The 225,578-nt window shown below is 46.6% G+C and carries 246 protein-coding genes, 1 pseudogene and 4 riboswitches (1 of these 251 running past the window's edge); of the genes and pseudogenes, 188 read left to right on the top strand and 59 right to left on the bottom strand.

Features of this window, described 5'->3' with window-relative positions; genetic code table 11:
• Positions 1-92 precede the first annotated feature (92 nt).
• Positions 93-569: a GyrI-like domain-containing protein gene (locus ACXAJH_RS04610; RefSeq protein WP_474968887.1), complete on the top strand. Its 477-nt coding sequence runs from the start codon at positions 93-95 to the stop codon at positions 567-569.
• A 35-nt stretch (positions 570-604) separates the two neighbouring features.
• Here the strand turns inward: ACXAJH_RS04610 and ACXAJH_RS04605 are convergent, their stop codons facing one another.
• Positions 605-967 (bottom strand): winged helix-turn-helix transcriptional regulator, encoded by a 363-nt coding sequence (locus tag ACXAJH_RS04605; RefSeq protein ID WP_474968886.1) that lies wholly within the window; start codon positions 965-967, stop codon positions 605-607.
• A 424-nt stretch (positions 968-1,391) separates the two neighbouring features.
• Between ACXAJH_RS04605 and ACXAJH_RS04600 the strand changes: the two genes are divergently transcribed.
• On the top strand, positions 1,392-2,588 hold the full coding sequence (locus ACXAJH_RS04600) for an MFS transporter (protein WP_474968885.1): 1,197 nt from the start codon (positions 1,392-1,394) through the stop codon (positions 2,586-2,588).
• A 79-nt stretch (positions 2,589-2,667) separates the two neighbouring features.
• The gene (locus ACXAJH_RS04595; protein WP_474968884.1) at positions 2,668-3,501 is read left to right on the top strand and encodes an aldo/keto reductase; all 834 of its coding nucleotides are present in this window, start codon (positions 2,668-2,670) and stop codon (positions 3,499-3,501) included.
• A 44-nt stretch (positions 3,502-3,545) separates the two neighbouring features.
• On the opposite strand, the gene ACXAJH_RS04590 is transcribed toward ACXAJH_RS04595, so the two are convergent.
• The 3 genes from ACXAJH_RS04590 to ACXAJH_RS04580 all read right to left on the bottom strand — a co-directional run bounded on the left by ACXAJH_RS04590 (position 3,546) and on the right by ACXAJH_RS04580 (position 5,908).
• Positions 3,546-3,731, bottom strand: coding sequence for a hypothetical protein (locus tag ACXAJH_RS04590; RefSeq protein WP_474968883.1), 186 nt, complete (start codon positions 3,729-3,731; stop codon positions 3,546-3,548).
• A gap of 141 nt (positions 3,732-3,872) precedes the next feature.
• Positions 3,873-4,805 carry a pseudouridine-5'-phosphate glycosidase gene (locus ACXAJH_RS04585; RefSeq protein WP_474968882.1) on the bottom strand — a complete coding sequence of 311 codons (933 nt, stop codon included), beginning with the start codon at positions 4,803-4,805 and terminating at the stop codon, positions 3,873-3,875.
• A complete protein-coding gene (locus tag ACXAJH_RS04580) occupies positions 4,802-5,908 on the bottom strand; it encodes a carbohydrate kinase (RefSeq protein ID WP_474993195.1) in 1,107 nt (368 codons plus the stop codon). Before ACXAJH_RS04580 ends, ACXAJH_RS04585 begins: the two co-directional genes overlap by 4 nt.
• Positions 5,909-6,072: 164 nt before the next feature.
• Between ACXAJH_RS04580 and gloA2 the strand changes: the two genes are divergently transcribed.
• Positions 6,073-6,477: an SMU1112c/YaeR family gloxylase I-like metalloprotein gene (gene gloA2, locus ACXAJH_RS04575; protein ID WP_474968880.1), complete on the top strand. Its 405-nt coding sequence runs from the start codon at positions 6,073-6,075 to the stop codon at positions 6,475-6,477.
• Positions 6,478-6,481: 4 nt separating this feature from the next.
• Positions 6,482-7,102: a LysE family translocator gene (locus ACXAJH_RS04570; protein WP_474970412.1), complete on the top strand. Its 621-nt coding sequence runs from the start codon at positions 6,482-6,484 to the stop codon at positions 7,100-7,102.
• A gap of 422 nt (positions 7,103-7,524) precedes the next feature.
• On the opposite strand, the gene ACXAJH_RS04565 is transcribed toward ACXAJH_RS04570, so the two are convergent.
• Complete coding sequence (locus tag ACXAJH_RS04565) at positions 7,525-8,433, bottom strand: alpha/beta hydrolase (RefSeq protein WP_474968879.1); 909 nt, start codon at positions 8,431-8,433, stop codon at positions 7,525-7,527.
• Between the two features lie 168 nt (positions 8,434-8,601).
• Between ACXAJH_RS04565 and ACXAJH_RS04560 the strand changes: the two genes are divergently transcribed.
• The gene (locus ACXAJH_RS04560) at positions 8,602-9,066 is read left to right on the top strand and encodes a glycosyl-4,4'-diaponeurosporenoate acyltransferase CrtO family protein (RefSeq protein WP_160836011.1); all 465 of its coding nucleotides are present in this window, start codon (positions 8,602-8,604) and stop codon (positions 9,064-9,066) included.
• 39 nt (positions 9,067-9,105) lie between these two features.
• Here ACXAJH_RS04560 and ACXAJH_RS04555 read toward each other — a convergent pair whose 3' ends face one another.
• Complete coding sequence (locus ACXAJH_RS04555; RefSeq protein WP_035531392.1) at positions 9,106-9,195, bottom strand: YjcZ family sporulation protein; 90 nt, start codon at positions 9,193-9,195, stop codon at positions 9,106-9,108.
• 217 nt (positions 9,196-9,412) lie between these two features.
• Here ACXAJH_RS04555 and ACXAJH_RS04550 point away from each other — a divergent pair, with 217 nt between their 5' ends.
• Positions 9,413-9,982, top strand: coding sequence for an RNA polymerase sigma factor (locus tag ACXAJH_RS04550; protein ID WP_474968878.1), 570 nt, complete (start codon positions 9,413-9,415; stop codon positions 9,980-9,982).
• Positions 9,972-10,739 carry an anti-sigma factor gene (locus ACXAJH_RS04545; RefSeq protein WP_160836492.1) on the top strand — a complete coding sequence of 256 codons (768 nt, stop codon included), beginning with the start codon at positions 9,972-9,974 and terminating at the stop codon, positions 10,737-10,739. The genes ACXAJH_RS04550 and ACXAJH_RS04545 overlap by 11 nt, the downstream gene beginning before the upstream one ends.
• A gap of 47 nt (positions 10,740-10,786) precedes the next feature.
• On the opposite strand, the gene ACXAJH_RS04540 is transcribed toward ACXAJH_RS04545, so the two are convergent.
• Positions 10,787-12,091 (bottom strand): glycoside hydrolase family 113, encoded by a 1,305-nt coding sequence (locus ACXAJH_RS04540; protein WP_474968877.1) that lies wholly within the window; start codon positions 12,089-12,091, stop codon positions 10,787-10,789.
• 147 nt (positions 12,092-12,238) lie between these two features.
• Between ACXAJH_RS04540 and ACXAJH_RS04535 the strand changes: the two genes are divergently transcribed.
• Together ACXAJH_RS04535 and ACXAJH_RS04530 are read left to right on the top strand one after the other, a co-directional pair.
• Positions 12,239-13,612 carry a copper amine oxidase gene (locus ACXAJH_RS04535; RefSeq protein ID WP_474968876.1) on the top strand — a complete coding sequence of 458 codons (1,374 nt, stop codon included), beginning with the start codon at positions 12,239-12,241 and terminating at the stop codon, positions 13,610-13,612.
• 229 nt (positions 13,613-13,841) lie between these two features.
• On the top strand, positions 13,842-14,774 hold the full coding sequence (locus ACXAJH_RS04530; protein WP_474993194.1) for an oxidoreductase: 933 nt from the start codon (positions 13,842-13,844) through the stop codon (positions 14,772-14,774).
• Positions 14,775-14,810: 36 nt separating this feature from the next.
• On the opposite strand, the gene ACXAJH_RS04525 is transcribed toward ACXAJH_RS04530, so the two are convergent.
• Together ACXAJH_RS04525 and ACXAJH_RS04520 are read right to left on the bottom strand one after the other, a co-directional pair.
• Entirely contained in the window at positions 14,811-15,380 is a 570-nt protein-coding gene (locus ACXAJH_RS04525; RefSeq protein WP_474968874.1) for a DJ-1/PfpI family protein, read from the bottom strand.
• 124 nt (positions 15,381-15,504) lie between these two features.
• Positions 15,505-17,133: an SLC13 family permease gene (locus ACXAJH_RS04520; protein WP_474992242.1), complete on the bottom strand. Its 1,629-nt coding sequence runs from the start codon at positions 17,131-17,133 to the stop codon at positions 15,505-15,507.
• 193 nt (positions 17,134-17,326) lie between these two features.
• Between ACXAJH_RS04520 and ACXAJH_RS04515 the strand changes: the two genes are divergently transcribed.
• The 4 genes from ACXAJH_RS04515 to ACXAJH_RS04500 all read left to right on the top strand — a co-directional run bounded on the left by ACXAJH_RS04515 (position 17,327) and on the right by ACXAJH_RS04500 (position 21,223).
• Positions 17,327-18,421: a tartrate dehydrogenase gene (locus tag ACXAJH_RS04515; RefSeq protein WP_474968872.1), complete on the top strand. Its 1,095-nt coding sequence runs from the start codon at positions 17,327-17,329 to the stop codon at positions 18,419-18,421.
• A 140-nt stretch (positions 18,422-18,561) separates the two neighbouring features.
• Positions 18,562-19,251: a GntR family transcriptional regulator gene (locus ACXAJH_RS04510; RefSeq protein ID WP_237417222.1), complete on the top strand. Its 690-nt coding sequence runs from the start codon at positions 18,562-18,564 to the stop codon at positions 19,249-19,251.
• 36 nt (positions 19,252-19,287) lie between these two features.
• Positions 19,288-20,454, top strand: coding sequence for a glycerate kinase family protein (locus tag ACXAJH_RS04505; RefSeq protein WP_474993192.1), 1,167 nt, complete (start codon positions 19,288-19,290; stop codon positions 20,452-20,454).
• Positions 20,455-20,566: 112 nt separating this feature from the next.
• Complete coding sequence (locus tag ACXAJH_RS04500) at positions 20,567-21,223, top strand: DUF429 domain-containing protein (RefSeq protein ID WP_474968870.1); 657 nt, start codon at positions 20,567-20,569, stop codon at positions 21,221-21,223.
• A 128-nt stretch (positions 21,224-21,351) separates the two neighbouring features.
• On the opposite strand, the gene ACXAJH_RS04495 is transcribed toward ACXAJH_RS04500, so the two are convergent.
• Positions 21,352-22,632: a GntP family permease gene (locus ACXAJH_RS04495; protein ID WP_474968869.1), complete on the bottom strand. Its 1,281-nt coding sequence runs from the start codon at positions 22,630-22,632 to the stop codon at positions 21,352-21,354.
• 263 nt (positions 22,633-22,895) lie between these two features.
• Between ACXAJH_RS04495 and ACXAJH_RS04490 the strand changes: the two genes are divergently transcribed.
• Positions 22,896-23,672, top strand: a complete 777-nt coding sequence (locus tag ACXAJH_RS04490; RefSeq protein ID WP_474968868.1) for a 3-hydroxybutyrate dehydrogenase — start codon at positions 22,896-22,898, stop codon at positions 23,670-23,672.
• A gap of 102 nt (positions 23,673-23,774) precedes the next feature.
• Here the strand turns inward: ACXAJH_RS04490 and ACXAJH_RS04485 are convergent, their stop codons facing one another.
• A complete protein-coding gene (locus ACXAJH_RS04485; protein WP_474993190.1) occupies positions 23,775-24,707 on the bottom strand; it encodes a DMT family transporter in 933 nt (310 codons plus the stop codon).
• 439 nt (positions 24,708-25,146) lie between these two features.
• Between ACXAJH_RS04485 and ACXAJH_RS04480 the strand changes: the two genes are divergently transcribed.
• Entirely contained in the window at positions 25,147-26,778 is a 1,632-nt protein-coding gene (locus tag ACXAJH_RS04480) for an amidohydrolase (RefSeq protein WP_474993188.1), read from the top strand.
• A gap of 60 nt (positions 26,779-26,838) precedes the next feature.
• Here ACXAJH_RS04480 and ACXAJH_RS04475 read toward each other — a convergent pair whose 3' ends face one another.
• Positions 26,839-27,888: a homocysteine S-methyltransferase family protein gene (locus ACXAJH_RS04475; RefSeq protein ID WP_474971289.1), complete on the bottom strand. Its 1,050-nt coding sequence runs from the start codon at positions 27,886-27,888 to the stop codon at positions 26,839-26,841.
• Positions 27,889-28,060: 172 nt separating this feature from the next.
• Positions 28,061-28,165, bottom strand: a riboswitch (SAM riboswitch).
• Between the two features lie 350 nt (positions 28,166-28,515).
• Here ACXAJH_RS04475 and ACXAJH_RS04470 point away from each other — a divergent pair.
• Complete coding sequence (locus tag ACXAJH_RS04470) at positions 28,516-29,139, top strand: DJ-1/PfpI family protein (RefSeq protein ID WP_474993187.1); 624 nt, start codon at positions 28,516-28,518, stop codon at positions 29,137-29,139.
• A 49-nt stretch (positions 29,140-29,188) separates the two neighbouring features.
• A complete protein-coding gene (locus tag ACXAJH_RS04465) occupies positions 29,189-29,686 on the top strand; it encodes a hypothetical protein (RefSeq protein WP_474993185.1) in 498 nt (165 codons plus the stop codon).
• A gap of 88 nt (positions 29,687-29,774) precedes the next feature.
• On the opposite strand, the gene ACXAJH_RS04460 is transcribed toward ACXAJH_RS04465, so the two are convergent.
• Positions 29,775-30,101 carry a hypothetical protein gene (locus ACXAJH_RS04460; protein WP_474992229.1) on the bottom strand — a complete coding sequence of 109 codons (327 nt, stop codon included), beginning with the start codon at positions 30,099-30,101 and terminating at the stop codon, positions 29,775-29,777.
• A 179-nt stretch (positions 30,102-30,280) separates the two neighbouring features.
• On the opposite strand from ACXAJH_RS04460, the gene ACXAJH_RS04455 reads away from it, so the two are divergent.
• The 20 genes and pseudogenes from ACXAJH_RS04455 to ACXAJH_RS04360 all read left to right on the top strand — a co-directional run bounded on the left by ACXAJH_RS04455 (position 30,281) and on the right by ACXAJH_RS04360 (position 48,064).
• The gene (locus ACXAJH_RS04455) at positions 30,281-30,643 is read left to right on the top strand and encodes a hypothetical protein (RefSeq protein WP_474993184.1); all 363 of its coding nucleotides are present in this window, start codon (positions 30,281-30,283) and stop codon (positions 30,641-30,643) included.
• The gene (locus ACXAJH_RS04450; RefSeq protein ID WP_474968861.1) at positions 30,643-32,064 is read left to right on the top strand and encodes a sodium/glutamate symporter; all 1,422 of its coding nucleotides are present in this window, start codon (positions 30,643-30,645) and stop codon (positions 32,062-32,064) included. Before ACXAJH_RS04455 ends, ACXAJH_RS04450 begins: the two co-directional genes overlap by 1 nt.
• A gap of 145 nt (positions 32,065-32,209) precedes the next feature.
• On the top strand, positions 32,210-33,112 hold the full coding sequence (locus tag ACXAJH_RS04445; RefSeq protein ID WP_474993183.1) for a DUF4367 domain-containing protein: 903 nt from the start codon (positions 32,210-32,212) through the stop codon (positions 33,110-33,112).
• A 97-nt stretch (positions 33,113-33,209) separates the two neighbouring features.
• Positions 33,210-33,428: a PF20097 family protein gene (locus ACXAJH_RS04440; RefSeq protein ID WP_474992222.1), complete on the top strand. Its 219-nt coding sequence runs from the start codon at positions 33,210-33,212 to the stop codon at positions 33,426-33,428.
• A 221-nt stretch (positions 33,429-33,649) separates the two neighbouring features.
• A complete protein-coding gene (locus ACXAJH_RS04435; protein WP_474993181.1) occupies positions 33,650-34,597 on the top strand; it encodes a hydroxyacid dehydrogenase in 948 nt (315 codons plus the stop codon).
• Between the two features lie 220 nt (positions 34,598-34,817).
• The gene (locus tag ACXAJH_RS04430; RefSeq protein ID WP_474968856.1) at positions 34,818-35,582 is read left to right on the top strand and encodes a TerC family protein; all 765 of its coding nucleotides are present in this window, start codon (positions 34,818-34,820) and stop codon (positions 35,580-35,582) included.
• Positions 35,583-35,747: 165 nt separating this feature from the next.
• Complete coding sequence (locus ACXAJH_RS04425; protein ID WP_474993469.1) at positions 35,748-36,962, top strand: NupC/NupG family nucleoside CNT transporter; 1,215 nt, start codon at positions 35,748-35,750, stop codon at positions 36,960-36,962.
• A gap of 122 nt (positions 36,963-37,084) precedes the next feature.
• Positions 37,085-37,357: a hypothetical protein gene (locus tag ACXAJH_RS04420; RefSeq protein WP_474993180.1), complete on the top strand. Its 273-nt coding sequence runs from the start codon at positions 37,085-37,087 to the stop codon at positions 37,355-37,357.
• A 205-nt stretch (positions 37,358-37,562) separates the two neighbouring features.
• Positions 37,563-38,327, top strand: coding sequence for a putative hydro-lyase (locus tag ACXAJH_RS04415; protein ID WP_474992215.1), 765 nt, complete (start codon positions 37,563-37,565; stop codon positions 38,325-38,327).
• A gap of 23 nt (positions 38,328-38,350) precedes the next feature.
• Complete coding sequence (locus tag ACXAJH_RS04410; RefSeq protein WP_474992213.1) at positions 38,351-39,286, top strand: nucleoside hydrolase; 936 nt, start codon at positions 38,351-38,353, stop codon at positions 39,284-39,286.
• A gap of 116 nt (positions 39,287-39,402) precedes the next feature.
• On the top strand, positions 39,403-40,431 hold the full coding sequence (locus ACXAJH_RS04405; protein ID WP_474993178.1) for a phosphotriesterase family protein: 1,029 nt from the start codon (positions 39,403-39,405) through the stop codon (positions 40,429-40,431).
• A gap of 489 nt (positions 40,432-40,920) precedes the next feature.
• On the top strand, positions 40,921-42,129 hold the full coding sequence (locus ACXAJH_RS04400) for a Bcr/CflA family efflux MFS transporter (protein ID WP_474993176.1): 1,209 nt from the start codon (positions 40,921-40,923) through the stop codon (positions 42,127-42,129).
• A gap of 200 nt (positions 42,130-42,329) precedes the next feature.
• Complete coding sequence (locus tag ACXAJH_RS04395) at positions 42,330-42,614, top strand: putative quinol monooxygenase (protein WP_474968850.1); 285 nt, start codon at positions 42,330-42,332, stop codon at positions 42,612-42,614.
• Between the two features lie 235 nt (positions 42,615-42,849).
• Positions 42,850-43,953 carry a hypothetical protein gene (locus ACXAJH_RS04390; RefSeq protein ID WP_474993175.1) on the top strand — a complete coding sequence of 368 codons (1,104 nt, stop codon included), beginning with the start codon at positions 42,850-42,852 and terminating at the stop codon, positions 43,951-43,953.
• A 748-nt stretch (positions 43,954-44,701) separates the two neighbouring features.
• Positions 44,702-44,878: pseudogene (locus tag ACXAJH_RS04385) on the top strand (helix-turn-helix transcriptional regulator); the annotation flags it as partial.
• An 81-nt stretch (positions 44,879-44,959) separates the two neighbouring features.
• Positions 44,960-45,442, top strand: a complete 483-nt coding sequence (locus ACXAJH_RS04380) for a GyrI-like domain-containing protein (RefSeq protein WP_474970409.1) — start codon at positions 44,960-44,962, stop codon at positions 45,440-45,442.
• Positions 45,443-45,567: 125 nt separating this feature from the next.
• The gene (locus ACXAJH_RS04375) at positions 45,568-46,104 is read left to right on the top strand and encodes a GNAT family N-acetyltransferase (RefSeq protein WP_027954602.1); all 537 of its coding nucleotides are present in this window, start codon (positions 45,568-45,570) and stop codon (positions 46,102-46,104) included.
• A gap of 30 nt (positions 46,105-46,134) precedes the next feature.
• Complete coding sequence (locus ACXAJH_RS04370) at positions 46,135-46,485, top strand: VOC family protein (RefSeq protein ID WP_474968848.1); 351 nt, start codon at positions 46,135-46,137, stop codon at positions 46,483-46,485.
• Between the two features lie 34 nt (positions 46,486-46,519).
• Positions 46,520-47,602 (top strand): NAD(P)H-dependent flavin oxidoreductase, encoded by a 1,083-nt coding sequence (locus ACXAJH_RS04365; protein ID WP_474993174.1) that lies wholly within the window; start codon positions 46,520-46,522, stop codon positions 47,600-47,602.
• 57 nt (positions 47,603-47,659) lie between these two features.
• Positions 47,660-48,064: an NUDIX hydrolase gene (locus tag ACXAJH_RS04360; RefSeq protein ID WP_474968846.1), complete on the top strand. Its 405-nt coding sequence runs from the start codon at positions 47,660-47,662 to the stop codon at positions 48,062-48,064.
• Between the two features lie 125 nt (positions 48,065-48,189).
• On the opposite strand, the gene ACXAJH_RS04355 is transcribed toward ACXAJH_RS04360, so the two are convergent.
• Both ACXAJH_RS04355 and abc-f read right to left on the bottom strand, forming a co-directional pair.
• Positions 48,190-48,831, bottom strand: a complete 642-nt coding sequence (locus ACXAJH_RS04355) for a YczE/YyaS/YitT family protein (RefSeq protein WP_474968845.1) — start codon at positions 48,829-48,831, stop codon at positions 48,190-48,192.
• Between the two features lie 344 nt (positions 48,832-49,175).
• The gene (gene abc-f, locus ACXAJH_RS04350) at positions 49,176-50,732 is read right to left on the bottom strand and encodes a ribosomal protection-like ABC-F family protein (protein WP_474971306.1); all 1,557 of its coding nucleotides are present in this window, start codon (positions 50,730-50,732) and stop codon (positions 49,176-49,178) included.
• Between the two features lie 148 nt (positions 50,733-50,880).
• Between abc-f and ACXAJH_RS04345 the strand changes: the two genes are divergently transcribed.
• The 5 genes from ACXAJH_RS04345 (at position 50,881) to ACXAJH_RS04325 (ending at position 55,129) form a co-directional block, all read left to right on the top strand.
• A complete protein-coding gene (locus ACXAJH_RS04345; protein WP_474993468.1) occupies positions 50,881-51,783 on the top strand; it encodes an NAD(P)/FAD-dependent oxidoreductase in 903 nt (300 codons plus the stop codon).
• A gap of 88 nt (positions 51,784-51,871) precedes the next feature.
• Positions 51,872-53,395 (top strand): potassium/proton antiporter, encoded by a 1,524-nt coding sequence (locus tag ACXAJH_RS04340; RefSeq protein WP_027954595.1) that lies wholly within the window; start codon positions 51,872-51,874, stop codon positions 53,393-53,395.
• Positions 53,396-53,501: 106 nt separating this feature from the next.
• Entirely contained in the window at positions 53,502-53,927 is a 426-nt protein-coding gene (locus ACXAJH_RS04335; RefSeq protein WP_027954594.1) for a DMT family transporter, read from the top strand.
• Positions 53,928-53,945: 18 nt separating this feature from the next.
• Positions 53,946-54,641 (top strand): Crp/Fnr family transcriptional regulator, encoded by a 696-nt coding sequence (locus tag ACXAJH_RS04330; RefSeq protein ID WP_474993172.1) that lies wholly within the window; start codon positions 53,946-53,948, stop codon positions 54,639-54,641.
• 11 nt (positions 54,642-54,652) lie between these two features.
• On the top strand, positions 54,653-55,129 hold the full coding sequence (locus ACXAJH_RS04325) for a DMT family transporter (RefSeq protein WP_474992205.1): 477 nt from the start codon (positions 54,653-54,655) through the stop codon (positions 55,127-55,129).
• A 13-nt stretch (positions 55,130-55,142) separates the two neighbouring features.
• Here ACXAJH_RS04325 and ACXAJH_RS04320 read toward each other — a convergent pair whose 3' ends face one another.
• Positions 55,143-56,996, bottom strand: a complete 1,854-nt coding sequence (locus tag ACXAJH_RS04320) for a terpene cyclase/mutase family protein (protein ID WP_474993171.1) — start codon at positions 56,994-56,996, stop codon at positions 55,143-55,145.
• On the bottom strand, positions 56,993-57,961 hold the full coding sequence (locus tag ACXAJH_RS04315; protein WP_474993169.1) for a nucleoside hydrolase: 969 nt from the start codon (positions 57,959-57,961) through the stop codon (positions 56,993-56,995). The genes ACXAJH_RS04320 and ACXAJH_RS04315 overlap by 4 nt, the downstream gene beginning before the upstream one ends.
• 110 nt (positions 57,962-58,071) lie before the next feature.
• Here ACXAJH_RS04315 and ACXAJH_RS04310 point away from each other — a divergent pair, with 110 nt between their 5' ends.
• Entirely contained in the window at positions 58,072-58,806 is a 735-nt protein-coding gene (locus tag ACXAJH_RS04310) for an AAA family ATPase (RefSeq protein ID WP_474993467.1), read from the top strand.
• 187 nt (positions 58,807-58,993) lie between these two features.
• Here ACXAJH_RS04310 and ACXAJH_RS04305 read toward each other — a convergent pair whose 3' ends face one another.
• Positions 58,994-59,500, bottom strand: coding sequence for a peroxiredoxin family protein (locus ACXAJH_RS04305; RefSeq protein ID WP_474968840.1), 507 nt, complete (start codon positions 59,498-59,500; stop codon positions 58,994-58,996).
• A gap of 117 nt (positions 59,501-59,617) precedes the next feature.
• The gene (locus tag ACXAJH_RS04300; RefSeq protein WP_084163045.1) at positions 59,618-59,767 is read right to left on the bottom strand and encodes a YjcZ family sporulation protein; all 150 of its coding nucleotides are present in this window, start codon (positions 59,765-59,767) and stop codon (positions 59,618-59,620) included.
• Between the two features lie 246 nt (positions 59,768-60,013).
• Here ACXAJH_RS04300 and ACXAJH_RS04295 point away from each other — a divergent pair, with 246 nt between their 5' ends.
• From ACXAJH_RS04295 to ACXAJH_RS04250, 10 genes are all read left to right on the top strand, one after another.
• Positions 60,014-60,769: a DUF2268 domain-containing putative Zn-dependent protease gene (locus tag ACXAJH_RS04295; RefSeq protein WP_474993167.1), complete on the top strand. Its 756-nt coding sequence runs from the start codon at positions 60,014-60,016 to the stop codon at positions 60,767-60,769.
• A gap of 125 nt (positions 60,770-60,894) precedes the next feature.
• Positions 60,895-61,140 carry a stage VI sporulation protein F gene (locus ACXAJH_RS04290; RefSeq protein WP_027954587.1) on the top strand — a complete coding sequence of 82 codons (246 nt, stop codon included), beginning with the start codon at positions 60,895-60,897 and terminating at the stop codon, positions 61,138-61,140.
• A gap of 226 nt (positions 61,141-61,366) precedes the next feature.
• A complete protein-coding gene (locus tag ACXAJH_RS04285; protein ID WP_474993166.1) occupies positions 61,367-61,807 on the top strand; it encodes a GNAT family N-acetyltransferase in 441 nt (146 codons plus the stop codon).
• A gap of 144 nt (positions 61,808-61,951) precedes the next feature.
• A complete protein-coding gene (locus ACXAJH_RS04280) occupies positions 61,952-62,323 on the top strand; it encodes an ArsR/SmtB family transcription factor (protein WP_474968837.1) in 372 nt (123 codons plus the stop codon).
• Between the two features lie 24 nt (positions 62,324-62,347).
• On the top strand, positions 62,348-64,885 hold the full coding sequence (locus tag ACXAJH_RS04275) for a heavy metal translocating P-type ATPase (RefSeq protein WP_474993164.1): 2,538 nt from the start codon (positions 62,348-62,350) through the stop codon (positions 64,883-64,885).
• Between the two features lie 196 nt (positions 64,886-65,081).
• Positions 65,082-66,668, top strand: a complete 1,587-nt coding sequence (locus tag ACXAJH_RS04270) for a M4 family metallopeptidase (RefSeq protein ID WP_474968835.1) — start codon at positions 65,082-65,084, stop codon at positions 66,666-66,668.
• Positions 66,669-66,880: 212 nt separating this feature from the next.
• The gene (locus ACXAJH_RS04265; RefSeq protein ID WP_474992198.1) at positions 66,881-67,726 is read left to right on the top strand and encodes an ABC transporter ATP-binding protein; all 846 of its coding nucleotides are present in this window, start codon (positions 66,881-66,883) and stop codon (positions 67,724-67,726) included.
• Positions 67,677-68,627 carry an iron-hydroxamate ABC transporter substrate-binding protein gene (locus ACXAJH_RS04260; protein ID WP_474971317.1) on the top strand — a complete coding sequence of 317 codons (951 nt, stop codon included), beginning with the start codon at positions 67,677-67,679 and terminating at the stop codon, positions 68,625-68,627. The genes ACXAJH_RS04265 and ACXAJH_RS04260 overlap by 50 nt, the downstream gene beginning before the upstream one ends.
• A gap of 25 nt (positions 68,628-68,652) precedes the next feature.
• The gene (locus ACXAJH_RS04255; protein WP_474968832.1) at positions 68,653-69,654 is read left to right on the top strand and encodes a FecCD family ABC transporter permease; all 1,002 of its coding nucleotides are present in this window, start codon (positions 68,653-68,655) and stop codon (positions 69,652-69,654) included.
• On the top strand, positions 69,651-70,661 hold the full coding sequence (locus ACXAJH_RS04250; RefSeq protein WP_474971319.1) for a FecCD family ABC transporter permease: 1,011 nt from the start codon (positions 69,651-69,653) through the stop codon (positions 70,659-70,661). The genes ACXAJH_RS04255 and ACXAJH_RS04250 overlap by 4 nt, the downstream gene beginning before the upstream one ends.
• A gap of 296 nt (positions 70,662-70,957) precedes the next feature.
• Here ACXAJH_RS04250 and ACXAJH_RS04245 read toward each other — a convergent pair whose 3' ends face one another.
• From ACXAJH_RS04245 to ACXAJH_RS04225, 5 genes are all read right to left on the bottom strand, one after another.
• A complete protein-coding gene (locus tag ACXAJH_RS04245) occupies positions 70,958-71,899 on the bottom strand; it encodes a metal ABC transporter solute-binding protein, Zn/Mn family (RefSeq protein ID WP_474993162.1) in 942 nt (313 codons plus the stop codon).
• 130 nt (positions 71,900-72,029) lie between these two features.
• Positions 72,030-72,887: a metal ABC transporter permease gene (locus tag ACXAJH_RS04240; protein WP_474993161.1), complete on the bottom strand. Its 858-nt coding sequence runs from the start codon at positions 72,885-72,887 to the stop codon at positions 72,030-72,032.
• Positions 72,888-72,889: 2 nt separating this feature from the next.
• Complete coding sequence (locus ACXAJH_RS04235; RefSeq protein ID WP_474993160.1) at positions 72,890-73,630, bottom strand: metal ABC transporter ATP-binding protein; 741 nt, start codon at positions 73,628-73,630, stop codon at positions 72,890-72,892.
• Between the two features lie 288 nt (positions 73,631-73,918).
• Entirely contained in the window at positions 73,919-74,167 is a 249-nt protein-coding gene (locus ACXAJH_RS04230; RefSeq protein ID WP_474993159.1) for a hypothetical protein, read from the bottom strand.
• Positions 74,168-74,186: 19 nt separating this feature from the next.
• Entirely contained in the window at positions 74,187-74,606 is a 420-nt protein-coding gene (locus ACXAJH_RS04225) for a hypothetical protein (protein ID WP_474993158.1), read from the bottom strand.
• A 410-nt stretch (positions 74,607-75,016) separates the two neighbouring features.
• On the opposite strand from ACXAJH_RS04225, the gene ACXAJH_RS04220 reads away from it, so the two are divergent.
• From ACXAJH_RS04220 to ACXAJH_RS04205, 4 genes are all read left to right on the top strand, one after another.
• Positions 75,017-75,361, top strand: coding sequence for a MerR family transcriptional regulator (locus ACXAJH_RS04220; RefSeq protein WP_474993157.1), 345 nt, complete (start codon positions 75,017-75,019; stop codon positions 75,359-75,361).
• The gene (locus tag ACXAJH_RS04215; RefSeq protein ID WP_474968824.1) at positions 75,358-75,822 is read left to right on the top strand and encodes an SRPBCC family protein; all 465 of its coding nucleotides are present in this window, start codon (positions 75,358-75,360) and stop codon (positions 75,820-75,822) included. The genes ACXAJH_RS04220 and ACXAJH_RS04215 overlap by 4 nt, the downstream gene beginning before the upstream one ends.
• Positions 75,823-75,972: 150 nt before the next feature.
• On the top strand, positions 75,973-76,173 hold the full coding sequence (locus tag ACXAJH_RS04210; protein ID WP_474993156.1) for a hypothetical protein: 201 nt from the start codon (positions 75,973-75,975) through the stop codon (positions 76,171-76,173).
• The gene (locus tag ACXAJH_RS04205) at positions 76,154-76,441 is read left to right on the top strand and encodes an effector binding domain-containing protein (RefSeq protein ID WP_474993155.1); all 288 of its coding nucleotides are present in this window, start codon (positions 76,154-76,156) and stop codon (positions 76,439-76,441) included. The genes ACXAJH_RS04210 and ACXAJH_RS04205 overlap by 20 nt, the downstream gene beginning before the upstream one ends.
• A 287-nt stretch (positions 76,442-76,728) precedes the next feature.
• Here ACXAJH_RS04205 and guaC read toward each other — a convergent pair whose 3' ends face one another.
• Positions 76,729-77,712 (bottom strand): GMP reductase, encoded by a 984-nt coding sequence (guaC, locus tag ACXAJH_RS04200; protein WP_474993154.1) that lies wholly within the window; start codon positions 77,710-77,712, stop codon positions 76,729-76,731.
• A gap of 239 nt (positions 77,713-77,951) precedes the next feature.
• On the opposite strand from guaC, the gene ACXAJH_RS04195 reads away from it, so the two are divergent.
• A complete protein-coding gene (locus ACXAJH_RS04195; protein ID WP_474993152.1) occupies positions 77,952-79,397 on the top strand; it encodes an MDR family MFS transporter in 1,446 nt (481 codons plus the stop codon).
• A gap of 33 nt (positions 79,398-79,430) precedes the next feature.
• Here the strand turns inward: ACXAJH_RS04195 and ACXAJH_RS04190 are convergent, their stop codons facing one another.
• Entirely contained in the window at positions 79,431-80,072 is a 642-nt protein-coding gene (locus ACXAJH_RS04190) for a FusB/FusC family EF-G-binding protein (RefSeq protein WP_474993151.1), read from the bottom strand.
• 179 nt (positions 80,073-80,251) lie between these two features.
• Between ACXAJH_RS04190 and ACXAJH_RS04185 the strand changes: the two genes are divergently transcribed.
• From ACXAJH_RS04185 to ACXAJH_RS04110, 16 genes are all read left to right on the top strand, one after another.
• Positions 80,252-80,926 (top strand): DUF421 domain-containing protein, encoded by a 675-nt coding sequence (locus ACXAJH_RS04185; protein WP_474968818.1) that lies wholly within the window; start codon positions 80,252-80,254, stop codon positions 80,924-80,926.
• 198 nt (positions 80,927-81,124) lie between these two features.
• Entirely contained in the window at positions 81,125-82,036 is a 912-nt protein-coding gene (locus ACXAJH_RS04180; RefSeq protein ID WP_474993150.1) for a DUF6612 family protein, read from the top strand.
• 66 nt (positions 82,037-82,102) lie between these two features.
• Positions 82,103-82,750 carry a class D sortase gene (locus ACXAJH_RS04175; protein WP_474993149.1) on the top strand — a complete coding sequence of 216 codons (648 nt, stop codon included), beginning with the start codon at positions 82,103-82,105 and terminating at the stop codon, positions 82,748-82,750.
• Positions 82,751-82,855: 105 nt separating this feature from the next.
• Positions 82,856-83,046: riboswitch (cobalamin riboswitch) on the top strand.
• Between the two features lie 127 nt (positions 83,047-83,173).
• On the top strand, positions 83,174-84,169 hold the full coding sequence (locus ACXAJH_RS04170) for an ABC transporter substrate-binding protein (RefSeq protein ID WP_474993148.1): 996 nt from the start codon (positions 83,174-83,176) through the stop codon (positions 84,167-84,169).
• On the top strand, positions 84,132-85,196 hold the full coding sequence (locus ACXAJH_RS04165) for a FecCD family ABC transporter permease (RefSeq protein ID WP_474993147.1): 1,065 nt from the start codon (positions 84,132-84,134) through the stop codon (positions 85,194-85,196). Before ACXAJH_RS04170 ends, ACXAJH_RS04165 begins: the two co-directional genes overlap by 38 nt.
• On the top strand, positions 85,193-86,662 hold the full coding sequence (locus ACXAJH_RS04160) for an adenosylcobinamide amidohydrolase (protein ID WP_474993145.1): 1,470 nt from the start codon (positions 85,193-85,195) through the stop codon (positions 86,660-86,662). The genes ACXAJH_RS04165 and ACXAJH_RS04160 overlap by 4 nt, the downstream gene beginning before the upstream one ends.
• Positions 86,662-87,630 (top strand): adenosylcobinamide-phosphate synthase CbiB, encoded by a 969-nt coding sequence (gene cbiB, locus ACXAJH_RS04155; protein WP_474970406.1) that lies wholly within the window; start codon positions 86,662-86,664, stop codon positions 87,628-87,630. Before ACXAJH_RS04160 ends, cbiB begins: the two co-directional genes overlap by 1 nt.
• Entirely contained in the window at positions 87,596-88,681 is a 1,086-nt protein-coding gene (gene cobD / locus ACXAJH_RS04150; protein WP_474993144.1) for a threonine-phosphate decarboxylase CobD, read from the top strand. Before cbiB ends, cobD begins: the two co-directional genes overlap by 35 nt.
• On the top strand, positions 88,669-89,205 hold the full coding sequence (locus ACXAJH_RS04145) for a bifunctional adenosylcobinamide kinase/adenosylcobinamide-phosphate guanylyltransferase (RefSeq protein ID WP_474968811.1): 537 nt from the start codon (positions 88,669-88,671) through the stop codon (positions 89,203-89,205). The genes cobD and ACXAJH_RS04145 overlap by 13 nt, the downstream gene beginning before the upstream one ends.
• Positions 89,202-90,668 (top strand): cobyric acid synthase, encoded by a 1,467-nt coding sequence (locus tag ACXAJH_RS04140; protein WP_474993143.1) that lies wholly within the window; start codon positions 89,202-89,204, stop codon positions 90,666-90,668. The genes ACXAJH_RS04145 and ACXAJH_RS04140 overlap by 4 nt, the downstream gene beginning before the upstream one ends.
• Positions 90,665-91,459: an adenosylcobinamide-GDP ribazoletransferase gene (locus ACXAJH_RS04135; protein ID WP_474968809.1), complete on the top strand. Its 795-nt coding sequence runs from the start codon at positions 90,665-90,667 to the stop codon at positions 91,457-91,459. The genes ACXAJH_RS04140 and ACXAJH_RS04135 overlap by 4 nt, the downstream gene beginning before the upstream one ends.
• Positions 91,417-92,049 carry a histidine phosphatase family protein gene (locus tag ACXAJH_RS04130; protein ID WP_474968808.1) on the top strand — a complete coding sequence of 211 codons (633 nt, stop codon included), beginning with the start codon at positions 91,417-91,419 and terminating at the stop codon, positions 92,047-92,049. The genes ACXAJH_RS04135 and ACXAJH_RS04130 overlap by 43 nt, the downstream gene beginning before the upstream one ends.
• On the top strand, positions 91,986-92,378 hold the full coding sequence (locus ACXAJH_RS04125; protein ID WP_474968807.1) for a bifunctional adenosylcobinamide kinase/adenosylcobinamide-phosphate guanylyltransferase: 393 nt from the start codon (positions 91,986-91,988) through the stop codon (positions 92,376-92,378). The genes ACXAJH_RS04130 and ACXAJH_RS04125 overlap by 64 nt, the downstream gene beginning before the upstream one ends.
• Before the next feature lie 15 nt (positions 92,379-92,393).
• Positions 92,394-92,984 carry a cob(I)yrinic acid a,c-diamide adenosyltransferase gene (locus tag ACXAJH_RS04120; protein WP_474968806.1) on the top strand — a complete coding sequence of 197 codons (591 nt, stop codon included), beginning with the start codon at positions 92,394-92,396 and terminating at the stop codon, positions 92,982-92,984.
• Positions 92,981-93,466, top strand: coding sequence for an ECF transporter S component (locus ACXAJH_RS04115; protein ID WP_474993141.1), 486 nt, complete (start codon positions 92,981-92,983; stop codon positions 93,464-93,466). Before ACXAJH_RS04120 ends, ACXAJH_RS04115 begins: the two co-directional genes overlap by 4 nt.
• Positions 93,456-94,172 (top strand): ATPase, encoded by a 717-nt coding sequence (locus tag ACXAJH_RS04110; protein ID WP_474993139.1) that lies wholly within the window; start codon positions 93,456-93,458, stop codon positions 94,170-94,172. The genes ACXAJH_RS04115 and ACXAJH_RS04110 overlap by 11 nt, the downstream gene beginning before the upstream one ends.
• A gap of 40 nt (positions 94,173-94,212) precedes the next feature.
• Here ACXAJH_RS04110 and ACXAJH_RS04105 read toward each other — a convergent pair whose 3' ends face one another.
• Both ACXAJH_RS04105 and ACXAJH_RS04100 read right to left on the bottom strand, forming a co-directional pair.
• On the bottom strand, positions 94,213-94,482 hold the full coding sequence (locus ACXAJH_RS04105; protein ID WP_474970405.1) for a DUF3243 family protein: 270 nt from the start codon (positions 94,480-94,482) through the stop codon (positions 94,213-94,215).
• 69 nt (positions 94,483-94,551) lie between these two features.
• Positions 94,552-94,737 carry a YjzC family protein gene (locus ACXAJH_RS04100; protein ID WP_474968803.1) on the bottom strand — a complete coding sequence of 62 codons (186 nt, stop codon included), beginning with the start codon at positions 94,735-94,737 and terminating at the stop codon, positions 94,552-94,554.
• A 168-nt stretch (positions 94,738-94,905) separates the two neighbouring features.
• Between ACXAJH_RS04100 and ACXAJH_RS04095 the strand changes: the two genes are divergently transcribed.
• Together ACXAJH_RS04095 and uvsE are read left to right on the top strand one after the other, a co-directional pair.
• On the top strand, positions 94,906-95,202 hold the full coding sequence (locus tag ACXAJH_RS04095) for a hypothetical protein (RefSeq protein ID WP_474971334.1): 297 nt from the start codon (positions 94,906-94,908) through the stop codon (positions 95,200-95,202).
• A gap of 49 nt (positions 95,203-95,251) precedes the next feature.
• Complete coding sequence (uvsE, locus tag ACXAJH_RS04090; RefSeq protein WP_474993137.1) at positions 95,252-96,220, top strand: UV DNA damage repair endonuclease UvsE; 969 nt, start codon at positions 95,252-95,254, stop codon at positions 96,218-96,220.
• Positions 96,221-96,270: 50 nt separating this feature from the next.
• Here uvsE and ACXAJH_RS04085 read toward each other — a convergent pair whose 3' ends face one another.
• Both ACXAJH_RS04085 and ACXAJH_RS04080 read right to left on the bottom strand, forming a co-directional pair.
• Positions 96,271-97,458, bottom strand: a complete 1,188-nt coding sequence (locus tag ACXAJH_RS04085) for an acyl-CoA dehydrogenase family protein (RefSeq protein WP_474968800.1) — start codon at positions 97,456-97,458, stop codon at positions 96,271-96,273.
• Positions 97,459-97,469: 11 nt separating this feature from the next.
• Complete coding sequence (locus tag ACXAJH_RS04080) at positions 97,470-98,657, bottom strand: CaiB/BaiF CoA transferase family protein (protein WP_474968799.1); 1,188 nt, start codon at positions 98,655-98,657, stop codon at positions 97,470-97,472.
• A gap of 239 nt (positions 98,658-98,896) precedes the next feature.
• Between ACXAJH_RS04080 and ACXAJH_RS04075 the strand changes: the two genes are divergently transcribed.
• The 8 genes from ACXAJH_RS04075 to ACXAJH_RS04040 all read left to right on the top strand — a co-directional run bounded on the left by ACXAJH_RS04075 (position 98,897) and on the right by ACXAJH_RS04040 (position 108,272).
• A complete protein-coding gene (locus ACXAJH_RS04075; RefSeq protein WP_474968798.1) occupies positions 98,897-100,066 on the top strand; it encodes an aminotransferase class I/II-fold pyridoxal phosphate-dependent enzyme in 1,170 nt (389 codons plus the stop codon).
• A gap of 19 nt (positions 100,067-100,085) precedes the next feature.
• Positions 100,086-101,711: a thiamine pyrophosphate-dependent enzyme gene (locus tag ACXAJH_RS04070; RefSeq protein ID WP_474993466.1), complete on the top strand. Its 1,626-nt coding sequence runs from the start codon at positions 100,086-100,088 to the stop codon at positions 101,709-101,711.
• 17 nt (positions 101,712-101,728) lie between these two features.
• Positions 101,729-103,234 (top strand): aldehyde dehydrogenase family protein, encoded by a 1,506-nt coding sequence (locus ACXAJH_RS04065; protein WP_474993135.1) that lies wholly within the window; start codon positions 101,729-101,731, stop codon positions 103,232-103,234.
• Positions 103,235-103,254: 20 nt separating this feature from the next.
• Positions 103,255-104,409: a saccharopine dehydrogenase family protein gene (locus ACXAJH_RS04060; RefSeq protein ID WP_474968796.1), complete on the top strand. Its 1,155-nt coding sequence runs from the start codon at positions 103,255-103,257 to the stop codon at positions 104,407-104,409.
• 666 nt (positions 104,410-105,075) lie between these two features.
• The gene (locus tag ACXAJH_RS04055) at positions 105,076-105,369 is read left to right on the top strand and encodes a hypothetical protein (RefSeq protein ID WP_474993134.1); all 294 of its coding nucleotides are present in this window, start codon (positions 105,076-105,078) and stop codon (positions 105,367-105,369) included.
• Between the two features lie 85 nt (positions 105,370-105,454).
• A complete protein-coding gene (locus ACXAJH_RS04050) occupies positions 105,455-106,345 on the top strand; it encodes a TIGR01777 family oxidoreductase (RefSeq protein ID WP_474993133.1) in 891 nt (296 codons plus the stop codon).
• A gap of 102 nt (positions 106,346-106,447) precedes the next feature.
• Positions 106,448-107,293: a putative beta-lysine N-acetyltransferase gene (gene ablB, locus ACXAJH_RS04045; RefSeq protein ID WP_474968793.1), complete on the top strand. Its 846-nt coding sequence runs from the start codon at positions 106,448-106,450 to the stop codon at positions 107,291-107,293.
• 169 nt (positions 107,294-107,462) lie between these two features.
• Entirely contained in the window at positions 107,463-108,272 is an 810-nt protein-coding gene (locus tag ACXAJH_RS04040; protein WP_474993464.1) for a DUF4037 domain-containing protein, read from the top strand.
• On the opposite strand, the gene ACXAJH_RS04035 is transcribed toward ACXAJH_RS04040, so the two are convergent.
• Positions 108,269-108,643 (bottom strand): fluoride efflux transporter FluC, encoded by a 375-nt coding sequence (locus ACXAJH_RS04035; RefSeq protein ID WP_474968792.1) that lies wholly within the window; start codon positions 108,641-108,643, stop codon positions 108,269-108,271. The genes ACXAJH_RS04040 and ACXAJH_RS04035 overlap by 4 nt on opposite strands.
• On the bottom strand, positions 108,640-109,011 hold the full coding sequence (locus ACXAJH_RS04030; RefSeq protein WP_474992147.1) for a fluoride efflux transporter FluC: 372 nt from the start codon (positions 109,009-109,011) through the stop codon (positions 108,640-108,642). Before ACXAJH_RS04030 ends, ACXAJH_RS04035 begins: the two co-directional genes overlap by 4 nt.
• Before the next feature lie 129 nt (positions 109,012-109,140).
• On the opposite strand from ACXAJH_RS04030, the gene ACXAJH_RS04025 reads away from it, so the two are divergent.
• The 6 genes from ACXAJH_RS04025 to ACXAJH_RS04000 all read left to right on the top strand — a co-directional run bounded on the left by ACXAJH_RS04025 (position 109,141) and on the right by ACXAJH_RS04000 (position 114,458).
• The gene (locus ACXAJH_RS04025; protein ID WP_474968790.1) at positions 109,141-110,280 is read left to right on the top strand and encodes an FtsW/RodA/SpoVE family cell cycle protein; all 1,140 of its coding nucleotides are present in this window, start codon (positions 109,141-109,143) and stop codon (positions 110,278-110,280) included.
• Positions 110,281-110,556: 276 nt separating this feature from the next.
• Positions 110,557-111,753 carry a dicarboxylate/amino acid:cation symporter gene (locus ACXAJH_RS04020; RefSeq protein ID WP_474968789.1) on the top strand — a complete coding sequence of 399 codons (1,197 nt, stop codon included), beginning with the start codon at positions 110,557-110,559 and terminating at the stop codon, positions 111,751-111,753.
• A 497-nt stretch (positions 111,754-112,250) separates the two neighbouring features.
• On the top strand, positions 112,251-112,511 hold the full coding sequence (locus ACXAJH_RS04015) for a YesK family protein (RefSeq protein ID WP_474968788.1): 261 nt from the start codon (positions 112,251-112,253) through the stop codon (positions 112,509-112,511).
• Between the two features lie 192 nt (positions 112,512-112,703).
• The gene (locus ACXAJH_RS04010) at positions 112,704-112,901 is read left to right on the top strand and encodes a hypothetical protein (protein ID WP_474968787.1); all 198 of its coding nucleotides are present in this window, start codon (positions 112,704-112,706) and stop codon (positions 112,899-112,901) included.
• A gap of 47 nt (positions 112,902-112,948) precedes the next feature.
• Positions 112,949-113,224, top strand: coding sequence for a hypothetical protein (locus tag ACXAJH_RS04005; RefSeq protein ID WP_474971337.1), 276 nt, complete (start codon positions 112,949-112,951; stop codon positions 113,222-113,224).
• Positions 113,205-114,458 (top strand): aminopeptidase, encoded by a 1,254-nt coding sequence (locus tag ACXAJH_RS04000; protein ID WP_474968785.1) that lies wholly within the window; start codon positions 113,205-113,207, stop codon positions 114,456-114,458. Before ACXAJH_RS04005 ends, ACXAJH_RS04000 begins: the two co-directional genes overlap by 20 nt.
• 57 nt (positions 114,459-114,515) lie before the next feature.
• On the opposite strand, the gene ACXAJH_RS03995 is transcribed toward ACXAJH_RS04000, so the two are convergent.
• Complete coding sequence (locus ACXAJH_RS03995) at positions 114,516-114,911, bottom strand: sporulation protein (protein ID WP_474968784.1); 396 nt, start codon at positions 114,909-114,911, stop codon at positions 114,516-114,518.
• Positions 114,912-115,391: 480 nt separating this feature from the next.
• Between ACXAJH_RS03995 and ACXAJH_RS03990 the strand changes: the two genes are divergently transcribed.
• Complete coding sequence (locus ACXAJH_RS03990) at positions 115,392-115,937, top strand: GNAT family N-acetyltransferase (RefSeq protein WP_474968783.1); 546 nt, start codon at positions 115,392-115,394, stop codon at positions 115,935-115,937.
• Between the two features lie 18 nt (positions 115,938-115,955).
• On the top strand, positions 115,956-116,384 hold the full coding sequence (locus ACXAJH_RS03985) for a hypothetical protein (protein ID WP_474993130.1): 429 nt from the start codon (positions 115,956-115,958) through the stop codon (positions 116,382-116,384).
• Positions 116,385-116,497: 113 nt separating this feature from the next.
• On the opposite strand, the gene ACXAJH_RS03980 is transcribed toward ACXAJH_RS03985, so the two are convergent.
• Genes ACXAJH_RS03980 through ACXAJH_RS03965 form a run of 4 tightly spaced genes read right to left on the bottom strand, consistent with a single transcriptional unit; the run spans position 116,498 to position 120,066 of the window.
• Complete coding sequence (locus tag ACXAJH_RS03980; protein ID WP_474968781.1) at positions 116,498-117,277, bottom strand: energy-coupling factor transporter transmembrane component T family protein; 780 nt, start codon at positions 117,275-117,277, stop codon at positions 116,498-116,500.
• The gene (locus ACXAJH_RS03975) at positions 117,258-118,889 is read right to left on the bottom strand and encodes an ABC transporter ATP-binding protein (RefSeq protein WP_474968780.1); all 1,632 of its coding nucleotides are present in this window, start codon (positions 118,887-118,889) and stop codon (positions 117,258-117,260) included. The genes ACXAJH_RS03980 and ACXAJH_RS03975 overlap by 20 nt, the downstream gene beginning before the upstream one ends.
• Positions 118,889-119,467 (bottom strand): ECF transporter S component, encoded by a 579-nt coding sequence (locus tag ACXAJH_RS03970; RefSeq protein ID WP_474992131.1) that lies wholly within the window; start codon positions 119,465-119,467, stop codon positions 118,889-118,891. The genes ACXAJH_RS03975 and ACXAJH_RS03970 overlap by 1 nt, the downstream gene beginning before the upstream one ends.
• Positions 119,464-120,066, bottom strand: a complete 603-nt coding sequence (locus ACXAJH_RS03965; RefSeq protein ID WP_474993129.1) for a YkoF family thiamine/hydroxymethylpyrimidine-binding protein — start codon at positions 120,064-120,066, stop codon at positions 119,464-119,466. The genes ACXAJH_RS03970 and ACXAJH_RS03965 overlap by 4 nt, the downstream gene beginning before the upstream one ends.
• A gap of 362 nt (positions 120,067-120,428) precedes the next feature.
• Positions 120,429-120,529: riboswitch (TPP riboswitch) on the bottom strand.
• A 218-nt stretch (positions 120,530-120,747) separates the two neighbouring features.
• On the opposite strand from ACXAJH_RS03965, the gene ACXAJH_RS03960 reads away from it, so the two are divergent.
• The gene (locus ACXAJH_RS03960; protein WP_474993127.1) at positions 120,748-121,677 is read left to right on the top strand and encodes a hypothetical protein; all 930 of its coding nucleotides are present in this window, start codon (positions 120,748-120,750) and stop codon (positions 121,675-121,677) included.
• Positions 121,678-122,001: 324 nt separating this feature from the next.
• Here the strand turns inward: ACXAJH_RS03960 and ACXAJH_RS03955 are convergent, their stop codons facing one another.
• Together ACXAJH_RS03955 and ACXAJH_RS03950 are read right to left on the bottom strand one after the other, a co-directional pair.
• Positions 122,002-122,232, bottom strand: a complete 231-nt coding sequence (locus tag ACXAJH_RS03955; protein ID WP_027954522.1) for a hypothetical protein — start codon at positions 122,230-122,232, stop codon at positions 122,002-122,004.
• 198 nt (positions 122,233-122,430) lie between these two features.
• The gene (locus ACXAJH_RS03950; RefSeq protein WP_474968776.1) at positions 122,431-122,979 is read right to left on the bottom strand and encodes a DUF420 domain-containing protein; all 549 of its coding nucleotides are present in this window, start codon (positions 122,977-122,979) and stop codon (positions 122,431-122,433) included.
• 169 nt (positions 122,980-123,148) lie between these two features.
• Between ACXAJH_RS03950 and ACXAJH_RS03945 the strand changes: the two genes are divergently transcribed.
• Complete coding sequence (locus ACXAJH_RS03945) at positions 123,149-123,574, top strand: RDD family protein (protein ID WP_474968775.1); 426 nt, start codon at positions 123,149-123,151, stop codon at positions 123,572-123,574.
• Positions 123,575-123,625: 51 nt separating this feature from the next.
• Here ACXAJH_RS03945 and ACXAJH_RS03940 read toward each other — a convergent pair whose 3' ends face one another.
• Positions 123,626-125,284 carry an N-acetylmuramoyl-L-alanine amidase gene (locus ACXAJH_RS03940; protein WP_474993126.1) on the bottom strand — a complete coding sequence of 553 codons (1,659 nt, stop codon included), beginning with the start codon at positions 125,282-125,284 and terminating at the stop codon, positions 123,626-123,628.
• A 155-nt stretch (positions 125,285-125,439) separates the two neighbouring features.
• Here ACXAJH_RS03940 and ACXAJH_RS03935 point away from each other — a divergent pair, with 155 nt between their 5' ends.
• The 5 genes from ACXAJH_RS03935 (at position 125,440) to ACXAJH_RS03915 (ending at position 129,771) form a co-directional block, all read left to right on the top strand.
• On the top strand, positions 125,440-126,654 hold the full coding sequence (locus ACXAJH_RS03935) for an EAL domain-containing protein (RefSeq protein WP_474968773.1): 1,215 nt from the start codon (positions 125,440-125,442) through the stop codon (positions 126,652-126,654).
• A 147-nt stretch (positions 126,655-126,801) separates the two neighbouring features.
• Positions 126,802-127,200, top strand: coding sequence for an ectoine synthase (locus ACXAJH_RS03930; protein WP_474968772.1), 399 nt, complete (start codon positions 126,802-126,804; stop codon positions 127,198-127,200).
• 69 nt (positions 127,201-127,269) lie between these two features.
• Positions 127,270-127,731, top strand: coding sequence for a hypothetical protein (locus ACXAJH_RS03925; RefSeq protein ID WP_474993125.1), 462 nt, complete (start codon positions 127,270-127,272; stop codon positions 127,729-127,731).
• A 128-nt stretch (positions 127,732-127,859) separates the two neighbouring features.
• On the top strand, positions 127,860-128,441 hold the full coding sequence (locus ACXAJH_RS03920) for a GNAT family N-acetyltransferase (RefSeq protein ID WP_474993124.1): 582 nt from the start codon (positions 127,860-127,862) through the stop codon (positions 128,439-128,441).
• Positions 128,434-129,771, top strand: coding sequence for an NAD(FAD)-utilizing dehydrogenase (locus ACXAJH_RS03915; protein WP_474968769.1), 1,338 nt, complete (start codon positions 128,434-128,436; stop codon positions 129,769-129,771). The genes ACXAJH_RS03920 and ACXAJH_RS03915 overlap by 8 nt, the downstream gene beginning before the upstream one ends.
• Before the next feature lie 226 nt (positions 129,772-129,997).
• On the opposite strand, the gene ACXAJH_RS03910 is transcribed toward ACXAJH_RS03915, so the two are convergent.
• The gene (locus ACXAJH_RS03910) at positions 129,998-131,059 is read right to left on the bottom strand and encodes an iron-containing alcohol dehydrogenase family protein (RefSeq protein WP_474993122.1); all 1,062 of its coding nucleotides are present in this window, start codon (positions 131,057-131,059) and stop codon (positions 129,998-130,000) included.
• Positions 131,060-131,156: 97 nt separating this feature from the next.
• A complete protein-coding gene (locus tag ACXAJH_RS03905; RefSeq protein WP_474968767.1) occupies positions 131,157-131,504 on the bottom strand; it encodes a carboxymuconolactone decarboxylase family protein in 348 nt (115 codons plus the stop codon).
• Positions 131,505-131,680: 176 nt separating this feature from the next.
• A riboswitch (SAM riboswitch) is annotated at positions 131,681-131,782 on the top strand.
• 74 nt (positions 131,783-131,856) lie between these two features.
• Here ACXAJH_RS03905 and ACXAJH_RS03900 point away from each other — a divergent pair.
• The 6 genes from ACXAJH_RS03900 to ACXAJH_RS03875 all read left to right on the top strand — a co-directional run bounded on the left by ACXAJH_RS03900 (position 131,857) and on the right by ACXAJH_RS03875 (position 136,273).
• A complete protein-coding gene (locus tag ACXAJH_RS03900) occupies positions 131,857-132,900 on the top strand; it encodes a methionine ABC transporter ATP-binding protein (RefSeq protein WP_474968766.1) in 1,044 nt (347 codons plus the stop codon).
• Positions 132,857-133,522 (top strand): methionine ABC transporter permease, encoded by a 666-nt coding sequence (locus ACXAJH_RS03895; RefSeq protein ID WP_474993462.1) that lies wholly within the window; start codon positions 132,857-132,859, stop codon positions 133,520-133,522. Before ACXAJH_RS03900 ends, ACXAJH_RS03895 begins: the two co-directional genes overlap by 44 nt.
• Before the next feature lie 34 nt (positions 133,523-133,556).
• Positions 133,557-134,384 (top strand): MetQ/NlpA family ABC transporter substrate-binding protein, encoded by an 828-nt coding sequence (locus tag ACXAJH_RS03890; protein WP_474968765.1) that lies wholly within the window; start codon positions 133,557-133,559, stop codon positions 134,382-134,384.
• 38 nt (positions 134,385-134,422) lie between these two features.
• Positions 134,423-134,545, top strand: coding sequence for a hypothetical protein (locus tag ACXAJH_RS03885; RefSeq protein WP_474968764.1), 123 nt, complete (start codon positions 134,423-134,425; stop codon positions 134,543-134,545).
• Between the two features lie 79 nt (positions 134,546-134,624).
• Positions 134,625-135,536: an ABC transporter ATP-binding protein gene (locus ACXAJH_RS03880; protein ID WP_474968763.1), complete on the top strand. Its 912-nt coding sequence runs from the start codon at positions 134,625-134,627 to the stop codon at positions 135,534-135,536.
• On the top strand, positions 135,533-136,273 hold the full coding sequence (locus ACXAJH_RS03875; RefSeq protein ID WP_474968762.1) for an ABC transporter permease: 741 nt from the start codon (positions 135,533-135,535) through the stop codon (positions 136,271-136,273). The genes ACXAJH_RS03880 and ACXAJH_RS03875 overlap by 4 nt, the downstream gene beginning before the upstream one ends.
• A 166-nt stretch (positions 136,274-136,439) precedes the next feature.
• Here ACXAJH_RS03875 and ACXAJH_RS03870 read toward each other — a convergent pair whose 3' ends face one another.
• The 6 genes from ACXAJH_RS03870 to sppA all read right to left on the bottom strand — a co-directional run bounded on the left by ACXAJH_RS03870 (position 136,440) and on the right by sppA (position 142,663).
• Positions 136,440-137,162 (bottom strand): 3-ketoacyl-ACP reductase, encoded by a 723-nt coding sequence (locus tag ACXAJH_RS03870; RefSeq protein ID WP_474970402.1) that lies wholly within the window; start codon positions 137,160-137,162, stop codon positions 136,440-136,442.
• A gap of 66 nt (positions 137,163-137,228) precedes the next feature.
• Positions 137,229-138,374, bottom strand: coding sequence for a Ger(x)C family spore germination protein (locus ACXAJH_RS03865; protein WP_474968761.1), 1,146 nt, complete (start codon positions 138,372-138,374; stop codon positions 137,229-137,231).
• Positions 138,364-139,458 (bottom strand): GerAB/ArcD/ProY family transporter, encoded by a 1,095-nt coding sequence (locus tag ACXAJH_RS03860; RefSeq protein WP_474968760.1) that lies wholly within the window; start codon positions 139,456-139,458, stop codon positions 138,364-138,366. Before ACXAJH_RS03860 ends, ACXAJH_RS03865 begins: the two co-directional genes overlap by 11 nt.
• Entirely contained in the window at positions 139,451-140,821 is a 1,371-nt protein-coding gene (locus tag ACXAJH_RS03855) for a spore germination protein (protein WP_474968759.1), read from the bottom strand. The genes ACXAJH_RS03860 and ACXAJH_RS03855 overlap by 8 nt, the downstream gene beginning before the upstream one ends.
• 291 nt (positions 140,822-141,112) lie before the next feature.
• Positions 141,113-141,649 (bottom strand): RDD family protein, encoded by a 537-nt coding sequence (locus ACXAJH_RS03850; RefSeq protein ID WP_474968758.1) that lies wholly within the window; start codon positions 141,647-141,649, stop codon positions 141,113-141,115.
• Between the two features lie 12 nt (positions 141,650-141,661).
• On the bottom strand, positions 141,662-142,663 hold the full coding sequence (gene sppA, locus ACXAJH_RS03845) for a signal peptide peptidase SppA (RefSeq protein WP_474968757.1): 1,002 nt from the start codon (positions 142,661-142,663) through the stop codon (positions 141,662-141,664).
• A gap of 226 nt (positions 142,664-142,889) precedes the next feature.
• Between sppA and ACXAJH_RS03840 the strand changes: the two genes are divergently transcribed.
• Positions 142,890-144,362 carry a UDP-N-acetylmuramoyl-L-alanyl-D-glutamate--2,6-diaminopimelate ligase gene (locus tag ACXAJH_RS03840; RefSeq protein WP_474968756.1) on the top strand — a complete coding sequence of 491 codons (1,473 nt, stop codon included), beginning with the start codon at positions 142,890-142,892 and terminating at the stop codon, positions 144,360-144,362.
• Between the two features lie 41 nt (positions 144,363-144,403).
• Here the strand turns inward: ACXAJH_RS03840 and ACXAJH_RS03835 are convergent, their stop codons facing one another.
• Entirely contained in the window at positions 144,404-144,625 is a 222-nt protein-coding gene (locus tag ACXAJH_RS03835; RefSeq protein WP_474968755.1) for a hypothetical protein, read from the bottom strand.
• 174 nt (positions 144,626-144,799) lie between these two features.
• Here ACXAJH_RS03835 and ACXAJH_RS03830 point away from each other — a divergent pair, with 174 nt between their 5' ends.
• Positions 144,800-145,912, top strand: a complete 1,113-nt coding sequence (locus ACXAJH_RS03830; RefSeq protein ID WP_474970401.1) for an NAD(P)/FAD-dependent oxidoreductase — start codon at positions 144,800-144,802, stop codon at positions 145,910-145,912.
• Positions 145,913-146,031: 119 nt separating this feature from the next.
• On the opposite strand, the gene ACXAJH_RS03825 is transcribed toward ACXAJH_RS03830, so the two are convergent.
• From ACXAJH_RS03825 to ACXAJH_RS03815, 3 genes are all read right to left on the bottom strand, one after another.
• Positions 146,032-147,486, bottom strand: a complete 1,455-nt coding sequence (locus ACXAJH_RS03825) for an MDR family MFS transporter (RefSeq protein ID WP_474968754.1) — start codon at positions 147,484-147,486, stop codon at positions 146,032-146,034.
• Positions 147,487-147,641: 155 nt separating this feature from the next.
• Positions 147,642-148,943 carry a UDP-glucose dehydrogenase family protein gene (locus ACXAJH_RS03820; protein ID WP_474968753.1) on the bottom strand — a complete coding sequence of 434 codons (1,302 nt, stop codon included), beginning with the start codon at positions 148,941-148,943 and terminating at the stop codon, positions 147,642-147,644.
• 15 nt (positions 148,944-148,958) lie between these two features.
• Entirely contained in the window at positions 148,959-150,101 is a 1,143-nt protein-coding gene (locus tag ACXAJH_RS03815) for a glycosyltransferase family 4 protein (protein WP_474968752.1), read from the bottom strand.
• 576 nt (positions 150,102-150,677) lie between these two features.
• Here ACXAJH_RS03815 and ACXAJH_RS03810 point away from each other — a divergent pair.
• Both ACXAJH_RS03810 and ACXAJH_RS03805 read left to right on the top strand, forming a co-directional pair.
• Complete coding sequence (locus ACXAJH_RS03810; protein WP_474993461.1) at positions 150,678-151,199, top strand: DinB family protein; 522 nt, start codon at positions 150,678-150,680, stop codon at positions 151,197-151,199.
• 15 nt (positions 151,200-151,214) lie between these two features.
• Positions 151,215-152,261, top strand: coding sequence for a dipeptidase (locus ACXAJH_RS03805; protein ID WP_474992090.1), 1,047 nt, complete (start codon positions 151,215-151,217; stop codon positions 152,259-152,261).
• A gap of 34 nt (positions 152,262-152,295) precedes the next feature.
• On the opposite strand, the gene ACXAJH_RS03800 is transcribed toward ACXAJH_RS03805, so the two are convergent.
• The gene (locus ACXAJH_RS03800) at positions 152,296-153,216 is read right to left on the bottom strand and encodes an aldo/keto reductase (RefSeq protein WP_474993459.1); all 921 of its coding nucleotides are present in this window, start codon (positions 153,214-153,216) and stop codon (positions 152,296-152,298) included.
• 95 nt (positions 153,217-153,311) lie between these two features.
• Here ACXAJH_RS03800 and ACXAJH_RS03795 point away from each other — a divergent pair, with 95 nt between their 5' ends.
• The 22 genes from ACXAJH_RS03795 (at position 153,312) to ACXAJH_RS03690 (ending at position 171,323) form a co-directional block, all read left to right on the top strand.
• A complete protein-coding gene (locus tag ACXAJH_RS03795) occupies positions 153,312-153,854 on the top strand; it encodes an NUDIX hydrolase (RefSeq protein ID WP_474968749.1) in 543 nt (180 codons plus the stop codon).
• Positions 153,851-155,011 carry an endonuclease Q family protein gene (locus ACXAJH_RS03790; RefSeq protein ID WP_474968748.1) on the top strand — a complete coding sequence of 387 codons (1,161 nt, stop codon included), beginning with the start codon at positions 153,851-153,853 and terminating at the stop codon, positions 155,009-155,011. The genes ACXAJH_RS03795 and ACXAJH_RS03790 overlap by 4 nt, the downstream gene beginning before the upstream one ends.
• A 73-nt stretch (positions 155,012-155,084) precedes the next feature.
• Complete coding sequence (gene spoIIM, locus ACXAJH_RS03785) at positions 155,085-155,723, top strand: stage II sporulation protein M (RefSeq protein ID WP_474968747.1); 639 nt, start codon at positions 155,085-155,087, stop codon at positions 155,721-155,723.
• Between the two features lie 117 nt (positions 155,724-155,840).
• Positions 155,841-156,317 carry a ferric iron uptake transcriptional regulator gene (gene fur / locus ACXAJH_RS03780; RefSeq protein WP_027954489.1) on the top strand — a complete coding sequence of 159 codons (477 nt, stop codon included), beginning with the start codon at positions 155,841-155,843 and terminating at the stop codon, positions 156,315-156,317.
• A gap of 220 nt (positions 156,318-156,537) precedes the next feature.
• Entirely contained in the window at positions 156,538-156,756 is a 219-nt protein-coding gene (locus ACXAJH_RS03775) for a DUF4227 family protein (protein ID WP_084163029.1), read from the top strand.
• Positions 156,757-156,763: 7 nt separating this feature from the next.
• Positions 156,764-157,651 (top strand): site-specific tyrosine recombinase XerD, encoded by an 888-nt coding sequence (gene xerD, locus ACXAJH_RS03770; protein ID WP_474968746.1) that lies wholly within the window; start codon positions 156,764-156,766, stop codon positions 157,649-157,651.
• A gap of 96 nt (positions 157,652-157,747) precedes the next feature.
• The gene (gene deoB, locus ACXAJH_RS03765; protein ID WP_474968745.1) at positions 157,748-158,926 is read left to right on the top strand and encodes a phosphopentomutase; all 1,179 of its coding nucleotides are present in this window, start codon (positions 157,748-157,750) and stop codon (positions 158,924-158,926) included.
• 14 nt (positions 158,927-158,940) lie between these two features.
• Positions 158,941-159,762 (top strand): purine-nucleoside phosphorylase, encoded by an 822-nt coding sequence (locus ACXAJH_RS03760; protein ID WP_474968744.1) that lies wholly within the window; start codon positions 158,941-158,943, stop codon positions 159,760-159,762.
• An 81-nt stretch (positions 159,763-159,843) separates the two neighbouring features.
• Positions 159,844-161,145, top strand: coding sequence for a pyrimidine-nucleoside phosphorylase (locus ACXAJH_RS03755; protein ID WP_474993120.1), 1,302 nt, complete (start codon positions 159,844-159,846; stop codon positions 161,143-161,145).
• Positions 161,146-161,282: 137 nt separating this feature from the next.
• Complete coding sequence (locus ACXAJH_RS03750; RefSeq protein ID WP_474968742.1) at positions 161,283-162,455, top strand: D-alanyl-D-alanine carboxypeptidase family protein; 1,173 nt, start codon at positions 161,283-161,285, stop codon at positions 162,453-162,455.
• Between the two features lie 92 nt (positions 162,456-162,547).
• On the top strand, positions 162,548-162,913 hold the full coding sequence (gene spoIIAA / locus ACXAJH_RS03745) for an anti-sigma F factor antagonist (RefSeq protein WP_474968741.1): 366 nt from the start codon (positions 162,548-162,550) through the stop codon (positions 162,911-162,913).
• A complete protein-coding gene (spoIIAB, locus tag ACXAJH_RS03740) occupies positions 162,898-163,338 on the top strand; it encodes an anti-sigma F factor (RefSeq protein WP_474971359.1) in 441 nt (146 codons plus the stop codon). Before spoIIAA ends, spoIIAB begins: the two co-directional genes overlap by 16 nt.
• A 10-nt stretch (positions 163,339-163,348) precedes the next feature.
• On the top strand, positions 163,349-164,095 hold the full coding sequence (gene sigF / locus ACXAJH_RS03735) for an RNA polymerase sporulation sigma factor SigF (protein WP_474993119.1): 747 nt from the start codon (positions 163,349-163,351) through the stop codon (positions 164,093-164,095).
• 126 nt (positions 164,096-164,221) lie between these two features.
• Positions 164,222-164,839 (top strand): stage V sporulation protein AA, encoded by a 618-nt coding sequence (locus tag ACXAJH_RS03730; protein ID WP_474971360.1) that lies wholly within the window; start codon positions 164,222-164,224, stop codon positions 164,837-164,839.
• A complete protein-coding gene (locus ACXAJH_RS03725; RefSeq protein ID WP_027954479.1) occupies positions 164,826-165,236 on the top strand; it encodes a stage V sporulation protein AB in 411 nt (136 codons plus the stop codon). The genes ACXAJH_RS03730 and ACXAJH_RS03725 overlap by 14 nt, the downstream gene beginning before the upstream one ends.
• A 22-nt stretch (positions 165,237-165,258) precedes the next feature.
• Complete coding sequence (gene spoVAC, locus ACXAJH_RS03720; protein ID WP_474968737.1) at positions 165,259-165,717, top strand: stage V sporulation protein AC; 459 nt, start codon at positions 165,259-165,261, stop codon at positions 165,715-165,717.
• A 12-nt stretch (positions 165,718-165,729) separates the two neighbouring features.
• Complete coding sequence (gene spoVAD / locus ACXAJH_RS03715; RefSeq protein WP_474968736.1) at positions 165,730-166,746, top strand: stage V sporulation protein AD; 1,017 nt, start codon at positions 165,730-165,732, stop codon at positions 166,744-166,746.
• Positions 166,743-167,093 (top strand): stage V sporulation protein AE, encoded by a 351-nt coding sequence (spoVAE, locus tag ACXAJH_RS03710; RefSeq protein ID WP_474968735.1) that lies wholly within the window; start codon positions 166,743-166,745, stop codon positions 167,091-167,093. Before spoVAD ends, spoVAE begins: the two co-directional genes overlap by 4 nt.
• 23 nt (positions 167,094-167,116) lie before the next feature.
• Positions 167,117-168,583 (top strand): spore germination protein, encoded by a 1,467-nt coding sequence (locus ACXAJH_RS03705; RefSeq protein WP_474968734.1) that lies wholly within the window; start codon positions 167,117-167,119, stop codon positions 168,581-168,583.
• A gap of 123 nt (positions 168,584-168,706) precedes the next feature.
• Positions 168,707-170,020 carry a diaminopimelate decarboxylase gene (gene lysA, locus ACXAJH_RS03700; RefSeq protein WP_474993117.1) on the top strand — a complete coding sequence of 438 codons (1,314 nt, stop codon included), beginning with the start codon at positions 168,707-168,709 and terminating at the stop codon, positions 170,018-170,020.
• Complete coding sequence (locus ACXAJH_RS03695) at positions 170,017-170,451, top strand: peptidylprolyl isomerase (RefSeq protein ID WP_474993116.1); 435 nt, start codon at positions 170,017-170,019, stop codon at positions 170,449-170,451. The genes lysA and ACXAJH_RS03695 overlap by 4 nt, the downstream gene beginning before the upstream one ends.
• Before the next feature lie 506 nt (positions 170,452-170,957).
• Entirely contained in the window at positions 170,958-171,323 is a 366-nt protein-coding gene (locus ACXAJH_RS03690) for a GNAT family N-acetyltransferase (protein ID WP_474968731.1), read from the top strand.
• Positions 171,324-171,368: 45 nt separating this feature from the next.
• On the opposite strand, the gene ACXAJH_RS03685 is transcribed toward ACXAJH_RS03690, so the two are convergent.
• Entirely contained in the window at positions 171,369-171,833 is a 465-nt protein-coding gene (locus ACXAJH_RS03685) for a DUF309 domain-containing protein (RefSeq protein ID WP_474971362.1), read from the bottom strand.
• Between the two features lie 187 nt (positions 171,834-172,020).
• Between ACXAJH_RS03685 and ACXAJH_RS03680 the strand changes: the two genes are divergently transcribed.
• From ACXAJH_RS03680 to ACXAJH_RS03615, 14 genes are all read left to right on the top strand, one after another.
• Positions 172,021-172,776, top strand: a complete 756-nt coding sequence (locus ACXAJH_RS03680) for a segregation/condensation protein A (RefSeq protein WP_474968729.1) — start codon at positions 172,021-172,023, stop codon at positions 172,774-172,776.
• Complete coding sequence (gene scpB, locus ACXAJH_RS03675) at positions 172,767-173,360, top strand: SMC-Scp complex subunit ScpB (RefSeq protein ID WP_474971363.1); 594 nt, start codon at positions 172,767-172,769, stop codon at positions 173,358-173,360. Before ACXAJH_RS03680 ends, scpB begins: the two co-directional genes overlap by 10 nt.
• Positions 173,361-173,499: 139 nt before the next feature.
• Entirely contained in the window at positions 173,500-174,570 is a 1,071-nt protein-coding gene (locus tag ACXAJH_RS03670) for a D-alanyl-D-alanine carboxypeptidase family protein (protein ID WP_474970399.1), read from the top strand.
• Positions 174,558-175,148 carry a nucleoside recognition domain-containing protein gene (locus ACXAJH_RS03665; protein ID WP_027954467.1) on the top strand — a complete coding sequence of 197 codons (591 nt, stop codon included), beginning with the start codon at positions 174,558-174,560 and terminating at the stop codon, positions 175,146-175,148. Before ACXAJH_RS03670 ends, ACXAJH_RS03665 begins: the two co-directional genes overlap by 13 nt.
• Positions 175,145-175,660: a spore maturation protein gene (locus tag ACXAJH_RS03660; RefSeq protein ID WP_474968726.1), complete on the top strand. Its 516-nt coding sequence runs from the start codon at positions 175,145-175,147 to the stop codon at positions 175,658-175,660. Before ACXAJH_RS03665 ends, ACXAJH_RS03660 begins: the two co-directional genes overlap by 4 nt.
• Positions 175,661-175,786: 126 nt before the next feature.
• The gene (locus ACXAJH_RS03655) at positions 175,787-176,524 is read left to right on the top strand and encodes a pseudouridine synthase (RefSeq protein ID WP_474968725.1); all 738 of its coding nucleotides are present in this window, start codon (positions 175,787-175,789) and stop codon (positions 176,522-176,524) included.
• Positions 176,525-176,577: 53 nt separating this feature from the next.
• Positions 176,578-177,129 (top strand): thiol-disulfide oxidoreductase ResA, encoded by a 552-nt coding sequence (gene resA, locus ACXAJH_RS03650; protein WP_474968724.1) that lies wholly within the window; start codon positions 176,578-176,580, stop codon positions 177,127-177,129.
• A gap of 29 nt (positions 177,130-177,158) precedes the next feature.
• Positions 177,159-178,793 carry a cytochrome c biogenesis protein ResB gene (gene resB / locus ACXAJH_RS03645; protein ID WP_474993114.1) on the top strand — a complete coding sequence of 545 codons (1,635 nt, stop codon included), beginning with the start codon at positions 177,159-177,161 and terminating at the stop codon, positions 178,791-178,793.
• A 16-nt stretch (positions 178,794-178,809) separates the two neighbouring features.
• Complete coding sequence (gene ccsB / locus ACXAJH_RS03640; RefSeq protein WP_474968721.1) at positions 178,810-179,997, top strand: c-type cytochrome biogenesis protein CcsB; 1,188 nt, start codon at positions 178,810-178,812, stop codon at positions 179,995-179,997.
• Between the two features lie 79 nt (positions 179,998-180,076).
• Positions 180,077-180,793, top strand: coding sequence for a response regulator transcription factor (locus ACXAJH_RS03635; protein WP_474968720.1), 717 nt, complete (start codon positions 180,077-180,079; stop codon positions 180,791-180,793).
• On the top strand, positions 180,793-182,559 hold the full coding sequence (locus ACXAJH_RS03630) for an ATP-binding protein (RefSeq protein ID WP_474968719.1): 1,767 nt from the start codon (positions 180,793-180,795) through the stop codon (positions 182,557-182,559). Before ACXAJH_RS03635 ends, ACXAJH_RS03630 begins: the two co-directional genes overlap by 1 nt.
• A gap of 148 nt (positions 182,560-182,707) precedes the next feature.
• Positions 182,708-183,250 (top strand): RNA polymerase sigma factor SigX, encoded by a 543-nt coding sequence (gene sigX, locus ACXAJH_RS03625; RefSeq protein WP_474993112.1) that lies wholly within the window; start codon positions 182,708-182,710, stop codon positions 183,248-183,250.
• Positions 183,237-184,337, top strand: a complete 1,101-nt coding sequence (locus ACXAJH_RS03620; RefSeq protein ID WP_474968717.1) for a hypothetical protein — start codon at positions 183,237-183,239, stop codon at positions 184,335-184,337. Before sigX ends, ACXAJH_RS03620 begins: the two co-directional genes overlap by 14 nt.
• Positions 184,338-184,431: 94 nt before the next feature.
• Positions 184,432-184,884 (top strand): helix-turn-helix transcriptional regulator, encoded by a 453-nt coding sequence (locus ACXAJH_RS03615; RefSeq protein WP_474971365.1) that lies wholly within the window; start codon positions 184,432-184,434, stop codon positions 184,882-184,884.
• A gap of 33 nt (positions 184,885-184,917) precedes the next feature.
• Here the strand turns inward: ACXAJH_RS03615 and ACXAJH_RS03610 are convergent, their stop codons facing one another.
• Positions 184,918-185,166, bottom strand: a complete 249-nt coding sequence (locus ACXAJH_RS03610) for a ferredoxin (RefSeq protein WP_027954456.1) — start codon at positions 185,164-185,166, stop codon at positions 184,918-184,920.
• Positions 185,167-185,341: 175 nt separating this feature from the next.
• On the opposite strand from ACXAJH_RS03610, the gene ACXAJH_RS03605 reads away from it, so the two are divergent.
• From ACXAJH_RS03605 to ACXAJH_RS03590, 4 genes are read left to right on the top strand one after another with little or no spacing between them, the layout of a single operon-like run.
• Positions 185,342-186,394 (top strand): YpbB family protein, encoded by a 1,053-nt coding sequence (locus tag ACXAJH_RS03605; RefSeq protein ID WP_474971366.1) that lies wholly within the window; start codon positions 185,342-185,344, stop codon positions 186,392-186,394.
• Positions 186,391-187,905, top strand: a complete 1,515-nt coding sequence (locus ACXAJH_RS03600) for a RecQ family ATP-dependent DNA helicase (protein ID WP_474993110.1) — start codon at positions 186,391-186,393, stop codon at positions 187,903-187,905. The genes ACXAJH_RS03605 and ACXAJH_RS03600 overlap by 4 nt, the downstream gene beginning before the upstream one ends.
• Complete coding sequence (locus ACXAJH_RS03595; RefSeq protein ID WP_474971367.1) at positions 187,898-188,500, top strand: lysostaphin resistance A-like protein; 603 nt, start codon at positions 187,898-187,900, stop codon at positions 188,498-188,500. Before ACXAJH_RS03600 ends, ACXAJH_RS03595 begins: the two co-directional genes overlap by 8 nt.
• The gene (locus ACXAJH_RS03590; RefSeq protein WP_474968712.1) at positions 188,484-188,768 is read left to right on the top strand and encodes a hypothetical protein; all 285 of its coding nucleotides are present in this window, start codon (positions 188,484-188,486) and stop codon (positions 188,766-188,768) included. Before ACXAJH_RS03595 ends, ACXAJH_RS03590 begins: the two co-directional genes overlap by 17 nt.
• A gap of 4 nt (positions 188,769-188,772) precedes the next feature.
• On the opposite strand, the gene ACXAJH_RS03585 is transcribed toward ACXAJH_RS03590, so the two are convergent.
• Genes ACXAJH_RS03585 through ACXAJH_RS03575 form a run of 3 tightly spaced genes read right to left on the bottom strand, consistent with a single transcriptional unit; the run spans position 188,773 to position 189,856 of the window.
• Entirely contained in the window at positions 188,773-189,342 is a 570-nt protein-coding gene (locus ACXAJH_RS03585; protein ID WP_027954451.1) for a manganese catalase family protein, read from the bottom strand.
• Positions 189,343-189,368: 26 nt separating this feature from the next.
• Entirely contained in the window at positions 189,369-189,638 is a 270-nt protein-coding gene (locus ACXAJH_RS03580) for a spore coat protein CotJB (protein WP_474968711.1), read from the bottom strand.
• Positions 189,635-189,856, bottom strand: coding sequence for a spore coat associated protein CotJA (locus ACXAJH_RS03575; protein ID WP_027954449.1), 222 nt, complete (start codon positions 189,854-189,856; stop codon positions 189,635-189,637). The genes ACXAJH_RS03580 and ACXAJH_RS03575 overlap by 4 nt, the downstream gene beginning before the upstream one ends.
• A gap of 125 nt (positions 189,857-189,981) precedes the next feature.
• On the opposite strand from ACXAJH_RS03575, the gene ACXAJH_RS03570 reads away from it, so the two are divergent.
• From ACXAJH_RS03570 to ACXAJH_RS03540, 7 genes are all read left to right on the top strand, one after another.
• Positions 189,982-190,620 carry a CBS domain-containing protein gene (locus ACXAJH_RS03570; RefSeq protein WP_474971369.1) on the top strand — a complete coding sequence of 213 codons (639 nt, stop codon included), beginning with the start codon at positions 189,982-189,984 and terminating at the stop codon, positions 190,618-190,620.
• Between the two features lie 96 nt (positions 190,621-190,716).
• Positions 190,717-191,502 (top strand): metallophosphoesterase, encoded by a 786-nt coding sequence (locus ACXAJH_RS03565; RefSeq protein WP_474970398.1) that lies wholly within the window; start codon positions 190,717-190,719, stop codon positions 191,500-191,502.
• A 74-nt stretch (positions 191,503-191,576) separates the two neighbouring features.
• On the top strand, positions 191,577-192,476 hold the full coding sequence (locus ACXAJH_RS03560; RefSeq protein WP_474993108.1) for a MerR family transcriptional regulator: 900 nt from the start codon (positions 191,577-191,579) through the stop codon (positions 192,474-192,476).
• A 122-nt stretch (positions 192,477-192,598) separates the two neighbouring features.
• Positions 192,599-193,183, top strand: a complete 585-nt coding sequence (locus ACXAJH_RS03555; protein WP_474968708.1) for a genetic competence negative regulator — start codon at positions 192,599-192,601, stop codon at positions 193,181-193,183.
• A gap of 124 nt (positions 193,184-193,307) precedes the next feature.
• Entirely contained in the window at positions 193,308-194,252 is a 945-nt protein-coding gene (locus ACXAJH_RS03550) for a D-alanine--D-alanine ligase (RefSeq protein WP_474968707.1), read from the top strand.
• Between the two features lie 128 nt (positions 194,253-194,380).
• Positions 194,381-195,661: a Glu/Leu/Phe/Val family dehydrogenase gene (locus ACXAJH_RS03545; RefSeq protein WP_027954443.1), complete on the top strand. Its 1,281-nt coding sequence runs from the start codon at positions 194,381-194,383 to the stop codon at positions 195,659-195,661.
• Between the two features lie 146 nt (positions 195,662-195,807).
• Positions 195,808-196,746, top strand: a complete 939-nt coding sequence (locus tag ACXAJH_RS03540) for a YpdA family putative bacillithiol disulfide reductase (RefSeq protein WP_474993457.1) — start codon at positions 195,808-195,810, stop codon at positions 196,744-196,746.
• 34 nt (positions 196,747-196,780) lie between these two features.
• On the opposite strand, the gene ACXAJH_RS03535 is transcribed toward ACXAJH_RS03540, so the two are convergent.
• The gene (locus tag ACXAJH_RS03535) at positions 196,781-197,749 is read right to left on the bottom strand and encodes an asparaginase (protein WP_474968706.1); all 969 of its coding nucleotides are present in this window, start codon (positions 197,747-197,749) and stop codon (positions 196,781-196,783) included.
• A gap of 96 nt (positions 197,750-197,845) precedes the next feature.
• Between ACXAJH_RS03535 and prsW the strand changes: the two genes are divergently transcribed.
• From prsW to ACXAJH_RS03380, 31 genes are all read left to right on the top strand, one after another.
• Entirely contained in the window at positions 197,846-198,520 is a 675-nt protein-coding gene (gene prsW / locus ACXAJH_RS03530) for a glutamic-type intramembrane protease PrsW (protein WP_474971371.1), read from the top strand.
• A gap of 169 nt (positions 198,521-198,689) precedes the next feature.
• Entirely contained in the window at positions 198,690-199,550 is an 861-nt protein-coding gene (sleB, locus tag ACXAJH_RS03525) for a spore cortex-lytic enzyme (protein ID WP_474993107.1), read from the top strand.
• An 11-nt stretch (positions 199,551-199,561) separates the two neighbouring features.
• Positions 199,562-200,902: a germination protein YpeB gene (gene ypeB / locus ACXAJH_RS03520; protein ID WP_474968703.1), complete on the top strand. Its 1,341-nt coding sequence runs from the start codon at positions 199,562-199,564 to the stop codon at positions 200,900-200,902.
• Between the two features lie 126 nt (positions 200,903-201,028).
• Entirely contained in the window at positions 201,029-201,694 is a 666-nt protein-coding gene (locus ACXAJH_RS03515) for a flagellar brake protein (protein ID WP_474968702.1), read from the top strand.
• Positions 201,695-201,813: 119 nt separating this feature from the next.
• Complete coding sequence (gene cmk / locus ACXAJH_RS03510) at positions 201,814-202,497, top strand: (d)CMP kinase (RefSeq protein ID WP_474968701.1); 684 nt, start codon at positions 201,814-201,816, stop codon at positions 202,495-202,497.
• A gap of 2 nt (positions 202,498-202,499) precedes the next feature.
• Positions 202,500-203,081, top strand: coding sequence for a lysophospholipid acyltransferase family protein (locus ACXAJH_RS03505; RefSeq protein WP_474968700.1), 582 nt, complete (start codon positions 202,500-202,502; stop codon positions 203,079-203,081).
• A 103-nt stretch (positions 203,082-203,184) separates the two neighbouring features.
• The gene (rpsA, locus tag ACXAJH_RS03500; RefSeq protein ID WP_027954434.1) at positions 203,185-204,327 is read left to right on the top strand and encodes a 30S ribosomal protein S1; all 1,143 of its coding nucleotides are present in this window, start codon (positions 203,185-203,187) and stop codon (positions 204,325-204,327) included.
• 19 nt (positions 204,328-204,346) lie between these two features.
• On the top strand, positions 204,347-205,381 hold the full coding sequence (fni, locus tag ACXAJH_RS03495; protein WP_474993106.1) for a type 2 isopentenyl-diphosphate Delta-isomerase: 1,035 nt from the start codon (positions 204,347-204,349) through the stop codon (positions 205,379-205,381).
• 289 nt (positions 205,382-205,670) lie between these two features.
• On the top strand, positions 205,671-206,255 hold the full coding sequence (locus ACXAJH_RS03490; RefSeq protein ID WP_474993105.1) for a YphA family membrane protein: 585 nt from the start codon (positions 205,671-205,673) through the stop codon (positions 206,253-206,255).
• Positions 206,252-207,124 carry a YIEGIA family protein gene (locus ACXAJH_RS03485; protein WP_474993104.1) on the top strand — a complete coding sequence of 291 codons (873 nt, stop codon included), beginning with the start codon at positions 206,252-206,254 and terminating at the stop codon, positions 207,122-207,124. Before ACXAJH_RS03490 ends, ACXAJH_RS03485 begins: the two co-directional genes overlap by 4 nt.
• A 6-nt stretch (positions 207,125-207,130) precedes the next feature.
• Positions 207,131-207,316, top strand: a complete 186-nt coding sequence (locus tag ACXAJH_RS03480; RefSeq protein ID WP_027954430.1) for a capping complex subunit for YIEGIA — start codon at positions 207,131-207,133, stop codon at positions 207,314-207,316.
• A gap of 183 nt (positions 207,317-207,499) precedes the next feature.
• Entirely contained in the window at positions 207,500-208,810 is a 1,311-nt protein-coding gene (der, locus tag ACXAJH_RS03475) for a ribosome biogenesis GTPase Der (protein WP_474968696.1), read from the top strand.
• Between the two features lie 23 nt (positions 208,811-208,833).
• Positions 208,834-209,874 (top strand): NAD(P)H-dependent glycerol-3-phosphate dehydrogenase, encoded by a 1,041-nt coding sequence (locus tag ACXAJH_RS03470; protein ID WP_474968695.1) that lies wholly within the window; start codon positions 208,834-208,836, stop codon positions 209,872-209,874.
• Positions 209,875-209,935: 61 nt separating this feature from the next.
• Positions 209,936-210,193 (top strand): stage VI sporulation protein F, encoded by a 258-nt coding sequence (locus ACXAJH_RS03465; protein WP_027954427.1) that lies wholly within the window; start codon positions 209,936-209,938, stop codon positions 210,191-210,193.
• A 199-nt stretch (positions 210,194-210,392) separates the two neighbouring features.
• Complete coding sequence (locus ACXAJH_RS03460) at positions 210,393-210,590, top strand: DUF2768 domain-containing protein (protein WP_027954426.1); 198 nt, start codon at positions 210,393-210,395, stop codon at positions 210,588-210,590.
• Positions 210,591-210,606: 16 nt separating this feature from the next.
• On the top strand, positions 210,607-211,335 hold the full coding sequence (locus ACXAJH_RS03455; protein ID WP_474968694.1) for a hypothetical protein: 729 nt from the start codon (positions 210,607-210,609) through the stop codon (positions 211,333-211,335).
• A gap of 180 nt (positions 211,336-211,515) precedes the next feature.
• Positions 211,516-212,994: a stage IV sporulation protein A gene (gene spoIVA / locus ACXAJH_RS03450; RefSeq protein WP_474968693.1), complete on the top strand. Its 1,479-nt coding sequence runs from the start codon at positions 211,516-211,518 to the stop codon at positions 212,992-212,994.
• Positions 212,995-213,546: 552 nt separating this feature from the next.
• Positions 213,547-213,819 carry an HU family DNA-binding protein gene (locus tag ACXAJH_RS03445; RefSeq protein WP_008638574.1) on the top strand — a complete coding sequence of 91 codons (273 nt, stop codon included), beginning with the start codon at positions 213,547-213,549 and terminating at the stop codon, positions 213,817-213,819.
• A gap of 184 nt (positions 213,820-214,003) precedes the next feature.
• Positions 214,004-214,228, top strand: a complete 225-nt coding sequence (gene mtrB, locus ACXAJH_RS03440; RefSeq protein ID WP_027954422.1) for a trp RNA-binding attenuation protein MtrB — start codon at positions 214,004-214,006, stop codon at positions 214,226-214,228.
• A 93-nt stretch (positions 214,229-214,321) separates the two neighbouring features.
• Complete coding sequence (locus tag ACXAJH_RS03435) at positions 214,322-215,119, top strand: heptaprenyl diphosphate synthase component 1 (protein WP_474992401.1); 798 nt, start codon at positions 214,322-214,324, stop codon at positions 215,117-215,119.
• A gap of 3 nt (positions 215,120-215,122) precedes the next feature.
• Positions 215,123-215,830, top strand: coding sequence for a demethylmenaquinone methyltransferase (locus tag ACXAJH_RS03430; RefSeq protein WP_474968692.1), 708 nt, complete (start codon positions 215,123-215,125; stop codon positions 215,828-215,830).
• 16 nt (positions 215,831-215,846) lie between these two features.
• Positions 215,847-216,818, top strand: a complete 972-nt coding sequence (gene hepT / locus ACXAJH_RS03425; RefSeq protein ID WP_474993102.1) for a heptaprenyl diphosphate synthase component II — start codon at positions 215,847-215,849, stop codon at positions 216,816-216,818.
• 90 nt (positions 216,819-216,908) lie between these two features.
• Positions 216,909-217,358: a nucleoside-diphosphate kinase gene (gene ndk / locus ACXAJH_RS03420; protein ID WP_474971379.1), complete on the top strand. Its 450-nt coding sequence runs from the start codon at positions 216,909-216,911 to the stop codon at positions 217,356-217,358.
• A gap of 109 nt (positions 217,359-217,467) precedes the next feature.
• Entirely contained in the window at positions 217,468-218,280 is an 813-nt protein-coding gene (locus tag ACXAJH_RS03415; RefSeq protein WP_474993101.1) for a CheR family methyltransferase, read from the top strand.
• 119 nt (positions 218,281-218,399) lie between these two features.
• A complete protein-coding gene (aroC, locus tag ACXAJH_RS03410; RefSeq protein ID WP_474971381.1) occupies positions 218,400-219,569 on the top strand; it encodes a chorismate synthase in 1,170 nt (389 codons plus the stop codon).
• On the top strand, positions 219,569-220,648 hold the full coding sequence (gene aroB, locus ACXAJH_RS03405; RefSeq protein WP_474968688.1) for a 3-dehydroquinate synthase: 1,080 nt from the start codon (positions 219,569-219,571) through the stop codon (positions 220,646-220,648). Before aroC ends, aroB begins: the two co-directional genes overlap by 1 nt.
• Positions 220,648-221,010, top strand: a complete 363-nt coding sequence (gene aroH / locus ACXAJH_RS03400; protein WP_474972310.1) for a chorismate mutase — start codon at positions 220,648-220,650, stop codon at positions 221,008-221,010. Before aroB ends, aroH begins: the two co-directional genes overlap by 1 nt.
• 13 nt (positions 221,011-221,023) lie before the next feature.
• Positions 221,024-222,121 carry a histidinol-phosphate transaminase gene (gene hisC, locus ACXAJH_RS03395; protein WP_474992027.1) on the top strand — a complete coding sequence of 366 codons (1,098 nt, stop codon included), beginning with the start codon at positions 221,024-221,026 and terminating at the stop codon, positions 222,119-222,121.
• On the top strand, positions 222,118-223,218 hold the full coding sequence (locus tag ACXAJH_RS03390) for a prephenate dehydrogenase (RefSeq protein ID WP_474968686.1): 1,101 nt from the start codon (positions 222,118-222,120) through the stop codon (positions 223,216-223,218). Before hisC ends, ACXAJH_RS03390 begins: the two co-directional genes overlap by 4 nt.
• A 17-nt stretch (positions 223,219-223,235) precedes the next feature.
• A complete protein-coding gene (aroA, locus tag ACXAJH_RS03385; protein WP_474993099.1) occupies positions 223,236-224,525 on the top strand; it encodes a 3-phosphoshikimate 1-carboxyvinyltransferase in 1,290 nt (429 codons plus the stop codon).
• Positions 224,526-225,169: 644 nt separating this feature from the next.
• On the top strand, positions 225,170-225,578 hold the start of the coding sequence (locus ACXAJH_RS03380) for a tetratricopeptide repeat protein (RefSeq protein WP_474968684.1). The gene runs 845 nt beyond the window's last position; the window shows 409 of its 1,254 coding nt (coding positions 1-409); it begins with the start codon at positions 225,170-225,172; its stop codon lies beyond the right edge, outside the window.

Raw genomic sequence — 225,578 nt, 5'->3', positions numbered from 1 at the left:
TGATTCTTCTTCTTACCCTTAAAGTCTACATTTAAATCCTGTTTTTGTTAAATTTGTTACAAGATGTAGAAATATGTAGAGGAGGCAGCCGTATGGATCCGCAAATCGTTCAGCTTGGAAATATGCATCTTATAGGAGAAAGCAGGAGCATGACCTTGACTGAAGATAAGACTGTAGAGTTGTGGAAAAGCTTCAAACCTAAGGTGAAAATGATTCAAGAGCGGAAGGACGAGTGCTTTTATAACCTATCCATTTATCCGGAAGGATTTGACCTGAACACGTTCACCTATGATACCCGCTTCACCCGGTGGGTGGCAGTTCACGCCCAATCTAATGAAGAACTTCCGGAAGGTATGGAGAGCTTTACTATACATGGAGGGCTGTACGCTGTTTTTATTCATAAAGGACCGGCGCACACCTTTGCAGGCACCCTTGGTACTATTTTTAATGAGTGGCTTCCGAACTCTCCGTATGAAGTGGATGTGCGCCCCCACTTCGAGAGGTTGGGGCCGGATTACAGGGTGGATGATCTAAATGCTGAAGAGGAAGTGTGGGTTCCGATTAAATAAAAAAGGTCAATGCCGGCTGCGGCATTGACCTTTTTTTATACTTTTTCTAATTCATGGTCATCGGTAAGAACTTCGGATTTATCCGGGTAGCAGTTCTCGATGTGCTGTTCCCCCCATGCACAGAGCATATCCAGAGCGGGCTTTAAGGACCAGCCGTAGTCCGTTAGTTTGTAAACAACTTTCGGTGGAACCTGGTTGAAAACCACCCGGTCCAGCACCCCGTCCTGCTCGAGCTCCCTTAGCTGCTGGGTAAGCATTTTCTGGGTAATCCCCGGCATGAGACGCTTCAATTCACTCGTTCGTAATTCGCTCTTTATTAAATGACATAAAATAACGACTTTCCACTTCCCACCGATGACTTCAAGAGCTGCCTCAACGGGGATGTTGTATTTTTTCATCATGGTCCACTCCTTCATGGTTCACGTTCCTTATGAATGGAAGACACGTCTTTGATTCTTTTCAACGCTTTAAAAATTTATCATATCTTTATGAAATGTTCCATCGTTATAACTTCCTTTGTCGGTGTCCATAAAAAAGTGGAACGATATGGTCTCGGCTGAACCCTCTGGCGGCACAAATGTTACTAAAAAGTACCTACGTGACTTTAAAGTACGTACTTTCTAAAAAGTTTCATTCGTAGCATAATCATTTTTGTCCCCGGGGGATTGGCCCGCGTTAAAGAGGCCCGGGCCCGTTTAGCTACCCGATGGATATGCCATTTATGTTCCCCGGGCGTGCATGACATTCAATAGAGAAATCCGGAAATGGTCAAAGGCGCCTTTGCTTTTCCGGACTCACAAAAAGAAAGAGGAGGACTTCTTCATGAGTTCATACGCAGAAACGATTGATCAACCTAAATCAAAAGGAGGCACTCCTGCGCTGATTGCTTTAGCCATTAGTGCCTTCGGAATTGGAACGACGGAATTTGTGCCTGTAGGTTTATTATCATCCATCGCCGGTGATTTATCGATATCCATTACGCTGGCGGGGCTTTTGATTTCCGGCTATGCCCTCGGGGTAGCTGTCGGTGCGCCTGTATTAACGGCTCTTACGAGTAAAATGAGCCGTAAATCGCTTTTATTGTCGTTGATGGTGTTGTTTATTATCGGGAACTCGGTAGCTGGCCTGTCGACAAGTTTCGGCCTGCTTCTCGTCGCGCGCTTCATTACCGCTTTCTCTCATGGCATCTTTTTTTCCATCGGTTCCACGATAGCCGCAGATCTTGTACCTGAACATAAACGGGCCAGTGCCATCGCCTTTATGTTTACAGGATTGACGGTTGCTACGGTCACGGGCGTTCCGCTGGGGACGTTCATTGGACAGGCTTTCGGCTGGAGAGCCACCTTCTGGGGAGTTGCTCTGCTTGGTGTGGTCGGTATGATCGCCAGTTCCATTTTAGTTCCAAGTAACTTGAAAGAAGCGGCGCCTGCTAAATTCAGTGAACAATTGAAAATCCTGAAAAATGGAAAACTCATGCTGGCTTTCCTGATTACAGCCCTTGGATATGGAGGGACCTTTGTCGCCTTCACTTATCTGACTCCTTTACTTGAAGATGTAACAGGATTCAGTTCCAAGTGGGTCAGCATCATCCTGCTGGTGTATGGGGTGGCTGTAGCAATCGGTAACGTTGTAGGTGGGAAAGCTTCTAACAAAAACCCGCTCCGGGCGTTATTCTGGATGTTTGTGTTTCAAGCCGTCATCCTGTTTGGGTTGACGTTTGCTGCTCCTTTCAAGGTTGCGGGGCTTATCGCTATCTTCCTAATGGGGCTGTTTGCCTTTATGAACGTTCCCGGTCTTCAAGTGCTCGTCGTTAACCTGGCTGAAAAATACGTCCCATCCGCAGTCAATGTCGCATCTGCTTTGAACATTGCCGCCTTTAATGTCGGAATTGCCATCGGTTCTTTTGTCGGCGGAATCATCGTAGACGGTATCGGTCTTATTCATACCCCTTGGATTGGTGCCATCATGGTTGTCGGGGCTGTATTGTTAACAGGTTTATTGAGAAAAGTAGAACAGTAACAATGTTTGGGTTCTCTTTCTTTCGGTAATGAGTTTCGAGCAGATGAAAACAACAAACAATGAAGAGGAGGAAAATATCATGAAAACCAATATGAAAACATTGAATAACGGTTTGGAAATGCCGGAAATCGGCTATGGAGTCTTCCGCGTCGACGAAGGGGAAGCTCTTGAGGAAGCTGTTGTTACAGCCATTAAGGAAGGCTACCGAAGCATCGATACTGCTGCCATTTATGGGAATGAACGCAGTGTAGGAAATGGAATTAAGAAAGCCGTAGACGAGGGGATTGTAAAACGCGGGGATCTTTTCGTGACTTCCAAAGTGTGGAATGACGGCCTCGATTATGAAGGGACCATCAATGCCTACGAAGAAAGTTTAGAGAAACTGGGTCTGGACTATCTGGACCTTTACTTGATTCACTGGCCGGGGAATAAGAAATATGAACAGCCGTGGAAAGCTATGGAATCCCTTTATAAAGAAGGGCGCGTAAAATCGATTGGCGTTAGTAACTTCCAAGTCCACCATTTGGATGATCTGTTGTCCTATGCTGAGGTCAAGCCTGTTATCAACCAGGTGGAGTTTCATCCTAAACTGACCCAGCAGGAGGTTCGTGAATACGGGGAAAAACACGACATTCAAGTCGAGGCATGGTCTCCATTAATGAATGCGGATCTATTGGATCACCCGGTTATCCAGCAGCTGGCGCAGCGTCATGATCAATCACCGGCTCAGATTATTCTGCGCTGGGATATCCAGCATGATGTCGTAACCATACCGAAATCCATGACGCCTTCCCGAATAAAAGATAATATCAACATCTACAATTTTGAATTAACGGATGAAGAGATGAAAGAACTGGACGCACTCAATGAGAATGCCCGCAGCGGCCCGCATCCGGATGAATTCGATTTTTAATGAAACAGTGAAAGGACAGGGGAATCCCTGTCCTTTTGCTGTTTTTACAATTGTTTATTGTACTTTGGATCTGATGATTTCCTTCCCGCTCCATCGATATAGTAGGTTTCCTTTAACCGGTGGGCGTCCTCAGACTGAGTTTCCCGCTTCATGCGTTTCCTTCTTTTTCGATCGAAATAGATCGACACAGCAATAACGACAGCCAGAATACCGAGCAGCAGCCACAGCATAATCATCCTCCTCGGGTTTTATGACTTATATTCTCCTATTCCCGGTTTTTAGATGGCCTAGTGCTGTCTGACAGGAAACAGGGCATCCGGCCCATTATTTGTAAAAAAACGCAGGGGAATGTCATCATTTTGATATAGGAGCTATATCGATTGGACGGAATGTCTTTGCTTTTGGTAGGCAGCCGCTATTTCTGCTCCTAAGGCCGCATTGGATTTGATTAACGCGATGTTCGCCTGTACACTTTTTCCTTGTGTCGCCTTGTGGATATAATCAAGCAGGAAGGGGGTAACGTCCTTCTGCGTAATATTTCGCTTACCGGCTTCATGTAAAGCTTCCTCGATCATTTGGTTCATATAGGATTCTTCCAGTGCGCTGTGTTCAGGAATAGGATTGGCAATGACCAGGCCACCGTCAAGGCCGAGCGACCATTTGGTGTCGATGACAGCTGCGATTTCATCCGGATGATTGACTTGATAGTTGGAGGAAAAGGCGCTCGATCTTGTGAAAAAGGCAGGAAGCAGATTTGTTTGATAGCTGAGTACAGGAACTCCTTTTGTCTCCAGGTATTCCAGTGTCAGGCCGAGATCGAGAATGGATTTCGCGCCGGCACATATGACAGCGACGTTTGTTTGAGCCAGTTCCTCAAGGTCCGCTGAAATATCCATCGTGGACTCGGCGCCGCGGTGGACACCGCCGATGCCGCCTGTTACAAACACCGAGATACCAGCAAGACCGGCGCAGAACATCGTCCCTGCCACGGTCGTTGCACCTGTTTTTCCTAAAGCAGCAAGGTACGCAATATCTTTGCGGGACGCTTTGATCACTTCTTTTTCAGAGGCAAGTCTCTTTAATTCTTCTTTTGTGAGTCCCACTTTGATTTTTCCATCCATAATGGCGGTTGTGGCCGGTACAGCGCCATGCTCCCGTATGATGGAAGCCACGTCCTCCGCCGTTTGTAAATTATGAGGAAACGGCATGCCGTGTGAGATGATGGTCGATTCAAGAGCGACTACGGGGAGGTTTTCTGCCAGAGCGTAAGCCACTTCTTCGGAGATGTCTACATAAGGGTTCATACAAATTCCTCCACATCCTGGGTCAGCAGGGACGGGGTCAAATCCTGCCGGACCGTGTAGGGGGACTGAATGCATTTTACTGCATTCATCATCCCCGTTTTTATAATTTCCTGAAGTTCCATGCCTTCCATCCATCCGTATAAAACACCGGCACAGAAAGCATCTCCCGCACCAGTCACATCGCTGACATCCCCTGTTGAAAAAGAAGGGAAGTGATGGATACCTCCTTCCTTCTCCCCAACGACGACGCCGTCCTTTCCGGAGGTAATGGTCACTTTGTCGATGCCCATCTCCAGCCATAAACCTGCGGCGAGGTACCATTTTTCTTTGGAGTCAATAGACATATCGAATTGAGCTTCGGTTTCTTCAATATTGGTCATCAGCCACGTAAGTCCGTGCAGATCTTTGGGCAGGCGCGTCATCTTAGGGGCAGAGACGGTAACGAACGCAAGGGGGACCGAGAAACTGCGGCTCATCCTAAGCAGGAGTTCCAACGTCTCTTTTGGACAGTTGAGGTCAGCAACCATACATTCCGACTGCCTCATCTTTATTTCACTTTTCATAACAAGGGGAGGAACAATCGCCTCGAAAACCTCCATATCCGCGAGCGCAGTAAGCAATTCCCCCTGAGGATTCATCAATGCTGTGTATGTACCTGTGGTGGCGTGAGGGAGATGAAGAGTACCTTCCAGATTCATAAAGGGACGGGAGGCTTTTTCGATCATGTCCCAGTCAGCGTCCATGCCGGCTGCTGTAATAAGCGAAGGGTGAAAGCCCAGCCTTCCAAGGTTTTCGGCGATGTTTCTCGCTACACCTCCAGCACTGGAACGGGAATAGACAGGGTTGGATGTGTACATTTGAAGCGGTTCATGGGTGTGGAGTTTCCGGTCGACATTGGCGCCTCCGATGCAGAGGATCTGTCTGGATTTGTTCAACACATAGGCACGACCGAGAAGGACATTTTTCTGAACGAGACCGGAAATAATATTGGCTACTGTGGAACGGGAGAGTTGAAGAGCTTCTGAGAGGGTCTGCTGGGATATATAAGGGTTTTTGACAATCTGCTGGTACACCTGACGCTCACGTGTGGTCAACTTTTCCATTAATCATAATTCCCCCTTCATAAACAAATGTTTGAATAGTCAAACATTTGTTTGCTCTATTATAAGAACGCTTTCATGGAAAAGTCAATAAAAATCGAAGAGAATGGTGACAGGAAATCGTTTGTCCCGTTATAGTAGAAGAGATTACTCAGAGGAGGAATGGGATGCTTGTAAAACAAATTCATCATGCTGCAATAATTTGTTCAGATTATGAAATTTCGAAACATTTCTATGTACATATTCTCGGTTTACCGGTAATAGCTGAAAACTATCGGGAGGAAAAGGCATCTTATAAACTCGATCTTCAAGCAGGTGAAAATCAAATCGAATTGTTTTCTTTTCCATCCCCACCAGAACGGCCGGATGATCCGGAAGCAAGAGGTCTCAGACATCTCGCTTTTGCCGTAGAGGACGTGGAACGCTCCAAACAAGAGCTGGAGGAAAAAGGGGTGGTTGTAGAAGAGTTGAGGATTGATCCGTATACCGGAAGAAGATTTACTTTTTTCAAGGACCCTGATCAGCTGCCCCTGGAACTGTATGAAACAGGCGAAGAAGGAGCGGAGAGGTAACGCTTTGGAAACCTCTGTTGTTTTATCATTTATCGGGATTTCCCTTTTGTTGACACTGAGTCCGGGACCGGACATCCTTTTTGTGCTGGCTCAAAGTATTGTCCAGCAGGCCAAGGCGGGGATTGTTACGGCCCTTGGGCTGTGCACTGGGCTGGTGATCCACGTGTCAGCAGCTGCCCTTGGAGTATCAGCGGTCATCTATCAATCAGCGGCGGCGTTTGAAATCGTGAAATATGCAGGGGCCGCTTACCTGCTTTTTCTCGCTTTTCAATCCTTCCGGGGTGGAGCACCAGCGAATGGAGCAGCGCAGGGGAATTCGGAAAAATACCAAAAGCTTTACAGGAAAGGGATCCTTATGAACCTTCTCAATCCGAAGGTATCGTTATTCTTCCTTGCCCTTCTTCCACCTTTCGCCGATCCGTCCCGCGGGAGTGTTTCTCTACAGATGCTTTTACTCGGATTGATTTTTATCACCCAGGCTTTTCTTGTATTCTTCCTGGTCTCCGTGTTAGCAGAAAAAATTCAACAGCACGTGCTTCACCGGATTTCGACAGGAAAGCTCCAAAAAGCCCAGGGCCTCATCTTCAGTTTCATCGCCATGCAGATTATGATCAGTGGAAAATAATCCCTCTTTATGGAGGGGGTTTTTTGGCTGTAAAAAAAGCCTGTGCTAACCAGTTAGAGTTGTCCATTTGTCGTGTGAAGGGTCACTTTCCGCTTATTGGTGAATGAATGCCGCGGGCACGCCCTCCGCTGACTTGGTCAGGAAGGCCGCCTGCCCAAGTGGAGCGTTCGGTTCTGTTCCCGCAGACGTCACCACCGAACGCTCCTCGTGCCGGGTTAGAATAAATAGGAGAGTAAACAGGTTCGCAGATTCAAAAGAACGCTATGGGCTGCGCTGATGACGGCTGCCTGCCGGAATATAGCAAAGACTGTCCTCCATCCAGCAAGGGGCTTTCGCTCCTGGCGGTAAGAAAAAAAGCTTGTAAAGAAACAGGGGTTTCTCTACAAGGTGAAATCCCCCTCATTAAGGAGGGGGATTTCTATTTATGAGGATATCTGCTTGATTGGTGCGCCTGATTCAGCAGCGGCCTTCCTGATGTGAGCGGCGATCGTATCCCATGCCTCTGTGGCTGCTTCTGTGGGACCAAGATGCGTGAACAGGTGGTAACAGTCTTCAAATAGGCGGTGATGGACAGGGACACCTGCTTTTTTCAGCTTTTTCGCGTATCTCTCCGCTTCAGGCTTGAAGGCATCATATTCCGCTGTGATCATGACAGTTTCGGCTGCACCGCTGACATTCTCTGCGTAAACAGGCGATGCGTAGGGATGGACGTCCTGTCCTTGTTCAGGGACATAGCAGAGGTTCAGAAAATGGGCGAACTGAGGGTATTTGGAACGCCATTTATCTGGTTCTGGTTTTTCAGAAAACGGGGTAGCAAAATCAAGCATGGCACACGATAAAACCTGGAGGAGGGGCTGAGGCTCCTCTTGATCCTTCAAGTATAAACACAAAGCAGCAGCGATGTTGGCACCTGAGCTCTGCCCTCCGACCATCCACTTGTCAGGGTCGATGTTCAGACCTTCGGGATTGCTTTTCACCCAGGCCAATACTTCATAGAGCTGGATGATTGGAGCAGGGAAGGGATGTTCCGGCGCTTTGCCGTATTCTACATTGATGACCACACAACCTGTCCTGTTAGCCAGGTACCGGCAGTACGGGTCATCCATTTCTTTGTTATACATAATGAAGGCCCCGCCGTGGAGGTTTATATAAACCGGTGGTTTATTATAGGTAGAGTGAAGCGGTTCGTAATAGGTGACCGCTACTGGAGCAATCGAAGTGTCGACTAAAACATCGACCCGCTTCTTTACTTTCTGTTTTTGAATGGTAGACGTGCGTGCTGCTTTATTAGGAAGCATACGCAGGAGACGAGCAATCCACTGGATAAACATAAAAGACCTCTCTTTTTTTAGGGTAGTGTTCCCTTAGATATCCTACATTAATCAAACCGGCTGAGGTGAATACACCTTTGGAAAAAGGGGAAAACGAAGCCCGAGAAGCACCAGCTGATAAGGATTTGATTATTATGTATATGGAAAAGGAGAAAAGAAGGTGAATCGATGGTCTTCAATGCAGTTATATGGCTGTTCATCCATTTAGCTGTCAGCGGCATCACAGCTATGGCACCTGCTTCCTTTATCCGGTTCCTGCATCCATTATTAAGGACGAAGAGCTGGGAAGGTCGTGGGCGTATTTACCGGTCTTTCGGAATTCATAGATGGAAAACAATGCTTCCAGAAGCGAGGAAATGGGTGAACAAAGGTAGAGGAAAGACAGCGGCATCGATTAGAAACGTGTATGCATATAGTGAGCTGGAAGAGCAGCTTACCAGATCGGAACTCTCACACTGGATGCAGATTTTCCCTGCGCCCTTGTTTTTTCTATTTAATCCAGCATGGGCAGGGTGGATCATGATTATGTATGCATTGTTGTTTAATCTGCCCTTCATCATGATTCAGCGCTACAACCGGGCAAGAGTCAGCCGTCTTTCGGACAGGTTGCTCCATGCATTTCCGCAAAAGTAGAAAAGAGTCAGAGTGGAGCACTCTGACCGGCGTTTCATTTTAGTATTTAACATAAGCAGCTCCAACAATAATAAGGAGAATAAACAAAACAACAATCAGCGCAAAGCCTGCTCCGTATCCGTAGCTCATGATCTCACCCCCTGTTCATAATTAGTTTATGCGGGGGTTTTTGTTTGGGAAAGGCATCCATCATGCATTACGGTGAATTCCACGTTTTGCGGGGTGGATGATTTTTTTGCTTCAGACACATCCAAAACTTGTTTTTATCCGTATTCTATATAAAACGTGAAGGATTTGATAAAAACAGATATACTAGTATCATTATGGATTTAAAGGAGATTTCTGAATGGCCCAACCGACAGACTTGGATTTGTATGAACGAATCAGGCAGAAAGATAAAGAGGCCCTTGAAGTTCTTTACGACCGATATGAAAAATTGCTGTACTCCTTTGCCTTTCGCATGATGAAGGATTCGCAGGCAGCAGAGGAAGTCATGCAGGATGTATTTATGAAGTTGTGGAGAGGAAAAGGGGCCGGTCAGTATGTCAGCGGGCGGGGAAAGTTCTCCAGCTGGCTTTTGACGATTACCAGGAATGCTTCCATTGATTTAATAAGAAAGAAAAAAGTTCAGGAAGTAGAATGGGATCAGCGTGATTCTGTTCAAGAAGACCTGCCGGGCGTTGAGCAGGAAATTGAAGATAAAGAGGAGCGGGATCAGCTTCGAAGAGCTGTTCATACGCTCCCGGACGAACAACAGAGAATGATTTGTCTCTTTTATTTTCAAGGGATGTCTCAAAGAGAGATTGCGGAAAAATGTGATATTCCCCTCGGTACCGTCAAAGGACGTGTCCGGCTGGCGCTGAAGAAATTGAGAGAGCACCTTGAGAAAGAAGGGGGGATCGTTTATGAACGATAAACCATGTGACCACATCCTGGATTATATAAATGATCAATTATCAGATATCGAGCGAAAACAGTTTGAAAAACACTTATCCGAATGCCCCCGGTGCCAGGAAGAACTGAAGGAATTGGAAGACTTGATGGGGGATCTGCCGTCATATATGGAGCAGACGGAACCACCTTCAGGTATGAAGCAGAGGGTATTGGACGAAGTCTTCTCAAATGAGGAGGAAGACAACACACCTGTCCGTACGAAGAGACCTGTGAAGTGGAAAGCCTGGTCAGGTGTACTGGCTGCAGGACTGCTTCTTTCCATTGGTATGAACGTGTATACTGGACTGGAAGTATCCGATCTGGCCTCAGAAAATGAACAGTTGGAATCGAGCCTTACGGAAATCCAAACAGCTCTTTCCGAACTGGAGGACAGCGAATCCGGTACAGCTTCACCGCTTCAGCAGACAGAACTGGCTTCTGCTGAAGGGACCAATGCTGCTGGAACAGCTACGTTATTAAACCGGGAAACCAAACAGGAGCTTCTCGTACAAACGCAGAACCTGGAAAACCTGGAACCAGGCGAAGTGTATCAAGTATGGCTGATTGAAGGAGAGACACCGGAACCGGCTGGTGCTTTTACAACGAATGATACCGGCAGTGGTGGAGTAGCGTTTACGATAAATGAAGAAAAATCGTGGGATGCTGTTGCCATTACGAAGGAACCACAGACGGGCAACCAAACGCCGCAGGGAGATATTATTCTTCAAGCCGGACTTTAATAGAAGAGAGCTTTCCGTGGATAAGCGGAAAGCTCTTTTTGTTTTCGTTATGTTTCGCTGTCGACCAGTCTTCTGATTTCATTGAGGATCTGCTGTTGATCTTCAATCCGATTCACAAGTTCCCCTTCTCTTACAAGCCACTGCCCCCGCTCAAGCTCAAGCTCCTGAATCTGTTCCTGAAGAAGGGTGATCTCTCCTTGAAGGGTTTCCAATTCCTGACGCAGCTCTTCTAACTCCTTTTCCGAGCATGTGTCATCATAATACCAGTCATGAATGACCAGAGCAGTTTCAGGCTCAACTCTGTACGAATATTCCGGGTCGTTATTTCCGATGACCCATACGGAAAATCCGAGAAAATAGGAAAGATCCTCCAGCGTTTCCTTGTAGGCAGTCCAGCCATTCGCTTGAACAGCTGGAGATTTAACAGGAGAAACAGCCTCGTTCCAAGGAAACTTCAGTCCATATTCAAGAGCTGGAATGTTAAATCCGCCAAAATAAATCTCTTTTCCGGTGACTTCATGGAATCGCTGGATTTCCTGCAGGACGTTCTGCTTCCTGTTGTAAACCTCTGTGGATGTCATGGAAGCTTTGATTTGTTCGACAGTTGGAACTGCCTGATTGTTCAGTTCAAACCAGGCATCAATAGATATGAAATCGACAAGCTTCCAATAAGAGCGGTTGATTTTTGCTGTAAAATCCTGCTGTGTCTGAGGACTCCAGGATGCAGTATACCACCAGTTCGTACGCAATACGACGATACCTTCAAACTGCCGCCTCGTTTCTGTGATCATCGCCTCCCAGTCGGATTCCATGGATTCAAAGTTGACGAGGTTGGAGGCAATATTCAATCCCCAGACTTGATAGGGGATGGCGATGGTGGTAATTAAAGGATTGAGCACCGTCGTCTGCCACAACATAAACCATCGTTTTTTATCTGCGGGGTTCCATTCGGTTTCCCCGTACTGTCCTCCTTGGATGAATGGGAACGGCTCCAGCATCACTTGAATCCCTTTACTGGTCAAAACCTCAATCAATTCGACCGCTTTTTGTTTTTGAGCTTCATTGATTGTCATGGTTAATGATGTACGGCTGGGAATGTCCACCCGGATCGGTACATTCACAGTGTTTAAGTTCAGGCGGAGGATATCATTCAAAATCAGCTCCGGATTAAAATTATCCAGCACCCACAAGTTTCCCGATTTAATTTTCCCAGGCTGCACAGGGTTGTTTATATTATCCATAGTTATCGTAACCTCCAGGTTATGATCTTGTCTTAGGAATAGTGTATGCGCGTGCCCCTGCTCCGGCAGGGTGACAGGCCAGATGAAATGAAATAAGTAGATAGAAAACATACCAGGTCCCCTGACATAGAGCGCTTGATAGACGTTATTCCTGGTGGGGGTGACTAGTTTCCAAAAAAAATCATAGAAATAGTGATCCACATATCATCTCCTCTCGTTAGCTGTATGAAACCAATTCAAAGAGGAGTGGATGAATCAATGACACACAGAGTAAATTGGAAGAAGACTTTTGCAGCGCTTCCGCTATCAGCAGCTCTATTAATACCTACAGCGAGCCCGGCCTTTGCCGACCATCATGGCGACCATGAACAAATGGACAAAGTAACGGTAACTACCCCGGCCGCCGATCTTCGTGCGACTCTGGATCATTATCTTTCTGAACATGCCTACCTGGCTGTCGTAACGATGCAGAAAGGATTGGAAGGCGGTGAAGACTTTGAACAGGCAGCCGCTGCCCTGCAGGCGAATACGAAGGACCTATCCGGTGCTGTCGGATCTGTCTACGGGGAAGAAGCTGGCAGCCAGTTTGAAGACCTATGGTCCGAACACATTGGTTATTTCGTTGACTACGTAAAAGCAACAGCGGAAGATGATGAAGAGGGACGTCAGGCCGCCCTTGATAATCTTGACGACTACCGACAGGATTTCTCATCCTTTATGGAATCAGCAACAGGAGAGAGATTAGAAGCCTCTGCCTTGGCTGAAGGGCTTCAAATGCACGTAGATCAACTAGTTGGAGCTTTTGACAGCTACGAGGAAGGCGATTTTGACGAAGCTTACGAAAATCTCCGTATGAGCATCGAGCATATGTACGGTGTTGGTAAAGGATTATCAACAGCCATTACAGACCAGTTCCCGGAGAAGTTTGAAAATACAACGCCGGCCACACCAGCCGCTGATCTCCGTGCTGACTTGAACCATCTTCTCTCTGAACACGCAGCTCTTGCCGTTTTCGCTATGCAGAAAGGTGGCGACGGAGCGGAGGACTTTGAAGAAGCTGCCGAAGCTCTAAGTCATAACACAGAAGATTTATCAGCAGCTATTTCCTCTGTCTACGGGGAAGAAGCGGGTGCACAGTTTGAAGACATGTGGTCCGAGCACATCGGCTACTTTGTTGATTATGTAAAAGCAACAGGAAATGATGATGAGCAGGCGAAAGAAGAAGCATTGAAAGCTCTTGATGGGTACAGACAGGAATTCTCCAAATTCCTTGATACAGCAACAGAAGGTAAATTGATGGCTGAAAATACAGCAGAAGGTCTGCAGATGCACGTGCAGCAGTTGACTGGAGCTTTTGATAACTATGTGAATGGTGACTACGAAATGGCCTATGAGCAGGTACGTGAAGCATACGGCCACATGTACGGCGTAGGAAAAGGATTATCCGGAGCCATTGTGGAGCAGAATCCTGACATGTTTGCCAGCGACATGCCATCTGAAATGCCGAAAACCGGCTTGGGCGGTACGAGTGATGATGGCGGGCTGAATGCCTGGATGATCGCTTTCGCTTCCATGGGTATGGCTGTTCTTGCTGCCTTCATCGGTTTCCGCCGTAAGCAGGATCAAGCGTAAAAAGAACAGATTCCAATGCGGGGTGTTCTCATCCCGACATTGTTTTCCATAAAGGTATTAAAAAAGAGTGGTGTCTTATCTGGACACCACTCTTTTTTATGGATGTCTTTAGAATTTTTTGACAACCGAGTCGTTTTCTTTTCTTCTATATGAACTTTGTCTTATGATTTAAACCAGGTACCTTTCTCAGGAGCCAATGAATGATGGACACTCAGGAGGAGATGAAAGCATGAATGTAACAGAATGGTCCGTTCCATCGATACCATCCATGGAAGGGAAAATCGTAGTTGTGACAGGTGGGAATGGAGGCATTGGTCTGGAAGCAGTCAAAGTCCTCGGTGAAAAAGGGGCCACAGTGATTATGGCTTCACGTTCTAAGAAACGTGGAGAACAAGCCGCCGATCTGCTAAAGAGACAACAGTCAGATATTCGAGTAGACGTAATGGAGCTGGATTTAGCAGATTTGGATTCTGTCGCTTCCTTTGCAGAACAATTCAAAGAGAAATATGACCGCCTTGATATCTTGATGAATAACGCCGGAGTGATGACAACGCCTTATGGTAAAACGAAGGATGGCTTCGAGCTTCAGTTCGGAACCAATCACCTGGGTCATTTTGCTTTAACGGCCCGCTTATTTGAACGGTTAGCCGCTACAGAAGGCTCCCGGGTTGTGACAATCAGCAGCAATGCCCACAAATCGGGCTCTGTGAACTTTGATAACCTTATGTTTGAACAGGGGAAAGGATACACCCCTATGAAATCATACAGCCGCTCAAAGTTTGCTAATTTACTATTTGCCTTTGAACTGCAGCGCAGGATCGATCAGGCCGGACTATCCATCAAATCACTTGGTGCCCACCCCGGGGGAGCACAGACGGATCTCGCCCGTCATATTGAAGACCGTTTCTTATACAAAGCTCTGAGTGGTGTGTTGAAACGTGTCACCCAGAGTGCCTATGAAGGAGCACTTCCGGGGATACGCGCAGCCACTGATCCGGACCTTGAAGGCGGCCGTTATGTTGGACCTTCAGGATTTATGGAGATGAAAGGAGCTCCTGTCGTCGTGAAGCCGAAAACTGAAACCCTTGATGTAGTGGATGCGGAAGAACTTTGGACAGAATCCGAGCGTCTTACCGGAGTTTCTTTCACGGTCACAAGCTGATAAAAAGGACACCTTCTCAAGGTGTCCTTTTTATAGTTACGTATGGACGGTTGTTTCTTTTACCTGCTTCACGAACTCTTTCATAATGTTCGGGAGATCCGGCCAGGCATGTCCGGATACGAGATTCCCATCAACATAATTCATTTCATTCATATATTCGGCACCAATACTCTCCACCTCCGGCTGGCAGGCCGAATATGCGGTCATTTTCCTTCCGCGGGCCACATCAGGGACAGTCGTCAGGACAAGGCTGCCATGGCACATGACGGCAACCGGCTTATCGTTTTCAAAAAAGTGGCGGACCATACCCGGAATTTCTTCATTCATGCGGATGTGTTCCGGAGCACGTCCACCAGGGATGATCAAGGCATCATAATTTTCCGGTGTCACATCAGCAAATGCAATTCCGGCTTCAATTAAGTATCCGGGCTTTTCCGTATACGTTTCCCAATCCTCGAAATCATGGATGACGGTATTCAGTTTCTTTTGATGAGGGGCGGCAATGTCAACTTCGAAACCTTCTTCCAGGCAGCGGAAATAAGGGTAGTACACTTCCAGGGCTTCAACAGCATCTCCAGTAATGATCAACACTTTCTTTGCAGTCATTCCATACCCTCCTTGTCATGAATAAATACAGTACGTCCATTCCCTTAATCCATGATTTGTAATCCGCTTTCCAAAAGAATAAAACAGAGGCCTTGCACAAAGCAGAGCCCCCTGAGTCAGGTTGTTAGTTCAGTAAACCTCCAAAAATAACAGGGACGTAGAAATAGACGATGACAATAGAGAAGAGGATGCAGCTGATGTTCAGCCAGATTCCTGTTGAAGCCATCCGGCTCATTTTGATGTAACCGGTTGCAAAAACAATCGCATTCGGTGGTGCCGCTACAGGGAACATAAAGGCAAACGTCGCACCCATACAAGCAGCCACCATAAGAATAATAGGATCTGTTCCTAAGGCAGCCGCGCCTGCAGCAACAATAGGGTAGACCATTGTAGAAGTAGCTGTGTTTGATGTGAACTCGGTTAACATCGTGATGACGGCGATGATTAAACCAATCATAAGGAAGAATGGGATGCTGCTGTAATTGACGAGCTGGCTGCCGATCCATTTATCCAGACCGGAACTGACGATACCCGCAGCAAGAGCGAGACCTCCTCCGAAAAGCCAGAGGATTCCCCAGGGCAGTTTCAGGACTGTATCCCAATCGAGAATGCTTCCTTCTTTATTTTTGGCAGGAATTAAGAATAGCAGGACTGCTCCAAGCAGTGCGATAATCGTGTCATCAATACCGGGAATAAAGCGTTCAAGGACAAGACTCCGCGTAATCCAAGCCAGCGCTGTCAGGGAAAATACAGTCAGTACAATCTTCTCTTCGTAACTCATTTTTCCAAGTTCTTTTAATTCCTTCTTTATAATTTTTCTTCCGCCTGGAATGTTCTTGATTTTCATTGGATAGGCGACTTTAACAAGATAGAGCCAGACGAGAGGTACAAGAAGAACAACCATGGGAAGACCGAACATCATCCATCGGGCAAAGGAAATGTCAATGCCGTATAAATTATTCACCGTTGCAGCCAAAATCGTGTTGGCCGGAGCACCGATCAGTGTGCCGAATCCACCGATGGTTGCTGCATACGCGGTTCCGAGCATAATGGCGGTACCAAAAGGGAAGTTTCCGGGAGTTACATCTGTGTTGTTTTTCAAGGATTCGGCTACGTGTTTCGTAACAGCCAGGCTGATTGGAACCATCATCATTGTACTGGCTGTATTGGAAATCCACATCGATAAAAAACCGGTCGCTGTCATGAAACCAAGTATAATCATATTCGGACTGCTTCCTATAAAGGCAATGATAGCTAAAGCGATTCGTTTATGAAGGTTCCATTTTTCCATCGTTAAAGCAATCATAAAACTCCCAGCGAATAAAAAGATCAGAGGATCGCCATAAGAGGAGGAAACTTCACCGGTCTCCATCACTCCTGTTAACGGAAAAAGCAGCAGCGGAAGCAGGGACGTGACCGGAATCGGCAGCGCTTCGGTTACCCACCATGTAGCAATCCAGCTGATCAGACCAAGCATCTGGACCGCTTCTGCGCTCATTCCTTCCGGCTGAACCAGTGAGGTAATCAACACATATAAAAGGGGTCCCACAAACAATCCGATTTTCTGAGGGGTGGAATAATTCCCCGGTCGTGGAGGTTTGTCATCGACGAGTTCCTTTGATGGATCAATCTCTTCCTGTACAGCTGCATTCGAAGAAGATTTTGCAAATACAAAAGAAGTTACATGCTTTATATCCTTTCGAAGGCTGCGATCCCATTTCCATAATTGCTCCCAGACAGAATGTAAGTACATCCGTTTATCCCTTCCTTTCACCTTTTTGATAACGCTTTCATGTCTGAATGATACTTTACGTATACATTATTGTCAAACTATTTTCAAAAATTGGGATATTTATCTTTTACATCAAATTTAATTTGACATTAACGTATACATTAATTAATATTTAGAATAGTTAAACAAAAAATCTTTCAGGAGGAATGTATCGATGGAAAACAAACAACATTTTAAACTAGCTGTAATTCCGGGTGATGGTATTGGAGAGGAAGTCATTCAAGAAGGGCTTCGTGTCGTCGATCATCTATCAAAGACTTCTAATAAGTTCACTTTTGAAAGCGATTACTTTCCTTGGGGATGTGAATATTACCTTGAACATGGAAAGATGATGGATGAGGATGGACTGGAAAGAATCAAAGATCATGATGCTATTTACTTCGGAGCTGTTGGATATCCGACCGTTCCCGATCATATAAGCCTCTGGGGACTCCGTCTGGCCATTTGTCAAGGTTTTGATCAGTGGGCCAATATTCGTCCGGTTGAGTTCCTGCCAGGTGTAGAAGGGAAATTGAATCATCCGGATAAGGAAAAGTTGAACTGGGTGTTAGTCCGGGAAAACACAGAAGGTGAATACTCCGGTATCGGCGGTCGTAATTTTGCCGGGCGCGGACCTGGAAAAGAAGTGGCCGTCCAATCTTCTGTATTTACAGAGGAAGGCTGTGAACGAGTGATTCGCCACGCCTTTGATCTGGCCATGAAGAGAGACCGGAAAAAAGTGACCAGTGTCACAAAAAGTAATGCCCAGCAGTACGGCATGGTATTGTGGGATGAAGTTTTCAAGCGCGTAAGCAGGGACTATCCTGAAGTCGAAACCGATCAATGGCTCGTGGATGCGATGGCTGCACGCTTCGTACTTCATCCGGAAGAGCTTGAAGTAGTGGTGGCTTCCAACCTTCATGCGGATATTTTATCCGATCTCGGCAGTGCTCTTGCTGGAAGTCTTGGAATCGCCCCGAGTGCAAATATTCATCTGGACGGCCGTTTCCCAAGTATGTTTGAATCTGTCCACGGCTCTGCCCCTGATATTGCAGGACAGGGAATCGCCAACCCGATCGGAACCATCGGCAGTGCTGCCCTCATGCTGGAACACCTTGGACTGAAGCAGGAAGCAGACTTAATTAATGAGGCCATCCGTGCTACAACGAAAGATGGTATCTTAACAGCAGACATTGGGGGAACCAGCTCGACAAGAGAAGTCACAGACGCGATTATCTCACACATTTCATCCAAATACGCAAATGTCTAAATTCCATACAGGGTAAAAAGGGAGTGCGCTCTCTTTTTACTCTCTTCTTGTTATAATGGAAGGAAGACAAAAGTCAGAGTGGTGAATTTATGAGAGAACAATCATCAGTGAGTACAGAACCGCATACAAGAGTAGAGGAAATGAAGGAACGGTTGGCGCCGATCATCCATCATGTGTCCGAACGAAAACTGCCGGCCAGAGCGTATCAGATTTTACGACTGGCAATCAGAAACCTGAAGCTTCTGCCGGGCCCGACCATCCTGGAACGGGAGATTGCAGAAGTTTTAGATATGAGCCGCACTCCTGTAAGGGAAGCATTAATCCGTCTGCAGACCGAAGGAGTCGTCCACCTGATCCCTAGAAAAGGGTTTGAAGTTGAACCGATATCTGCTAAAGATTTGAAAGAAATCTATGAAGTGGTGGAAATGTTGGAAGGATTAGCCGCCGGCCTTGCTGTATCAGTCATGGACGGTGATGATCTGGACCATCTGGAAGAACTTATTTCCCAGCAGGAACAGGCGTTGTCACACAATGATCTTGATGAATGGGCAAGGCTGGATAACTTGTTTCACTTTACAATTATAGAACATGCAGGGAATCAACGACTGGCTAATGTGATTGATGTTCATGCCGATCAATTGTACCGCGCCCGCCTGCTTACGATAAATAAACGTCCGCTCCCGCTGCAGTCGATTGTAGAGCACAGGGCCATAGCTGCGTGTATGAAGGCGGGTAACGCAGAAGCGGCTCAGGCCTCGATGCAGTCGCACCGGAAAAGAGCAAGGAATGAAATCCTTGAGGTGCTTGAAGAAGATCAAGACTCTATGTAAACGAAGTACGGGAGGACATTTGGAGAGGATACGTCTATGAAATGTATAGTAGCCCCTGACTCTTATAAAGGCAGTTTATCTGCTGTTGAAGTTGCCCGGAGTATGGAAGAAGGCATTAAACAGGTGTTTCCTTCCTGTGAGGTCCGTTCATTTCCGCTTGCAGATGGAGGAGAGGGTACGGTTGAGTCCCTTGTGAAGAGCACGGGTGGAAAGCTTCAAACTAACGAAGTGACCGGCCCCCTTGGTGGAAAAGTCCAAGCGGCTTGGGGCATTCTGGGAGACGGGGAGACGGCTGTCATAGAAATGGCCGCAGCTTCCGGTATTACACTCCTTGCCGAAGAAGATTTGAATCCCTATGAAACAACGACATACGGCACGGGTGAACTGATTAAAAAAGCGCTGGATTATGGAGTAAAGAAAGTAATCCTCGGCATAGGCGGCAGTGCCACTAATGACGGCGGCGCGGGTATGGCTGCCGCACTTGGAGCAGAGCTGCTGGATAGGGAAGGGCGCCTGCTGCCTAATGGAGGGAAAGCACTTTTGGATCTCCATGAAATCAGGACGGATCAATTGGACAAAAGGATTTTTTCTACTCCGTTCATAACCGCCTGTGATGTTGAAAATCCACTGTGTGGACCTGAAGGGGCTTCGGCTGTTTTCGGCCCTCAAAAGGGAGCCACGCCGGAGATGGTAGAAGTACTGGACCAGGCGTTACATCATTATGGAATGCAGATTCACAAATATCTCAATAAGGATATCAGGCATGAAAAAGGGGCTGGGGCAGCCGGAGGCCTGGGAGCTGGTTTGATGGCGTTCTTAAACGCTGAATTAAAGCCGGGCATTGAAATCGTTCTGGATAGTATTGATTTCAACGCTGAACTGGAAGGTGCGGATTTCGTACTTACCGGGGAAGGGAAAACAGATCGCCAGACGTTATTCGGCAAGGCTCCTATGGGCGTAGGAATGAGAGCAAAACAGTTTAACGTTCCTGTCTTTTGTATAGCTGGGAGTTTGAGCGATGGTTATGCGCTTCTTGAAGAAAAAGGCATTCAAGCCTTTTTCAGTATTGCCCACGCGCCCTCCACTCTCGATTATTTAAGTGAACATGCTGGTCCTCTTGTAGAGGAAACCGCAAAAAACATCATGAATGTTTACAAAACGGTCTATAAAGATAATACCGCTTCTGCAATATCAAGCGTCTGATCCCCTTGAAGATCTCTTCCTGAGCCAAAAGGAAGAGATCTTTTGTATGCGCTTCCTGTTTTTGCGAAGGGTTTGGAAGGTATAACAGAACTAAGGAAAAGGAGGATTTACTGTGTATTACGCAGGCATTGACTTATCAGGTCCGAGCAATCATGCCGATACGGTCGTGATGATTTTTGAGGACAGGAAAGATGCACTGATTTTCAAAGAAAAAGTCACTCCGGCCAGTGACGGGGACATTATAGATACACTGAGCAGGCTGGCATCAGAGGGGAAGGTTGTGGTCGGAATCGATGCGCCACTGTCTTATCAGGATGGTGGGGGCGATCGCATGAGAGACCGTTCTTTACGGCAGTTCCTTATGGGAGAAGGAGGACGATCCTCCTCCATTATGACTCCGACTATGACACGAATGGTGTACCTGACTCTGAGGGGGATTCGGTTATCAAGAGAGCTTTCCCATTTGGATACGCCGTATGATATTCAAGTCGTTGAAGTCCATCCCGGTGCAGCTGTTCTGACACGGGTGGATGACGCAGACCATTTTCTTTCGTACAAAAAAGACCGCTCTATCCGAAAAGAAGTGCTGGATTGGTTGAGGGATCACATGAATATGCTCGATATTCCGGAAGAATCACTCGAACATGTCCATACGCTGGATGCCTGCGGATCTGCTCTTGCCGCATGGGGATGGAATGACTCAAAATTGGTATCTCCCTGGAGCTATCAAGCCGAACCGCCACTGCACCCTTATGACTTCTGCTGTTAAAATCCGCCCGCTTGGAAAAAACGGTATGGATAAAAATAAGCAGGATCCGCCGAAACAATATACGACGGATCCTGCTTATTTTTCAGGAATTCTTTCACAGGCAAAGGATATAGTCTCCTCGGTCTGTTTTATACAATTCCAATATAGGACATCAAAATTCCTACTACTGTTGCCACAAACGGAATGAGCAGAGCAACGATGAAGATATCTTTATAGGAATCTTTGTGGGTTAAGCCTGTAATCGCAAATACAGTCAATAGGGCACCGTTATGCGGAAGAATCGAAGCTCCGGATGCAATGGCTGTAATCCGGTGAAGGATTTCCGGGTTCATTCCCATCTCCATCGCCTGCTGGTAATAGTCAGATCCGAGAGCATTCAAGGTAATGTTCATTCCCCCTGATGCGGATCCGGTGATCATCGCCAGCACCTGAGTAGCTAACGCATCTGAAATGACAAGGCCGCCTTTGATGTTCAATAACGCTTCTTTAATCGCTGGAAAAGCAGGGGAAGCCTGAACGACTGCTCCAAATCCAACGGCTGCACCTGTATTCACAACGGCAGTTACAGCGCCTTTGGCTCCATCATTCAATGCTGTGATGAACTCGTGGAATGCTTTCCAATTCAAGATAATCGTTAGAATAATTCCGATGAATAAAGCAATCAGCATTTCTACGTTGAAGATGTTAATCAAAAGGACTACACAGAGAAGCGGCAGGAAGGATAAAAAGACGCTGGGATCGTTCCCGGAACTCTCGGTTCCAACCTTATTCTGCGGCTCTGTAAAGCCTTCTCCGGCTTTCGTCAGTTTATTCGCCCGGTAGGAAAGATAAAAGTATCCGCCGACAGCCATAATCAATCCGGTGACAATACCGATGATCGGCGCGGCCATCATCGTTGTATCAAAGTATTCGGTAGGAATATAGTTCTGGACCTGAGCTGTACCGGGTAGAGCAGTCATTGTAAAGGTGAACGCACCAAGCACAATCGTTCCTGGAATGACTTTCCGACTGATATCGGCTTCTCTGAACAAGTTAATAGCCAGAGGATACATAACAAAGACGACAACAAATAGACTCACACCGCCGTAAGTTAGGATGGCAGCACCTAAAAGGACCCCTAAAATCGCCCGCTCTTTTCCGACAATTCTGGATAAAAAGCTGGCTACTTTCCGGGCACTCCCTGTTACTTCCATAAGTTTTCCGAAGACCGCCCCAAACAGGAAGATGGGGAAGAAGTCTCTCGCAAATGAAGCAAACCCACTCATGAAGTCAGATGTGAATGCATCCAGAATATTCATGCCTGATAGAATCGCTACGATGGAAGCAGCAATTGGGGCAATCCATAGTATGGACCAGCCTAAGTACGCCATGATCATCAAAGAGACAAGTCCTATGATAATAGCAAACATGGTATTACCTCCTTTTGGTAATTATTATAAGTAGAATTGCGTTTGACAAAACTCGACAATATTTTGCAACAAGAAATATCTTACTCTCACGCATTACAGTAATCAATAGAAATAGAAAGATAGAGAATTCATGCATTTTTCGGGGAAAAACGAATATTCCGCATAATTCGTAATGCATGAAATGGAAATTGTTTTTGGGTACAATCGAATTTGAGTTAAAAGTAGCAGCTCATCAAGAACATACATGAGAGAGGTTGATAGACATGGTTGAAAACAAAGTTGTATTTATTACAGGAGCAGCTCAGGGAATCGGGTACCAAATCGGAAAAGTCTTTGCAGAAAACGGTGCAAAAGTCGTCTTGTCTGATATTAATGAAGACGGTGTACAAGAAGCCGCAAAGTCGCTGACCGAGCAGAACTTAACGGCTATGGGGGTAAAAGCGGATGTTACGAGCGAAGACGAAATCAATGCCGCTATTAACCAGACGGTTGAAACCTATGGCCGCATTGACGTACTTATCAATAACGCAGGGCTTCAGCACGTATCTCCTCTTGAAGAATTCCCAACAGAAAAATTCAAGTTGATGCAGGACATCATGCTGACAGCACCATTCATCGCAACGAAAGCGGTCTTCCCGATTATGAAGGAGCAGGGGCAGGGACGTATCCTGAACATGGCTTCCATTAACGGTGTCATCGGATTCTCTGGTAAAGCCGCATATAACAGTGCCAAGCACGGAGTCATCGGCTTGACGAAAGTAAGTGCCCTTGAAGGTGCAGAACATGGCATCACAGTCAACGCTGTAGCCCCTGGGTATGTAGATACACCACTTGTACGTGGTCAATTGAAGGATCTTGCCAAATCCCGTGGCGTGGAACTGGAAAAGGTGTTGGAGGAAGTTATTTATCCACTAGTTCCTCAAAAACGCCTGCTTCAAGTAGAAGAAATTGCAGACTACTCTATGTTCCTTGCCAGTGACAAGGCGAAAAGTGTAACAGGCCAAACCGTTCTTATTGATGGTGGATATACAGCTCAGTAAGTAAACGGAAATGATTGATAACATATAAAAAGAACCGTTCATTGAATAAAATGAACGGTTCCTTTTTATGTAGAAATAGACGGCTGTGAAATGAAGGATCCATCAACCCCGAAGCTGGTTGACGGCTGATCTTTCCGTTTCCCGGTGGGTGGCGCTGCTGTTTTTCTTTGATTCCTGTACGACGATGACAGCCGTAATGACGAGGCCGACCCCTGCGTACTGCCAAAAGGTCAACTGCTCCCGAAAGACGAGAAAACCCATGAGTGTGGCGACCACTGGTTCAATGGTAGCGATAATGGAGGCCTTGCTCGATTCTATGAAACTCAAACCTTTCGTGTATAGAATAAACGGAAGCATCGTAGATAAGAGCCCCAGCCCCAGTACATAGAGCCATGTGGATACGGTTGAAAATAAAGAAGCCTCATTCCAAAGGCCGCTGAATGGCACGATAGCGATTGATGCGAATACAAACGTATAAAAGGTAACCGTCAGTGAATCATAGTGCACAAGGGCAAACTTCCCGAAAATACTGTATAACGCATAAAAGAATCCTGATCCAAGTCCAAGAATCAGTCCATACATGGAAATGGATTGTTCTGAATGTGGAACAAAGCCGACGACAAGGGCACAGCCAAGAAAGGTAATCAAAAGAGCAGAGACTTTCCGCAACGTCAATGATTCTTTGAAAATCAGTCTTGAAAGCATTGTGACAAACGCCGGAGCTGTGTAGAGAAGGATGGATGCTACAGAAATAGACGTTTCCTCAATCGCACTGAACAAGCACCAGTTAAAGAGGACGATACTGATGATCCCCGTCCCGATAAAGTATCGGCTGTCGCCTGCTTTTATTTTAAAGAAGCGGCGGTCTTTTGATAATAGGTAAATCCCCAGAAGCAGGCTGGCTGATAAAACCCTCAGCGACACGACTTGTGCAGGAGTGAACCCGATGTTGTACAAATACGTGACGAAAAAACCGATCATTCCCCATAAAGCGGCGCCTGTACCGATTGAAAAAAGAGCAGACTTTTGACTCATTGTGACTTCCTCCATACGATTTGATATATGGAATGCTATCAGAATATGGAAGGATTGGATAGATTCTGTTCCTTCTTTTCTAAAAAAACGGCGTCTGTATGGATGATGATGCAAAGATTGCCGAGACCTGCACAGAACGGCTGACCCGAAAGCGGATCAGCCGTTTTCCTGTATAAAGGACCCGGGTGTTTAAAAAGAAGAACGGAGCAGAGTAGACGAATTATGAACATACAGGGGAGGTTTGGAAGAGGAAATGTGTGCATGATGGATGAATAGGGTGACCTAAAAGAATAGGAGCAAGGAACCCGGTGTAAAGTCTCTTTTTGGTCATTTTTTCCTCATGTTATACTATCCTCTTCATTACTTAAGGGGAAAATGGACATCAAACCATTAGAACCTTTCCCCCATGACCTAGACGATTACAAGAGGAGACATGACCATGCAGACGATTTACTACGGAGGAAATATTCTTACTATGGAAGAGGAAAATACGTTTGTCGAATCGATTTTAATCGAGGATGGATGGATTAAACGTAAGGGCGCACTTCAGGAAATCGAGAAGGAAGCACATCCATCAGAGGTGGAAAAAGTGGACTTGAAAGGGAAAACGTTAATGCCTTCGTTTATTGACCCCCACGGGCATATCTCTTTTGTAGGTCCGGTTTCCCGGATGGCAGATCTGAGCGGCTGCGAAAACTATGAAGATGTCAAGCGCACGCTTCGTCAATACATAGAGCAGCAGGAAGACGAACAAGACGGAGTGATTATTGGGTTTGGCTATGATCACACGATATTGGATGAGGGACACCACCCTGCCAAGGATATCCTGAACGAGATCACAGATCGACCTCTCTTTGTTTTTCACGCTTCCGCTCACATGGGTTGTGCTAACGACGCTCTTCTGCAAATGGCAGGCGTTGATTCCGAAACGGAGGAAGTCGAAGGTGGAACCATTGGCCGGATGGCAGAAAGTATGGAACCAAACGGATATTTTGAGGAAACAAGTCTTTCATTAATTCAACCGTATCTGCAACAAGGGATGGAAATGGATGCTTTGAAGATGGTGGAAGAAGGACAGAGCGTTTATATACAGAATGGGATAACAACTGTGCAGGATGGAGCCGCCTCTCAGCAGTTCGTCGAGTTGTGTAAAGCCTTAGCTGAAGAGGACCGACTGCTTATTGATGTCGTATCCTACCCTCTTATGGACACCAATCCGAATGAGATCTTTGCATCCAACCCTCTTTATGCGAAGCAATACCATAAACGCTTGAAGCTTGGTGGATACAAAATGTTCTTAGATGGCTCTCCGCAGGGGAAAACAGCCTGGCTTACGGAACCTTATGAAGGAGAGGAAACGTATAGAGGCAGTGCCTGGTACAGCGATGAGCAGGTGAAGCAGTTTACAAAACAGGCAGTTCAAGACGATGTTCAATTGTTAACTCACTGCAATGGAGATGCAGCAGCCGATCAGCTGCTGAGAAGCTATAAAGCTTCTGTAGAAGAAACGGAAGATCCGGAGAAAGATGTGCTCAGACCGGTCATGATTCACTGCCAGACCGTCCGTGATGATCAGCTGGATGAAATGAAGAAGATTGGAATGATCCCCTCTATGTTTGTTGATCATACATATTACTGGGGAGATGTCCACTTGAAAAACCTCGGTGAAGAGCGGGGAAACCGGATCAGTCCGGCTAAATCAGCCATAAAGAAAGGTCTTCCTGTCAATTTCCATCAGGACGCTCCTGTTATCAAGCCGAACATGCTTCAAACGATCTGGAGTGCTGTGAATAGAAAAACGAGAACAGGAGTAACGATTGGAGCAGAACAGCGTACGACCGTGTATGAAGCTCTTCAAGCCGTTACGATTCATGCCGCCTATCAATATGGAGAAGAAGAGACAAAAGGAAGCCTTCATGCAGGGAAGCTAGCTGATTTGGTCATCCTTGATCAGAGCCCCTTCCAAGTAGACCCCATGCAGATCAAAGAAATACAGATTGAAGAAACAATTAAGGAAGGACGCACCTTATACAAAAGGGAAGAAAACCAGGGGAATCCAAATGCATTGTGAGCCTTGCCGTTTTCGTTTTAATAAAGCCGCCTGTCCAAGTAGGACAGGCGTTTTTTTTGCTTAGGCTTTTGTTTTATACGATGTTATATGATCCTGCAGCGTGTCATCACTGCCGAATAGGAAGTGTTTCTTCATATCTGGTGAATACGTGGAGTTTACAGCTGTGCGTCCGACAGTTTCGACTACTTCACGAAGCATAGCCGGAGACGCTCCACAGCAGAGTCCCAGGTAGTTCACACCGATACCGTGAGCTTCCTTAGCCCATTCCGCCAGTTCATAGCGGTTCGTATAGAGCGGGTCGAGAGATGTTGGGAACGTTGTTTCCGTTGGGAGCGTGCAGGCACAGCCACCGTCCGGCAGGTTGAAGAAAGTAGGATGCTCCTCCGTTGTCCGGTAAGGGATTGGAAGGGCCCCAACATAACCGTCCACGGTTTTACGGATTTTCTCAACGTACGGCTGCATCGTTGCCGGACCGCGGAAACAGTTCATTCCTACAACGAGCGCCCCTTTTTCTTCTAATAAGCGGCAGGCCTCTTCGACTTCATAGCCATCCCGCAAGACGTTCTCCCCCATCAGACCGAATGTGATGACAGCAGGGAGGTCCTGCTTTTGAATTTCTTCAAGAGCAATCAGAGCTTCTTCATAGTAGTAGAAGGTTTCACCATTCACGAAATCTACACCTTCCTCTTTACACCAGCCGATCATCTCTGCAAACATGCTCCTTGTTTTCTCAACAGCTTCAGGATCATCCGGATTGAACAGGTTGGTATTGGAAACGTTCCCAGCCACAAGAGCTTCTTCCTCTGGATGCTCTTGAGCCACCTCTTTAGCCAGACGAATTGCCTGACGGTTGAGCGGTTCCAGTAATTCTTCTTTTCCAATAATTCTCATTTTTTCGCGGTGACCGTTATACGTGAATGCTAACACAACGTCGGAGCCCGCAAGCATATAGTCTCGATAAGTCTGTTTGAGTGCCTCCGGGTTATCCAGCGCTACTTCCGGTACGAAGGATCCAGCTTGTAAATAGCCGCGGCGCTCCAATTCAAACAAGTAACCTTCTCCACAAATGACGGGTCCATCCTGTAACCTCTGCTCTAATGATCGTTTCATTTCACAACAACCTTTCCATTTGGTATTGAATAAATATATTAGAAAGCTCATCCTTCTAAAGGAATATGCTGACTCACAGATTCTGATGGAGCTCTTTTTAACAGAAGAAGTGGTGTATATTTCCATTAAAAAAAGACCTCCTTTGATAAGGGGCCTTCCATTTATCTAAGACTCCTTATCTTCAAGGCAGTATAACTGCCTTCTGGATTTAGCACCGTGCCAATGGCTGGTTGCTGAGGTATCAAAGGGCCAGTCCCTACACCTCTCTGGATAAGTTCGTATGTAATTTTTAAAGCAGCTGATCCGTTTGATCAACGTGTATCCTTTCGCTTGCGTTATACATTACAGGAAAATATAGTGAGAATCAATAGAATTTTCGGAAAAAATACACCGGTATTTAAAAGCGGAAGTTAAGAAGGCAGCGCCGTTTCGACGATAATGGGAAAATGAACGTAGACTTATAGGTGGAGGGGTTCTCTTCATTATGAAACTTTATACAAGGCATTTCGTAGTCCCTTATAGAAGGTTTTGTATGGGGGAGCAGGCGATGTGTTCTGTCTTAACAGGAATGGTTTTTCTGTCTTAGGGGTTGTGGTGGGAAGTGCGTAAAAAATGGAGGTTGGTAGAATGAACGTTTATGTCTATGCTTTAGATACCTTGGCAGACTGGGAACTTGGCTATGTAACCGCTGAGTTGAACTCGGGGCAGTACTTTAAAAGAAGACGGGAAGATGTTTCACTTCAGGTGGCAGGGGCAGGAAAAGAAACAATTACGACAAAAGGAGGGATGAGGATTACACCTGATATAACCACGGATGAGATCCTCCTTTCTCCTTCGACCGTTTTGCTGCTGCCTGGAGCAGATACGTGGAACCGATGTATCCATCAACCCATCATACATAAAGCAGCGAAGCTTCTGGACTGTGGGGCGACGGTTGCTGCCATTTGTGGGGCCACACCGATGCTTGCTGAAGCCGGTTTGTTAAACAATCGTTTCCATACCAGCAACAGTCTTGAATATCTTAAAATGGTCAGTCCGAACTATGATGGGGAGGCTTATTATAAGGACGTAAAGGCCGTAGCGGATCAGAACCTTATAACAGCCAGCTCTGCAGGAGCCCTTTTATTTGCGAATCTTATACTTAAGCACTTGGACGTTTTTTCGGAAAGAACCCTGGAAGCGTGGTATACGTACTTCAACACAGGTGATCCCCGGTACTTTTACATATTGATGGAAACCTTAGAGAAATAGATTCAATAGAAGATGAAAGTGTTGTCTCAAGGTGGGAGAGGAGGAGAGCATGTACAAAGCAATCCATTTTCTATTCATCATTCTTATCTTTATTGTGTATCATGTCGTATCATTCGGAGATACTCCCGCTCCTTTTGGGGTAGGCGTCAAAGAGTTGGGAGATCAGACAACGAGGGTCGAAGAATATAATTGGAGAGGAAGCACCGTTCATCAAACTGTTATAAGCTGGAAGTCGCTGGAGGACAAGCCGGAAGAACTGACGTATCTCTGGGTGAATGAAAAACAATTAAGACAAATGTATGCGGCCTTCCTTTCTTATATCCTGCTATTGTTCTATTTCCCTCTATCTAAACTTATAAGATTGAAATCCAGCATCAAAGAGAGGGATACGAGTCTGAATCCTTTTTGGAAGGGAGTTTTATTTATACTGGGTACAGGCGTCTACACAGCCGTATTGATCACCGGCATTGTGCAATACCAAGAGCTGTTGGATGAAACCACTCGCTTACTAGCTGAACTGGAGCCACTAATGCATCAGGATGAGTGAAGACATTTCAGATTACATCACGAAAAAAAGGGAGCACGATAAAAGTGGCTCCCTTTTCTTTGTTCAATGAGAGGGTCGATCTATACGTTTACTCTGTCACCCTGGTGACCTTGCTGATCTGCATAGGTTCCTCCTGCAGCGGAAGGCCTTTTTCGACACTTCCTACATCACATAGTGGAATGAAACTGGTTGTCCCAGGTACAAGTAGATCATCGATTTCAAGAACATAGTCTTCCAGTCCTCGATACCTGCCGACAAAAATGCCTGCTCCTTCTTCTACGAAGAAAGTGATGCCAATCGTATCTCCGCAGCGGAAACGGCTGGAGATGACATTAGCTAGTCCAGTAACACAGCAGCTGCAGGTGATTACATCCACATCGGGATGACAATCCTTTTTACACGGTTTATGATTCATACCATATACCTCCTCAATATCAAGATAGTTCATTCTATGACAGGATATGAACTATGGTATAGATGAATATCACAGTCGCTGAAAAGATAGAGAAGCAGATGGGTTTTCTATTATTTTTACTAAGGCAGCCGGAATAATACAGACCGAATTATACATGTAGGTAAAGCATTCCCCATTCGATGATGAAACGTAAACCTCGTTCTTTGCTGAAGTTACCCATGGTCGAAGTTCATTTCGTTTTCAATTCGGCTTTTGTTGATGAATCGTATAAGGCCACAACCCCCTCAGAATCCACACCTCCAAAAAATCATCGATTTCGTTCAGGAACAGTGCCTGTCATCAGGTTCAGGAAAGAGGATGATTTCCATAGAGGGGATCGGTTGGGATCTAGGATAGGAGGTATAAGAAAGAAAGACTTTTCAAAGGAAATGATTGAAAAGTCTTTCTTTTTTCATAAGCGTTTAAAACTCTTTTTTCAGCGGGAATCGGGGGAAAAGGTTATTCATGAATTGAAGTTTAAAAACAGCGGGGTGATGGGATAATGAGTCCGGAACAAATAGGTTTTGCGCTATTATACATTGGTGTATTTCTTATCATCGGGAAGATTATCAGAGTAAAAGTGAAAATATTTCAGGATCTTTTTCTGCCGGCATCGATTATCGGCGGCTTTATAGCTTTATTATTAGGTCCGCAGGTGCTTGGGAAAATTGCAGCCCAATTTGTGTCAGAAGGGCATTTCTTAACGAACGGCATTATGACAGATACGATTATCCAGGTTTGGTCAGCCCTTCCAGGGTTAATGATTAACGTAGTTTTTGCTTCTCTCTTCTTGGGAGCGGCTATGCCTAAATTGAAAGACGTCTGGACCTACGGCGGCCCTCAGCTTGCCTTTGGCTGGGCCGTCGGGTGGGGACAGTATGTCATCGGCTTGTTAGTCGTACTGCTGATTTTAACACCCTTTTTCGATATTCCAGCGATGGCCGGTGCTCTTATTGAAGTGGCTTTTGAAGGAGGACACGGTACAGCGGCGGGAATGGCAAGTACATTTGAAGAGCTAGGTTTTTCAGAAGCCTTCGATTTAGCGATCGGCCTGGCCACTGTGGGTGTTTTATCAGGGGTCATCTTTGGTATTATCTTGATTAACTGGGCGGTCCGGAACAACAAGACCGAGGTCATCAAGGATGTTGATGGATTTTCTGAACTGCGGAAGAGTGGCATTATGGAATATCAGAATCGTGAACCTGCCGGGAAAATGACTCTCCGTCCTGAATCCATCGAGCCGTTATCCTTTCACCTCTCCATCATTATGATCGCCATTCTGATTGGCTGGGGTATTTTACAGGGACTGATCGGACTTGAAAGCATCACGATTGCCAATTGGACAGGATCAAGCTTCATGACATATATTCCATTGTTTCCGGTTGCTATGTTCGGCGGCATTATCATTCAGATTTTCTTTAACAAAAATGATAAATACAACTTGATTGATCGGAGAATGGTGAACCGCATCCAGGGGCTGGCTCTGGACTTGTTAATTATCTCAGCCATCGCAACGGTTTCCCTGGAAGTGATCGGGGACTATCTTGTGCCTTTCTTAATTTTGGCTGTGGCCGGGATTTCATGGAACCTCTTCAGCTTTATTTTCCTTGCTCCCAAGATCATTCCAAATTACTGGTTTGAACGAGGGATCGGAGATTTTGGTCAATCCATGGGGGTGACGGCCACGGGCCTTCTATTGATGCGCATCGTCGATCCGGACAACGAGTCCCCGGCATTTGAAGCTTTCGGATATAAGCAGCTCGTTTATGAACCATTTTTAGGAGGTGGCCTCGTCACCGCACTTTCTGTCCCATTCATTGCCGGGGTCGGTCCGTGGGCCGGACTTATTCTCGCTTTATGCATGACGGCCCTGGGTATATTGGTCGGCATTTTCCATTTTGGGAAACAAAAAAATCAAGAGTAGACAAGGAAGCTGCTTAAACGCAGCTTCTTTTTTTCGTCAACAACGTTTGATATGTTCTAAAATAAGGAATCATTTACTAAATTTTGAAACTGGATACCCCTGGTGTTCGTAGAGTCAGGAAAGAAGAAGAGGTGGAGGTTGTTTCATGATCAAAAAGGTTTCCATTGTCTTTGCTGTTCTTTTTTTTACTGCAGGATGCACATCTTCCCAGTCTTCTTTAGACCATGAAGAAAATACCACAACGAAAGATGATGTATCGAAAGTGCTCACGCAGCTGTTCACAGGACCGGGAGAAGAGGTTAAAGAGTTGTATGAAGAAGGCAGTTATGAAAAGGTTCATGCCTATTATACGGAGCAGTTCGCACCCTATTTAACGGAGGATTATATGGATCAGGCGATGAAGACGAATCTGCTTACAAGGTATCACCAACAAGCGTACAGCAGTGAAGTGAAGATGGAAGTGGAAAATAAAGACATCCAGCAAAGCGACGTAGCAACAGATTATATTTTTGATTACCAGGTGAATGTAGATAATGGTGAAACGGCTGATGTTCGTGGGAGAGTAAACACAAATGAAGATGGGGAAATCACTCGGATCTATTTTACGGAGGGCCAGGCATTGAGGCATGCTTTTGATACCGTGGAAAAAACATCGGACGGATTATATGAGTATGACCATTCAAGTCTGGAGACCCGTTCTTCAGATGAATCGTTTCAGCCCCAATTCCCTCAAGTGATGCCTTATGAGGTGCATGGTGTCGAAATAAAAGCTGGAACGAAGGAAGATAAAGATACTCTTTTAGTGTTTATTTTTCATGGTGAGTCGGGAGAATCCATGACATTGACCACGATGAAAGAGGGAGACCTTCCATTGGAGGGCATGGAAACGGAAGAGATTGCTGTTGATGATGGTACAGGAAAGTATGCCGTGGATAACAACACAAAATATTTGAAATGGACGGCAGAAGCTATTACCTATAAACTCGAAAGTCGTCTGGAGCAGTTATCTAAAGATACCCTCGTTTTAGTAGCGGAGTCTTTTGAATAAGTGGAAGCTCATGTCTATTTATGTGGAGGTTAAAGCGTTTTATAACCAAAAGAGTCCGCTGTTCCCTTCCAAGCATTAAAAAGGTGGTGCTGAAAAAATGAACAAGGACATCATGCTATGCCCTGACTGTGGCCGTAAACTCAAAGCGGGATACATATTCTCTCCGCGGAAGATTTGCTGGTCAGAATCGCCTGATTCGATTGTTATGGATTTTGGCAGTGAGGTTCTGGTAGAAAGTGCGCTTCTTAAAGTAAGGAAGATTCCAGCTCATAGGTGTGAAGCCTGTCAAAAGGTGATATTCGGCTATGAGCAGTAGAAATGACGGAGATGAACGGATTTTAAAAAGGCATCCTGAGAAAGAGGTGTAAAGGAAACCGCACGGGATTCTCTAAGGAACCTTGGATCGGCGCAGTCTTTTTCTGACTGCTGGTTGGTCACCTTGATTGATTATCCTTCAAATTCGATAAACCATACGACATCCTTTGTCCCTTCTCCAACAAAATGGTTTAATGAAAGAAAGGAAAGGGTGGGAGAACTGTGAATATTCTCATAAGTGAAGTAATATGGCCGGAGGGCGTGGAGATTCTTGAGAATCAAGGCCACGAAGTAACATACGATAAAGAATGGTATAAGAACAGAAGAGGACTGCTGGAGCATCTTCGGGACGCTGATGCGTTGATTGTACGGAACCAGACCCAGGTGGATGAGGAGCTGTTGAGCTGTGCACCAATTCTTAAGGTCATCGGCCGGCTGGGCGTAGGTTTGGATAATATTGAACGGAACGAAGCGGAAAACCGGGGGATTTCTGTCATCTCAGCTAAAAACGCGAATGCCGTGTCTGTGGCGGAGTATGTGATGCAGGCGGTTCTCAGCGCCGGCCGCCCTCTGCATGAAGCCCATAAGAGTGTGACTGAAGGCAAGTGGGAAAGAAAGGTACATACCGGATTTGAAATAAGTGGAAAAACGCTCGGGTTCATTGGTCTGGGGGAGATTTCTCACAGGACAGCAAAACGGGCAAAGGCTTTCGGTATGAATGTGATCGGCTATGATCCTTTTCGTACTGAATATGATTATATGATTGACGAAACGGGCGTTGTGAAAAAAGAATGGGAAGACGTACTGAGGACGTCCGATTTTCTTTCCATTCACGTGCCATTCAATGCGGCTACGAAAAACCTTGTGGACAGAGAAGCCTTACGGATGATGAAACCTTCTGCCTGGGTCATCAATACCGCAAGGGGCGGCATTGTCGATGAGACTGCTCTGGCTGACACCTTACATGAAGGGCGTTTGGCAGGTGCTTTTCTCGATGTGCTGGAAAATGAACCTGTCCAACCTGAAAACCCTATCCTCCATGCACCGGGCGTCAGGCTGACCCCTCACATCGCCGGTTTAACAGAGGAATCGCAGAAGAGGATTTCTGTTATGATTGCGGCGGAAGTGAATCAGGAACTTCAAGGCATCCCTTCTTTGTGCCGTGTATAGTTTTTAAGCTGTATTGACCACTTCTCTATCCTTCTGCTATAGTTTTACTAGTTATGAAGGGGAGTAGCTTTAACAGTAAAGTCATCATGACAGAGTTTCCGCTCTCGGCTTTACTGGCGGCATACATGCTGCTGGCAGGACCTTTACCAATCAGGGTAAGGGTCTTTTTGTGTGCTTCTGTAAACGATACAGAAGCCTTCATCAGGAAGGGGAATAAAACATGGAATCTATTTGGATTGAATACGGGTGGACCCTGTTAATTTTAATCGGTCTTGAAGGTTTGTTATCTGCGGATAATGCTCTTGTTCTCGCCGTGATAGCTAAACATCTGCCGGAGGACCAGAAGAAACGGGCGATCAATTATGGAATTATCGGTGCTTTTGTTTTCCGTTTCAGTGCTTTATTTGCTATATCGTTCATCGCCAGTGTATGGCAGGTGCAGGCTCTTGGTGCCGCCTACCTGATCTACCTTGGTTTGAAAAATATATTATCGAGGGAGAGTGACGATGAAGAAACAGCACAGGAAGGAAAAGGAAAGGGATTCTGGCCGACGGTTGTGAAAATCGGGTTTGCCGATTTGGTTTTCGCTATCGACTCCATCCTTGCTGCTGTGGCGCTGGCTCTTGCGCTTCCGGATTCACCGCTGCCAGTAATCGGAGGCATGGACGGTGGTCAATTCATCGTGGTTATAACAGCAGGTATTGCCGGTTTGGTCTTGATTAAATTCGCTGCTTCCTGGTTCGTGAAGCTTTTAGAAACACGTCCAAGTTTGGAGACGACGGCTTATCTAATTGTTGCCTGGGTCGGGGTGAAACTTGCTGTCATAACGTTATCCCATAAGGATGTCGGTATACTGGATGAACATTTCGCTCATGGTCTTGTGTGGACGGTGATCTTCTGGACCCTTTTACTTGGTATCGCTGTCGGTGGCTGGTTCCTGTCTGGTCGTCACCTGAACAGAGCCTACGAAAAAAATGCTTCTTAATGAAAATGGATCCCATAGAAGGGGTCCATTTTTTTGCATTATCGGACAATTCTTACTTGTTATAAACCTATTGCGGCCCTTTTTTTCAACTGGTATCATTTATCCTTTAGTTCGAAACGGCAGTACATGAAACAGTGGATGAAAAGGAAGAGGGGTTTCAACATGATAAATATCTTATGGGGGTTAGGCGGAGTGAGTGTCGTCTTCATTCTGGCCCTGCTATTTTCAACAAAAAGAAAAGCGATTCGCTGGAGAACCGTTGGCGCAGGTCTTCTGCTACAGGTTTCTTTTGCCTTCCTGGTTTTCGCAACCAGTGGAGGGCAGAAACTACTCGGAGCCATGTCTTCCGGAGTAAGTAAGCTGATCGGATACACAGAGGAAGGAATCGGTTTCCTTTATGGACCGCTGATCAATCAGGAAGGGATGGGCATGCTGTTCGCCTTTCAAGTCCTGCCGACAATTATATTCTTCAGTTCCTTGATTGCTGTATTGTATCACCTTGGTATTATGCAGATCGTCATAAAGCTGATCGGAGGATTCCTGTCTAAAGTTCTCGGCACGACGAAGGTGGAAAGCATCAATGCTGCAGGGAACATTTTTGTCGGACAGACAGAGGCGCCGTTATTGATCCGTCCATTTATATCCAAAATTTCCAAATCGGAATTGTTTGCTGTGATGACTGGTGGATTCACCTCTATAGCCGGGTCAACGCTTGTAGGATATACACTTCTCGGCATTAACGTAGAGTATCTGCTGGCCGCTTCTTTTATGGCTGCACCGGCGGCCCTTGTGATGGCTAAATTGTTTCTTCCAGAGACTGAGCCGCGTTCGGAAGAGTTCTCTGATATCAATCCGGAAGACAGCGATACGTCGAACGTATTCGATGCTGTGGCAAACGGAGCGGTGACCGGTTTACGGCTGGCCTTGAATATCGGAGCGATCCTGCTGTCTTTCATCGCCCTTCTGGCCCTGTTGAACGGGATGGTCAGCTGGATCGGTGGTTTGTTCGGCTTTACGATTACCATTCAGCAGCTGCTTGGATATGTGCTGGCTCCTCTGGCATTCGTGATTGGTGTCCCTTGGGAAGAGGCTGTTAGAGCAGCTGGATTTATTGGGGAGAAAATCATGGCCAATGAATTTGTTGCGTTTTCCAGTCTTGGTGAAGCTAAAAGCGAATTAAGTGCGAAGGCAGAGATTGTGACGACCTTTGCATTAACAGGTTTTGGCAGCCTGTCTGGTATCGGCGTACAGATCGGCGCCCTTGGCGGCCTTGCTCCTGACAGGAGGAAAGACGTAGCCAACCTGGGTCTTAAAGCTGTCGCTGCCGCAACACTGGCCAATTTCCTTTCTGCCAGTATTGCTGGAATGTTTCTGTTATAAGACGAAAGCACCTGAGATGCTCAGGTGTTTTTTTGTGTGCTCTGTTCGAACATCCGTACGTTTATCTTTTTATGGAAAAGGCAAAGGAGGAAGGACTACAGATTACAATTGGAGGAGTATTCGTGAAGAGAAGTCTTTTAATTATTCTGGCTGCTATAGATATTCTATACATGCTTACCATCATTTTCAGATATGATTTCACCTTTGAAGGGGTGATTAATCTATTGTTCGGCTTTGCCTTCGCTGCAGGCATCGTTGTTTCTGCTCTCTTCATATTTCAGGCCCAGTATAAAAAAGGGTTTCATCCCATATTATCTATATTCGTACTGGCTATGAGTGCCGCTTCCTTAGCATGGCTCGCCTTTTTCAACTTTCTAGCAGACTTAATATCCTGAAGCATACCCGGGGGCACTCCCCGGGTATTTGGCATGGTACGATTGTTATCGTAAACTTTTCTGCCGGAAAAGATAAAACCTGCCCTCCCGGGTAGACTGGATGTACAAAGAGTTCTGCTTCATAAAATTGCAGAATACTTGGAATGATTTAAAAATCAGGGTTCTTTTCGCTATAATAGAACCATAGACAAGAGAGGGTGTTGGTATGAATCCATTGGAAACACGAATGAAATTTCGAAGTCAGGAGTTGACTGGAACAACTTCCGGCTTGTGTGAACAGTATATACAAACCAATCTGGTAACGCTCCCGAAAGCCTACGCTTTCGATTTTCTTTTATTCTGTATGAGAAACCCAAAACCATGTCCGGTTGTGGAAGTTATGGAAGCGGGGGTGACGAATCCGGCTTCCGCAGATGCGGATATCCGCACCGATCTCCCGCGCTATCGGATTTATAGAAACGGCTTCTTTTCAGAGGAAGTCCTGGATTTGAACGAAGTCTGGCAGGATGACTTTGTTACTTTTCTCATTGGATGTTCCTTTACCTTTGAACAGGCCCTTCTTGACGGGGGGATTCCTTTGCTCCATCAAGACCAGAACAAAGTCGTCCCAATGTTTGATACGAATATTCCCCTTAAAGAAGCAGGCATCTTCAAAGGAAATATGGTTGTAAGTATGCGTGCCGTTCCGAATCATTTAGTCGATCAGGCTTTGGAAATCTCCCAGCAATTTGAATCTTCCCATGGTGAGCCTGTTCATATCGGTTCTCCGGAGCAGATCGGAATCGACGACATTCAACAACCGGATTATGGTGAAGCTGTTACCTTCGACAGGGATGAAATGACACCGGTATTCTGGGCATGCGGCGTAACTCCGCAGAATGCCGCCCTTCAGGCACAGCCTTCGATTATGATAACCCATGCGCCCGGACACATGCTTATTACAGACGAAAAAGATCCAAATTATTCCTGATGTGGGAAGGGGAGGTGTGTACCATGGGAAGGAAAGTGATTCTCGACTGTGACCCCGGCCATGATGATGCCATATCAATTATTTTAGCAGCTTCTCAAATAAGTCCGCTTCAAATCGAAGCGATAACGACCGTGGCCGGAAATGTAGAAGTGGAGAAATGTACATCCAATGCTTTACATGTTTGTGGAATGATAGGACTGGACGTTCCAGTGGCTGAGGGAGCGGCAAAACCTTTAACAGGCGGTCCGGTGACAGCAGGAGATTTTCATGGGAAATCGGGGCTTGACGGTCCCGAACTTCCAACCGTTCCGACAAAAGAGCCGGTTGAACAGCATGCGGTGGACTTGATTATTGAAAAAGCTCTTCAATCAGAACAGAAAATCACGCTCGTCCCGACAGGTCCTTTGACAAATATTGCCTCAGCTCTCATCAAGGAGCCCGGGATTAAGAACAATATTGAGGAAATCGTCTTGATGGGCGGGGGAACGTTCGGGAACTGGACGCCAGCGGCCGAATTTAATATATGGGTGGATGCAGAAGCGGCTGAGCACGTATTCAAAAGCGGCATTCCGATTACGATGTTTGGTCTTGATGTGACACATCAAGCACTCGCCGACCGGGATATTATGGACAGGGTTGCAGCTGTCGATCACCCCGCTGCCCAATTTGTTTTTGAGCTTCTGGAATTCTTTTCGAAAACGTATAAAGATGTCTTTAACTTTGAAGCCGGACCCATTCATGACGCGTGTACAGCTATGTACCTTATAGAACCAGACATCTTCGAATGCAGGCATGTGCATGTGGACGTGGAGACAAGAGGAGAATATACTACGGGTATGACAAGTGTCGATCTCCTTGGTGTAACGAAAAAAGAACCGAATGTCCATTTTGCTGTTCATTTGGACAAGGAAAAGTTCTGGAATGTTTTTGAAAAAGCTTTGCGCTCCTACATCGACTAACCGCTATATTTTTATAAGTGAATTGAATATTCTGATAAATAACCTTATCCTTGAGATAAGGTTATTTTTTGGCCTTAACATACTGACTGGTAGGTATAATAAAGGAGGAGGAGTCCATGCAGTACGTTGAAACGGTAACAGGACCGATCAAGGCGGACAAGCTTGGCAAAACGTTGATTCATGAACACTTTTTCTTTGGGTATCCTGGTTTCCAAGGGGACCTGACCCTTGGAGGATTTGATTTTGAAGAGAAAAAACAACAGGGCCTTAAAGTGGCCGAATTGATGCAGACGCAGGGGGTTGAAACGGTCGTCGATCCTACTCCGAATGAATGCGGACGTCATGTAGAACTGCTCAGAGCCGTTTCTGAAGCGAGCGGCCTGAACATTATTTGTGCCACCGGTTATTACTATGAAGGGGAAGGGGCCACCCCTTACTTCAAGTTCCGTCAGCAGCTTGGAACAGCTGAAGAGGAAATCTATCAATTATTCAAAGCAGAAATAACCGGAGGGATAGAAGGAACCGGTATTAAACCGGGCATCATCAAGCTGGCTTCGAGCAAAGGGGAAATTACTGAGTATGAGCGCATGTTTTTCCGGGCAGCGGTACGAGTGCAGAAAGAAACAGGAATCGTTCTTTTAACCCATACACAGGAGGGAACCATGGGGCCGGAACAGGCAGCTTTCCTAATGGAAGAAGGAGCTGATCCTAAAAAGGTTGTGATCGGCCACATGTGTGGAACGACAGATATTACGGAACATCTGCAGGTGCTGAAGCACGGAGTCTATCTTGCGATGGATCGCTGGGGCCTTCAGGGAATAGTCGGCGCCCCTTCGGATGAGCAGCGGACAATTGTTTTAAAGGCTCTTCTTGGATCAGGGTATGAAGACCAGCTGTTTCTTTCCCATGATACGGTCAACGTCTGGTGGGGCCGGGACCCGGTTATGCCTGACGCCCTGAAGGAACTCCTGAAAAACTGGAAGCCGGACTATTTATTCCAGCATATTCTTCCTGGTCTACTGGAGGAGGGAGCCGTAACCAGCGGGCAGCTGGAGCAGATCTTTTCCAGAAATCCCGCCAGGCTTTTTGGACAAACTTATGAACCTCAGCCGGAACAAAGGCAGTCACAGGCAGAATGGATGTAAAAGAAGGAAGGATTATGGACCTGACACAGTCAGGTCTTTTATTTATTTGGCTCTGTTATTGCTTGGTGTTGTTATTTAACATGTGAGCTCAGATCACCCCTTTCTGTCATGGGATTGTAGGAGGCGGCCTTGGGAATGACTCCCTTTCCACGGGGTACCGTGAGCCTCCTCAAACTTCGTTTCCCGCGGAAAGCGGACGGTTTTCCCTGCCATCCCATGCTCTGAGTAAACAACGGACCGGAACCTGATTCCAGACGGAAACGATTTAGTAATCGTTTGAAATATCAACCACAGACTTTAACAGAGCTATTTATTTAATGAAGGGACCGCTTTCGTAAAGCTGTTTTCAATCAAAAGCAGTGAATCATACAGAAAAACATAGACTTTTCAAAGGAACAGGGATAAAATCGAAGTTTAACAAACAGGTGATTGAGGGATATATAGCAGGGATTATTTACAGATAGAGAGAAAGAGGAAGGTGTTTGAACAATGTTACAAAACCCAACAGGGAAAGAAAGAATCGGATTAGCGTTTCTGCTTGGAATGCTCGGGATTCTGGGTCCGCTGAATATTGATATGTATCTGCCGAGTTTTCCGGCTATCGCGTCTGATCTAAATACAAGTGCTTCATTGGTGCAGCTCAGCCTGACCGCCTGTCTTATAGGTCTGGCTGTTGGACAGATCGTCGTAGGTCCAATCAGTGATGCGCGGGGCAGAAAAAAGCCATTAACCATTTTTCTGGCTTTATTCTCTGTTGCTTCACTTTTGAGTGCACTGGCACCGAACATTACTATTCTTGTTATAGCAAGGTTTCTGCAGGGTTTTACTGCTTCGGCAGGAATCGTTCTCTCACGTGCGGTTGTGCGTGATGTGTTTACAGGACGCGAATTGACGAAGTTTTTTGCATTATTGATGGTTATTAATGCGACCGCTCCAATGATTGCTCCGATGACAGGAGGGGCGATTCTGCTGCTGCCATTTTCAACATGGGAAACGATTTTCTTTTTCTTAAGTATTGTCGGAGCGGCTATCGTTTTGACGGTCATTGGGAAAATGCCGGAAACTCTTCCAAAGGAGAAAAGGATTCCAAGCTCTGTCAAAGAATCTATTTTGACGATTGGACGCCTGCTTAAAGATCGTTCCTTCATTGGGTATGCGTTGACCATCGGCTTTGTCCATGGGGGAAGCTTCGCTTATGTATCCGGAACACCGTTCGTTTATCAAGGCATTTATAACGTATCTCCCCAAGTCTTCAGTATCTTGTTCGGAATGAATGGACTTGCCATCATCACAGGGAGCTTTTTGATCGGTCGTCTCGGAGGAATCATCCATGAGCGCAGCCTGCTGCGTACGGCTGTTCTGACAGCTGTAACCGCCACAGGGTTTCTACTGGTAATGACTTGGATAGAAGGGCCTTTGTATTCCATCGTTACTCCTATTTTCATTTATATGACAGCGATGGGAATGGTGCTGACGAGTACATTCACTCTTGCCATGGAACATCAGGGCCACCGCGCGGGAAGCGCCAGTGCAGTTCTCGGTATGCTTCCGCTGTTGTTTGGAGCCGTGGTTTCACCGCTGGTCGGTTTGGATGAAACGTCTGCTGTACCTATGGGACTGATTTTATTCAGCACATCCTTTATAGGAGCGGTACTCTTCTTTACACTCACCAGTAAAAATCAGCATGCGTCTGCTTAAACGGCGAACCACCTCTTGGATGAGTTTTCTTAATCACCATATGATGAATGCTGGTATGGAAAGAAAGCTTTGGGGAACAATAAGTGTCGGATCTTTGTCCACTTCACGAGCGGATGATTTCTCTACTGACATGAGTTTTTGTAAAATGAAAAGGCAGTAAGTCACCAGCCTGACCGGGCTGTAAAAAAAGGAGAATAACTATGATAACGATTCATGCATTTCTAACAGCGAAAGAAGGACGGGAGGAGGAACTGTTCAATGAATTGAAAAAAGTGATCGAGCCTTCCCGTAACGAAGCGGGTTGTGTCGATTACGTCCTTCACCGTTCTCTTGATGATGCTTCTGTATTCGCTTTTTATGAAACATGGAAGGACCAGGAGGCGCTGCAGATGCATATCGATTCTGACCATTATCAGGCCTATCGTGAAGCGACCAAAGACCTGACCTCCTCACGTGAAGTTCATAAATTAGAAAAAGTTCAGTGAAACCGCCGTCTCCCGGCGGTTTTTTTATGGGCGGTTTTCTCCATAAGTGTAGAAGGAAAAAGAGAGATCAACAAAAAACGGTCAAGGTTACAGCAATGATACAGGCGGGATCATCGTCATCTGCTGTGAATAATCTAATCGATTCTACCTATCAAATAATTCAACGGCTTATGTTAAGATATAGGAAGTTTTCTATCAGGTAGGAAACTGAATCTACTACATAGGAAGTGACTGCATGAGAAAGATTACAGTGATACTATTTGTGTTGATTCTGGGAGTTATCGCAGCCGCATGCTCAGAAGAATCGTCTTCGAATCAACAGGACAATAAAACAGAAACGGAAGAAGAAACGAAGGAAAACGAAGGGACAGAATCGGCTTCATCAGATACTCAGCACACGGAACAACCATTTAAAGCCGTAGAGCCGGATGATTCAGCAGCTCCTTTAAAAGAAGGATTAACCGAAGAAGAATTAAACAACATGCCGTCTGCAGAGGCGCATGGGGGTGACCGGACCCGGATGGTGCCGGTGGGAGAAACACTTGTGAAAGGGGCTGAAGATGAAAGTTCAGGCCCTTTGAAGGATCATAGAATCGTTGCTTATTATGGGCACCCGGATTCTGAAAATATGGGGATCCTTGGGGAAATGGAACCCGACGCACTCATGGAAAAACTAAAGGAACAGACACAAGCCTATTCCAACGCTGATCCTGAACGACCGGCTGTTCCGATGATTGAGTTGATCAGTACGGTCGCGCAGCGCACGCCTGGTCCGGAAGGTAAATATTATCACCGCACCTCGCCTGAAGATATCGACCGTTACGCGGAACTCGCTGAGGAGAATGATGCTTTGTTGATGCTTGATGTTCAGCTGGGGACCGATTCTGTGATGAATCAGGTCAAGCTGTTGGAAAAATGGTTGAAACTCCCGCATGTCCATCTTGCCATCGATACGGAATTTCACGTGGCTGAAGGCGAAACGCCGGGAGTGAATCTAGGTCAGGTAGATGGAGCAGAAGTACAGCAGGCAGTGGATTATTTATCAACGATGGTGGAGGAAAACGACCTGCCGGATAAAATGATTCTCGTCCACCAATTCATGGATGAAGCGCTGACAAACAAGGAAGCCATCACACCGACAGATAACGTTGAAGTTGTCCTCAACTATGATGGGTGGGGGGATTCAGCGACTAAAATGTCTCTTTACCGCAAATTCGTCCGTAATGAAGCTGTCCAGTACGGAGGATTTAAAATCTTTTACAAAAAGGACGAACCGGTGATGAGTGCCGAAGATGTGCTGAGGCTGGATCCAAACCCTGCGGTTATTAATTACCAATAAATGATATGTAATAGACGGAGGAGGGATATGTCATCAGTCTTATAGTTGTTGTAGTCATTATTATATCGCTCTGGTCCATCACGAATACGATAGAAAAGAACACACGGAAAATCACCACTAAGATGGACGAGCAGAACAAATATTTAAAGCATATCCACGAGGCTGTGGAAAAAGGAAAACAATAGCGGTTCTTTTTTCAAGAGATGCAGAAATGCATCTCTTGTTTTCGTTTCATTTCAAATCCTTCCTCCAATAGATGGGTGCATGGACTGGGAATCATTTAAAGATGTAGGACAACAGAGGGAATTTATTTTTATGCGTACAGTAGGGTGAAAAGATTGGTTCTTCTATGAAAAGCGAACTATAGGAAAGGAAGAGGCTGAGAAGAAACGGTGCCATACGTTAACGCTGTGTAAATGGGCATTTATGGAATTTCAGAAAGCGTCGCATCCGGTGATGTGTACGAGATAGATGTAGAAACAGATGAAGATATTCCAAATACAGAACGATAACGGACAACGGTTTTTCATTACAACCGTCAACCCTGTCATCCAAGAGCATGGGAGGGCAGGTTTTTAATGTTTACTCGTGCTAAGGTAAAAGAGAAGGAAAGGAGAGGAGAGATGTGAAGGGCATTGAAACAATGCAGAAAGCACTTCAATATTTAGAAAGCCATTTGAAAGAGGATTTTTCGATGAAGGAAGCGGCCAGGGAGGCCTGTCTTTCTCCGTTTTAATTCCAAAGAACTTTTCATCTTTTAACAGGTACAACGGTAATGGAATACATCAGAAGAAGAAGGTTGACACTTGCAGCCCTGGAGTTGAAGCAGGGGAACACCAGAGTCATAGATGCTGCGTATCGATATGGCTATGAATCCCCGGAATTTTTTGCACGGGCCTTCCGAAAACAGCATGGATGCCCGCCGAGAGAGATAAGGCTTCCTGAAAGGAAGGTGACTGTTTTTTATCCCCTCGTCATTCAAGTAACTATCAAAGGAGCTGAGCCGATGAAGTTTCATATTGAGGAAAAGGAAGGGTTTAAGGCTGTTGGAGTGAAAAGGGAAATATCCTGTCTGCACGGGGAAAACCTAAAGAAAATCCCTGAGATGTGGGTGGAATTAAATACGGATGGCACGGTTGAGGAAATCGCAGCAGTGAATAACGGACCGGTCAGAGGGATTTTGGGGATCTGTGAAGATCGGTCGGATGAAAAAGAAGGTGTCATTGATTACTCGATTGCTGCAGCCAGTGTGAACGAAGTTCCTGCCTCTATGACCTCCATCTCCATTCCAAAAGCTGTCTGGGCTGTATTTGAAGTGAAGGGTCCAATGCCTCAGGCGATGCAGGAGAAGTGGGAACAAATTTATTCCGAATGGTTTCCTTCAAGCAGCTACACACAGTCCCCCGGTCCTGAACTCGAAGTCTATCCTGAAGGAGATCCTTATAGGAACGATTACTTTTCTGAGATTTGGATCCCCGTGCAGAAGTGATGGTTGTAAGCACAATTCATTCCCGAATTGTGCTTTTTTTTGTTGGGAAAAGGATTTTTCTGTTCCCAGGGAGAAGTAAAGGGTAAGGGTAAAGGAAGAGTATGGATATTGAGAGGAGCAGACGAATGAAAACAGCAACGAATTTCTTTATGCGGGAGATTACATCAGAGGACTGGGAAGCGGTCCACAGCTATGCGTCCATTTCTGACGTCTGTCGTTTTCAGGCATGGGGACCGAATTCAGAGAGAGAAACGAAACTTTACATAGAGCAGGTCCTTTCCGATACGAGCGTGGAGGACCCGACCAGGTATGTTTGGGGGCTGGCGGATATTGAAGAAGGTCATTTGATCGGAGCTGCTGAAATGAATATTCTGGATAAGGAAAATGAAATCGGCCGGATCTCTTATGTGATCCACCCGGGGTACTGGGGACGCGGCATCGCTACACAGGCGGCGGAGCAGATGATTTCCTACGGATTCCAAAACTTGACCCTGCATAGAATTGAGGCTGTCTGTGATCCACGCAACGCCGCAGCCATCCGTGTTTTGGAAAAGAACGGAATGGAGAAGGAAGGACGGATGAGAGGGCATTTGAAACTCGATCAAGGCTGGCGGGATTCCTACTTGTACAGCATCCTTGTGACGGATGCTCTTTATCGTTGAAAGGCAGACCGAAACAGAGGAGGAAGTAATATGACCACTCCGGTAAAAAATGAAATCGGGACCGTTTTTATCCCTGTCCGGGATATAGAAAAATCCCGTGACTGGTATTGCTGCCTATTAGGTGTACCCAATGACGGTGAAATCGTCCATGACCACTTGTACATCCTGCCGATGAAGGGGACTGGAGCGGTTTTGGACAGCCGGATATATGAACCCGGCAGAACATTTGATATTCCGGTTTTTCATTTGAATACGACAGATATAGAAGCTGCTTATGATTACATGATGTCTCAGAACATCAATGTTGTGACAGAAATCCAGCGCCACTATTTTAATTTCAAAGATCCGGATGGCAATCTGCTGATGATCTGTCAATGTTGATATTGGATGCATCTGAAAAGAGGAGGTTCGGTAAATGGAGAAGCAACACCGACTTGTCCATATGCTTTCTATCAAGTATCCCATCATACAGGCGGGAATGGCAGGAGGAGTTTCGTCTCCGTCCCTTATAGCAGAAGTGTCGAACCATGGAGGTCTCGGTACACTCGGCGTTGGCTATATGCACCCTGAGGAAATGAGGTCGGCCATTAAAAATATCAAAGAAAAAACCAGCAGGGCATTTGCTGTGAACCTGTTTGTGCCAGAATATCCCGAAGTAAGTGGAGAAGAGGTGACAGCCGCCCATAAGGCGCTGGAACCCTACTATGATAAATTGGCTGTACACGAACGTCAGGACCCCTTTCTTGATGTGGAATTGTTTGAACAGCAGATCAATGTCGTATTGGAAGAGAAGATACCAGTCGTAAGCTTTACATTCGGTCTCCCTTCAGGAAGGGTGATGAAAGCATTGAAACATTCAGGTGTCATTACAATAGGAACAGCTACAACTGTTGAAGAAGCTGTTTTGAATGAAATGAAAGGCATGGATATCGTCGTTGCTCAGGGAAGTGAAGCAGGCGGGCACAGAGGCTCTTTCCTGCAGAGTTTTGAAAAGAGCATGATCGGTCTCTTTTCACTCATTCCCCAGGTCGTAGATGCGGTGAAGGTTCCAGTTGTTGGAGCGGGCGGAATCATGGATGGCCGTGGTTTTTCGGCTGCTCTCTCCCTTGGCGCTGAAGGGGTCCAGATGGGAACCGCCTTCGTAACAAGCCGGGAGAGCGGAGCCCATGAGTTGCATAAGGAGATGATCCAAAAGGCCAGAGAAGATGAAATGACATTAACCAGCGCCTTCAGCGGAAAGCCGGCCCGGGGCATCCGTAACACTTTTACAAAATCGTTGAGCAGACATGAGGACCTGCTCCCATACCCTTTGCAAAACCAAATGACAAAAGCGATCAGACAGGCCTCCGCAGCCAAAGGAAACCCGGAATACATGTCCCTCTGGTCGGGGCAGAGCCCAAGGCTCAGCAGAGACACTTCAGCTGGAGAAGTAATCAGTGATCTTGTATCCTATGTTGAAGAACATCGGGTGCTGCCCATCACCTGGTCATCTACATAAGGAAGAGCAGGTGAACATACGGACAGTTTACATAATAAGGGGGAGGTCGCGGGAGGAATGGCACCAAAGCACATCATATCGGCAGCGACGGTCATATTGAATGAAGAAGGAAGATTTGTACTGATTCAGGGGCCGAAGCGGGGCTGGGAGATTCCCGGTGGGCAGGTGGAGGAAGGAGAATCCTTAACGGCAGCTGCTGTCAGGGAGGCTGAAGAGGAATGTGGATTGAAGATTGAAGTGATCCGGTTCTGCGGCATTTTTCAAAACGTTGATCGGTCTATCTGTAATGCCCTTTTCATTGGAAAAGTGATTGGAGGAGAATTGAAAACGACCGCAGAGGCTCTGGATGTTGGATTTTTCAATTTGGAAGAGGCTGAAAAGCTTGTCACATGGACGAATTTCCTGGAAAGGATTCAGGCGTGTCTGGATGAAAAGAATCAGCCCTTTTTATGTGAATGGTAAAGAGAGAAACCCGGGCGTTAAGAAGCCCGGGTTTTTGTTATGAATGGGAGGAGGATGAATGAAAAAGCCTGCAGGGAAACATGAGGTTTCTCTGCAGGCGGTTGGTAAAATAATTCGATTATGCTTTAATATGGAGCTTCCTGATAGGCTTGATCTGCTGCTGCCGGCAGTCGGTGATACAGCGGATAAACTTTTGTATAAGCCAGTTGGATCACGGGACCGAGAAACAGCATAGGGGCCAGTGTTCCAAGTCCCACAGGTCCTCCAATAAGGAAGGCCAGAGAGGTCATGATGACCGCTACAATCGTCTGACCTGCCTGCAGGCTTAATTGGAAACGTTCACTGACAGCAAGGAAAAGCTGATCGACAGGCGCTCTCGGGAATTCCGGCAGAATGTAGATGGCTACACCAATACCGATAATGATGACACCGGCAAGCAGAGTCACAACTTTTACGAAGAACGGGGCAGCCGTTAAGTTTACACTTGCAAAGACGATTTCAAGCCAGAAGTCCAGGATGAGACTTTCCAGAAATACAGGGATGACCGCCCGGATTTCAGGCATTGATTTCATGAGCTTTGCATTGATGAAGATAATTATCAGCTGAAAAACCCCGTACCAGAAACCGACCGTAAATCCGAGGTGGTCAGAAACCCCGATGAAAAATGACGTCCAGAATCCAGCTCCCAGTGTGGCATTGATAAGCAGCGCAACACCGAAGAAGTTAATAAGCATACCGGTCAGATAGACGATTGAGCGGTAAAGCATACATGTTCCTCCCTTCCTTTTCCAAATGAAAATGCACAGCACTCTCTAAATTTCTCACCACATTTTATTAGGGTGTAAGAGGGGGTGTCAATCATAAAATTTTGGAAGAGGAATGGAAGCGGTTGCGCTCTTATGACAGTCTTTAGAAAAGTCCGGAATTCAAAAATCGGACTCAGCTTTTAAGGCTTTTTTTCTGCAGCAGTAGAGTAGTCTGAGCTCCTTCCTGAATAAAAAAACTGCCTCTGTCATGTTGAAATAAAAAGGGGAGGTTTTCTGTCCAACAGAAAACCTCCCCTTTTTGCCGTGTGGTCGAAAGCTGCTGACAAGGATGCAGCCTTTTTCCATTAAAAGACTTTCGTCGTCCAGTCTTCGCAATTCCATACATCCGTCACGATATCCTGGTAAAATTCCGGTTCGTGTGAAATGAGCAGAACGCTGCCCTTATATTCCTTAAGGGCTCTTTTCAGTTCAGCTTTGGCATCCACATCCAGGTGATTGGTCGGCTCGTCAAGAACGAGAAGATTGGTTTCTTTATTGATCAGCTTACAGAGGCGGACTTTTGCTTTTTCTCCACCACTGAGCACCTGGACTTTGCTCTCAATGTGTTTTCTAGTCAGCCCGCACTTAGCGAGGGCGGCGCGTACTTCATACTGGGTGAAGTGCCGGAATTCTTCCCACACTTCTTCAATACAGGTGCGGCTTCCCACATCGGTCAGCTCCTGTTCGAAGTATCCGATGTGCAGGTGTTCTCCAAGTTCCACGGATCCGGAGACAGGTTGAATTTCCCCGAGGATACTTTTCAGCAGGGTCGTCTTACCGATTCCGTTTGCCCCGGAGAGGGCTATTTTCTGGCCGCGTTCCATAGATAAATTCAAAGGACGGGACAGAGGCTCGTCGTAGCCGATGACGAGGTCTTTCGTCTCAAATAGATACTTTCCCGGTGTACGGGCCTGCTTGAATTGGAAGCTCGGTTTCGGTTTTTCTTTATCCAGTTCGATGACATCCATCTTATCCAGCTTTTTCTGGCGGCTCATCGCCATTTTACTTGTAGCGGCATTGGCTTTATTGCGGGCTACGAAATCCTTGAGGCTGGCGATTTCCTTCTGCTGCTTTTTATAAGCGGCCTCCAGCTGCTGTTTCTTCATTTCATATACTCTTTGAAATTCCTCATAATCTCCCGGATAACGGTTCAGCTCCTGGTTTTCCATGTGATAGATCAAATTGACTACACTGTTCAGGAAAGGAATGTCGTGAGAGATGAGAATAAAGGCATTCTCATACTGCTGCAGGTAAGTGCGCAGCCATTCAATATGTTCGACGTCCAAATAGTTGGTCGGCTCATCCAGAAGCAGGATATCCGGTTTTTCCAGCAGCAGCTTGGCAAGCAGCACTTTCGTCCTCTGACCACCGCTCAAGTCGTGGACATCACGCTCAAGGCCGATATCATCCAGCCCGATCCCATTGGCGACTTCATCCACCTTTGCATCAATGGTGTAAAAATCATTGTTGGTCAGCATATCCTGAATGCTTCCGGTTTCCTCCAGGAGGGTTTCCAGTTCTTCCGGAGAGACTTCTCCCATTTTTGCGAAGAGGTTGTTCATTTCCTGCTCCATATCAAATAAATACTGAAAAGCTGTTCTCAGCACGTCACGGATGGTCATGCCCTTGGCAAGGTCTGCGTGTTGGTCAAGATAACCAATCCGGATCCGCTTGGACCAGGTGATGGAACCGGCATCCGGTTCAAGTTTTCCAGTAATGATATTCATAAACGTTGATTTACCTTCGCCATTGGCACCGATCAACCCGATGTGCTCCCCTTTTAAAAGACGGAAGGACACATCCTCGAAAATCGCACGGTCACCAAAGCCGTGGCTCAGGTTTTTTACTGTTAGTAAACTCATAGTCGTAAACACCTTTTTTCCTTGTAGTAAAATTGCTCTTACTCATTATAAAGGGGATGGACGCTGGATGACAGGGTGCGGAGAAAAAAAGAGTAAATAATCCGCACGTGGGAAAGGTAAGCGAAAAGGTTGAACGGGCGTGGATACGATGAAATATGACTGCATTATTATAGGAGGAGGTCCGGCCGGGCTGCAGGCAGCCGTCCAGCTTGGAAGGTATATGCGGAGCGTCCTTATCGTAGATGCTGGTTCAGGGAGGTCCTCGGCGTGCCGGAAATACAGTAACCTGCTTGGTTTTCCGGAAGGTGTCAGCGGGGATACATTGAGAAGGCGTGGTCTGAAACAAGTAGAGGCTCTTGGAGTTACGCGTGTGGAAGAAGAGGTCAGCCGTGTTCATAAGTCTTTCACAGATTTTATTGTCCAGACCCGGAAAGACCGCGTGTACAAAGGTAAAAGTCTTTTGTTCGCTACAGGTGTCCAGGATGCATACCCGTATGTTCCTGGTTTACAGGAGTGTCTGGGGGTTTCTGTCTATATTTGTCCGGATTGCGACGGGTATGAAGTGAAAGGCAAACGGACAGCTGTCTGGGGGTGCGGAGACCCAGGGGCGGACATGGTGGAAACCATCTATTACTGGACGAGAGATATTATTTATGTCAATCATGGTGCCCTTCCATTGACTGCTGAGAAAAGAAGAGGGCTTGAGGATAAGGAAATCCCTGTCTATGAAGCGGTGGTTACGGACCTTGCCCATCATCTTGGACAGGTCCAGTCCTTGAGAAGTTCCACTGGAGAGTCCTGGGCTGTGGAAAAAATCTTCCTTGCTTTTGGTGGAAGCCGCCCCCGAACCGAATTGGCTTACTCTCTCGGTGTCATTCAGGATGATAAAGGACACGTTCTCGTGGAGCCCCGAACGAAAATGACAAATATTGAAGGCGTCTGGGCTGCTGGGGATATTTTGATGCATTCTCAGCTGGTCAGTACAGCGGCAGCCGATGGAGCTCAGGCGGCGGTTTGGATTCACAAATGGCTTCACAGGCAGTCTTTTTGATTTTGGCCGGGTCCTGTAGGATAATTATAGATGACTCACGTCTTTTTCCTCAAAATCCCCATTACCAACGAAGGAGCATAGACCTTCCATGTTTTTCGAAGCTTTTGGAACAGACTCATTTTTATTATTAACCGCTTTATTACTTTTCAGCGGTGTATTCGTAGCTAAATTCTCAAGCCGCTGGGGGATCCCGGCGCTTATTTTATTCATTTTGATCGGCATGTTATTCGGAAGTGAGGGCCTCGGCATCGTTTATTTCAACGATGCATCAACGGCACAGTTGATAGGTGTATTTGCCCTTGTCATTATTCTATTTGAAGGCGGGCTCCATACGAAGTGGGCTACAGTGAAGTCTGTTGCACTTCCGTCTCTGTCACTCGCCACCCTTGGTGTGCTCCTTACCTCGATGATTGCCGGGTTTTCCGTCTATTTTCTGTTTGAACTCAGTCTGTTGGAGAGCCTCTTGTTTGGTGCCATTGTAGGATCCACTGATGCTGCAGCCGTTTTCGCTGCCTTGAAAGAAAGGAATATCAAGGCGAAAATGGGAGCGACGCTTGAGGCCGAGTCAGGGACGAACGACCCGATGGCCGTCTTCTTGACTTTATCTTTCATTGAATTGATTACTTCACCGGATACATCCCTGTGGATGCTGATTCCCCGCTTTTTCTTCCAGATGGGTCTCGGTCTTGTATTTGGTTTTGTGTTAGGGAAACTCGCTTCGGTTTCGATTAATAAGATTAAACTGGATTCCAGTGCTCTTTATCCGATTTTCTCGGTAGCCTTTGCCCTGGCTACTTACAGCATAACAGCATTCAGCGGAGGCAGTGGCTTTCTTGGAGTATACGTAGCGGCGCTTGTGATTGGTAATAGCGAATTGACATACCGGTATTCCATCTTTCAGTTTAACGAAGGCTTTGCATGGATGGCGCAGATTTTAATGTTTGTGATTCTCGGCCTTTTTGTTTTTCCGAGTGAATTGTTCACCGCCCCGATCATGATCAATGGTCTTCTGCTTTCGGCGGTGCTTATTTTAATTGCCCGCCCCGCCGCCGTATTTTTGTCATTACTTGGCATGAACTACTCGAATAAGGAAAAGTTGTTTATATCGTGGGCTGGTTTGCGGGGAGCTGTCCCTATCGTTCTCGCTACGTTCCCAATTGTAGAAGGCTTGGAAAACAGCCAGAGCTTGTTTAACCTCGTTTTCTTTGTTGTTCTGACATCAGCCCTTGTGCAGGGATCGACGATTTCCTATGTAGCCAAGAAGATGACATTGGTAGGTCCGAAAAAGGATGTGCCCCACCACAGCATCGAACTTATATCGATGGGGAAAGCCAAGGCAGAGATGATTCAATACCAGACCAATGCTGAATCAGCGGTTGTCGGAAAAAAACTGCATGAGGTAAGCTTTCCCAACCGTGCCAATATCAGTGCCATTATACGCGATAACGAAGTGATTACCCCTTACGGAGAGACAGAGATTCACGCTGGGGACTTTTTATACATCCTTGTCGAGGAGAAGTATAAGGCCCAGTTGAAGCGGACACTGGAGGAGCGGGTGAAAAAAAGTAAAGAGAAACAAAAAGAAAAGCAGAAACAGGACGCGGTCAACTAACGTGTCTGTTTCTGTATTTTTTTTGCATCTATGACGAAAAAGGACATATGTCCTTTCCGGGTGCTCTGTCTTCCTTTTTAATATAGGAAGAACAGGAGGCTGACGTATGAAAGGTGCATTATTTTCCCTGCTTGGAGGTCTTTGTATCACCCTGCAGGGCATTTTCAACGCGAGAATGAGTGATTCCATTGGCGGCTGGCATACAACATCAATGGTTCATTTGGTGGCCTTTGCCATTTCATTCTCCATTTATATGAAAGTAAGAGATGGAAAAGGGAAGAGCTTTGCGCGTGTTCCCTTCGTATATTTGACCGGAGGGACTTTCGGTGTCATTGTCGTCTTTTCCGAATTAACCGCTATCCATCAGATCGGTCCGGCTGCTGCTATTGCTGTTTTACTCGTCGCGCAGATTGGTACCGCCTTTATCATTGAATCACGCGGATGGTTTGGTGAGAAGAAAATACCAATTACCCTGAGGCAGGCGGCAGGACTGACGATGATGGTGCTTGGCGTGATCCTTTTTCAACTTTGATTTAGAGGAGACATCACCATGAAAGAAGCAAACACAAAGAAAATGATGGACTACCTGTCCATGTATGATCTTGACCAGTATTTTCCCGGACCCTACAAGGATAAGCTTCAATTGTTTTCCTTTACAGAAGGTGAAGATTTATTTGTGCCGGGGGAAAAGCTGGACCGGCTTTATTTCTTAGTCGAAGGGAAAATTAAAATTTACACCCTCACACCAGAAGGCCAGTCACTGATCAACCGGTTTAAAAAACCGCTCGCAGTCATCGGCGATGTTGAATATGTAAAGCAAAGTGCCGTACTTAATTCTGTTGAAGCGGTCAGTTCGGGTGAAATGATCGGTTTTCCCTATACAGCACTGAAGGATTTGGAAAAGGAGCACCCGGCTATTCTCCGTTTCCTTTTGGAAATGGTGGCACATAAATTTTATACAGAGTCTCATTTTACGAGTATGCATATGCTTTATCCTGTTGAAGTCCGGCTGGCCGGGTACTTGCTGTCCATCTCTTCTGTAGGTGAAGGGACCGCTTTCCATCAGGAAATGCGTACGTCCAACTTATCCGAACTGGCCGAGTGGATTGGAACGAGCTACCGCCATTTGAACCGGGTCCTGAGAAAGATGGAAGCTGATGAAGTTATCGAAAGGTCGAGAGGATCGATTATGATAAAAAATTTACAGGAGCTCCGGCTGCTGGCAAAAGGTAATATTTATGAATAAGGAGGAATTCGATGTCAGGCATCGTTCTTGCCGTCGCGGCAGGCATATTGATCAGTCTGCAAAATGTCTTTAATGCCCGGGTCAGTGAGAAAACAGGGCCATGGGCCACAACAACGCTAGTGCTCGGTCTTGGCCTTGTCTGTTCACTGCCGGTGTTTTACGCCGTTGAAAGGGAAAGTCTGTTCACTTTTGGAAATGTAAATCCGATTTATCTATTCGGCGGGGTCTTTGGTGTTGGAATCGTTTTCTTTTTAATGCAGGGAGTTACGTTGATCGGCCCGGCTTATGCTATTTCAATTGCTTTGATTTCCCAGATCGTTCTTGCATTCATCATTAATACAGGAGGATGGTTCGGGTTTGCTGCTTCCGATTTATCCTGGCAGAAGCTGCTTGGTATTGCGCTTCTGATCGGTGGTGTCCTTGTTTATAAGCTGGAGAAAAAGCCGGAGGTACGTGAACATACAGAGGAGCATCAGCTGCGGGCCTGAAGCCCACGGCTGATTATTCGTCCATCTGCAGGTATTTTTTCAAGGCGATAAGCGGCCAGATAGCATGATAGCTGTGGTAATGGATATAAAAATTTCCGGGCAGGCCCGCTCCCGTAGGGTATCGGGTACTCCAATCTTCGTTTTTCAGCTGCGTTAACAGACTGGAGACTCCTTGATCAATGGCAGGCGTCCTTTTTTTGTAAACCGAAAGAAGAGCATCCAAAGCCCAGGCTGTCTGAGAGGGTGTGCTGGTGCCTAACGGAGTGTACGTTCCATTTTGATCACTCCGGCATGACTCTCCCCAGCCGCCATCCGTGTTCTGAATGGACATCAACCATTCAGCGGCCTTGAGACCGGCAGGGTGGTCGATGGTTTTTCCGGCAGCGGCCAAACCGGTCAGCGCCGCCCATGTCCCGTAGATGTAACAGACTCCCCAGCGTCCGTACCATGAACCGTCCTTTTCCTGATGATCGATCAGCCAATGGACGGCTTTTTTTATTCTTGGATGGTCAGGTTTAAGACCACCATCTGTGCATAAGAATTCCAGTGTTCTCCCTGTCAGATCCGCTGTGGATGGATCAAGAGCGGCATGCGCAGCTCCATCCATCGGCACATAGCGGAGGAGTGGGTTTGTTTTCCCTTTTTCAAAAGCCGGCCAGCCCCCATCCTCATTTTGAAGTCCCATCACCCAGTTCAACCCACGGATATAATGGTTCGTGAGCGGAGAGTGACTTTTTAAAAAGGGGGAAAGAGCTCGTAAAGCTGCCGTGGTATCATCAAGATCAGGATGGATGGAATTGCTTTTTGAAAACCCCCACCCTCCGGGTAGAAGAGAAGGGGCTCCCATCACCCAGTCTCCGTATTTGTACTGCTGATGTTGGAGGAGAAAGGATAATGCTTTGCTACAGCCTGCTTTAGATGATGGAGGAAGGGCTAGAGCATAAGCCGCCAGGGCGGTATCCCATATGGCTGAGGGGGAGTTCTGCATATGATACCCTTCCTGGAGTGGAAAGAGGTGGGTTCTCAATCCTGAAATGGCCCGTTGTATGACAGGATGGGATTCTTTATACCCGCATGACAGCAGGGCATAAATCATATAAGCGGTGGAGCTCGTATAACTATAAAGTGTTCCATCCGATTCAATTCGATCAATCATATAGGATTCCAGTCTTTTTCTGGCGGTCCAGTACAGCTGCTCTGGAGCTCCGGCAAGATGGAGAATTTTCCTTTTTATATGAGCAAGCAGCTGTGGAGAACGATGGTCTGATCCATCTGCCACTGTTCGGTTATTCAATGTGTGAAAGTCTGGAATCCCTGGTTTCAACAGGCGGAATTTTTTGTCGGACATAAGCAGGATCGGTGCCATATGCACCCTTGCATAGCTGCTGAAATCATAAAAGGACAAAGGCGATTCAGGGGGGAGGAGGCTGATATGAACAGGCAGGTGGAAGACATGCGGCCAATCATATTCCCCGTAGATGGCAAGTAAAATTTTTGTCATGGAGTGGGAGCGGCGAAGACCTCCTTTGGCACGGATGAAATGAAAAGCTTTTTGTATTTCCGGACTTTCCTTCTTATAAAACCCGGCGTAAAGAAGGGCGAATGAAGCTTCGATCGTTGCAGATAGATTCCCTTTTTCATCATGATAGAGGGACCACCAGCCTTCTGGCTGTTGTAAGGAAGCAAGTCGTGTGCATAGACTTTGGATGGTGGAAGCATCGTTCGTGAAGGAGTGCAGCAAAAGGATCATCGAGACATCTGTGGAAAGACTGTTTTCAAAACAGTAAGAGTAGTGACCATCGTGGTCCTGTTCAGCCTGGACGGCAGAAGTGATTTCAGAAACGGCCTTTTCTGCTCCATCCTTCATGAGCAGCCCTCCCTTTTCGGGTGCGTCGTGGTGGAGATGGGGGAAGAGCTGATGGTTAAGATGAAATCATCGACAAAAGCCTGCACATCAAATTCAAGACAAATCGCAGGGTCACCCGGGTTGGAGTGTGACCCCGGGCGGAAATCAGCAATAGATGTTCCTTTTCCTTCCCCTTCGACTAAAACAGAGACGGATCTTCTTACATATCTTCCCTTCCCGGGGTTGATCATCAAGTATAAAGTCAATACATCATGGAGAGGAGCCCCTTTGATTCCGGGGGTAAGGGTTTGATAAGCTTCTGTATAATAATCCATAAGTTCTTTGAGAATCGGCACAAGGGGATGAGAAGAATAATCCGTGATCTGCTGGATATGGTGAGGGGTAATGACGGCTTTTGATGTCACATTCAAGGGAATGATATAGATGGTCGCAGCCCGCTGAAGGACGATGTTGGCAGCAACGGGATCACCAAAAAAATTGGCCTCCGCAGATGGGGTGACATTGCCTGGAACCAAAAAGGCCCCACCCATGAGGAAAATGTCTTTAATGTGAGGTTCTATATCGCTCCCGAGGAGAAATAAATGCGCAAGCGCTGTGTTCCGCCCGATGTCCACAATCGTTACATCGGTATGGGCAAGGAGAATATCATACACATCAGAAAAGTTGTTGAGTCTTCCTTTAAAGGGTGGAGGAGTCAATGGACCGAGTCCGTCCGGCCCATGAATTTCAGGGTAGTACTCAGGGGTTTCACCACTCAATGGACTGTTTGTTCCACCGATCATGGGAATGGAAGGGAATCCGGCTTTATTCAAAAGAAAAGCTGCGTTATCAACAGCTTTTTGTTTCGTTACATTTCCGTAGCTTGAGACGATGGCGAGCACTTCAATTTGGGGATGCATCAGGGCATACATAATGGCGATGGAATCATCAATACCAGGGTCGGCGAACAGGATGATTTTTTTCACTAATCTGCTCCTCCCTCATCATATGTGCTTCTACCATCGTATGGGCAGAAAGAATATTTCATGTATATCAGAAAGGTGGACATCCCGTGGCAAAATTATTGAGGAATGATATGTATATCCGATCGCTTCAATTGTTAAGAGAAAAGGTTCCATCCTTTCAATCCTTTCCTTTTCATTTACCTGTGCTGAGGGAATTGGACGAACTTCAGTTCCATCCTAATGTCACGTTCATCGTAGGTGAGAATGGAATGGGGAAATCCACTCTGCTTGAAGGAGCGGCTGTAGCCTATGGGTTTAATCCTGAAGGCGGGACAAAGAATTTCAATTTCACAAGCTATGATTCGCACTCTCACCTTGATGAGTACCTGCGCCTTGTCAAAGGGATAAAAAAACCGGACGATCAATTTTTCTTCCGGGCAGAAACGTTCTATAATGTAGCAACAAATATTGAGGATATGGATAGTGATCCAATGGGAGGGGGGAAGGTTATTGATTCCTTTGGCGGTACCTCCCTGCATGAGCAGTCCCATGGAGAGTCTTTCTTTGCTGCCTTCAATCATCGTTTCTTCGGAAAGGGGCTGTATATTCTGGATGAACCTGAAGCTGCCCTCTCTCCATTGAGGCAGCTTTCGATGCTCTCGAGAATTCATGATCTTGTAGAGAATGAATCCCAGTTCATCATATCCACCCACTCCCCGATTCTTATGGCTTATCCTCATGCTGATATTATTCAGCTTACAGAGGAAGGATGCCGGAAAGTCGGGGTCGAAGAAACGAGCCATTACCACATTATGAAGCAGTTCATCGAAGATCGGGAACGATTGTTTTATCACCTGCTGCAATAAGGAAGACCGGTGCGTTCGGCACCGCTCTTTTTGTCGATACAGCTCGTTTCAGAATAAAACGGATCGAGTCTAGGGAGGCATGGACCAAAATCCTGCAGCAGATCAGGAATAGAAAAAGGCTGACGGGAATATTCCCGTCAGCCGCAGAACCGGTGCTTTTCTCACCGGTCGTATAGGAAAAGGCCTGTTATTTCAGGTTGCTCCGGATATACTTAACGATTTTACGGATTTCATTTGGGTGGGGACGGCCGAATGGGCTTGTCTGACGCTGTTGGTACAAGACTTTCCCCTGGTCATCTGTCAGAAAGTAGGCCGGTTCTCCATGAGTTCCATGATCTTCATACGGCGCCTGCTCATCATGATAATGGACACCGTAGGAAGAAAGGAATTCCAGGTTCTCATCAATAAGCACAGGGAATGTGAAATCGTGCTCCTCCACCATTTTTTCAAGAGCTGCCTTATCGTCATGCGTGACAGTTATGAGGCGGATGTTATGTTTGTCGAAATAGTCTCTGCTGTTTTGGAATTCATCAAGTTCACTCATGCAGGCCGGGCACCAGGAGCCGCGGAAATAGACGATGAGGTTCCAGTTTTCACCTTCTTGTTTTAACGTGTCTGAGAAGCTGAAGGTTTCCCCGGACACGGTTGGTAGTGTGAAATCAGGTGCATCTTGGTTTAATTTGAATGTAGTCAAAGTTGGACACTCCTTTTCTATTTCATTCCTAGTCCTATACCCTTTTCATACGGAATATAACATAAAACGATCGGAAAACAGGAAAGCGGGTGCCTGCGATGGGCACCCGCTGGTTGATCAGCAGACGAAAGCTGCTCCAACGATAATCAAGAGAATGAACAATACAACAATCAGTACGAAACCGCCGCCGGATCCGTATCCACCGTATCCATAACCGCAGCCATAGCCGCCGAAACCACCAGGGTATCCACCATATCCAAAGCCCATTGAGGAAAACTCCTTTCTGACATGAATTGAGGATGGTTCCTCTACACTGATAGCATATGTCCAGGTCTGAATCCTGCGTGTGCGGTTGTCTACTTCACCAGGGATTCACATGAGTTCAAAGTTGATACATATACTTGTACAAAAGTTAAGCTGAAGTGGGGGATAGGCATGGGCGTGGTCCCGACGGCGGAATCAGTGAAACGATTTTGCAAGGCTGCAGCGAAAAGGAAAGTGGATATAAACGAAATGCAGCGAAAGATGTTATGCAGGACGGCGGATCATCCGTTTCCTGAGTTTACAGAAAAAGAAATCCAGCAGCTTCTTCACTTCTATGGATTATTTAAGCCCGAAAACTACCAAAGAGCAGAAAGGTTGGTGAAAGAGTGGGAGGAGCATGAGTTATATTCGCGTCTGGAGAAGGAATTCAAGCGTCTGAAAAAAATGTGGCACGGTCCTGATGTACCTGTTTATTTATATCCTTTTCAAGAAACGGGAGGTCTCTTCGGAAAACATGGGAGAGGTGGAGCAGCTTTCAAAGAGGCGTTGTATATCTTTTATGGCGGGGTTTCGGAAAAGGACGACTGGAAAGCTGTACTTGCTCATGAGTACAACCATGTCTGCCGCCTTCACCAAGGGTCCTATTCAATGAATAAGGTCACACTTCTGGATTCCCTTATCATTGAGGGCTTAGGAGAATACGCAGTCCTCGAACTCTACGGGGAAGAATACACCGCACCATGGACACAAAGGTATTCCGACCGGCATTTGAAGCAGATCTGGAAAAAGAAATACCTTCCTTCCATCTATTTGAGAGGTCAGAAGAAACATCTGAATTATTTGTATGGCAGTCGAAGGCAGGGACTTCCGAAGTGGGCTGGATACCAGCTGGGCTACCGGATGGTGGCGTCCTACCATAGATCCCACCCGGAAGAAACGATGCTTTCTTTGCTTCAAAAAAGTGCATCAGAAATCTATCAGGGTTCCCTTTTTACTGACAGGTAGTTAAAAAACGACCCGTGACTGCTATCTGGAAGGAATCAAGGAAACAGGGACAGATGCATATACGGCCTTTCTTTTCTGCACATAGGATATGTATGAATCTTATGAATGGAGGAGGAGGGTTCTCGTTGTTTGATAAATTTGAAAAAAAGACAGGCGTCAAAATGGATGAAGTCTTTAAGCTGGCACAATCCCTGCAGGGGGCAAACTTTAAAGATGAAAAAACCATTCGCAACGTAATTAAGAAAGTATCTTCCCTTGCCAATCGTCCGGTATCCAGGGAGAAAGAAGATATGATCGTCAAGGCTATTCTTGATGGCAAAGTGCCGAAAGACATGGCTTCTATGGAGAAAATGATGAAGAAGAAAAAGTAAAAGGAAAACCTTTATCTGGCATGACCATACCGGATGAAGGTTTATTTTTTTCACCTCTTTCTTTGTTACAATGAACAAAAGGAGAGTGAATCGTATGAAGTCGATCATATGGATGATGGTCATCTTATTGGTGATTGTCGTAGGAAGCGTGGTCTGGTTCATGGTTGCAGCGGGGGCTTGAAACGGTGGTTTCTTCACAGGGTAATAGTGCAGGAGGAGAGGGAAGATGAAAGGGTACAAAATCATAGAAATGAAAACGGAATCTGATTTCCGTTCTGTTTTTCCAGTCATGCAGGAGCTGCGTCCCCATTTAAGTGAGCAGAGCTTTGTAGAACTTGTTCAGGAGGCCGTCTCTGTGGATCGTTATCACCTTTATGGATTATGGAACGATGGAGTGCTTGTGGCTGCTGCAGGATTCAAGCCGATGACGACGCTGTACTACGGCAGGTTCGTATGGGTATGTGATTTAGTCACAACTGCCGGAGAGCGCTCTTCGGGATGGGGGAGCATCCTCCTGCAGTTCATTGAAGGATGGGCCGAGCAGCACGGTTTTACAAGCATCGCTTTATCTTCAGGACTCACAAGACAAAGAGCCCATAAATTTTACGAGAAACATATGCAGTACGAAAAAGTGAGTACGGTATTCCGGAAGCAGCTTGATACATAAAGTAGGTTTTGCGATAAAACCAGGAAAAACTGTCTCTCGAGAGGCAGTTTTTTCATTCTAATCTTCGTTTGAATGTTGACGCTTGAAAGCGTAGAGCATATGATGGGTATACAATCAAACATGTATTTGAATGAGGTGGACAGAATGCCTGAAAAGGTAATGAAAAAGCAAGCCGGAGATACGTGCGATATCTTCTGTTATGACGAGGCGCTTGTTCAGCGCGTGCAGCCTCAGGTGGAGCGGGTGTCCGGCGTGGAGCAGATTTTTAAAGCTCTATCCGATCCGACACGCATGAAAATCGCCTACGCTCTAACCCTGGAAGATGAGCTGTGCGTGTGTGATGTGGCAAATATTATTGGATCGACAACCGCTACGGCCTCTCATCACTTACGGCTCCTGCGTAATATGAATCTTGCTAAGCATAGGAAGAAGGGGAAGCTCGTCTTTTATTCCCTGGCTGATGAACATGTCCGGCAATTAGTATCGATCGCCTTACTGCACAACGAACATGAGTGATGGTACAGAATGGAGATGGGGTTTATGAGTACGAACGAAAAAGATATACAAAATAGCTGCTGTTCCGGCAGCCACGAGCAAAAGCCGGGAGCGATCCAGTCCCGGTCTTCCTGCTGCTCGAAAGAGAATTCCAGCAGGAGGGATGAGGAACATTCCTGCTCCTCCAATCAACGAAAAGAGGATCAGGAAAACGTATGCTGTGAAACCAGTGAAGAAGAGGAAGACGAGGAGTCCGGTCCTTCGGCACCTCCGACACAGCTTGCAGAATACCAGATTAAAGGCATGGATTGTCCTTCGTGTGCAGCAACGATTGAAAAAAGTCTCCGAAAAAAAGAGGGGGTGCAATCTGTTTCCGTCCATTATGGTACAGCTAAAATGGTTGTCGGCGGAGAAAGCCGGGCTGTTTATGAACAAATTCCTCATCAGGTGAGAAAGCTGGGATTTGAAGCCGAGCCTCTTCAAACCGGCAGGGAGATGGAAACATATAGAGTAGAAGGGATGGACTGTGGTTCGTGTGCCGTGACCATTGAAAAGCATATGTCGAATCACCCCGATGTTCAGGATGTACGCGTGAATTTTTCCACAGGTAAACTTCATGTCCTTCACACGACAAAACCTGAAGAAATCATGAGAGGCGTCCAAAAATCGGGTTTTGAAGCTTATCTTGAAAAAGAGGGTTCCTCTAAGGAAGGTCAAAAGACTCCTCGAAGACCTTTTCCTTCTGCTGCAATATCGGGGGCTCTTCTTGCCCTGGGCTTTATCGGGTCCTTCACGTCGCTGTCTGTCGTATGGGTGACGGCTTTCTATGCGCTGGCCATTGCCGTGGGAGGGTGGAAACCGTTAAGAAGTGCTTTCTATGCTGTGAGAAGCGGCTCGCTTGATATGAACGTGCTGATGGCTTCCGCGGCTCTTGGAGCAGCCCTGATTGGGGAATGGTTCGAAGGAGCTATGGTGGTCTGGTTGTTTGCGTTAGGGAATGCCCTTCAAAATCGATCGTTGGAAAAAACGAGAGATTCCATTCGCAGCTTAATGAACATTGCTCCGGCTGAAGCGTTGGTGAAAGAAGGCCGTCAGTGGGTCAGCAAAGCTGTTGAAGCGGTATCGATCGGGGAGGTCATCGTTGTCAAGCCGGGGGACCGCGTTCCTTTGGATGGAGAGATCATCCAAGGAGCTTCCAGCTTGAACCAGGCACCCATTACAGGTGAATCTCTTCCTGTTGATAAGCAGGAAGGAGATACAGTTTATGCCGGGACGATTAATGAGAGTGGCTCTTTGGAAGTCCGTGTAACGAAACGATCCGAAGATACAGCCATTGCAAAAATCATACATCTGGTGGAAGAAGCACAGGAAAAGAAAGCTCCTACCCAGGCGTTTGTAGACCGATTCGCAGCTGTTTACACACCTATTGTGTTTATGCTGGCTCTGTTAGTGATGGTCATCCCTCCGTTGGTTACAGGAGGAGCATGGAGCGAATGGCTTTATAAAGGGATTTCCCTGCTTGTTGTTGCCTGTCCGTGTGCCCTGGTGATCTCCACCCCGGTAGCGATCGTATCAGCCATTGGGAACGCAGCCCGGCATGGTGTACTGATCAAAGGTGGAACATTCCTTGAAAAAGCGGGTGCCATCCAAGCTATTGCCTTTGATAAAACCGGTACCCTGACAGAAGGTAAACCGAAAGTAGCAGATGTTATTGCTCTTAATGGAGAAAAAGAGAATCTCATCAGGATTGCGGGGACGATTGAAGAATATTCTACTCATCCGATAGCGGCAGCCGTATCATCGTATGCATCAGAACGGCAGATATCAACAGCCCGCGGGAGTGATTTCCGCACACGGCCTGGCAAAGGCGCCCAGGCCAAGATAGATGGGACTGTCTATTACGCAGGGAATCCGAAATTGTTCAAAGAACTGGGAGTTGATCTGGATGAAGTGGAAAATCAATTGGATCAGCTCGAGTCAGAAGGGAAAACCCTCGTTCTTATAGGTACGGATAAAGAAATACATGGGATCATTTCTGTCGCTGACTCTATCAGGGAAATCACGATCCGGTCGATCCAATCCTTGAAGCAATCGGGGTTAAAAGAACTGGTTATGCTTACGGGAGATAACGAGGGGACCGCCAAGCGGATAGCAGCAGAAGCAGGTGTGGACCGTTATTTCGCTGATTTGATGCCGGAAGATAAAACAAAAGCGATCGAGAAACTGCAGGAGGAAGGGAAACAAGTGGCTATGGTGGGGGATGGGATCAACGATGCTCCTGCTCTTGCTTCCTCAGACCTTGGTATTGCGATGGGCGGTGCCGGGACGGATACAGCTATGGAAACAGCTGACGTCGTTCTAATGGCGGATAATCTGGAAATGCTGCCTCATACGATACGATTGAGCCGTAAAGCCTTGACCATTATCAAACAGAACGTTTGGTTTTCCCTGCTTACGAAACTGGCGGCGCTCATTTTGATTTTTCCAGGTTTCTTAACGTTGTGGATGGCTGTGTTAAGTGATACAGGTGCTGCTCTGATCGTCATCCTCAATAGTATGAGACTGCTTCGCAAAAACGCATAGACCGAAGAAAATCCCGGATGAGACATCCGGGATTTTTTATGGTTGAGGATATTTTCGTTAGTTGAACCGCAGAAATATTCCCAAGTTCGATGAAAAAAGACAATCTTAAACGGTTTTAAACCCTATCACTTTCACAATTTCATTAACTGAAAATTATGATATATTGAAAATGTGCTAGATAAATAGGAGGGATTCGATGAATTGGAAATCAGTAATGGCTACCTTTGTTCTGGGTACGAGTCTTGTGTCTGGCGGGACACTCGCTCATGCGGAGACAGGCAAAGATGTAAAAGAGGTACCGAACGCATCGGAGTTTATGCAGAAAGAATGGCAGGCGAAAAATGTCAAATCAGAAAAAGGGATCCAGGAATTCTTTAAGCAGAATGCGAAAGACTTTCAGCTGAATCCATCCAAAGATTTGAAATTAATGGATACAGAAACCGATGAACTTGGAATGAAGCATTACACATACCAACGGGTGATTGAGGGAATCCCTGTCGCTGATTCAGAAGTCGTGGTACATACCGATAAGAACGGGAATGTTTCAGCTGTGAATGGTGAATTTCATATGGATGCACCAGACAAGCTTGAAGAAAAACGAAGCGTAAGCAAGACGAAGTCGTTGATGCTCGCTTGGAAACACATTGACGTAGATCGCAGTGAAGCGGATAAAGTCCAGAAAAGTGATGTAGGTGAAGATTTTGAAACGTTAACGGAAAACACAGACCTTGTTGTGTTCCATGGTGAACAGGGGTATACGCTGGCTTACCAAGTGGAGCTTCAGTTTGCTCAGCCTTATCCTGCCAATTGGAAGGTGTATATTAATGCGGAGTCAGGAGAAGTGTTGAAAGCTGCCAATGCTGTCCATGAAGCTACAGGTACAGGAACAGGTGTATTGGGAGATACGAAATCACTTAATACCTACGCGTACAACAACACGTACTATTTATATGATACGACAAAGCCAATGAGCGGGGTTATTGAAACATTTGATAACTATGGTGGACAATTTAGTAATCTACCAGGAAGTTATGTTACCGATTCAGGTAATACGTTCACAAGCGAAAGACAGAAAGCGGCTGTAGATGCTCATTACTATGCTGGAGAAGTTTTTGATTATTTCTATGATACATTCGGTCGTGAAAGTTATGATGACCAGGGATCCAATATTCGTTCCACTGTCCATTACGGTTCGAATTACAATAACGCAGCCTGGACAGGGAACCAGATGATTTATGGAGATGGGGACGGCAGTACGTTCACATATCTATCCGGTGCTGACGATATCGTCGCTCATGAATTGACTCATGCTGTAACAGATACGACCGCTGACCTTGTGTATGAAAATCAGCCGGGAGCTTTAAATGAGTCCTTCTCTGATGTGTTTGGTTATTTTGTAGATTCAGAGGACTGGCTGATGGGTGAGGATGTGTATACGCCGGGTCGTTCAGGAGATGCGCTGCGTTCTATGTCCAATCCGAATGCCTATGACCAGCCCTCTCATATGAATGAATACCGCAACCTTCCGAATACAGAAGCAGGGGACTGGGGCGGTGTCCACATCAACAGCGGCATTCCGAACAAAGCTGCTTACAATACCATTAACAGCATTGGGAAATCGAAAGCAGAAAAGATTTATTACCGTGCCCTTACGGTTTACCTGACACCGAACAGTAATTTTTCCAGTGCCAAGCAGGCGCTTGAGCAGTCAGCTCAGGATCTATATGGATCTTCAACTGCCAGCGCTGTTACACAGGCTTGGAATAATGTAGGCGTCAATTAAGCAGAGGATCAAAAGAAGCAGAGCCACCGCTCTGCTTCTTTTTTTATGGAAAATACAGAATAGTATCGTATTTTTTCATGGAATGGGTAATTCCGCACATTTGAAAGGGAATGAAGCGTTGACAAATTTCCCGGAAGCACGTAGTATAATGTACGAGAGTGAGAATCATTATCACTGTTAAATGGTTTAAATGTTCGAAAGGGGTCCTTATTATGACACGTCTACATACGGATGGTCTCCATGTGGGCTACGAGGATAAACTCATTGTAGAGGATATGACACTGGAAATTCCGGAAGGGAAAATAACGACGATTATTGGGGCCAACGGCTGTGGGAAATCCACACTGCTGAAATCGATTGCACGCATCATCCCTAAACAGGAAGGCAGCATTTATCTGGACGGTGAAAGCATTCATAATCACCCGACAAAGGAACTGGCCAAAAAGATGGCGATTCTTCCTCAATCTCCGGAAGGTGCTCCAGGATTAACAGTCGGTGAGCTTGTATCATACGGACGCTTTCCTTATCAAAAAGGGTTTGGCCGTCTATCGAAAAAAGATCGGGAGGTCATTGACTGGGCTGTTGAAATGACAGGAATGACGGAATTTAAATACCGGCCGGTGGATGCCTTGTCGGGTGGACAGCGGCAGCGGGTATGGATTGCGATGGCCCTGGCTCAGGAAACAGATCTCATCCTGCTTGATGAACCGACGACCTATCTTGATATGGCACACCAGCTGGAAGTTCTCGAACTGCTGGAACGGCTGAATAAAGAAGAAGGACGGACGATTGTCATGGTGCTTCATGATGTCAACCAGGCTGCCAGATTTGCTGATCACCTGATTGCATTGAAGCACGGACGAATCATAAAGTCTGGATCCGGACAGGAAGTCATTCATAAAAGCGTGTTAAGAAGGGTCTTTCATATTGATGCTGAAATCGTTGCGGACCCTCGAACAGGAAAACCTATTTGTTTGACATACAACTTATTAAAGGGAGATAGAAATCATGAAGAAAATCTGGCTGATCGGTCTCTTGTCACTGCTGCTCATTCTTAGCGCCTGTGGTGGTGGAGAAACAGAAAACGAAAATACAGGGAATGAAAGCGGAGACGATACACAAACCGAAGAGACGAGTTCTGATTCTGAAACAAGAATGTATGAGTCCGAAAACGGTGAAGTTGAAGTTCCGGCTGAGCCGGAGCGAGTGGTTGTCCTCTCGTCCTTCGCGGGTAATGTTCTTGCGCTGGATACGAACATTGTAGGGGTGGACGCATGGTCTAAAGGCAACCCGTTGTTCGAGGAAGATCTTGCGGATGCAGAAGAGCTTTCTGATGAAAGCCTTGAAAAAATCATTGAGCTTGACCCGGATTTGATTATCGGGCTGGCGAACACGAAAAACAAGGACAAGCTGAATGAAATTGCTCCGACCGTCACTTACACGTATGGTGAGCTCGATTATTTGGAGCAGCATGTGGAAATCGGGAAACTTCTGAATAAAGAAGAGGAAGCCCAGCAGTGGGTGGATGAATTTAAGGAAAAAGCCGGGGAAGCGGGTACAGAAATCAAAAATGAAATCGGTGAAGATGCGACGGTCACTGTATTCGAAGAGTTTGATAAGCAGCTTTATGTCTTTGGAGATAACTGGGCACGCGGAACAGAAATTCTCTATCAAGAGATGGAACTGAAGATGCCTGATAAAGTGAAGGAAATGGCGCTTGAGGATGGTTTCTATGCGATTTCTCCGGAAGTGCTCTCAGACTTTGCCGGGGATTACATGATTTTCAGTAAGTCGGATGGTGCAGACAGCTCCTTCCAGGAAACGGAAACGTACAAGAATATTCCAGCTGTAGAAAACGATCAAGTGTTTGAAGCAGATGCCGAAGCTTTCTACTTTAATGATCCTCTTTCACTGGAACACCAGCTCAGCTTCTTTCAAGAGAAGTTTTTGAACGAATAACCTTTTGTAGAAAAGATGAGACTTTATGCAGACTTTTTCAGTAAGGCAACTATATAAATTCATAATTGGAATCGCCGTCCTCATCCTTTCTTTCTTTGTCGCCATGACATTCGGGGCGGCGGACACCACCTTTAAGCAGGCGTGGATTTCCATGACGACCAGTTCGCTGGACTCAACTACGACGATGTTAAGGGAAATCCGTCTGCCGCGGGAGATTGCTGCAGCCCTTGTCGGTGCGGCGCTGGCGGTGTCAGGGGCGATTATGCAGGGGTTGACCCGGAACCCTCTTGCTGATCCGGGTCTGCTTGGTTTAACCGCAGGGGCAAATGCTGCACTTGCGGTTACACTTGCTTTATTCCCTTCTGCGAATTACATGGGAATTATGCTGGCCTGTTTCATTGGAGCGGCCGTCGGAGTGGTTCTTGTGTTTGGAATCGGTTCAGCTAAACGCGGCGGTTTTTCTCCGTTCAGGATTGTACTTGCCGGAGCAGCCATTTCAGCGTTTTTGTTCGCTGTGGCCGAAGGTGTAGCCCTTTATTTCAAAGTGTCCAAAGATGTATCCATGTGGACGGCCGGTGGGTTGATCGGAACGTCCTGGAGTCAGATACAGCTGATTGCTCCCATTGTATTCATCGGGACGATCGTTGCTGTCCTGCTGGCCCGTCAGCTGACGATTATCAGCTTGAATGAGGAAGTGGCCGTTGGACTCGGGCAGAATATCCTGACTGTTAAAATTATCTTATTCATCGTCATTACCCTGCTGGCCGGAGCAGCGGTGGCGCTGGTCGGAAACCTTGCCTTTGTCGGTTTGATGGTGCCCCATATGGTCAGACCGATCGTGGGAAATGATTACAGGATGGTGCTTCCGATGTCTGCTTTGTTCGGTGGAGCTTTCCTTCTCCTCGCGGATACATTGGCCCGGACGATTAACGCCCCTTATGAAACGCCGGTTGCAGCGATTGTTGCTGTACTCGGTCTGCCGTTCTTCCTCTTTGTTATACAAAAAAGGGGGAATGCATTCTCATGATTCATCCTTCTGTCTTGAAAAAACAACGTCTATATCTGATCCTGCTTTCACTCTTAATTTTAGCAACCGCTGTAGCAGGGCTTGGTCTCGGATATTCCTCCGTTTCTTATGACCGGATTCTTCCAACGATCCTCGGGAACGGCGGTTTTAAAGAGGAATTTGTTTTATTTTCGATTCGTCTTCCACGGATGATCATAACCGTACTGGCGGGGATGGCTCTTGCTTTATCCGGCGCTATTCTTCAAGGGATCAGCCGGAATGATCTCGCTGATCCGGGAATTATCGGAATCAATGCAGGGGCAGGGGCTGCTGTTGCGCTCTTCTTTTTGTTTGCTCCCATTGATGCAGGCTCTTTCGTTTATATTCTTCCACTGATCGCATTCGGGGGAGCAATGATCACGGCCCTGGGTATTTATTTGTTTTCCTATAATAAAAGGACCGGGTTTGAGCCTGTCCGTTTAGTGCTGGTCGGTGTCGGGTTTTCCATGGCTCTTTCCGGTTTAATGATTATTCTCATATCATCAGCACCAAGGGAGAAAGTGGACTTCATCTCCAAATGGCTGGCAGGCAGTATCTGGGGCACAGACTGGCCTTTCATCCTTGCGCTGCTGCCATGGATCATCGTTTTAATTCCATTTGCGCTTTGGAAAAGCAACGTTATGAATCTATTAAACACAAGTGAACCGGTTTCCATCGGCGTTGGTCTTCCGCTTAAGAAAGAGCGTTTTATTATGTTGATGACCGCGGTAGCTCTTGCTGCTTCTGCTGTATCCGTTACCGGAGGGATTGCATTTGTCGGTTTGATGGCTCCTCACCTGGCCAAGGTACTTATCGGTCCGAGAAGCCAGCTGTACCTGCCTTTGAGTATCCTGATAGGAGGGTGGCTCCTGTTGTTTGCTGACACGGTCGGGAGAAACATCGCAGAACCCGATGGGGTTGCAGCCGGAATTATGACTGCGCTTATCGGCGCCCCTTATTTTATTTATCTATTATTGAAGAAGTCCTGATCACCGGTTTCCTATTGCGGGACATCCGTTGACTATTAAAAAAATATGGATGTCTACTGGCAATCAGGAAGAGAGCTTATCATAGGCTTTTCTTGAAGAAAGGGAGAGTTTCTGAAGTCCAGAAACTCTCCCTTTTAATATTTCAGAGTCACAGGACAGCCAATTATTACGTCTCTTGAATCACTGAAAATCAGGCTGTAAGACACGTAAATGAATATATATACAGGGGGTGGGTCCCGGCCGCTTCCCGCTGTACAAAAAACGCCTCCCGATCAGCCGGGAGGCGTTTTTATCATTTATTGAGTCAATCCTTCTTTAATCGTTTTGATATTCCATTCCATCATGGAGATGTAACTGTCTCCATCTTCTCCAGGTTCAGCAAGGGAATCGGTAAAGACTTTACCCCTGATCGGAACATCGGTTTCTGATGATACAGCTTCCATACTCCGGGCATCAATACTGGTTTCGAGGAACAATCCTGTGATTTCTCTTTCATTGATCAAATCTACAATTCTTGTGATTTGATCAGGAGTCCCCTGGTTTTCCTGGTTGATTTCCCAAATGTATTCGGCTTGGAAATCGTAAGCCTCACTGAAATATTTGAATGCTCCTTCACTTGTAACGAGCACACGTTCTTCCTCGGGGATTTCCTCGAACTGGGCCACTGCTTCATCATGCAGATCCTGCAGTTCTGCGATATATTCTTCTGTATTTTTTTCATAGACTTCCTTGTTCTCAGGATCCACCTTAATCAGGCCGTCCCGTGCGTTTTCAGCATACTGGATACCGTTTTGAATATCCAGCCAGGCGTGAGGATCTTCTTCACCCTCCTTGCCTTCTGTCGTTAAGTACATGGCTTCAACATTTTCACTCATTAAAAAGACAGGAGCATCGTCGCCGGCTTTTCCGGTGGTTTCCATCAGTTTATTGAACCATGAATTTCCCGCTTCCAAATTCAAACCATTGTAGAATACGGCATCAGCATCCGTTGTTTTCTTAACATCTTCCGGTAGTGGATCGTATTCATGGGGGTTGGAACCGATGGGAGCGAGACTGTGAATCTCCACTTTGTCACCACCGACATTTTTAACGATGTCATAAATAATGGAGTACGTCGTTACGACCTGTACTTTTTCATCTTCATCTTTCGTTCCGCTTGCTTCATTGTCTCCACAGGCTGCCAGAAAGAGCAGAGTGGAAAACACGAGTACACTAAGGATCCAATTCTTTTTCAACATAATATCATTCCTCCTGACTATTCGTTAATCGTTGTTTTATACCATGGTGCTTTAGATAACAAGTGGTAAAAGGGAAGAGGTACTTGTCTTCCCTGTATTAATGATGACTCCCATTAACTTTATTCATTCATTAAACGAGGGATGCCCGCTTTTTCCTTACTTTCAGCATTTTCCATAGAAGTCCGTGCTTTGGTGAGAAAAGGAAGACGAGAATAAAAAGAGCGGTGGCTGCTAAAACAATGGCAGCTCCTGAAGCCAGGTTGTAGGTGAAACTGAAGTACAACCCTGTAATGCTTGATATGACGCCGATACCGGCAGCGAGAAAAATCATGATGGAAAGCCGGTCTGTTAATAGGTAAGCGGCGGCTGCCGGCGTAATCAACATGGCTACGACGAGGACAATGCCGACGGTCTGTAGAGAAGCCACGGTTACCATCGTCAACAGAGTCATAAGAAAATAATGAATCATACGTACAGGCAGCCCATAGGCGGCCCCCATCGTTTCGTCGAAGGATGTAACGAGCAGTTCTTTATAGAATAAATACACAGCTGCCAAAACACATAGACCGATGCCCATGGTGATCCACATATCTGACGAACGGACGGCGAGGACATTCCCGAACAGGATGTGATACAGATCTGTACTGCTCTTCAGCAGTGTAATAATGATAATCCCGGCAGCGAATGCAGCGGTGAACATAATTCCAATGGATGTATCATGTTTGATCCGGCTGTTTTGACTGACGAATCCAATGGCAATGGCCGTTAGTACACCGCTGAAAACGGCACCGAAAAAGAAGTTGATTCCCAGCATATAAGAGATGGCAACACCAGGTAGGACGGCATGTGAGATGGCGTCTCCCATGAGTGCCATCCCTCTTAAGATAATGAAGCAGCCAATGACTCCGCAGATGATACCGACCATAATCGATGTAAGCAGCGCTTTTTGTAGAAATTCATATTGAAAGACGGCTTCAATAAATTCCATAATTACACTCCAATCTCTTTCATAAAGGCGAATTGCCCTTGGTAAGCTTTGGCGATGGTTTCTGTACGGAAAACTTCACTGACAGGACCGAAACCTACCAATTCTTTATTTAGTAAAATGAGCTGATCGAAATATTCTTCTGCTTTACTTAAATCGTGGTGGACGACCACGACGGTTTTTCCCTGCCAGCATAATTGCTTCAAAATCTTGACGATCGTTTCCTCACTGGATACGTCGACTCCTACAAAAGGCTCGTCAAGAAAGAACATATCTGCTTTTTGGGCCAGGGCGCGGGCAAGAAATACACGCTGCTGCTGTCCCCCGGAAAGTTCACCGATCTGTCTCTTGCTGAAATCTTTCATACCGACTCTGTCCAAACACTCCAGTGCCCAGGTTTTTTCTTTTTTTCCCGGCCTCCGGAACAGTTTCAGGTTGGGATAGGTGCCGAGCAGGACAGCATCGAGGACAGTAATTGGAAAATCCCAGTCGATATCATTTCTTTGAGGGACATAGGCGATTTTCCGTCGTGCTTCCTGAATGGAATTCCCGAATAACTGTATGGTTCCTTTATCTTTAGGAATCAGATTCAGTACAGCTTTTAGAAACGTAGATTTACCTGCGCCGTTTGGCCCGATAATGCCGATAAGGTTCCCTGGCTGCACAGAGAGGCTGATACCTTTGACAGCTTCATTTCCATAATAGGAAACGTGAAGATCTTTGATGGATATAGCAGGGTTGTGCATGATGATCCTCCTTTAATCATTTTCTATATGCATGGTTCGTGCATGTCTTCATGAAATTTATATTAGGGCATTTAAATTTGCCGAGTGCAACTTTTAATTTAAAAAAGATACCCCTTTACTATATGGGGGTCCCAAAAAAAGATGACAGTATTGCTTTTGGCATAAAAAGTTTCCTATGTGCAAAATATATAGCTAACTCCATGAAATGTCAACAGTGAAGTCAGAATATTATACGAAAGTTTATAAAAAAGGTACATTCCCGGGGGAGTGTACCTTTTGGCCTTCTTCTTATTGGGCACTGTTCACTTTTTTCTCGGCAATATAATCTTCCAGGCGTTCTTTCTGTGCGATCAAGTCCTCCATCGTAACTTCATTCTGGTTCGTTGAAAGGGAAGGCAGTGAATTCATAGATTGAACGCAAGGGTTTTGAATGAGCTGTGAAAGCTGACCCTGGTTTTTTTCGTAGAGCCGGTAGCCGACTGCTCCAACGACTGTTCCTGATACAAATCCCATCATGAAATCCTTATTTAATACCATAGTGATACCTCCTGTTTTTTTAGAATGCCAGTATTCTTTTTTTATTTGAATCATTTAAAAGCTCAAGGACGTTGACAGCCCACGGTACCATCGCTACTTGAAGAATGTTTCCTGCCCCGATGGACAGCATGCTTACAATTCTTGTGAGAACATCCGGGTGGCGAAGTTTGTTTTCTCCATGGGATAAAACCGTATAAGCAGTGGAAATGACGACGGCATAGTCGAGCATTCCAGGAACATTCCCCGGTTTGTTGTTCAAGTAGGCCAGCAGAATAAGGAATCCTGTAACAAGACTACGTAGAAAATCCTTGCGCTGGGCAGGGGCAATATTGATCATGATATTGTCCAGCGGATCAAACTGCGTCTGCTTGAAAAATAGTCTGATAAAACGGAGGATGATTTTTCTGTTAATCACGTCCTTGGAGTAGTGAACCGTCATCGATCGAATAGCCGGCTCAATGAACGTCTATCCTGTAAGATCCCAGCACTTTTTCCAAGCGCTTTAAAAATAAGACTTGCTTTACTTTAGTGAGCATAGCGGACTCCTTTGCGATAGATTGTTTAACAGGTTTATGATTAAGCGCATGTAAATTTCTATTATATGACAAGGTAAATTCCTCCTGTTCTTACTTCGCATAATAGGGTTGAAGTCCACACTTCAGACAATATCTTTCAACGTTAAACATGAAACAAAAACTACCCGGACTTTTATCCTGCCTGGTGCAGCGTGAAAGATTCGTAATGATAGAGGAAATAAGGTCAATGGGAGGGGATTTTTTTTTCATTTGGAAAGATTCCTTGACTATGGTGTGTACCCCACGGTTTATAATAAGTGCAGGAGGGTGTGTCATGTATAAAAGAAGTGAATTCTCAAACATTACCGGCCTCAGCAAGGAAACACTCCGGTATTATGCAGAGGTGGGCCTGTTGGAACCGGCTTTTATTCATCCCGAAAACAAGTACAGGTACTATGATGACGGCAGCTATTTTCTCGCTCTTCTGCTTGGTAAACTGCGGAGGTTCGGTTTTTCCATACAGGAAATGAAAACGGTCATGGACGATGACTCCTTTACCAGTCTGGAAAAATTGTTAGCCGAAAAGAAAAGCAAAATGGAACAAGAGGCAGAAGATATTCAAGAAAGAATTAAGGAACTGGATGATTTTATCCAATCTGGTAAGGAGGAGAACGAATGATAGAATGGGAAAAAGAAAAAATGATCGGCGCTTCACTTGAGGATGTGTGGGATCTTTTCAAAGATAAAAACATTAAGCGGATCATGCCTAAGGTGGAAGAGCATAAGCTGATCGAAAAAACAGAAACGGAAGCTGGTGCGAAACATCTTCAGACTTACAGAGAAGGGAAGCGTCTCGAAACCTATACTGTAAATACGCTTGTGTATGAAGACAAACCGGCATTTAAACATAAGAAAATCGCTTTTGTGATCGGCAGAGCGTTTGAAGTAACGGCGTCCTTCCGATTGGAAAAAGTAGATAATTCAACAACAAGGTTGATATACTCCGGGTCCAATCGTGGGACCAACTTTGTCGGCCGTGCCATGATGAAGCTGGCGAATAAAAAAGGGAATGATACAGTCGTCCAGGAGTTTGTCGACCGTGTAGAAGAGCAGGCGGCACTGTCCAGCGAAACAAGGTAACGGAATAGATGGATGCTTATTATTGGAAGACCTGATTATTTATATGGGCTGGTTTGGAAAGGGGAAAAAGAGGCACATACGTAGTAGAGAAAACAGATTGAACCTCTGGCATAACTGATAAATCTTGTTTTACGGGAAAGGAGTGAGTCTATGGAAATCATTACGCTTCCGGAATGGAAGACCGCCTGCCGGAGATGGGAAGGGAGTTACACAGAGCTTTCGGATCTGAAAGGGTTTATAGAGGGTGTAATGGCGGAAATGATCGCAAGAGCTGACCTTGAGCATCTATCTGAACAATGGGGGGGTTCTTATCATACGAGGGATGATGGATTTGTCCACTATTCAGGTTGACGAGTCGGTGGAAATTCCCTCGACGATGAATCTTCAAACGATTCCAGAACAAACCTATCTGCACGTGCAGCATTTGAAAGGAAAAAGTGTTGCAGATACCTATACAGCTGTCTATCAATGGTTTAAGAATACGGGGAGACAACCTCATCGTGAACCTGGTGTGGAGTATGATGATCTGCCAATCAAGTTCGAGAAGTACCCGGTGCCAAGGGAAATGGATCATCATGATTTTGATATATACATCCCACTTCTGCAGCGAGATTATTGATACGGATGGAAAAGAAGAAGACCGTCCCGGCTTTAGAAACATCATGTAGAGGTGGCTGTAAGTCATCTTGATTGCAAAGGCCCGCATATGGGAAGAAGCCTGTCGGTAGCACGGCCTCCGTTAACTTTTTCCGGTAGAGATTCCTGACCAAGCAGATCTTCGGATGATCGTGCTTCTGCAGGCATACTTAACGGGCTTTTCATAAGATCGGGAATCCATTGTACAAAAAAAGCTGCCGGAAACGTTACCGACAGCCTGACCGGCCGTAGAAGCGGCCGGTTTTCTTTTTAATAAACTTTGTCTCCATTGAAGATGGAGTTTTTTACAATGACATAGTCCACGTGTCGAATGCCATCAAGGTCGGTACCGCCTGCATAACTGATGGCGGACTGAAGATCCTGTTCCATCTCTGTAAGGGTATCTTTCAAATGTCCTTTGTATTCTACGAACATCTTCTTGCCCTCGACGTTTTTCTTTTCCCCTTTTTGATATTCAGAAGCAGAGCCAAAATATTCTTTGTAGAGTTTCCCATCTTTTTCAACGGTTTCTCCCGGGGATTCTTCGTGACCGGCAAAGAGGGAGCCGATCATTACCATGGAGGCGCCAAAACGGATGGATTTTGCGATATCTCCATGGGTGCGGATTCCGCCGTCGGCAATAACAGGTTTACTGGCTGCCTTTGCACACCAGCGTAAAGCTGCCAGCTGCCACCCACCCGTACCGAAACCGGTTTTGACTTTGGTAATACATACTTTTCCTGGTCCGATTCCTACTTTAGTGGCATCGGCTCCGGCATTTTCAAGTTCCCTGACGGCTTCTGGAGTACCGACATTTCCAGCAATGACGAACGTGGAAGGAAGGTGGGCTTTGATGTGCTGAATCATGTGAATGACAGCGCTGGAATGTCCGTGGGCGATGTCGATCGTAATATAATCCGGAGTCAGATGGCGCGCAGCCAATGATTCGATAAATTCATATTCGTCTTCCTTCACACCAACACTAATGGAAGAAATTAAACCTCTTTCCTTCATGGTTTCAATAAAACGGGTGCGTGTTTCAGGCTGGAAGCGGTGCATGATATAGAAATATCCATGTTCAGCAAGCTTTGTTGCTGTTTCATCATCAATAATGGTCTGCATGTTGGCGGGAACCACAGGCAGCTTGAACGTATGATCTCCAAATTGAACAGCGGTGTTGCATTCAGAACGACTATTTACGACACATTTTGCGGGAATTAATTGAACATCTTCATAATCAAATACATTTTCCATCAAAATCACTCCTGAAACACGAATATTTTAGTAATAATTAAAATTATTGTTCGTACAATAGTAATTTACATCATTGTGAGCTTTCTGTCAAAGAAAGATTGATTTCTTTTCTTTATAAGGAAGTCTTTGTAAAAGCAGGTGTAAATGATCGTAAAGAAAAGCAAAACCCTTGCAAAAGTGGATCATTTTATAGAACATAGGGGAGGATTGTACTTTGACAGAGAAGATGGAGGTTCAAAATGGAGACGACGCAGAATAGAAAAATTATATTGGCCACGTTTATGATCGGGGCGTTTTTTGCCATTCTCAACGAGACGCTTTTGAACATAGCATTAACAGAACTTATGGATGTTTTCGGCTTAAGTGCTCCGACGGTCCAGTGGATGGCCACGGGCTTCATGTTGGTGATGGGGGTCTTGATGCCGATATCCGCCCTCTTAATTCAATGGTTTACGACGAGACAGATGTTTATCGGAGTTATGACGATCTTCTTAATAGGAACGACAATTGCCGCGTCCGCATTGAACTTTCCGATGCTTTTAACCGGGCGTATGATTCAGGCGGTGGGAACGGGATTGTTAATTCCTGTCATTATGAATGCCCTTCTTTTGCTGTATGAGCCTGCGGTCAGAGGAAGGATTATGGGAACATTCGGACTCGTCATCATGTTCGCTCCAGCGATCGGCCCGACATTATCCGGGGTCATTGTTGATTTCCTGGGGTGGCGCTGGTTGTTTATTACCGTCATTCCATTTGCTTTGTTTTCCATCATTTTCGCATGGAAATTCCTTGAGAATGTCGGTGAGATCACACGACCGAAGGCGGATGCACTTTCGATTGTCCTTTCTTCTATAGGAATCGGCGGAATCGTCTATGGCTTCAGCAGTGCAGGGGAAACGGAAGCAGGATTCGCCTCACCCTCGATCATTGTGATCCTGGCTGCTGCAGTTATCAGCATGGTCTGGTTTGTTTTCCGCCAGCTCCGTTTGGATGAGCCGCTTCTTGATGTACGGGTTTTTCAATACCCGAGCTATGCCAGAGGCATCTCTATTTTTGTTATTGTCATTATGGCGATGTTCGCTTCCGAAATCGTCATGCCGATGTATCTCCAGGGTCCCCTTGGATATTCCGCCAAAATCGCCGGACTGCTTTTACTTCCCGGCGCCCTGCTTAATGGGTTGATGTCACCGGTCATGGGGACGTTATTTGACAAAGTCGGCCCACGGAAGCTGATTATTCCCGGGACGATTATCCTGACAGGGGTGATGTTCTTCTTCAGCCAAATCACACCCTCCATCCCGACGTGGAGTTTTGTTCTTGCTTATATCCTGCTGATGTTGTCGATTTCAGCCATTATGATGCCATCCCAGACCAATGCGCTGAATGAGCTGCCGAAGCACTTGTATCCTCATGGAACAGCGATAGCCAATACGCTGCAGCCGATCGGAGGGGCGCTTGGAGTATCCATTTTTGTCAGCATTATGAGCCAGGGGCAGAGAAATTATCTCGATGGAGAACAGGCACAGGAGGGAAGTGCCCTAATGACCGAAGCCATGACAGCCGGCGTTCATCAAGCTTACTGGTTTGCGCTTGCCCTGGGAGTTATCACTGTGGTCATTGCCTTGACGATTAAGCGGGCGGTTTCTCCCGATTACGACAAAGAAACTGAACAGAAACAAGCATAAAAAAAGCCCATCCGGATTCCGGATGGGCTTTTTTTATAGGTTCATCATACGCTTGATGAACGACTCCAGAGGTTTCCTGGACTTTATATTTTCGTTGCATTTCCTGCTGTCATAGCAGATATAATTCCCACGGGTTACGCTTTCTTCAGCATCTTTTCCTTTGCTGGTGACCGTAAACAGGCCGACACGCTCCTGTTCATGGCAGAGCGTGCATATGTTCTTCTGCCTGGATGGCAGGTAGTGTCCGTAAAGACCGGTATACCGGTCGTCGACTTTCGTGATGATATATTTACGATTGGCTGCAGGGTCATTCCACCCCATATAGGACATTTCAGCCCAGTCCATTTCATCGAATTCCGGAACCTGAAGTTTTTTTACTTTAGGAAACAGGAGGCTGATTTCTGCGTCGGTCAGCTTCGGGAAAGGAATCACATAATGCTTCAGTCTGGAAAAATAAAAAATGGCATCTGTTTCTTCCTGCACCTGTTCAATCTGACGGATCAATTCGTGCTGTCCTTCCGTTAACGCTTCAAAAACATCGAGGGCTTTTTCGGAAGAAAGAGAGGTAAGTGCCTGAGTGACCGATGAATCATTGGTCGTCCGGTGGCCGTTCAGCAGATTCTGGGTTTCATTCTTTATATAATGGTATTGATCGGAGCGGATAAATGCATCCATGTTTATACCTCCGTTTCTAGTAGGTGTGGTCTTATTATTTCAGAGCCGTTTCATTTCATCAACTTAAAGGCTTATTATTCACACAGGAACCCTCCAAATATAAAATTCGGTGGCTTTTTCATAATCCCTGATGAAATATGGAACGCTAGGGTTAAGGAAAAAAGTAAGGAGGGTGCCTGATGAATACGGTTATGTATCTTGGAAGCGGAATCGTTTTATTTTTTGTATTATATATACTGGCCCGGACACTTGGAAAGAAATTGACATCCCAGATGACGCTTTTCGATTTTATTGCAGGTATAACCCTGGGAAGTATGACAGCGACGACGTTTCTGTCCCCAAGTGTGTCCCTTCCGCGTGGCATCCTTGCCCTCGCTTTATTTTCCGGACTGGTTTTTCTTATCGACCATTTGACGTTGAAAAGTCTTTGGATCCGCCGGATTTTCAATAGTGAAGCAGCCATACTCATGAAAGATGGACAGATTCAGATGGAAGAAATGAAAAAAGTACGTTTTACAGTGGATGAACTTATTGCCGAGTTAAGAAAAAAAGGTGTCTTCAGTTTCAGCCACGTGGAAGCAGCTGTACTCGAAACCGACGGGACTGTCAGTGTATTAAGGAAAGCGGAGGCTTCTCCGGTCACTCCTGCCCATATGAACCTTTTAACTCAAACCACCTCTTCTCCCTACCTGGTGATCATAGATGGAGAAGTTGTCAAGAAACAACTCCAGCAGAGCGGTTTCAGCGAACAATGGCTTCAGGAGCAGGTGAAAACGGAGGGGTTTGTTTCTTTTAAGGAAATTTCAGCCTGCCAAATCCATCAGGATGGATCTCTGTACCTTTCGGGAAAGTAACCGGCGTTCCTAACGACTATAGACTCAATCCTTCGACAACATCTGGAATAAAAATGCAGAAAATGAGGATTTTATGTTTAAAAGTGAGAGGGGTGGGTTATTAACCTGTAGGTGGAAAATAGTGGGTTGGGTCAGCTTTTGGATCATACATACATAGGAAACTCACCGTAGAAGCCAATATGAAACGGGAGTGTTTGGATGAAGAAAAAGTTTTTGAGTACGATGATGGCTGGTGCTGTTCTGTTTGCGTTACCTCTTCAAGCCGCTGCGGCTGATAGGAGTGCGGAAGACATCTTGAAAAAATCGAACGAAGCGATGATGGATCTGGACAGCTATACGATCCATACGTCTTCTGAACAGACAGTACCGGGGATGGAAGGCGGAGAAAACTCCGAAGTGACATCTGAATCAAAGGCGGATGTCATGCTTGATCCTCTTACAATGCATATGATGACGACCATTGCCGGTCAGGAAACGGAATCATATTTGACGGAGGATGGGTATTACGTTCAGGTGCCTGAGGAAGGCTGGGTGAAAATGTCCGGAGATCTTGGAAATCTTCAAAAATCCATGATGGCAGAAGGGCAGATGTCCCAAGCGATGCCGCTTGCCTCAGACATGACCGTCAGTGAGGAAGATGACGCTTATGTACTGACCTATGAAGGTGACGGCGAAAAACTATTGAAAATGTCCACGCAAATGCTTCAATCTTCCGGCAGTCAGCAGGATTCGGAGCAGTCTGCTGAAATGCAGAAGATGATGGAGCAGTTGATGGAGAAAGTTGAAATTGAAGATTTCTCTTATCAAGTAACCATTGATAAAGAAAACCATTATATGACAGGTATGATGATGGACATGAAAATGATGTTTGAGGACAGCGGTGAATCTGTAACTATCAGTCAGACTTCTGATGTCACTCTTTCCAACTTCAATGGGGTAGGCTCTATTGAAATTCCTCAGGAAGTCCTGGATGCCCAGACACTCGAAGAGGCTGCCGGCGGTGAGCTTCCAGACACGTCTTCCAATGAACCGGTATACGCATTAGCAGGTGCACTTGCTGCCGCTGCTGCCGGAGTCGTCCTTTTGTACAGAAGAAAAGAGACAGCATAAGAAGGAGATAGAGAAGCCGCACAGCGGCTTCTCCCTTTCTTTATTAATGAAAAAGGAGGTTTTTTCGTGAATAAATTTCTTATTGGGATCATAACCATCGGGCTTTCCATCTCTCTGTTTTATGGACTTCAATGGTGGAATGCTGCCGGTGCAGTAGAGAAGGTCTCCCAAGAAGAAATCAGTACATGGGAGGAAGCTTCCACGGAAATAAATGAAATGGCGGTCTTGGATGGCCCTGATCGTAAAACGGCAGGGAAAGAGAAGGTGTACAGTGAGCAAGTATCTACATATGAAAAAGGAGAAGAGATGGGAAGGCTGATCATCCCGATGCTTAACAAAGGATACACCACTTACTGGGGCGCGGATGAGGATTCACTGAAACGGGGCGTCGGCATGTATGTGAGTGAGTGGACCACCACTCCTGATGAAAAAGGGCATACCGTGTTAAGCGGGCACCGGGAGACGGTTTTTACGAACCTGGGCGATATCAAACAAGGAGATTCCCTTTTTTATGAGTATGAACAAAAGCGTTATGAATACAAAGTAGAGAAGACCTGGGTTACCGACGCAGACGACCGCTCTGTCATTGTGGATAAGAAGGAGCCGACATTGACACTGACTACCTGTTACCCGTTTAATTTTGTTGGAGACGCGCCTGAAAGGTATATCATTCAAGCTTCTTTGGTCCACGTTAGTGAAATGGACGGATCATGACAAGAGGATGGACAGCTTTGACAGGCAGGTTGGATTAAATAAAGTCCGGCGGAAAAAAAGAAAATGGGAGCAATTTAGTCAAATTTCGTTTACAATAGAAATGAACTACATATTGGAAAAGCAGGCGCAATTGACCGACTCAATTGCTTAATAGGGAAGCTGGTGAAATTCCAGCACGGTCCCGCCACTGTAACAGAGAGAGACCCGCAGATGATCCACTGTACGCAAAAACGTATGGGAAGGAGCGGGGCTTGTTGACCTGAAGTCAGGAGACCTGCCTGCTTTAAACACCAAAAAAACCTACGCGGATAGGAGGGTGTGTCGAAAGATTAGAAGGGACCCGTCTGCGGTGTTTTCTAATGGTGCACATCTTTTCCGGGGATGTGTTTTTTTGTGTTCCAAGGAATAAGGGGAGGAATAAAGATGGAACATTTATGGAGAAAGCTGCTGGCTGTGTTATTTGTCATCGGTCTACTGGCAGGATGTGCTTCAGGTGGGAATGAGAGTGCAGAGTCTTCCGAGGACCAGTCCGACCAAACGACAGAAGAAAATGAAACGTCCGGAGAAGAGGGTTCTTATCCATTGACCTTAACGGATGCTATGGATAATGAAGTAACCATCGAAGAAGAACCGGATAATATTATCAGTACAATTCCAAGCAATGGGGAAATCCTGTTTGCACTTGGCTTGAACGAGGAAGTGGTCGGGGTTAGTGATTTCGCCAATTACCCGGAAGAAGCTGCCGAAAAAGAAAAGATCGGAGGACAGGATTTGAATGTAGAGAAAATCCTTTCACTTGAGCCGGATGTAGTCCTTGCTCATGCTTCCGGAGCGCATACTTCCCAAGAAGCCCTTCAGCAGATTCGTGATGCAGGGATTTCCGTTTATGTCGTTAAGGATGCTTCTTCGTTCGATACGGTCTATGAAACGATTGCCACGATTGGAGATATTACCGGAACAAGCGAAAAAGCTTCAGAGATCGTCTCTGGTATGCAGGAAGACTTGAAAGCGGTTGAAGAAAAGGCGGCTGCGATTGCTGAGGAAGACAAAAAAGATGTATTTGTGGAAGTGTCACCGGAACCTGAAATCTACACAGGTGGACAAGGCACATTTTTGAATGAAATGCTGGCTGCTATTCAGGCGGAAAACGTTGTCGGGGATCAGGAAGGCTGGTTCAAAATGAACAATGAAGCAATTGTTGAACTGCAGCCGGACGTCATCATTACGACGTATGGCTATTACACAGAAGATCCTCAAGGCAGTGTGTTAAGCCGGGATGGCTGGGACACCGTACCTGCTGTAGAGGAAGAACAAGTCTATGATGTTCATTCCGATCTTGTCACACGTCCGGGTCCACGTTTAGTTGAAGGGGTTCAGGAACTTGCAGAAGCCGTTTATCCAGACGTTTTTAGCGAATAAGACGACACATTATATTGGCAGTGTCTTGTTTTTAGTGTTCAGCATTTTTCTCGGGGCTTCCCTTGGCAGTGTCCCGATTTCCTTCGAAGCTATTGCCCGCATCATCGGCGGGCAGCTGCTTCCATTTTTGCCTGTGTCTGAAGGGACAGATCCTACTCTGCAGGCAATTATTCTGCAGATCCGGCTGCCGAGGGTCGTTCTTGCAGGATTGGTAGGCGGCGCACTGGCTGTATCAGGGGCCGCTTTTCAAGGTCTGCTTAAAAACCCGCTCGCGGATCCCTATACACTCGGCGTGTCTTCAGGGGCGTCGGTGGGAGCGGTTGCGGTTTTGTTCCTGGGCATAAGTCTTCCTTTTGCCGGTTCTTTTACGCTTCCAGTCGTAAGTATTACGGCAGCGATCTGCACGATTTTTATCGTCGTAGGTTTTGCCAGGCTTGTAGACCGATCGATGTCCATGACGACGATCATCTTAACTGGGATTATCTTCAGCTCATTCCTCGGATCATTCATCTCCCTTATGATTTCTTTGACAGGAGAGGAGCTGCGGCAGATCATCAACTGGCTGCTTGGTAGTGTCGGTAACCGTGGCTGGGATTATGTCCATTTGATGCTTCCTTTCTTTGTTGGTGGAGTCCTATTGCTCATATTTACAGGACAGGAACTGAATGCGATGACCTTTGGTGAGGAGCGGGCCAGGCAGCTCGGGGTTCATGTGGAGAGTCAAAAATACGTGGTCCTGTCTGCGGCCTCTATCTTGACTGGTGCGGCTGTTGCCGTATCCGGGACCATCGGATTTGTCGGACTGGTTATCCCTCACATATGCAGGAAGTTGTTTGGTAGTGATCACCGGCATCTAATACCACTGTGTGTCTTGAATGGAAGTGCATTTCTAATTCTCGCTGATTTACTGGCCAGAACAATCGTCACCCCATCCGAGCTTCCTATAGGTGTGGTCACCGCTCTGATCGGGGCACCGATGTTTGCTGCCATACTAATCCGAAGAAGAAAAGGAGGTAGAAGTTCATGATTGACGTGCAACATCTCTATGCCGGTTACGACCATGACATTCTTCATGATCTGTCCTTTTCTATACTTAAGGGTGAAATGTTTGGTATCCTCGGTCCGAACGGCAGTGGAAAGACGACGTTACTTAAAGCGATAAACGGGACGCTGCCGGGAGTCAGGGGGGACGTTGCCATTCAGGGCCGTCCGATCAGCCGTATGACAGCGAAAGAAACAGCGAAGGAAATGGCAGTCCTTCCCCAGCATCATGATGTGTCCTTTTCCACAACAGTGGAGCAGACTGTGTTGATAGGCCGCTACCCTTATCAAAAAGGACTTTTCAAACAGTGGACAAGAGAGGATTATCAGATTGCAGAAGAAGTGATGGAACAAACCGGGGTGACACAGTTCAGGCATCAGTCGCTGTTATCCCTTAGTGGAGGGGAGCGTCAGCGTGTTTTCCTGGCCCAGGCGCTGGCTCAAAAACCTCGCATTCTTCTATTGGATGAACCGACGAACCACCTGGATTTCAGTTATCAGAAGCAGATGCTTGACGCATTAAAACAGTGGTCCTTGAAAAACGGACTGACGGTCGTCGCGATCTTTCATGACTTGAATTTGGCAAGCCTGTACTGCGACCGTCTCCTGCTGTTGGATCAAGGAAGGGTGAAGGCGCTGCAAGAACCGGAAGTGGTGCTGAATGAACAGCACCTGTCAGCCGTCTACCGATCGGATATCCATGTCCATGCTCACCCCTCCTTTTCGAAGCCGTTTACAAATGTCGTCCCCTCTTTTAACGAAGATAAACCGAAATCCATCCTGTCACCAGATCAGTTGGACGTTTCAAAGGAGCGGGTCTATTACAAAAGTCGTCAACCTTTGAAGTGTTATTCGTCGGCTGTTCTTCATCCCGGCTTCGGCTGGTTTGAAGAATTTATCAATGTCCAGGTAGACCATTCTTTTCGGTGTGATGATCCAGCGGGCTATTTGAGGACAGAAGCGGAGCGATGGGGCTGTCAGATCCACAGGACTGTGGGCATGATGACAGCGGCGGACGTCGAGGATCTTTCGACCGAGTTTGTTGAAAATGAAGATTTTACGCTGCTCGTCGTCGTCACAGCAGGAACTGGGAACGCTGTGGATGTCGTCCACGGCAGCAGTCACCTACAAGAAACTGTGCCTGGGACGATCAATACCTGGGTGTTCATAGACGGACATTTATCTGAACAGGCCTATGCTCAAAGCCTGATGACCGCAACAGAGGCTAAGGTGAGGGCTCTGATGGATATGGCTATTAACGATCCTGTAACGGGTACGGCGGCAACAGGCACCTCTACAGATAGTGTTTTAATCGCAGGCACACAGCAGGGAGCGATGCTGGAATATGGAGGAACGATTTCTTCATTAGGCAGGGCGGTCGGTCCAGCTGTATACAAAGCGACGAAGGAAGCGGCTGCCCGATACCTCAATCGAAAAGAAGTTGGGTTTTGATTTCCCATCTGCTTGCCCTCACATTAGGATGCCTTCTGGATTTCTTTTTTGGAGATCCCACAAAGATGCCTCATCCTGTTACAGGGATGGGAAAGGTTATTGCGGTTTTGGAGAAGTCCTGGAACAAGGGCCGGTATCAGGTTTGGAGAGGAGCGCTTCTTTGGATTGTCGTTACAGGTTCCGCTTTTCTGACTGCATGGGGGATGGCAGCCGCTGCCGCTTTATGGAGCCATTCCGCGTCCGTCATTGTAGAAGGGCTTCTCATATGGACGACGATTGCAGGAAAAGGGCTGAAAGAAGCCGCTCTTAACGTCTATCTTCCTTTGAGGGAAGGGGATTGGGAGACTGCACGTCGGGAGCTTGGGTGGATTGTCGGCCGGGATACGGGCCATCTTGAAGAGAGGGAGCTTGTCCGTGGTACGGTCGAAACGGTGGCGGAAAATGTAAGTGACGGTGTTACGGCACCCCTATTTTACGCTTTGATCGGTGGGGCACCACTCGCTGTGTTGTATCGGGCGGTGAATACGTGTGATTCAATGGTCGGCTACAAAACAGAGCGATACAAAGCCTTCGGGTATGTATCAGCGAAAATGGATGATTTATTTAACTACATCCCAAGCCGGCTGACGGCTTGCGTGACGCTCATCGTTTCCAATGGAACAGCCCGTGAAAAGCGGTGGAGGTTCCATCACCTGTCTTCTCAGGCCTCGCATCATCCAAGTCCGAACAGTGGCTGGGGGGAAGCCGCCGCCGCTTTATCGCTTGGCGTACGTTTAGGTGGAGAAAATACGTATTTCGGGGAAAAGTCATTCCGCCCGTATATTGGTTTTCCTCATCATGAATTGACAGACATACATATCAAGCAGGTCAATGTACTGTTAACACGGACGGTGGCAGCATGGATTGTCCTGCTCTGGTTAGGGGGGATTGGGTTTGAACTGGCCGTCTCATGGTGCAAATCCTTATAAACTTTATCAAATGCAGGGGAAAATACCGAAAGAAACGATTACGGATTTCAGCGTGAATACAAATCCATACGGGTCTCCGGCCGGGTTGAAGGATCATATGGCACACCATCTGGATTTGATCCATGAATACCCCGATCCTGAGCAAAAGCGGCTTACAGAACGAATTGCTTTGATGCAGGATCTGCCGGAAGAAAAGGTACTCGTCGGCAACGGAGCTTCTGAACTTATTCATATGATTGCCCGATTTTGGCAGGGCAGGCGGGTGGGGATTATTCAACCAACCTTTTCCGAATACGAAAAAGCGTGTGAAGCGTATGGTTGTGACATCGTCAACTTTTATGTATCGGAAGAGAGGAACTTTCATCTCTTTATTCCAGATATTCTTCCACACCTCCCGAGCCTGGATCTATTCATACTTTGTCATCCCAACAATCCGACAGGTAGAACCTATCAGCCTGATGTATTGTATGGGTTGTTAAAACTCTGTGAATTCAACGACGTTCAGGTCGTGATTGATGAGGCTTTTTATGATTTTGTTTCAGGAGAGCCTTTCTTCTCACCTGACTTGTTTGAATTTCCGAATGTTCTTCTTCTTCGCTCCCTCACAAAAATGTACAGCATACCCGGACTCCGCCTCGGTTATGTAATGGGAGAGGCAAAGGTGGTTGAAGCACTGAAGCGCCTGCAGCCGGAGTGGAGTGTCAACGCACTTGCTGAGGAAGCGGGCATGTATTGTTTGAATCAGCAAGGATTCGCCCGGCAGACAGCTGCTGATCTTTCCAGGGAGAAAGCTTTCCTCTTTTTACAATTGAAGAGGCTGGGCTACACTCCTTTATCCACGGAAACGAACTTCTTTCTCATGAGAGACCCTTTCCACAGCCAGGCCGATGACATGATCTGTTTTCTCCTGCAGGAAGGCGTGACTGTCCGGCATTCGAATAACTTCAAGGGGTTGAACGGAGCCTTTGTCCGTGTGGCCGTGAAACAGCGGGCGGATAATGACCTGCTTCTCAAAGCTCTGGAAAAATGGAGAAGTGTATGCTTACAGTAGTGATAGGCGGTGTCAGGAGTGGCAAAAGCAGCATGGCGGAGAGGAAAGCTGAGGGTACAGGAGAAGAAACCCTTCATTATATTGCTGCAGGGGTTAACACAGATGAAGAAATGCAGCACCGGATTGATCATCATCAAAAGGCCAGGGAAAATTCGTTATCTACATGGGTTCTTCATGAGTATCCAGTCCAACCATCGGAAGCTTCTTTTCCCGATGGCAGCGTTGTCATCCTGGACTGTTTAACGACCTGGGCGACGAATGAATGGGTGAAGATGGACGGGGATACCTGTGTGGATGACCTTGTGGCCGCGATCCTGGGTGAAATCATTCATTTAAATGAACGGGCAGGTCATCTGATCGTTGTTTCCAATGATCTATTTTCGGATGCTTCCGATCATCCGCCTGTGATTGAAGAATATTTACAACTGCTGGGAACCCTCCATGTAAAACTGGTTGATATGGCCGAGCTTGTCTATCATATGCAGTTCGGCCACGCCCGGCTTAAAAAGGGGCAACAGCTATGAAGGGACTAATGATACAAGGAACAGCTTCCAATGTAGGAAAGAGTTTCATTGTAACCGCAATCTGCCGGTGGCTCTCCAATCAGGGATATCGAGTGGCGCCGTTTAAGTCGCAGAACATGTCGAATAATTCCTATGTAACCAATTGGGGAACAGAGATCGGCAGGGCCCAGGGAGTCCAGGCAGAGGCGTGCAGGACACCGGCCCTTCCGGAAATGAATCCAATCCTTTTAAAACCGAGAAACGATCAGGATGCGGAAGTCATCTGTCTTGGAAAGTCTATGAAGACATTCTCAGGGAGTAATTACCGGGCTGCCTTTTATGAAGAAGGGCTTCAAGCTATCAAGCAGAGCCTTGACAAACTGAATAACTCTTTTGACTATATCGTTATTGAAGGAGCCGGAAGTCCTGTTGAAGTGAATTTAAATGACCGGGAGCTTGTGAATATGGCTGTCGCCGACCTTGCTGACGTTCCGGTCCTGCTGACAGCGGATATCGACAGGGGCGGGGTTTTTGCATCCATCGTCGGTACGCTGGAACTGCTTCCCCCGCATCACAGGGATAGGGTCAAAGGGATCCTCATCAATAAATTCCGTGGGGATCCTGCCTTGTTCGAAGGTGGGCGGAAGTGGCTCGAAACCTATACGGGGCTCCCTATCCTCGGGGTTCTTCCGCATGTCGAACATCATATTGAAGCGGAGGATTCCTTATCATTACGTCCCCCTAAGGCGTCCACAGGTACCAAGTCTCTGGATCTTGCCGTCATCGTTTTTCCCTACGTTTCCAATTTTACAGATGTCGATCCGTTCTATAGGGAAAAGGATGTCAGTATCCGCTATGTGTACAGTAAGGAAGAATTCGGATGTCCAGATGCTGTCCTTCTTCCGGGGACAAGAAGTACGATCGAAGACCTGAAAGCGGTGCAAAACAAAGGTCTGGCCGAAGCTTTGACCTCTTATATACACCGGGGAGGGACAGCGGCAGGGATATGCGGAGGCTATCAAATGCTTACCCGCCAGCTGACAGACCAACACGGTTCCCATGAAGGACTGTCCATCCTGCCAATGAGGTCGGTGTTTAATACCGACAAGCAGACGAGGCAGGTCCGGGGAGAAGTGCACGCTTCCAGTGGTTTCGGACCCCAGTCTATTGAAGGGTATGAAATTCACCTCGGAGAAGTCACCGCTGAAGACGAAGTTCCAGCTTTGTTCACATTTAACAGCCGTGATGAAGGTGCAGTCTGGAATGATGGCAGAGTAATAGGCACCCATCTGCATCATGTGTTCCATAATGATGGCTTTCGAACAGACTGGTTGAACAGGCTCCGTAAAGAAAAGAATCTTCCGGTCCTTCCTGAAGCAGATCAGGAAGAAGACCCTTATGACAAAGCAGCGGATGAATTAGCTGCAGAAGTGGATACCGATGCGCTCCTGCGCTTATTAAATGGGGAGGAGCTTGTACCATGAAGGCATGGATTCAAGGATTTCTTCTGGCCTTTCAATTCTTCTCCATTTTACCTGTCCGTCGTGAGCTGCCGATGGAGGGAAGGCAGTTGAGGGGAGCCATGGTGAGTCTGCCCTGGGTCGGGCTTGCCGCCGGAGGATGCGCATTGGGGGTTTCCTTTCTGCTGGATGTGTATACGCCTATGTCTAATGAAGGGATCGCGCTCGCAGCTTTGATTATCAGCGGTGTGTTCACTGGAGGCATTCATCTGGATGGGTGGATGGATACAGGAGATGCTTTCTTCTCCTACCAATCCATCGATAAACGGTTGGAGATCATGAGTGATCCACGCACGGGGGCTTTCGGCGTCCTCTCCGTTCTCCTTCTCCTTTCCGTCCGCTTCCTGTTTTTAATGGAAACCCTGCATGTATCCTTTGCTGCATTTGCTTTCGGCCTCCTTGTCCTTCCATGGATCAGCAGAAGTATCCTTCTTTATCATTTTGCCTGGACACCTCCTGCCAAGCAGGAGGGGCTGTGTGTGCTTTTTCAGTCAGCTTATGAAAAAAAACTATGGATCATCAGTCTTTTGCAGAACCTTATCTGGGTGGCCATATTCATTGCTGGATATCATCTGTTCTGGATTCCGGCCGTCCTCTCGTTTTCAGCAGCTTTTTTGATGTATTGGCTTTTCCGGAATCGATCTATCCGTTCGTTCGGGGGAATGACGGGCGATGTATTAGGTGCAACGGTGGAAGGAGGGGAAACACTGTTATGGATCGTATGGTGGATCTCTATTTTATCCGTCATGGATTAACCGAAGGAAACAAGCAGAGACAATATATCGGCTGGAGTGATGTTCCGCTTCTTGAAGAAGGGAAAACAAGCGTTCAAATGTTCAAGGATCAGCTCCCTGATATGGGATTGGTTTTCAGCAGTGATCTGCTTCGCTGCGTGGAAACGACGGAGCTGTTGTTCCCCGGCTGTCGATACGGAAGAAGTTCTTCTCTCAGGGAAATCCATTTCGGTGACTGGGAAACCTGCACGTATGAGGATTTAAGGGATAATGACCTCTATAGGGCGTGGGTGTCCCGGCCGGACCGGTTTACACCACCGAGAGGGGAATCATATCCGCATTTCCAACAGAGAGTAAATCGGTTTTTGCTGTATCTGCTAAGAGTGGTCGAGAAACAGCAGGTCCAATCCGCTGTGGTCGTTACCCACGGAGGTCCATTAAGGGAAATGGTCAGCTGGGTGACAGGAACACCTCTTTGGACCTATCCAGTCCACCCTGGAGAAGGTCTCAAAATTAAGCTTCAGCAAAAAGGGGAAGGGGGGATATCATGGAATTTGTTACAGGTGGATCCTATAACGGAAAAGGAAAATGGGCCCGGGATATGTGGCTGAACCATCATGAGGAGCACACGTGGATGGACTTGAAATCCCAGGAGGTGCACATCCCGGACACAGATCAGCTCGTTCTTGAAAACATTGAATTTATGGCCAGGGAGACGGAAGAAGGTTGGTCCTGGCTGGAACCTTTGTTGTCATGGGAGAACGAGGCCCCTCAGCGCCGTCTGCTTCTGATAGGTACGGATATTACCAGAGGGATTGTTCCATTGGAAAAGTCGGACAGAGAGTGGCGCGACCGGACAGGTTTCTTATATCAAAGGATCATGGAAGAGGCAGCCCATGCTTATGTGGTGTGGTTCGGCATTGCAGAACAATTGAAATAAACAGGAGGTTATCAAATGAGACTTTATACAAAATCTGGTGATAAAGGCCAGACGAGTGTTATCGGAGGACGGGTGGACAAGGATGATATCCGTGTAGAAGCCTATGGTACGGTTGATGAAGCCAACAGCTTTGTCGGAAAAGCAAGAACAGAATTGGATTTGTCGATCGATTCACTTCAGCAGGTGGATCAGGAACTGGAACGGATCCAGCATGAATTGTTTGACTGTGGAGGTGATCTGGCCAATAAAAAAGCGGATCATCCCTATAAATTGGAAGAGAAAAGTGTGAACTGGCTCGAAGACCGGATGGATGAGTATATTGCAGAAACGCCAGAGCTCAAACGGTTTATCCTGCCTGGAGGGGCACCGGCTGCCGGCACGCTGCATATCGCACGGACAGTTACGAGGAGAGCGGAAAGAAACGTCGTTTCCCTTGCGAAAGTCGAGGACATTCATGACGTGTGCCTGCGATACTTGAACCGGTTATCCGACTACTTTTTTGCGGTCAGCCGGTACATCAATTTCGTCAGTGGGGAGAAGGATGTAGAGTATATCCGCAGTGCGGAAGTGTTCAAAGGCCGTCCGCGAAAGTCTAAAGATACGTGAAGAAATTCGTGTGGACCGCGATGTTCACTTCCATGGCCGCTGTAGGCGGCTTGTTGAAAATCCCCGTCGGCATTGGAAGTATCGCGCTTGATGCTGTGCCGGCGCTTCTTGCCTCTATTTTTCTTGGACCGGTCAGTGGAGCGGTGACCGGTGGTCTCGGCCATCTTCTTTCCGCATTCACCGGCGGTTTTCCACTCGGTCCTTTTCATCTGTTTATTTCGGTGGAAATGGCCCTGCTTCTTTTGCTGTTTCCCTTTATTTACAATAAGAGCAGATGGACGGGATATTTGTTTTTCATCACCTTCAACAGCCTTGTTTTACCACTCCCATTTTTATGGATGATGAGCTCTGTGTTTTACTGGACCCTTGTCCCGGCTCTCACAGCAGGCGCTTGCATCAATGTCATCTTGTTCTGCTTTGTATTACAGAAAATAAAACCGGTACTTATGGGGGCGAAGGAGGAGAAAGTCAGTGCGGGATAGTACGTTTATTCCTTTTGATAAACAGTTCGATCTAGTAATCAGTTCTGATAACGCGGCGAATATCGGCGAAAAGGATGCCGATTACATTCAAGCTCCTTATCCACTTGTGGCGGAATCTATGTTCAGGGTGGCCTTTATGGAAAATTACGCAGTAGGAGCTGAGCTATTATCCATCCTGCTGCACAACTTTTCAGGAGAAGATGTGTGGCAGCCGTGCGTGGATCGGATCAACGAATTGGCTGAAGGTCTCGGTCTTTCTGTTTCCGTGACTGGGAGCACCGAATCCAATTTCCCCCTGCAGCAGTCTGCGCTCAGCCTTACTGTCATAGGGAAAGTAAGCCCGTCAAATGTAAAGACAGGGTGTACACCGGAATGGGCAGCTTTTGCTGTCATCGGTGAGCCGCTGGTCGGGCAGGAAGTGATGGAGAAGGAGGACCGGATGGCGCCGTTGTCGTTATTTAAAGAGCTCGCTGATCATCCGTCCGTTTTTGAAATGCTGCCTGTCGGCTCCAAAGGAATTCTTTACGAGCTGCAGGAAATGTTGAAGGCGAATGATTTAGCAGCAGCTTTTCCTGAACATTGTTCATTGGATATAAAGAAATCCGCCGGCCCTTCCACCTGTTTTATCATCAGCTATAAAAAAGAAGAGGAGGCAGCGATCCGTAAAGCAGCAGGGGCGTTGTTCCACCCTCTTCTCCCACGTTAAAAAACCCCCGTCGGCTGGATCAGCCGCGGGGGGTCTGTTTTTAATTGGTTTGGTCGGCCATTTTTACAAGAGCGTGTGCAATGTGCTCCCGCTCATTTTTGTCTGCCGCATTCCACAGTTCATTGAGAACCTTCTCTTCTCTGTTTCTTGGTTCTTCATATTCAGCTAAATAATCCGCTACGCGTTTGGCGCCCTTTGTAAGACCTTCTTCACCAAGGCCCAGTTTTTCGCCTTTATGGACTTTATCACCGAGGTAGTCCTTAAACGTTTGGAAGTTGCTCATGATTTCATCTTTTTTCTCTTCATTCATCTGTGCTGCCTGCTCTTTTGGGTCTTTCACTTTAAATTCCTCCTCTTGTAGATTCTCCGTTGTGTATCGTTACGCTTTTTCCCAATAGGCTGCCTGGTTTTGGGAACTGATAGGTGGGAAAGAGTCGCCGCTGTTCAGTTCAACATGCTTTTCGTCTTCTGTTACACTGTCTTCCTTACCGCCATCAACAAGTCCTGCGAATTTGTAAGTGCCATTCTCCGGCGCTTTTTCACCCGTTTTAAAACGATCCGCCATTACTGAAAACTCCCTTTCCTTTTTTTGTAATTCTTCGTGTGTACATTACGTGTATATCCGGATTGAGGGATAGTGAAACATTTGGAAAACATCCAGTGGAAAAATGAGGAAAATGGCAGGGGATGCCACCATTCATCTAGAAGGAGTTATAATAAGGAGGCGTTTCCATTGAGTATTTCCATGATAATGACCTTGTTTGGATTGTTCCTCGTAGGAAGTGCTCTTGTATGTACAGGTCTTGGATGCTATTTCACGAAGAGAACGGATGTAACAACAGGATATTTAGCTGTGCTTCTTCCCAGTGTCGTCCTCGTTACGCTGACGGTGAAGTGGTTCCTTTTAACAGCCGTGCCCGTGAGTGTAAGTATGTTCACCTGGGTAATGCCGATTGCCCTTGCCCTTGTTTTTTATCCTCTTTTTCTCAGTATGAGCTGGGTGCTGTTAAAACGAATGGACCATGCATAAGCGGGAATTTCATGACAGATGATATAGAAAAAGAATCTTGGTGATGGTTATGACATTATTCCGACTCGGCTATGTGGCTATGAGTGTTCATCTGCACAATGCTTCTCCTTCTCAGACCGTAACTTATAAACGATTTGCCCAGATGAAAGATCAGGAGGCTGCAAAAAGGAAACTGGAGCGAACCGCTTCTGCCAATCTACAGAACTGCCTCAGACTTTTGAAACATAACAAAGCACACGATATCCAGTTTTTTCGCTTGAGTTCCCGTCTTGTTCCCCTCGCCACGCATGAGGCTTTACGAGGGTGGGATTACCTTGGGCCGATTAAGCAGGACTTGAAGATGCTTGGATACTTCGCCCGGGAGAATGGGATGCGGCTGGATTTCCATCCTGATCATTTTGTGGTGCTGAACGCCCGTAATCAAGAGATTTTCCAATCGTCTATCACTGTGTTGAAGTATCATTATCTCCTTCTGCATCATATGGGGATCGATCCGACCCATCGATGCGTCTTTCACCTCGGAGGGCGGTACCAGGACAAAGAATCGTCTCTGGAGCGTTTTATAGAGAACTGGGCTCTCGTTCCAAAGGGGATCCAGAAAATGGTGATGATCGAAAATGATGATACTTCCTACACGCTGGACGATTGTCTCTATGTATGTGAAAAACTTCAAATCCCCCTCGTTTTTGATCTTCATCATCATATGGCGAACCATGAGCATAAAGAATGGGAAGAGAATTGGGACCGTGTCCTAGGGACTTGGACCCATTCCCCGCTTCCTGTGAAAATGCATATCTCCAGCCCGAAAAGTCCGGATTCTTTCAACAGTCATGCTGATTATGTTGATCCGGATATGTTTCTGGCGTTCATTGAGAAAACCGCCGGTACAGCAGACCAGATCGACTGTATGATTGAGGCGAAACAAAAAGATGAAGCTCTTTTTCAACTGGCTGGGAAGCTTCGTAATCATCCTCGCATCGAAATGAAAAGTGAGAGCAGCTTTGAGTGGAAGGAGTGAGGAATAACAGCCTGCAGGGGGCACCTGCAGGCTGTTGTTTTTTGATTGATTTAAGATTTCCACGCCGGCATCGTCCGGTCTAATGGTTTATCTTTCCGATATCCGAGAACATACTCGGCCTGCATGATGGTATGGATCTCTCGTGTGCCTTCATATATGACGGGAGCTTTGGAATTCCGCAGATACCGTTCAACAGGGTATTCATCAGAATATCCGTAAGCACCGTGAATCTGTACAGCATCATCAGCGGCTTTGTTGGCAAAATCGCACGCCTGCCATTTGGCCAGAGATGTTTCTCTTGTGTTTCTTTTTCCTTCGTTTTTTAACTCACCTGCTTTATAGACGAGCAGGCGGCTCATCTGCAGGCCGGCTTCCATTCGGGCGATCATCTGTTGGACGAGCTGATGCCTGCCGATTTCCCTTCCGAACGTTTTCCGCTCATGGCAGTAATCCACACTTGCTTCCAGGCAGGCCATAATCTGTCCGCAGGCTCCGGCTGCGACGGTAAAGCGTCCATTATCAAGGGCGGACATCGCTATTTTAAACCCATCGCCTTCCTGCCCGACCAGGTTATCTTCCGGCACGCGCACACCATCAAAAAACAATTCTCCCGTATTCCCCGCACGTATACCGAGCTTTCCTTTTTGAGCTTTTGATGAAAAACCAGGGAATGTCCGTTCGACGATAAAGGCGGATATACCGTGGTGCTTTTTACTTTTATCTGTGTAGGCAAAGACGAGAAAATGATCGGCAGCATCACAGAGGGAGATCCAGGTTTTCTGCCCGTTCAACACGTATTCGGTCCCATCTTTGACAGCTGTCGTCTGAATGGCGGCAACATCAGATCCTGCACCGGGCTCTGTGAGTCCAAACGCACCCACTTTTTGTCCTTTGGCCTGAGGGATGAGATAACGCTTTTTCTGTTCCTCGGAGGCCCACTGCAGAAGTGTCATACAGTTCAGGCCTGTATGCACGGATACCGCGGTGCGGAAAGCGGTATCGCCACGCTCCAGTTCCTCACAGACAATTGCCAGGGCGTTATAATCCATCCCGCTTCCTCCATAATCTTCAGGTATGCACACCCCCATCAGTCCGAGGTCTGCCAGCTGTCGAAGGACACCGTGGTCAAAATGACCGGAAGCATCCCATTGTCTGATGTTCGGCATAATTTCCTGATCGACGAAGCTGCGGACCGTTTTACGAAGCATGTCCTGTTCCTGTGTAAACGAAAAATCCATACCATCACTCCTTATATGATCTCACCGTTTTTCAGTCGTTGTATTTCGTTTGGGGCATATCCGAGTTCCGATAGAAGGCCTGCACTGTCGGCACCTGGTTCAGGTGGAGCCGTGCGGTAGGTTACGGGAGTTTTTGAAAGTTTCAACGGACTTCCGATGATGGATGTCGTTCCCGCTTGTGGGTGATGCATGCGGATAAACATTTCCCTGACCTTCAATTGCGGATCGTTCCAGACGTCCTCCAACGTTTGAATGGGGCCGAAAGGGATATTCCTAGTCAGACAGGCTTGTTCCCAGAAGGAAGTATTTTCCTTTAAAAACAACTTCTGCAGGATGGCTGAAAGTTCCTTCCTGTTTTTTACTCTTCCTGTATTGGAGTTGAACTTCTCATCCGATCCCAGCCCGGGTTTACCGAGCATTTCTGCCAATTGCATGAACTGCCGGTCATTTCCTACAGCAATAACAATTTCTCCATCCTTCGTATAGAACGATTGGTAAGGGACGATATTGGCATGACGGCTGCCGAGTCTCTCAGGTAGATGACCGGTCATTAAATAATTGCTGCCGATATTCACAAGGGCGCTTACAGCTGAATCGAAAAGGGAAAGGTCGATTTTCTGCCCTGTTCCGGAAACCTCGCGTTCCAATAAAGCGGACTGGATGCCGATACACGCGTAAAGACCGGTCAGAATATCGGTAATCGCTACTCCCAGTTTCTGCGGGCCGGATGTTTCATCTCCGGTAATGCTCATTAAGCCGCTCATGGCCTGAATGATAAAATCGTATCCCGGTCTGTCCCGGTACGGTCCGGTTTCACCGAATCCGGTAATAGAACAGAAGACGATCCCTGGATGGATCTCTTTTAAACGGTCATATCCGATTCCGAGCTTTTCCATCGTCCCTGTCTTGAAGTTATGAATGACCACATCGCAGGTTTGGACGAGTTTTTCGATGATCTGTATGCCTTCCGGCTTTTTGAGGTTCACCGTTAAGCTTTTTTTGTTCCGATTGGTACACAAAAAATAGGAGCTGACTCCATTTTTGAAGGGAGGACCCCAGCAGCGTGTTTCATCACTGCCGCCCGGGGCCTCTATTTTTATGACTTCTGCGCCAAGGTCACCGAGGATCATGGAACAGTAGGGGCCTGCCAGCACACGGGTCAAATCAAGGATCCGACGTCCTTTCAAGGCTGTCTCCATATACGACCACTTCCTTCCATAGAAAAAGCCAGAAGAACCCATACGTGGTATGAATCCGACTGGCTTGGGAAACGCGGGGATTACGGTTCAACGTTGTCCTTTACGGGTTGTATCTCATCCTATGCAGAAGCTGGGCAGCCTATGAATGGGTAAAATCTATCATCATACCTGCCTTATCCGGCTAATAGGATAAGACAGTACGGTGAATGTGAATATAGGACAGGCTGGAGGTAGGGTAAATGATTCCACTTTCCAAACAGGTGCAGAGTCTGCCTGCATATCTGTTTTCTCTTTTTCATAAAAAGAAGATGGCTCTTACGGCGCAGGGGATTGATGTGATTGATCTGGGGATCGGAGCTCCGGATCTTTCTACACCGCCGTTTATTATAGACAAGCTTATTCAGGAAGTCAGAAAGCCGGAAAACCATAAGTATCCCCCTTATCATGGATGTATGGAATTCAAGCAGGCCGTGACGGATTTTTATCACCGCCGTTTTCATGTATCCCTTGATGTGGACAGGGAGGTTTTGGCCCTGATCGGTTCAAAGGAAGGGATTGCCCATTTGATCCAGTCGATGCTCAATCCTGGCGACGGCGTCCTGGCGCCGGACCCCGGCTATCCGGTGTATCAATCAGCAGTGCATTTGGCCTATGGGGTGACGATTCCTTATCCTCTCAACCCAGAGGAAAATTTTGCACCTGCATTTGATCAAATTTCGGAGCGGGACTGTACCCGGGCAAAATTGATGATCCTGAACTATCCCAACAATCCGACCGGTGGAACGGTTGGCATGGAAACGTATGAACAAGCTGTCCGATTCGCGAAAAAAAATCAACTGATCCTTCTGCAGGATGCCGCTTATGATCTTGTGACCTTCGGGGACTATCAATCTCCAAGTCTTCTTCAGGCTGAGGGAGGAAAGGATGTTGGCATTGAATTCGGCTCTCTGTCTAAAAGCTTCAATATGGCAGGGTGGAGATTGGGATATGCCGCCGGAAACGAAGAACTTATTCAAGGCCTCGGTCTTGTCAAAAGCAACAGGGACACAGGGCAGTTTCCTGCCATTCAAAAAGCAGGAGCAGCTGCTTTAAACAGCAGTTTTGATTCTGTCGTAGCCAATAACAGGACGTACGAAATGCGCTTCAATATTATTCTTCCAGAGCTGGAGGAAATGAATGTCCGCGCCGTAAAACCCAGAGGGACGTTTTTTGTCTGGGCGCACGTCCCGGAAGGATTTACATCCCAGAGCTTTGCTGAAAAAATGCTCGATGAAGCCGGAATCATTCTGACACCCGGGACAGCCTTTGGGCAGCAGGGAGAAGGGTACATCCGCATCAGTCTGACCCACCCCGTCGAGCGTCTGCATGAGGCTGTGCTGAGGATGAAAAAGGCGATGAAGGGAGGGTGATGGTGTGAAGCAAGCGGTTATGTCCAGTGCCAGGGCCATTGTGGAGTGTATAAAAATGGAAGGTGTCCGACACATCTTTTGTGTCCCGGGTGAGAGTTTTCTACCGGTGCTGGATGCCATATCAAGGGAACGTTCCATGCAGTTGATTTCCGCCAGGCATGAAGGTGGTGCATCGTTTATGGCGGAAGCCTATGGGAAAGCGGGATCCTGCCCAGGTGTCGTCATGGCCACTAGAGGAGTTGGAGCGGCCAACCTTGCCATTGGTGTCCATACGGCTGCGCAGGACTCCACGCCTCTTGTCGTTCTTCTTGGACAGGTGCATTCCAGCTTCAAGGGGCGTGAAGGGTTTCAGGAAGTGGATTTGGAAGCCTTTTTCAAACCTATCGCGAAGTGGGTGGCTGAAATCAGAGAGCCGCCCCGGACAGCAGAAATCATTCAGCGTGCCTTCCGGATTGCACAGACAGGGCGGCCCGGGCCGGTGGTGGTTTCGCTGCCTGAGGATGTTTTGAAAAAAGAAGCCCTTATGACATTCGGTCCGGCGGTTACCATACCTGCACCTGCACCTTCTGAAGAGGAAGTAGAAGCCGTAAAGACTGCCTTGAAGTCCGCTGTCCGTCCGGTTGTGATTGCCGGGGGCGGGATTAAGCGTGCAGGCGCAGAACAAGAGCTGGTCTCTTTCGCGGAACGTTTCAGCCTTCCTGTCGTTACGGCCTTCCGCAGACATGACAGCTTTCCAAACGACCACCGTTTATATGCCGGTCACCTCGGGTTAGGGACCGATGCGGACATTCTGGAAACGGTCCGTCAAGCGGATACGATTGTTGCGATCGGCACCCGTTTATCAGAAATTACAACACAGGACTATAAGCTTCTCACTCCCGACCATAAGGTCATTCATATAGATATCGATGAACAGACGATTGGACGTGTGCATCCGCCGTTCCTTGGGGTGGCCGCTGACGCACGACAAACATTGAAAAAGCTGGAATCCATGGATGTTCCCGCCGGATGGGTTTCTTGGGCGGAACAAAGGCGGTTGAAATATGAACGCACGCTGACCAATGCTGGAAGGCAGATGTTGAATGGCCGGGTTATTGATTGTTTGCAGAACAGACTTAAAGAAAACAGTGTGATTACCAACGATGCTGGTAATTTTGCGGGATGGCTTCATTCGTTTTTTGTATTTCGTCATCCCCATTCCTATGTGGGGCCGACTTCCGGGGCTATGGGCTACGGACTTCCCGCAGCCCTTGGAGTGAAGCTGGCATCTCCTGAAAAAATCGTCGTTTCTCTCTCCGGAGATGGAGGGTTTATGATGACCATGCAGGAAGTGGAGACCGCCGTCAGATACAACATTCCTGTAATCAGTCTTGTCTTTAACAATCGTATGTACGGAACCATCCGCATGCATCAGGAAATGCATTACCCGCATCAGGTCGCCGGAACAGACCTTGGGGAGGTCCGGTTCAGTAAAATAGCCCGTCATATGGGAGCGGAAGGTTTCTATGTACAAACAGCGGAGGAATTCGACGGAGCCTTGGAAAAAGCTCTACAGTCGAACGTCCCTGTAGTCATTGAAATTGAATGTGATCCAGAGCAGATTTCCCTGAACCGGACCATTTCAAGTCTCCGGTCAAATCAGTAACCAAGAGGAGTGAGCACGTGGAAATCACCCAGGTGAAAAAATTAAAGAACTTTATCAATGGTGAATGGAAGGCACCTTCTACAGAAAAAATGACCAAGGTGTATAATCCGGCTGATTCAGAAATACTAGCCGACGTTCCGTTGTCCAACGGAGAGGACGTCAAGGCGGCGACCAGGGCGGCCGTTTCTGCCCAGAAGAAATGGGCGCTTGTTCCTGCACCGCAGCGGGCGGAGGTCCTTTATAAAGCAGGCTTGATCATGAAGGAGAAAAAAGAGTATCTGGCTCGTCTGCTGACGATGGAAAACGGTAAAGTCATTGAAGAGGCGCGTGGGGAGGTGCAGGAAGGGATCGACATGGCATTCTATATGGCTGGAGAAGGACGGCGCCTGTTTGGACAGACGACTCCTTCCGAGCTGAAGGATAAGTTTGCTATGAGCGTCCGTGCCCCAGTAGGTGTCGTCGGAATTATTACCCCTTGGAACTTTCCCATTGCCATAGCAACGTGGAAGTCCTTTCCTGCCATTGTGGCTGGAAATGCCGTCGTTTGGAAACCTGCAACCGAAACCCCGTTCATGGCCTTTGAACTGGCAGGGATTCTTCAGGAAGCCGGCCTTCCTGAAGGTGTCCTGAACGTTGTGTTCGGATCCGGTTCCACCGTAGGGGAAGCGATGATCGAAGAGGATGACATCCGTGTTATATCCTTTACCGGATCGAACGAAGTTGGCAGGCACATTGCTGGAAAGTGCGGAAGCCGCCTGAAGAAAGTGTCATTGGAAATGGGCGGTAAAAATGGTGTGATCGTCATGGATGACGCTGACTTATCCCTTGCGGTCGAAGGGATTTTGTGGAGTGCGTTCGGCACAAGCGGACAGCGCTGCACCGCCTGCAGCCGTGTCATGGTGCACGAGAACGTTAAAAAAGAGCTGGAGGAGCGGCTGCTCAAGGAAACGGCAAAGCTGACAATAGGCAGCGGCCTTGATGAGTCGATAAAGGTGGGGCCGATTATCAATCGAGGCGGCCTCGAAAAAATTCAGCAGTACGTAGACATTGGGAAACGAGAAGGGGCAAAGCTTCTTGCAGGAGGTTCTGTGATGGACCAAGGCCCATTGAAAAACGGCTGTTACTTCGCCCCGACCATTTTCACAGATGTTACCCCGGACATGCGGATTGCCCGTGAAGAAATTTTCGGGCCGGTGGTATCCCTTATTCCTGTTAAAAGCTTTGAAGAAGCGGTTCATATCAATAATCTAGTGGAATTCGGCCTGTCCAGTTCGATTTTCACTAAAGATGTAAACCGAGTGTTTGCCGCCCAACGGGATCTCGACACAGGAATCGTTTATGTGAACGCGGGAACGACAGGTGCTGAGATCCACCTTCCGTTTGGCGGAACAAAAGGCACGGGCAACGGTCATAGAGATTCCGGAGTAGCGGCTCTTGATGTATTCACAGAATGGAAGGCCGTTTATGTCGATTTCAGCGGCCGCCTGCAGCGGGCGCAGATTGATGTTGAGGAAGGTTCATAACGGGCAGAAGGAGTGATCCAATGAAGGTGGCTGTTTTAGGATCCGGTCTCATGGGAAAGGAAGCGGCCAGAGACCTTGTTCACAGTCCTGGTGTAACACATGTCGGTCTGGCTGATATTGATCAGAGAAGAGCCGAGGCTGTCGTTAATACGCTGCATTCTCCAAAGCTTTCGGCCTATCAGGTTGATGCAGGCAATGAACAGCAGCTGGAGAGCTTTTTGCAGGACTACGATGTCGTGATCAATGCCTTGTTTTATTCGTTTAACGAAATTGTTGCGCGTACAGCAGTGAAGGCAGGTGTCCACTCCGTCGATCTAGGAGGTCATATCGGTCACATTACCGACCGTGTGCTTGAACTGGATGAATCCGCCCGAAAGGCAGGGGTTACCATCATCCCTGACCTCGGTGTAGCCCCCGGGATGATCAATATCCTTTCAGGGTATGGCGCATCAAAACTGGACAGCTTGAGTGGGATAAAGCTGTACGTCGGGGGGATTCCTGTCCGCCCTGAGCCTCCGCTTGAGTATAATCATGTCTTTTCTATGGAAGGACTGCTGGACCACTATTCCGATCCTTCTACGATAATAAGAAAAGGGAAACTGGAAGAAGTGGAATCTCTGACAGAAATAGAGCCGATCTACTTTGACCGTTTCGGCCCTCTGGAGGCTTTTCACACTTCCGGAGGGACATCGACGCTGCTTCAATCCTACCCGGATATTGAAACGCTGGAATATAAAACGATCCGTTACCCTGGTCATGCAGCGAAGATGAAGCTGCTCGTCGACCTGAACCTCACAAGGGCAGGGAACGTAGTGGAAGTAGACGGGAGGAAAATCAATACGAGAAAAGTTCTCCTGAAAAGCATCGATCCTCTTTTAGAACTAAAAGAAAAGGATGACGCTGTACTTTTAAGAGTCCTTGTAGAAGGACAGAAGGATGGGGCAGACCAATCCTGCTGCTATGAAATGATCACGTATAAAGACAGGGAAGCCAATGTAACGGCGATGGCAAGAGCGACCGCTAATACGATATCCGTTGCTGCCCAGATGATCGGAAGCGGCCGGATCACAAAGCGTGGGGTCCATCCTCCCGAAAGAGTTGTTCCCGGTGATTTTTATATCACGGAAATGGCGAAGCGGGGAGTGGTCATTACAGAAAAGAATCATAAAGTGTAGGAAAAGAGAGGGGGACGCCCCCTCTCAGCTTATAAAGAAACCCCTGTTTCTTTATAAGCTTTTTTCTTTCTTACCGCCAGGAGCGAAAGCCCCTTCCCTTTCCGCGGACGAGCGCCCGAGCTTCCTCTCAAAAAAACCGCTCGGCGATCTCGGCCCACTCGTTCTTCCGCAGGAGTGGAAGGGGCACCGCTCCCTGGGAGTTCTTTAAAATCAAACAAGATTCTCCTCCCCCCCCCCCCGCTCACCCTTACTGGATGGAGGACAATTTTTTTCATATTCCTTCAGGCAGCCGTTATCAGTGCCTGTTCTTTCCCTTTTTGTTTTCCACGCAAGCGGCCATAGCGCAGCCCATGCCGTTCTCTTTAATATGGGATGGGATCCTGCGTAGGGCGTGCCCGCGGCATTCATTTACCGATAAGCGGAATGTGACCCTTCCCATGACAAATGGACACCTCTAACTGGTTAACACAGGCCTTTTCTACAGCCAAAGAGGGGGGGCGCCCCCTCTTTTCTTAATTTTTACATAAATTTCAAACAAGATGAACATCCCGGCGTTATACTGGTGGCGCCACATGTTATCAGCGGCCGCTCAACAGAAGGAGTGGTTGTGATGTTTAAAAGAAGACGATATTGGTAAGGAAAAGAAAAAACAGGGAGTGCGTAAACATGGTATGGAAAGAAATCGAAAACCTGCAGTTCCTCAGCCAGCTGTCCTTGAAGCAGGTCGAGGACAGACTCTTGATCACTGCTGATTTTGCACCTGAACTGAAAAAGGCACTGGGCATGAAAGAGCCCTTTCTTTACGTCACGCTTTACGTCCGTGGAGGGGCGATAAAGATCATCGATGAGGATAGTGCTGCCCTTTTTAATACAACCAAAAAAGATTTTGACGAAGATACGTATGCGCGGATCATTGATTTTGCCAAATCTCATGCCCGCCAATTTAAGAAAAGAACGTAACCTTCATGGTAAAATAAACCTATGGCTTACAAGCCGCAGGAAGGAGCATTGCGCGCTCATTATTTTTCAGGAAGGTGGTTTACATATGAAAAAAGTGGTATTGGGAGGAACTGGATTTATCGGCAGGTATTTTAAGCAGCGATTTGAAGAGATGGGGGTTGAAACCTGTACGATTTCCAGGCAGCCCGGGTATATTCACTGGGAAGACTTTGACGGGATTGTTCAGGCTCTGGAGGGAGCCGATCTGTTGGTGAACCTGGCAGGCAAATCTGTGAACTGCCGGTATCATCCACGTAATCAAAACGAAATTATGATCTCACGCGTCATGACGACGCATGTTCTAAGTAAAGCTCTTAAAGCGTGTTCCCACCCGCCGGAAGTGTGGATGAACTCGAGTACAGCTACGATTTACCGGCATGCGGAAGACCGGCCGATGACGGAGGAGTCAGGGGAAACAGGGAGTGGGTTTTCCGTCAATGTCGCATCGACCTGGGAGGATCACTTCTATGCCCACAGCCTGCCTGGAGTCCGCAGGGTCGCGCTTCGGACAGCGATCGTCCTCGGTAAAGAGGGAGGTGTGATGGGCCCTTATAAAAATTTAGTCAAGTTTGGTCTCGGTGGTGTCCAAGGGAGTGGGAAGCAGATGTTCAGCTGGATTCACGTGGAAGATTTGTTCAGGATTGTGTTATTCCTGAAAGATCGGTCTGATTTAACCGGTGCTTTTAACTGTTCAGCCCCCGGGCCGGTCAGTAACGAACATTTCATGGAAATCATGCGGGAGCAAATGGGGCGGAGTTCTGGACTTTCCGCTTCGAAGTGGATGCTTGAGCTGGGTTCTGCATTTATCCGCACAGAAACTGAATTGGTGTTGAAAAGCCGCTGGGTCATTCCGGATCGTCTGGTCAAAGCGGGATTTTCCTTTGAATATCCTGCCATTGACGATGCACTCTCGGAAATTCTACAAATGTCGTCATAATTAGTCCCTCGAGACATATTCCTTCTTTATCCAGGCCCCTGTAAAATAAAAGAGTACAAGTGAATGAAGCTGACTTGAAACTCATAAAGGGGAGAAAAAGTGATGATGTCTAAGGTGGATCTTTCTGTTCAAACGCTTTTGGAAAACGATGATGTTCATTTGGAACCTGTCAATAAGCGGATCAAGGTGTACAAGCTTCCAGACTGGATCACTGAGGAAGAACTGGATGACCTTTCTCAGACGGCTCTGGATAACGACTGCGATAAAATCATTTTCTATGTGCGGGCGGATCAAAAAGAAACATCGATTGCAGAGGAGCATTCCTTTATATATGAAGGTGAAATCCAAGGTTTTTTCCAAGGGGAGGATGCGCTGATTTATGCCAGGTATTTGAATCCTGACAGAGGGAGAGCCGGCACGGGCAATGTGATTCCTCGCCTCAAGGAATTAAACATTCAGGAGCAGACCGGGGGTAGGCCCCTGCCTGAAGGGTATGATATCCGGTGGGCAGAAGAGCAGGATGCAGAGGAAATGGCCGAGCTGTACCGGGAGGTTTTTCCGAAATACCCAACCCCTATTCATGACCCTTCCTATATTAAACAGCTGATGAAAGAAGATGTTTATTTTTCCCTTATTCATGACGGGCATCAGCTGGTGAGCTCCTGTTCCGCTGATCTATTTCCTGAATTTAATGCAGCGGAATTTACAGACTGCGCAACTCTTCCTTCTCATAGAGGAAAAGGTCTTTTATCCTGTCAGTACCCACACCTGGAAGAAAAAATGAAACATCTCGGCGTCCAGACGATGTTCTCCTATACGCGTGCAGCTTCCATGGGGATGAATATCGTGGCAAGACAGCAGGGCTTCACGTTCGGGGGATGTATGATTCAAAACAGTATGATCGGCAGTGGACTCGAAGATATGAATATATGGTATAAAGCTTTATAAACCTAAAGCTTGGTAAAATCGAATCTGAAAATAACACCCGTACGGTGAAACATGGGATCATCGTGCGGGTTTTTCTTTGCAGACCTTATTCCCTGCCGGAGTATGAAGGTCTGCTTGCAGGGCAAGGAAAATGAAAACGGAAAAAGGAGGAGGGATTTGTTTGATATACATGGCGTCCTTCTATCAGGAAAATGACAACGTGCAAGCTGTCATTTTAGCCGGTTCTGTGTCCAGGAACCTGGGTGATCATCATTCTGATATTGAACTGCATGTGTTGTGGAAAGAGCCGCCGAGTGATTCCGACCGCATGGGTCCGGTGAAAAGAGGGAACGGAATTCTTCGTACGTTTTACCCTTATGAAGAGGGGGAGTGGTCTGAAACGTATCACGATGAAAGCGGGGTGAAGTTTGAAATCAGCAGCTTTTTAACGAGGACGATTTCAGAGGTGTTCCATGATGTAAAGGAAAAGCTGGATGTGAGTTATGAAAAGCAGTGCCTTCTTGCAGCTGTTCAGGACGGGGTCGTATTACACGGCCATCATGTAGGAGAGATACTGAAGGAGGAGATGAATGTTTATCCGGAAGCCTTAGCGGAAAAGATGATCAAAATCCATCTGGATTTTGGCAGTCCTTGGCGCAGTCGTAAGGCGTTGTGTGAAAGAGAGGACTGGCTGATGTTTTATTCTGTCATGTGCGGGGTTCATCACAATCTTTTCGGTATTCTTCACGGATTAAACCAGATGTACGTCAAACACCCTTCCTTTAAATGGATGAAAGAAACCCTGGAGCAGATGGACGTTAAACCCGAACGGATGTCTGAGAGGTTGACTTATATCTTTGAGGCATCTCCTGCAAAGGCGCTGCAGGAGACAGAGCACCTCGTTAAGGAAGTCGTCCGGCTGGTGGGAATTTCTGATTATAAAGGGCCCCTTCAGGATGAGATAGAGTCGTACTGGAAAGAAGCGGGCCCCATCAGTTAAAGGTGTAACAGCAGGGAAGGGAAGGAATACCCAATGATATACAGGAACAGGCCCAAGGTATAGCTGACAATGGTATAAGCTGCAAGTGTTTTCCATTCCCTTCCCCTGTGGAGGTGGAGGGCTTCCAGTTTAAACGTGGAGAACGTGGTCAAACCTCCCATGATCCCTGTTCCGGCCAAAGTTATCCATGTTTCTGAAAGATGCAGGCCTGCTGTTGTACCGAGCATAAAGGAACCAGTCATATTGACAGCAAAAGTGGCCCAAGGAAAGGAAGAGGACGTTCGTTTGTTGATCCATTTACTTATGGTATAGCGCAGGACAGCTCCAATGAATCCACCTGCCCCTGCCAGGAGTACTAACAGTATCGTCATCCAGTCTTCCTCCCTGCGAGGTGGAATCCAAGGAAAGAGCATAAAAATCCGCCCCCGATGCTCAGACTTATATAGAGAAGGCTCTCCCATTCACTGCCATGCTGATACAGCGAAAACGCATCTGCTGTCAAAGCGGAAAACGTCGTATAAGATCCAATGAGTCCGGTGCCCAGAAAAGCTTTCCACTCAGCCGTCAGCTGATATTTGTTGATCAGTCCTGCGGTCATCCAAGCCAGCAGAAAGCTGCCGGACAGATTCACAAAAAGGGTGGAATAAGGAAATCCACTCGTATTTACGTATAAAAGACCAATCAAGTACCTCAGGGATGCCCCAATAAACCCACCGAAGCCGACATAAAGATAGATCATTCCACAAACCTCCTACCATTCTCATCGATATTATAAAGACTTTTGATTTAATTTAAAAGGAATGCTTTTTTTACATGGGGAGAACCCTTATAATTTATCTATCAGCACCAAAATGAAAGAGGGTTACCAATGATAGTCAGAATCTTAAAGAACATCGATTTTTCAATCCTTTTCGCCGTACTGGCGCTTTCCGCCTTTGGTACTGTCATGGTATACAGCGCGAGCATGGTCAGTGGTGTCATGGTGTATGACGTAACCCCCGGATATTTCTTTGAAAAACAGCTGCTTTCCTGGGGTCTGGGAATCGGCGCTTTATTTTTCGGGATCATCTTTCCGTATAAAAACTACCGCCGTTTATTTAAACTCATTTTACTGGTGACCGTCATTCTACTAGGGATGGTTTTTGTCATTGGACAAACGACCAACAACGCTCAGTCCTGGATCAGCCTCCCGCTGATCGGACGCTTTCAGCCGGCGGAACTCGCAAAAATGTCCCTGATTATCTACCTGGCAGCTATTTATACGAAAAAAAGCAGCTACATACAGGATTTCACACGAGGACTGCTTCCTCCTATGATCATTACAATGCTTGTCGTGGCTATGATCTTAAAGCAGCCGGACTTGGGCACAGCAGTAATCGCTCTGGCTGTTTCCGGATTGATCATTATGTCCAGCGGCTTGAAGAAGTCCCATTTGTTCTTTATGCTCGGTCTCGTTTTAGTGGCTGCCGTTACGATGTACCAATTCGGTTTGAGTGAAGAACAGCTCTCCCGGTTTGATGGTGCCTACCAGCCCTTTGAATATGCGGATGACGCAGGCTACCAGCTGATTAATTCCTATCTCGCTATCCATAACGGCGGGATTATCGGTACAGGCCTCGGAGCCGGGGTGCAAAAGCTTGGCTATCTGCCGGAAGCGCATACCGACTTTATTATGGCCGTTGTAGCGGAAGAACTGGGGATTATTGGAGTGGCTGTTGTAATCGGACTGATCGCTCTTATCGTCCTGCGTGGTTTTTATGTCAGTATGAACAGTCATGATACCTTCGGAAGGCTGCTGTCTATCGGTGTTTCCGGTTTGATCGGCATTCAGGCTGTTATCAACCTGGGAGGATTGACAGGTTTGATTCCTTTGACGGGAGTTCCGCTTCCGTTTGTCAGTTTTGGTGGAACCTCGTTATTGATGATGATGTTCTCTGCAGGAATTTTAATCAATATCCACGCCATTTCCAAAATCAAAAAGAATCAGGAAGAAAGAGCTGCCGCATAAAAAGGCGTCATCCCTTGAGGATGACGCTTTTGTTTTTATAGAGTGCATTATTAGAGCTGTGGTGCGGTGCTCGATGGTCAATGGATGACCTGAACAGCTGTAACCGGACGCCGAAGGTCGGTAACATGAGCCCGTAGCTTTATTCTTTACCTATCCATTGTTTTTGTTGTTTTTTATACTTCACAAACCATAGAAAAAAAGGTAGTGTATAAACCATGATTATTCTATAACACATTAACTCGTTAAATTTTTACAAATGGAGAAAGGAAGAGGGAGATGAAAAGAATACCATTATTAGTAAGGATTGTCCTGGCAATAGCGCTGGGGATCATTATAGGACAGTTTGCACCGGAAATCCTGATTGAAATCGCTGCAACATTCACAGGTTTATTCGGTAATTTCCTAAGCTTTGTCATCCCGTTAATCATTCTCGGTTTTATTGCGCCTGGGATTGCATCAATGGGCCGGGGGGCAGGAAAGATGCTGGGTCTGACGACTGGATTAGCCTATGTCTCCACAGTTCTGGCAGGTACAGCGGCTTTCTTATTCGCCAGGAACCTGTATCCTTCTTTTTTGCAGGGACAAAGTGGAGCGGCTTTTGCTAATCCCGAGGAATCCCTGGTGGAAGCACCTTTTTCAGTTGAAATGACTCCAATTATGGGCGTCATGGCCGCACTTATATTATCTTTCCTATTAGGAGTTGGAATGACGGCTGTTCAAGGCGATTCCTTATTACATGTCATGAATGAATTTCGTTCCATTATCCAAAAGGTGATAGAGAACATCATTATTCCTCTCTTACCGTTTCATATATTTGGAATCTTTGCGAATATGACGTATGCAGGACAAGTCGGTACGATTTTAAGTGTATTCGCAAAAGTGTTCCTGATGATCATAGCACTGCACCTGCTTTATCTTGTCGTAATTTATGGTATTGCGGGCAGTATGCATGGCAGAAATCCATTCAGTCTATTGAAGAAAATGACGCCTGCCTACTTTACAGCACTAGGAACGCAGTCCTCAGCAGCTACGATTCCAGTGACATTAAAACAAGTGAAGAAAATGGGAGTGCGCGAACGTGTCGCAGATTTTGCTGTACCGTTACTTGCGAATGTCCACTTAGCAGGAAGTACAATCACAATTACCAGCTGTGCCATGGCGGTTATGTATATGCTGGGACAAGCAACAACATTTGCTGATGTATTTCCATTCATTCTTATGGTAGGAATTACAATGATTGCAGCCCCGGGTGTGCCGGGAGGAGCAGTTATGGCAGCTATCGGCCTCCTCGAATCGATGTTAGGATTCGATTCCACCATGGTTTCCTTAATTATTGCTCTCTACCTGGCTCAAGACAGCTTTGGTACAGCAACGAACGTTACAGGCGATGGAGCCATTACTGCGATTGCTGATAAACTTATGAAAAAAGGAAAACAAGAGGATCTTCCTGTATCTGATCAGAACGTTGGATAAGGAAATCCTATTGTAGTAAAAGAGCCGCTGCTTAGGCAGCGGCTTTTTGTCTGTTGAGAAACAATCGCTGCCCCGCATGTCGTGATTGCGTTAACGTATCGCTTATCGGTGGGTGTCATCCGAGCCCCTGCTCTAGTAGATCTTTGGCGCGCAGTCATCACCACTGAACACCCCCGTGCCCTCACCCAATAATCATTTGAAAAAGGGAAGATCTTTTGTTTAACAAAAGATCTTCCCTTTGTATCTTTCGGAATCAAAGCTCTCAAACTGATGTTCGAATCCATGAAGGTATTTCAGAAAATAAAAGGAATAGGAATGGAAATGGTTTTACTTTCCTACACCGTATTCCGTGATGTCAATACTGCTTTGCATTTTTAACAAGCGAGGGGAAGGTCTTATTAGATAATCTATGCACTTAGGTTCCGTATGCAACCTGTTAATATCCATTTTATGGTATCATATGAACCACATAGACATAATAAAATGGAGGGAATTTTATGATGATTTACGGACCTTTACTCGTATCATTCTTTCCAGAGATCCTTGTATTGGGTCTTACTTGGTGGTTCAGCAAAAAGGGTTTTTCTCTGTTTATCAGGATGTTACCCGGAGCTTTATTGAGTATTGCAGCTCTTATCCTTTTTTATATTGGATTTGTTAACATCAGGGGATTCGAAGGGGCAGCTTATGGCATTCTTTGTTTCTTTTTTATGCTTTTTGCTATTCTGTCCTTTGCTGTTGCATTTAAGGTGAAATGAAGTACGTGAAAGGATCATGGATTGAACAAGGATTCAATGTTAAATAGGAATGCAATCAATAGTACCTTTGTTAACTCGCCCTCTGGTTGAAGGAAATATCATTTTCGCGCAAATCTTAAATATCCAAAGCCCGCCTTCTGCCATAACGGGATCTATAAAAAATATAAGCAGTCATAACGGAGGAGTGTTTTTGTGAATCAGTTATTGGCCTTCTCTATATTAGGTTTAAGTATTAGCGGTGCGGTTTTAATTCTATCTGTTCCTTTATTATTTAAATCTCCAACAGGGGACTTTGAACTCTTATTGGCTGCTGGATCAGCAGGTTCTTTTGCTGTTTTCGCCGCCTCATCTCTCATTTTACGAAACCGTTTCAACCACTCTAAGAATTGATGGTTCAGCTTTCCCTGTTGATCTCATGCAATGAAAGGAAGGTTTTTTTGGATCTTCTAAATCAAAGACTGCAAGATGTGAAAAAGCCCCCCATTCATTCAGAAATGATTAAAGGGACTCACGCAGGTGATATGGTCCGGATTGAAACTTTCAATCAAAATGGTGAAAAGGAAAAACTCTTCTATAAGGAATTTGCTAAGGATAGAAAGATTGAAATAGACATGTATAAAAAGCTGGGAGATCAAAGCAGAAGAGAGCCCGGCAGGAGAATCTATCATCATACTACTTCTGGGGAGATATCAAATGACTACTGGAATCTATGAATGTATAAGTGAAGAAGCGTTATACAAGTACGCAGAACTCGCTGTAAAAGTTGGTGTGAATCTACAAAAACAGCAGATGTTGATTATTCATAGTGATATCCAAAATGCACCGTTTGCACGTTTCATTCAAACGGCAGCCTATAAGGCGGGTGCATCAAATGTACATATCGATTGGACTGATGTACAGTCTGCCAAAGAATTTTTCTTACATGCACCAGATCGCATCATCGGGTACTATCCGGATTGGCAGGCCGCCCGTTTTCGGGAATGGGAAGAGGCAGACGCCGCTTATATCCATATTATTACTGAGAATACGGAAATGTTTAAGGAGGTTTCTGCTGAGAGGGTGGCCTGTTTTCAAAAAGCTTCTCGTGCCAAATTGAGGGATTATCACACGAAGATTAGATCCCACGAGATACGCTGGTGTCTTCTCGCTGTACCGAGTGTTGACTGGGCATTGAAGGTATTCCCAAACCTACGTAAAAAAGAAGCTTTACAATCCTTGTGGACGTCGATTTTAAAAGGAGCCCGGGCAGACGGGGATTTCCCTGTAAAGGATTGGGAAACTCACCATGCAGCCTTCGAGTCCCGGAAGAATTTCCTGAATGAGAGCCAATTTGAATCCCTGCATTTTAAGAATAACCGGGGAACGGATTTACACGTTGGTCTACCTGAAAACCATCTCTATATCGGCGGGGGAGTCTCAGATAAAGAAGATATCCCATTCTTTCCGAACATTCCTACCGAAGAAGTATTTACTGCTCCCCATAGAAATAAAGTGAATGGGCGACTGGCAGGTAGTAAACCGCTAGTTTATGGGGGACGTGTTATCGATGGGTTTTATCTGATTTTTAAAAACGGGCGGATTACGGACTATTATGCGGCAGAAGGGCAGGAAGTGCTGCAGCATCTCATTGACACAGACGGGGGATCCCAATACCTTGGTGAAATCGCTCTCGTCTCTCATACATCCCCACTTGCTCAAGAGGATACTCTTTTTTACAACACACTGTTTGATGAGAATACATCCTGTCATATCGGAATTGGACATGCTTCTCCTTCCAATATTCAGAACGGCATGAACCAATCTGAGAAAGAGTTGAAGACAGCTGGGCTGAATACGTCGCTATTGTCCGTTAATGTGACCTTTGGTACTGGAGATATGGAAGTAACAGGCATAAACGAGGATGGAAGTGAAGTCCTGCTGATGAAAGAGGGGGATTTTCAATTTTAAATCGCCCGCAGCTGAAAAGCGTCATCCATGGTGGGTGACGCTTTTTTGATCTTTCTCCTAATGAGGAAGGAGAGTGATACGAATTTCATCCGTATCGGATGTTTTACGATTATTTCCGAGAACAAGTTTTGTTTGCAGAACATAGGCGATATCGGGAGAGGTTTGTTCCATGTCTTCAGGCAGGACGAAATGGAATGGGTACTCAGTTTCTTCGTTGGAATCAAGTTCTCTATTCATTAAGATGGTTGTAATGGGCTGTATAAAAGCTGGTTTTCTTCCTGCTTCCTTTTTAAATAAGTCACATTCCAGACGTTGAATGGTTTGATGGGTGAGTCCCCCTTTAACGTGAAAAGAGCCCTGGACTGAATCGCCGGGTTTGAATTGGTTCCCTGATAAGACTAGATCCACTTGAGGAAATCCGGTTTTGATCCAGCTGAAAAGTTTGGCAAGCATAGGCTGATTTCTCCTTCATGATCAGAATAAATGACTCCATCCGGGGATGGATGTGAGTGGTGAATAGCTATTTTTTCGTTTTTTCACACGAGATAATGAAGAGCTGGTTATCGTTCTTTCAGCTGTCTACACTTGTATAATATTCCAACCTCATGGAGTCGTCAATCTTTTATTCTATTCTTCTTTGATTCCATATGGCAGGGTTATAGTTGTTGGAAAATTATGATAAAGTAGAAGTCAGGAAGATGCTTGAATGCAAGTGAATCATTTATTTTCCTATCTGTTTTCAAATAAAAGAACAGGAGTCATCCATCATAAGGCTGGCGTAAGGGAAATGCACGGTTCGCAAGGGTCAACCAGTGATCCCCGCTATTATGTACGTATAAACGATTATGACAAGGCAGGCAGCATGGTATCCTTTCGAATATAAGGGATTGAAAGTCAGATGAACAGGCTCAGGATGGCGGATGGGGGAACGATATGGAGTTTAAGGAATTGACTACAGTACGGCTGCGTCTTGTGGAAATGACTGATGGATATATTGATGACTATTTTCACATCTTGTCCAGAGACGAAGTGACAAAGTATATAGGGATGCCTTCGCTCACCCACCGGGATCAGGCTGACGGAATGATTCAAACCTTTAAAGAACAATTTAAGTCTGAAAAGGCTGTCCGATGGGGCATTTTGCTCAGCGAAGAAGAAAAGTTTATCGGTACGGTGGGGCTGAGTCATATAAGCCTCTGGGGGAGAAAAGCCGAAATAGGATATGAACTGCACCCCGGCTATTGGAAGAGGGGATTGATTACGGAAGCCGTTTCACGTGTTCTAGCTTATGCCTTTGATGACTTAGGACTATACAGGGTGGGAGCGGTTACCTTCCCGGCGAATACTCCTTCCTCCAGAGTGCTTGAGAAAACGGGGTTTCTTAGAGAGGGCCTGCTGCGGGGCTACCTGTTTCAAAATGGAGAAAATCATCATGCCTATATGTATTCCATCCTGCGTACCGAATTCAGTAAACGTTAAAGTAGGGGTGTGTAACCAATGAACATAGGGAAACTTTTATTATGGATCGCCGGTATTGGACTTATTTTTGGTGGAGGGTATGCGGCTGCTGTATATGTTGGTGACACACCTTCCTATACGTTGACTGCCGTGAAAGCAGGGGAGAATAAAGAAACGGCTGCCACACTTCATAATGGAGAGCATCAGGCTGAACTGGATACGGTGCTCACTATTCTGCTGCATCAAAAACCGGTGGAAGGGGCATCTGTGGACATGGAAAATCCTGATGTAACCTTGAAGTTGATCAGTCCGGAACGGTCCATCGGCATTCTGGACGCAAGGGTTTGGTTTGAAGAAGACAGGGCTGTGCTTGGAATTCGTAGTGGACAGACGTGGAATAGTATCCGGTTTTCGGAGTTGTCACAAAACGATGCCTCATACATCCGGTCCATCATCGAAGAAGAATAATTCGTCGTTATAGGTAAGCGCTCTATTTAAAGTGGAGAGAAGGATAGAGAGGGTGGGCGCCCTCTCTATCCTTCTCTAATAATATCCGGGAAGGTATCCAGCTGGACATGGATTTAAAACTGGCCGTTGTACCATTGGAAATAGTCTAAGTGAATAGACAGAACGATCAATGCCCCCAGCACCGTAAACATGAGTAGAGGAAACCCCCAGTCCTTTGCGCTGATTTTCATCGGTCTGTAAAACGTACGTGACCGTTCCCCCGTAAATCCTTTGGACTCCATGGCAGCAGCTGTTCGTTCTGCTTTTCTGACAGCGCCTGCCAAAAGAGGGATGGAATAGCGCTGCAACTGTTTAAACTTTCCTTTGAGCGATTTGGATTCTGTGACTCCTCGTATGCGGTGGGCCGCCCGGATCTGATCGAATTCTTCTTTCATCATTGGAAGGAAACGGTATCCTGCCATCAGACCATATGCAAGCTTGGGAGGCAGTTTCAGTTGTTGAATGAGGCTTAATATGAAATGAACCATGTTTGTCGTAAATACAAACAAAAGAGATAAGGCGGCAAAGGCCATTACACGAAAGGAAAGCGCCAGAGCCATCAATAAGTCTTCTTTTGGGAACAGAAACCCAGCAAGGCGGATAGTCTCGTCGGGACTTGCTGGTGCATCGGCAAAGGCAATGGTCGTCCACAGCATGCCGAAGGCGAATACGGTGAACGCGGAGAGGTATAGGACATATACTCGTTTCCGAAACCTGCCGAAAATCAGTGTCAAAGCGATTGTAAATCCTGTGAAGACGAAAGGGGTTACAGGATCGAATAAGAAGGCGAGTACAAAGACGAGTCCGATTATCGTGCAGGCTTTCATGGCAGGATTAAGAGTATGAAGGGACATGAAAGCGGCTCCTTTCTATTAATAATCGATTCAGTTGAACAGGAAGGGGAGGTTCAACAGGCCAATCCGGAAGTCGGTTATCGTTCCAAAGATGTTCTGGGAGACCATCGTAAGCGATCCTTCCTTGTTCCATCACAATCACCCTTGTCGCATATTGGTGAACAAGCTCCATATCATGTGTGATCATCAATAAGGTGGTCCCTTGTTGAAAGCGCTGCTCAAGCAGAGCCATCAGTTGTTGGGTCGAGACCGCATCCTGACCGAAAGTCGGTTCATCCAGCAAAAGAAGCGATTGATTTTCCACGATCATCGTGGCCACGCTTAAACGGCGTTTCTGCCCCTGACTTAACTGATAAGGATGATGCCTGTCTAATCCATTCAATCGGCACAGGGAGAGCAGATGTTCAACCTGCCGGCGTATTTCCAATTCGGGTGTTCCCCGCTGCCTTAAACTGAAAGCAATCTCCTCGAACACTTCATCGGTTACAAATTGGTGTTCCGGATTTTGAAAAACGTACCCCACCTGTGTCCGTAAGTTGTCCGCTCTCCATTTTTTCATGGATGTCCCTTTCCAAGTCACTGTGCCTCTGTCCGCCTTTGTGATGCCGGCCATTATTTTGGAAAGACTGGATTTTCCACTTCCATTCGCCCCTACCACAGCAATCCATTCTCCTTCATAAAGGGAGAGAGTGAGATCCTTTAAAATATGTTTCCACTGGACATCGGATAATTCCAAGAGCGCCTTTCCGCGTCTGTTCGGGTCACGAACATTTGATGGAACTTCAATGTTCCGCTGCGATAACTCCTCCAGGGTAAATGGATAGGGAGGAGGGCAGTCTTCGTCTATGCTGTACTGCACAGCATAGGGAAGCCGGATCCCCTGATTGTGGATGGCGCGGCCCTGGTTATTGATGACTTCTTTTAACGGCCCCTTTGTAAGAATCCCGCCATCGGAGTGGAGTACAATGACATGCTTGAGAAGTTCCAGCCATCCTTCCAATCTGTGTTCGATCACAATCAAGGTGAGACTTCTAGTTTTTTTTATGGAAGTCAGAATAGTAATGAAATCACGAGCAGACTGCGGATCCAGATTAGCTGTCGGTTCATCCAGGAGAAGGATGTCCGGCTCCATCACCAGCACACAGGCAAGGGCCAGTTTCTGCTTCTGTCCGCCGGACAAGTGATGGATGAACGATGTTTTTTTATCCAGTAGATTCACCTGTGCAAGGACATCATCTATTTTGTGTTCCATCTCCTCAGCAGGTACATGAAGGTTTTCTAAACCAAAGGCGATTTCATCCTCGACGGTCAGCATACAAAATTGAGTTTCGGGGTCTTGAAAAACACTTCCAACAGTTTTAGCCAGCTCTCCCGGTTTGAAGTCGCTTGTTGAACGTCCGTAAATGGCAGCACGCCCATTCATCTCGCCATCCAAATCCTCCGGGTAAAGCCCGTTTATACATTGGACAAGCGAGCTTTTTCCTGAACCGCTCGGGCCAAGGATGAGGGTGTCCTGTTCGTTTTCGATGGAGAGGGTGATATCCGTCAATACGGTTTTTTCATTTTCTTCATACGTAAGCGTCAGGTTTTCCAATTGTACAGCCGTCTTCATCAGGAAGCCTTCTTCTTTCTTAATTCCCGCCCGAGAGCAAAACTGGAAAGGACGCCGGTACGGGCAAGTCCGTCAGCCACGGCTTTACCCAATACTCCGGAAATCACAGCGCCGCTGACCATACGGACAATCAGCATGGCAGCGACGTATCCACCACTTAACGCAGCGTATCCAGATTGGAAATACCCCCATGCGAAACTGAAAACGGCAGCCATCACGCCGGCGAGCATGAGTACAGAAAGATGATAAGACCGGTAACGCGTCAGAGCAAACGCACTTTCCGCTCCGAGTCCCTGAATCATTCCCGTTAGAATCAATAGGGGACCGGAAGCATTCCCGAGCAGAACTTCAATTGTCGCTGCGATGGTTTCAGAGAGAAAAGCTGCGCCCGGGCGGCGTAAAATATAGGCGGCAATGATGGATACGATAAACCAGATACCAAAGATAAAATCATATCCGATTGGACCAAAGAGACCTGAGAGAAGTTTTCCAACAGGCAGGAAAGCGAGATAGACGACAGCGAAAACGACGGACAAGACAGATAGAACAACGATTTCTTTGAGTTTCCAGTTTTTCATAAGATGCCCCCCCTGGAGGAAGGGCTGTTGACCGACACCGATACAGTCATGACGGTGTGAGACGACCCTGAAGCTTCTGTCTCACGGAAAACGTTTTCCAACCCTTCGAAAACCGTATGGGTATCTCCGTCAAGTCTTGTAGAATAGTGGGCGGGCGTCACTTGGATGCCCTTCGATTTCATCGCTTCAATCTGCTTGTATATTGTATCCATATAACTGTCCCCTCCCATTGGATAGAGCGAAAACTTAGCTGCTAATGGCTGGGTAATCGAGCGGGAAGTGTCTTCATTCCTCCGTTGCAGGGATTCAGCCAAATACGTGTCTCCAGCCGAGTCTCCCGGGCAACCGATTGAATAAGTCGCATGAAAAGCCGCATGAACACCTTCTTTGGAGACATGAAGAAGGATAGCCTTTGTCACATCAAAAATATGTTCCATCCGCCCCCGTACCGTCGTAGAGACATCATCGGTATCGAGCCATACTTTAGATGTATCCACTTCCTTTAAGCTTTCCAGAATTATACCCGCAAACTCATCACTCATCGGATGTATGGAAAACGAACACCCGGCAATTTTCGATGTACCACAAACTTGATTCATCCATCATTCCTCCTTTTTTTAAACACAAAGCTCTGTTAAAGTCTGTTGTTGTTATTTCAAACGAGTACTAAATCGTCTCCGTCTGGAATTAGGGGTCCGGCCCGTTGTTTACTCAGAGCATGGGATGGCAGGGAAAACCGTCCGCTTTCCGCGGGGAACGAAGTTTGAGGAGGCTCACGGTACCCCGTGGGAAGGGAGTCATTCCCAAGGCCGCCTCCTGCAAATCCCATGACAGAAAGGGGTGATAGGAGCTCACATGTTAAATAACAACACCAAGCAATAACAGAGCCAAACACAAAAAAACTGCATCCCATGGGAATGCAGTCCGTTGATCGATGAATAAAACCTGTAAAGGCCTGATTGATAGAACGGCTGCACTTCCCCACGCTAGTATTATCTAGTTCGGGTGCCAAGGGTCGGATCATCCTCTCAGCCGCTCGCAGCAGCTCCCCTAGTGCCTCATATGTATACAGTTTTTTGTATTGACTCTATCGTAGCGGATGTTGGAATATTTGTAAATGTTTATTCTCCTTTTTATGAATACGAATGATAGAGTTCATTTTCAAAATCTTCCAATCGTGATACGCTGAAGATAATAGAATCTGTCATATCTTGAGTGGAATAAAAGAGTCGGACAATCAGAAGACAAGGGATACCATCAATGGGAAGGGGAAGACAGATATGAACACTCACATGAATCGCACAAGCAGGTGGATGAAGCGGTATGCACGTCCATTGGAAGCAGCCAGATGGGAAGCACTTTTTGAGAGAGGTCCTAAAGAAAAAGTCCTCGTATACTTGAGTGCGTTCCAAAATGAAGATGGAGGTTTTGGTCACGGAATTGAGCCGGATTTTCAACTTCCAGCTTCGTCTCCAATGGCCACATGGGCAGCTTCCCAAGTGCTTGCTGAATTGAATGTATCTTCCAAAGAGCCGCTGCTTCAACAGATGGTTTCCTACCTCCTTCGCTCATACGATCGTCAATCAGGGATGTGGCCTTCGGTTATTCCTGAAGTCAACCATTTTCCTCATGCGCCCTGGTGGTCGTGGAGGGAAGGGGTGCAGTCCAACTGGATGTTTAACCCGGGGGCGGAATTGGCCGGTTTTCTCATCGACTGCTCTCAAAGGGATACAGAAGCCTGGAAAACGGGTGTGGCTGGAGCCGTTAAAGCTGTTGAACATTTGATGAGTGTCAGTGAGATGGATTTCCACGAATGGCAGTGTTTTCAAAATCTACTAATCTCCCTGGACAAGCATAAAGGACTCGTCCATAATCAAATGCCTTACGGGCTTGATCAGGTGCAGTCCCACCTTCTTACGTTAGGCGAGAACTGTTTCAGTCAGGATCCTTCGGAATGGGGAAGTGGGTACGGTGCGCTTCCGACTGACATAATATCGTCCCCACAGCATCCGTTGTATGCTAAATACAAACCTTTAGTTTTGGAAAACATCCGTTATTATTTGAAAACGCTGAAGGAAGAAGGCATCTGGGATATCAGCTGGGACTGGGGAGACGGAACAAAAGCTTTTGCTGCAGCTGAACAACAGTGGAAAGGAATTACGGCGGTTCAGCGTTGGAAAATTATCCATGCTTTTCAAGGGGAATGGTAAAACGGAAGAGAGGCTGTAGCGCCTCTGTCGGACGTAGATGTTGGAAAAAGAGAGGTTATTGGGATCCTGTTTGCTTTACTGAACAGCAAGTGCTGGTTTTGTGGTCATCCTTGTCCATGAGGTGAACGTCCATGTGACCGGGAGTATTGGTGTCGATGTTATTGATGGCTGAATCAAACAGTGTTTTACAAGCGTCTGCTCAGTGGATGACCTGAAGGAGACACCCCTCGTTTAAACCTGACCACTTTTCGTGAATTATCTTTTTCCCTGAATATAAAGGAATAAAGAAAACCGGGATACATGTGTTATGTATCCCGGTTATTTTTATGGCTTAAATAATCTTAGTTTTAAGTTGTCTTCATTCTGAGAGCAGTCCAGATAAGGAAGTTTTTCATAAGGATAGTACCGCACAGTTGTCGGGTTCATATCAAGCAGGCCGAATAGTTCCTTCATATCCGTAATCCGGTTCAATTGAATGAGCGTATCTTTCCCTGCGAACGATTGGAATCTTGCAGACGTAAATCCTTCTTCCTTGATAAAGTTAAGAATGTCCATTAGTTAGTCTCCTTATGGCCGTAAGCTGGTTGGACATGTGCTCATTATATTTTCATAGACGTAACCGGATTCAATCCCTACCGGCTGTTATTCTACAATAACAAATATCTCGGGAAATAGCCAACTTTTCCCGTTTACTTATTGTTTTTGTAATATAAAAAAGAAAAAAGCCACGTATCCAAAGACACGTGACTCGTTTTAGTAATAAGGAGAAATCATTAAATAGACAACGACGCCTGTCAAACTGACATAAAGCCAGATCGGCATCGTCCAGCGGGCGATTTTCCTATGTTTATCCACTTTCATTGCCAGACCTCTGAACAGTGTTAACAGGGCAAGGGGTACAATAAGTGCGGCCAGCACAATGTGGGTGATCAGAATAAAGTAATAAATACCTGCCACCAGACCCTCGCCGCCGAAGGACGTTGATTCAGACATGGAATGGTACGTGAGATATGAAACTAAAAACAATGCTGTTGTTGTAAAGGCAGCAAAAATGAATCGTTTATGCCACGTAATATTCTTTCGGATAATCATGAATAAAGCCGCCAGCAGAAACACGAATGTGAAGGAATTGAATACGGCATTAAGTAATGGGAGCAGTGTAATGTCAAAGCTGGTCTCGCTTCCAATTTCCGGGAGGAACAACAAGGCCACGACAATTAGATTGATAGCAATGGACAATCCAACCACCCATGGTACATAATTAAAATCTTTTTTTATTTCCAAAGTAAAACCCCATCTCATAATAGACTGCAGGAATAGTATATAAAAAATCCGCTTGAAAATCATCTCATGATGTCGAACGTTAACGAAACTGTCACTTCATGATGGCTTACAAGCGTGACAAAAGACGGAATAATGGGCTGACCTTTTCCGGAAAGAATCCATAGGATACGTACAAGGAGGGAAGATTATGCGCCCGAAGTACTTGTTTTTGAAATTTCTGGGATTTGGCGGGGAGCTGCTCCTATCCGGAACAGGGGCTGCTCTATACACGTATCTAGAGGACACCGGGAGGGGATTTGATCCCAACCCTGTATTCTGGCAGGCCTTTATCACGATCCATCTGACCATGTTGATAGTTCTGCCATTATTCTTACAGGGGAGAACGTTAGGCATGCTGCTGACAAATATGTCTGTCGTTTCGACGCATGGAGGAAGCCCCCATGTGTTTCAATCCATGATAAGAGCTGTTCTTGGATTCGGCCCGGTTCTGTTGACCAATGGATGGTGGCTGTTTGTCTCTGCTGCAACATCCGTATTGGATAAAAAAGGACGGAGCTGGGGGGAACTCATATCCTTTACAATGATGAAGCCAAAAGAACCTAAAGAGAAGTAATGTTTCTGTATTCAATCGAAAAACCGGTTCCTGTAAGGCAGCCGGTTCTATTTATTGGTTTAAATCTTGAATGAGTGTTTGCAGGGTCTGCTGCTGGGTTTCTATAGACTTCCGTGTGTATTCGGCCATTCGTTGATAGATTGATAAAATAAGCTGGCCATACTGATCACCAGGTACAGCCCATTTTCCATTCAACGCGGTCCATGTGCGGGCGCTTCCCCGTGCAACAAGTTCGAATCGTGGATCTACAATCTTCACCCCCTCAGGAATATAATCGCTGGAAGCATAGGCATATAAGTGTTGAATCTGAGCGTGGACACCTTCTTCGGGTGTCGGAAAGGATGCCCCGGCCACTCCACCACCTACAGCACCAATACCTGCAAAATTATTCTGATCTCTCTGTACATCGCCGGTGAAACGGAAATAGTTCGTTTCATGCACGGCCTGGGCAAACGCAATATCCCCTCGTATGCCGTAAAGGTTTCCGTATACCATATAGTACTGACCAAGCTCTGGAGCACCGGGATAGACCGAACGGACAAATTGGTCAAGCTGACAACCGTCAATCACACTCTGCCCAAGAATGGTCCACTTGTCTTCCTGTGTTTCGGGGGCAGGTGAATCTGGTGCGGCTGGGAAATCAGAACCCGACCAGATGAAGGCGTCGATGATACCGAACGACTTCAATTGATGCACAAGAGCTTTGGCATGATCCATTTCTTGAAAAGCGCCGGCTTGAACCCGGTAATAGGTGAGGCCGCCGATATCTAAAGTGGTGATAAACGAGGATAATCCGGCAGCGGTAAGCCGGTTCATCCGTTCCTCGGCATTTTTCCTTTCTCGGAACGATCCGGCAATGACCCGGTACAGATCATCTTCCGGCACAGGGGATTCGGATTTGTCTGTTCCGGCGAGGATATACGCGTCTGCGATCCCTATCCGCTTTAATTGGTCTATCTGTGATTTGGCATTTATTTCCTTGGAGAAAGCTCCTGTTTGAACCCGGTAATAGACCCCGCCTGAGATGGAGGCAGGCACAATAAAAGCAGCAAAACCGTTTTGAAATAAAAATTCGGTTCGTTGTTCTGCGTTTTCTCTGCTTTGGAAAGCTCCAGCCATCACTTTGTATAACGTGGAACTCTCAGTCGCTGCGGTGCTGGAAAGCTTCGGCAGCTGTAGAGCTTTGGCTGTTCCTTCCGCGATAGCTCTGGATATGTCGTTGATGAACGCGGAGTTTCTCAGCAGGGACAGATCGTCGGGATGATCGACAAATAAGAGTTCGAGTAAAAGGGAACTCATTTGTGTTTCGCGGGTGACGAATAAGTTGGCTTGCTTCATGCCCCGGTTGTTCACGCTGTATTTTGAAGCTGTTTGATAAATCGTGTTATGGATGATGGACTGGTAAGCTTGAGTATTCAGAGCAAGAGTTCCGTTATAAATATAACTTTCAAATCCGCTTCCACCGGCGGCATTATTGTGGATCGATAGGAAGAAATCAGCGTTGGTGGAATTAGCAGCCGCCGTCCGCCTGCTCAAGGAAACCGTTACATCCGACGTTCTCGTCATGACAATTTCAACTTCATAATGCTCCGTAAGATAACGCTGGACGTTGAGGGCGATGGATAGGTTAAAGGTCTTTTCCTGATACCCTTGGTAAACGGCACCTGGATCTGTACCTCCGTGCCCCGGGTCAATGACAATGGTTTTCATATCAATCTTTCTCCTTTCAAGAATCTCTTTTAGTATATGAGTTTTCTTAGATGCTTGTATGGATGAAGCGGCAAAATCACCTTGTCAAACACATGCTTTAGCTGACTACGGCTTGTATTGTATAATAATAGAATGACATGAAAAGGAGGAGACTCATGGATCCACTGGATATTGTAGGGAACTTACATAGAATAAAGCCTGTCTTTCAACCGATTGTCAGTGCAATTAATCACGATGTGATCGGATATGAGGTGCTGGCCCGTTATAAAGAAAATCAGACGTGGGAGAGTCTTGGTCCCTTTTTCCATGATACGGACGTGCCGGAGGAATTCAAAGTGGAGGTCGATCAAGTCGTCCTCACTCAAGCGGTCCACATGATGATGGATAACAGAACAGAAGGTCTGCTGTTTATCAACCGCAATGCTAAGCAGCTGATGGTGAACAATGGGGATGATCTCCTGCAGTCGCTCCTTCAATTCAAGGACCAGGGATTTGACCTGAGTCGTATTGTCATTGAAGTGACTGAACATGATTTTGATGAAGACTTTGAAACCTTGAACCACCTTCTGCTGTATTTTAAAACGTACGGTATCCAGATTGCCGTGGATCATGTTGGAGCAAAGAGCTCGAATATCGACCGGATCAGACTTTTGGAACCCCATATTTTAAAAATTGATACAGGGATCATCCGCAGACAGGATGGAGATGCTTTTCAGGATATCATGTACTCGTTATCTATGCTCGCCCATCGGATCGGGGCGGCACTTTTATTTGAGAATATCGAGGATGATTTTCAATTGTATTTTGCCTGGAAGCACGGCAGCAGATTCTATCAGGGATATTACCTTGCCCACCCATCCTTCGACCCCATAGGTAAGGGGGCGCTGTCGGTGGATATCAAAGAACGGATGAGCGGCTTTGTACAGCGGGAAAAACGCCTGTTGGAAGATCGTCAGCAGTATGTGAAACATTGGGAAGCCAAGGTGAGACAGCTCCTGGCCAGGTGGGAAGGACCAAAGAAATCCGATGCGTTTATTGATGGGGTGACGGAGAAGTTTCACAATGAAAGCTTCCGTATGTTCATTTGCCACATGGACGGTCAACAAGTATCCTCCAACTTCCGTAAAAAAGAAGACGACTGGTTTATGGAAACGGATAAAAGAGGATCCAACTGGGCTTTCCGCCCGTATTTTCTGGAAAATGTGATGAAAATGAGGGAAACGCACGCCGGTCTTCTTTCGGACCTTTACTCGGATATTGAAACGAAAGAAATGGTCCGCACATTCAGCTTTCCATTAACCGACCAGCATTTTCTTTTCATTGATTTGAGATACGCCTATCTGTATGATCACGCATGTCTGCTTGCCTGAACAGCGGCACATTCCACTTCTCGCAGGAAGGCCTGAGGAACCATCGAAACATGGTACCTCAGGCCTGTTTTGTTTACAGAAAGAGAATGTGATGAAAGGGTCTACGTTGGTGTCTATGGAATAAAGTAAGGCAAGGAGGGATGGCAGATGAAAGTGAGAGCACTGGAAGATGTTGTTGGATCCAACAGGGAAGTGGATGGAGGGAACTGGATCAGCCGGCGTTTACTTGTTGCTGAAGATCATATGGGTTATTCTGTCAACGATACTGTAATCAGGGCGGGAACGGAAACGAAAATGTGGTATAAGCATCATCTCGAGTCGGTCTACTGTATAGAAGGGGAAGGCGAGGTCGTGACTGTTTCTGATCAAAGGACCTGGCCCATTCGCAAAAACACTTTATACGCCTTGGATCAGCATGATGAACACGTGCTCCGTGCCTTCACGGATATGCGGATGATCTGTGTGTTTAATCCACCTTTACAGGGGCGGGAAAAACACGATGCAGATGGTACGTATCCAGCAGATTCAAAACAAGGGAACCTTTGATGTAAGGGGTGTTTTCCTTTTCTGTATTTTTTTGGTAACCTAACAAAAAAGGCAGAAAGGGAGCATGTTATGGAAAAAGCGTTGGATGAAGAAAGCGTGGATCAAATTTCCACTCGGATGAAAAGCCGGAAATCCATGTGGTACAACTTTCTGATTATGGCCTCTCTGGTGGGGGTTTCTCAGCTTTTCTTTGAATCGGTGACTGGAATCATTTATCTAGCTGCCATGCTCTTTTTCGGGCTGTTTTTATATGAAACAACAATGGCACGTAAGACGAATGAACAATTATGGCAGATTTGGGAAGAGCGTTGGCTGGAACGGCCGTTTTTCTATAGTCTGCGCTCGTCATTTTCCCAATCGGCTCAAGTTTGGCTTCCGGCTATTGTTACTACGGATTTTTCCTGGGTTATGGCAGCTGTTCTCTCCGTGTTTAGTCTGGGGGTCGGTTTTTATTCCGGGTATCAAAGGTGGAAAGCCAAAAACCATTATTACCGTATCGCTGCAGGGAAGGGTAAAGCAGCGGTTTCATAAATGAATAAAAAGAGGAAGAAGGGGAAGGCCCTTCTTCCTCTTTTTATTTTATATAAGATGAATGTAAATCTTTTTTCAAAGAGGTTAACAGTCTGGTATTCTATTAGTGAGAAAGGGGAGAGGAAACCTTGGATCCTATACATATCGACGTTCCCTATGTGCTGCATACGAAACGCCTTCGTCTACGGAGGCCGGAGGCTGGAGACGGCCCGGCGGTTAATGAAGCTGTTCATCGGTCGGAACAGGAGTTGAAGCCGTGGCTTCCTTTTGTGCAGGAGATGCCTTCGATTGAAGATACAGAAAGCAATATCAGGCAGGCCCATGTAGATTTTATGGAAAGAAAAAAACTCCGGTATCTTGTTTTTCACAAGGAGAATGGAGCGTTTGTTGGGACGACTGGACTTCATACTATTGACTGGGATATTCCGAAGTTTGAAATCGGGTACTGGATCGACACCAAATGGAGTGGGCATGGGTATATGCAGGAAGCCGTGCGTGAAATAACGCGGCTGGCTCTTTATGATCTCGGTGGAGCGCGTGTAGAAATCCGATGTGAAAGGGAAAATGAAAAAAGCAGGCAGGTTCCCGAAAAACTTGGCTACCATCTTGAAGGAATGTTGCGTAATGATGATCGATCCGTGGATGGGAAACAGCTGACAGACACGTGTGTCTACGCAATACTTAAAGAGCGGAGGCAGGAACATGTATGATGTGACCATTGTCGGTGCTGGTGTAGCGGGAACATTTATGGCCTACACCCTTGTCCAGAAACACCCCGGACTTCAAGTGAAAGTCGTAGACGTAGGAAAACCGTTGAAAGAGAGATCCTGCGCACAGGGGCATGGACAACCTTGCACGTGCTCTGGAGCCTGCGATCAGTACATAGGCTTTGGCGGTCTTGGGAATTCAGAGGGAAAATTCAATTTTACCAACGCTTTTGGTGGAGAGCTTCCACGAAAAATCGGCGGAAAGGAAACCGCCCGCCTCATGAAAGAAGTGGACCGCATTCTAACCGGTTTTGGAGGAGACCGTGTGGACATGTATTCAACAGATAACGAGCATGTGAAAAGAAGGGCTGCTTGTGGTGACTTGACCGTTTTAACGACGGAGGTACGCCACCTTGGTACTTCCCTGTCGAAGGAGGTATTTCAAAACCTATATGAACACTTAGTCAATAAGCTTTCCTTTTCTTTTAACACCCATGTCAATTCCATTACACGGGTGGGTGAAGGTTTCCGTATCGTTACAGATTGTGAGGAGTTTCTAAGTCGAAAAGTTGTGCTTGCGACAGGAAACAGCGGCCGGGAGTGGTTCGCACGGATAACGGAACCGCTTGGCATCGAACCGAGGGAGACGCGGCTGGACCTGGGTATACGGTTGGAAATGCGGGGCGGCCAGCTGGATGCTCTCCTAAAAGAATCATTTGAAACGAAACTTTTGAAAAAAACGTCACGTTTTACGGCCTACACATACTGTATGAATCCCAAAGGCAGGATTATTCGAAAACATCAGCATGGACTTGTCATGCCTGATGGTCAGAATTCACGAGAACAAGGGGTGCCGGGAGAAAATTTGAATTTCACTTTGTTTGTCACCCGTTACTTTCCGAGTCTAAAGCAGGCGGTGGAAGAAGCATCACGCGTCATTGGAGGAATCAATCGTTCGAGGGGAAGAATCGTGGTCCAGCGTCTTGAAGATTTGAAAAAGGGAAAGGGGACGACTTCAATTCATGCAAACTCCGTGATTCCTTCTCTTTCCGCTGACGAAGGATCGCTGATAGAAGAAGTGCCACATATTTATATAGAGGCTCTCATCGAGTTCCTGACCTCTCTTGAAGCAGCGATAGGTGAACCGGTGGATCCTGACACGCTGCTTTATGGGCTTGATGCTAAATTTTACGAACCAGTTATTCCAACCAACAGGAATTTTGAAACGGACGTCCCGGGACTTTTTCTGGTCGGAGACTGCTCATCCGTCACTCATTCCTTGTCCCAGGCAGCGGCTAGTGGGATTTATGTCGGAGAGGTAATAGGAGGGTAAAGGAAACGACCGTTTTCCTTAGCCTTTAGAAAAAAACATATCTTTTCCTGGATCATACCTTCTCATCTGGATGTTCGCGTCCGGCTGACGGGTGGATGCCTGCCGCGGTCCCGGCCTGTGCTGACTTGGGCAGGAAATATAAATCGTTGTATGGAGTAGCTTCACTTGGGTATGCTCTTCTATACCAAGGAACAAGAAGATTGAAAATGGTTAACCGCATCAGCGGTTAACCATTTTCAATCTGGGTCATCGCTTCCTCCACTTGAGCGGCATCCATGACGTTCATTAATCGGATGGATTCCCCCGGTTTTACAGCATGCTCCGCTGTTATGGAGATGGCTTCTGCCTTGTTGGTCAAGTTGAAGTCATCGAGGGTTACCGGCAGGTTCATCTCCTGGTAATAAGGGGTGAGTGCTTCAATTTCATCAAAGCGGCCTTCCAGAGCAAGCTGGACGAGAATACCATAAGCCACTTTTTCTCCGTGAAGGAAAGCGTGGGTTTCCGGTACTTTGGTCAAGCCGTTATGGATTGAATGGGCTCCGGCGATTCTTCCATAACTATCCCCGTATCCACCGACCATACCGCCAGCCATAATAATGGTTTCCACAACTCTCATGAGGGCAGGTATGACGGCTTGCTGACGAACGGCTTCCACAGCTTCTGTACCATCTTGTATGAGAACATCCCTGCATAATCCGGCCGCGTGCAGCGCAATGTCTACGGAAATCGGTTTGGAGGCGAGAGACCTCGTGAGAACATCCGCTTCATACCATTTGGCGAGCGTATCGCCGATGCCGGCCCTGAGATAAGGTTCCGGGGCACGAACGAGCAGATCAGGCTCTACAAGCAGCATCCATGTACTACGTGGATAAATAATGTATTCCTCAAAATTCCCTTCATCATCGTAAAACACACTGAGCGGCGTCCAAGGTGCGCAGTTTGAGGCTAGTGTAGGAATGAGCACGACTGGAATATTCAATTGATCGGCACAGGCTTTTCCGAGATCAAGGACCTTTCCGCCTCCGATGCTGATCAAGACGTCACAGTCCCGCAGGGCTTCACTGAGACGCATGACCTCTTTATGGGAGCACTCCCCGTTATAGGCTTCCGATTGGACCGGCATCGTCAGCTTTGGAAAATAGGGCTGAGCAGCCTTCCACGACTGCTCACCGTGAATGATTCCTGCTTTTGCAAAGGCCTGGTTTTCCAACAATTCCGGTATATTCCTTAAAATTCCAGGCTCAGCTTTATAAATCGCAGGTGCTCCTTGTACAGTTACGTTTTTCATGGTTGATCACCTCTGGTAATGATATAGCCATCATTATCCAGATGACAGAATAATATGTCAATAACAAAACCGGGAGCAGGCCCCCCGGTTTTGCAGCTTAACGGTTTCGGAATTCCTGAAGAATGTTCAGACCTGTGGTGACGGCCTGACTCATGGCAGAGCCCCCGCCGTAAGCAGCTGATACACCCATCGTTTCATAAATTTCCTTGTCCGAACAATCTGCTTCGACGCACTGATCCATGTGATAGGCAATACTGGCTTCATCTCCATCTTTCACACTGATGGCAAGAGCCATTAAGTGCTTGGTACCTTTGCTGAGTTCTCCGTCTTCAAAGAACGAGCCGGTAAAGTGATTGTATTCTTTTGTGGCCTCCGGCAGGTGTTCGGTCAGGGTTTCAATGCCATTTCTATATTCTTTAAGCAGGTCTTCTCCTTGTTTGTTCATTCTTTCACTCTCCCTTTTCTTTGTTATTCCTTTTATTCCTTCCTCTTCCAGTCACTTAAACAACGTAATAGGCTTCCCGGCACATCCCTGTCCATTAATGAAATGTTGGGAAAATTGTTTACAAATGCAGAATGATGCGTTAAAGTTGTAAATCATAAACGAATAGCAACAACTAATTCTTATCAAGAGTGACTGAGGGAAAGGCCCGTAGACGTCACAGCAACCTTCCATGTGGAGTGGTGCTAAATCCGCCGGAATGATATTCCGGGAGATAAGAGTTTGGCTGATAGTTATGCGAAACTCTCTTCTTGATAAGGAAGAGAGTTTTTTTATTAGGTAAAGGAGGACGGTTATGATTTCCATCCAGGAGCTCAGTAAAATTTACACATCCAAGAAAAAACAGGTGATCGGGGTGGACAAGGTTTCTCTCGATATTCAGGAGGGGGAAATCTATGGAATCGTCGGATACAGTGGAGCTGGTAAGAGTACACTCCTCCGATGCATGAACATATTGGAACGCCCGACATCAGGAGAGGTTTATATCGATGGGATCGATCTGCTTTCTCTCTCCAAAAAGGACCTTAGAAAAGCACGACAGTCCATCGGCATGATTTTCCAGGGGTTCCACCTTGCTATGGGGAAAACGGTTTTGGAGAACGTGGCCTTTGCTTTGAAAGCGGCCGGTAAACCAAAACAGGAGCGCAATGATCGTGCCAGGCGTCTGTTGGAACTTGTAGGTCTTAGCGATAAAGCCGATCAGTACCCCGCTCAATTGAGTGGAGGGCAGAAGCAGCGGGTCAGTATTGCCCGGGCACTGGCCAACGATCCTAAAGTGCTGCTGTGCGATGAAGCAACTTCCGCACTCGATCCGAACACGACACAGTCGATCCTGAAACTATTAAAGAAAATCAACCGGGAGCTTGGACTGACCATTGTATTGATTACACACGAAATGGAAGTGGTGAAAGAAATCTGCGACCGTTGTGCGGTCATGGAAGAAGGAAAAGTGGTAGAACAGGGGGCGGCCTACGAAATTTTCGCCTCTCCTCAAAATGCTTTGACAAAGCGGTTTATTCGAACAGTGATCGATTTCCATGTTCCGGAAGAACTGCTGAAAAACAGCCGCGGCACCATTGTCCAGATGAAGTTTACCGGCGGACAGGCGGGAGATACGGTTGTGTCGGATCTGCTTCAGAACTATAAAATCAAGGGAAACATCCTGCATGGAAATGTGGATTATATACAGGAAAAAGCCCTCGGTACATTTGTTATGGAATTAACCGGTGACCCGCAGGAAGTCGGGAGAGCTGTGGAAAATCTGAAAACGATACTGGATGAAGTGGAGGTGCTGAATCATGATCGATCAGCTGATCAACCTGTGGCCCGAGCTGAATAAATCATTTATGGAAACATTGATCATGGTAGGGATCGGACTTGGCGTAGCCGTTATCGCCGGTCTGCCTCTGGGGTTGCTGCTATTTGTTACCGACCGTGACTTCTTTTTGGAAAACAAATGGATCAAAGGAGCTGTGGGCATTTTTGTAAACCTTGTCCGTTCCATTCCATTTATCATCCTGCTTGTGTTTTTATTCCCATTTACTAATTTTCTTTTAGGTACGACAACAGGACCGATTGCCGCCTCCGTTGCTTTATCGGCCGCAGCGATTCCTTTTTATGCAAGAATTGTAGAATCATCCGCCAGGGATATTGATAAAGGCGTCATAGAAGCGGCTATCGCATGTGGGGCTTCCCCATGGCTGATTATTAAAGATATCATTTTTCCTGAAATCAAGCCGGGCTTGATCAGTGGTTTAACGATAACAGCCATCAGCTTGATCGGGTATTCCGCAATGGCCGGCGCAATTGGCGGTGGAGGGATCGGCGACCTCGCCATCCGGTACGGGTATTACCGTTATGATAATTTCGTCATGTTTACAACGGTTATTGTGTTGATCGTCCTTGTTCAGGTAGTCCAGTACGCTGGGGATTTCCTGGCAAAAACAGTGAAAAAAAGTTAACCCAAGACGAAACGAAGTTCAGGAGGAAGATAAAATGAAAAAAATCGTAACCTTGTTTGCAGCTTTAACAATCATTACTTTTTTGTCTGCCTGTGGTGGCGGAGAAGAAAATGCAGATGCAGAAGAGAAGAAAACCATCCGCTTTGGAGCTACATCCGGTCCTTACAGTGATATGGTCACCGAAGCGATTGCTCCGCTGCTGGAGGAGAAAGGCTATGAAGTAACCAATAAAGAGTTTACGGATTATGTGCAGCCTAACAAAGCGTTAGCCAATGGTGATCTGGATGCTAACCTGTTCCAGCACAAAATCTATTTAGAGTCCTTTGCCGAAGAACACAACCTGGATCTGTCCGAGGTCATTGTTGTTCCAACAGCACCTATGGGTATTTATTCCAGTGAGTATCAGAATATCGATGGTGTTGAAACAGGCAGTACGCTGGGGATTCCCAATGACCCGACGAACCTGGCCCGAGCGCTGATCATTCTTGAAGATGAAGGTCTGGTCACTTTGAAGGAAGATGTAGACCCTCTTCGTGCCTCTTTGAACGATATCGTAGAAAATCCAAAAGAAATCGAATTCGTTGAAGTAGAAGCCGGCCAGCTGCCACGACTGGTGGACAGCGAGGATCTATCCATGGTTCCTGGTAACTATGCGCTTGCTGCCGAGATGGATCTGCTGAGTGCTCTCGCCCTCGAAGATATGCCGGATGATTATAGAAACCGGGTAGCTGTCAAGACCGAAGATCTGGATGCCCAGTTTGCCAAGGATATTAAGGAAGTTGTGGAATCGGAAGAGTTTGAGGAAATCATGGATGAAAAGTTTGAAGGCTTTGGTAAGCCACAATGGATGAAAGAAGAATAACATGTGAGCCGTCTTCCTTTGGAAGGCGGCTTTTTTGAATGGAGGTTTATGCAGGTGAAGAAGGAACGATGGTATTTGACCGGGATGATCTGACGTGTCGGACAGAACTGGAGGAATTTATCAACCATCGGTCTTATGATGGAACTATAGCAGGCGCGTGATTTTTCCTGCTATTCTGAAACTTATCTCTGTGTGATACGTAAGAAGGGTCAGAAAGGACGAAGAAGGGGTGGAGAGCAAATGGAGGTTGTAATCAAAGTGGACCGATTGACCAAAAGCTTCGGAAAAGTGCAGGCTGTCAAAGGCGTCTCATTTTCCGTCAAAAAGGGAGAAATTTTTGGGATCATTGGACCCAATGGAGCGGGCAAGACAACGACGCTGGAAATGATTGAAGGAATTTTGAAGCCTGACAGTGGAACCATTGATGTGCTGGGACTTACGCCGAATCGGGAACTTCAACAATTGAATCAGCGGATTGGTGTTCAGTTTCAGGCGACATCCATTCAAAAGAAAATGAAAGTGAAAGAAGCCCTGGATTTATTTGCTGCTTTTTACCCAGGAAAAGTAATGAAACAACAGCTTGTGGAAATGCTGGGGCTGGAGGAGAAAATGAATGTCCGTTTCGAAGATTTGTCAGGAGGATGGAAGCAGAGGGTTACCCTGGCACTGGCGACCCTGCACCAGCCGGAAATCATTTTTCTTGATGAACCGAGTATGGGACTGGACCCCCACGCCAGAAGGGAAATGTGGACGTTGATCCGCCGGTTGAGAGAGAAAGGAAGCACTATCGTGTTGACAACCCATTATATGGAAGAGGCTGAACAGCTCTGTGACCGGGTGGCAATGATTTACAGTGGTGAACTGAAAGCAATGGACCGGCCCTCCGTTCTGCTTGAGCAGAGTGGTGCCATGCTGATCACATTTCAAAGCGATGATTTTCCTTATGTAAAGCTTCCATCTATGCCGGGGGTGGTCAAAGTTGAAAAAGAAGAAGATACGTTTAAAGTGTACAGTGACGATCTGCAGCTCACCAGTTATCATCTCTTCGCCTATGGTCATCAAGAGAATCTATCCTTAAATCATTTCCAATTTGCTAAAGGGACGTTGGAGGATCTTTTTGTCCAGTATTTGGAGAAGGAGGAAGCCAGATGAATGTCGTATGGAAGCTTGCACAGCTGGAAACGAAAATGTTTTTCCGCGACCGTCTCAGTGTATTCTGGACCTTTTTATTTCCAGTCGTCATGATCTGGCTGTTTGGATCCATGTTTGGAGACAATGCTGAAGGAAACTTTTCATTTGCTGCGTTATTTGTACCTTCCTGGATCGGAGTAAATATCGTGACCACTTCCTTTTTCACCTTGGGAACCGTTTTGGCCGGCTACAGGGAAACCGGAGTCCTGCGCAGATATCAATCCACCCCTTTACAGCCGTGGAAGATCCTGGCTGCTCACACAGTTCAAGGGACGGTGATTTTTCTTTGTTCTGCTCTGCTCCTTCTTGTATTTGGAATGTTGATGTATGACCTGGAACTTCCACTTTATATGGGAAGCACACTAGCTGCTCTTTTTCTAAGTATCGCTGCCTTTTTCCCTTTTGCTCTTTTTATTACATCATTGGCTAAAAATACACAGTCTGCGGCTGCGATCAGTTCATTGTTTTTGAATGTGATGATTTTCTTGTCAGGGGCTACTTTTCCCCTGGAAATGATGCCGGAAGTCCTCCAATATACAGCCAAAGTCCTTCCGCTTTATTATGTGATCGAACTTCTGCGTGGGACGTGGAACGAAGCACCCATTTTTGAATATGGATTCGAAGTGTTTGTATTGATCGGCATTGCCGTCGTTTCTACAGTATTAGCCGCGAGGTTTTTCCGTTGGAGTGATAAATAAGGAAGAGGCAGGTTACCAATGACTTAAACAGGCACTGATATCTTCCATCTGCATAGTGGTTGAAAGAGCTGTCTCAGCTGAGGATTATTCGCAGCGAAATGACATAATAAATCCCGTCCCGCGTGGAGGTGTCACCAATACAGGACGGGTTTTACACCATTGAAAATTAGAATGGATTGGTAGCCCATTGAAGGGACTGTTTAATGAAGATTCTTGGATGAAGCTTCAATTGAGCCGTCATATACTCGGCAATATCCTCCGGCTGCATATATTTTTCCTTATCCTGCTCTTCCAAATGATCTCCAAAGACAAGCTCTGTAGCCACAAGACTCGGGTTCAGGGTGAAGACACGGATGTTGTTTCTGCGCACTTCCTGCATCAGCGCTTCCGTCATTCCCTGTATAGCGAATTTCGAGGCGCTGTAGGAAGTGGATCCTGCAGTTCCCTTTATACCATTGCTTGAAGAAACGTTGATGATATCCCCATGATTTTTCTCCATCATATCGGGGAGGACCGCCCTGGTCACATGGTAGGTACCGAATACATTGACTTCAAAGGTGCGTTTCCAATCTTCAGGATCGATATTCAGGAAATCCCCGTAAAGCCCCATGCCGGCATTGTTAATGAGGATATCGGCAGAGCCGATACGCTCTTTTAATTGTTCAACCGCCTGTTCTACGTCTGACTGCCGGGCAATATCTACAGAGACTGCAGCGGCTTGTACTCCATAAGCCCTTGCTTCGTCTGCTGTTTTGTTTAACTCTTCTTCTGTGCGGGCCATTAACCCGACGTGCACGCCCTCAGAGGCAAGCTTGAGAGCGGTGGCTTTTCCGATCCCGCGTCCGGCTCCTGTAATGTAGGCGGTTTTTCCCTTGATTTCCTGTCCCATTTTAATCATCCTCTCCAACATTCTCTCCTAAAGTGTAAACCGAAGAAGAAGAGGAATCAAAAAATGTTACTCCATGTTGAAGTTCTGTGTGCCAAAGTCCTTAATACGAACTTCTGCTTTCACATCAATATCCATCTGGGAGAAGATTTCATCCCACTCCTCTTTATGTTTATTCCAATAGTCCGGCTGATGGATACGTACCCACTGGGAAAGGTGGACAAAATCCGTTTTTAATTCTTTCTGCGCGATCTGAAGAATGGCATTGATCTTATCCTCGATATTTTTGTCCGCGGCTTTCTTGATTCCTTCTTCCCAACCCGTTTCAAAAACGTTGCGGTCGACGCCCCAGTCCTCGCCAAGGGATGTGGTCACCTTTACATCAACACTCATGGAAAGTTCCCCGTCAGAGAAGGAAACGTCAAATTTGGAATCCGCCCCCTTAATTTCCAGAACGACGGGTCCGTCTACGATATTTTTTTCGCTTAAATAAATGTATCCACCTTCCACATTGTTATGGAGGTAACGGACGCCTTCCATCTTTTCAAGTGGAATCCAGCCGATATATTGGGACGTTTTTCCTAAAATGACGCCGGCTCCGTAGGATTTGATATTTCCATTAATCATAGCCATTCCAGGTATAATAAAGCTTCTTTTTTCTGAAATATACTGGGACATATCTCCGATCGTTAAGTTTTTAGGGTTGGTATTATTCTTATGGTAGTTTTCACTTAATTCTTTAATTTGGATGGATGGAAACAGCTCTTTTTCCGGCTGGGCGTTGAATATGTTCTGAACAGGATCCATTGTAATGAATACTGGAACAGTCCGGCGGAATTCGTGGTCGCGGATATAAAGGTCAATCAGTTGGCTGAGCTTCTCTTTTTCGAGCAGCCTGGTTGAGAATAAAATCGATTTTAAATGAGTATAGTTTGGCGGTCGGTTACTCTCGAGTGAGTTCTCACGAATCATCTCAAACAGCGTTGTTCCGGTTGATTCGAGATTTTGATACGGGCTGTCCTGCTGGGAACTGTCCTGTTGTGTAGGAATCTGCCCGGGCTTTACATATTGATTAATCATTAACATGTGGTCATCTTCGGCAACGTCTAAAGCAAGTCCGGTAACAATACCGACATCTTCAATTTCCTTAATATCCCAGCATCCCGTTAACAGGAAAGTCGAACAAACCAGACAGAAAATAGGTTTAAGTGTCATGCGTCTGCCTCCTCATCAATGATACGATCAGTAACAGTCCAGGGAATCCGATGACCGCAGCCGCACTGATCCATTGAATGTGAGAGGAGTAATCCAGCACTTCTGTAAGGCCTTCCGGATAAAGGGTGATAGTGAAAATCAAAAGGCCTGCGGCAGCCATACACCACCAGCCCGGCTTCGTTACTTTCCCAATGCCGAGAATCATTCCATAAGTATAAGTCACGAATGAAGTGAATACAGTGATCAGCCAGCCGAAAATGAAAATCAATTCAAAACGTTCAAAGAAGAAACCTTGAAATTCAATGCTTTTGGCCATCTCGATCGTGGGAAACGTGCTTTCCTTTAGTTCCGCTATGCCTAAAACCCCGATGGTTAAAATGTGAAAAATCACATAGATCACAGCTGTCACAATAATACTGGTCCATACAGATAAAGCCAGTTTTTTTATTTTTTTCGTTTTGATGAGGGGAGAGAAAATCATCAGGAATTCAATGCCGATAAATGAAAAGAAAGATATCTTCGATTGGGTGACCGTTGTCATAAGATTGCTCTTCAGGACAGGCCTTAAGTTTTGAACATCCACATCTTTGAAACTCAGAAGAGCAAGAATGAGAAACATGAACATCATGACAGGAAAGTACAGCTGGAAGAAACGGACGACATCTCCAGGTCCGTTGCTGATTAAATAAAGGCTGACCAGCATAAATGATCCAATGATGATATATAAGGGAGTGGTATCCAACAGGTAATTTTTTATAATCGCTGTGGTCACTCTTAAAATATAGGAGGCTACAATGAGACAGTGAAAAATGAAAAAGAGGTTGATCAGCGTTCCGACCCATCTGCCTGTGATCTTTTTTGACATATCAAAGAAAGTGAGACCTGGATAACGGGTGACTAATAAAACATACAAAGTGGCGATCAGGCACATAAGAAAAGCGCCGATGATGATACTGACCCATAAGTCCGGGGAGTTCACAGCATTGGCCAGGTCACGCGGCATCAAAATGATCCCTACGCCGATCATCGCTGATATAAAGATGACGATCAGCTGAATGGAAGTCAATTGTCTTAAATCACTCATCCAAACCACCTTCTTTATCAAATCGTAACCGGATCAATGTGTCTTTCCATCTGTTTGGGTAATAAGGAGCAAAGGGTTCCAGGTAAGGGACTGTAAAGCTGTTCAACCGAATCAAATGGATACTCAGAATAAAGACGGCGAGGATTAAGCCGTAAATCCCGAGCATAGCAGCGACAAACAACATGACGAAACTCACCGTCCTTAACGCAAGGCTGAGGCTGTAATCGACAATGGTAAAGGAGCAGATAGCTGCAAAGGCGACGACGATGATCATTAATGGACTGACGATTCCGGCTGTTACAGCTGCCTCACCTATTACTATGGCTCCTACAATGCTGACAGCCGGTCCAATAGGCTTAGGCAGACGAATGCCGGCTTCCCGGAGGATTTCAATCGTCATCTGCATAACAAATGCTTCCATGAATGAAGGGAAAGGCACACCTTCTCTTGTCTTGGATATGGAGATGGCCAGATCTGTTGGAATTAATCCATGATGAAAGGAAATCAAGGAGATATAGATAGATGGCAGCATAACAGCAAGAAATGCAGCAGCAAACCGCATGAGACGAATGAGAGACGCAGGAATCCATTTGAAGTTGTAATCATCTGATGTCTGAAAAAGGGAATTCAAGGTTACAGGTGCTAACAGGACAGAAGGGGATCCTTCCACGAAGATGGCCACCTTTCCCTCAGCCAGGGCGTTGGCGACTTTAGCCGGTCGTTCGGTTTCCTGGAGCTCAGGAAATAAAGAGAACGTATTTTTCTCCAGGCTTTGTTCGACCACCCCTCCATCCGGGAGGTAGTCTTCTTTAACGGCCTTTATACGCTTTCTTACTTCTTCCAATAATTTTTCATTGGCTTCCTCTTCCACGTAGGCAATGGTTACATGGGTGAAAGCTTTCAAACCGAGAGAAAGGTGTTCGAACTTTAAATGTGTAGATCTCAAGTGAACACGGAGGAGCTTGATGTTTTCTTCCAGTGATTCAATAAACCCATCCCGGGCGCCCCGGAGAGTCATTTCAGATACAGGCTCTGATACAGCACGGTAATGGAATCCGCACGTTTCAACAGCATATACGGTTTCTCTCTCAAGCATTAGTGTATATCCATTGAGAAGGTGACTGTCCATATCCTTTGCTTGAGAAAGGATCGTCAGCGGTTCTGCCGAAAATGCATGCTCTACGGTTTGGTGATCCGGGTTGTTCCACTCAAGCAGCGGGGCAAGAATGGAATCCTGGATCTTAGTCATATCTGTAATAGAAGGCATATATAAAACATAAATGTTGTGGGAATCAAATGGGATGGTTTTGATCGTAACGCAGTCATCGTTTTTCTTCTGGGACAGGTACTCCTTGACATTCAACGGAAAGCCCTCCATAAGATTCTTGGAATTTTTATTAGTATGAGCCAATCATGAGGGATTACCCTGAAAAGCGGAACAGCCTTCGAAATGGAAGAAACTGCTTCATTAGCTGCAGAAAAATAACAAAGGATAAGAAGGAAAGGAGGGTGGAACATGGGAAAAAAAGCGAAAAATAAAAGCAAGAAGGATTTAAATGCACTTCGAAGAGAAAAAGGGGAAAAGAATGGTACAGGAAAACAAGATCCATACCGCTGAAAAAAGCCTGCTCCTTTTTGAGGAGCAGGCTTTTCATTACCGGTTGTCTTCTTCGATTTGATCGTTCAATTTTGTAAATCGGTTTTTAATGACAGAAGTATCAGCAAATAAATCATGGATGCCCTGGTGGCGTTTTGTGAAGGCCACGACAAGATAGGGAAGTCCTCCGAGGGCCATGCTGATATAACGTCCGATGCACTCCCGGAAGATAATCTGACCATTACTCATCCTGCTGCGTGTCAGAGACACAACGGATAGACCGAACACCATCTTCCCGAGTGATGCCTGGAAAAACTTGGTCATCAGAATGAAGTACAGGAAGAAAATCAAGGACGTCATGATATTTTCTGCACTGAACAAAGGGATCCACATTTGCGCATCCTCCAGGTTAACGAGGCGCAGCAGTGGTTTTGTTACGATGGAATTCACACTCCAGATGACGAGAAGGTCGATGAGATAGGCAAAAAAGCGGGGGATAAATCCCGCAAAAATGACTCTCTGTATATCATCCTTCTGTTGAAGGACTAAAGTGGATAATGGGTGACTGGGTTGTTCAAATTCTGTAGTTTCCATCTTTACTCCTCCTTATTCTGTGTACATGTACATCAATGTCGGACCTTGACGCTCACTGATCAGCTGTTCAATATAACGGATCTCACTGTCTGGCATCAAGCTCTGCGCCATTGGGAAATCAAACAAAGATGTGATTGTATTCTTGTATTCAAACACCTGTGGGTCTCCACCGATTTCTTCTTTTAAAGCAGCAAGGGTATCTTCGCGGAAGCCGATCTGGTCAACAAGTCCGTTTTCAGCTGCCTGCTTACCGGAATAAATTCTTCCATCAGCCAGTTCCTTCACACGGCTTTCAGACATATCTCTTCCTTCAGAAATAACGTCAACGAACTGTTGATAGGATTCATCAACCAAGGTCTGGAGAATTTCCCTGTCAGCCTCCGTCATTTCTTTTGTGGGACTCATAATATCCTTGAACTCGCCACTTTTGATCGTGTTGAATTTGACGCCGTACTCATTAGCGAGCTCCTGATAATTCACACTCTGCATAATGACACCAAGGGAGCCGGTGAACGTGTCGTTGGAAGCATAAATTTGATCAGCGGGCGCAGAAACGTAATACCCGCCGGAAGCAGCCGTGTTCCCCATGGACACATAGATCATTTTATCTTCTTCTTTAATCTCAATCAGTTTATCATGGATTTCTGCACTCTCATAAACACCGCCGCCCGGCGAGTTCACATATAAGTGCACACCTTTGATGGTTGGATCATTTTTGATCTGCTCGAGTTTTTTCATGAAACGGTCATGCTGATAGCCTCCACCGCTGAACGGATTGGTGTTGGAACCTGGACTGTCCATAATCGCTCCCTCAAGGTTGATTTCTACGATGCGGTTGGATCCAGACCCTTTCTCCACCACTTTTTCTTCCAGCTTTTCACTGGAGGAGAAAAGGGACATCGTGCCGTTCTTTTCCTCATCTTCCTGTGATAAAAATGCTCCAGCCGCCTGGACGGCAATCGCTACGATCAGCAGGGCACCGGCAATGACTGCCGCGGTAATTCTTTTTGTCATATGTACTCTCCTTTCAATCTCTTCCATAGTATACATGTTCATCGAATTTCTATCGACAATTACTATACGGATCGGGGAAGGGGATGGTTTCAAATTTTCCTGATGAACCAGGATTTAGGGGATGACATTAAAATTCAATAACATCATGAAAATATTTGTACGTGAAAGCCTGAATTGTTTTAAAATAAGGGCTGTACATGAATGTCGCAGTAAAGGAGACGTCCTCGTGAAAATCAAGAAGGTATTCGAACTGTTAAACATAGACCCCCAGCCCTTTACAGCACTTGGGCTGGAAAAAGACATAACAGGAATTACAGATGATTCAAGACAGGTGAGCCCTGGTCAAATATTTACAGCGGTAGAAGGTCATGAGGCAGATGGCCATGATTATATATACGAAGCCTGCCGTAATGGAGCCGCAATCATTGTAGGAAGCAAAAAGCCGGAAAATATCCCCGTACCATTTTTGTACGTCGAACAACCGAGAAGAGCGCTGGGGATACTGGCAGCGGCTTTTTATCAATATCCCGCACGAAGCAAAACGATAATAGGAGTGACGGGGACCAATGGAAAGACGACCATTACACATCTGCTTCATCATCTTCTGGAGTCCAGCGGTTTTTCCTGCGGACGCTTTGGAACGGTAGGGAATTATATGAATGGGAAATCCGTGGAAGGGTTCCAGACGACCCCCGGCGTGGTGGACCTTCATAAATGGTTGTATGAAAGCAGGGACGATGTGGTCGTGATGGAGGTCTCCTCCCATGGGCTGGACCAGCATCGCCTGGAGGGGGTGTCCTTTGATATCACGCTATTTACTAATCTTCAGCAGGATCACTTGGATTACCATCCATCAATGGAAGATTATTTTAAGGCGAAGTCCAAACTCTTCTTTATGATGAAGGAAAGGGGACAGGCCATCATTCATGTGGATGACCCGTGGGGGGACAGACTCTCAAGTCTGCTTAAAGACGAAGGACTTGCGGTTACCTCTATAGGTGAAAATGCCGCTTGTGATATCCGGATTGATGAGGTCAATGACGAAGGAGTCCGCGTCTTTGAAGATGGAAACTCTTTTTATTATCCAACCCCCATTACAGGTATCTACAACAGCTATAACACGCTTCAGGCTTGTACAGCTGCTGCTTGTTTAGGAGTTTCAAAAGGGAAAATGGTCGATGCTTTAGAATCGTTCCCAGGTATTCCTGGTCGCTTTGAGCAGTATTCCATGCCGAATGGTGTGCATGTGATCATCGACTATGCTCATACAGCAGACAGTATTCGTCACATCCTTCAAACCGCTGCCCGGCAGTATGACGGCAATATTACTCATGTATTTGGATTCAGAGGGAATCGGGATGAATCCAAGCGGCCGTCTATGCTGCAAGCTTCGGCAGAGTGGAGTGACGGCTATATCCTGACCCTTGATGATTTGAACGCGGTGGCTTATGAAGAAATGACGGCCACCCTCTATAAACTACATGAAGAAGAAGGCCGGTCTCACGTGCGGATCATTCCTGATAGAACCTCAGCCATAAAAACGGCCGTCGAGGGTGGCGGGGAAGGAGACGTCATTGTAATCACCGGCAAAGGTCATGAAACATACAAGCAGTCCTATCAACGTCCGTTTACTTCGGACCGTGAGACAGTACTGAACCTGCGTAACGAAATAAAGACCGATGTTCATCAGTATCAATAAAGGATTATCCCGGAAACGTCCAGCAGCTGCTGGACGTTTTTTTACTTATGGTTTCTCTTAGGGCTGGATGTCCCGGGGGTACGGTTGATTTTTTTCCATTTCAATCCATTGGCGATGATTCCGATCACACCGGTAATGATAAACATCCATGCCGTCCATACCGCCATATCTTCCAGCTGGCTTGTTAACATCCGGCTTGCTCCCGCAAAAGCAAGGAAAAAACTTGCAATCAAGGCAATTCCTGTTTTTAATTGTTCATTCATGAGCGGATTCACTCCTTTTTGGAACTACTCATCCATCCTATCATATTTTGACGGGCGTCAAAGAACCAGTCTCTGCAGTGGGAGGTGCATTGAAAATAGTGGCGCTCCCTATCTTTCCAGACATTTTTGCTTTAAACTATCATAAGAAAATGAATGAAAATGTAGGTGTATAGAATGAATTATATCATTGTAGGAGCTGGGATACTGGGAGCTTCCACAGCTTACCATTTAGCTTCCAAAGGAGAAAAAGTGGCGATTGTAGACCGTGGGGAAGGTGGACAGGCTACACGGAATGCGGCTGGGATCATCTGTCCATGGCTGACAAACCGGACGAGTAAGGACTGGTACCAGCTCGCTGTCAACGGCGCGGGATATTACCCTGAACTGGTGGAGCATCTTAAGGAAGCCGGTATTTCTGATCCGGGTTATAAAAGGGTGGGCGCACTCAATATATTCGATACCGAAGAAAAGCTTGACCGGAAAGCCGCTTATGCAGAAATGCGGAAAATGGAAACGCCGGAAATGGGGGAGATATCGAAGCTGTCTCCAAAAGAAACAAGGGAGATGTTTCCACCTCTTGCGGAACATTACCGCTCTCTTCACCTCTCGGGGGCGGGGAGAGTAAATGGCAGCCGTGTCACCGAATCTCTTTTGAAAGCGGCCGAGCGGAAAGGAGCAGAAGTTATCTATGGGAACGCCTCTTTGCGTACATATAAAGGGGAAATCCAAGGTGTCGACATTGATGGTGTGCCGCAGCATTCCGATCAAATGATCCTTACGAATGGATCCTGGATGCGGGAATTGTTTGCGCCTTCTGCCCTGAGCCCGCGGGTGACCTTCGAGAAAGCGCAGATCATCCACCTTCATCTGACCGGGTATGCAACGGAGCACTGGCCGGTCCTCCTGCCGCCTTTCAGCCACTATATGCTTGGTTTTGAAGAAGGGAAACTTGTTGTCGGAGCGACGAAAGAAAAAATTCATGAGCATGATTCACGGGTTACAGCTGGTGGCATTCATCAACTGCTGGAAAAAGCTCTTCGCACAGCGCCGGGGTTGAAGGAAGCTGCCTATGTAGAAACGAAGGTAGGGTTCAGACCTTTCACTCCTGGATCGCTCCCTGTCTTCGGGCGGCTGCCTAATCAGCCGCATATCCTTGCTGCCAACGGTTTGGGGGCATCGGGGCTGACGAGTGGACCCTATGTCGGCGCCCAGCTGGCTGCACTTGCAGCAGGGGAGGATACGTCCATGGACGTCAGTCCTTATACTACAGATCGTTTATTTAAGTAAGAGCCTGTGATTTAGTCTATTTGAACATCGATTCAGAACCATGTCCGGATACTTTCTATGAAAAAAGCGTGTAGAAAAACATGAAGTTTCTCTACACGCTTTTTTTATTTGGAATGCCCCTATGACGTGTGAAGGGAAGCTTCTTCTTTGTCCGTTTCCGGTGCAGGAGAAGCTGCTTCTGCTTCATCAGGCGGGTGGGTCTTTTTCACAAAAAATGCAAGCACAATTCCCACAATAGATAAGGCTGTAATGACCATGAAGGCCGTGTTCACTCCAAAAATCGCAGGATGATCAATGGCGGGATCACCTCCAGCTGATTGGGTTGTTGATGTCATAATCGTTACAAGGACGGCTGTGCCAACAGATGCAGCCACCATCCGCATAGTATTGCTCATCGCAGTCCCGTGCGGAATCAACCGGTTAGGCAGCTGGTTCAATCCTGCCGTTGTCACAGGCATCATAACCATGGAGAGACCGAACATCCGAATGGCATACAGGACTGTAATGGTCGTGAATGTTGTCTGGATATCCAGGAACGAAAAGGCAGCTGTGGCACCGGTGAGGATGATCAGTCCACAGACCGCCAGCAGCCGGGCACCGATTTTGTCAAAAATCCTTCCTGTTATCGGAGACATGAATGCTGTAATAACGGCACCCGGAAGCAGGGCCAGTCCGGATTCGAAGGCTGTAAATTCACGCATGTCCTGCATGTAAAGAGGGATCAAGGTTTCCGATCCGATTAAGCCTAAAAAGGCAATCATGGCAATTCCGGTCGTTATTGAAAAAACAGGATAGCGGAACACACGGAATTCCAGCATCGGATGCTCCATTTTCAACTGCCTTGTTATGAATAAAGCGAGGGCAGCTGAGCTTCCGGCGAGCACGGCTAGTGTCAATGGCGAAGACCATCCGGCGTTTCCTGCCAGTGTAAAGCCATACAAAAGTCCTCCAAATCCTGCTGAAGACAGGATGATGGATAAGGGATCGACCGTTGGATAGGTCAGTTTTGTTACATTTTTCAATATGAAATACGCAACAATGATGATAAGAATGGGCAGCGGGAGAATAAGCCAGAATAAAAATCTCCAGCTGAATTCAGAAGTGATCCACCCTGACAAGGCGGGGCCGATGGCCGGTGCAAAAGAAATGACCAGTCCAATGTAACCCATGGCCGTGCCGCGCCGTTCGACAGGGAAGATCATTAAGAAAACAGTCTGCATCAATGGCAGCATCACACCTGCTCCCATGGACTGGACCACCCGGCCGAATAAGAGCATAGGAAAGTTTGGGGCAATCCCTCCGAGGATGGTCCCTACTGTGAAAATTCCCATGGCACTTAAAAATAGCTGCCTGGTGGAAAAACGCTCAATTAAAAAGGCGGTCACTGGTATCATGACGCCGTTGACAAGCATGAATACGGTTGTCAGCCACTGGGCCGAGTTGGCGGACACGTTCATTTCATCCATAATCGGTGGGATGGCTGTGATCATCAGCGTCTGATTTAATATGGTTATAAACGATCCTGCAAGCAGTAAAGCTGCCATCAGGATTCGGTTGGGGGTCTGTTCAGACACATTCCTTCCTCCTTTTTCAACTTACTAAACGTCCATTATACGCCGTGTTCTTCACCGGGAAAAACATTCTGCTCTAATAGGTGACAGATATATTGTTATGTAAACAAAGGGGGGATATGAAAAAAGCCCTCAGTTCTTTGCTGAAGGCTTCCTTGCTATATTCCTTTATACACAGGCCGGCCGACAGAGGAGTAATAAAGAGGCAGATGTAAAGCTTGTTTAATTTCGTAACAATTTCTTCCATCAAAAATATTGGCCTCCTTCATCAGAGAAGGATAACAGGCTGGAGGGAAGTCGACGATTTCTTTCCATTCTGTACAGATGACGGCCAAATCAGCACCTGTCAATGCTTCTTCCATCGATTCTGCCAGAGGAATCTGCCATATCCGTTTCCTGCTTTTACTGATAAGAGGATCATATCCAATGACCATTGCTCCTTCCGAGGTAAGAAGATTAATGACCTCCCGGGCGGGGGAAAGACGCAGGTCATCTGTATTGGGCTTGAACGTTAAACCAAGCACAGCGGCTTTTTTTCCTTCTATAGAGCCAAACCGGTCAAGGATCTTTTGTAAGAAAGCCCCCGGCTGTTTTCGATTGACTTCATTGATAGAGGAAAGCAGGGGGACGGGCAGTTTTTTCTGCTCGGCTGAATAAAGCAGAGCGGCTGTATCCTTAGGAAAACAAGAGCCGCCGTAACCGATACCGGCCCTTAGGAAACTTTCACCGATCCGTTTATCCATCCCCATTCCTGCAGCCACCATCGTGATGTCGGCTCCTTCAGCTTCACATAAGGACGCCATCTCATTGATAAAGCTGATTTTGGCTGCCAGAAAGGCATTGGATGAATATTTGATCATTTCTGCTGTCTGTGGATCTGTATGAAGCACCGGGGCAGGGAGACTCTCGTAAATATGCTCAACGAAGGCAGCGGCATAAGGATCGGTTGAACCGATAACAATACGGTCACTGTAAAAGAAATCGTTGACGGCGGAGCCCTCTCTTAAAAATTCGGGGTTGGAAACTACTTGGACGGATCGGCCGGTCGTTCGGTCCAGCCGAACTTTAATATCTGCATGAGTACCGGCAGGAACTGTACTTTTGATGATGAGGACCGAATGGCTTTGAAGAAATGGAGCTATATCGCGGACAGCGGTATGCATGTACGATAAATCGGCACCCCCGTCTGCGCGCGAAGGTGTCCCGACAGCAATGAAAACCGCTTCTGCATGCTGGACAGCTTCTTCCGGACTTGTCGTATAGGAAAGGCTGCCGGCGGCTGTACATGTTTCGTGAAGCTCCTGTAATCCCGGCTCGAAAAGAGGGAGGTGCCCCCGGCTGATCTGGTCAATTTTAGATTCATCAACATCCATACAAGTGACATGATGTCCTCGGGAAGCCAGGCAGATTCCTGTAACCAGTCCCACATACCCTGTTCCAATGACAGCCAGCTTATTCACATCATCATCTCCTTTTTACGCATGAGACAGCACCGGTACTTCTTCCACGATGGTTTGATACTCCTGCAGCAATCCATAGAACACAGCATCCCAAGAACGGGTTAAGGCATAGGCTCTGGCTTTTTCGCTCATGGCCTTCAGTAAAAGCGGATCCTGCAGCAGGTGTGTGACTGCTGAAACGAAACTGGAAGGGTCATCTGGTGTACAGGTCCACCCTGTTTTCCTGTGCTGGACGATTTCCTTGACGCCCCCGGAATCTGCTACAACGGCCGGCGTTCCAGATGCCAGGGCCTCCAGCACGACATTTCCGAATGTCTCCGTCGCAGAGGGGAAGACGAGCAGAGCGGATTCTGCATAGATCCGGCTCAAATCCATGCCACTTTTGTAACCGGTAAAGGTCATGTTGGCCGGTGCTTCCTGTTGAAGTGTTTGATATAAAGGCCCTTCTCCGACTATCATCCAATGAATATACGGATGCCATTCTGACGGGAGGGCGGCAGCTGTTTTCATGAGAATGTCCAGTCCCTTCTCGGGAGCCAGCCGGCCGACATACGTTAAGATGAATGGTTCAGTGACCCCGAATGTGTCTCGCAGGTAAGTAGACTGTGGCTGTGGGTGGAAATGATCACTGTCGACGCCTCTTGACCAGATGCACACATTGGACAATCCTTTCTTAAGCAGCTCGTCCCTCGTCTCTATGGACGGGACGAAAATCCGTTTGAAAGGCTTGTGAAACCACCGCATATACTTCCAGATCAGCGGGGTTAAACAGGACATTTTGTAAAAGTCCAGGTACTTGTGAAAATGTGTATGGTATGACCCGACCAAAGGGATGTTCAATTTCCGGGCATAATGATGCCCTGTCAACCCCATATTGAACGGTGTCGCAACGTGAATGATGTCTGGTTTGAACTGTTCCAGTTCCGTTCGGATATGGGATAGACGGGGGAGGGCCAGCCGGCATTCCGGGTATAACCAGAAAGGAAGACTCTTAAAGCGGTGGATGTTCTCATTATAATCACAGGTTTCAAGGGGATTCGGGGCGAATAGGCGGTAGGACGTCTGCTTGGTTTCCAGGAAATCTGTCCATTTCTTCAGCGTTTTGGCAACCCCATTGATTTGAGGTGCGTAGGTATCGGTGAAAATGGCGACTTTCATGATTTTCCCCCTCCATGTTTTTCACGCATGTCTACTGGTATTTATTTATTCGCCTGAAAAAATGATTATGCGGAGGAGGCGGATATCCAAGTGAACTTTACACAGCGTTCATAATGTACATTTGGAAACAGCAAAAAACCTGCCTGGGCAGGTTTGAACATACGTATAGGAGGATGGTTGTCGGTTTCCGCTGCTTTTCCGGGGCATGGGTAAAGTAGAAAGATTTATGCGGATTTTTTAGAGATGGACTGCTGGCTTACTGCTTTTAAGAGAATCATTTTGTCCTTGTTTGTCAAACGCGTCCAAATACCAACTTTGATTTTCATTGGTTTTCCTCCTCAGGGGTTTGAATGGATTTGGTGACAAGTGGCGAACGGAGAGAACCGATTTGTTAGTACTTAGCATATACCGTCATTTCAACGGTTTTAAACCACAAAAATATCTACATAATTCGATGGATGTTTCTGTAATAGAGAGGTAAACACATAGTTTTGTCGAATAAACAGGCAGAGAAAAAGAAAAGTTCTGTTATTCTAGCTGATTCATGGACATTTTGTAAAAAAGAAATGAGGTCTGATCTTGATTATTTATGAATTTCAGTCTGAGGAAGGGTTCAGCACAAAAATTGGAGAGCTGGTCTGGATGATGAATCACGTCCGGTCGGTCACGGTGGAAGAGATCCGTCATTTGACCGTGGACGAATTGGATCAAAGGGAGGAAGGGGGAAATTCTATTGGAGCTCTCCTCCTTCATACGGCTGCTGTAGAATATGTCCATCAGGTGATCAGTTTTGAACAGCGAGACCTGAATGAAGAGGAGGAACAGCGGTGGGGAGATGCCCTGATGCTCGGAAGAGGAGCGGCGGAGTCCATCCATTCGGCCCCCGTTTCCTTTTATATTAAACAATTGAAAGACGTCCGCCGCAGGACAATGGAAAGGCTCAAAGAGAAAGAGGATGAGTGGCTTTATGAACCAAGGACATGGCCGAACGGTGTCGTCCATAATCCCTGCTATCTCTGGTTTCATGTGATGGAAGATGAAATCAATCACAGAGGTCAAATCCGCGCGCTGGTAAGAAAAAACAAATCCATTAATTAGGAAAGGGAAATACATATGCTTCGATTTATTGACGGACATCACGATACGCTGTTGGAACTGAATGATGGATCTGACGCTTTCTTTACGGGACTCCCATCTGCTCATCTGGACTTTACCCGTGGAAGAAAAGCAGGTTTTGCGGCCGGGTTCTTTGCGGTTTTTGCTCCCAATCCAAAATCAGATCCTGATCCCGGCATTGTCCATACACAGGCAGGTTATATGAAATCTCTGCCTCCAAGACTTTCAAGGGAATATGCACTCGCTGCTGCTGCCAGGTCAATGACCCGTTTTTTCCAATTGGAAGAATTGTCAAAGGGAACCTTCAAAACGATACGGACGATAACAGATTTGAAGAGAGCCGTAGACGGGGAATGGATGGGAGGGATTCTCCACATGGAAGGCGCAGAGGCCATCGATAAAGATCTTGATTTGCTATATGTGTTTTACAAAGCAGGGCTTCGGTCCATCGGGCCTGTCTGGAGCAGGTCGAATCCATTTGGGGAGGGCGTCCCTTACGGGTATCCCTCTTCTCCTGATACCGGCCCGGGGCTGACACCTGAAGGGAAAGAACTCGTTCGAAAGTGCTGTGAACTGGGTATCATGGTTGATCTTTCTCATTTAAATGAGCAGGGATTCTGGGATGTGGCAGCGATTTCCGATAAACCCTTAGTGGCTACACATGCCAACGTTCACAGGATCTGCCCGGTATCAAGGAACCTAACAGATCCTCAAATCGATAAGATAGGGCAGTCCGGTGGTCTGATAGGGGTGACGTACAGCATTGATCCGAATATGGTAACCCCCCGTGCTGAAGGGGATCCTGAGGCTTCCCTGGAGGATATTGCTGATCATATCGATTATGTCAGAAACCGGATTGGTGTAGACCATGTTGCCTTAGGGTCAGATTTTGACGGTACGATGGTGCCGGATGCTATGAAGGATGTCACAGGGGTTCCCATGCTTTTAAGTGTGCTTGAGCGAAGAGGGTGGAAAAAGAACGAACTGGAGCAGCTGACTAATAAAAACTGGGTCAGGGTGCTGGAGCAGACCTGGAAAGAATAAAAAGAGCCTCCGGGCAGATCCCGGAGGCTCTTATTTAAGAACGATGTTTTTGATAAGTAAGAGGTTTTGTTAACGACTGGATCTTCCTGTACGTTTCATCTGTTAGAGCAGGAGCGGTTCTGTATGTCAGGCTGTCAGCCAATTGGTCCGTCGTCCGGGCGCCAAAAACGGCGGAGGCCACTGCAGGGTGGTGGAGGACATACTGAAGGGCGAGCGCTTCTGCGTTTTTATCTGAATCTGTTAAGGATGGCCACTCTTCAGCGATGGCCAGCACTTCATCCCTGCTGTATTCCAGATACCCGTCTTCTGCTTTCGACGCTGCTTTTTCAGGCCCCTGGCTTGAAAGCATACCTTTGGCTAATGGACCGCGGGCCAATACACTGATGTTATGGTCAGAAAGATAGTCGAGAAGCTCCTCCGGGCGCCTGTCCAAGGCATTGTACTGCATCATTATGCTTACGATGTTCGATTTTTCCACGTATTGTTTAATCACATTCGGGCGGATGGATGATATTCCGTAGGCGCGCACCAATCCTTCGTCCACGAGTTCATCAAAAGCCTGGATACTTTCATCTACAGGGTCCTCAATCGTGCCCCCGTGAAGTTGATATAAATCGATATAATCCACACCGAGCCGTTTCAGACTGCTCTTCACCCCTTCTTTGATGTGTTTTTTAGAAGGGTCCCAGGTCCAGCCTTCTTCCCCGGGGGTGAATTTATTACCGACCTTTGAACCAATGATCACGTCATCTCGGCGTCCTTTAACGGCCTGACCTACGATTTCTTCATTTTGTCCATAGTCGTACAAGTCAGCGGTGTCCAGATAATTAATGCCGGAGTCCAGAGCCTCGTGGACGATGTCTTCTGCTTTAGCGTAGTCGGTTCCCAGGGACATGCACCCCAGCCCGATTTCTGATACGTATAAATCTGAATTTCCAAGGCGTCGTTTCTTCATAGAATCATCCTTTCCTGTATAGTTTATCGTAATATTCATTGTAGACGCTACTCCTGTGATAGAATGGCGGTAGATAATCAGAGAGGATGAAATCGATGAAAAAATTTGAAGAGAAAACCTACCAGACCGAAACCATATATACAGGTAAAATTGTCCAGCTTGACGTAGACAGTGTTACTTTACCCGATGGGCATACATCTAAACGGGAGCTCATCAGACATCCGGGAGCGGTGGCGGTTATCGCGACGACCCAGGAAGGGAAACTCGTCCTTGTGGAACAGTATCGAAAAGCGATGGAGAAAAGTATCGTTGAAATTCCTGCCGGCAAGCTGGAACCGGGAGAGGAACCGAAAACATGTGCCATGAGAGAGCTTGAGGAGGAAACCGGTTATACAACCGAAGATTTGGAACTGGTCACATCCTTCTACACATCCCCGGGTTTTGCAGATGAGCTCGTCTATGTTTATTTCACGGATCAAATCAAGCCGATGGATATCCAGCCGGACGGGGATGAAGACGAATTTGTAGAAGTGATGGAACTGACTCTGGACGAAGCGGTCCAGCTGGAGAAGGACCAGCGAATCCATGATGCGAAAACAGCCTACGCCCTCCTATATCTGCAGTTGAAGCAGAAATGAAGGATTACTTCGCAGATTTACATATCCATATCGGGCGCGACTGGAACGGTGGTCCTGTGAAAATTACCGGATCCAAGAAGCTGACCCTTACGAACGTGGTTGAAGAAGCTTCCCATTCCAAAGGACTGGATATGGTAGGGGTTATTGATGCCCAGTCTCCTGCTGTCCAGGATGAAATTCAATCTCATATAACGAACGGTCAGGCAAAGGAGCTTCAGGATGGCGGTATTCAATACAAGCATACGGTTTTGATTCTTGGAGCAGAGATTGAAGTATATGATGCTTCCTGTTCAGGTCCTGTGCATCTGCTCTGTTATTTTCCGTATTTGAGGGATATGGTTCGTTTTTCAAGCTGGCTTTCCAACAAAATGAAAAACATCTCCCTGAGCTCCCAGCGTTTCTATGGTACAGCCCGGGAGCTCCAGTCGTATGTCAGGGAGCACGGAGGACTCTTTATCCCGGCCCATATTTTCACCCCTTTCAAAAGCCTTTATGGCAGGGGAGTGCGGACGTCATTAATAGAAGTATTGGACAGTACCGCCATTGATGCTGTTGAACTTGGGTTGAGTGCGGATACGGAGATGGCTTCGCATATCTTTGAACTTCAGCCTTATACGTATGTAACCAATTCAGACGCCCATTCTACGGCCAACATGGCCAGGGAATACCAAACCATTCAGATGGAAACCCCTTCATTTGAAGAGCTGCGTCTGGCTCTGCACAATCTTAGAGGAAGGAAAGTGAAGGTCAACTATGGTATGAATCCGAGAATGGGCAAATACTTTCAGACGGTATGTGCCGCCTGTCTGCAGCAACAGTCTGACAATCAGGAAAGGCGCTGTCCTTCCTGCGGGAAAGGAAAATGGATCAAAGGGGTGTCCGATCGAATCCGTGAGTTGTCAGACAAGCGTCAGGAGCGGGAAAGGCCGCCATATATTCCACAGGTGCCTCTCCATACCCTTCCAGGAATCGGCCCGAAAACCTATCAAAAGCTGATAGAAGCGTTTCAAAATGAGATGAATATCATTCATCACACAGCCGAACAGGACCTGGCCGGTATCCTGCCCGAACCGACCATTGAAAAAATGATCGATATGAGGCAGGGGCGGCTTTCTATCTCCAAAGGCGGGGGAGGGAAGTACGGGAGGATCCACTAGCTTTTTCAGGTCTACTTTTTCATTTTTTCTCATAGATTGGTCATAGACCAGGTAGGAGAAAGGATGAGGGATAATGCACCAGGGCATGCGGATGGTTAAAAATGATGTACAGTCGCATATGAATATTTTCGTATTCATTTTTGTGTTGTTTCTTATGGGAATCATTTTCGGGGCTGTCATCGTAAACAGTATGAACTTTGTACAAAAACAAGATCTCTTTTTCTATTTGAAGCAGTTTTTTGAGCAGCAGGCTTCGTCTCCTGGAACGGGAAAAGCTGTTTTATGGAAGGACAGTGTGCTTTACCATGTAAAGTATATGCTGCTGTTGTTTCTGCTGGGCATTTCCGTCATCGGTATGCCTGTCATTACTGTGCTGCTATTCATTAAAGGACTGGTGCTCGGCTTTTCCGTCGGCTTTCTTGTCAACCAGATGGGATGGTACGGTCTGCTGATTTCCACCGTTTCCATAGCACCCCAGAATTTGATTATCATTCCCGTTTACCTGATCGCCGGCTCTCTTGCCTTGATATTCTCACTTACCCTCTGTAAGCAGCTTTTTATAAGAAGGGTGCACCAGCCTCTTATGAAGGGGTTCGTCCGGTACAGTGGATTGTTCGGCGCATTGATGGCTGTGCTGATGGTATCTTCCGTGATTGAGGTTTTTATTTCAAATTCTATTTTGGAACTGGTTTTAAAGTGGCTTTACGAATGAATAAATCCGCCGCCAGATAATAACGATTATCATTAACAGATTAAAATGATTATAATTTGACACTCGTTCTGTCTCTGATTATAATGAGAATGGTAAGACGAGGGAGGGACGAACGATATGGAACATCGTATAGAAAAGATAAAGAAGCAGCTGCATTCCCAAAGTTATAAGCTTACACCACAGCGGGAAGCAACTGTACGGGTTTTACTGGAAAACGAAGAAGATCATTTAAGTGCGGAAGATGTTTACCTCCTCGTAAAAGAGAAAGCACCTGAAATTGGTCTTGCTACCGTATATCGTACACTTGAACTTTTATCAGAATTGAAAGTTGTCGACAAAATCAATTTTGGAGACGGCGTTTCCCGTTATGATCTTAGAAAAGAAGGGGCCGAACATTTCCACCACCATCTCGTCTGCATCGAATGTGGATCCGTGGAGGAAATCGAGGAAGACCTTCTACTTGATGTTGAAAAAATAGTTGAAAGTCAGTGGGGGTTTGAAGTGAAGGATCACCGTTTGACCTTTCACGGCATCTGCCGGGTCTGTCAAAAGCAGGCGGTCGCTGCTTCATCTGCGGAAGAAAATAAAAAATGAACGCCGGAGGCCGCTATGCAGAATCATAGTGGCTTTTTTTATAGAGGGACCGGGCAGATGTTAAGCATCTGCTCGTTTTTATTTACAAATGAAGAAAAATCGTGTACGTTAATGCTAGATGGACTTGTGTTCTAGATACGGATGCTTTCACCTCCGCTGCGTATATTTTGAGCTGTTTCCGGCATATCCTTGAATAAAGGACAGCGGTGGGGGTGATGGAGTGGGCCGGCTTCGGCATAGTTTAAGAGATTTAGTCAAAGTCCTCTTAGTTTTTACTGTCTGCACGTTCGTCTTTTACATGGCATTGAGAATGGTTCATGGAGAATACGAAAGGCAGCATCGATATGATCCTCCAGGGGGATCAGCCGTAAAGGTGTCCAGTTCTCAAGATTCTGATTGGGCCGATCGTCTATCGATATTTTTTCGATTAGGAGAGTAGGTGGAAGATGCAGTATGCTCTTGAAGATTTTTATCACTATTTAACGGTGGAGCGCGGACTTTCACCCAACACAATACAATCCTATAAAAGGGATCTTACGCAGTACACGGCGTTTATGCAGGAAAAAGAACAGATTAAATCGTGGGATGTGGTGACGAGGGCCCATATTATGAAATACCTCCACCACTTGAATGATCAAGGGAGATCTCCGGCTACGACGGCACGTTTTCTGTCTTCCATCCGTCTTTTTCATCAGTTTTTGATCAGGGAGAAAAAGACAGAGCATGACCCGAGCCTACATATAGAAACACCGAAAAAGGAACGCCGGCTTCCTAAAGTTCTTTCTTCGGATGACGTGGATAAACTCTTGAACATCCATGCCAGGGATCCTCTTTCCTCAAGGAATAAAGCCATGTTTGAAATGCTTTATGCCACAGGGCTCCGTGTAACGGAACTGGTGTCTCTGAAGGTCAGTGATCTCCATTTGACGATGGGATTTGTCCGCTGCCTTGGCAAAGGATCCAAAGAACGGATCATTCCTCTAGGGGATATGGCGAAAGAAGCCGTGGAAAATTATTTGGATACAGGCCGTGGTGCGCTGGTCAAACAGAAAAACACGGAAGAATTATTTGTGAATCATCATGGGAATAAGCTGTCCAGGCAAGGATTTTGGAAGATTCTGAAAGCGGTTGCTCGAGAGATGGGGGTGGAGAAAGAACTGACTCCACATACGCTCCGCCATTCGTTTGCCACTCATCTGCTTGAGAACGGAGCGGATTTAAGAGCAGTACAGGAAATGCTGGGACATGCAGATATTTCCACGACACAGATTTACACACACGTCTCAAAAACAAGGTTGAAAGATGTTTACCGCTCGTATCATCCGCGAGCGTAAACTTTTTTTGCTTTACAGATGTCTGACATCCTACATCTATGGAAAAAGGGTAGTTTCAGACGAATTTGGGAAATTAAAAAACAGGAGGGATCGTTGATGAATTCATTTAAACGCGTATTTTTGGTTGTGATGGACTCCGTAGGGATCGGGGAAGCCCCGGATGCAGGAAAGTTTGGTGATCAAGGAGCAGATACACTCGGACATATCGCCGCCCACATGAACGGCTTGAATATGCCGCATATGGGAGAGCTTGGATTGAGCAACATCCGAAGGATTCAGGGAATTGAACAAGCTTCTGCACCTAAGGCGCATTATACGACTATGGTGGAGGCTTCCAATGGGAAGGATACGATGACCGGTCACTGGGAGATTATGGGGCTTTACATCGACCAGCCGTTCCGCACCTTCCCCGATGGTTTTCCTGACGAACTGCTGGATCAAATCAAGGCAAAGACAGGTAGAGGCATCGTAGGAAATAAGCCGGCCTCAGGAACAGAAATCATTAAAGAGCTTGGCGGACACCATATGGAAACCGGCGATTTAATTATTTATACTTCGGCTGATTCTGTTCTTCAGATTGCTGCCCATGAAGATGTCGTTCCACCCGAAGAACTGTTTGAGATCTGTGAATTCTGCAGGGAGATTACCAAGGATGAGAAATATATGGTCGGCCGCGTCATTGCCCGGCCGTTTGTTGGCGAGCCCGGCGCATTTGAACGTACATCCAACCGTCATGATTATGCTTTGAAACCATTTGGTCGCACAGTCATGAACGAAATGGCAGATGCAGGTCTTGATGTTGTAGCTCTTGGTAAAATTTCCGACATCTATGATGGAGAAGGTGTGACAGAAGCGGTTCGAACGAAGGACAATATGGACGGAATGGACCAGTTAGTGAAATCCATGGATAAAGACTTCCGTGGCATGAGCTTTTTGAACCTGGTTGATTTTGATGCCAAGTACGGCCACCGCCGTGATCCTCAAGGATATGGGGAAGCTTTGGAAGCTTATGATGAGCGCCTTCCCGAAGTATTGGAAAAGATGGAAGACGATGATTTGTTAATCATTACGGCTGATCACGGCAATGACCCGGTCCACCATGGTACAGATCACACGCGTGAACTTGTTCCCCTTGTCGTTTACCATAAAGGAATTGATGTAGGGAAAGAACTGGAGCAGCGCCGGACGTTCGCAGATATCGGGGCCACCATTTCCGATAACTTCGACATTCAAATGCCTGAGCATGGGCAGAGTTTCTTAAAGGATATCCAATAGGGAGGGGTATGATCATGAATCAAACGCAAGTAAAAGAAGCATCTCAATTTATTAAACAGCAGCTCACCGGACAGCCGGGGGTAGGCTTGATTTTAGGATCCGGCCTGGGGGTTTTAGCGGAAGAAATCCAAAACCCTACAGCCATCCCTTATTCCGAAATTCCTCATTTTCCGGAATCAACGGTTTCGGGTCATAAAGGACAGCTCGTCATCGGAGAGCTTGAAGGACAGCAGGTCATTGCTATGCAGGGCCGCTTCCACTATTACGAAGGCTATACGATGAAGCAGGTTACCTTCCCGGTACGCGTGATGAAAGAGCTCGGGGTTGACACTCTATTTGTCACAAACGCTGCCGGCGGCATCAATACTTCCTTTGAGCCTGGGAACTTGATGGTGATTACCGATCATATCAATAACATGGGGGACAGCCCGTTGATCGGACCAAATGATGATGAACTGGGAGCCCGTTTCCCGGACATGTCTGAAGCTTATGACCGTGAATTGGTTGTTCATGCAGAAAAGGCGGCGGAGAAGTTAAACCTTGGCATCCAAAAAGGTGTGTATGTGGGCAACACGGGTCCTGCCTATGAAACGGGAGCGGAGATCCGCATGCTCCGTACGCTTGGTGGAGACGCTGTAGGTATGTCCACGGTACCTGAGGTCATGGTGGCCAACCACGCAGGGATGAAAGTTCTTGGTATTTCCTGTATCTCCAATATGGCTGCTGGTATTCTTGACCAGCCGCTCACCCATGATGAAGTGATTGAAACAACAGCACAGGTTCGTGAAGATTTTCTCGGGTTTGTTAAGGAACTGCTCCGTACACTTTCTGTTTGACGTGTTTGAAATGAAGCAGCTAAGGTGGTGGCTCTTCAGTCACCGCCTGAAATTCTTAGTAAAAGCAAAGGGTGATAGGACATGAGAATGTATGATGTAATTGTTAAAAAACGTGACGGCGGGGAACTCACCAAAGAAGAAATACAGTTTTTTGTGGAAGGGTATACAAAAGGAGACATTCCTGATTACCAGGCGTCCGCCCTTACGATGGCCATCTATTTCCAGGGGATGACACAGGAGGAAACGGCAACGTTGACGAAAGCGATGGTCGACTCTGGTGAAACGATCGACCTTTCGGAAATTGATGGGAAGAAAGTGGATAAGCACTCGACAGGCGGTGTCGGTGACAAAGTGACCTTTATTGTAGGGCCTCTTGTTGCATCCATTGGTATTCCCGTTGCGAAAATGTCCGGGCGCGGCCTCGGTCATACAGGCGGGACACTGGACAAGCTGGAATCTGTCAAAGGCCTTGAAATTGAGATGAGCAAAGAGAAGTTCATCGAGAATGTCAACAAATTCAAGCTCGCGGTTGCAGGACAGACAGGCAATCTGGCACCAGCTGATAAGAAGCTTTATGCACTGAGGGACGTAACTGGAACAGTCAACTCCCTGCCTCTCATCGCCGGTTCAATCATGAGTAAGAAGATTGCATCCGGGGCAGACAGCATCGTTTTGGATGTAAAAACAGGAACGGGTGCCTTCATGAAGACACTGGAGGATTCCGAAGCTCTTGCGCGTGAAATGGTGAATATTGGTAATAACCTGGGAAGAAAAACCGTAGCAGTGATCAGTGACATGAACCAGCCGCTCGGTTATGAAGTTGGAAATGCGAACGAGATTAAGGAAGCGGCGGAAATACTACAGGGAAGCCCTGTGGAAGACCTTCGTACACTATCCTTGGAAATCGCTTCCCATATGGCTGTCCTGGCTGATAAGTTCCTTAGTTACGAGGATGCATATGAAGCGCTGGAAGCCAATATTGAAAACGGCAAGGCATTTCAATCCCTGCGCAACCTTATTGAAGCACAAGGGGGAGATGTATCCATGATCGACGATCTCTCCAAACTTCCGCAGGCGAAGTATCAAGTAGAAGTAAAAGCCGACAAAGATGGATTCGTTTCAGCTATTGACGCGGAATCCATTGGTGTTGCCGCTATGTACCTCGGTGCAGGTCGTGCGACAAAGGATGATGAAATCAACCATGGCGTCGGAATTACGATGAAGAAAAAGATTGGTGATTCGGTAAAAGCGGGAGAACCTCTCGTCGTTCTTCTAAGTGATGATGAACAGCCGGAAGACTCGATCCAAAAGGTCCAGCAGGCGTATACGATTTCGAACGAACAGGTGGAAAAACCTACGTTGATCCACAACATCATTAAATAAACCGGAAGACGGAGTCCCAGTGGCTCCGTCTTTTTTTATGGGGATGATCATAAAAAACATGCGGCAAAGAGGTTTGTATAGAAGATCATGGAAAGGGAAAGCTAGGGGCACTTACAGCTATATGGGAGGTTTAGGGAATGAGAAAATTAATAGGTGTCATCCTGGCTATGTGTTTATCCGCCGCTGTCCTTCCGGCGGGCATATCAGCGGAGGAAAAGGCGTCATTGGATATTGTGAACTCAGCCAAATCGGCTGTGCTGATGGAAAAAAACAGCGGGCGGACACTTTTTGATAAGGATGCAGATAAGAAGCTGCCTCCAGCAAGCATGACAAAGGTCATGACGCTTTTATTGATCATGGAGGAACTGGAAAAGGGCGGAATCACTCTGGACGAAATGGTCCGCGTCAGTGAACATGCCGCATCCATGGGAGGGTCGCAGATTTTCCTTGAAGCTGGGGAGGAGATGACAGTGGAAGACCTTCTCAAAGGAATCGCCGTAGCTTCCGGTAATGATGCCAGCGTAGCAATGGCTGAACGAATTGCCGGTAGTGAAAAAGAATTTGTAGCGATGATGAACAAAAAAGCAGAGGCGCTCGGTTTAAAAAACACCCATTTTGAAAATCCGACGGGACTACCGGCTGAAAACCACCTGAGTACCGCCCGTGATATGGCTGTTATGGCCCGTGAATTACTTCTCCACGATGAAGTAACCACCTATACAAAGATTTATGATGATTATCTGCGTAAAGGACAGGATAATGAATTTTGGCTGGTGAATACGAACAAGCTCATCAAAACCTATCCCGGAATGGATGGTTTGAAAACAGGCTACACCTCCGAAGCGAAATACTGCCTGACTGCATCCGCCCAGCGGAATGATATGCATATGATTGCAGTCGTTATGGGGGCGGCCACCCCGAAAGAGCGCAATGCTGATGTTTCGAGTCTGCTGGACTATGGGTTTTCCCAGTTTGAAGGTGTTAAGCTTTATTCCAAGGATGATGCGATGACAACGCTGAACCTGACAAGGGGAGAGCCTCGTCAAGCGGTGTTGAAACCGGAGAAAGATGTTGTTGTTCTGAAGAAGAAAAATGACAAAAAGACAGATTATGAAACAGAGTTGAAGGTAGACGACAGTCGAAGTCTTCCCTATGAAAAAGGGGCGCACATGGGATGGGTTGTTGTAAAAAATGGTGGTGAGGAAGTCGCCAAAGTACGTCTGGAAACTTCAGAACCAGTGGAAGAAGCAGGATTTTTCCAGTTATGGGAACGGTCCTGGAGGAATTTGACGAGCTTTCAGAGGTTTTAGCACTTTCCCACTAGTATTGTACCAGAGCAGGAAATGACTCAGAAAAGGACGAAAAGACTTAGGGACTCTTAAATGTCAGAGGAGGAATTCACTTGAGTCTTCAAAGTCAATTCGCTGTCAGGGAAAATGTTTTAATCGTTCGTTTAAATGGAGAGCTCGATCATCATGAAACAGGATACTTGAGGGAAGCCTGGCAGAAACATCTGGAAAATGAAGCGGTAGAACATGTGATCGTCAATTTGGAAAAACTATCCTTTATGGACAGTTCCGGCCTTGGTGTGATGCTTGGTCGTTATAAAGAAGTACAGGCTAAAGGGAATGTCATGGTCGTTTGTTCTGTATCCCCTGAAGTTACACGCTTGTTTGATATGTCCGGTCTATTCAAAATAATACAGCTGATGGATAATGAAGCCGCTGCACTGGAAAGTCTGGGGGTGGCATCATGCGGAATGAAATGACCCTTGAGTTTCTAAGTATCAGCGCCAATGAATCTCTGGCCAGGGTTTCCGTCGCTTCCTTCATCAGTCAGCTCAACCCGACGATGGAGGAGCTGACAGATATTAAAACCGTTGTATCCGAAGCGGTTACCAATGCGATTATTCATGGCTATGAAGAAAAGAGTGACGAAAAAATTGTTCTTACCTGTGCCATGGATGGAGAAGAAATTGAATTGATTATCAAGGACCATGGGAGCGGTATTGATAATATCGATCTTGCCAAGGAACCCTTATATACCTCCAAACCGGAATGGGAGCGTTCCGGTATGGGATTTACAATTATGGAGAACTTTATGGATCAAGTGGATATCACATCTGAGCCCGGGGTCGGGACGACCATCCGTATGACCAAGCAGCTGACGTCCACCCGTGCGCTCTGTAATTGAGGCTGCGCCTATGGGAGATGCCACTAAAGAACGTCTGTCGGATAAAGATGTAAAGGCATTGATTAAGAGAAGTCAGGCAGGAGATCAAGAGGCCAGGGATTTTCTTGTTGAAAAGAATACCAGGCTTGTTTGGTCGGTGGTGCAGCGTTATCTGCGCCGGGGGTATGATCAGGATGATCTTTATCAAATCGGCTGCATCGGTCTTTTAAAGTCCATTGATAAATTTGATCTTAGTTATGATGTGCGTTTTTCTACGTACGCCGTTCCTATGATTATTGGTGAAATTCAACGGTTTATCAGAGATGACGGCAGTGTCAAGGTAAGCCGCAGTCTGAAGGAACTGAATCATAAAGTCCGGGCGAAAAAAGAAGAGCTTTTAAAGGAATATGGCCGGTCGCCAACCGTCAATGAACTGGCCGGGGCTCTCGGTATGTCCAAGGAGGAAATTGTCCAGGCAGAGGATGTCGGCCGGGCACCTCAGTCCATTTATGAAACCGTTTATGAAAATGAAGGAGACCCCATTACCCTTGTTGACCAAATCGCTGAGGAGGATGACAGCTGGTTTGATCAGCTTACACTGCAGGATGTCATGAGCCGGCTGGATAAACGGGAGCGTCTCATCATTTATCTCAGGTATTATAAAGACCAAACACAAACAGAAGTTGCTGAGAGGCTTGGCATATCACAGGTCCAGGTGTCCCGGCTGGAGAAAAAGATTCTGGCGGATATGAAAGCTACCATGAATGATACGAGTTAAAGGACTGCGCCTGCTGAAGGTGCAGTTTTTTTATTGGACACCTGCTGCAGCGAGGAGAGGGTGGCGTATGATTTCCGCTGCACCACGCATAATAAACGTATCTAACCATTACAGGGGGCGTGAAAGATGACAGCACCCGTCTATATTCGTCTGAAGCAGTCCATTTACGTTCATCCTCAGGCAGAAATTCGTCTTAAGGATACGGCTGCAATCACAGGGGCTGAACAGCAGATCGCCCCTTTGAAGGAAATTGTTCTGCATGCCGTGACACCCGAGGACCAGAACATTGTCGTCATTGACGCGTTCATGATTGTGGAGCAGATCCTTCATCAACAGCCTGGTACAGAAGTCCAATTGATCGGCCCATCCTGCTGCGTCGTGCATATAGAGAAACACGGGAAGGAACCGAATCCCATGTTGATCAGTGCTATTTGGATCTTATTATTTATCGGAGCCGCCATGGCTATTATGAATTTCCATTTCGATGTCAGCATGCAGTCCGTGCAGCAGAAGCTGCACTTGATGCTGACAGGACGGGAAGCCGAATATCCATTATGGATACAAATTCCTTATTCGATCGGACTGGGAATCGGTATGATCTTATTTTTTAACCATTGGTTCCAGAAAAGGTTCAATGAAGAACCGAGTCCCATGGAAGTGGAGATCTTTAACTACCAGGAGGATCTGGATCATTATGTAGCCATTAAAGAAAATAAGGTGGAAAAAAAGGATGTGGATCGTTGAAATCTTAATCGGACTGGCTTCAGGGATTGCCGTCGGCACAGGATTTGTAGCATTCCTGACTGTCCTCGGTATTGTACCGCGTCTCATGCAGTTGAGCCATTCGGAATCAAAGTTGAGGCATTACGAATGGGCGGTCATCACTGGTGTGTTTTTCGGGATTTATTTATCATTTGGCAGCTTTCCTCTTCAGATGACATGGTGGGGGCTCGGCGTGTGGGGGCTGTTTCATGGGATCTTCATCGGTATGCTTGCAGCGGCTCTCACAGAAGTGTTGAACGTTTTTCCTCTGCTTTTTAAAAGGATAGGAGTCGATGGTTATCTCTTTACGTTATTAATGGCGCTGGTGCTTGGGAAAATCGCAGGTTCGCTGTTTCAATGGATCATTTTTGTCAGATAATCCGCAAATTGGAGGGATATGTATGGATAAGCAGCCTTTGAATGAGCAGAATTTTGAACATGCCGTCAAATCCTATCAACCGAAGCCGCCTTATGTAATGAACTGCATAAAAGCATTCATTGTAGGCGGCCTCATCTGTGTGTTCGGAGAATTGTTATCACAAATGTATATACATTGGTTTGACTATAATGAAGAAAATGCAATGAATCCTACAGTGGCCACCCTTATTCTCTTAGCAGCGCTCGCGACAGGTTTTGGTGTTTACGACAAGCTGGGGCAGTTTGCGGGGGCTGGATCGGCTGTACCGGTGACTGGTTTCGCCAACTCGATTACGAGTGCAGCCCTTGAACATAAATCAGAAGGCCTTGTTCTCGGGGTGGCGACCAACCTGTTTAAACTTGCGGGTTCGGTCATTGTCTTCGGTGTCGTGGCTGCTTATGTTTTAGGGATTTTCCGATACCTTTGGTCACTTATATTCTAGGAGGAAACAGGAATGGGTAAAGCTGGAAAGCACACATGGACATTTTCCAATCAAGTTTATATACAGGCTTCAGGTACAGCTGTCGGACCGATGGAAGGGGAAGGGCCTCTCGGGTCGACGTATGATGTAATCCATAAGGAACTCCATTGTGGAGAATCCAACTGGGAACTGGCGGAAAGGAAGCTGATGTTTGATGCGGTATACGCGTGTCTCCAAAAAGCAGGAGTCGATCAGTCCGCCATCGATTTGTTCCTTGCGGGTGATCTTCTCAATCAAAACGTGACTGGAAATTACGTGGCCCGCCAGCTTGGTATTCCCGTTCTCGGCATGTTCGGTGCCTGCTCGACGAGCATGGAGACCCTGGCGTCAGGCGCGGCTCTTGTCGACAGCGGGTTTGCAGATCAGGCTTTAGTAGCGGTGAGTTCCCATAATTGTACAGCCGAACGCCAATTTCGTTACCCGACGGAATATGGAGGACAGAAGCCGAAAACAGCGACGTATACGGTAACCGGAAGCGGTGCCGCTCTTCTTTCCAGGACTCCTTCCCCTGTTCAAGTTGAAGCGGCAACAATCGGAAGGGTGATGGATTATAACATCAAGGATCCTTTTGATATGGGATCCGCTATGGCTCCGGCGGCATGGGATACGATTAAAACCCACCTGGAGGATATGGGGAGAATGCCTTCGGATTATGATGTGATAGCGACGGGGGATTTATCATCTGTAGGTTCGCCGATTTTCAGAGATATGATGAAGCAGGATGGGTATGACCTTAGTGAAGTCCATAAAGACTGCGGCATGCTTGTCTATCACAGCGATCAGCCTGTATTTGCCGGGGGGAGCGGCTGTGCCTGTTCCGCTGTGGTCACGTATGGAAAACTGCTAAAGGATTTGATGGACGGAAAATATAACAAGGTGCTCGTCGCAGCCACCGGAGCTTTGATGAGTCCGATGATGATTCAGCAGAAGGAATCGATTCCAGGTATAGCGCATGCAGTTGTATTAAAGCGTGGGGAGGGAGCCTCATGACCTTTTTATGGGCTTTTATCGTAGGGGGAGGAATCTGTGTCATCGGCCAGATCCTGCTTGATGTATTCAGACTGACACCTGCCCACGTGATGTCCTCCTTTGTTGTGGCGGGGGCGGTTCTCGATGCTTTCGACATTTATGATAAACTCATTGAGTTTGCAGGGGCGGGGGCTACGGTGCCGATTACCAGCTTTGGACATTCCCTTCTGCACGGAGCGATGGAACAGTCGGAAAAGCATGGGTTCATCGGAATAGCTGTCGGCATTTTCGAACTAACGTCTGCAGGAATTGCCTCTGCCATTTTGTTTGGCTTTATCGTTGCTGTGTTTTTTAAACCGAAAGGATAATGATGCCTCAAGGAGTGAAAGGAATGCCGGATCAAAAAGAAGCACCCATCGTTATGAAACTGGAACAGAATAGAAAAGCAATGAACGAGAGGATAGGGGTTGAACAATCCTTTGATCTTGGATTCCGCACCGTTCATATTCTTGGAACAGAAGTCAATGTGTATTATGTGACAGGTCTTGTAGAGACACCCATCATAGTAGAAATTATGAGGCAGCTGTTCGAATTGAATGAAGGTTCGGAAAAAGAGGATTCCATCCGCTCGCGGATCAAGAACGATATTCCACACCAGCAGGTGGAATCCTCTTCAGATATGAACCAGTGCATCACCCAGTTGTTATCCGGGCTGATCATCATTTTTGTAGAAGGAGAGACAGAAGCGTTCATCGTGGATGTCCGTACCTACCCGGGCCGTACACCGGAAGAGCCGGATACAGAAAAAGTGATCCGAGGATCCAGGGACGGATTCACTGAAAATATTATTGAAAATACTGCTTTAACAAGGCGGAGAATTCGTGATGAACGTCTTCGTCATGAAATTCTTCAAGTAGGAGAAAGGTCAAAGACCGATATCTGCATTTCTTATATCAAGGATGTCGCAGATCCCGGGCTTGTCGATTTGATTAAGAGTGAAATTAAAAACATCGATATCGATGGACTTTCCATGGCAGATAAGACGGTTGAAGAATTCCTCGTTAAGCAGGGGAGGAACCCGTTTCCGCTTGTCCGCTATACGGAGAGACCGGATGTGGCATCGTCCCACTTGTTTGAAGGGCACGTCGTCATTATGGTGGACACCTCCCCGAGTGTGATTATTACGCCGACGACCTACTTCCATCATGTTCAACATGCGGAGGAATTCAGGCAGGCACCGGCCGTAGGTACATTTGTCCGCTGGGTGCGCTTTTTTGGAATCTTTTCATCCATATTTGTACTGCCGCTCTGGATGCTTTTCGTAATGCAGCCGGATCTGCTCCCTCAGGCGCTGGCTTTTATCGGCCCGAATGAAGAGACGGCCATACCGATCATTATTCAAATTCTACTTGCGGATCTCGGTCTCGAAATGCTCAGGATTGCCGCCATTCATACCCCGACACCGTTATCGACAGCTATGGGTCTGATTGCGGCCGTGCTGATCGGGCAGATTGCTATTGACGTGGGAATGTTTGTCCCGGAGGTTATCCTCTATGTAGCCGTTGCCGCAATCGGGTCCTATTCCACTCCCAGTTATGAATTGTCCGTGGCCAATAAGATGGCCCGTGTGCTGTTTGTCATTTTAGTAGCCGCTTTTGGTATCAAAGGTTTAATGATCGGTTTCCTTGGTTTCGTTCTACTACTGGCTCATACAAAATCGCTGAACACGCCTTATCTCTGGCCTTTCCTGCCTTTCAATGCCAAAGCAGCGCTGCAGATTATACTGCGGCTCAGTATGCCGTCACTCAAGGTGCGGCCGAGTGTGGTCCACCCTCAAAATAACCAGCGGCAGAAATAATCATATTGCCGGTCTTTCAGCAATGTGATAAATTATAGACAATTAAAAAAATGTCCTTTACCAATAAAGGGCATTTTCTTTTTATTCCAAGTACATACGTTTGAACAAAAAAGGCGGGATGGTATGAATCACGAAGTAAATGAACAAGGGCAGCTTATGATTGCCGGAGTGCCGGCAAATGAGCTCGCCCACCACTACGGCACGCCGTTATTTGTCTATGATGTCGACCGAATCCGTGCGAATGCGCAGGCGTTTGTACGTACATTCGAAGAATATAACGTTCCTGCCCAGGTCGCTTATGCCAGTAAAGCTTTTTCTTCCACAGCGATCCTTCAAGTCGCCCATCAGGAAGGGCTTAGCCTTGACGTCGTTTCCCAGGGAGAGCTTCACACTGCTCTCGAAGCAGGTTTTCCAGTAGAAAAAATCCATATGCATGGAAACAATAAGAACATCCAGGAAATTGAGATGGCTGTGCGCTGCGGCATTGGATGCATTGTTGTCGATAACTTCTTTGAAATTGAACTGCTGAGCGCTGTATTGAAAGAACAAAATAAAACGATGGATGTGCTTCTTCGTGTTACACCAGGGATAGAAGCGCATACCCATGACTATATTCTCACAGGTCAGGAAGATTCCAAGTTCGGGTTTGACTTGAGCAGCGGCCAGGCCGAGGAGGCGTTTCAGAAAGTCCAGGAAGACCCGAATATACACATGAAGGGACTTCACTGCCACATCGGTTCCCAGATATTTGAAACGGATGGTTTTCAAATGGCTGCCCAGCGCCTATTCCGCACCCTTCACGAGTGGAAGGACACCTATCACTATGAAGCTTCTGTCGTCAATCTTGGTGGAGGATTCGGAATTCAGTATACGGAAGAGGATCAGCCGCTTGAGCTGGATCAGTACGCACACGCTCTTATTAAAGAGGTGAAAGTCTTATCCCGTCAGTTCGACTACCCGATGCCTGAGATCTGGATTGAACCCGGCCGGGCGATTGTGGGAGAAGCGGGTACGACCCTTTATACAGTAGGTTCTGTGAAAAACATTCCGGACGTGCGGACTTATCTATCAGTTGATGGGGGAATGACGGATAACATCCGGCCTGCTTTGTACAATGCAAAATATGAAGCCGCCCTTACGGAGAAAATGAATGAGCCTAAAGAAAATACCTATTCAATTGCCGGGAAGTGCTGTGAATCCGGAGATATGCTAATATGGGATGTGGCGCTTCCTGCTGTTGAGCATGGAGATACACTTGCAGTTTTCAGTACAGGAGCGTATGGTTATGCTATGGCAAGTAATTATAACCGCTTTCAAAAACCGGCAGTTGTGTTTGTGGAAAACGGGGAACATCAGCTGGTCGTCCAAAGAGAAAGTTATCAGGATATGACCAGACTGGATTTGTCATACGAGAATGGAAAGGGGAAAGAGAAATGAAACAAGCAACGATTCAATTTGAAAACGGTGAGAAAATGGTGGCTGAGCTTTATGAGGAAGCTGCGCCGAATACGGTAGCCAATTTCGAGAAACTGGCCAACGATGAGTTTTATGACGGCCTGACTTTCCACCGTGTTATTCCTGACTTTGTCATTCAGGGAGGCTGCCCGAACGCAACAGGTACTGGTGGTCCTGGATATACAATTAAATGTGAAACAGAAGGAAACCCGCATAAGCACGAGCGCGGATCCTTGTCTATGGCCCATGCAGGCAAGGACACAGGAGGAAGTCAGTTCTTTGTCTGTCATTCTCCGCAGCCTCACCTTGATGGCCGTCATACGGTATTTGGAAAAGTCATTGAAGGTGTGGATATCGTTGACCGTGTACGTGTCGGTGACGTTATGCAGAAGGTAAGAGTAGAAGATAAATAAGGTATTGGATGAGCCGGCTTGAAAAGACAATGACCCATTGTTGGATCAGCGGCTCCTCTTTTTCTGTCCGGCGGGGAGGAAAAGAGCGGTTACATCTGCTTATGAAATGAACGGTGAGTCATTCATTGAGAGAGGGAGACGTAAGGTGACCGGGTGTCCGCCTGATTCCCGTCACAGGCGCCATGCTGTATCATCACTCTTAAGTAGTCTGTTGCGCTTGTGGAGAGAGGGTTGAATATTTTATCCTGTTGCTATATTCTTATTGAACGGGGATAAGAAATTCGTTCGACCGGGGGATACAAGATGAAATGGAAAAACTGGACACTGTTTACCATTCTCGCTTTATTCAGCATTGGCTGGGGCCTGTTTTACTGGTTTGGCATTGTTATGTAAAATCGTGGTGTCCGGCCTGACAGACAAGTGGACAATTACTTGAATAGAATGATATGACTTAAATGTATGTGGATAACCAATACGATTAGTTATTTCATAATTGAGGGGTTAATATGCTGATTCGATATAAAAAATCTTTTGAAAAGATAGCTATGGGTCTGCTTTCCTTTATGCCGGAAGTTACAGACGTCCGCAATCTGCAGGATGTCATCCGGCGGTATGATGCAGATCCTGACTGGTATCTGTTTTTATGGAAAGAAGAAGATATTCTGGGGGCGGTGGGCGTCCGTCTGGAGGACGGCAGAGCCGTCGTACAGCACGTCTCCGTTAATCCATCCCACCGTAATCAGGGGATTGGACGCAGGATGATTCAAAGCATCCGTCTTCACTTTAAAGATCAATGTGAAATCTGTGCTGACACAGCTACAGAAACGTTCATTGAAAAATGTGATGAGGAAAGTGCTTCTTCCCAGTTGTAAGATAAAAGAGGTGCCTCTGCGGCACCTCTTTTCTCATGGGGAAATTTATCTTCTGCGCTTATGTTTATGAATCAGTCTTTCATCTTCCATCCTGCTGGGTGATCCGAATGCCACTCCCCAACTTTGACAGATTTCATCAACATCCTGTAAAAGCTGTGGGTCCGTAATGGAAAAGTTCCAGCTTACATAGGGTTCACCGCTGCGTACACGACAGAGTTCTGAGGAAAGCTTTTGTTCCATGTGGACTGGATCAATCCCCAGATGTACAAGGGATTCCCGCTGTGCAGGCATATGATGGACGCACCTTTTTAAAAGAGTGACAGCGCCGTTTTGGTTGCCCCGCCGGTCATGGTACATAGCCACAGCTGTTTGTATAAGCAGAACCCATACAGACTGTCGGTTGCCGGGGTCTGTATTTTTCCAGTGCTCCTCGAGCACTTCGTGGCATTCAAAGTAATCTCTTGTCCCATGAAAATGGGCCAGAAATTCCAAGTAAAGAGAAGGGTACATTGCAATTACTCCATTTCAAGCGGAAGCCTGTTGGTCCGCGTCATTTTTTCGAAACCGGCGTGCCCGCTCTCTATAGTTTATAGGATACACCCATTCATCTACAAGGGGCACCGTTTAGACCACCTGTTGGCATAAGAACATTTCTGATATGATAAAAGTGAAGAATCAGTGGTAAAGGAAGAATAACATGACAAAAAGCTACCAAGTGAAAGTGGAAGGCTTCGAAGGGCCTCTGGATCTTCTTTTACATCTTATCAATCGATACGAAATTGATATCTATGATATTCCTGTTTCACAGATAACGGATCAATACATGCATTACATTCACACGATGCAGGAATTAGAACTTGATCTTGCCAGTGAATATTTGGTGATGGCTGCAACACTGCTGGCTATAAAGTCACAGATGCTGCTTCCTCAGCCTCAAATGGAAGAAGATATGGAAGATATGGAACTCGAAGAAGACCCACGGGAAGAATTGATGCGGCGCTTGATCGAATACCGTAAATACAAGCAGGCCGCGGATGAATTGAAGCAGAAAGAGCTGGATGCCAATCGGATCTATACGCGTCCACCTTTAAGTGTAGAGGACCAGGAAGAGGAAAAGGCGGAAGTCCGTCCGGGAGAAGCATCGATTTATGATATGATCCAGGCCATGGGCAGGCTGATGAAACGTAGTAAAGAAAAGCAGCCCGATGAAGCCAGGGTCCGGCGCGATGAAATTCCCATCCAGATGCGTATGGACGAAATATTACATCAAATGCAGCGTTCGCCAGAAGGGACTCCGTTTTACCAGTTGTTCGAAAAACGGACGAGGCCCCATATTGTCGTTACGTTCATTGCCCTTCTTGAGTTAATGAAAAGCAATGATATTACCTGCGTGCAGCAGAAGCATTTTGAAGAGTTAATTGTGTTTAAGATGGAGGATGCCCCATGGAATTAGAGGAATACAGAGCAATCATAGAAGGGGTGCTGTTTGCCTCCGGTGAAGAAGGAGTGCCGAAAAAGAAGTTGATGGATTTGTTGGGAATAGACAAATCTTCTGTAGATGATTTGATTGAGAGTATGCAGGAAGCTTATATGCATCCATCCCGGGGGCTGATGATTATGGAGTCCCAGGGAACCCTGCATCTTACAACGAAACCCGAGCATGCGTCCTACTACAAACGTCTGCTGGATTCCCCGAGCGCAACCAGACTTTCGCAGGCGTCTCTGGAAGCGCTGGCGATCATCGCATATCAGCAGCCGATAACGAGAATTGAAGTGGACGATCTGCGCGGGGTGAAAAGTGACCGCTCTATACAAACCCTTGTCAATAGAGGTCTGATTGAAGAAAAAGGACGCAAGGACGCTATTGGTCGTCCAATTCTTTATGGAACGACGAAGGACTTTTTGATTTACTTTGGTTTGACATCGATCGACGACCTTCCACCTCTTGAGGACCTGCAACACCCTGAGGATATGGCAGGAGATGCCGATCTTTTCTTTGAAAAATTTGAGAAAGATCCATTAAATGATGAAGACTGACACTTGCTGCTCCTGATCCAGGGGCAGCATTTTTTTACGACTGGGCGGGAACTTCATGATTCATATGCCTGTACATTCAGGCATAAGGTGTAGCAAACGACTAGAATGGGAGGAGCTCCTCTTGAAAAGGTGTTTATATATGATTTTGACCGCCCTGCTCGCTTTCCAATGGTTTAGTTTACACCCGGTTCAAGCTGAAGGAGCGCTGTCTGTATCAGCCGAGCATGCGGTTTTGATGGATGCAGCATCCGGACGGGTCCTGTATGAAAAAGATGCCTACGAACCAGCTTTGATTGCCAGTACAACTAAAATCATGACGGCGTTGATTGCCGTTGAATCAGGCAAAATGGATGAGAAGGTTTCCGTAAGTAAGAGAGCCGTGTATACAGAGGGATCTTCCATTTATCTAACAGAAAAAGAAAGTATCCGCTTAAAGGATCTTGTTTATGGTCTCATGCTCCGGAGTGGGAATGATGCAGCGGTTGCTATAGCTGAACATGTGGGAGGAAGTGTTGAAGGCTTTGTCCAGATGATGAATGATAAGGCCGCATGGCTCGGGATGAATGACAGCCGGTTTGAAAACCCCCACGGCCTGGACGGGGAATCCCATCTTTCGAGCGCCTACGACTTAGGCCTGCTGATGGCTTATGCAATGAAAGATGAAACGTTTCGTGAAATTACGGGAAGCGAATCCTACCTTTCAGAAAACAGGGACTATGCGTGGATGAACAAGAACAAAATGCTCACTCAGTATTATGATCCGACAAATGGTGGAAAGACAGGTTTCACCAAGGCAGCAGGACGGACGCTGGTCACCTCTGCTGCTAAAGAGGGAATGGAATTGATTGCGGTCACTTTGAATGCACCGGACGATTGGAATGATCATAGAAACATGTTCGAGTGGGGATTCGCCCATTTTGAAACCGTCCTTCTGCAGAAGAAAGGCACGGTGAAAGTGGGGGGAGAAACCTATTATGTACCGAGAGATTTAGCTTATCCATTACTTCCATCTGAAAAAGAGCAGTTGGAGGCCGTGTTTTACCCTGTAGAAGAAGGGGCGGAAATCATGGCAGGGGTTACTTATTACAAGTCGGGCCGCGTCCCAATCGTAGAAGCAGCCGTTTGGAAAGAACGGCCGTCGCAGTCTTTTCTGCGGGAAGTCGGTGATTTTCTTCACCGGATGATGGGGGTGGCGCCATGGTCAACCTGATCTGGGCGCTTCTTGCAATCATCGGTATTGTTTATGCGGCATTCAACGGCACAATGAAAGAGGTCAACCAGGCGATATTTCAGACGCTGGATGAGGCTGTTATGATTACGATCAGTCTCGCGGGGGTGCTGGTGTTCTGGCTTGGGCTGATGAAGATCGCGGAAGAAGCTGGATTGTTAAGAGGACTTGCTGTGTTATTTAAACCTGTAGTCCGCCGGATCTTTCCAGATATCCCGGACAACCATCCTGCACTTGGATACATTTTATCGAACATGACGGCCAATATGTTCGGGCTGGGGAATGCAGCGACGCCGATGGGGCTGAAGGCGATGAAGGAATTGAAGGATCTATCCGGTTCGGACCATGCCAGCCGTTCCATGATTACCCTGCTTGCCCTCAACACATCCTCGTTAACGTTGATTCCTACAACCGTTATAGCGGTCAGGATGAAATATGGATCCTCTGACCCTACATCGATCATCGGGGCTACCATACTGGCCACAATCATTTCCACCTGCGCCGCCCTCTGCATCGACCGCTATTTTTATTACAGGAGAAAGCGGAGGCTTGGATTATGATCAGTATATGGCTGATTCCGGGAATCATCTGCCTCGTACTGGTCACGGCTACCATAAAAAAGATTCCCTCTTATGAGGTTTTCGTAGAAGGGAGTAAGGAAGGGCTGCAGATTGCTGTGTCCCTGCTGCCCTTCCTTCTAGGCATGATGGTATCCATCGCCGTCTTTCAGGCCTCAGGAGCTATGGGAGCGGTGCTCGTATTGTTCGAACCCGTTATGAATGCTTTCGGCGCACCGGAGGAAATTCTGCCGCTGGCTTTTATCCGGCCCATCTCGGGAACGGCCGCATTGAGTATGACAACAGAACTGATCCGCACGTTCGGCCCTGATTCTTTCATCGGCTATCTGGCATCCGTCATGCAGGGGAGCACAGATACTACGCTTTACATCATCACCGTCTATTTCGGTGCTGTAGGAATCAAGCGGATGGGCGATGCATTGAAGGTTGGACTCCTTGCAGATTTAGTTGGTATACTGGCATCAATCATAATTGTGATCATCCTATTCCAATGATAGGATGATTTTTTTGTTCAAACCTATATAGAATGTGTATAATGTAAATGGTATGTTCACTTGCTTAAGGAAAGCTGCAGGGGACATGAGAGATTTTAGAAACAGAAGAAAGTTGGTGACGGTCGTATGGCAGAGAAGGAACGACTACAAAAGGTGATCGCCCATGCCGGTGTTGCATCACGAAGAAAAGCAGAACAGATGATTTTGGATGGAAAAGTGAAAGTGAATGGTGAAATTATCACGGAACTTGGAACAAAGGTTGGAAAAAACGACGATGTTGAAGTAGAGGGTGTCCCGATCGATAAAGAGGAACCTGTCTATTTCATGCTCTATAAACCAAGAGGTGTGATTTCCAGTGTAAGCGATGACAAAGGCCGGAAAGTCGTAACAGACTTTCTTCCTGAAGTGAAAGAGAGGATTTTCCCGATCGGACGCCTGGATTATGATACATCCGGCTTGATCCTGCTCACTAATGACGGGGACTTCGCTAATATGCTTATGCATCCCAGCCATGAAGTCAACAAAGTATATATCGCAAAAACGAAAGGGATTCCGACACCGGAACAGTTGAAGCAGTTGAAAAAAGGGATCACGGTGGACGGGGAGTATTTAAAAGCTGTCCATGCAAAAATCAACTCTACGGATTCCAGAAAAAATACAGCAATCGTTCAGGTTATTCTGCATGAAGGGAAAAACCGTCAGGTGCGCCGTATGTTCGATACCCTCGGTTTCCCGGTAGATAAACTGAAACGTGAACGATACGGAACGCTGGACCTTAAAGGGCTGAATGCCGGAGATTATCGTCCTCTGAAGCCTTTTGAAGTGAAACAGCTGCGCCAGCTCGCTGAAGAAAATGTTGAATAACGTTCATATTTTGACTTTCCAATCGATGATATAATGATCTGGGAGTGACGGCTATGAAAGAGAAAACCATCCGGAAAAAGAAAAAAAGGCTGATCTTCCGGGCTGCCATGCTGACGGTTATGATTGGCCTTGTCGTTTTTGCTCTCGTGGCAAATGGAAAAGATGATCAGGTGGCTGTTGCCAAAGGGGAAGAGGCGCCTGATTTTCAATTGAAGAAATTCGGTACGGAAGAAACGGTTCAATTGAGTGATTTGGAAGGGCAGGGGGTCATGCTGAACTTCTGGGCCACCTATTGTGGTCCGTGCAAGGATGAGATGCCTTATATGGAAGAGTTATACGCCGAGTATAAGGAAAAAGGTGTGGAGATCCTTGCCGTCAACCTGGATTCAACAGAATTGGTTGTAGAAAACTTTGTGAATGAATATAACCTCTCCTTCCCGATTCTTCAGGATAAAAAAGGACAGGTGATGGATCTGTATAACATCGGTCCGATCCCTTCGACCTTATTCATCAATCCGGAAGGTGATATTGAAGAGCAGGTGATCGGCCCGCTGACATTGGAAAAACTGGAGGGGTACCTGCAGGAGATTTCACCAGAGGAATAGAGTCTACTTATATATTGTGAGGTTTTATTATGAATGAGATTACCTGTGAGTGTGGACACGTAAACCCCGAAGGTACCGTTTTATGTGAGTCCTGCGGAAAACCGATCGAGGGGAATCAGCATATTGACGGCAATGACCAGAAGGAATTGCTGAACATGCGCTATGATGGCAGTGCCCGCAGGTCCCAGACGTATAACCGGACGATGGTTGATAAAATATGGAATTTCTTTTCCTCTGTTAAAGTGGGCGTTTGGCTCATTTTTATTACTGTCATAACTTCAGCAGTAGGAACGATTTTTCCACAGGAAGTGTTTATACCTGGGAATGCTGATCCGGCCACCCACTACCGGGATCAATACGGAATCGCAGGTCAGATTTATTATCAGCTTGGTTTTCATGATTTATTCAGTTCCTGGTGGTATATGCTGCTGATTGCCATGATCGGTATTTCCATCGTTATTGCCAGCATCGACCGATTTTTTCCTCTATACAAAACCTTGAAAAACCAGAAGCCGAAACGGCATGAGTTGTTTATGAAAAAACAGCGGGTGTTCGGAACGACAGAAACTCAGAAAGTGGATGTGGAGCGTTTCAAAGCCAACCTGAAGAAACGGCGTTTTCGTGTGTTTGAACAGGATGGTCATCTGCTGGCGGAGAAAAACCGGTTTGCCCGGTGGGGACCGTATGTCAACCACATCGGCCTGATCATTTTTCTGATCGGGGCTCTTCTCCGATTCGTCCCGGCTTTTTATGTCGATGAATTCATCTGGGTCCGGGAAGGGGAAACCATTTTAATTTCCGGAACGGATGGGCAGTATTATATTGAAAATAAAGCTTTTACACTGGAAACGTATGACAAGGATAATCCTGATGATGCCCGGTTTAAAGAAGCGATTGAAAATCAGAATGGAGCCATTCCTAAAACCTTCCGGACGGATGCTGTGATCTATGAGCGCACCAATTCGGATGTCCCGGGAGCTGAACCGGAGCTGGAGCAGGTCAAAGAAGGGGCATCCACGATGAACAATCCTTTGAAATTCGGTGATTATGCCCTTTATCAAGCCAGTTATCAGCTGAATGAATTCAAGGAAATGTCCTTTAAGATTCATGACAAGGATGACGAATCGACCAACTATGGAGAATTCACCGTCGATCTGACAGATCCTCAATCTACATATGAACTGGACGGAGGCTACAGGGTGGAAATCGCCAACTATTTTCCTGATTATGAACTGGAAGATGGGGAACCGGTTTCCGTGTCGAAGTATCCAAGGAACCCGGCCTTTGTTTTTCAATTATTTCCTCCAGGGGAGTCTGAACCTGAAACCAGTTTTCTCGGTATAGGAGCCAATGTTGATGCTGGTGGTGAAAATGAGTACAAGCTCGGTCTGACTGAATTTGATGTCAGGGATGTGACCGGTCTGACCGTGAAAAAGGATGAAACGCTCTGGCTGATTGCTTTTGGAGGCGCTGTCTTTATGATCGGTGTTGCCCAGGGCATGTACTGGAACCACCGCAGAATCTGGCTTCAGCCTAGAAGTGATGGTGTCTGGATTGCAGGGCATACGAATAAAAACTGGTATGCATTAAGGATGGAGATTGATAAAGCGATTGAGGGAACAGGAATAGAAGCTCCCGTCGATCAGCACGAAATGAAATCATAGAGTCAGGAGGATGAACATGGGAGATTTAACGACCATAAGCAGTAACCTGCTTTATGCGGCATTTTTCATCTACTTGACGGCTACCTTCTTCTTCGGGGGAACAATAAGAGATAAGAAGAAAGGCAGCAGCAGAGTGGCTGGAAATATCGGTATTACGATTACCATCATAGGATTTCTTACGCAGCTTGGATATTTCTTTACAAGGTGGGGAGCAAGTGGTCATGCCCCAGTCAGTAATTTGTTTGAATACACGACATTCTTTGGGATGATGCTCGTTTTTGCTTTTATTGTCCTTTACTTTATTTACCGTGTGGATCTGCTGGGTCTGTTTGCCCTGCCGATTGCTCTGCTTCTCATTGCATTTGCGAGCATGTTTCCGACAGAGATTTCACCTCTCGTCCCGTCCCTGCAGTCGCACTGGCTTTATATTCATGTAACCACAGCTTCTCTCGGTCAAGGAATCCTGTCCGTAAGCTTTGTCGCCGGTTTAATCTTTCTTATCCGGCAGGTGGATCAGACGAAACGATCCAAGCATACGATGTGGCTTGAGTTTGTCATCTATATCATTGCCGCTACAGTTGCGTTTATCGTACTTTCCTCAACCTTCAGTGCTCTTAATTACCAGGCGGATTTTGAAGCACCAGTCGAAGGACAGCCGATGACCATCACCTATGAGATGCCCGCCATTGCAGGCCCTGCTGGAGGGGAATTACTGACTGAAGATGCGGTATCTCCTTTGTTTGATGCTCCTGAATGGATGCGTGGCGAAGATGCAGCGAAGAAATTCAATACATTCCTCTGGGCTGTCGCTGGCGGACTTGTTCTTTACTGGGGCTTACGCCTCGTTTTCCGCAGACGTATTGCGGCGGTCATTCAGCCGCTGTTGAAAAAGGTTAATCCTGAGCTTGTTGATGAAGTGTCTTACCGGGCGGTAGCCATCGGGTTTCCGGTCTTTACGCTCGGGGCACTGATCTTCGCTATGATTTGGGCCCAGCAGGCATGGGACAGGTTCTGGGGCTGGGACCCGAAAGAGGTCTGGGCTTTGATCACCTTCTTCTTTTATGCCGCTTATCTGCACCTCCGCCTTTCCCGCGGATGGCAGGGGATGAAGTCTGCCTGGCTGGCTGTTGGTGGTTTCGGTATCATTATGTTTAATTTGATCGCCGTTAACTTAATCATTTCAGGTTTGCATTCTTATGCATAAGATCAAGGGCAGACGGTTTTGAATCGTGCTGCCCTTGCTGTACATTCAATCGATTTAAATGGTAATGGAGGAAGATATTATGGAACGAGAAGCTAAAATACTGGTCGTGGACGATGAGGAACGTATCCGCCGGTTGATCCGTATGTATCTTGAAAGAGAAGATTACGTGATTGAGGAGGCAGAGGATGGCGAAGAAGCCTTCCAAAAAGCGGTCCAGGAAGATTATGATGTGATCTTGTTGGATTTGATGCTTCCGGGGAAAGACGGCATTGACGTCTGCCGTGAACTGCGTGAGAAGAAAGCGACACCGGTGATTATGCTGACGGCCAAAGGAGAAGAAGCGAATCGTGTCCAGGGCTTTGAAGCAGGGGCTGACGATTATATTGTGAAGCCTTTCAGTCCGAGGGAAGTGGTTCTGCGGGTGAAGGCCCTGCTGCGCAGGTCTTCCTCGACGAAGTTTTTGGAAACGGAAACCTCTGCCCGCAACGTCCTTGTTTTTCCTCATATGACGATTGATAATGATGCCCACCGTGTAACCGCTGATGGGAATGAAGTATCTTTGACACCGAAAGAGTATGAACTACTGCATTTTATGGCGCAGGCCCCGGATAAGGTTTTTGATAGGGAAAGGCTTTTGAAAGAGGTATGGCAGTACGAATTTTTCGGGGATTTGAGAACGGTCGATACCCATGTGAAACGACTGCGTGAAAAACTCAGTAAAGTGTCCGCAGAAGCTGCCGGAATGATTGTAACGGTATGGGGCATCGGCTATAAATTTGAGGTCTCCGGCGATTGATGTTCTGGCGTAGTGTCGTAGGTAAATTGTGGTTTACCATCCTCTTTCTCGTATGTTTTGTTCTGTTTATTTTAACCATCCTTTTATTGGAGTTTTTTCAGAATTACCACATTCTTGAGGCGGAACGGCATCTTCTCCAGACCGCTGATAAAATATCGGAAGTGGTGGAGAGGTATGAGTCGGATGAGGATCTTCTTTTGTCTACGACAGAACTCGTCAAAGATCCTGCGAGCCGGGCTGTCATTACGTGGGGCCCGGACCGTCAGATTGCGGCGGAAAGCTCCTCTGAGAATCTTCCTGTCATCAATTATGATTGGTTTAGAAGCGACCCTGATTTATCCACGGTTATGGAAGAAGGCATGGACGTGAAAAAGGTAGCTGATCTGAGTGCCGGAGAAACCGGCATTATGGTTGTAGGTACACCCCTCACCGAGGGTCAGGGGGCGGTGTTTGTCTATCAGTCGCTGGATACGATTGAAGAGACTTCTGAACAAACGACTAAAATCATCTTCCTTGGTGCAGGGATTGCCATTGTTTTAACTACCATCTTTGCTTTCTTCTTGTCGACGAGAATTACCTCGCCTTTGATAAAAATGAGGGAAAGCGCCCTTGAACTTGCTAAAGGCCGCTTCAATACGAAAATCCCGATCCGTACTCATGATGAAATCGGCGAGCTTGCTATGGCTTTTAATCGGATGGGTCGGGAGCTGAAATTTCATATTAATGCCCTGAATCATGAGAAAGAACAGCTGTCCGGGATTCTTCGGTCCATGGCGGATGGGGTTATTACCGTGAACCGTCAAGGGGATGTTCTTGTATCCAATCCGCCTGCTGAACAGTACTTGGAGGCATATGAGTTTGAAAATCAAGGGGCAGATGGACACGTAGATCTTCCTGAACCATTACAGGAACTGCTGCAGCGCGTCATTATCGAAGAACAGGAGCTGATGACAGAGGCAACTCTTCAGGGGCGTTCATGGGTGATTTTAATGACGCCTCTATACGATCGTCAGAAAATCCGTGGTGCGGTGGCTGTTCTAAGGGATATGACAGATGAGAGGCGTCTGGATAAACTAAGGAAAGATTTCATTGCCAATGTATCCCATGAGCTTCGCACGCCTATTTCGATGCTCCAGGGCTACAGTGAAGCTATTGTGGACGACATCGCGGAAAGCAAAGAGGAAAAGAATGAACTGGCTCAGATTATCCATGATGAATCGCTTCGGATCGGCAGGCTCGTCAATGAACTGCTCGATCTGGCCCGTATGGAGGCGGGGCATATCCAGTTGTCCATGGAGACGTTGGATATGGAATCCTACATGCATAAGATCATCAGGAAGTTCCAGGGGGTTGCGAATGAAAAGGGCGTGATCCTTCATTCAGCTATAGATCCTCAAGTGGAAACGGCCTCTTTTGATCCCGACCGGATCGAGCAGGTGTTTACCAACCTGATTGATAATGCCATCCGTCATACAGAAACAGGCGGCGAAGTCATGATTCGTGTGGAAGCCGGAACCGGGGCATGGGTGGGGGCGGTCAGTGACTCCGGCCTCGGCATTCCTGAAGAGGATCTGCCGTTTGTATTCGAGCGTTTTTATAAAGCAGATAAATCAAGAAAGCGTGAAAATAAGAATTACAAGAAAGGGACCGGCCTTGGTCTTGCCATCACGAAGAACATTGTAGAGGCTCATGAAGGTTCAATCAGTGTTCACAGCCGGCTGAAAGAAGGGACAACCTTCACCTTCAAGATCCCTTACCATCCGTAACGTAGAAGCTGCCTGCTGCAGGCTGCTTCTACGTTTTTTTTGGACGTTTGAAAGATCTGGTTTTCTTTTCTAAACGAAGACTTTAAGATGAAAGTGTAACGTTTGATACATAGGAGCGTCTAAATAAGTATCGCAGGAGGTACAGCCATTGAGAGCGTTCTTTGATGAACTTTATGATCATTACCACCAGGACCTGTTTCAGTTCATTTTTTATATGGTAAAAGACCGTAACCTGGCGGAGGATCTTGTCCAGGATGTTTACGTGAAAGTGTTGAAATCCTATCAATCTTTTCATGGGAAAAGCTCGGAAAAAACGTGGTTGTTTTCCATTGCTCGTCACGTAACCATCGATCACTTCCGCCGTCAGAAAAGGACGCGGGATCGTGTGGCTGAATTTTTTGACTGGGGCGATAAGGGCGCCCAGCTTCCTGACCGCGCTCCACTCCCTGAAGAAATCATTATCCAGAGTGAGGATGTGCGGCATGTCTACCTGGCGATGAACCATTGCTCTGTCGATCAGCGGACCGTTTTGATCCTCCGTTATATCCAGGGGCTTTCGATTAAGGAAACTTCCGAGGTTACGGGCTGGACAGAAAGTAAAGTGAAAACGACACAGCATCGAGCGCTGAAAACCGTGAAAGAATATACAGATTCAGTGAAAGGAGGGGGAGGAGAATATGAAAAAATCTAATAGACAGAACGTGGAAAAGCAGTTATCCAGGCTTCCTTCCATAAAAGATCATCAATCCAGAGATGTTCTCTACAAGGCAGTCAACCAAAAGTTACACCGGAAGGAAAAACGTATCCCTTCGTGGCTGGGGCCTGGATTTGCCGTCTGTGCCGTGCTCGTACTGCTCGCCGTCTTTATCCCTGTCTTTATGGCACAGAATCAACAATTGAATACCCAGCCTTCCACACAGACCAGTGATGAAGCTTCCCCGTCTCTGGAGAGCCCTGAAAAAGAAAGTTCTGCAGGATCCGCTGCGAAGGAAGAGGGGGAGTCTTCTGAGGCGCCCGATGGATCGTTCTCTATCAAGGAGGATGAGTGGTTTACATTCGCTTATCCGGGAAGGAATGCGGAAGTTGTTATTCCGGTTTCCACTCACGATGCTCTTCCTTATACAAAGGAAAAAGCGGAGGAGAAAGGGCTGTCAGACAGGCTTCTACAGAACGTCGAGATTGATATTGATGAAGAGACGAAAAAGGCGGAGGTTACTTTTCCGGATGAATTTGAGCCGGCAGGAACTGCGTATGTGCAAATGCTCATGGAAAGTATCCGCTGGGAGCTGGAAGGAAAAGGAGTGCGAACCATTGCGTTGAATCGTCCTTCCTATGATTCGGTCCCGATGGGGAATTACGGGGAACTGAACAGCCTGGACCCGATTTCGGAAGGGGAGTATATGTTTAAGCTGTACCAGTATAACGCCCAGTCCTCCTCTTATCTGGCTCCGGTTCCTACGGAAGGGAAACCATCGCTGGAAGACGTGTTGAACTTGATGAAGGAGAAAGGTGGAGGAACGTATATCAGACCCTCTGTACCAGACCATGTGGAATTTGCCGTCGATAAGGTTGAAGAAGGGCATGTACAGCTGGACATTACTCATCAGGAGTGGAAGAGCGAACAGGAACTCATTCTGATGATTGAGGCTGTTTCAGCTACGGCCCGCCATTTCGGGATGTCCCGGGTCACCTTTGGTGGAATGGGAGTGGAGGAAGTAGGAGGGTATGATTTAACAAAACCTGTCGATCTGCCCGGTCCCTTTAATGTAGAATCATGATCCTTACCAAACTCCCCATGTTCAGGGGAGTTTTTTTGGGACGTTCCGGCTGATGCATGTTAAAATAGAACCGTCTGAAAAAGGAGACATGCAGATGGATCAAATGGAGATACAGCAATTAATTTCTCGAAAAATGAAGCTTATCCGGGTGGAATATGGATACACACAGAACCGTATGGCTGAAATCATTGGTCTGTCCAAAAAGACCCTTGTTCAAATAGAAAAGCAGCGAACGACGGCTGGGTGGACGACGGTCACAGCGGTCTGTGCGCTCTTCAGAGAAAGTGAGATCATCAGGAGAGTCTTGGGCGATGCGCCTCTGGAAATATTGGAAACGGCTGCCCATCTTCATATAAACGCCGGGGAGGAAGTCCCATCCACCCTGCCGGTGACGTGGACGGTCATCACTGAAAAAAGCAGTTTTAAGCTCGAACGAAATGAAAGGAGCGGACATTTCCGCATCAGTAGAGCGGGAACGAGGCTTTTTTCAACATGGAATCGTGTGGAGGCAGAACTCCATTTGGAGAAGATAGCACGTGACATATAAGAAAGGCCCCTTTTTAAAAGGGGCCGGTGTATATTATTCGAATTTCAACGGATCTCCATGAAAAGGAGCTTCCGCAATTTTAATAGAATCGGTTGGACAGCCGTCAAAGGCATCTTCCATATCTTCCTCATATAAATCGGGTACAGCTTCCGTCCCCTCATTATCATCCATCACTGCAAAGGCAAGTCCTTCGTCATCATAATCATAGATGTCCGGAGCAGCAGCCCCGCAGGCCCCGCAGGCAATACAGGTTTCTTTATCGACCATCGTGTATTTCGCCAAAGGGTTTTCCCCTCCTTTTTCTAACCATTCTATATTGACAGGCATTGTCTATGAAAGTGGTCCACGTCCTATTGTAAATCTCCCCCCTGTATTTTTCAAATGGTTGACTAGGAGCTGTTTTTCAGGGCGTGTTGTACGAACGATGAAAAAATCAAACGAGAAAGGTGGTGGGTGGATGTTTGAATCTATTGTTCTTCACTGCATCCAGCGGTTTAAAGGGGAACGGACGGTATCTGGTATTTTTAATATGCTGACAGGGAAAAGATCCTCCCAGACCATGCAGGATGCCAAAGCATATCAGCTTGATCATCTGTTCGGTATTTTTCCAGAGCTGGACCGCAGACGACTGGATACCGTGATCGACCAGATGTCTCATCGTGGAGAAATCGTTCTGAATGAGCAGAGTTTCCCGCACATAACAGAAAACAGCCGGCAGCCGTCTCCGCACACGTTCCCGTATTTTCAGGGGATGACCTGGCATGAAGTGGTCCCGGCCTTCATTTCCCGTTTAAACCTTCTCGTACAGGCGTCTTCGAATAAAGAAGCGGGGATTCAGTCCTATGTAGCCATTGTTGACAATCCAGAAGCCCAGCTATGGGTGAAAAAGGTGTTCGCCACTTTCCAGAATAAGCTGGCCCGCCTCAACCAATCCTTGTATGAAGAACTGGAAAGGCTTCTTTCTGGTCATGATCCAATCCAGGCGGAGCTGTTTACTCACCGCCTTACGGGTGGAGGGTGGATAGGTCTGACTATGGATCAGCTTAAAGAAAAATTCAGGATGTCCAAGGAGGATGTCCTGCTGGGGCTGAGACATACGTACTATTATCTATTTCAGCAGGCAAAAATGGACCAGGATGCCTATCCTGTCCTCCATTTATGCACCCGCGGTCTTCAAGCCTCCCATCTCGTTACAGCGTCCGCGGGGAAAACCTATCAGCTTATAGCCCAGGGGCTTTCCCTTGAAGAGATTGTGACTATCCGGCGTTTGAAGAAAAGCACGATACAGGATCATATTGTGGAAGCCGCCCTTGTAACTCCTGACTTTGACGTCTCTCCCTTTTTGACGGCGGACCAGGTCGTGGAGATCAATCAAAAAGCGGTTGATTTGAATACCCAGCGGCTGAAGCACATTCATCAGGATCTTGGAGGCGTCTATGATTACTTTGAAATCCGCCTGGCTCTGGCTCATGGGCGGAGCACGCACATAGAAAGGAAGCCATTATCTTGAGTACACAGCTAGCAGCAGCATTAAAAAAATATTTCGGCTTTGACCAGTTCCGGGAAGGGCAGGAAGATGTCATCCGGGATGTGATGGACGGAAACGATGTTCTGGGGATTCTTCCAACAGGCACGGGTAAATCCTTATGCTATCAACTGCCCGCACGGCTTCTCCAAGGAACAACCATCATTGTCTCCCCGCTTATATCCTTGATGGTCGATCAGGTGAAGCAGTTGAAGGCAGCCGGATATAAATCGGTTACAGCATTGAACAGCTTTATGGACATTAAGGAAAAAAAACAAGTGATTCAGAACCTTGATCAGTATGATCTTGTCTATATTTCACCGGAAATGCTTCAAAATGAACGGCTCCAGGAGGACTTTAAACGAATGACCGTTCCACTTTTTGTCATTGACGAAGCTCACTGCATCTCCCAGTGGGGGCACGAATTCCGTACAGATTATCTGAAACTGCACCGGATCATTGATTCGATAGGGAGCCCTCCTGTACTTGCTCTGAGCGCCACTGCTACACCTGAAGTCCAGGGGGATATCATGGAGAAACTAAACCGTCCGGGGATGGTCCGCCATATCTATCCTATGGATAAACAGAACATCAGCCTGTCAGTGGAGGAAGTCCAAAGCCCCGACGAGAAAACAGAAAGAATCGTAAACATCCTCTCCCATATACACGCACCGACGATGATCTATTTCTCCAGCCGCCAGTGGGCTGAGAAGGTAAGCTTTGTGCTGAGAGAGAAGCTCAGCCACCGGACCGCCTTCTATCACGGAGGCATGGAACAGACGGACCGTATGCTCGTTCAACAGCAGTTTATGAATGGGCAGCTGGATGTGATCTGCTGTACAAGTGCCTTTGGTATGGGCGTGGATAAAAAAGACATCCGTCTGGTTATTCATTTTCACCTCCCGGCCCAGACCGAGTCGTTTATTCAGGAAATCGGTCGTGCGGGAAGGGACGGAAAACCTTCTGCCAGTCTCGTTTTGTTTACAAAAAAAGATCACTACCTTCCTCAAATGCTTATCCAGAGTGAGCTGCCTGAGCGGGAGCAGCTGGATCTGGTCCTTGGTTATTTGAAACGTCAGGAAGGACGCGGACTTTTGGAGGACGCATCGATCATGGAGCAGCTTCAACTTTCTGAATCGCAGTGGAATTTCATCAAATACCAGGCAGAAGAGCGGGGCGTGCTGGATCATGGAAAGGTTCAGCCGTTTCCGATGGATTTCGAGAGCCGGCTGCATGCGCTGCTGCGGGAACGGTGGACCTATAAACAGGGGAAACTTACGGAAATGCTGACATGGATCCATCATACAGGATGCCGCAGGGAAGCGTTATACCAATCTTTTCAGGACCATATCCGGCCGCCTTATGTTCCATGCTGTGATGCCTGTGGTTTTTCTGTAAATCATCTGACCTTTCATGAATCATTGGAAACTCCGGCAGCAGAATCTTGGAGAGAGCGCCTGCAGATGATTTTTCATCAGGGGCCGCCCCATGCGTGAGGCCCAGCAGGAAATGATCCAGGAAATGTCAGACAAACAAATCACCTTTCACCTCCTTTTGACGCAGATGATCATTATGTCTGCCGCTGTCGTAGCAAGTGCCTTTCTTTTTGATTCGTTTCTTGCGGAATGGCAGGAGCAATTTCACATAAACTGGAGGCACTGGTGGCTTTACGGTGTCATTCCAGGACTTATTATCCTTCTCATTGATTTGTTTCTCCTGTATGTTTTACCTGTGAGGGCTTATGATGATGGAGGAGTCAATAAAAGGGTTTTTGCGAGCCGGTCTTTTCCTGGAATTATCTTCATCACTCTGCTCGTTGCCGTAAGCGAGGAAATGCTGTTCAGGGGCGTCCTCCATCATGAGTTCGGTTATATAACGGCAAGTGTACTGTTTGCCATTCTGCATATCCGTTACTTAACACGGGTGGTGCTGCTGCTATCGGTTTTATTTGTCAGTTTCTTTATCGGGTACATGTATGAAGTAACAGGAAGTCTCCCTGTTACCATTACAGCTCATTTCATCATTGATGTTGTTCTCGGTGTCTGGATCAGACTCGGGAAATGGGGGGAGAAGCATGCATCAGACGGATAAACGCGAAATCCATGAAGAAAAGGAACAGGAAGACCTCGACGTGCTGGGGCTGCCGCCGCGGCAGGAGGTCCATACGAGCAGAACGGGAAGAGTCAGGTGGAAAGTCAGCACCGCCTGGATCAGTTTTTGGTTTATCGTATTCATAGTTCTCATCTGCTTTATCTTCTCTTATCCTTTATGGGGCGAATGGCTCAAGGGGATATCTTTTCAGCCGCTGAATCTGAATGAAAAAGCGCCCTACCATGAAGAAATCACGGTGGAGCGCTGAACGGTCAAAAGAATTGTTTCCGGTCCTTTTCGAATTTTAAAATCTCCACAGCTTCACGGAAGCGCTGGGAGTGGATGACTTCCCGCTCCCTGAGAAATTTGAGGCTGTCATTGAGGCACGGATCATCGGACATATTAATGATCCATTGATAAGTGGCCCGTGCTTTTTCCTCGGCAGCTATATCCTCATACAAATCAGCAATGGGATCTCCTTTGGCTGCTATATATGTAGCTGTCCAAGGACTACCTGCTGCGTTTTGATAATACAAAGCGTGATCGTGGTTGGCGTAATGCGCACCAAGCCCTGCCTCTTTCATTTGTTCAGGTGTAGCATCCTTCGTTAATTTATAAATCATGGTTGCAATCATTTCAAGATGGGCGAATTCTTCTGTTCCTATATCTGTTAATAAACCGATGACTTTATCAGGGATGGTATATCTCTGATTCAAATAACGGAGGGCGGCCGACAGTTCCCCGTCCGCTCCGCCGTATTGTTCGATAAGATATTTGGCCAGTCTGGGGTTGCATTCCGTTACTTTAACCGGATACTGCAGTTTCTTTTCATAAAACCACATATTCTACCTCCTTAAAGTTCAAAGATTTACACCTGCCATGGCCAAGGGGCATCGGACCAGTTCCATGGATACCCGGAAAAACTGCCTCCATACTGCCGGAGGGGGCCGTATTTCTGTTCAAAGACGGTTTTCAAATCCCGGCTTTCCACTGCAAGCTGATTAAACTGCTGAACCGCCTGCGTATCTTCGGGATGTGTGTCCAAATAAAGCGTTAAATCAACCAGAGCGAAATCGACCATTTGAATTTTTTCCATCAAGGAATAGCGCTCCTGATCGTGGGATTGACCCTGCTTCATCCTTTACCTCCTTTAGGTACGGGCGTCGGGTAGGGGTCATAAAGACAGGGCCATAAGGTTCCTTTGTACAAAGCTTCCTGCAGAGGATACTGCTGCAGGTTCATTGGCTGGAATCCGAGGTATAAATTAGGTGGTGTCTGGTAACACTTGGTCCTGATGGGTGGACACGGATCAAAAGGCCCGTAATAAGGGTGGTAGCACTTCACTGGTGTATACATATTTCAACACTCCCTTTGTCTCCAAAAATATATGTGTCCAAATGTTGTCCTATTCTGATTAAGGCAGGAGAACCGCCGGCTTCAGGCGAATAAGGTACTGACCATAAAAGAAAGAGGTGACAGGTATGTTTGTAAAAGGGATCATGAAACCAGTTCATCAGTCATTTACAGCAGATGTAAACACCAGTTTGAAAGACGTGCTGGAATTGTTGGAGCAGAAAGACATCGAAGCTGTGCCTGTACTGGAGGGGAACCTTTTCAAAGGTATGATTTCGAAGGAAATGATTTATGAATCCTGCTATAAAAAGGACGGTCGGCAAGACACGGGGACTTTCCTGCAAGAAACCCCTGCTGGGGAAGCGGCCGGATATGAAGATTTCTGTATTACCAATGAAGAAGTGTTTGAACGCACACTACCTATGTTCAAGGGCTTTGCTGTACTCGCGGTGGTGGATGACCATCGTGTTTTTCAAGGGCTTGTGACACGGTATGATGTGATTGAACAATTTGAGAGTGCCTTTGGTGTAAAGAAACAAGGCATTCGGATCGCCTTTACGTCAGAAGAGTCTGAGGGCCGGATTGAACGGCTGGGGGACATCATCAAAAACTATCACGAAAACGTGATTTCTCTTGCTACCTTTGACGAGACAGATAAGCTGGCAAGGAGAATCGTTTTGAAAATCGAGGAAAATGATAATATAGAAGCCTTTACGAAAAAACTTGAAAAGTCAGGTTTTCGAATCTTAAGCGTCAAACATGTATAACCACTGCCGCTGTGCCTATCCGGGCATAGCGGTGTTTTTTTGGATATGCTATGATGATATTTTCGCTGCGGGAAACAAGGAGGTGGGCTGGAATTGGTGATATGGATACTTGTATTGGCTGTGGCAGGGCTGAGTGTGCTGTTGTATATGAGGTACCTGGCTGGTAAAGATCATGTCAGAGAGGAAAAGGTGCAGAACGCCTTTGGAAAAGACGGAGACCACCTGCGTATTTTCTTTATCTCTGATATACATAACCGCATCATTAAAGAACAAACATTAAAGAAAGCCGGGATGGTGGATGCTGTCATTATTGGTGGAGACCTGGTGGATAAACGGACATCCATTTCTAAACTTGAGACGAACCTGAAAAATTTGAAACACTGGGAAGTACCGGTTTACTTTATACCAGGCAACAATGATCATGAACTGATCGAAGAACCACTGACGGCCGTATTGGACAGACATCGGGTTGTAACGTTGTCCAATGAAGATGTGGACGGAGAAGGAATAGGAGGAACACCGTTCATAGTAACGGGTCTTGACCCTTATTTCCTGAAGCCGAGGCGGTCGCTGAAACTGGCTGATTCTTCCTGTTTCCGGATCTTATGCGTACACGATCCCTATGTATACAGTCAGATGAATGTCCAGGAAAAAAACAAGTATGATCTTGTATTGAGTGGTCATACTCACGGGGGACAGATCAGGCTGTTCGGCATAGGTCCCTATCAGCGCGGAGGATGGAGCAGAAGGGCTTCTGTTCCTCACCTGGTGAGTGAAGGGTACGGAACATCCCTTCTGCCGTTAAGACTTGGGACAAGAGCAGAGTGTCACGTCATTGACATCAGCGGATATGTAAAGGATTCTTCTAAAAACCTTGCATAAAGAATATACAAATTTTACACAATCCGTTTGATTCCTATATAATTAAAGTAAAAGACTTACTTGGAGGCAGGCTTATGGCTACGACTAAAGCAAAATATAATATTAAAGCGGTGTCACAGATGCTGGGCATCCAGCCTGGAACACTCCGAGCCTGGGAACGTCGATACAGAATGATCCGTCCTTCCCGCAATGAAGCAGGTCATCGGCTTTATACAGATGAGCATATCAGGATATTAAAATGGTTGATGGAAAAAGTGGATAAAGGTTTTACGATATCACAGGCGGTTTCACTCCTGGAAAGCAATGAAGACGCCGTCACCCATAATGAGCACTCAGAAAACCGCACACAGCTTGATAAAATTGGTGATCAGCTGCTGGACAGCCTTCTTTCGTTTAATGAGAATGACGCTCAGCGGCATCTTGATCATGCATTCAGTCTGTTCACGCCTGAAACGGTGGCGATTGATATTATCGGTCCGATTCTCGTGAAAATCGGGGATTTGTGGGAGGAAAACAAAATCACAAGCGCCCACGAGCACTTTGCCAGTCAGTTTATCCGCTCCCGTATAGGCATGATGCTTCTTTCCATTCCTTCGGACAGTATGCTTCCTAAAGCTCTGCTCGTATGCGGCCCGAATGAACGGCATGAACTGGGCCTGCTTATTTTTGCCCTCTTTTTGAAGCGGAAAGGTTATGATGTCATCTATCTCGGCCAGAGCATCGCAGGAGGAGATATCGATATTGTGATCAATGAAATTGACCCCGCTTATATGTTTATGTCCTGTACACTAAAGAAAAATATACCGATCACGATTCGTCTGGCCGATGCGCTTCAGCGTGAATTTCCTTCTCTTAAGATAGGTCTCGGCGGGTATGCCTATGACCGGCTTTCTGAATTGGACAAGAAACGGATACAGCCGTTTATCGTTGGAAATTCCAAGCGTGCATGGGAACAGTGGCTGCAAATGAACTGATGGACTGGGAAATTATATTTGCCCCCGGCTTCAAATGTCGGATATAATTTGAAAAAAGGTGCCATATTGGCGCCGGTCATCATACTATATAGATAACACATCGTGACCAGGGGGGCGATCATATGCGAGTAGAGAGAATGACGAGTGAAAAATTCAAGATTTTCCTTACTTTTGACGATTTAATGGACCGGGGCCTCTCCCGCGAGGAACTCTGGAATGATCTACCTCGCGTACACCGGATATTCAGCGATATGATGTATGACGCAGGCATAGAGCTCGGAGTAGAGCTTACAGGAGTTCTGCTCGTGCAGGTTTATCTGCTTCAGGCACAAGGCATGCTTGTCGTTGTGACAAGAACAGAGCCTGCTGATATTGAGGAAGATGACGAAGACTACCTTGAAATGAAGGTAACCCTTGATGAGAGCAAGGAAATGATGTTTTCCTTTTCTGATTTCGAACACGTCATCCAGGCGGGGATCCACCTGCATCAGCTTGGTGTGACAGGGGGAAGTATTTATCATTATGAGGATTCCTATTATATGCTTTTGGAAGATAAAGAAATAGATCACCTGGACCAGGATCAGGTCATTGCCCTGCTTTCTGAATACGCTTCAGCCACAGCCGTAACCTCATACCGGCTGATGGAATATGGGAAATCGATTATGGACAAAGATGCCTGTGAATCAATAACTAAACATTTCTCTTAATGATGAAGGAACGAGTCTTGAAGAAAAGCTCGTTCTTTTTATTTATGGATAGAAGGCCTATTGTCAAACGTGTTACTATAAAGGTTGGCAAATCTATATCGTGGTAGGAAATGGAGTGTAGGAAATGAAGATTGCGGTGTTATATGGAGGAACCTCAGGGGAACGGGAAGTTTCCTTGTCTACAGGGAAGGGAATTATACAAGCATTGAAAAATAAAGGCCATGAGGTTACGGCCGTCGATTTTTCCCCGGATCATCTGGACCAGGTCACAGCGCTTGATGTGGACCTTGTATTCATCGGTCTGCACGGACGCTTTGGCGAAGACGGAAGGATTCAAGGTCTTCTTGATATGAAGGGGCTCCCGTATGTTGGTTCAGGGGTGCTGGCTTCTGCTCTGGCCATGGATAAGGCTAAATCCAAGCAGATCTTTTCCCTTAACGGCTTGAACACAGCGGAGAGCGCTGCTTTTGATGTTACAGATGAGAGTCAATGGTCTTCGATTGAACATACGATCAAGCAGCAGTTTCAGGTTCCCTATGTCATTAAACCGAACCAGGAAGGGTCCACACTGGGACTGACCATCGTAAAGGATGAGGCAGATGCCGGCCTGGCGGTTAAAACAGCAGCACAGTCGGATTCTATGATTCTCGTAGAGGACTATGTAAAAGGAAGAGAAGTAACTGTACCCGTCATGGGGCGCCGAGGGGAAGAGAAGGCTCTTCCGGTCATTGAAATTATTCCGAAGAATGATTATTACGATTTTGATTCAAAATATCAACCAGGTGGAAGTGAACATATCGTACCAGCTGAACTGCCGGCTGATATGACGGCGAAGCTTCAGGAAGATGCCGTTCGTGCTCATCAGCTGCTGGGATGTGACGTTTATTCACGCGTGGATTTCATTATTAATGATAAAAATGAACCGGTTATTCTTGAAGTCAATACCCTGCCGGGAATGACGCCGACGAGTCTGTTTCCTGATGCCGCTCAAGAGATCGGCTTAAGTTATGATGATTTAATCCAATCGTTCGTGGATCTGTCCCAGCCTGCATATGAGAAAAAAGTGTAATCGCTTACAACTTCTTTGTGAAAACGGATGAAAAAGCTGGTTTCGACCTTTCCAACAGGCAGAGGAACGTGTATACTATTCACTGAAAGAAGAGCCCTAATCGAATGGATGATATAGGAGGTAAATGGATGGTAGCCGATAAGCCTGCAGACAATGCAAACGAAAAAAATGACAAACTTGACGTGTTGAAATCCACGCAGACCGTGGTTAAAAAAGCACTTGATAAATTAGGATACCCTAATGAAGTATATGAATTAATGAAAGAGCCTGTCCGCATGATGACCGTAAGAATTCCTGTAAGAATGGACAACGATCAGATTAAAATCTTTACAGGGTACAGGTCCCAGCATAATGATGCTGTAGGTCCAACCAAAGGCGGCGTCCGTTTTCATCCAAATGTGTCTGAAAAAGAAGTCAAAGCGCTCTCCATCTGGATGAGTTTAAAAGCCGGTATTGTCGATCTTCCGTACGGCGGAGGTAAGGGCGGTATCGTATGTGATCCGAGGGAAATGTCCTTCCGTGAACTGGAAGGAGTCAGCCGGGGATACGTCCGGGCGATCAGCCAGATCGTAGGCCCGACGAAAGATATTCCCGCTCCCGATGTATTTACCAATTCACAGATTATGGCGTGGATGATGGATGAATACAGCCGCATTGATGAATTTAACAACCCGGGTTTCATTACAGGTAAACCACTGGTGCTCGGTGGTTCCCACGGAAGGGAAACCGCGACAGCGAAGGGCGTAACCATCTGCATTGAAGAAGCCGCCAAGAAAAAAGGCATCAATGTCGAAGGCGCAAGAGTCGTCGTTCAAGGCTTTGGTAATGCCGGAAGCTTCCTTGCGAAATTCATGCATGATAAAGGTGCTAAAGTGGTCGGAATATCGGATGCCTACGGAGGGCTTCACGATCCGGATGGTCTTGACATTGACTATCTTCTGGACCGTCGTGACAGCTTCGGCACAGTGACCAACCTGTTCAACAATACAATTACGAATGAAGAACTGCTGGAGCTTGACTGTGATATTCTTGTTCCCGCAGCTATTGAAAACCAGATTACAGAAGATAACGCCTATAACGTGAAAGCGAACATTGTCGTAGAGGCAGCGAACGGGCCAACGACACTCGAAGCAACGAGAATTCTTTCTGAGCGCGGCATCCTTCTTGTGCCGGATGTACTGGCTTCTTCCGGGGGCGTAACCGTTTCCTACTTTGAGTGGGTACAGAACAACCAGGGATATTACTGGACAGAAGAAGAAGTGGAAGAGAAGCTTCATAAAGTCATCGTCAAAGGTTTTGACAATGTCTACCGTACATCAGAAACAAGGCGCGTGGATATGAGACTGGCCGCCTATATGGTCGGGGTCAGAAAAATGGCAGAAGCATCCCGTTTCCGTGGATGGATATAACTTGATTCTATAAATGGAATCTCCTATCATGATGATGGTAGGAGATTCATTTTTTTGAAATGAACGGAAGAACGTTGTTGGAAAGAGGAGTGTTATACGTGCATCAACAAGAAAAAGCCATCATCATCGGCGGCGGTCCCTGTGGGATGAGTGCAGCTATTGAACTTCAGAAGGCTGGTATTGAACCGTTAATCATTGAAAAAGGGAATATTGTAAATTCTATTTATCATTACCCGACCCATCAAACTTTCTTCAGCTCCAGTGAAAAACTGGAAATTGGTGAAATTCCTTTTATTTCTGAAAGGCAGAAACCGGTGCGTAATGAGGCGCTTGCTTATTACCGTGCGGTGGCGGAGAGAGAGAACCTGCGGGTGCATACGTACGAAAAGGTTCAAAAGGTTGAAAGAGAAACTAGCGGGTTCATCATCCATACAGAAAAATCATCGGGTGAACAATCATCGTATGCAGCGGACCATGTAATCGTTGCGACAGGCTATTATGATCAGCCGAACTTCATGGGTGTCCAGGGGGAGGAGCTTCCTAAAGTGATGCACTACTTCAAAGAGGGGCATCCCTATTACAACAAGAATGTCGTCATCATCGGTGGAAAAAACTCGGCAGCGGATGCTGCTTTGGAACTGGAAAAATCAGGTGCTCGGGTAACCGTTCTGTATCGTGGTGAAGATTATTCGAAAAGTATCAAGCCATGGATTCTCCCTCAGTTTGAAGCCCTTGTGAGAAAAGGAATCGTTACCATGGAATTTTGTGCCGACGTAAAAGAGATTACTCAGGATGCCGTCCGATATGAATGCAATGGGGAAGAAAAAAGTGTGGCGAACGACTTTGTCTTTGCAATGACGGGCTATCAACCTGACCACAGCTTCCTGACGAAAATGGGCGTGGAGATAAACGAGGAAACCGGGCGTCCATCCTTTAATGAGGACACAATGGAAACGAATGTTCCAGGCATTTATATTGCCGGTGTCATCGCTGCCGGATATAACAACAATGAAGTCTTTATTGAAAACGGACGCCACCACGGCGGGAAAATCGCTGCTTCCATCGCAGCGGAATCAAAAGCGTAAAAAAACGTTCAGGCACCCGCCTGAACGTTTTTTTTCAGCTGAACATATGCTCGAGTTCTGTCATATTCGCCGTCATCTCCAGAGCCACCATTAACTTGATGCGGGCTTTTGGACCTGTCAGGCCGTTTGCGAAGATGATGCCCATATTTCTAAGCTGTCGTCCGCCTCCGGGATAGCCGTAAGTGTCCTGGACGATTCCCTGATAGCAGCGGGAAACAAGGACAACGGGAATGCCTTCCTTAATTGTTCTTTCCAGTGCTTCCATCGTTTCAGGAGGGAGGTTACCCTGTCCGAGTGCTTCAATGATCAGCCCGTCCACACGGCTTTCGCGTACCGCATCGATTAAATCGCCGTCCATCCCTGCGTATGCTTTAATCAAAGACACACGTTTGCCTATGTTTTGGATCGGATAGGAGTCATGCCGGGTCATCTTATGGTGGAAAAAGACATCTGATTTTGTCGTAATTCCGATAGGCCCGTATTGAGGGCTCTGGAAAGTCGCAACATTGCTTGTGCTCGTCTTCGTTACATTTTTGGCTGTGTGGATTTCGTCATTCATAACGACGAGCACACCTTTGTCCTGGGCTTCATCACAGCTCGCCACCTTTATGGCACTTAGCAGGTTGTAGAGCCCGTCCGCTCCTATTTCATTACTTGAACGCATCGCTCCTGTTACGACGACGGGTTTTCTTGTTTGTAAGAACAAATCCAGGAAGTAGGCTGTCTCCTCCAATGTGTCTGTTCCGTGAGTGATTACGACGCCATCATAATTTCGTCTGGCCATTTTTTCATGGATATAGCGGCCGAGTTTCAACATATGGTCGGGACGGATGTGCGGGGAAGGAAGATAGAATAGAATATCATCCTCAATTTCCACCTGTCCTTGAAGAACTGTTGTGATTTCCTCCAGCGGATGGCGGGAGGAGGTATTGACTTCACCGGTTTCCTTATCTTCTTTCATTGAGATGGTTCCACCTGTATGTATGATTAAAATGCGCTTCATGAATCATCCACCAACTTTCTATATCGATAGTTCCTTTTCTTTATTCTTCATGATACGATGAATCTTAGTTGAAAGAAAGAGAGAGGGTTGATTACCTTGGCCATATTGACCGCTGCCATATCACCTGCTGTGGCCATCATGACATTCATATACTTAAGCAAGCGTATAGAACTTGAGCCTCTCCCTCTTATTATACGGATGTTTGTTATCGGCGTCATTATGGTTTTTCCCATCATGTTTATCCAGTATGCCTTTGAGACGGAACAGGTCATTACAAACCAGTTATTTGTATCCTTCTTCCTTGCAGGTCTCCTGGAGGAATTTTTCAAATGGTTTTTTCTATTATTTGTCGCCTACAGACATTCTCATTTCGATCACCACTATGATGGCATCATTTACGGTGGAGCGGTCAGTCTCGGGTTCGCGACGATCGAAAATGTTCTTTTCCTTTTTAATAAAGGGATTGAAATTGCGATGCTCCGGGCGGTCTTTCCTGTTTCTTCCCATGCCCTGTTCGGCATCATCATGGGGTATTATATGGGTAAGGCGAAGTTTACAACGGTCCATATCCGAAAGTCTCTGGCCTGTGCGCTTATCATCCCTGTTGTATTACATACGATTTATGATTACATCATCACGATTCAGACGGATACGTGGGCGTATTGGATCACCCCGTTTATGGTCGGTTTATGGATAGTCGGAATTCGAAAAATCAGACTCGCCAACGATCATCATGAATCCATCTATCATAGAAATCAAGAGACACCCTGATGAGGGTGTTTTTTTACTGCCATTCACCTGTTTTTCAATCAAAAAATTACCTGCAGGCGTTTTTACAGAAATCCATTTCATCGAGTACAGATGACGGGAATGTATAAAGTCCGGCGTAAGTAAAAAACTACTTCCATAACTAAATTATTGCGTCAGGGGTGTATGGTGGATGTTATGGAAGAAAACAATGGTCGTTACTGCAGGTCTGGTCCTGCTGATATTTCCAATAGCAGATGGCACATGGAGCAAACCAGTTCATGGATTTTCCAATCAGGTCATCCAGCAGGGGGCAACAGGCGATGATGTCATTGAACTGCAGGCAAGGCTCCAGTATCTCGGCTTTTATAATGGCGATATTGATGGTGTGTTCGGCTGGGGGACTTATTGGGGGCTTCGGAATTTCCAGTATGAATTTGGATTGGACATTGATGGCCTGGCCGGTCAGGAAGTGAAGGATAAGCTTGTCAAAGCCAGTAATTACGATGAAGGATATGTAAAAAAACAGATCCAGGAAGGCAAAGACTTCACCCATTATGGCGGCGTTCCAAAAAGCCAGCAGACGAAGCAGCCTTCCGGTCAATCTCCTCCATCTTCAAAACAGCCGGAAAGCCAGGGAGGGGACCAGGGCGGGGGACAGCCGGATGAGCCGACAGCTGTCAACGTTCCGAGCGGATATTCACAAAATGATATTCAGCTTATGGCGAATGCCGTCTATGGCGAGGCCAGGGGGGAACCTTATGTAGGTCAGGTGGCTGTTGCGGCTGTCATATTGAACAGAGTTCAGAGTGCTTCGTTCCCGAATACAGCATCAGGGGTCATATTTGAACCTCGGGCATTCACAGCCGTGGCAGACGGTCAGATCTGGCTCGAGCCGAACGATCAGGCCAAGGAGGCGGTCATGGATGCCATCAATGGATGGGATCCATCCGGACAGGCGTTGTACTACTTTAATCCAAATACCGCCACTTCAGACTGGATTTGGACAAGACCTCAAATCAAGCAGATTGGAAAACATATCTTTTGTAAATAGGAGGTGCGAGTATGATCAGGTGGTCTTTTATTGTTGTCTTAAGTATTGCCGCTGTCGGTCTTGGCGTATGGGGGTATCAGGAGAATCAGGATAAAAATGCGGTTCTTATTCAAGCGGAAAACAGTTATCAACGCGCTTTTCATGACCTTACGTTTAACATCGATCTCCTTCATGACAAGATCGGCTCCAGCCTGGCTATGAATTCCAAGCAGAGTCTTTCCCCGCAGCTTGCGGACATATGGAAAATTTCTTCTGAAGCTAATTCGGATGTCGGGCAGCTGCCCCTGACGCTGCTTCCGTTTAGCAAGACAGAAGAATTTCTCTACGACGTTGGTGATTTTGCCTACCGCACAGCGGTGAGGGACTTGGAGAAAAAACCGCTGAGTGATGAAGAGGTTAAACTGCTGGAAGAACTGCACGAAAAGTCAGGGGAGATTGAAAGCGAACTGAGGAAAGTGCAGAATGTAGTGTTGAGTGACAACCTTCGCTGGATGGATGTGGAGCTGGCGCTGGCCACGAATGATGAAGCCGGTGATAATACGATTGTCAATGGTTTTAAAACAGTTGAAAAATCGATGGACAGCTTTGAAAGCTCTGTTACAGAGGTCGGGTTTGGAAGTTCCGGGCCTGAGAAAAATTACCGCAATCTTCAAGGAGAAAACCTGACCAAGGAAGAAGCGAAGAAAACAGCTTCCCAATGGCTTGAAAAAGTGGATACCGAGAAGCTTACGCTGACGAAATCAGGAAAAGGAGCAGATGTTCCTACTTATACAGCCTCCTTCCAGGAAGGAGATAAAAACGGGTATATCGACCTTACTGAAAAAGGTGGACACCCGTTGACTATGATGATCAGCCGGGACGTCAATGATCCTGAAATAAGTCTGTATGAGGCTTCTGAGAAGGCCAAGGAGTTTGTCAGCGGATTGGATATTGACAATCTTGAACTTGTAGAAAGCAACCAGTATGACAAAATGGGTGTCTTCCGCTTCCTTTATACGAAAAACGATGTCCGCTTTTTCCCGGATGCCGTCGTTGTTAAAGTTGCCTTGGATAATGGCGAGGTCCTGGGGCTGTCGGCCAGAGATTATTACGATTATCATAAGGACCAGGATTTGAATGAGCCGGAAATTACACTGGAAGAAGCACGCTCCAAAGTGAATCCGAACGTGGATGTCCAGGAACATCATTTGTCTGTGATTGAAAATGATTTGAAGGAACAGGTGCTGTGTTATGAATTTCTAACTACGATGGAAAATACAACCTACCGTATATTCATAAATGCATCCACAGGAGAAGAAGAAAAGGTCGAAACGTTGAAGAAAGCAGAAATGAAATTCAATCAGGAAATTTAATAGGAAAAAGACACTTTCCAACAGGAGGGTGTCTTTTTTCTTAAAACTTTGTGCCTATATTCTTCCTTTTTCTTCTTTATAATGAGATAATTCCCTTAACTGATTCATGTCAAGGGAGGGTTTTAAATGGAGATTTTTCCTATAGGAACATCCGTCATCTTAGAGGTTCCGGACGGACATTCAAAAGATGTGCCCGATAAGTACAGGTGCAGACTCGTGGATATTGAACAGGAGCGGATATACATTGATTATCCCATCCATACGGAAACAGGAAAAACAGGTTTCTTTTATGAAGGGACGCTGTTTCATGCGAGTTTTGTGGGAGAAGATGATTGCGTGTACTGGTTTAAAACAGAAGTGTTGACGCGGAAAATCAAAAACATACCGGTCATTGTCCTTTCTTTTCCGGGGGTGAATGATCTTGTGCGTATTCAACGGCGCCGTTACGTGCGGGTGGATGCAGCCGTGGATGTAGCCGCGCGCTCTTCTGATTATTCCTTCACGACCGTAACCAGTGACATCAGTGGTGGGGGGATGATGTTTACGAAGCCTCCGCATCATGACATTCAACAAGGGGATGGGATGGACTTCACCATTGTGCTTCCTATGAATGCCGGAGATTATTTTTATCTCTTGGCAGCAGGTTCGGTTGTCCGGGTGGTCCCGGCTACTTCCAGCCAAACGGCCCGTATATCGGTAGAGTTTACGGATATAGAGGAAAGAGACCGCCAGCAGATCATCCGCTACTGCTTTGAACAACAGATGAAGTGGCGGGCTAAAGCGCTGAATTAGCTTTTTAAATAGATTTTCTCCCTGGGATTGTGTTATTCTGAACAATGGTAAAAGTAGTCATTACAAGGGTAGGATCGGTTTCCACCCTGTAGTCAGGACAGATGGAGGAAATAGAACGTATGATGAACACAATCACGATTGCAATTGACGGTCCAGCGGCTGCCGGAAAGAGTACAGTAGCAAAAAAAGTCGCAGAAAAACTTTCATTTATCTACGTGGATACAGGAGCTATGTACCGTGCTCTGACATGGAAAGCCATCGAGGAAAATGTCTCGCTTGAGGATGAGGACGCTCTTTTTTCCCTTTTAAACAGAACGGATTTGAACCTTGTCCAGTCGGATGAGGGCCAGCGTGTCCTCGTAGATAAGAGTGATGTATCTGAGCGCATCCGCACGGCAGAAGTGACCAACCAGGTATCTATTACAGCAAAACACAGGAAAGTGCGGGAGGAAATGGTACGCCGTCAGCAGGAATTGGTTAAGGACAAAGGTGTTGTGATGGACGGTCGTGATATCGGAACCCATGTGCTGCCGGATGCGGAAGTGAAAATCTTCATGATCGCATCTGTCGACGAAAGAGCGGAGCGCCGCCATAAGGAAAATGTGGAAAAAGGATATCCCTCAAACCTTGAGGAATTAAAAGAAGAAATCCGCCGCCGTGATGAGCTGGATTCCAACCGTGCTGTATCCCCGCTCCTCAAAGCGGATGACGCCGTTGAAGTGGATACCACATCGATGAACATTGAAGAAGTCGTCGGCCGTATCCTGGAAATCGTGAAACAGAAAAGTCCAAAGGGGGAATAACGATGAGCCTCTATAAAATTGGTAAGCTGCTCTGCAGTGTCATTTTCTATCCCCTGTACCGGATTAAGGTTGTAGGGAAGGAAAATATTCCGGCAGATGGACCGGTTATTATCTGTTCCAATCATATTTCGAATGTAGACCCGCCTGTGGTTGGAATTACCAGCAGCCGGAATATTTACTTCCTCGCCAAAGAAGAGTTGTTTAAAAACCCTTTGATTGGGGGAATATTGAAAAAAGTCCACGCGTTCCCAATTAAACGCGGGATGAGAGACAGAAATGCTCTCCGCAAGGGTCTGGATATTCTTAAAGAAGGTCACGCCCTTGGGCTGTTCCCTGAAGGGACAAGACAGAAGAGCGGGGAAATCGGTCAGGGACTTGCCGGTGCCGGGTTCTTCGCCCTTCGATCTGAAGCTGCGATCGTTCCGTGTGCTATCATCGGACCTTATCAAAAGTTTAAGCGTCTGAAGGTCGTTTATGGAGAACCGATAGACATGTCGGAATACCGTGAACAGAAAGCGTCGGCCCAGGTCGTAACAGACCGGATCATGGAAGAAATCAGACAATTGCATAAAATTCATGAATGATATGGCGTAATCACTTGACAAAATGCTCTAAATATTAGAAGTTAGACAAAAGGGCATTTCTGTATTATTAGGTTGTGTCGGAAATTGAAGGAGGTAGCTTGGTATGGATGAAATGAATCAGGAAGTATCAGGAATGAAAGAATTCTCTGCAGGGGACATCGTGACTGGTAAGGTCGTGAAAATCGAAGAAAAACAAGTCCTTGTAGATGTTGGATATAAAGTCGAGGGGATTGTACCCATCAGTGAATTATCCAGCCTTCATGTTGAAAAAGCATCAGACGCAGTTAATGAAGGGGACGAACTGACCCTGCAGGTGAAAAAAGTGGAAGACGATGAAATCGTACTTTCCAAGCGCGCTGTAGACGCCGATAAGGCGTGGCAGGATCTTGAGGCTAAATTCGAAAGTGGAGAAATCTTCGAAGCAGAAGTCAAGGACGTTGTAAAAGGCGGTCTTGTTGTAGATATCGGTCTTCGTGGATTTATTCCAGCTTCTCTCGTTGAAACGTATTATGTGGAAGATTTTGAAGACTACAAAGGGAAAACACTTTCTCTTAAAGTGGTTGAGCTTGATCGGGAGCAGAACCGTGTCATTCTTTCTCACCGTGCGGTCGTGGAAGAAGAGGAATCAGCCAAGAAGCAGGAAGTTCTTCAATCCCTTGAGGAAGGACAGGTCATCGAAGGTACAGTACAGCGCCTGACTGACTTTGGCGCGTTTGTAAACCTCGGAGGTATTGACGGTCTTGTACATATCTCCCAGCTTTCCCACCAGCATGTGGAGAAAGCGGCAGATGTGGTTGAAGAAGGCCAGTCCGTGAAGGTTAAAGTGCTTTCTGTTGACCGCGACAATGAAAGAATTTCTCTTTCCCTCAAAGCTACACAGCCGGGACCTTGGCACGATATCCAGAATAAGGTGAACTCCGGAGAAACTCTTGAAGGTACGGTACGCCGCCTTGTAAGCTTCGGTGCTTTTGTGGAAGTTTTCCCTGGAGTCGAAGGTCTTGTGCATATCTCTCAAATTTCCAACCGCCATATCGGGACGCCGGATGAGGTGCTCGAAGAAGGCCAGACTGTTCAAGTGAAAGTTCTGGATGTGGATGAAGGGGCGAAACGCCTGTCTCTAAGCATGAAAGAACTGGAGCGTGATGAAACGCGCGCGGATATTGAACAATATGAAAGAGAAGAAGACAATTCCGGCTTTTCTCTAAGCGATATGATTGGTGACAAGCTGGATAAATACAAAAAATAAATCGTACGTGGTGATGGATATGAGTAGATCAAAAAGAAAAATTGATCATATCCGCCATGCTTTAGGTCATGAACGGGCGCCTTATAACCATTTTGATGATATGAAAATCGTTCATCAAAGCCTGGCCCGTTTGGATTTCAATCAAATCACGTTAACGGCAGAAGCGGGGGAACTTAAATTAAGTTCCCCTCTTTTTGTTAATGCCATGACCGGTGGAGGCGGAGAAAAGACAAGAGAAATCAATCGCGATCTTGCTATTGCAGCAAGGGAAACCGGTATAGGAATGGCTGTCGGCTCCCAGATGTCTGCAATCAAAAGACCGGAAGAACGATCAACCTATGAAGTCGTAAGAGAAATGAACCCGGATGGGGTGGTATTCGCCAATGTGGGCAGTGAGGCATCATTGCAGCAGGCGGAAGAAGCTGCCAGTATGATTGACGCGAATGCGCTGCAGATCCACATCAATACCCTGCAGGAATTAATCATGCCGGAAGGGGACAGGGACTTTACTGCCCGGATGACGAACATCCAGAAAATCGCACACGGGATGGATCTCCCTGTGGTCGTCAAGGAAGTCGGCTACGGCATGTCGGTGGAAACGGCACAAACGCTATACGATATCGGCGTGCGTTACATAGATGTCGGCGGCCGGGGGGGAACCAACTTCTCACGAGTGGAAAACCTCCGGAGGGAAAAGCCTTTTTCTTCCTTTAATAACTGGGGGATACCTACAACAGCCTCTATTCTTGAGGCGCGCAGCAGCCAGAACATGCACATATTCGCTTCAGGAGGCATCAGACACGGACTGGATGGGGCGAAAGCTATGGTTCTTGGAGCCTGCGGATTCGGGATGGCTGGTTCTTTGTTAAAAGTTCTTCTAGAGGAAGGCAGGGAAGCTTTAATCGATGAAATCCATCATATCCACCAGGAATTGAAGATGGCTATGATGCTTTTAAACGCCTCCAGCCCTGAAGAACTTCCTGATAAGCCTTTTGTTCTGACAGGAGAAACAAAAGCGTGGCAGGAGCAGAGGATAACGAATGGCCGCTGGTAATCTCTCGGGCTGCCGGAATTATGACGGCAGCCGTGTTTTTATCAATCCTCTTTTGTTAGAGGTGATGGGAACGAAGACTTATCTTGAAAAAGCTTTCTATAAGGTATACTTCCTGTATCAGAAGTCTGTCCGTATATCTTAAACCTGTTCCATCCTTGAAAAAAGCAGATGACCGCGGGCTTACCCGCGGGAAAGACCTATGACAGTGAAGTCATAGGTCTTTTTTTATGTGCTCCATGTTTAAAGCTGTCCAAAACCTTCCATAATGACAGTGAAGGAGTTGGAAAGTATGGCGGTTTACTGGTATGCCTGGGTGCTTGTCATCTGTGCCTGGTTTTTTATGAAACACACCCGAACAAGAACAGCCTTGCTGTTCTTTCTTTTCATCCTTATGTGTACATACAGCTGGAGTATCATTTCCCCATCCGCCTACCTTTATGCCCACCTCGCCCTTCTTATCCTATTTGGTCTATATCTTATATATTTTCACAAAAGGCCGCTGGTGGTTTATTTATGGTTGTTTTTCTTAAGCATTGGTTATGCGTCCGCCAGCCTTTTTATCATCATTCATCCGGTTTGGATGCACCTGCCTGGATTTTCGATAGGGTTTGTCGTGGTCCTGCTTTTGAGGATGATTGTGACTGATTTGAGAGGAATGGCTGGTCTCTGGTTGTTGATCAACGGCTCAGGTATGACCCTCACCTATGTTGTTCTCCGTTTCTATGGGAAGGAAGGGGTGGTAACGGCCCAGCCGATGCTTGTTTTTGTTCTGAAAGGGTTGTTATTTCTTCTTTTTGTGCATGGTTTACGTGCATTGAAGAAAAATAATGCAGGAGCAGGAAAAAGTAAACATAAGGGAGACGCATATGCATGAATGAATATACATATCCCATTTTGTTTGGGATTATCGCAGGAACCGTTTTGAGGGTGTTTATGATGCGGACGGATTACCGTCAGTATCCGACCTATCTGCATGGAAAGATCATCCATTTGTCTTTGGGGTTTATTGCCGCTGCTCTCGGGACCATTGCCATTCCATCTATTATGGAAAAGGAATTCACAGCTGTTACTTTTCTGACGCTGGCTGCGTCCCAGTTCAGAGAGGTGCGGAACATGGAGAGAAATACACTGGCTGAAATGGACAGCTATGAACTCGTACCTCGTGGGAACACGTATATCGAAGGGATTGCTGTAGCCTTTGAAAGCCGGAATTATCTGGTGATCTTTACATCTTTCATCGTAACGCTCTGCTACCTTGCAGTGAATATGTGGGCCGCTCTCGGGGCGGCAGCGGCCTGTTTTGTATTGTCCTCCATCTTAATGAGTGGCTCTAAACTGGGCGATATCGTAACGATTGAACAGAGGGAGCTCATGTTCGATGGGGCTGGTCTTTACGTAGATAACATTTATATTATGAATATTGGTCTCCCTGAACGGCAGGATGAAATTCTGAGGTATGGGATGGGGTTTATCCTGACGCCTAAATCTTTTAATATCCGTTCTACGATTGCCAACCTCGGCCAGCGGCAGGCAATTCTTCATGATGTGTCTGTAACGCTCGGGGTCTTCCGTGATTCCGGGACTCCGGCTCTTGTGCCACTCATTAAGCGTGACTTGAATGATGGACGGATCGGTGTATTCATCCTCCCCCAGGAGAAGGATCCCGCCCGTGCCAGAGAAGTCATAGCCAATGTACCGGTGCTGGAAAATGCGATACAAAAACCAGGGAAACGGAGTGGGTGATAGCAAATGAAAATGGAAAAAGCGATCCTCGCCTCCATTACGACACTGGATAATAAAGTCCAGGGAAGTGCTGCTGTTTTCAAGTGTGAAACAAAAGAGGAGATGGAGGCGGTGGCCGCTAATTTGGAAGCCATCTTAGATGGAATCGCCCACCGGTTGAGTGACCAGCTCTATATTATTGTCAAGCACTGAACGTTGAAGAAAGAATTGTTTCTTTTCCTAAAGTCTGCTAAGATAAAAAAGTTAATGGCTTGCTGCTGTTCTTCGGGTGATGGGCGGAAACCATCAAGCCGTAGGGGAGCAGTCTTTTTTTGCTTTTCACTGCTGTTGAAACATGAAATAATGAAAATAGAATGAAGAAAGGATGATCCTTTCATGAGAAAATCAGTAATTGCAATCGTAGGAAGACCGAATGTCGGTAAATCAACAATATTCAACCGGCTGGTTGGAGAAAGAATATCTATTGTAGAAGACACGCCGGGGGTAACCAGAGACCGGATTTATGCAGAAGCCGAATGGCTCACCTCCACCTTTAATGTCATTGATACAGGTGGCATTGAAATCGGGGACGAGCCTCTTCTTGTGCAGATGCGTGCTCAGGCACAGGTGGCTATAGATGAAGCGGATGTCATCGTTTTCATGGTCAATGGCCGTGACGGCATTACCGGAGCCGATGAAGAGGTGGCAAAACTGCTCTTCAAATCCAATAAGCCTGTCGTACTGGCTGTAAATAAAGTGGATAACCCGCAGATGAGGGAGAATATCTACGAGTTTTATTCCCTGGGATTCGGTGAACCTTTCCCGATTTCCGGCACACATGGCCTGGGCCTTGGGGATCTGCTTGATGAAGTGGTTAAACACTTCCCTGAACGGATCGAGGAGGAAATCGATGATGATACCATCCGGTTCAGCTTGATTGGACGACCGAATGTCGGAAAATCTTCGCTTGTAAACAGCCTGCTCGGTCAAGAGCGTGTGATTGTCAGCGATATAGCCGGAACGACAAGGGATGCGGTTGATTCACCATTTACGAAAGACGGTCGTGACTATGTCATCATCGATACCGCGGGAATGCGTAAGCGAGGAAAAGTGTATGAATCTACAGAGAAATACAGCATTCTCCGTGCATTGAAAGCGATTGAGCGTTCCGACGTTGTTTTAACGTTGATTGATGCAGATACCGGGATCCAGGAACAGGATAAGAAAATTGCCGGATATGCCCATGAAGCCGGTAAGGCGGTCGTTATTGTCGTGAATAAATGGGACACGCTGGATACTGATGAAAAAACGATGAAGGAATTCGAAGATAAAGTCCGGGATAACTTCCGATTCCTTGATTATGCACCGATTGTCTATCTGTCTGCCAAGACGAAAAAACGCATTCATACCCTGCTTCCAAGAGTGTTGGAAGTCAGCGAAAATCATGCCAAACGGGTGCAGACCAACGTGTTGAATGAAGTCATCATGGATGCTCTGGCTATGAATCCTTCTCCTTCCATTAAAGGACAGAAGCTGAAAATCTTCTATGCTGCCCAGGTATCCGTGAAACCACCAAGCTTTGTGGTTTTTGTGAATGAACCTGAACTTATGCACTTCACGTACGAACGATTCCTGGAAAATCGGATCCGGGAAGCATTTGGATTTGAAGGAACTCCTATTAAAATCTTTGCAAGAAAACGGAGTTAAGCTGTAGGAAGGGAGTCGATACTGTGGAAAAGATAGCGGTTTTAGGTGCGGGAAGCTGGGGGACGGCCCTGGCTCTCGTTCTCGCTGATAATGGCCATGATGTCCATTTGTGGGCACATCGGAAAAGTCTGGCTGAAGAGATCAGCCGCACACATACAAACGAAAAATACCTGGAAGGTGTAGCACTTCCTGAACAGCTCCAGGCCACACATGAAATGGCTGAAGCCGTTCGAGGGGCCGGCCATATCCTATTGGCTGTTCCGACGAAAGCCATAAGGGAGGTCTGCACCCAGCTGAAGGATCTTCTACAGGATAAAGTCATCCTCACTCACGCAGCGAAAGGGATTGAACCCGGAACTTACAAACGGGTATCTGAAATCATAGCTGAAGAAATTCCAAAAGAAAGTTATGAAGATATTGTTGTGTTGTCAGGGCCGAGTCATGCAGAGGAAGTCAGCCGCCGGCAGCCGACGACGGTAACGGTATCGGCTGCCGATCTAACCGTGGCCGAAAAAGTGCAGGATATCTTTATCAACCATAATTTCCGTGTATATACCTCCCCGGATCTTGTCGGGGTGGAGCTTGGTGGAGCCTTGAAGAACATCATTGCCTTAGGAGCGGGGATTTCCGATGGTCTGGGTTATGGAGATAATGCCAAGGCGGCGCTTATCACGAGAGGCCTTGCTGAAATCGCACGTCTGGGTACATCCATGGGAGCGAATCCCCTGACGTTTTCAGGCTTGACTGGAATCGGTGACCTGATTGTTACATGTACAAGTTCACACAGTAGAAACTGGCGTGCCGGGTATAAGCTTGGTCAGGGCAGCGGACTTGAACAGGTGCTTGAAGATATGGGGATGGTTGTGGAAGGGGTTCGCACAGCCAAGGCGGCCTATCAACTCGCCTCCGATCAGAATGTCGACATGCCCATCACCACAGGAATCTACCAGATTTTGTTTGAGAACAAGGGTCCGCGTGATGTCGTGGATCAATTAATGACACGGATCCGCAGGCATGAAATGGAGGATTTGACAAATATCCTTGACCAGCAGTTGAAAGACTGACACATCATGACCTCTGTGCATATACTACACAGAACCTAATGCACGAGGAGGTCAATTGTTCATGAGTGATTTTCAAAAGAGTATTTTTGATCACCTGAAGAAAAAAGCAAACATCGATGCTCAGGATGTATTCAAGGTCGCTGATAAGGTCCAGCACGCAGACTTTTCGGACGAAAAAACGGTGCGGGGGCTGGTCCGGCAGTTGTCAGCGGTCGCCGGCAAAAACATATCCAAGCAGAAGGAAGACAAAATCGTTGAAGCCGTTATTAGTCAGAATATGCCTCTGGATATGAATACGTTAGGTAAATTCTTGAAATAATTGCGAACTGGTGGGCGCCTGAGGAGGCGGTCTTTCCATCGTATGCATAAGATATCACGCAGCAATCATTACACATGAGCTGGTCAGGGAATTGTTTAGTCACCCGGGGTGGGAGCACCCCGGTTTTTTTATGTATCCGTTTACGAACAGGATATGGTATAATGTCAAAAGTCGAATGTACACCAAAGGAGGGCCATTTATGTCTGAATCCATGCTGAATATGTACATATCCTTTGCTGGAATCATCTCCTTATTCCTTGCTATTGGTCTCATCTATTTAAGCAGATTTAAATTAAAGGGCATTTTTTCAGCCGTTACCGCCGTGTTTGCCTACCTGTTTATGATCGTGGGCGGCTTGATTATTTTTTACATTGTACTCAGCGGCCCAACCGCTTAACGAAGGAGGAAACAGCATGAAGATTTTTCACTACTCAGGGCTGCTCATTCTTCTTTTCCTGTTAACCGGGTGCTTATATCCTCAAGAAAGACTTCAGAAAAACCAGGTTCCCAACGATCAGCAGCTGAACATGGTACAGGACGCTGTCGATACTTATCAGGAAAGAACAGACGGGCTTCTTCCTATTAAGACGAAAGATCAGGATACACCGCTTTTTCAAAAATATCCTATTGAGTTCAGCAAGCTGAAGGAAATGAACATTCTTGGAGAACTCCCGGGGACATCTTTTGAGAACGGGGGCCATTACCAGTATGTCATTATTCATCCGGAAACGGATCCGACTGTGAAAGTGCTGGACCTGCGGACGACAGAAGAAGTCAGGTCACTCCAGGTGAAGGTCAAATTCTATACGGATAACAACCGCTATCCTCCTTTAGGAGATTTCGTGTCCCAAGGGGTGTACGAGCTGGATTATGAGAAGATCGGAATGGATGAGCCGCCAATGGTGGACAGTCCATATTCTGATCAACGTCTTCCGGTTTACCTGGATGAGCAGGGACAGGTCTATATCGATTACCGGAAAGACCTCTATGCGTATCTTCGATCAGAGGACCATGCGTATGAGGCAGGAGAGGACATTCGTTTTCTTCTGACGGATTATACCCCGATTGTGCCTGCCTATTCAACGGCCTATACGGTGGAAGAGGGAGAGCCGGTATTTTTAACCGCCCCGTCATCTTCCTGATTGAACCGTTCCCCCTGTGGGAGCGGTTTTTTTATGTCTTTCTCTTTCACGTTCCTTTCCCAGGCTGAGGTGCTTGTGCCGCTTGATTATAGATTTCTGGCATATTCACCTGGGACAACGTCATAGAATCAGAGTGTCTAGGCTTGTATGGTGGTGAAATTACATTTGGGAGGGGATCCTTTGGAAAAGGTTGATATCTTCAGTGATATTTCCAAACGGACAAATGGAGATATTTATTTAGGTGTTGTCGGTGCTGTACGCACGGGTAAGTCAACATTTATAAAGAAATTTATGGAGCTTGTTGTACTGCCCAACATGGATGAGGAATCTGACAGGGAACGTGCTTTGGATGAACTGCCACAGAGTGCAGCTGGAAAAACGATTATGACCACCGAGCCTAAATTCGTCCCTAACCAAGCGGCTAATATTACAATAGATGACCATCTGGATATCAGAGTCCGAATGGTGGACTGTGTGGGTTATGCTGTTAACGGGGCTGTCGGCTATGAAGATGAACACGGGCCGAGGATGATTCACACGCCGTGGTATGAGGAGGCCATCCCGTTTCATGAAGCAGCTGAAATAGGGACACAGAAAGTGATCCAGGAGCACTCCACGATTGGAATTGTAGTCACGACAGACGGGACGATAGGCGAAATACCAAGGCAGGATTATGTGGAGGCCGAGGAGAAAATTGTTGAAGAACTGAGAGAGGTTGGAAAACCTTTTATTATGATCATCAATTCCGCCCAGCCTCATCATCCGAACACCGAACATCTCCGGGAGTCCCTTGCGGAGAAATATGATATCCCGTGCCTGGCTCTTTCTGTAGAGAGTATGAGAGAACAGGATGTTCAGAGTGTCCTTCGGGAAGCGCTGTTTGAATTTCCGGTCCTTGAGGTGAATGTGAACCTGCCGAGCTGGGTGATGGTGCTTGACTCCAGGCACTGGTTGAGAGCGAACCTGCAGGCGGCGATCGAAGATACTGTCAAAGACATCAAGCGTCTCCGGGATGTCGACGATGTCGTAGGCAGCTTCGATCAGTATGAGTATATAACAGGGGCTCATATTTCGGGCATGGATCTTGGTGAAGGGATCGCTGAAATTGACCTGCAGGCACCGGAGCACTTATATGATCATGTCCTGAAGGAAATTGTAGGTGAAGAAATCCGGGGCAGGGATCACCTGTTGGAAATCATGCAGGATTTCTCCTATGCAAAACGCGAATATGATCAAGTGGCTGATGCCCTGCAAATGGTAAAGCAGACCGGTTATGGGATTGCAGCTCCTTCTCTTGAAGATATGAAGCTGGATGAGCCGGAAATTATCAGACAAGGATCGAGGTTTGGTGTGCGTCTCAAGGCGGTTGCCCCTTCCATTCATATGGTTAAAGTGGATGTGCAGTCTGAATTTTCGCCGATTATCGGAACAGAGAAACAGAGTGAAGAGCTCGTCCGATATTTAATGCAGGACTTTGAAGATGACCCGCTTTCCATTTGGAATTCTGACATTTTCGGGCGTTCCCTGAGTTCTATTGTCAGAGAAGGTATCCAGGCGAAACTGGCATTAATGCCTGAAAATGCCCGCTACAAGCTTCAGGAAACACTGGAACGGATTATCAATGAAGGTTCAGGCGGTATGATCGCAATCATTCTGTAACGGCTCTTATTAAGAGCCGTTTTTATTTTTATTATGGCTTTTGATCTGCATCCTTGGGTTTTTATCAGAAAAAGCAGCTGGAAGAACGTTGGTACCTGATCTAAAGGCATACATAAGGATGGTATTCCGGATTGCTCCTTGCAATCCGGGAGGCGCTTTCAAATGGGGTGAAATGTGAAAACCGCGTCTTTTCAGGCCTTCTGGACGAAGGATTTGAAAATTTTTTTACTGAAAAACTTTGAAATGAAGGATTTTTTTACAACAACGTCGTATTAACCTGTGAGAAGATGTTCATACTGGTAGAAACGTTGTCATGACAGGCTTTGCAGGTTTTTTTGTAATTGTTGGACATTTCCGCGTCTGAATGGAAAGTGAACCACAATTCAGCGTTGAAATCGCATTGTAACGCGATTTTTAAAGGATTGTCTATTGAATTTCATGAAAAACTCGTTTATTATAAGGCTTGTCATCAAATGATGACCGTTAAATAAACATTTATAGCGGTGAACACCGCTTGAATGAGTTTAACCTTCTCGGGAGGAGGTGAATGTCATGAACAAAACAGATCTAATCAATGCGGTATCTGAAAAAGCAGATCTTTCTAAAAAAGATGCGACTCAAGCTGTAGATTCTGTATTCGAATCTATCATGGATTCACTTAAAGATGGTGACAAAGTCCAGCTGATCGGATTCGGTAACTTTGAAGTTCGTGAGCGTGCGGCACGTAAAGGCCGTAACCCACAAACTGGTGAAGAGATTGAAATCTCTGCAAGCAAAGTACCAGCGTTCAAACCTGGTAAAGCCCTTAAAGATGCGGTTAAATAATCAGCTACATAGGGCTTGGGAAAAGGGTGCACACTGCACCCTTTTCCTTTTTTTCATAGTAAAAAGCCGGCTATGCGTCCATACTGTAGTTGAATCGCGATCTCAGGCCCATTCAACAGGGTGGATATTTTGACAAAGGCGGCTCATTAAGACATAGTTAAGATAAAGAAGGAGGGCTCCTGCGATGTCTGCATCCAACAACGATTTTTTTGTAATTAAAGCACTGGAAGATGGTGTGAATGTCATTGGTCTTACAAGAGGAACGGACACAAGATTCCACCATTCCGAAAAGCTGGACCGTAATGAAGTGATGATTGCTCAGTTTACAGAGCATACATCTGCTGTGAAGGTACGCGGAAAAGCGGTTATTCAGACGAGCCACGGGGAAATGACCAACGACACAGAGTGATGGATATCCTCTGGTGTCCGATACATACAGGGAATGGCGAAATATGCTATAATTAGGAATGTTTATTAGTGTTCAGGAAGGGACCGGGTGATCATGTTGAATTCTTCAGATAACGATATTAAGCAGCTCAAAAGTAAAATCGCAGCCAAGGTCCGCCATCCTTATTTGGTTCGTTTTATACCTGAGCCGCACATCGATGACGACAAACTTGTTATCTTATCTTCCATTATGAACCATACAACACTGCCGGTGGAGAAGAAAGAGCAGTATATTATTACGACCATGCTCGTACAAATTGCTCTGGACACCCATGATCTGGTTACCTTGACTGATGACGAAGATGATAAAGAAACAGTAAGGCGCCGCCAGCTCACGGTTCTGGCTGGTGATTATTTCAGCGGGCTCTACTATTATTTATTATCCCAGTTGAATGATATTCCCATGATTCATACCCTTGCGGGAGCCATAAAGGAAATCAATGAGCTCAAAATGGAACTCTACTATAAGGATGTGGAGTCTTTTCAGGAATTTCTGGATGGTGTGAAGAAAATTGAATCGCTGCTCATACAAAGAGTAGGTGCTTATGTTCAAAAAACAGCCATCAATGACATGGCAGGGGAATGGCTGCTGGCTAAGAAATTGATGGAGGAAAAACGCAGTTATCAGGAGGGGAACGTATCGCCGTTGATTGAAGCCCTTGTGAAAAGGCCCGGCCTTTTCGGGAATCACGGACAGGTGATCGGAAGCCTTGAACAGATGCTGCAGAGTCATGTAAACCATCTTGAGGCAGCCGTGGCCCAGCTGCCCATTCATTTCAACTGGCTGAAATCCTACGTTCATGCAGCTATTCATCATCAATTTAATCATAGACAGATCGCGGAAGAAGGGTAAGTTATGGATCCACAGACGAAAGAAGAACGGGTACACCATGTGTTTGAGAAAATATACGGACGTTATGATAGTATGAATTCCATTATTTCCTTCCAACAGCACAGGCTTTGGCGCAGGGACGTCATGAAGCGCATGAATGTCCAGCCGGGCGATACGGCCCTTGACGTCTGTTGTGGGACGGGGGACTGGACAATGGCTTTGGCAGAAGCCGTCAGCAGCAATGGAAAAGTCACCGGCCTGGATTTCAGTGAGAACATGCTCTCTGTCGGTATCAAGAAAAAGCTGGCCGGTCGAGTGCGTCAGGTTGAGTTTCAGCATGGAAATGCGATGGCACTTCCATTTGAGGATGATCAATTCGATTTTGTAACCATTGGATTTGGTTTAAGGAACGTGCCTGATTACCAGCAGGTGCTTCGGGAAATGTACCGGGTCGTCAAGCCCGGCGGTAAAGTCGTCTGTTTGGAAACCTCCCAGCCGACAAATCCGTTTTTTAAACGGATGTATTACTTCTATTTTGGAAATATCATGCCGCTTTTCGGCAGGGTGTTTGCAAAGAGTTATCAGGAGTACAGCTGGCTTCATGAATCAGCCAAGGACTTTCCCGGCAAGAAAGAATTAAAAATGATGTTTGAGGATGCCGGCCTTTCCAACGTCATTGTCAAATCCTATACAGGCGGCGTAGCAGCTATGCATATGGGTGAAAAGCTTTAACCGAGGATGAACTAGAATGAAATTAGCTATGATCTACTCTTTTCTAAAAAATGACCTGGCTGTGATTGAAGATGCAGTCAATGATACCATTCAGTCCAACAATACGGTTTTAAGAGATGCGTCCAGTCAGCTTCTCCAGGCAGGCGGCAAGAGGATCCGCCCTGTCTTCGTTCTTCTCGGGGGCAAATTCGGCGATTATGATATTGAGCGGATGAAAGCCGTTGCTGTTTCTTTAGAGCTGATCCATACAGCCTCTCTCGTCCATGATGATGTCATAGATGAAGCGGAGCTGAGAAGAGGGGAACCAACCATTAAAGCAAGGTGGGATAACCGCATTGCGATGTATACAGGGGATTACATATTTGCACGCTCTCTGGAAACGCTGTCGGTTCTTGAAAACCCGAAGGCCCATCAGATTCTTGCTGGAACGATGGTGGAATTGTGTCTTGGTGAAATCGAACAGATTAAGGACAAATACAATGTCTACCAGAATTTCCGCACCTACTTACGACGGATCAAAAGGAAAACAGCTCTGCTTATCGCGGCCAGCTGCCGCCTGGGAGCCATTGCTGCGAATGTTGCCGAGGAGAGGGAAAAAGCGCTTTACCGATATGGCTACAATGTAGGGATGTCCTATCAGATCATCGATGATGTGCTGGACTTTACAGCTTCTGAAGAGGAGCTTGGTAAACCGGCGGGCAGTGACCTTCTGCAGGGAAATGTGACGCTGCCGGTGCTTCTTTCTATGGAAGACCCGCTTTTCAAGAAGCAGCTTCAGGAAGCTTTTACAGGCACAGAAGCGGAAACGACAGAAAAACTGAAGCCTCTAATTCGGACCATCCAGACAAATGGTTCGATTGAACGATCCCTTGAAATCAGCGATCTGTATCTGCAGAAAGCCTATCAGTCACTCAATGGACTTCCAGCAGGGCGTGCCAAGCAGACTTTGAAAGGAATCGCCAAGTATATTGGAAAAAGAAGGGCATGATTCTATTGCCTTTCCTTTCATTGTTTGATAGACTTTTTATGGCACTTATTAAAAGCGCTTTCAGACTATACATAAGATGAGGTGTTTGTCATGGAAAAGACTTTTTTAATGGTAAAACCCGACGGTGTACAGCGTAATTTGATTGGAGAAATCACAGGAAGATTCGAGCGGAAAGGTTTCAAATTGGCCGGTGCCAAGCTGATGTCTATTCCAGAGGAACTGGCACAAGAACATTACGGCGAGCATAAAGAGAAGCCTTTCTTCGGTGAATTGGTCGAATTCATCACTTCCGGTCCTGTATTTGCAATGGTATGGGAAGGGGAGGACGTCATAGCGGCCGCACGACAGATGATGGGGGCTACAAAGCCTTCAGACGCAGCTCCTGGGACGATCCGCGGGGACTTTGGCATGATCGTTGGGAAGAATGTCATCCATGGCTCCGATTCAATAGAAAGTGCAGAAAGAGAAATTTCCCTGTTCTTCAACGAAGGAGAACTGGTTGATTATCAAAAAGACAGCCTTGCCTGGGTCTATGAATGAACGATAAAACCGCCTGCGGGCGGTTTTTTTGTTTCTACCTCTCTATATTTACAATAAGCAGGCGGTAGCGTAATCTTAAGGGTAGATTATAGAAGCAGGGGGCGCGGGGATGACAAATGATTACCTAAGCTTTACGGAAAATATTTATGCAAAGACAGGCATTGACCTTTCTCTCTATAAAGAGACGCAGATGAAACGGCGACTTACCTCACTGCGTGACAAAAGAGGGTACCCCAGTTTTATAAGCTACTTTCAAGCTTTGGAGGGGGACCATGAACTATTGGAAGAGTTGATGAATAAAGTCACGATCAACGTTTCAGAATTTTATCGGAACCGGCAGCGTTTTGATGTTCTGGAAGAGAAAGTGATTCCTCATTTATCGAAAAAGAATCAGCGTCTGCGCATATGGAGTGCCGCATGTTCTACGGGGGAGGAGCCTTATACCCTGGCGATGATCTTTGCGCGTTTTTTCCCTCGGGAACAGTTGGAAATTATCGCTACAGACATCGATCCTCTAGCTCTGGCGCGTGCGAAAGAAGGCGTGTATCACGAGCGGTCACTCAAAGAAGTTCCTGATGATATAAAGCAGGCGCACTTTACTAAAGAAGGTCCATTTTACCGTGTTCACGAAGATATCAGGAGCCGCGTCGTGTTTAAGGAACACAATCTGCTGGCCGATGCTTTCCCTTCCAAGTGCGACCTGATCGTCTGCCGCAATGTCATGATTTACTTTACGGAAGAGGCCAAAAAGGAACTGTATGTTAAATTCAACCAGTCTCTGAAGGCGGACGGCATTTTCTTTGTAGGCAGTACGGAGCAGATTTTTTCGCCGGAACACTATCATTTCAAGGTTTTTGATACCTTTTTTTACCAGAAAGTAAATAGAGCATCGGCGGCCTCGGGTGTAAAAGCGTTTTCATGAAAGATTAATAAAAAAATTGAATTTTTCGATGTTACAAACGGGATTCCTTATGATATAGTAGTATCTAAAATTTATCCCCCGTTATATCCGGGGGTACCTATACAGGAGGTACAATATTCATGCGCTACTTAACCGCTGGTGAATCACACGGAAAACAACTGACAACAATACTGGAAGGCATCCCCTCTCATCTTCCACTGTTGAGGGAACAGATCAATGAATCACTCATACGCCGCCAGGGTGGCTACGGTCGTGGAAAACGGATGCAGATCGAAAAAGATCTCGTAGAAATTACAAGTGGTGTAAGACATGGATATACGTTAGGGTCACCCATTACGCTTGTTGTACATAATGATGACTTTAAGCATTGGACAGATATTATGGGAGAAGATCCCCTTCCCGAAGGTACAGATAAAATTCGACGGACTGTAACGAAGCCCCGCCCGGGTCACGCCGATCTAAATGGCGGAATGAAATATGGTCATCGTGATATGCGGAATGTTCTGGAACGTTCATCAGCAAGGGAAACAGCTGCAAGGGTAGGTGCAGGAGCGGTCGCGAAAGTTCTCCTTAAAGAACTTGGCATTGAAGTTGCCGGCTATGTAAGAGAAATCGCGGGCATCGTCAGTGATGTAGATGAAAATCTTACCCTGAGCGAACGCCGTGAAATTTCCGAGGCTTCTCCTGTCCGTACATTTGACGAACAGGCGGCTGAAAAAATGATGAAAGCCATTGATGATGCGAAGAAGGATGGAGATTCCATCGGAGGGGTCACTGAGGTTTACGTAGAAGGGATGCCTGCAGGGCTTGGCTCTTATGTCCAGTACGACCGGAAGCTTGATGCTAAAATTGCCCAGGCCGTGATGAGCATCAACGCCTACAAAGGGGTGGAATTTGGAATTGGTTTTGAAGCAGCAAGAAAACCTGGAAGCCAGGTCCATGATGAGATCCTTTGGAGTGAAGAGGAAGGTTACACACGCAGGACGAACCGTCTTGGCGGGTTTGAAGGCGGGATGACTACAGGGATGCCGATTGTGGTCAAAGGCGTTATGAAGCCGATTCCGACGTTATACAAGCCTCTGCAGAGTGTGGATATCGAAACGAAAGAGCCATTTAATGCAAGTATCGAGCGGTCAGACTCCTGTGCAGTACCGGCAGCGTCTGTTGTAATGGAACATATCGTTGCTTTTGAACTGGCCAAAGCGATAACAGAAGAATTTCCATCCGACTATTTCCCACGTCTTAAGCGGGCGGTTGATGATTACAGAAAAGAAATCAGGGATTTTTGATGAAGACACTACAGATCACGGCAAGTACACATGAATATGAGGTTGTCCTTGGAGAAGGGATTCGTCATAGGATTCCTGACATGTTGGAAAAAGACTATCAGTCCATCCTGATCATCACCGATGATCAGGTATCGGATTATTACCTCGAAGATGTAAAGCAGTCGTTTACCAGTGACCGGTACGTCTATACTGCTGTGGTCCCAAGTGGGGAAGCATCGAAAAGTATGGAATGTTATGAGCAGCTCCTCGATGCCTGCACGACTCATCAGCTGGACCGCCGCTCATTGATCATCGCCCTTGGCGGCGGTATGATTGGCGATCTCGCGGGCTTTACCGCTTCAACGTACTTAAGAGGTATCGATTATATCCAAGTGCCGACTACAATTCTGGCTCATGACAGCAGTGTCGGCGGGAAAGTAGCCATCAATCATCACAGAGGAAAAAATCTTATCGGGAGCTTTTTCAACCCTCAGAAAGTCGTTTATGACCTTGAAACCATCGCTACACTTTCCCGGAAGGAAATCCGCTCCGGTTACGGAGAAGTCATTAAACACGCGTTCCTAAGTGATGTAAACTGGCTTGACAGCCTTCTTGATGTGTCGCTGGATACCTTGACAAGCAGGCAGCTGGAGGAAGATTTATATAGAGGCATTCAAGTGAAGGCCTCTATCGTGGAAAAAGACGAGAAGGAAGCGGATATCCGCCAGTACTTGAATCTTGGGCACACGCTTGCCCACGCGGTTGAATCCGAGCTCGGTTATGGCAGAGTGACACATGGAGAAGCTGTAGCCCTCGGGCTTTTATATGCATTGAAATTGAGCAGCATAACAAGCGGAAAAGATTTACGAGTAAATGATTATGTAAACTGGTTAAGAAAAAATGAATACCCGCTTGATCTATTGAGAGGCCTTGATGCTGAAAAACTGGTGGATCGTATGAAGTGGGATAAGAAAACGATCGGCAGGCAGATTAACTTTGTTCTGCTGGATGGCGTAGGACATCCTTATGTCCAGGCCATGGATGACAGTCTCCTGTTAAATGAATTAAAATGTGTCATAGAAGAGGTGGGGAACGGATGATGATCAGAGGAATCAGAGGAGCTACGACCGTCGAAAACAATGAACAGGATGAAATCGTCAACCGTTCATTAGAAATGATGCAGGCGATCATTACGGCTAACCAGCTGGATGCGGATGATGTCGTTTCCGTTTACTTTACCGTTACCGAAGATTTAACGGATACCTTTCCAGCGAAAAGCTTGAGGCAGATAGATGGATGGACGTATGTGCCTGTCATGTGCATGAGGGAGATTCCCGTACCTGGCAGCCTTGAAAAATGCATCCGCGTGATGGTGACGGCCCGGACTGAGATTGAGCAGGCACAGATTCAGCATGTATATCATCATCAGGCCGTTCGACTTCGCCCTGATTTAAAGAGTTGAGAGGAGTTTTTTCATGAAAGCAAAAGATATTCTTAAGACGATGAAACCTTATAAACCCGGCAAAGGCATTGAAGAGGTGAAAAAAGAGTACGGGCTTGACCGTATTGTCAAACTGGCTTCCAACGAAAATCCATACGGCTTTTCTCCTGTGGTGAAGGAAGAGCTTCCAAAGCTCGTTTCCAAACTGGAAATTTATCCGGACGGCTATGCAGCGGGTGTGAGGACGAAGGTTTCCAGTTTTCTTGGGGTGGATGAAGACCAGATCATTTTTGGAAATGGATCGGATGAAGTTGTCCAAATCATCTGCCGCACATTCCTTGAGCCTGGTGCCAATACGGTCATGGCTTCTCCGACGTTTCCCCAGTACCGTCACAATGCCTTGATAGAAGGGGCGGAAGTGAGGGAAGTTCCGTTGAAGGAAGGTCATCATGACCTCGAGGAAATGATTCGTCAAATTGATGAAAACACGCGTGTTTTATGGATCTGTACACCGAATAACCCAACAGGTGTTCACATCAACGAAGAAACGATACAAGACGTGCTGGCCAGAGTCCCTGAACATGTGCTGGTCGTGCTTGATGAAGCCTACTACGAATACCTGGAAGCGGAAGATTCTTTTGATGCGGTCTCTGCATTAAATCAATACCCGAACGTAATGGTTCTTCGTACCTTTTCAAAAGCTTATGGTCTTGCCGGCCTGCGTATCGGATTCGGCTTGGCCGCAGCGGAGGTCATTCAGGTACTTGAACCAGCAAGAGAACCGTTCAATACATCTACAGTTGCCCAGGCTGCTGCGATACTCGCTCTGGACGATCAGGAATTTATTACGACAACAGTGGAAGCCACCCATAAAAATAAAAGAGCCTTGATGCGTTTCTGTGATGAAAACGGTCTGGGCTATTATGACACCCAGGCGAACTTCCTTATGATCCAGCTCCCTATCAGCGGGGATGAGATGTTTGAATACCTCCTTACTCAAGGGTTTATCGTTCGCTCCGGCGAAGCGCTTGGACTGCCGAATTCCATACGATTGACTATCGGCAGAGAAGACGACATGCTCCAGATTCAACAGGCCATGAAAAAGAAGCTGGAAATGGTTAAGCAGTCATGAAACAGACGGTCCTCATCGTCGGTTTAGGATTAATCGGCGGATCGATTGCAATGAATGTATCTAAGAAAGAAGATGTTTTTGTCATCGGTATGGACGGAGACGAAGCAGCTTTGAATATGGCGCTGAAGCAGGGCGTCATTGACCAGGCATCTTTTAACTTTTCTAAAGCAGTGGTGGAGGCGGATGTATGTATTCTGGCTACGCCTATTTCAGTCACCATCGATTTTCTCCATCAGCTGGAAAACGTGGAGCTGACTAAACCGCTGCTTGTTACGGATGTGTCATCTGTGAAAAATCAGGTTTTAAAAGCAGCGGACCGCCTGACACACCCTCTGCTTTCCTTTGTGGGCGGCCATCCAATGGCCGGCTCACACAAGCAGGGCTATACAGCGGCGAAACCTCATCTGTTTGAAAATGCGATATACGTTCTCACGCCCGCCCTTAATGGCACAAAGAAGGAAGCGGAAAGGCTTAAGGATTTACTATCCGAAACAAACGCTCGTTTCCTGACGTTTTCGACAAGTGAACATGATGAAATGACTGCGGTCATTTCCCACTTTCCACATTTAATTGCTTCCTCCCTCGTGCATCAGGCGAAGGTTTGGCAGGAAACCCACCCATACATTGAACACCTGGCTGCCGGCGGTTTTAAGGATATCACCCGGATCGCTTCCAGCAACCCGAAGCTCTGGCAGGATATTTTCTTTCAAAACAGAGACCTCCTTATTGCAATGCTTGAGGATTGGATCAACGAAATGGATAAAGTCCGCACCTTCCTGAAGGAGGAGGCGGAAGAGGAAACATATGAATACTTGAAAGAAGCCAAGCTTTACCGTGACGGTCTTCCTGTGAAGGAAAGGGGAGCCATTCCCGCTTTTTATGACATTTATGTAGATATTCATGACCAGCCGGGGGCTATCCATGATGTGATTGGTCTTTTGGCAGCGGATGGAATCAGCATAAAAAACATTCAAATCCTCGAAATCCGTGAAGGGATTACAGGAGTTCTGCGTGTAAGCTTTGCTACAAGCGAAGAGCAGAAGCTGAGTCATAAAGTCCTGCAGGAGAAAAAATATGAAGTTATGGTGCAGCAGTAATCAAGGGAGGCAGAAGAATGACAGAGATACAATTGCAGCCGACACAGAAGCAGCTGCAGGGGACTATGTCTGTCCCTGGCGATAAATCAATATCCCACCGGTCTGTTATATTTTCGGGATTGGCAGAGGGAACATCATATATTACCAATTTCCTAACGGGAGAGGACTGCCTTCGGACTGTCGAAGCTTTTCGTGAGATGGGTGTCAGAATTGATCAGCAGGATGACCGTCTGACGGTATATGGAAGAGGAATTCAAGGCCTCAAGGAGCCGTCTTCTCCATTGAATTTCGGCAACTCCGGAACAACCGCAAGATTGATGAGCGGGGTTTTGGCAGGGCTGCCTTTATTTACGACGGCCTTTGGGGATGCATCCTTATCCAAGCGGCCGATGGATCGTGTCGTCGTCCCATTAAAGCAGATGGAAGCGGATATCTCCGGCAGGGATGAGAATCGTCTGCTTCCTCTCGCATTCAGGGGCCGTAAGTTGAAAGGGACTATACATGAGCTTACCGTTAGAAGCGCGCAGGTGAAATCAGCCCTTCTTCTTGCAGGCATGCTGGCGGACGGGGAGACCAAAGTGATCGAACTCGGACAGACAAGAAATCATACAGAAATGCTTCTTCCTGAATTCGGCGTGGATCTTAACATAGAGGGACCTGCCATTACCATCGAGGGTGGTCAGCAGCCACAGGCATCAGATATAACAGTTCCCGGAGACATTTCATCAGCCGCATTTTTCATTGTCGCTGCTGCCATCGTTCCAGGCAGTGATCTCCTGATTAAAGATGTGGGGTTGAATTCTACCAGAGACGGCATTATTCAGGCGATGAAAAGAATGGGGGCGGATATTGAAACGGATATCCATACCTATATCGGGCGCGAGCCGGTCGGGGACGTCCGGGTCAGAAGCTCCCGTCTCAAGGCTCTGCAGCTGGATGGTGAGCTGATCCCGAATCTTATTGACGAAATTCCGATTATTGCCCTTGCTGCGACACAAGCCGAAGGAACAACCGTCATTAAGGATGCTGAAGAACTGAAATTCAAAGAAACCGATCGTATTGAAGCGGTCGTGACTACTCTTACGAAGCTCGGAGCTGAAGCAGAGGCCACTGAGGACGGTATGGTCATCCATGGAGGAGCTTCTTTAACAGGAGGCAGCGTCCACTCTTATGGTGATCACAGAATAGGGATGATGGGTGCTGTCGCTTCTCTTATCAGTGCTGAGCCGGTCACGATTCAGGACAAGGACTGCATCAATATTTCCTATCCTTCCTTTTTTGAGCATTTAAATGGAGTCCTCCGTTAAAATAACTTCATAGTTTCATTGAAGCTCTCATACGATATAAAAAGCCTGCCTGGTGGAGGTAATCGTAGAGAGCTTCTTTGCGTAAAAGGAAAGAGAAGATGATTCAGGGATGTCCACCAGAGAGGGTCACCACGAGGAAAGGGATGGGGCGTACAGATTTTTATGGTAATGGAAGCGCATTCGGCCTGGTGGGATTATGTGACGGCGGCTTATGACTGAAAAGAGAGACCTGCTTCTTCGGTTTGAACACCTAGTGAATAGCTTACGCAGCAGATATCTGGAATATGACCACATCATGAAGAGGTCTGTTGTACATAAACAGACATCCGCACCCTGACATCTATTCTTCTTTTCATCTTACCCGCTCCTGAATGGAAACCTTGGACAAAATTCGTCAGCGGAATGGAATATCGTCGAACGACTAATCAGAAATGTGGTCTTCACTGTATGGACATTATGGTATGATTAATCTGAAAGACGTGGTTTTCCGATGGAGAGCCGGAACGTTTGAAGAGAAGGATGTTTTCAGATATCATAGTGCTGTTCCAATAAACAAAAATACGAGCGGACGGATGGAAAACTCCATCCGATCTAAATAAAGTGAAGAATCACATGCATGTGCTTAACGTGGAAAGGATGTCATCATGGAGGAAATACAAAAAGCCATTCGTCAAATGGAGGCCCATAAGACGGAAGATGCAATAAAAACACTGACAACATATCTGCCAGAGGCGGATGAAGAGGAGCGTTTTACCATTGCAGAACTGTACATGCAGTGGGGAATGCTGGAAGAAGCGAAAATGGTGCTTCACGAACTGATTCAACGCTATCCGAAAGAACAGGAATTGAAAGTGATGATGGCAGAAATTCACATCGATCTTGATGAGGATGATGAAGCAATCGAACTGCTGAACCAATTCGGACCTGAAGACGAAGACTATCTTCAGGCGCTGGTACAGCTTGCTGACTTGTATCAGGCCCAGGGGCTGTATGAAGTAGCCGAACAAAAACTTCTGGCTGCTAAAAACGTGGAACCAAACTCAGCCATTATTG

The sequence above is a fragment of the Halobacillus sp. ABD4_316 genome (genome assembly GCF_056161385.1).
This window is presented reverse-complemented; position numbering and strand designations above follow the sequence as displayed.

Excerpts from the sequence above, each read along its gene's own strand:
- ACXAJH_RS03655 (WP_474968725.1), top strand. The coding sequence starts at position 175,787 with ATGGCAGAGAAGGAACGACTACAAAAGGTGATCGCCCATGCCGGTGTT.
- spoIIAB (WP_474971359.1), top strand. The coding sequence starts at position 162,898 with ATGCGGAATGAAATGACCCTTGAGTTTCTAAGTATCAGCGCCAATGAA.
- ACXAJH_RS03995 (WP_474968784.1), bottom strand. The coding sequence starts at position 114,911 with ATGCTTGCCAAACTTTTCAGCTGGATCAAAACCGGATTTCCTCAAGTG.
- ACXAJH_RS04610 (WP_474968887.1), top strand. The coding sequence starts at position 93 with ATGGATCCGCAAATCGTTCAGCTTGGAAATATGCATCTTATAGGAGAA.
- ACXAJH_RS03885 (WP_474968764.1), top strand. The coding sequence starts at position 134,423 with ATGGAGGTTTATGCAGGTGAAGAAGGAACGATGGTATTTGACCGGGAT.
- ACXAJH_RS03980 (WP_474968781.1), bottom strand. The coding sequence starts at position 117,277 with ATGTCCCTTCATACTCTTAATCCTGCCATGAAAGCCTGCACGATAATC.
- spoIIM (WP_474968747.1), top strand. The coding sequence starts at position 155,085 with ATGCACCAGGGCATGCGGATGGTTAAAAATGATGTACAGTCGCATATG.
- ACXAJH_RS04215 (WP_474968824.1), top strand. The coding sequence starts at position 75,358 with ATGATAGAATGGGAAAAAGAAAAAATGATCGGCGCTTCACTTGAGGAT.
- ACXAJH_RS03690 (WP_474968731.1), top strand. The coding sequence starts at position 170,958 with ATGCTGATTCGATATAAAAAATCTTTTGAAAAGATAGCTATGGGTCTG.
- ACXAJH_RS04125 (WP_474968807.1), top strand. The coding sequence starts at position 91,986 with ATGGAATTTGTTACAGGTGGATCCTATAACGGAAAAGGAAAATGGGCC.
- ACXAJH_RS03925 (WP_474993125.1), top strand. The coding sequence starts at position 127,270 with ATGGAAAAAGCGTTGGATGAAGAAAGCGTGGATCAAATTTCCACTCGG.
- rpsA (WP_027954434.1), top strand. The coding sequence starts at position 203,185 with ATGGATGAAATGAATCAGGAAGTATCAGGAATGAAAGAATTCTCTGCA.
- gloA2 (WP_474968880.1), top strand. The coding sequence starts at position 6,073 with ATGCTTGTAAAACAAATTCATCATGCTGCAATAATTTGTTCAGATTAT.
- ACXAJH_RS04585 (WP_474968882.1), bottom strand. The coding sequence starts at position 4,805 with ATGAACCCTTATGTAGACATCTCCGAAGAAGTGGCTTACGCTCTGGCA.
- ACXAJH_RS04490 (WP_474968868.1), top strand. The coding sequence starts at position 22,896 with ATGGTTGAAAACAAAGTTGTATTTATTACAGGAGCAGCTCAGGGAATC.
- ACXAJH_RS04355 (WP_474968845.1), bottom strand. The coding sequence starts at position 48,831 with ATGCTTTACCGCTCAATCGTCTATCTGACCGGTATGCTTATTAACTTC.
- ccsB (WP_474968721.1), top strand. The coding sequence starts at position 178,810 with ATGGGAGATTTAACGACCATAAGCAGTAACCTGCTTTATGCGGCATTT.
- sleB (WP_474993107.1), top strand. The coding sequence starts at position 198,690 with ATGTTATGGAAGAAAACAATGGTCGTTACTGCAGGTCTGGTCCTGCTG.
- ACXAJH_RS04070 (WP_474993466.1), top strand. The coding sequence starts at position 100,086 with ATGTCCAGTGCCAGGGCCATTGTGGAGTGTATAAAAATGGAAGGTGTC.
- ACXAJH_RS04540 (WP_474968877.1), bottom strand. The coding sequence starts at position 12,091 with ATGTTTTCTATCTACTTATTTCATTTCATCTGGCCTGTCACCCTGCCG.
- ACXAJH_RS04545 (WP_160836492.1), top strand. The coding sequence starts at position 9,972 with ATGAACGATAAACCATGTGACCACATCCTGGATTATATAAATGATCAA.
- ndk (WP_474971379.1), top strand. The coding sequence starts at position 216,909 with ATGGAAAAGACTTTTTTAATGGTAAAACCCGACGGTGTACAGCGTAAT.
- ACXAJH_RS04345 (WP_474993468.1), top strand. The coding sequence starts at position 50,881 with ATGAAATATGACTGCATTATTATAGGAGGAGGTCCGGCCGGGCTGCAG.
- ACXAJH_RS03620 (WP_474968717.1), top strand. The coding sequence starts at position 183,237 with ATGAAAAAATCTAATAGACAGAACGTGGAAAAGCAGTTATCCAGGCTT.
- ACXAJH_RS04495 (WP_474968869.1), bottom strand. The coding sequence starts at position 22,632 with ATGTTTGCTATTATCATAGGACTTGTCTCTTTGATGATCATGGCGTAC.
- sppA (WP_474968757.1), bottom strand. The coding sequence starts at position 142,663 with ATGACAAAAAGAATTACCGCGGCAGTCATTGCCGGTGCCCTGCTGATC.
- ACXAJH_RS03835 (WP_474968755.1), bottom strand. The coding sequence starts at position 144,625 with ATGAATGAACAATTAAAAACAGGAATTGCCTTGATTGCAAGTTTTTTC.
- spoVAD (WP_474968736.1), top strand. The coding sequence starts at position 165,730 with ATGGGTAAAGCTGGAAAGCACACATGGACATTTTCCAATCAAGTTTAT.
- resA (WP_474968724.1), top strand. The coding sequence starts at position 176,578 with ATGAAAGAGAAAACCATCCGGAAAAAGAAAAAAAGGCTGATCTTCCGG.
- ACXAJH_RS04280 (WP_474968837.1), top strand. The coding sequence starts at position 61,952 with ATGCCTGAAAAGGTAATGAAAAAGCAAGCCGGAGATACGTGCGATATC.
- ACXAJH_RS03755 (WP_474993120.1), top strand. The coding sequence starts at position 159,844 with ATGAGAATGTATGATGTAATTGTTAAAAAACGTGACGGCGGGGAACTC.
- ACXAJH_RS03990 (WP_474968783.1), top strand. The coding sequence starts at position 115,392 with ATGGAGTTTAAGGAATTGACTACAGTACGGCTGCGTCTTGTGGAAATG.
- ACXAJH_RS04030 (WP_474992147.1), bottom strand. The coding sequence starts at position 109,011 with ATGATCTATCTTTATGTCGGCTTCGGTGGGTTTATTGGGGCATCCCTG.
- ACXAJH_RS04270 (WP_474968835.1), top strand. The coding sequence starts at position 65,082 with ATGAATTGGAAATCAGTAATGGCTACCTTTGTTCTGGGTACGAGTCTT.
- spoVAE (WP_474968735.1), top strand. The coding sequence starts at position 166,743 with ATGACCTTTTTATGGGCTTTTATCGTAGGGGGAGGAATCTGTGTCATC.
- spoVAC (WP_474968737.1), top strand. The coding sequence starts at position 165,259 with ATGGATAAGCAGCCTTTGAATGAGCAGAATTTTGAACATGCCGTCAAA.
- ACXAJH_RS04395 (WP_474968850.1), top strand. The coding sequence starts at position 42,330 with ATGATAACGATTCATGCATTTCTAACAGCGAAAGAAGGACGGGAGGAG.
- ACXAJH_RS04400 (WP_474993176.1), top strand. The coding sequence starts at position 40,921 with ATGTTACAAAACCCAACAGGGAAAGAAAGAATCGGATTAGCGTTTCTG.
- ACXAJH_RS04415 (WP_474992215.1), top strand. The coding sequence starts at position 37,563 with ATGAATCCATTGGAAACACGAATGAAATTTCGAAGTCAGGAGTTGACT.
- ACXAJH_RS03900 (WP_474968766.1), top strand. The coding sequence starts at position 131,857 with ATGATTTCCATCCAGGAGCTCAGTAAAATTTACACATCCAAGAAAAAA.
- ACXAJH_RS04520 (WP_474992242.1), bottom strand. The coding sequence starts at position 17,133 with ATGTACTTACATTCTGTCTGGGAGCAATTATGGAAATGGGATCGCAGC.
- ACXAJH_RS04120 (WP_474968806.1), top strand. The coding sequence starts at position 92,394 with ATGAGACTTTATACAAAATCTGGTGATAAAGGCCAGACGAGTGTTATC.
- ACXAJH_RS04265 (WP_474992198.1), top strand. The coding sequence starts at position 66,881 with ATGACACGTCTACATACGGATGGTCTCCATGTGGGCTACGAGGATAAA.
- ACXAJH_RS04275 (WP_474993164.1), top strand. The coding sequence starts at position 62,348 with ATGAGTACGAACGAAAAAGATATACAAAATAGCTGCTGTTCCGGCAGC.
- aroA (WP_474993099.1), top strand. The coding sequence starts at position 223,236 with ATGACAGAGATACAATTGCAGCCGACACAGAAGCAGCTGCAGGGGACT.
- ACXAJH_RS04310 (WP_474993467.1), top strand. The coding sequence starts at position 58,072 with ATGTATATCCGATCGCTTCAATTGTTAAGAGAAAAGGTTCCATCCTTT.
- ACXAJH_RS03390 (WP_474968686.1), top strand. The coding sequence starts at position 222,118 with ATGAAACAGACGGTCCTCATCGTCGGTTTAGGATTAATCGGCGGATCG.
- ACXAJH_RS04240 (WP_474993161.1), bottom strand. The coding sequence starts at position 72,887 with ATGGAATTTATTGAAGCCGTCTTTCAATATGAATTTCTACAAAAAGCG.
- ACXAJH_RS03985 (WP_474993130.1), top strand. The coding sequence starts at position 115,956 with ATGAACATAGGGAAACTTTTATTATGGATCGCCGGTATTGGACTTATT.
- ACXAJH_RS03930 (WP_474968772.1), top strand. The coding sequence starts at position 126,802 with ATGAAAGTGAGAGCACTGGAAGATGTTGTTGGATCCAACAGGGAAGTG.
- ACXAJH_RS03760 (WP_474968744.1), top strand. The coding sequence starts at position 158,941 with ATGAATCAAACGCAAGTAAAAGAAGCATCTCAATTTATTAAACAGCAG.
- ACXAJH_RS03415 (WP_474993101.1), top strand. The coding sequence starts at position 217,468 with ATGACAAATGATTACCTAAGCTTTACGGAAAATATTTATGCAAAGACA.
- ACXAJH_RS04285 (WP_474993166.1), top strand. The coding sequence starts at position 61,367 with ATGAAAGGGTACAAAATCATAGAAATGAAAACGGAATCTGATTTCCGT.
- ACXAJH_RS04300 (WP_084163045.1), bottom strand. The coding sequence starts at position 59,767 with ATGGGCTTTGGATATGGTGGATACCCTGGTGGTTTCGGCGGCTATGGC.
- resB (WP_474993114.1), top strand. The coding sequence starts at position 177,159 with ATGAATGAGATTACCTGTGAGTGTGGACACGTAAACCCCGAAGGTACC.
- ACXAJH_RS04360 (WP_474968846.1), top strand. The coding sequence starts at position 47,660 with ATGGCACCAAAGCACATCATATCGGCAGCGACGGTCATATTGAATGAA.
- ACXAJH_RS03515 (WP_474968702.1), top strand. The coding sequence starts at position 201,029 with ATGGAGATTTTTCCTATAGGAACATCCGTCATCTTAGAGGTTCCGGAC.
- aroC (WP_474971381.1), top strand. The coding sequence starts at position 218,400 with ATGCGCTACTTAACCGCTGGTGAATCACACGGAAAACAACTGACAACA.
- ACXAJH_RS03465 (WP_027954427.1), top strand. The coding sequence starts at position 209,936 with ATGAGTGATTTTCAAAAGAGTATTTTTGATCACCTGAAGAAAAAAGCA.
- ACXAJH_RS04525 (WP_474968874.1), bottom strand. The coding sequence starts at position 15,380 with ATGACTGCAAAGAAAGTGTTGATCATTACTGGAGATGCTGTTGAAGCC.
- ACXAJH_RS03875 (WP_474968762.1), top strand. The coding sequence starts at position 135,533 with ATGAATGTCGTATGGAAGCTTGCACAGCTGGAAACGAAAATGTTTTTC.
- ypeB (WP_474968703.1), top strand. The coding sequence starts at position 199,562 with ATGATCAGGTGGTCTTTTATTGTTGTCTTAAGTATTGCCGCTGTCGGT.
- ACXAJH_RS04460 (WP_474992229.1), bottom strand. The coding sequence starts at position 30,101 with ATGAATCATAAACCGTGTAAAAAGGATTGTCATCCCGATGTGGATGTA.
- ACXAJH_RS04085 (WP_474968800.1), bottom strand. The coding sequence starts at position 97,458 with ATGGATTTTTCGTTTACACAGGAACAGGACATGCTTCGTAAAACGGTC.
- ACXAJH_RS04190 (WP_474993151.1), bottom strand. The coding sequence starts at position 80,072 with ATGGATGCATTTATCCGCTCCGATCAATACCATTATATAAAGAATGAA.
- ACXAJH_RS03555 (WP_474968708.1), top strand. The coding sequence starts at position 192,599 with ATGCGAGTAGAGAGAATGACGAGTGAAAAATTCAAGATTTTCCTTACT.
- ACXAJH_RS04505 (WP_474993192.1), top strand. The coding sequence starts at position 19,288 with ATGAAATGTATAGTAGCCCCTGACTCTTATAAAGGCAGTTTATCTGCT.
- ACXAJH_RS03865 (WP_474968761.1), bottom strand. The coding sequence starts at position 138,374 with ATGACACTTAAACCTATTTTCTGTCTGGTTTGTTCGACTTTCCTGTTA.
- ACXAJH_RS03965 (WP_474993129.1), bottom strand. The coding sequence starts at position 120,066 with ATGAATCAAGTTTGTGGTACATCGAAAATTGCCGGGTGTTCGTTTTCC.
- ACXAJH_RS03575 (WP_027954449.1), bottom strand. The coding sequence starts at position 189,856 with ATGTATACACCAGTGAAGTGCTACCACCCTTATTACGGGCCTTTTGAT.
- ACXAJH_RS04025 (WP_474968790.1), top strand. The coding sequence starts at position 109,141 with ATGATAGTCAGAATCTTAAAGAACATCGATTTTTCAATCCTTTTCGCC.
- ACXAJH_RS03680 (WP_474968729.1), top strand. The coding sequence starts at position 172,021 with ATGACAAAAAGCTACCAAGTGAAAGTGGAAGGCTTCGAAGGGCCTCTG.
- ACXAJH_RS04210 (WP_474993156.1), top strand. The coding sequence starts at position 75,973 with ATGGAAATCATTACGCTTCCGGAATGGAAGACCGCCTGCCGGAGATGG.
- ACXAJH_RS04430 (WP_474968856.1), top strand. The coding sequence starts at position 34,818 with ATGGAATCTATTTGGATTGAATACGGGTGGACCCTGTTAATTTTAATC.
- abc-f (WP_474971306.1), bottom strand. The coding sequence starts at position 50,732 with ATGAGTTTACTAACAGTAAAAAACCTGAGCCACGGCTTTGGTGACCGT.
- ACXAJH_RS03590 (WP_474968712.1), top strand. The coding sequence starts at position 188,484 with ATGCATCAGACGGATAAACGCGAAATCCATGAAGAAAAGGAACAGGAA.
- ACXAJH_RS03490 (WP_474993105.1), top strand. The coding sequence starts at position 205,671 with ATGGCGGTTTACTGGTATGCCTGGGTGCTTGTCATCTGTGCCTGGTTT.
- ACXAJH_RS04180 (WP_474993150.1), top strand. The coding sequence starts at position 81,125 with ATGAAGAAAAAGTTTTTGAGTACGATGATGGCTGGTGCTGTTCTGTTT.
- ACXAJH_RS04050 (WP_474993133.1), top strand. The coding sequence starts at position 105,455 with ATGAAAAAAGTGGTATTGGGAGGAACTGGATTTATCGGCAGGTATTTT.
- ACXAJH_RS03550 (WP_474968707.1), top strand. The coding sequence starts at position 193,308 with ATGAAGATTGCGGTGTTATATGGAGGAACCTCAGGGGAACGGGAAGTT.
- ACXAJH_RS04170 (WP_474993148.1), top strand. The coding sequence starts at position 83,174 with ATGGAACATTTATGGAGAAAGCTGCTGGCTGTGTTATTTGTCATCGGT.
- ACXAJH_RS04390 (WP_474993175.1), top strand. The coding sequence starts at position 42,850 with ATGAGAAAGATTACAGTGATACTATTTGTGTTGATTCTGGGAGTTATC.
- ACXAJH_RS04475 (WP_474971289.1), bottom strand. The coding sequence starts at position 27,888 with ATGAAACGATCATTAGAGCAGAGGTTACAGGATGGACCCGTCATTTGT.
- ACXAJH_RS04225 (WP_474993158.1), bottom strand. The coding sequence starts at position 74,606 with ATGACGGTTCACTACTCCAAGGACGTGATTAACAGAAAAATCATCCTC.
- ACXAJH_RS04035 (WP_474968792.1), bottom strand. The coding sequence starts at position 108,643 with ATGACGATACTGTTAGTACTCCTGGCAGGGGCAGGTGGATTCATTGGA.
- ACXAJH_RS03695 (WP_474993116.1), top strand. The coding sequence starts at position 170,017 with ATGAAACAAGCAACGATTCAATTTGAAAACGGTGAGAAAATGGTGGCT.
- ACXAJH_RS04255 (WP_474968832.1), top strand. The coding sequence starts at position 68,653 with ATGCAGACTTTTTCAGTAAGGCAACTATATAAATTCATAATTGGAATC.
- ACXAJH_RS04130 (WP_474968808.1), top strand. The coding sequence starts at position 91,417 with ATGGATCGTATGGTGGATCTCTATTTTATCCGTCATGGATTAACCGAA.
- ACXAJH_RS03790 (WP_474968748.1), top strand. The coding sequence starts at position 153,851 with ATGAAGGATTACTTCGCAGATTTACATATCCATATCGGGCGCGACTGG.
- ACXAJH_RS04335 (WP_027954594.1), top strand. The coding sequence starts at position 53,502 with ATGAAAGGTGCATTATTTTCCCTGCTTGGAGGTCTTTGTATCACCCTG.
- ACXAJH_RS04295 (WP_474993167.1), top strand. The coding sequence starts at position 60,014 with ATGCAGCGAAAGATGTTATGCAGGACGGCGGATCATCCGTTTCCTGAG.
- ACXAJH_RS03935 (WP_474968773.1), top strand. The coding sequence starts at position 125,440 with ATGGATCCACTGGATATTGTAGGGAACTTACATAGAATAAAGCCTGTC.
- ACXAJH_RS03905 (WP_474968767.1), bottom strand. The coding sequence starts at position 131,504 with ATGAACAAACAAGGAGAAGACCTGCTTAAAGAATATAGAAATGGCATT.
- mtrB (WP_027954422.1), top strand. The coding sequence starts at position 214,004 with ATGTCTGCATCCAACAACGATTTTTTTGTAATTAAAGCACTGGAAGAT.
- ACXAJH_RS04605 (WP_474968886.1), bottom strand. The coding sequence starts at position 967 with ATGAAAAAATACAACATCCCCGTTGAGGCAGCTCTTGAAGTCATCGGT.
- ACXAJH_RS04325 (WP_474992205.1), top strand. The coding sequence starts at position 54,653 with ATGTCAGGCATCGTTCTTGCCGTCGCGGCAGGCATATTGATCAGTCTG.
- ACXAJH_RS04060 (WP_474968796.1), top strand. The coding sequence starts at position 103,255 with ATGAAGGTGGCTGTTTTAGGATCCGGTCTCATGGGAAAGGAAGCGGCC.
- aroB (WP_474968688.1), top strand. The coding sequence starts at position 219,569 with ATGAAGACACTACAGATCACGGCAAGTACACATGAATATGAGGTTGTC.
- scpB (WP_474971363.1), top strand. The coding sequence starts at position 172,767 with ATGGAATTAGAGGAATACAGAGCAATCATAGAAGGGGTGCTGTTTGCC.
- xerD (WP_474968746.1), top strand. The coding sequence starts at position 156,764 with ATGCAGTATGCTCTTGAAGATTTTTATCACTATTTAACGGTGGAGCGC.
- ACXAJH_RS04250 (WP_474971319.1), top strand. The coding sequence starts at position 69,651 with ATGATTCATCCTTCTGTCTTGAAAAAACAACGTCTATATCTGATCCTG.
- ACXAJH_RS04380 (WP_474970409.1), top strand. The coding sequence starts at position 44,960 with ATGAAGTTTCATATTGAGGAAAAGGAAGGGTTTAAGGCTGTTGGAGTG.
- ACXAJH_RS03570 (WP_474971369.1), top strand. The coding sequence starts at position 189,982 with ATGTTTGTAAAAGGGATCATGAAACCAGTTCATCAGTCATTTACAGCA.
- ACXAJH_RS03800 (WP_474993459.1), bottom strand. The coding sequence starts at position 153,216 with ATGAAGAAACGACGCCTTGGAAATTCAGATTTATACGTATCAGAAATC.
- ACXAJH_RS04245 (WP_474993162.1), bottom strand. The coding sequence starts at position 71,899 with ATGTTGAAAAAGAATTGGATCCTTAGTGTACTCGTGTTTTCCACTCTG.
- ACXAJH_RS04375 (WP_027954602.1), top strand. The coding sequence starts at position 45,568 with ATGAAAACAGCAACGAATTTCTTTATGCGGGAGATTACATCAGAGGAC.
- ACXAJH_RS04450 (WP_474968861.1), top strand. The coding sequence starts at position 30,643 with ATGAGTCCGGAACAAATAGGTTTTGCGCTATTATACATTGGTGTATTT.
- ACXAJH_RS03685 (WP_474971362.1), bottom strand. The coding sequence starts at position 171,833 with ATGTACCCTTCTCTTTACTTGGAATTTCTGGCCCATTTTCATGGGACA.
- ACXAJH_RS03660 (WP_474968726.1), top strand. The coding sequence starts at position 175,145 with ATGATCAGTATATGGCTGATTCCGGGAATCATCTGCCTCGTACTGGTC.
- ACXAJH_RS04560 (WP_160836011.1), top strand. The coding sequence starts at position 8,602 with ATGGTCTTCAATGCAGTTATATGGCTGTTCATCCATTTAGCTGTCAGC.
- ACXAJH_RS03670 (WP_474970399.1), top strand. The coding sequence starts at position 173,500 with ATGATTTTGACCGCCCTGCTCGCTTTCCAATGGTTTAGTTTACACCCG.
- ACXAJH_RS03870 (WP_474970402.1), bottom strand. The coding sequence starts at position 137,162 with ATGGGACAGGAAATCAAGGGAAAAACCGCCTACATTACAGGAGCCGGA.
- ACXAJH_RS04320 (WP_474993171.1), bottom strand. The coding sequence starts at position 56,996 with ATGAAGGATGGAGCAGAAAAGGCCGTTTCTGAAATCACTTCTGCCGTC.
- ACXAJH_RS03910 (WP_474993122.1), bottom strand. The coding sequence starts at position 131,059 with ATGAAAAACGTAACTGTACAAGGAGCACCTGCGATTTATAAAGCTGAG.
- ACXAJH_RS04530 (WP_474993194.1), top strand. The coding sequence starts at position 13,842 with ATGAATGTAACAGAATGGTCCGTTCCATCGATACCATCCATGGAAGGG.
- ACXAJH_RS04405 (WP_474993178.1), top strand. The coding sequence starts at position 39,403 with ATGCAGTACGTTGAAACGGTAACAGGACCGATCAAGGCGGACAAGCTT.
- ACXAJH_RS04480 (WP_474993188.1), top strand. The coding sequence starts at position 25,147 with ATGCAGACGATTTACTACGGAGGAAATATTCTTACTATGGAAGAGGAA.
- ACXAJH_RS03730 (WP_474971360.1), top strand. The coding sequence starts at position 164,222 with ATGACAGCACCCGTCTATATTCGTCTGAAGCAGTCCATTTACGTTCAT.
- ACXAJH_RS03750 (WP_474968742.1), top strand. The coding sequence starts at position 161,283 with ATGAGAAAATTAATAGGTGTCATCCTGGCTATGTGTTTATCCGCCGCT.
- ACXAJH_RS03795 (WP_474968749.1), top strand. The coding sequence starts at position 153,312 with ATGAAAAAATTTGAAGAGAAAACCTACCAGACCGAAACCATATATACA.
- ACXAJH_RS04015 (WP_474968788.1), top strand. The coding sequence starts at position 112,251 with ATGATGATTTACGGACCTTTACTCGTATCATTCTTTCCAGAGATCCTT.
- guaC (WP_474993154.1), bottom strand. The coding sequence starts at position 77,712 with ATGGAAAATGTATTTGATTATGAAGATGTTCAATTAATTCCCGCAAAA.
- fur (WP_027954489.1), top strand. The coding sequence starts at position 155,841 with ATGGAACATCGTATAGAAAAGATAAAGAAGCAGCTGCATTCCCAAAGT.
- ACXAJH_RS03485 (WP_474993104.1), top strand. The coding sequence starts at position 206,252 with ATGAATGAATATACATATCCCATTTTGTTTGGGATTATCGCAGGAACC.
- ACXAJH_RS03430 (WP_474968692.1), top strand. The coding sequence starts at position 215,123 with ATGGATCCACAGACGAAAGAAGAACGGGTACACCATGTGTTTGAGAAA.
- ACXAJH_RS04135 (WP_474968809.1), top strand. The coding sequence starts at position 90,665 with ATGAAGGCATGGATTCAAGGATTTCTTCTGGCCTTTCAATTCTTCTCC.
- ACXAJH_RS04185 (WP_474968818.1), top strand. The coding sequence starts at position 80,252 with ATGAATACGGTTATGTATCTTGGAAGCGGAATCGTTTTATTTTTTGTA.
- ACXAJH_RS03975 (WP_474968780.1), bottom strand. The coding sequence starts at position 118,889 with ATGAAGACGGCTGTACAATTGGAAAACCTGACGCTTACGTATGAAGAA.
- ACXAJH_RS04145 (WP_474968811.1), top strand. The coding sequence starts at position 88,669 with ATGCTTACAGTAGTGATAGGCGGTGTCAGGAGTGGCAAAAGCAGCATG.
- ACXAJH_RS04330 (WP_474993172.1), top strand. The coding sequence starts at position 53,946 with ATGAAAGAAGCAAACACAAAGAAAATGATGGACTACCTGTCCATGTAT.
- ACXAJH_RS04595 (WP_474968884.1), top strand. The coding sequence starts at position 2,668 with ATGAAAACCAATATGAAAACATTGAATAACGGTTTGGAAATGCCGGAA.
- ACXAJH_RS04445 (WP_474993183.1), top strand. The coding sequence starts at position 32,210 with ATGATCAAAAAGGTTTCCATTGTCTTTGCTGTTCTTTTTTTTACTGCA.
- ACXAJH_RS03880 (WP_474968763.1), top strand. The coding sequence starts at position 134,625 with ATGGAGGTTGTAATCAAAGTGGACCGATTGACCAAAAGCTTCGGAAAA.
- ACXAJH_RS03940 (WP_474993126.1), bottom strand. The coding sequence starts at position 125,284 with ATGAAAACCATTGTCATTGACCCGGGGCACGGAGGTACAGATCCAGGT.
- ACXAJH_RS04140 (WP_474993143.1), top strand. The coding sequence starts at position 89,202 with ATGAAGGGACTAATGATACAAGGAACAGCTTCCAATGTAGGAAAGAGT.
- ACXAJH_RS04485 (WP_474993190.1), bottom strand. The coding sequence starts at position 24,707 with ATGAGTCAAAAGTCTGCTCTTTTTTCAATCGGTACAGGCGCCGCTTTA.
- ACXAJH_RS03435 (WP_474992401.1), top strand. The coding sequence starts at position 214,322 with ATGTTGAATTCTTCAGATAACGATATTAAGCAGCTCAAAAGTAAAATC.
- ACXAJH_RS03630 (WP_474968719.1), top strand. The coding sequence starts at position 180,793 with ATGTTCTGGCGTAGTGTCGTAGGTAAATTGTGGTTTACCATCCTCTTT.
- ACXAJH_RS03585 (WP_027954451.1), bottom strand. The coding sequence starts at position 189,342 with ATGTGGTTTTATGAAAAGAAACTGCAGTATCCGGTTAAAGTAACGGAA.
- ACXAJH_RS03560 (WP_474993108.1), top strand. The coding sequence starts at position 191,577 with ATGGCTACGACTAAAGCAAAATATAATATTAAAGCGGTGTCACAGATG.
- ACXAJH_RS03595 (WP_474971367.1), top strand. The coding sequence starts at position 187,898 with ATGCGTGAGGCCCAGCAGGAAATGATCCAGGAAATGTCAGACAAACAA.
- ACXAJH_RS04100 (WP_474968803.1), bottom strand. The coding sequence starts at position 94,737 with ATGGCGGATCGTTTTAAAACGGGTGAAAAAGCGCCGGAGAATGGCACT.
- uvsE (WP_474993137.1), top strand. The coding sequence starts at position 95,252 with ATGACATTATTCCGACTCGGCTATGTGGCTATGAGTGTTCATCTGCAC.
- ACXAJH_RS03455 (WP_474968694.1), top strand. The coding sequence starts at position 210,607 with ATGAAGATTTTTCACTACTCAGGGCTGCTCATTCTTCTTTTCCTGTTA.
- lysA (WP_474993117.1), top strand. The coding sequence starts at position 168,707 with ATGAATCACGAAGTAAATGAACAAGGGCAGCTTATGATTGCCGGAGTG.
- ACXAJH_RS03970 (WP_474992131.1), bottom strand. The coding sequence starts at position 119,467 with ATGAAAAACTGGAAACTCAAAGAAATCGTTGTTCTATCTGTCTTGTCC.
- ACXAJH_RS03815 (WP_474968752.1), bottom strand. The coding sequence starts at position 150,101 with ATGAAAGTCGCCATTTTCACCGATACCTACGCACCTCAAATCAATGGG.
- ACXAJH_RS03705 (WP_474968734.1), top strand. The coding sequence starts at position 167,117 with ATGCCGGATCAAAAAGAAGCACCCATCGTTATGAAACTGGAACAGAAT.
- ACXAJH_RS04055 (WP_474993134.1), top strand. The coding sequence starts at position 105,076 with ATGGTATGGAAAGAAATCGAAAACCTGCAGTTCCTCAGCCAGCTGTCC.
- hepT (WP_474993102.1), top strand. The coding sequence starts at position 215,847 with ATGAAATTAGCTATGATCTACTCTTTTCTAAAAAATGACCTGGCTGTG.
- ACXAJH_RS04020 (WP_474968789.1), top strand. The coding sequence starts at position 110,557 with ATGAAAAGAATACCATTATTAGTAAGGATTGTCCTGGCAATAGCGCTG.
- cmk (WP_474968701.1), top strand. The coding sequence starts at position 201,814 with ATGATGAACACAATCACGATTGCAATTGACGGTCCAGCGGCTGCCGGA.
- ACXAJH_RS03535 (WP_474968706.1), bottom strand. The coding sequence starts at position 197,749 with ATGAAGCGCATTTTAATCATACATACAGGTGGAACCATCTCAATGAAA.
- ACXAJH_RS04365 (WP_474993174.1), top strand. The coding sequence starts at position 46,520 with ATGGAGAAGCAACACCGACTTGTCCATATGCTTTCTATCAAGTATCCC.
- fni (WP_474993106.1), top strand. The coding sequence starts at position 204,347 with ATGAGTAGATCAAAAAGAAAAATTGATCATATCCGCCATGCTTTAGGT.
- ACXAJH_RS03480 (WP_027954430.1), top strand. The coding sequence starts at position 207,131 with ATGAAAATGGAAAAAGCGATCCTCGCCTCCATTACGACACTGGATAAT.
- ACXAJH_RS04105 (WP_474970405.1), bottom strand. The coding sequence starts at position 94,482 with ATGAATGAAGAGAAAAAAGATGAAATCATGAGCAACTTCCAAACGTTT.
- sigF (WP_474993119.1), top strand. The coding sequence starts at position 163,349 with ATGGGAGATGCCACTAAAGAACGTCTGTCGGATAAAGATGTAAAGGCA.
- ACXAJH_RS03915 (WP_474968769.1), top strand. The coding sequence starts at position 128,434 with ATGTATGATGTGACCATTGTCGGTGCTGGTGTAGCGGGAACATTTATG.
- ACXAJH_RS03850 (WP_474968758.1), bottom strand. The coding sequence starts at position 141,649 with ATGGAAACTACAGAATTTGAACAACCCAGTCACCCATTATCCACTTTA.
- ACXAJH_RS03615 (WP_474971365.1), top strand. The coding sequence starts at position 184,432 with ATGGATCAAATGGAGATACAGCAATTAATTTCTCGAAAAATGAAGCTT.
- ACXAJH_RS03545 (WP_027954443.1), top strand. The coding sequence starts at position 194,381 with ATGGTAGCCGATAAGCCTGCAGACAATGCAAACGAAAAAAATGACAAA.
- ACXAJH_RS04075 (WP_474968798.1), top strand. The coding sequence starts at position 98,897 with ATGATTCCACTTTCCAAACAGGTGCAGAGTCTGCCTGCATATCTGTTT.
- ACXAJH_RS03580 (WP_474968711.1), bottom strand. The coding sequence starts at position 189,638 with ATGAAGCAGGGTCAATCCCACGATCAGGAGCGCTATTCCTTGATGGAA.
- ACXAJH_RS04040 (WP_474993464.1), top strand. The coding sequence starts at position 107,463 with ATGGCGTCCTTCTATCAGGAAAATGACAACGTGCAAGCTGTCATTTTA.
- ACXAJH_RS04590 (WP_474968883.1), bottom strand. The coding sequence starts at position 3,731 with ATGCTGTGGCTGCTGCTCGGTATTCTGGCTGTCGTTATTGCTGTGTCG.
- ACXAJH_RS04340 (WP_027954595.1), top strand. The coding sequence starts at position 51,872 with ATGTTTTTCGAAGCTTTTGGAACAGACTCATTTTTATTATTAACCGCT.
- ACXAJH_RS03540 (WP_474993457.1), top strand. The coding sequence starts at position 195,808 with ATGAGTGCAGCTATTGAACTTCAGAAGGCTGGTATTGAACCGTTAATC.
- ACXAJH_RS03460 (WP_027954426.1), top strand. The coding sequence starts at position 210,393 with ATGTCTGAATCCATGCTGAATATGTACATATCCTTTGCTGGAATCATC.
- ACXAJH_RS03955 (WP_027954522.1), bottom strand. The coding sequence starts at position 122,232 with ATGGACATTCTTAACTTTATCAAGGAAGAAGGATTTACGTCTGCAAGA.
- deoB (WP_474968745.1), top strand. The coding sequence starts at position 157,748 with ATGAATTCATTTAAACGCGTATTTTTGGTTGTGATGGACTCCGTAGGG.
- ACXAJH_RS04600 (WP_474968885.1), top strand. The coding sequence starts at position 1,392 with ATGAGTTCATACGCAGAAACGATTGATCAACCTAAATCAAAAGGAGGC.
- ACXAJH_RS04080 (WP_474968799.1), bottom strand. The coding sequence starts at position 98,657 with ATGGAGACAGCCTTGAAAGGACGTCGGATCCTTGATTTGACCCGTGTG.
- ACXAJH_RS04260 (WP_474971317.1), top strand. The coding sequence starts at position 67,677 with ATGAAGAAAATCTGGCTGATCGGTCTCTTGTCACTGCTGCTCATTCTT.
- ACXAJH_RS03725 (WP_027954479.1), top strand. The coding sequence starts at position 164,826 with ATGTGGATCGTTGAAATCTTAATCGGACTGGCTTCAGGGATTGCCGTC.
- ACXAJH_RS04230 (WP_474993159.1), bottom strand. The coding sequence starts at position 74,167 with ATGGTATTAAATAAGGATTTCATGATGGGATTTGTATCAGGAACAGTC.
- ACXAJH_RS04515 (WP_474968872.1), top strand. The coding sequence starts at position 17,327 with ATGGAAAACAAACAACATTTTAAACTAGCTGTAATTCCGGGTGATGGT.
- der (WP_474968696.1), top strand. The coding sequence starts at position 207,500 with ATGAGAAAATCAGTAATTGCAATCGTAGGAAGACCGAATGTCGGTAAA.
- ACXAJH_RS04555 (WP_035531392.1), bottom strand. The coding sequence starts at position 9,195 with ATGAGCTACGGATACGGAGCAGGCTTTGCGCTGATTGTTGTTTTGTTT.
- ACXAJH_RS03665 (WP_027954467.1), top strand. The coding sequence starts at position 174,558 with ATGGTCAACCTGATCTGGGCGCTTCTTGCAATCATCGGTATTGTTTAT.
- ACXAJH_RS03830 (WP_474970401.1), top strand. The coding sequence starts at position 144,800 with ATGAATTATATCATTGTAGGAGCTGGGATACTGGGAGCTTCCACAGCT.
- ACXAJH_RS03950 (WP_474968776.1), bottom strand. The coding sequence starts at position 122,979 with ATGAGATGGGGTTTTACTTTGGAAATAAAAAAAGATTTTAATTATGTA.
- ACXAJH_RS04535 (WP_474968876.1), top strand. The coding sequence starts at position 12,239 with ATGACACACAGAGTAAATTGGAAGAAGACTTTTGCAGCGCTTCCGCTA.
- ACXAJH_RS04160 (WP_474993145.1), top strand. The coding sequence starts at position 85,193 with ATGATTGACGTGCAACATCTCTATGCCGGTTACGACCATGACATTCTT.
- ACXAJH_RS04580 (WP_474993195.1), bottom strand. The coding sequence starts at position 5,908 with ATGGAAAAGTTGACCACACGTGAGCGTCAGGTGTACCAGCAGATTGTC.
- ACXAJH_RS03445 (WP_008638574.1), top strand. The coding sequence starts at position 213,547 with ATGAACAAAACAGATCTAATCAATGCGGTATCTGAAAAAGCAGATCTT.
- ACXAJH_RS04470 (WP_474993187.1), top strand. The coding sequence starts at position 28,516 with ATGAACGTTTATGTCTATGCTTTAGATACCTTGGCAGACTGGGAACTT.
- ACXAJH_RS04370 (WP_474968848.1), top strand. The coding sequence starts at position 46,135 with ATGACCACTCCGGTAAAAAATGAAATCGGGACCGTTTTTATCCCTGTC.
- ACXAJH_RS04235 (WP_474993160.1), bottom strand. The coding sequence starts at position 73,630 with ATGCACAACCCTGCTATATCCATCAAAGATCTTCACGTTTCCTATTAT.
- ACXAJH_RS04565 (WP_474968879.1), bottom strand. The coding sequence starts at position 8,433 with ATGTTTATCCAGTGGATTGCTCGTCTCCTGCGTATGCTTCCTAATAAA.
- ACXAJH_RS04510 (WP_237417222.1), top strand. The coding sequence starts at position 18,562 with ATGAAGGAACGGTTGGCGCCGATCATCCATCATGTGTCCGAACGAAAA.
- ACXAJH_RS03605 (WP_474971366.1), top strand. The coding sequence starts at position 185,342 with ATGTTTGAATCTATTGTTCTTCACTGCATCCAGCGGTTTAAAGGGGAA.
- ACXAJH_RS04000 (WP_474968785.1), top strand. The coding sequence starts at position 113,205 with ATGACTACTGGAATCTATGAATGTATAAGTGAAGAAGCGTTATACAAG.
- ACXAJH_RS03635 (WP_474968720.1), top strand. The coding sequence starts at position 180,077 with ATGGAACGAGAAGCTAAAATACTGGTCGTGGACGATGAGGAACGTATC.
- ACXAJH_RS03960 (WP_474993127.1), top strand. The coding sequence starts at position 120,748 with ATGAACACTCACATGAATCGCACAAGCAGGTGGATGAAGCGGTATGCA.
- ACXAJH_RS03805 (WP_474992090.1), top strand. The coding sequence starts at position 151,215 with ATGCTTCGATTTATTGACGGACATCACGATACGCTGTTGGAACTGAAT.
- ACXAJH_RS04465 (WP_474993185.1), top strand. The coding sequence starts at position 29,189 with ATGTACAAAGCAATCCATTTTCTATTCATCATTCTTATCTTTATTGTG.
- ACXAJH_RS03945 (WP_474968775.1), top strand. The coding sequence starts at position 123,149 with ATGCGCCCGAAGTACTTGTTTTTGAAATTTCTGGGATTTGGCGGGGAG.
- ACXAJH_RS04410 (WP_474992213.1), top strand. The coding sequence starts at position 38,351 with ATGGGAAGGAAAGTGATTCTCGACTGTGACCCCGGCCATGATGATGCC.
- aroH (WP_474972310.1), top strand. The coding sequence starts at position 220,648 with ATGATCAGAGGAATCAGAGGAGCTACGACCGTCGAAAACAATGAACAG.
- ablB (WP_474968793.1), top strand. The coding sequence starts at position 106,448 with ATGATGTCTAAGGTGGATCTTTCTGTTCAAACGCTTTTGGAAAACGAT.
- ACXAJH_RS04550 (WP_474968878.1), top strand. The coding sequence starts at position 9,413 with ATGGCCCAACCGACAGACTTGGATTTGTATGAACGAATCAGGCAGAAA.
- ACXAJH_RS03890 (WP_474968765.1), top strand. The coding sequence starts at position 133,557 with ATGAAAAAAATCGTAACCTTGTTTGCAGCTTTAACAATCATTACTTTT.
- ACXAJH_RS04195 (WP_474993152.1), top strand. The coding sequence starts at position 77,952 with ATGGAGACGACGCAGAATAGAAAAATTATATTGGCCACGTTTATGATC.
- ACXAJH_RS04220 (WP_474993157.1), top strand. The coding sequence starts at position 75,017 with ATGTATAAAAGAAGTGAATTCTCAAACATTACCGGCCTCAGCAAGGAA.
- ACXAJH_RS03860 (WP_474968760.1), bottom strand. The coding sequence starts at position 139,458 with ATGAGTGATTTAAGACAATTGACTTCCATTCAGCTGATCGTCATCTTT.
- hisC (WP_474992027.1), top strand. The coding sequence starts at position 221,024 with ATGAAAGCAAAAGATATTCTTAAGACGATGAAACCTTATAAACCCGGC.
- ACXAJH_RS03505 (WP_474968700.1), top strand. The coding sequence starts at position 202,500 with ATGAGCCTCTATAAAATTGGTAAGCTGCTCTGCAGTGTCATTTTCTAT.
- ACXAJH_RS04455 (WP_474993184.1), top strand. The coding sequence starts at position 30,281 with ATGATGAAACGTAAACCTCGTTCTTTGCTGAAGTTACCCATGGTCGAA.
- ACXAJH_RS04440 (WP_474992222.1), top strand. The coding sequence starts at position 33,210 with ATGAACAAGGACATCATGCTATGCCCTGACTGTGGCCGTAAACTCAAA.